Origin of the sequence: Paenibacillus sp. FSL R7-0297 (assembly GCF_038009025.1) — a bacterium.
Lineage (GTDB): Bacteria > Bacillota > Bacilli > Paenibacillales > Paenibacillaceae > Paenibacillus_AQ.
This window is the reverse complement of sequence record NZ_JBBPAQ010000001.1, coordinates 6,165,262-6,395,947: the sequence shown is the minus strand read 5'-3', so window position 1 is coordinate 6,395,947 and position 230,686 is coordinate 6,165,262. Positions and strand designations below refer to the sequence as shown.

Annotated in this window: 181 protein-coding genes, 3 tRNA genes, 4 pseudogenes and 1 riboswitch (1 of these 189 cut by a window edge); of the genes and pseudogenes, 139 read left to right on the top strand and 49 right to left on the bottom strand. The window is 51.6% G+C overall.

Annotated elements, in window-relative coordinates; translation table 11 throughout:
- Window positions 1–860: 860 nt before the first annotated feature.
- Together MKZ24_RS27940 and MKZ24_RS27935 are read left to right on the top strand one after the other, a co-directional pair.
- Window positions 861–2,630 carry an ABC transporter ATP-binding protein gene (locus MKZ24_RS27940; protein WP_340788856.1) on the top strand — a complete coding sequence of 590 codons (1,770 nt, stop codon included), beginning with the start codon at window positions 861–863 and terminating at the stop codon, window positions 2,628–2,630.
- Entirely contained in the window at window positions 2,627–4,495 is a 1,869-nt protein-coding gene (locus tag MKZ24_RS27935) for an ABC transporter ATP-binding protein (RefSeq protein ID WP_081956446.1), read from the top strand. Before MKZ24_RS27940 ends, MKZ24_RS27935 begins: the two co-directional genes overlap by 4 nt.
- Before the next feature lie 73 nt (window positions 4,496–4,568).
- On the opposite strand, the gene MKZ24_RS27930 is transcribed toward MKZ24_RS27935, so the two are convergent.
- Complete coding sequence (locus tag MKZ24_RS27930; RefSeq protein WP_042234449.1) at window positions 4,569–4,817, bottom strand: DUF7667 family protein; 249 nt, start codon at window positions 4,815–4,817, stop codon at window positions 4,569–4,571.
- 268 nt (window positions 4,818–5,085) lie between these two features.
- Here MKZ24_RS27930 and licT point away from each other — a divergent pair, with 268 nt between their 5' ends.
- From licT to MKZ24_RS27915, 3 genes are all read left to right on the top strand, one after another.
- Window positions 5,086–5,934, top strand: coding sequence for a BglG family transcription antiterminator LicT (gene licT / locus MKZ24_RS27925; RefSeq protein WP_340788849.1), 849 nt, complete (start codon window positions 5,086–5,088; stop codon window positions 5,932–5,934).
- 221 nt (window positions 5,935–6,155) lie between these two features.
- On the top strand, window positions 6,156–8,018 hold the full coding sequence (locus tag MKZ24_RS27920) for a beta-glucoside-specific PTS transporter subunit IIABC (RefSeq protein ID WP_340788847.1): 1,863 nt from the start codon (window positions 6,156–6,158) through the stop codon (window positions 8,016–8,018).
- Window positions 8,019–8,068: 50 nt separating this feature from the next.
- Window positions 8,069–9,526: a glycoside hydrolase family 1 protein gene (locus MKZ24_RS27915; protein WP_340788845.1), complete on the top strand. Its 1,458-nt coding sequence runs from the start codon at window positions 8,069–8,071 to the stop codon at window positions 9,524–9,526.
- An 84-nt stretch (window positions 9,527–9,610) separates the two neighbouring features.
- Here the strand turns inward: MKZ24_RS27915 and MKZ24_RS27910 are convergent, their stop codons facing one another.
- Complete coding sequence (locus MKZ24_RS27910) at window positions 9,611–10,651, bottom strand: HD-GYP domain-containing protein (protein ID WP_042234459.1); 1,041 nt, start codon at window positions 10,649–10,651, stop codon at window positions 9,611–9,613.
- Window positions 10,652–10,717: 66 nt separating this feature from the next.
- Window positions 10,718–11,437, bottom strand: coding sequence for a molybdenum cofactor biosynthesis protein (locus tag MKZ24_RS27905; RefSeq protein WP_042234462.1), 720 nt, complete (start codon window positions 11,435–11,437; stop codon window positions 10,718–10,720).
- A 152-nt stretch (window positions 11,438–11,589) separates the two neighbouring features.
- On the opposite strand from MKZ24_RS27905, the gene MKZ24_RS27900 reads away from it, so the two are divergent.
- From MKZ24_RS27900 to MKZ24_RS27860, 9 genes are all read left to right on the top strand, one after another.
- Entirely contained in the window at window positions 11,590–13,029 is a 1,440-nt protein-coding gene (locus MKZ24_RS27900) for a bifunctional metallophosphatase/5'-nucleotidase (RefSeq protein WP_340788837.1), read from the top strand.
- Between the two features lie 74 nt (window positions 13,030–13,103).
- Window positions 13,104–13,931, top strand: a complete 828-nt coding sequence (locus tag MKZ24_RS27895) for an undecaprenyl-diphosphate phosphatase (protein ID WP_042234467.1) — start codon at window positions 13,104–13,106, stop codon at window positions 13,929–13,931.
- A gap of 151 nt (window positions 13,932–14,082) precedes the next feature.
- A complete protein-coding gene (locus MKZ24_RS27890) occupies window positions 14,083–15,186 on the top strand; it encodes an HD-GYP domain-containing protein (protein ID WP_042234469.1) in 1,104 nt (367 codons plus the stop codon).
- Between the two features lie 209 nt (window positions 15,187–15,395).
- The gene (yfkAB, locus tag MKZ24_RS27885) at window positions 15,396–16,535 is read left to right on the top strand and encodes a radical SAM/CxCxxxxC motif protein YfkAB (protein ID WP_042234471.1); all 1,140 of its coding nucleotides are present in this window, start codon (window positions 15,396–15,398) and stop codon (window positions 16,533–16,535) included.
- An 18-nt stretch (window positions 16,536–16,553) separates the two neighbouring features.
- Window positions 16,554–17,912: a hemolysin family protein gene (locus tag MKZ24_RS27880; protein ID WP_042234473.1), complete on the top strand. Its 1,359-nt coding sequence runs from the start codon at window positions 16,554–16,556 to the stop codon at window positions 17,910–17,912.
- A gap of 196 nt (window positions 17,913–18,108) precedes the next feature.
- On the top strand, window positions 18,109–18,324 hold the full coding sequence (locus tag MKZ24_RS27875; RefSeq protein WP_042135306.1) for a spore coat associated protein CotJA: 216 nt from the start codon (window positions 18,109–18,111) through the stop codon (window positions 18,322–18,324).
- Between the two features lie 3 nt (window positions 18,325–18,327).
- The gene (locus MKZ24_RS27870) at window positions 18,328–18,594 is read left to right on the top strand and encodes a spore coat protein CotJB (protein ID WP_042234476.1); all 267 of its coding nucleotides are present in this window, start codon (window positions 18,328–18,330) and stop codon (window positions 18,592–18,594) included.
- Between the two features lie 47 nt (window positions 18,595–18,641).
- Window positions 18,642–19,211, top strand: coding sequence for a manganese catalase family protein (locus MKZ24_RS27865; protein WP_039306375.1), 570 nt, complete (start codon window positions 18,642–18,644; stop codon window positions 19,209–19,211).
- Between the two features lie 382 nt (window positions 19,212–19,593).
- A complete protein-coding gene (locus MKZ24_RS27860; protein ID WP_042242033.1) occupies window positions 19,594–20,412 on the top strand; it encodes a serine/threonine protein kinase in 819 nt (272 codons plus the stop codon).
- 78 nt (window positions 20,413–20,490) lie between these two features.
- Here the strand turns inward: MKZ24_RS27860 and MKZ24_RS27855 are convergent, their stop codons facing one another.
- From MKZ24_RS27855 to MKZ24_RS27845, 3 genes are all read right to left on the bottom strand, one after another.
- Window positions 20,491–20,703, bottom strand: a complete 213-nt coding sequence (locus tag MKZ24_RS27855; protein WP_042211670.1) for a hypothetical protein — start codon at window positions 20,701–20,703, stop codon at window positions 20,491–20,493.
- A 163-nt stretch (window positions 20,704–20,866) separates the two neighbouring features.
- Window positions 20,867–21,628 carry an SDR family oxidoreductase gene (locus MKZ24_RS27850; protein WP_042234479.1) on the bottom strand — a complete coding sequence of 254 codons (762 nt, stop codon included), beginning with the start codon at window positions 21,626–21,628 and terminating at the stop codon, window positions 20,867–20,869.
- Window positions 21,629–21,646: 18 nt separating this feature from the next.
- Window positions 21,647–22,012: a MerR family transcriptional regulator gene (locus MKZ24_RS27845; RefSeq protein ID WP_042234481.1), complete on the bottom strand. Its 366-nt coding sequence runs from the start codon at window positions 22,010–22,012 to the stop codon at window positions 21,647–21,649.
- 188 nt (window positions 22,013–22,200) lie between these two features.
- Between MKZ24_RS27845 and MKZ24_RS27840 the strand changes: the two genes are divergently transcribed.
- Window positions 22,201–22,806 (top strand): DUF1349 domain-containing protein, encoded by a 606-nt coding sequence (locus MKZ24_RS27840; protein WP_042234483.1) that lies wholly within the window; start codon window positions 22,201–22,203, stop codon window positions 22,804–22,806.
- A 158-nt stretch (window positions 22,807–22,964) separates the two neighbouring features.
- On the opposite strand, the gene MKZ24_RS27835 is transcribed toward MKZ24_RS27840, so the two are convergent.
- A complete protein-coding gene (locus MKZ24_RS27835) occupies window positions 22,965–23,513 on the bottom strand; it encodes a hypothetical protein (RefSeq protein ID WP_042234485.1) in 549 nt (182 codons plus the stop codon).
- A 117-nt stretch (window positions 23,514–23,630) separates the two neighbouring features.
- On the opposite strand from MKZ24_RS27835, the gene MKZ24_RS27830 reads away from it, so the two are divergent.
- A complete protein-coding gene (locus tag MKZ24_RS27830) occupies window positions 23,631–24,230 on the top strand; it encodes a TetR/AcrR family transcriptional regulator (RefSeq protein ID WP_042234487.1) in 600 nt (199 codons plus the stop codon).
- 189 nt (window positions 24,231–24,419) lie between these two features.
- Here the strand turns inward: MKZ24_RS27830 and MKZ24_RS27825 are convergent, their stop codons facing one another.
- The 3 genes from MKZ24_RS27825 to MKZ24_RS27815 all read right to left on the bottom strand — a co-directional run bounded on the left by MKZ24_RS27825 (window position 24,420) and on the right by MKZ24_RS27815 (window position 27,033).
- A complete protein-coding gene (locus MKZ24_RS27825; RefSeq protein WP_340788817.1) occupies window positions 24,420–25,895 on the bottom strand; it encodes an MDR family MFS transporter in 1,476 nt (491 codons plus the stop codon).
- A gap of 42 nt (window positions 25,896–25,937) precedes the next feature.
- Complete coding sequence (locus tag MKZ24_RS27820; protein WP_042234493.1) at window positions 25,938–26,273, bottom strand: ArsR/SmtB family transcription factor; 336 nt, start codon at window positions 26,271–26,273, stop codon at window positions 25,938–25,940.
- A gap of 415 nt (window positions 26,274–26,688) precedes the next feature.
- Window positions 26,689–27,033: a winged helix-turn-helix transcriptional regulator gene (locus tag MKZ24_RS27815; protein WP_042234497.1), complete on the bottom strand. Its 345-nt coding sequence runs from the start codon at window positions 27,031–27,033 to the stop codon at window positions 26,689–26,691.
- Between the two features lie 168 nt (window positions 27,034–27,201).
- On the opposite strand from MKZ24_RS27815, the gene MKZ24_RS27810 reads away from it, so the two are divergent.
- The 13 genes from MKZ24_RS27810 to MKZ24_RS27750 all read left to right on the top strand — a co-directional run bounded on the left by MKZ24_RS27810 (window position 27,202) and on the right by MKZ24_RS27750 (window position 45,821).
- The gene (locus MKZ24_RS27810; protein WP_340788813.1) at window positions 27,202–28,140 is read left to right on the top strand and encodes an aldo/keto reductase family protein; all 939 of its coding nucleotides are present in this window, start codon (window positions 27,202–27,204) and stop codon (window positions 28,138–28,140) included.
- A gap of 17 nt (window positions 28,141–28,157) precedes the next feature.
- On the top strand, window positions 28,158–29,180 hold the full coding sequence (locus MKZ24_RS27805; RefSeq protein ID WP_042234503.1) for an SDR family oxidoreductase: 1,023 nt from the start codon (window positions 28,158–28,160) through the stop codon (window positions 29,178–29,180).
- Between the two features lie 341 nt (window positions 29,181–29,521).
- Window positions 29,522–30,844: a collagen-like protein gene (locus tag MKZ24_RS27800; protein WP_340788807.1), complete on the top strand. Its 1,323-nt coding sequence runs from the start codon at window positions 29,522–29,524 to the stop codon at window positions 30,842–30,844.
- A 253-nt stretch (window positions 30,845–31,097) separates the two neighbouring features.
- Window positions 31,098–31,757 carry a class I SAM-dependent methyltransferase gene (locus MKZ24_RS27795; protein WP_039307858.1) on the top strand — a complete coding sequence of 220 codons (660 nt, stop codon included), beginning with the start codon at window positions 31,098–31,100 and terminating at the stop codon, window positions 31,755–31,757.
- A 100-nt stretch (window positions 31,758–31,857) separates the two neighbouring features.
- Window positions 31,858–32,325, top strand: a complete 468-nt coding sequence (locus tag MKZ24_RS27790; RefSeq protein ID WP_042234509.1) for a YfbM family protein — start codon at window positions 31,858–31,860, stop codon at window positions 32,323–32,325.
- A 59-nt stretch (window positions 32,326–32,384) separates the two neighbouring features.
- Window positions 32,385–33,389, top strand: a complete 1,005-nt coding sequence (locus tag MKZ24_RS27785; RefSeq protein WP_445324202.1) for a CapA family protein — start codon at window positions 32,385–32,387, stop codon at window positions 33,387–33,389.
- A gap of 191 nt (window positions 33,390–33,580) precedes the next feature.
- Window positions 33,581–35,953 (top strand): beta-galactosidase GalA, encoded by a 2,373-nt coding sequence (gene galA / locus MKZ24_RS27780; protein WP_340790226.1) that lies wholly within the window; start codon window positions 33,581–33,583, stop codon window positions 35,951–35,953.
- A gap of 307 nt (window positions 35,954–36,260) precedes the next feature.
- Window positions 36,261–37,982, top strand: a complete 1,722-nt coding sequence (locus tag MKZ24_RS27775; protein ID WP_340788799.1) for a sensor histidine kinase — start codon at window positions 36,261–36,263, stop codon at window positions 37,980–37,982.
- Between the two features lie 62 nt (window positions 37,983–38,044).
- On the top strand, window positions 38,045–39,604 hold the full coding sequence (locus MKZ24_RS27770) for a response regulator (protein ID WP_042234519.1): 1,560 nt from the start codon (window positions 38,045–38,047) through the stop codon (window positions 39,602–39,604).
- 187 nt (window positions 39,605–39,791) lie between these two features.
- The gene (locus MKZ24_RS27765) at window positions 39,792–40,718 is read left to right on the top strand and encodes an ABC transporter permease (protein ID WP_042135342.1); all 927 of its coding nucleotides are present in this window, start codon (window positions 39,792–39,794) and stop codon (window positions 40,716–40,718) included.
- Window positions 40,719–40,803: 85 nt separating this feature from the next.
- On the top strand, window positions 40,804–41,667 hold the full coding sequence (locus MKZ24_RS27760) for a carbohydrate ABC transporter permease (RefSeq protein ID WP_442950514.1): 864 nt from the start codon (window positions 40,804–40,806) through the stop codon (window positions 41,665–41,667).
- 67 nt (window positions 41,668–41,734) lie between these two features.
- Window positions 41,735–43,315: an ABC transporter substrate-binding protein gene (locus tag MKZ24_RS27755; RefSeq protein WP_042242044.1), complete on the top strand. Its 1,581-nt coding sequence runs from the start codon at window positions 41,735–41,737 to the stop codon at window positions 43,313–43,315.
- 121 nt (window positions 43,316–43,436) lie between these two features.
- Window positions 43,437–45,821, top strand: coding sequence for a beta-galactosidase (locus MKZ24_RS27750; RefSeq protein ID WP_042234521.1), 2,385 nt, complete (start codon window positions 43,437–43,439; stop codon window positions 45,819–45,821).
- Window positions 45,822–47,250: 1,429 nt separating this feature from the next.
- Here MKZ24_RS27750 and MKZ24_RS27745 read toward each other — a convergent pair.
- Both MKZ24_RS27745 and MKZ24_RS27740 read right to left on the bottom strand, forming a co-directional pair.
- Window positions 47,251–48,087 (bottom strand): carbohydrate ABC transporter permease, encoded by an 837-nt coding sequence (locus MKZ24_RS27745; RefSeq protein WP_042234524.1) that lies wholly within the window; start codon window positions 48,085–48,087, stop codon window positions 47,251–47,253.
- The gene (locus MKZ24_RS27740) at window positions 48,087–48,977 is read right to left on the bottom strand and encodes a carbohydrate ABC transporter permease (RefSeq protein WP_042234526.1); all 891 of its coding nucleotides are present in this window, start codon (window positions 48,975–48,977) and stop codon (window positions 48,087–48,089) included. The genes MKZ24_RS27745 and MKZ24_RS27740 overlap by 1 nt, the downstream gene beginning before the upstream one ends.
- Window positions 48,978–49,192: 215 nt before the next feature.
- On the opposite strand from MKZ24_RS27740, the gene MKZ24_RS27735 reads away from it, so the two are divergent.
- From MKZ24_RS27735 to MKZ24_RS27715, 5 genes are all read left to right on the top strand, one after another.
- On the top strand, window positions 49,193–51,058 hold the full coding sequence (locus MKZ24_RS27735) for a sensor histidine kinase (protein WP_340788790.1): 1,866 nt from the start codon (window positions 49,193–49,195) through the stop codon (window positions 51,056–51,058).
- Entirely contained in the window at window positions 51,051–52,697 is a 1,647-nt protein-coding gene (locus MKZ24_RS27730; RefSeq protein WP_340788787.1) for a response regulator transcription factor, read from the top strand. Before MKZ24_RS27735 ends, MKZ24_RS27730 begins: the two co-directional genes overlap by 8 nt.
- A 131-nt stretch (window positions 52,698–52,828) precedes the next feature.
- Window positions 52,829–54,154, top strand: coding sequence for an ABC transporter substrate-binding protein (locus MKZ24_RS27725; RefSeq protein WP_042234536.1), 1,326 nt, complete (start codon window positions 52,829–52,831; stop codon window positions 54,152–54,154).
- A 447-nt stretch (window positions 54,155–54,601) separates the two neighbouring features.
- Window positions 54,602–56,698: a glycoside hydrolase family 36 protein gene (locus tag MKZ24_RS27720; protein WP_340788783.1), complete on the top strand. Its 2,097-nt coding sequence runs from the start codon at window positions 54,602–54,604 to the stop codon at window positions 56,696–56,698.
- 793 nt (window positions 56,699–57,491) lie between these two features.
- The gene (locus tag MKZ24_RS27715; protein ID WP_025708535.1) at window positions 57,492–57,749 is read left to right on the top strand and encodes an AbrB/MazE/SpoVT family DNA-binding domain-containing protein; all 258 of its coding nucleotides are present in this window, start codon (window positions 57,492–57,494) and stop codon (window positions 57,747–57,749) included.
- Between the two features lie 183 nt (window positions 57,750–57,932).
- On the opposite strand, the gene MKZ24_RS27710 is transcribed toward MKZ24_RS27715, so the two are convergent.
- On the bottom strand, window positions 57,933–58,445 hold the full coding sequence (locus MKZ24_RS27710; RefSeq protein ID WP_042234542.1) for a PadR family transcriptional regulator: 513 nt from the start codon (window positions 58,443–58,445) through the stop codon (window positions 57,933–57,935).
- Between the two features lie 106 nt (window positions 58,446–58,551).
- Window positions 58,552–59,703: a YhgE/Pip domain-containing protein gene (locus MKZ24_RS27705; protein ID WP_340788766.1), complete on the bottom strand. Its 1,152-nt coding sequence runs from the start codon at window positions 59,701–59,703 to the stop codon at window positions 58,552–58,554.
- A gap of 194 nt (window positions 59,704–59,897) precedes the next feature.
- Between MKZ24_RS27705 and MKZ24_RS27700 the strand changes: the two genes are divergently transcribed.
- The 3 genes from MKZ24_RS27700 to MKZ24_RS27690 all read left to right on the top strand — a co-directional run bounded on the left by MKZ24_RS27700 (window position 59,898) and on the right by MKZ24_RS27690 (window position 63,028).
- Window positions 59,898–60,626 (top strand): HAD family hydrolase, encoded by a 729-nt coding sequence (locus MKZ24_RS27700; protein WP_340788763.1) that lies wholly within the window; start codon window positions 59,898–59,900, stop codon window positions 60,624–60,626.
- Window positions 60,627–60,898: 272 nt separating this feature from the next.
- Window positions 60,899–61,639, top strand: a complete 741-nt coding sequence (locus MKZ24_RS27695) for a response regulator transcription factor (RefSeq protein ID WP_340788760.1) — start codon at window positions 60,899–60,901, stop codon at window positions 61,637–61,639.
- A 36-nt stretch (window positions 61,640–61,675) separates the two neighbouring features.
- Window positions 61,676–63,028 carry an FAD-dependent oxidoreductase gene (locus MKZ24_RS27690; protein ID WP_340788757.1) on the top strand — a complete coding sequence of 451 codons (1,353 nt, stop codon included), beginning with the start codon at window positions 61,676–61,678 and terminating at the stop codon, window positions 63,026–63,028.
- Between the two features lie 157 nt (window positions 63,029–63,185).
- On the opposite strand, the gene MKZ24_RS27685 is transcribed toward MKZ24_RS27690, so the two are convergent.
- On the bottom strand, window positions 63,186–63,449 hold the full coding sequence (locus tag MKZ24_RS27685) for a hypothetical protein (protein WP_340788754.1): 264 nt from the start codon (window positions 63,447–63,449) through the stop codon (window positions 63,186–63,188).
- A 181-nt stretch (window positions 63,450–63,630) separates the two neighbouring features.
- Between MKZ24_RS27685 and MKZ24_RS27680 the strand changes: the two genes are divergently transcribed.
- The 13 genes from MKZ24_RS27680 (at window position 63,631) to MKZ24_RS27620 (ending at window position 80,173) form a co-directional block, all read left to right on the top strand.
- A complete protein-coding gene (locus tag MKZ24_RS27680) occupies window positions 63,631–64,914 on the top strand; it encodes a citrate transporter (protein WP_231637885.1) in 1,284 nt (427 codons plus the stop codon).
- A 70-nt stretch (window positions 64,915–64,984) separates the two neighbouring features.
- Window positions 64,985–67,129 (top strand): hydantoinase/oxoprolinase family protein, encoded by a 2,145-nt coding sequence (locus tag MKZ24_RS27675; RefSeq protein ID WP_042234555.1) that lies wholly within the window; start codon window positions 64,985–64,987, stop codon window positions 67,127–67,129.
- A 12-nt stretch (window positions 67,130–67,141) separates the two neighbouring features.
- Window positions 67,142–67,813: a hypothetical protein gene (locus MKZ24_RS27670; protein ID WP_156123056.1), complete on the top strand. Its 672-nt coding sequence runs from the start codon at window positions 67,142–67,144 to the stop codon at window positions 67,811–67,813.
- A 197-nt stretch (window positions 67,814–68,010) separates the two neighbouring features.
- Window positions 68,011–69,813, top strand: a complete 1,803-nt coding sequence (locus MKZ24_RS27665) for a sensor histidine kinase (RefSeq protein WP_042234559.1) — start codon at window positions 68,011–68,013, stop codon at window positions 69,811–69,813.
- Entirely contained in the window at window positions 69,813–71,135 is a 1,323-nt protein-coding gene (locus MKZ24_RS27660) for an ABC transporter substrate-binding protein (RefSeq protein WP_042234562.1), read from the top strand. The genes MKZ24_RS27665 and MKZ24_RS27660 overlap by 1 nt, the downstream gene beginning before the upstream one ends.
- Window positions 71,136–71,642: 507 nt before the next feature.
- Window positions 71,643–73,631 (top strand): Na+/H+ antiporter, encoded by a 1,989-nt coding sequence (locus tag MKZ24_RS27655; protein WP_042234564.1) that lies wholly within the window; start codon window positions 71,643–71,645, stop codon window positions 73,629–73,631.
- A 37-nt stretch (window positions 73,632–73,668) separates the two neighbouring features.
- Window positions 73,669–74,097, top strand: a complete 429-nt coding sequence (locus MKZ24_RS27650) for a hypothetical protein (RefSeq protein ID WP_042234566.1) — start codon at window positions 73,669–73,671, stop codon at window positions 74,095–74,097.
- Window positions 74,098–74,132: 35 nt separating this feature from the next.
- Window positions 74,133–74,705: a CueP family metal-binding protein gene (locus MKZ24_RS27645; RefSeq protein ID WP_042234568.1), complete on the top strand. Its 573-nt coding sequence runs from the start codon at window positions 74,133–74,135 to the stop codon at window positions 74,703–74,705.
- A gap of 513 nt (window positions 74,706–75,218) precedes the next feature.
- Entirely contained in the window at window positions 75,219–75,497 is a 279-nt protein-coding gene (locus tag MKZ24_RS27640; RefSeq protein WP_042234572.1) for a hypothetical protein, read from the top strand.
- Between the two features lie 372 nt (window positions 75,498–75,869).
- The gene (gene tnpB / locus MKZ24_RS27635; RefSeq protein ID WP_340788737.1) at window positions 75,870–76,991 is read left to right on the top strand and encodes an IS200/IS605 family element RNA-guided endonuclease TnpB; all 1,122 of its coding nucleotides are present in this window, start codon (window positions 75,870–75,872) and stop codon (window positions 76,989–76,991) included.
- Between the two features lie 301 nt (window positions 76,992–77,292).
- Entirely contained in the window at window positions 77,293–77,730 is a 438-nt protein-coding gene (locus MKZ24_RS27630; protein WP_042234578.1) for a hypothetical protein, read from the top strand.
- A 114-nt stretch (window positions 77,731–77,844) separates the two neighbouring features.
- Entirely contained in the window at window positions 77,845–78,375 is a 531-nt protein-coding gene (locus tag MKZ24_RS27625; RefSeq protein ID WP_042234579.1) for a hypothetical protein, read from the top strand.
- A gap of 232 nt (window positions 78,376–78,607) precedes the next feature.
- Window positions 78,608–80,173: a transposase gene (locus MKZ24_RS27620; protein WP_340788734.1), complete on the top strand. Its 1,566-nt coding sequence runs from the start codon at window positions 78,608–78,610 to the stop codon at window positions 80,171–80,173.
- A gap of 132 nt (window positions 80,174–80,305) precedes the next feature.
- On the opposite strand, the gene MKZ24_RS27615 is transcribed toward MKZ24_RS27620, so the two are convergent.
- Window positions 80,306–81,205: an IS3 family transposase gene (locus MKZ24_RS27615; protein ID WP_052416376.1), complete on the bottom strand. Its 900-nt coding sequence runs from the start codon at window positions 81,203–81,205 to the stop codon at window positions 80,306–80,308.
- Between the two features lie 35 nt (window positions 81,206–81,240).
- Window positions 81,241–81,564, bottom strand: a complete 324-nt coding sequence (locus MKZ24_RS27610) for a transposase (protein WP_042236251.1) — start codon at window positions 81,562–81,564, stop codon at window positions 81,241–81,243.
- Window positions 81,565–82,007: 443 nt separating this feature from the next.
- Between MKZ24_RS27610 and MKZ24_RS27605 the strand changes: the two genes are divergently transcribed.
- The 3 genes from MKZ24_RS27605 to MKZ24_RS27595 are packed head-to-tail and all read left to right on the top strand — an operon-like array spanning window position 82,008 to window position 86,027.
- The gene (locus MKZ24_RS27605) at window positions 82,008–83,972 is read left to right on the top strand and encodes a serine hydrolase domain-containing protein (protein ID WP_231637816.1); all 1,965 of its coding nucleotides are present in this window, start codon (window positions 82,008–82,010) and stop codon (window positions 83,970–83,972) included.
- A gap of 22 nt (window positions 83,973–83,994) precedes the next feature.
- Window positions 83,995–84,672 (top strand): response regulator transcription factor, encoded by a 678-nt coding sequence (locus MKZ24_RS27600; protein WP_042242054.1) that lies wholly within the window; start codon window positions 83,995–83,997, stop codon window positions 84,670–84,672.
- Entirely contained in the window at window positions 84,669–86,027 is a 1,359-nt protein-coding gene (locus MKZ24_RS27595; protein ID WP_042234584.1) for a HAMP domain-containing sensor histidine kinase, read from the top strand. Before MKZ24_RS27600 ends, MKZ24_RS27595 begins: the two co-directional genes overlap by 4 nt.
- On the opposite strand, the gene MKZ24_RS27590 is transcribed toward MKZ24_RS27595, so the two are convergent.
- Window positions 86,002–86,619, bottom strand: a complete 618-nt coding sequence (locus MKZ24_RS27590; protein ID WP_052416190.1) for a TetR/AcrR family transcriptional regulator — start codon at window positions 86,617–86,619, stop codon at window positions 86,002–86,004. The genes MKZ24_RS27595 and MKZ24_RS27590 overlap by 26 nt on opposite strands.
- 45 nt (window positions 86,620–86,664) lie before the next feature.
- The gene (locus MKZ24_RS27585; RefSeq protein ID WP_197073063.1) at window positions 86,665–86,844 is read right to left on the bottom strand and encodes a hypothetical protein; all 180 of its coding nucleotides are present in this window, start codon (window positions 86,842–86,844) and stop codon (window positions 86,665–86,667) included.
- Window positions 86,845–87,546: 702 nt separating this feature from the next.
- Between MKZ24_RS27585 and MKZ24_RS27580 the strand changes: the two genes are divergently transcribed.
- The 3 genes and pseudogenes from MKZ24_RS27580 (at window position 87,547) to MKZ24_RS27575 (ending at window position 94,878) form a co-directional block, all read left to right on the top strand.
- Window positions 87,547–89,841: a LuxR C-terminal-related transcriptional regulator gene (locus MKZ24_RS27580; RefSeq protein WP_340788727.1), complete on the top strand. Its 2,295-nt coding sequence runs from the start codon at window positions 87,547–87,549 to the stop codon at window positions 89,839–89,841.
- A gap of 150 nt (window positions 89,842–89,991) precedes the next feature.
- Window positions 89,992–90,744: pseudogene (locus MKZ24_RS33175) on the top strand (GLUG motif-containing protein); the annotation flags it as partial.
- Window positions 90,745–90,774: 30 nt separating this feature from the next.
- Window positions 90,775–94,878: an S-layer homology domain-containing protein gene (locus MKZ24_RS27575; RefSeq protein ID WP_340788725.1), complete on the top strand. Its 4,104-nt coding sequence runs from the start codon at window positions 90,775–90,777 to the stop codon at window positions 94,876–94,878.
- Between the two features lie 70 nt (window positions 94,879–94,948).
- Here the strand turns inward: MKZ24_RS27575 and MKZ24_RS27570 are convergent.
- Window positions 94,949–95,322 (bottom strand): annotated as a pseudogene (locus MKZ24_RS27570) (YheC/YheD family protein); the annotation flags it as partial.
- Between the two features lie 327 nt (window positions 95,323–95,649).
- Here MKZ24_RS27570 and MKZ24_RS27565 point away from each other — a divergent pair.
- On the top strand, window positions 95,650–96,225 hold the full coding sequence (locus tag MKZ24_RS27565; RefSeq protein ID WP_042234592.1) for a DUF421 domain-containing protein: 576 nt from the start codon (window positions 95,650–95,652) through the stop codon (window positions 96,223–96,225).
- A 73-nt stretch (window positions 96,226–96,298) separates the two neighbouring features.
- Here the strand turns inward: MKZ24_RS27565 and MKZ24_RS27560 are convergent.
- Together MKZ24_RS27560 and MKZ24_RS27555 are read right to left on the bottom strand one after the other, a co-directional pair.
- A pseudogene (locus MKZ24_RS27560) lies at window positions 96,299–97,063 on the bottom strand (KamA family radical SAM protein); the annotation flags it as partial.
- A 90-nt stretch (window positions 97,064–97,153) separates the two neighbouring features.
- Window positions 97,154–98,227 carry a YheC/YheD family endospore coat-associated protein gene (locus MKZ24_RS27555; protein WP_042234594.1) on the bottom strand — a complete coding sequence of 358 codons (1,074 nt, stop codon included), beginning with the start codon at window positions 98,225–98,227 and terminating at the stop codon, window positions 97,154–97,156.
- A gap of 262 nt (window positions 98,228–98,489) precedes the next feature.
- Here MKZ24_RS27555 and MKZ24_RS27550 point away from each other — a divergent pair, with 262 nt between their 5' ends.
- From MKZ24_RS27550 to MKZ24_RS27540, 3 genes are read left to right on the top strand one after another with little or no spacing between them, the layout of a single operon-like run.
- Entirely contained in the window at window positions 98,490–98,945 is a 456-nt protein-coding gene (locus tag MKZ24_RS27550) for a hypothetical protein (protein ID WP_042234596.1), read from the top strand.
- 1 nt (window position 98,946) lies between these two features.
- A complete protein-coding gene (locus MKZ24_RS27545) occupies window positions 98,947–99,849 on the top strand; it encodes an esterase/lipase family protein (protein ID WP_042234599.1) in 903 nt (300 codons plus the stop codon).
- A 32-nt stretch (window positions 99,850–99,881) separates the two neighbouring features.
- A complete protein-coding gene (locus tag MKZ24_RS27540; protein WP_052416195.1) occupies window positions 99,882–103,973 on the top strand; it encodes an RCC1 domain-containing protein in 4,092 nt (1,363 codons plus the stop codon).
- 90 nt (window positions 103,974–104,063) lie between these two features.
- Here MKZ24_RS27540 and MKZ24_RS27535 read toward each other — a convergent pair whose 3' ends face one another.
- Genes MKZ24_RS27535 through MKZ24_RS27510 form a run of 6 tightly spaced genes read right to left on the bottom strand, consistent with a single transcriptional unit; the run spans window position 104,064 to window position 110,761 of the window.
- Window positions 104,064–105,194: a YheC/YheD family endospore coat-associated protein gene (locus MKZ24_RS27535; protein ID WP_042234600.1), complete on the bottom strand. Its 1,131-nt coding sequence runs from the start codon at window positions 105,192–105,194 to the stop codon at window positions 104,064–104,066.
- Complete coding sequence (locus MKZ24_RS27530) at window positions 105,176–105,694, bottom strand: GNAT family N-acetyltransferase (RefSeq protein ID WP_042234602.1); 519 nt, start codon at window positions 105,692–105,694, stop codon at window positions 105,176–105,178. Before MKZ24_RS27530 ends, MKZ24_RS27535 begins: the two co-directional genes overlap by 19 nt.
- A gap of 21 nt (window positions 105,695–105,715) precedes the next feature.
- Entirely contained in the window at window positions 105,716–106,834 is a 1,119-nt protein-coding gene (locus MKZ24_RS27525; protein ID WP_042234604.1) for a YheC/YheD family endospore coat-associated protein, read from the bottom strand.
- Window positions 106,831–108,204, bottom strand: coding sequence for a YheC/YheD family endospore coat-associated protein (locus tag MKZ24_RS27520; protein WP_042234605.1), 1,374 nt, complete (start codon window positions 108,202–108,204; stop codon window positions 106,831–106,833). The genes MKZ24_RS27525 and MKZ24_RS27520 overlap by 4 nt, the downstream gene beginning before the upstream one ends.
- A complete protein-coding gene (locus MKZ24_RS27515) occupies window positions 108,205–109,383 on the bottom strand; it encodes a YheC/YheD family endospore coat-associated protein (RefSeq protein ID WP_052416197.1) in 1,179 nt (392 codons plus the stop codon).
- 10 nt (window positions 109,384–109,393) lie between these two features.
- Window positions 109,394–110,761 (bottom strand): YheC/YheD family endospore coat-associated protein, encoded by a 1,368-nt coding sequence (locus MKZ24_RS27510; RefSeq protein ID WP_042234608.1) that lies wholly within the window; start codon window positions 110,759–110,761, stop codon window positions 109,394–109,396.
- Between the two features lie 332 nt (window positions 110,762–111,093).
- On the opposite strand from MKZ24_RS27510, the gene MKZ24_RS27505 reads away from it, so the two are divergent.
- Window positions 111,094–111,438, top strand: coding sequence for a YlbF family regulator (locus MKZ24_RS27505; protein ID WP_042234622.1), 345 nt, complete (start codon window positions 111,094–111,096; stop codon window positions 111,436–111,438).
- A gap of 103 nt (window positions 111,439–111,541) precedes the next feature.
- On the opposite strand, the gene MKZ24_RS27500 is transcribed toward MKZ24_RS27505, so the two are convergent.
- Window positions 111,542–112,117 (bottom strand): hypothetical protein, encoded by a 576-nt coding sequence (locus MKZ24_RS27500; protein WP_042234624.1) that lies wholly within the window; start codon window positions 112,115–112,117, stop codon window positions 111,542–111,544.
- A gap of 194 nt (window positions 112,118–112,311) precedes the next feature.
- Between MKZ24_RS27500 and MKZ24_RS27495 the strand changes: the two genes are divergently transcribed.
- Together MKZ24_RS27495 and MKZ24_RS27490 are read left to right on the top strand one after the other, a co-directional pair.
- Entirely contained in the window at window positions 112,312–112,596 is a 285-nt protein-coding gene (locus MKZ24_RS27495) for a hypothetical protein (RefSeq protein WP_042234626.1), read from the top strand.
- 282 nt (window positions 112,597–112,878) lie between these two features.
- Complete coding sequence (locus MKZ24_RS27490; RefSeq protein ID WP_042234628.1) at window positions 112,879–114,213, top strand: DRTGG domain-containing protein; 1,335 nt, start codon at window positions 112,879–112,881, stop codon at window positions 114,211–114,213.
- A gap of 727 nt (window positions 114,214–114,940) precedes the next feature.
- Here the strand turns inward: MKZ24_RS27490 and MKZ24_RS27485 are convergent.
- From MKZ24_RS27485 to MKZ24_RS27475, 3 genes are all read right to left on the bottom strand, one after another.
- Window positions 114,941–115,249 carry a YtpI family protein gene (locus tag MKZ24_RS27485; RefSeq protein WP_042234630.1) on the bottom strand — a complete coding sequence of 103 codons (309 nt, stop codon included), beginning with the start codon at window positions 115,247–115,249 and terminating at the stop codon, window positions 114,941–114,943.
- Between the two features lie 93 nt (window positions 115,250–115,342).
- Complete coding sequence (locus tag MKZ24_RS27480) at window positions 115,343–115,846, bottom strand: hypothetical protein (protein ID WP_042234632.1); 504 nt, start codon at window positions 115,844–115,846, stop codon at window positions 115,343–115,345.
- A 64-nt stretch (window positions 115,847–115,910) separates the two neighbouring features.
- A complete protein-coding gene (locus tag MKZ24_RS27475) occupies window positions 115,911–116,231 on the bottom strand; it encodes a YtrH family sporulation protein (RefSeq protein WP_039309559.1) in 321 nt (106 codons plus the stop codon).
- Between the two features lie 146 nt (window positions 116,232–116,377).
- Between MKZ24_RS27475 and MKZ24_RS27470 the strand changes: the two genes are divergently transcribed.
- The 6 genes from MKZ24_RS27470 to pyk all read left to right on the top strand — a co-directional run bounded on the left by MKZ24_RS27470 (window position 116,378) and on the right by pyk (window position 124,803).
- Window positions 116,378–120,136: a DNA polymerase III subunit alpha gene (locus tag MKZ24_RS27470; protein WP_340788709.1), complete on the top strand. Its 3,759-nt coding sequence runs from the start codon at window positions 116,378–116,380 to the stop codon at window positions 120,134–120,136.
- A gap of 83 nt (window positions 120,137–120,219) precedes the next feature.
- Window positions 120,220–120,720: a phosphatidylglycerophosphatase A family protein gene (locus MKZ24_RS27465; protein WP_039307658.1), complete on the top strand. Its 501-nt coding sequence runs from the start codon at window positions 120,220–120,222 to the stop codon at window positions 120,718–120,720.
- Between the two features lie 148 nt (window positions 120,721–120,868).
- Window positions 120,869–121,057: a hypothetical protein gene (locus MKZ24_RS27460; protein WP_036700684.1), complete on the top strand. Its 189-nt coding sequence runs from the start codon at window positions 120,869–120,871 to the stop codon at window positions 121,055–121,057.
- A gap of 84 nt (window positions 121,058–121,141) precedes the next feature.
- Window positions 121,142–122,035: an acetyl-CoA carboxylase, carboxyltransferase subunit beta gene (gene accD / locus MKZ24_RS27455; protein WP_039307665.1), complete on the top strand. Its 894-nt coding sequence runs from the start codon at window positions 121,142–121,144 to the stop codon at window positions 122,033–122,035.
- Between the two features lies 1 nt (window position 122,036).
- Window positions 122,037–123,038 carry an acetyl-CoA carboxylase carboxyltransferase subunit alpha gene (locus MKZ24_RS27450; protein WP_042234636.1) on the top strand — a complete coding sequence of 334 codons (1,002 nt, stop codon included), beginning with the start codon at window positions 122,037–122,039 and terminating at the stop codon, window positions 123,036–123,038.
- 340 nt (window positions 123,039–123,378) lie between these two features.
- Window positions 123,379–124,803: a pyruvate kinase gene (pyk, locus tag MKZ24_RS27445; RefSeq protein WP_042234638.1), complete on the top strand. Its 1,425-nt coding sequence runs from the start codon at window positions 123,379–123,381 to the stop codon at window positions 124,801–124,803.
- Window positions 124,804–124,970: 167 nt separating this feature from the next.
- Here the strand turns inward: pyk and MKZ24_RS27440 are convergent, their stop codons facing one another.
- On the bottom strand, window positions 124,971–125,714 hold the full coding sequence (locus tag MKZ24_RS27440; protein ID WP_231637818.1) for a G1 family glutamic endopeptidase: 744 nt from the start codon (window positions 125,712–125,714) through the stop codon (window positions 124,971–124,973).
- Window positions 125,715–125,816: 102 nt separating this feature from the next.
- On the opposite strand from MKZ24_RS27440, the gene MKZ24_RS27435 reads away from it, so the two are divergent.
- The 3 genes from MKZ24_RS27435 to MKZ24_RS27425 are packed head-to-tail and all read left to right on the top strand — an operon-like array spanning window position 125,817 to window position 127,967.
- On the top strand, window positions 125,817–126,998 hold the full coding sequence (locus MKZ24_RS27435; protein ID WP_340788700.1) for an MFS transporter: 1,182 nt from the start codon (window positions 125,817–125,819) through the stop codon (window positions 126,996–126,998).
- Window positions 126,999–127,032: 34 nt separating this feature from the next.
- Window positions 127,033–127,572 (top strand): acyl-CoA thioesterase, encoded by a 540-nt coding sequence (locus MKZ24_RS27430; RefSeq protein WP_042234639.1) that lies wholly within the window; start codon window positions 127,033–127,035, stop codon window positions 127,570–127,572.
- Window positions 127,569–127,967 carry an FxsA family protein gene (locus MKZ24_RS27425; protein ID WP_042234641.1) on the top strand — a complete coding sequence of 133 codons (399 nt, stop codon included), beginning with the start codon at window positions 127,569–127,571 and terminating at the stop codon, window positions 127,965–127,967. The genes MKZ24_RS27430 and MKZ24_RS27425 overlap by 4 nt, the downstream gene beginning before the upstream one ends.
- A 247-nt stretch (window positions 127,968–128,214) precedes the next feature.
- Here the strand turns inward: MKZ24_RS27425 and MKZ24_RS27420 are convergent, their stop codons facing one another.
- Together MKZ24_RS27420 and ytvI are read right to left on the bottom strand one after the other, a co-directional pair.
- Window positions 128,215–128,658, bottom strand: coding sequence for a hypothetical protein (locus tag MKZ24_RS27420; RefSeq protein WP_340788692.1), 444 nt, complete (start codon window positions 128,656–128,658; stop codon window positions 128,215–128,217).
- A gap of 188 nt (window positions 128,659–128,846) precedes the next feature.
- Window positions 128,847–129,962 carry a sporulation integral membrane protein YtvI gene (ytvI, locus tag MKZ24_RS27415; RefSeq protein WP_042234643.1) on the bottom strand — a complete coding sequence of 372 codons (1,116 nt, stop codon included), beginning with the start codon at window positions 129,960–129,962 and terminating at the stop codon, window positions 128,847–128,849.
- A 389-nt stretch (window positions 129,963–130,351) separates the two neighbouring features.
- On the opposite strand from ytvI, the gene MKZ24_RS27410 reads away from it, so the two are divergent.
- From MKZ24_RS27410 to MKZ24_RS27390, 5 genes are all read left to right on the top strand, one after another.
- On the top strand, window positions 130,352–131,464 hold the full coding sequence (locus MKZ24_RS27410) for a citrate/2-methylcitrate synthase (RefSeq protein WP_042234646.1): 1,113 nt from the start codon (window positions 130,352–130,354) through the stop codon (window positions 131,462–131,464).
- Window positions 131,465–131,579: 115 nt separating this feature from the next.
- Entirely contained in the window at window positions 131,580–132,875 is a 1,296-nt protein-coding gene (icd, locus tag MKZ24_RS27405) for an NADP-dependent isocitrate dehydrogenase (protein ID WP_042234648.1), read from the top strand.
- Between the two features lie 165 nt (window positions 132,876–133,040).
- Complete coding sequence (gene mdh / locus MKZ24_RS27400) at window positions 133,041–133,982, top strand: malate dehydrogenase (RefSeq protein ID WP_042234650.1); 942 nt, start codon at window positions 133,041–133,043, stop codon at window positions 133,980–133,982.
- 95 nt (window positions 133,983–134,077) lie between these two features.
- A complete protein-coding gene (locus MKZ24_RS27395; RefSeq protein WP_042234652.1) occupies window positions 134,078–134,503 on the top strand; it encodes a hypothetical protein in 426 nt (141 codons plus the stop codon).
- Between the two features lie 176 nt (window positions 134,504–134,679).
- On the top strand, window positions 134,680–134,853 hold the full coding sequence (locus MKZ24_RS27390; protein ID WP_156123062.1) for a hypothetical protein: 174 nt from the start codon (window positions 134,680–134,682) through the stop codon (window positions 134,851–134,853).
- Window positions 134,854–134,903: 50 nt separating this feature from the next.
- Here the strand turns inward: MKZ24_RS27390 and MKZ24_RS27385 are convergent, their stop codons facing one another.
- Both MKZ24_RS27385 and MKZ24_RS27380 read right to left on the bottom strand, forming a co-directional pair.
- Complete coding sequence (locus MKZ24_RS27385) at window positions 134,904–136,058, bottom strand: amidohydrolase family protein (protein WP_042234657.1); 1,155 nt, start codon at window positions 136,056–136,058, stop codon at window positions 134,904–134,906.
- 103 nt (window positions 136,059–136,161) lie between these two features.
- Window positions 136,162–136,590, bottom strand: coding sequence for an NUDIX hydrolase (locus tag MKZ24_RS27380; RefSeq protein ID WP_042234659.1), 429 nt, complete (start codon window positions 136,588–136,590; stop codon window positions 136,162–136,164).
- Window positions 136,591–136,798: 208 nt separating this feature from the next.
- Between MKZ24_RS27380 and MKZ24_RS27375 the strand changes: the two genes are divergently transcribed.
- From MKZ24_RS27375 to thiH, 5 genes are all read left to right on the top strand, one after another.
- Window positions 136,799–137,671, top strand: coding sequence for an SDR family oxidoreductase (locus MKZ24_RS27375; RefSeq protein ID WP_042234663.1), 873 nt, complete (start codon window positions 136,799–136,801; stop codon window positions 137,669–137,671).
- Window positions 137,672–137,866: 195 nt separating this feature from the next.
- Window positions 137,867–137,969, top strand: a riboswitch (TPP riboswitch).
- Between the two features lie 113 nt (window positions 137,970–138,082).
- A complete protein-coding gene (locus tag MKZ24_RS27370) occupies window positions 138,083–138,745 on the top strand; it encodes a thiamine phosphate synthase (RefSeq protein WP_340788680.1) in 663 nt (220 codons plus the stop codon).
- Window positions 138,742–138,945 (top strand): sulfur carrier protein ThiS, encoded by a 204-nt coding sequence (gene thiS / locus MKZ24_RS27365; protein WP_042234665.1) that lies wholly within the window; start codon window positions 138,742–138,744, stop codon window positions 138,943–138,945. The genes MKZ24_RS27370 and thiS overlap by 4 nt, the downstream gene beginning before the upstream one ends.
- Before the next feature lie 83 nt (window positions 138,946–139,028).
- The gene (locus MKZ24_RS27360; RefSeq protein ID WP_042234667.1) at window positions 139,029–139,793 is read left to right on the top strand and encodes a thiazole synthase; all 765 of its coding nucleotides are present in this window, start codon (window positions 139,029–139,031) and stop codon (window positions 139,791–139,793) included.
- Between the two features lie 31 nt (window positions 139,794–139,824).
- Window positions 139,825–140,946, top strand: a complete 1,122-nt coding sequence (gene thiH, locus MKZ24_RS27355; protein WP_042234670.1) for a 2-iminoacetate synthase ThiH — start codon at window positions 139,825–139,827, stop codon at window positions 140,944–140,946.
- Between the two features lie 98 nt (window positions 140,947–141,044).
- On the opposite strand, the gene yfbR is transcribed toward thiH, so the two are convergent.
- Window positions 141,045–141,671 carry a 5'-deoxynucleotidase gene (gene yfbR / locus MKZ24_RS27350; protein ID WP_081956451.1) on the bottom strand — a complete coding sequence of 209 codons (627 nt, stop codon included), beginning with the start codon at window positions 141,669–141,671 and terminating at the stop codon, window positions 141,045–141,047.
- 104 nt (window positions 141,672–141,775) lie between these two features.
- On the opposite strand from yfbR, the gene MKZ24_RS27345 reads away from it, so the two are divergent.
- The 12 genes from MKZ24_RS27345 to MKZ24_RS27290 all read left to right on the top strand — a co-directional run bounded on the left by MKZ24_RS27345 (window position 141,776) and on the right by MKZ24_RS27290 (window position 162,298).
- The gene (locus MKZ24_RS27345; RefSeq protein ID WP_042242075.1) at window positions 141,776–143,479 is read left to right on the top strand and encodes a fumarate hydratase; all 1,704 of its coding nucleotides are present in this window, start codon (window positions 141,776–141,778) and stop codon (window positions 143,477–143,479) included.
- Between the two features lie 398 nt (window positions 143,480–143,877).
- Complete coding sequence (locus MKZ24_RS27340) at window positions 143,878–146,859, top strand: carbohydrate binding domain-containing protein (protein WP_340788676.1); 2,982 nt, start codon at window positions 143,878–143,880, stop codon at window positions 146,857–146,859.
- A gap of 88 nt (window positions 146,860–146,947) precedes the next feature.
- Window positions 146,948–150,763, top strand: a complete 3,816-nt coding sequence (locus MKZ24_RS27335; RefSeq protein ID WP_052416199.1) for a carbohydrate binding domain-containing protein — start codon at window positions 146,948–146,950, stop codon at window positions 150,761–150,763.
- 1,254 nt (window positions 150,764–152,017) lie between these two features.
- Window positions 152,018–153,811 (top strand): two-component system histidine kinase PnpS, encoded by a 1,794-nt coding sequence (pnpS, locus tag MKZ24_RS27330; RefSeq protein WP_042234678.1) that lies wholly within the window; start codon window positions 152,018–152,020, stop codon window positions 153,809–153,811.
- Between the two features lie 195 nt (window positions 153,812–154,006).
- A complete protein-coding gene (locus MKZ24_RS27325) occupies window positions 154,007–154,735 on the top strand; it encodes a response regulator transcription factor (protein WP_039304977.1) in 729 nt (242 codons plus the stop codon).
- 139 nt (window positions 154,736–154,874) lie between these two features.
- Window positions 154,875–155,630: a phosphate ABC transporter ATP-binding protein PstB gene (gene pstB / locus MKZ24_RS27320; RefSeq protein WP_039304980.1), complete on the top strand. Its 756-nt coding sequence runs from the start codon at window positions 154,875–154,877 to the stop codon at window positions 155,628–155,630.
- 123 nt (window positions 155,631–155,753) lie between these two features.
- A complete protein-coding gene (phoU, locus tag MKZ24_RS27315) occupies window positions 155,754–156,413 on the top strand; it encodes a phosphate signaling complex protein PhoU (protein ID WP_039304983.1) in 660 nt (219 codons plus the stop codon).
- Between the two features lie 228 nt (window positions 156,414–156,641).
- Window positions 156,642–159,314, top strand: coding sequence for a DNA polymerase I (polA, locus tag MKZ24_RS27310; RefSeq protein ID WP_042234680.1), 2,673 nt, complete (start codon window positions 156,642–156,644; stop codon window positions 159,312–159,314).
- A 51-nt stretch (window positions 159,315–159,365) separates the two neighbouring features.
- Window positions 159,366–160,208 (top strand): DNA-formamidopyrimidine glycosylase, encoded by an 843-nt coding sequence (gene mutM, locus MKZ24_RS27305; RefSeq protein ID WP_042234682.1) that lies wholly within the window; start codon window positions 159,366–159,368, stop codon window positions 160,206–160,208.
- 195 nt (window positions 160,209–160,403) lie between these two features.
- Window positions 160,404–161,129 carry a manganese efflux pump gene (locus MKZ24_RS27300; RefSeq protein WP_042234684.1) on the top strand — a complete coding sequence of 242 codons (726 nt, stop codon included), beginning with the start codon at window positions 160,404–160,406 and terminating at the stop codon, window positions 161,127–161,129.
- 9 nt (window positions 161,130–161,138) lie between these two features.
- A complete protein-coding gene (coaE, locus tag MKZ24_RS27295) occupies window positions 161,139–161,735 on the top strand; it encodes a dephospho-CoA kinase (protein ID WP_340788668.1) in 597 nt (198 codons plus the stop codon).
- A complete protein-coding gene (locus MKZ24_RS27290; protein WP_340790225.1) occupies window positions 161,735–162,298 on the top strand; it encodes a lytic transglycosylase domain-containing protein in 564 nt (187 codons plus the stop codon). Before coaE ends, MKZ24_RS27290 begins: the two co-directional genes overlap by 1 nt.
- 99 nt (window positions 162,299–162,397) lie before the next feature.
- Here MKZ24_RS27290 and MKZ24_RS27285 read toward each other — a convergent pair whose 3' ends face one another.
- A complete protein-coding gene (locus MKZ24_RS27285) occupies window positions 162,398–162,616 on the bottom strand; it encodes an alpha/beta-type small acid-soluble spore protein (RefSeq protein WP_039305013.1) in 219 nt (72 codons plus the stop codon).
- Window positions 162,617–162,780: 164 nt separating this feature from the next.
- Between MKZ24_RS27285 and nrdR the strand changes: the two genes are divergently transcribed.
- The 4 genes from nrdR to MKZ24_RS27265 all read left to right on the top strand — a co-directional run bounded on the left by nrdR (window position 162,781) and on the right by MKZ24_RS27265 (window position 164,409).
- Complete coding sequence (gene nrdR / locus MKZ24_RS27280) at window positions 162,781–163,257, top strand: transcriptional regulator NrdR (protein ID WP_039305242.1); 477 nt, start codon at window positions 162,781–162,783, stop codon at window positions 163,255–163,257.
- Window positions 163,258–163,503: 246 nt separating this feature from the next.
- Window positions 163,504–163,579: transfer RNA gene (locus MKZ24_RS27275), tRNA-Ala, on the top strand.
- Between the two features lie 6 nt (window positions 163,580–163,585).
- Window positions 163,586–163,658: transfer RNA gene (locus MKZ24_RS27270), tRNA-Lys, on the top strand.
- 202 nt (window positions 163,659–163,860) lie between these two features.
- The gene (locus tag MKZ24_RS27265) at window positions 163,861–164,409 is read left to right on the top strand and encodes a GNAT family N-acetyltransferase (RefSeq protein ID WP_340788662.1); all 549 of its coding nucleotides are present in this window, start codon (window positions 163,861–163,863) and stop codon (window positions 164,407–164,409) included.
- Window positions 164,410–164,522: 113 nt separating this feature from the next.
- Here the strand turns inward: MKZ24_RS27265 and MKZ24_RS27260 are convergent, their stop codons facing one another.
- Both MKZ24_RS27260 and MKZ24_RS27255 read right to left on the bottom strand, forming a co-directional pair.
- Window positions 164,523–165,860 (bottom strand): TerD family protein, encoded by a 1,338-nt coding sequence (locus MKZ24_RS27260; protein WP_340788660.1) that lies wholly within the window; start codon window positions 165,858–165,860, stop codon window positions 164,523–164,525.
- A gap of 52 nt (window positions 165,861–165,912) precedes the next feature.
- Window positions 165,913–166,476, bottom strand: coding sequence for a hypothetical protein (locus tag MKZ24_RS27255; protein ID WP_042234710.1), 564 nt, complete (start codon window positions 166,474–166,476; stop codon window positions 165,913–165,915).
- A 127-nt stretch (window positions 166,477–166,603) separates the two neighbouring features.
- Here MKZ24_RS27255 and MKZ24_RS27250 point away from each other — a divergent pair, with 127 nt between their 5' ends.
- The 7 genes from MKZ24_RS27250 (at window position 166,604) to MKZ24_RS27220 (ending at window position 180,007) form a co-directional block, all read left to right on the top strand.
- Window positions 166,604–167,080 (top strand): IS1096 element passenger TnpR family protein, encoded by a 477-nt coding sequence (locus MKZ24_RS27250; RefSeq protein WP_052416203.1) that lies wholly within the window; start codon window positions 166,604–166,606, stop codon window positions 167,078–167,080.
- A 465-nt stretch (window positions 167,081–167,545) separates the two neighbouring features.
- Window positions 167,546–168,583: an ABC transporter substrate-binding protein gene (locus tag MKZ24_RS27245; protein WP_340788654.1), complete on the top strand. Its 1,038-nt coding sequence runs from the start codon at window positions 167,546–167,548 to the stop codon at window positions 168,581–168,583.
- A 44-nt stretch (window positions 168,584–168,627) separates the two neighbouring features.
- Window positions 168,628–169,734, top strand: a complete 1,107-nt coding sequence (locus MKZ24_RS27240) for an ABC transporter ATP-binding protein (RefSeq protein ID WP_042234715.1) — start codon at window positions 168,628–168,630, stop codon at window positions 169,732–169,734.
- Window positions 169,731–171,386: an ABC transporter permease gene (locus MKZ24_RS27235; RefSeq protein WP_340788650.1), complete on the top strand. Its 1,656-nt coding sequence runs from the start codon at window positions 169,731–169,733 to the stop codon at window positions 171,384–171,386. The genes MKZ24_RS27240 and MKZ24_RS27235 overlap by 4 nt, the downstream gene beginning before the upstream one ends.
- A gap of 126 nt (window positions 171,387–171,512) precedes the next feature.
- Window positions 171,513–173,228: a sensor histidine kinase gene (locus tag MKZ24_RS27230; RefSeq protein ID WP_340788648.1), complete on the top strand. Its 1,716-nt coding sequence runs from the start codon at window positions 171,513–171,515 to the stop codon at window positions 173,226–173,228.
- Window positions 173,200–174,030 (top strand): response regulator transcription factor, encoded by an 831-nt coding sequence (locus MKZ24_RS27225; protein WP_340788645.1) that lies wholly within the window; start codon window positions 173,200–173,202, stop codon window positions 174,028–174,030. The genes MKZ24_RS27230 and MKZ24_RS27225 overlap by 29 nt, the downstream gene beginning before the upstream one ends.
- A gap of 376 nt (window positions 174,031–174,406) precedes the next feature.
- The gene (locus MKZ24_RS27220) at window positions 174,407–180,007 is read left to right on the top strand and encodes an Ig-like domain-containing protein (protein ID WP_340790224.1); all 5,601 of its coding nucleotides are present in this window, start codon (window positions 174,407–174,409) and stop codon (window positions 180,005–180,007) included.
- Window positions 180,008–180,138: 131 nt separating this feature from the next.
- Here the strand turns inward: MKZ24_RS27220 and MKZ24_RS27215 are convergent, their stop codons facing one another.
- From MKZ24_RS27215 to MKZ24_RS27200, 4 genes are read right to left on the bottom strand one after another with little or no spacing between them, the layout of a single operon-like run.
- On the bottom strand, window positions 180,139–181,140 hold the full coding sequence (locus MKZ24_RS27215) for an ABC transporter ATP-binding protein (RefSeq protein ID WP_042234725.1): 1,002 nt from the start codon (window positions 181,138–181,140) through the stop codon (window positions 180,139–180,141).
- Complete coding sequence (locus MKZ24_RS27210; protein WP_042234727.1) at window positions 181,140–181,922, bottom strand: ABC transporter permease; 783 nt, start codon at window positions 181,920–181,922, stop codon at window positions 181,140–181,142. Before MKZ24_RS27210 ends, MKZ24_RS27215 begins: the two co-directional genes overlap by 1 nt.
- Before the next feature lie 28 nt (window positions 181,923–181,950).
- Entirely contained in the window at window positions 181,951–182,769 is an 819-nt protein-coding gene (locus tag MKZ24_RS27205; RefSeq protein ID WP_042234729.1) for an ABC transporter permease, read from the bottom strand.
- Window positions 182,769–183,962: a serine hydrolase domain-containing protein gene (locus MKZ24_RS27200; RefSeq protein ID WP_340788638.1), complete on the bottom strand. Its 1,194-nt coding sequence runs from the start codon at window positions 183,960–183,962 to the stop codon at window positions 182,769–182,771. The genes MKZ24_RS27205 and MKZ24_RS27200 overlap by 1 nt, the downstream gene beginning before the upstream one ends.
- Before the next feature lie 255 nt (window positions 183,963–184,217).
- On the opposite strand from MKZ24_RS27200, the gene MKZ24_RS27195 reads away from it, so the two are divergent.
- From MKZ24_RS27195 to MKZ24_RS27170, 6 genes are all read left to right on the top strand, one after another.
- Window positions 184,218–184,637, top strand: coding sequence for a DUF1801 domain-containing protein (locus MKZ24_RS27195; protein WP_340788635.1), 420 nt, complete (start codon window positions 184,218–184,220; stop codon window positions 184,635–184,637).
- Between the two features lie 293 nt (window positions 184,638–184,930).
- Window positions 184,931–186,907, top strand: coding sequence for a serine hydrolase (locus MKZ24_RS27190; protein ID WP_340788633.1), 1,977 nt, complete (start codon window positions 184,931–184,933; stop codon window positions 186,905–186,907).
- A 132-nt stretch (window positions 186,908–187,039) separates the two neighbouring features.
- Window positions 187,040–187,513, top strand: coding sequence for a GNAT family N-acetyltransferase (locus tag MKZ24_RS27185; RefSeq protein WP_340788630.1), 474 nt, complete (start codon window positions 187,040–187,042; stop codon window positions 187,511–187,513).
- Window positions 187,514–187,563: 50 nt separating this feature from the next.
- Window positions 187,564–188,883, top strand: a complete 1,320-nt coding sequence (locus MKZ24_RS27180; protein ID WP_340788627.1) for an APC family permease — start codon at window positions 187,564–187,566, stop codon at window positions 188,881–188,883.
- 224 nt (window positions 188,884–189,107) lie between these two features.
- Window positions 189,108–189,180 (top strand) — tRNA-Lys (locus MKZ24_RS27175).
- 279 nt (window positions 189,181–189,459) lie between these two features.
- Entirely contained in the window at window positions 189,460–192,891 is a 3,432-nt protein-coding gene (locus MKZ24_RS27170) for a glycosyl hydrolase 53 family protein (protein WP_340788624.1), read from the top strand.
- 168 nt (window positions 192,892–193,059) lie between these two features.
- Here the strand turns inward: MKZ24_RS27170 and MKZ24_RS27165 are convergent, their stop codons facing one another.
- The gene (locus MKZ24_RS27165) at window positions 193,060–193,425 is read right to left on the bottom strand and encodes a VOC family protein (RefSeq protein ID WP_340788621.1); all 366 of its coding nucleotides are present in this window, start codon (window positions 193,423–193,425) and stop codon (window positions 193,060–193,062) included.
- Window positions 193,426–193,551: 126 nt separating this feature from the next.
- On the opposite strand from MKZ24_RS27165, the gene MKZ24_RS27160 reads away from it, so the two are divergent.
- From MKZ24_RS27160 to MKZ24_RS27070, 19 genes are all read left to right on the top strand, one after another.
- Window positions 193,552–193,917, top strand: coding sequence for a DUF4180 domain-containing protein (locus MKZ24_RS27160; RefSeq protein ID WP_042234736.1), 366 nt, complete (start codon window positions 193,552–193,554; stop codon window positions 193,915–193,917).
- Window positions 193,918–194,014: 97 nt separating this feature from the next.
- The gene (locus MKZ24_RS27155; RefSeq protein ID WP_042234738.1) at window positions 194,015–195,442 is read left to right on the top strand and encodes an extracellular solute-binding protein; all 1,428 of its coding nucleotides are present in this window, start codon (window positions 194,015–194,017) and stop codon (window positions 195,440–195,442) included.
- Between the two features lie 531 nt (window positions 195,443–195,973).
- A complete protein-coding gene (locus MKZ24_RS27150; RefSeq protein WP_340788618.1) occupies window positions 195,974–197,638 on the top strand; it encodes an extracellular solute-binding protein in 1,665 nt (554 codons plus the stop codon).
- 107 nt (window positions 197,639–197,745) lie between these two features.
- On the top strand, window positions 197,746–198,711 hold the full coding sequence (locus MKZ24_RS27145; protein WP_445324175.1) for an ABC transporter permease: 966 nt from the start codon (window positions 197,746–197,748) through the stop codon (window positions 198,709–198,711).
- 83 nt (window positions 198,712–198,794) lie between these two features.
- On the top strand, window positions 198,795–199,673 hold the full coding sequence (locus tag MKZ24_RS27140) for a carbohydrate ABC transporter permease (RefSeq protein WP_340788616.1): 879 nt from the start codon (window positions 198,795–198,797) through the stop codon (window positions 199,671–199,673).
- A gap of 89 nt (window positions 199,674–199,762) precedes the next feature.
- Window positions 199,763–200,818, top strand: a complete 1,056-nt coding sequence (locus MKZ24_RS27135; RefSeq protein ID WP_340788614.1) for a zinc-dependent alcohol dehydrogenase — start codon at window positions 199,763–199,765, stop codon at window positions 200,816–200,818.
- 2 nt (window positions 200,819–200,820) lie between these two features.
- On the top strand, window positions 200,821–202,713 hold the full coding sequence (locus tag MKZ24_RS27130; protein WP_340788611.1) for a WD40 repeat domain-containing protein: 1,893 nt from the start codon (window positions 200,821–200,823) through the stop codon (window positions 202,711–202,713).
- Window positions 202,710–203,774, top strand: coding sequence for a glycosyltransferase family 4 protein (locus tag MKZ24_RS27125; protein ID WP_042234747.1), 1,065 nt, complete (start codon window positions 202,710–202,712; stop codon window positions 203,772–203,774). The genes MKZ24_RS27130 and MKZ24_RS27125 overlap by 4 nt, the downstream gene beginning before the upstream one ends.
- A gap of 354 nt (window positions 203,775–204,128) precedes the next feature.
- Window positions 204,129–205,034: a Gfo/Idh/MocA family protein gene (locus tag MKZ24_RS27120; RefSeq protein ID WP_340788607.1), complete on the top strand. Its 906-nt coding sequence runs from the start codon at window positions 204,129–204,131 to the stop codon at window positions 205,032–205,034.
- Window positions 205,035–205,113: 79 nt separating this feature from the next.
- Window positions 205,114–206,115, top strand: a complete 1,002-nt coding sequence (locus tag MKZ24_RS27115) for a Gfo/Idh/MocA family protein (protein WP_340788605.1) — start codon at window positions 205,114–205,116, stop codon at window positions 206,113–206,115.
- The gene (locus tag MKZ24_RS27110; RefSeq protein ID WP_340788602.1) at window positions 206,112–207,116 is read left to right on the top strand and encodes a Gfo/Idh/MocA family protein; all 1,005 of its coding nucleotides are present in this window, start codon (window positions 206,112–206,114) and stop codon (window positions 207,114–207,116) included. Before MKZ24_RS27115 ends, MKZ24_RS27110 begins: the two co-directional genes overlap by 4 nt.
- Before the next feature lie 48 nt (window positions 207,117–207,164).
- Window positions 207,165–207,821, top strand: coding sequence for an RraA family protein (locus MKZ24_RS27105; protein WP_340788600.1), 657 nt, complete (start codon window positions 207,165–207,167; stop codon window positions 207,819–207,821).
- A 25-nt stretch (window positions 207,822–207,846) separates the two neighbouring features.
- Complete coding sequence (locus MKZ24_RS27100) at window positions 207,847–208,608, top strand: SDR family NAD(P)-dependent oxidoreductase (RefSeq protein WP_042234758.1); 762 nt, start codon at window positions 207,847–207,849, stop codon at window positions 208,606–208,608.
- A gap of 18 nt (window positions 208,609–208,626) precedes the next feature.
- On the top strand, window positions 208,627–209,466 hold the full coding sequence (locus MKZ24_RS27095; protein ID WP_052416209.1) for an amidohydrolase family protein: 840 nt from the start codon (window positions 208,627–208,629) through the stop codon (window positions 209,464–209,466).
- Window positions 209,417–211,279: an IlvD/Edd family dehydratase gene (locus MKZ24_RS27090; protein WP_340788594.1), complete on the top strand. Its 1,863-nt coding sequence runs from the start codon at window positions 209,417–209,419 to the stop codon at window positions 211,277–211,279. The genes MKZ24_RS27095 and MKZ24_RS27090 overlap by 50 nt, the downstream gene beginning before the upstream one ends.
- A gap of 57 nt (window positions 211,280–211,336) precedes the next feature.
- Window positions 211,337–212,353 (top strand): NAD-dependent epimerase/dehydratase family protein, encoded by a 1,017-nt coding sequence (locus MKZ24_RS27085; RefSeq protein ID WP_340790223.1) that lies wholly within the window; start codon window positions 211,337–211,339, stop codon window positions 212,351–212,353.
- On the top strand, window positions 212,353–213,423 hold the full coding sequence (locus tag MKZ24_RS27080) for a dihydrodipicolinate synthase family protein (protein ID WP_340788592.1): 1,071 nt from the start codon (window positions 212,353–212,355) through the stop codon (window positions 213,421–213,423). The genes MKZ24_RS27085 and MKZ24_RS27080 overlap by 1 nt, the downstream gene beginning before the upstream one ends.
- 93 nt (window positions 213,424–213,516) lie before the next feature.
- Window positions 213,517–216,447 (top strand): insulinase family protein, encoded by a 2,931-nt coding sequence (locus MKZ24_RS27075; RefSeq protein WP_340788589.1) that lies wholly within the window; start codon window positions 213,517–213,519, stop codon window positions 216,445–216,447.
- A 133-nt stretch (window positions 216,448–216,580) separates the two neighbouring features.
- Complete coding sequence (locus MKZ24_RS27070) at window positions 216,581–217,630, top strand: Atu2307/SP_0267 family LLM class monooxygenase (RefSeq protein WP_340788587.1); 1,050 nt, start codon at window positions 216,581–216,583, stop codon at window positions 217,628–217,630.
- 394 nt (window positions 217,631–218,024) lie between these two features.
- Here the strand turns inward: MKZ24_RS27070 and MKZ24_RS27065 are convergent, their stop codons facing one another.
- The gene (locus MKZ24_RS27065) at window positions 218,025–218,912 is read right to left on the bottom strand and encodes a fructose bisphosphate aldolase (protein WP_340788585.1); all 888 of its coding nucleotides are present in this window, start codon (window positions 218,910–218,912) and stop codon (window positions 218,025–218,027) included.
- A 173-nt stretch (window positions 218,913–219,085) separates the two neighbouring features.
- On the opposite strand from MKZ24_RS27065, the gene MKZ24_RS27060 reads away from it, so the two are divergent.
- The 5 genes and pseudogenes from MKZ24_RS27060 to MKZ24_RS27040 all read left to right on the top strand — a co-directional run bounded on the left by MKZ24_RS27060 (window position 219,086) and on the right by MKZ24_RS27040 (window position 224,005).
- A complete protein-coding gene (locus MKZ24_RS27060) occupies window positions 219,086–219,745 on the top strand; it encodes a hypothetical protein (RefSeq protein ID WP_042234767.1) in 660 nt (219 codons plus the stop codon).
- Window positions 219,746–220,043: 298 nt separating this feature from the next.
- Window positions 220,044–221,277: pseudogene (locus MKZ24_RS27055) on the top strand (RICIN domain-containing protein).
- A 367-nt stretch (window positions 221,278–221,644) separates the two neighbouring features.
- On the top strand, window positions 221,645–222,565 hold the full coding sequence (locus MKZ24_RS27050) for an alpha/beta hydrolase (protein WP_445324174.1): 921 nt from the start codon (window positions 221,645–221,647) through the stop codon (window positions 222,563–222,565).
- A gap of 56 nt (window positions 222,566–222,621) precedes the next feature.
- A complete protein-coding gene (locus MKZ24_RS27045; protein WP_340788581.1) occupies window positions 222,622–223,599 on the top strand; it encodes a phosphotransferase enzyme family protein in 978 nt (325 codons plus the stop codon).
- A 16-nt stretch (window positions 223,600–223,615) separates the two neighbouring features.
- Complete coding sequence (locus MKZ24_RS27040; protein WP_340788579.1) at window positions 223,616–224,005, top strand: iron chaperone; 390 nt, start codon at window positions 223,616–223,618, stop codon at window positions 224,003–224,005.
- Between the two features lie 269 nt (window positions 224,006–224,274).
- Here the strand turns inward: MKZ24_RS27040 and MKZ24_RS27035 are convergent, their stop codons facing one another.
- A complete protein-coding gene (locus MKZ24_RS27035; protein WP_340788577.1) occupies window positions 224,275–225,966 on the bottom strand; it encodes a M3 family oligoendopeptidase in 1,692 nt (563 codons plus the stop codon).
- A 406-nt stretch (window positions 225,967–226,372) separates the two neighbouring features.
- Between MKZ24_RS27035 and MKZ24_RS27030 the strand changes: the two genes are divergently transcribed.
- Window positions 226,373–226,648 carry a CD3324 family protein gene (locus MKZ24_RS27030; RefSeq protein WP_340788575.1) on the top strand — a complete coding sequence of 92 codons (276 nt, stop codon included), beginning with the start codon at window positions 226,373–226,375 and terminating at the stop codon, window positions 226,646–226,648.
- A 107-nt stretch (window positions 226,649–226,755) separates the two neighbouring features.
- Window positions 226,756–227,658: a GNAT family N-acetyltransferase gene (locus MKZ24_RS27025; protein ID WP_340788573.1), complete on the top strand. Its 903-nt coding sequence runs from the start codon at window positions 226,756–226,758 to the stop codon at window positions 227,656–227,658.
- Window positions 227,659–228,165: 507 nt separating this feature from the next.
- On the opposite strand, the gene MKZ24_RS27020 is transcribed toward MKZ24_RS27025, so the two are convergent.
- Window positions 228,166–228,813, bottom strand: a complete 648-nt coding sequence (locus tag MKZ24_RS27020; protein WP_042234781.1) for a hypothetical protein — start codon at window positions 228,811–228,813, stop codon at window positions 228,166–228,168.
- A 320-nt stretch (window positions 228,814–229,133) separates the two neighbouring features.
- On the opposite strand from MKZ24_RS27020, the gene MKZ24_RS27015 reads away from it, so the two are divergent.
- Both MKZ24_RS27015 and MKZ24_RS27010 read left to right on the top strand, forming a co-directional pair.
- Window positions 229,134–230,195 (top strand): alpha/beta fold hydrolase, encoded by a 1,062-nt coding sequence (locus tag MKZ24_RS27015; RefSeq protein ID WP_340788569.1) that lies wholly within the window; start codon window positions 229,134–229,136, stop codon window positions 230,193–230,195.
- A gap of 230 nt (window positions 230,196–230,425) precedes the next feature.
- A protein-coding gene (locus tag MKZ24_RS27010) for a LytTR family DNA-binding domain-containing protein (protein ID WP_042234785.1) crosses the window boundary here: on the top strand, window positions 230,426–230,686 show its 5' portion. 177 nt of this gene lie beyond the right edge of the window; only the first 261 of its 438 coding nucleotides appear in the window; it begins with the start codon at window positions 230,426–230,428; the stop codon falls past the right edge of the window.

Sequence of the window (230,686 nt, the reverse complement as noted above, 5' to 3'; positions counted from 1 at the left end):
TCGAGTATAATTAAGTAATATCCAGTACGTGCCCACAGATTCTTGACGTAATATTGTCTAAGATCTGTGGGCATTTTTTTGTTGAGTATGTCTTACAGGAATCAGCTGCTCCGGTATCGCTATCCAGTCTGATTCAGTAACGATGACCTTCTGGCCGGAACTCTTCACTTTGGAGCAAACTTTGAACTGGATAGCCCGGAGCAGGGGGATGCCGGAGGGGTTGTTGATTGGAGATGCCCGAATTATGTTCTCTGAGCTGAATGGTGTAATGATTAGGCTAATGAATAAGTGCAAGCACCGAGGCATTGCTGTTATGCTCTGCTGCTTGTGCTTTTTTGTGTGGAGTCACGCTGAAACGGACTGAGATTCCGATATCTTGTATTTTCGCGCCTGAACGGAGAGGCGCGCGATCAAATAAAGGAATGTGAGTCCAGGCGGCAGGCAAATTCTCTGATTTGCCCGATTAGCGGAATGTCAGTCCGCCTCAGGCAGGAAGGGGGCCGTTAAAGGCTTGCAGTGACACTTTTATAATATTAATACATAATATTCCTTTTAACGGACAGCCAAAAAGCTGTTTCGCAGGGTTGAATCTTGCTATATCTTAATTGAGCAGTATTTACGAGGAAATAGGAGGAATTAAAGCTATGGGAGGTCTTTTTCACCTGCTTAAGCCCTGTTTTTTCCGAAAAAACAAGGAAAATGCTCATTTCTCCCCTTTGCCGCATTAAATCATGGGTGATAAACTGCTTAAAGTCCCTAAATTGAAAGCGCATAAAAAGGTGGCTTGAGATGTGAGGTTTTGGGGCTAAGACCATGCTTACGAAGTAGCTTTACTTCGTAAAGCTTTAAGGAGGAGAGATATGGATGTTCTCAGGCAACTGCGGGGCTTTTATCGGGAGAAGCTGCACTATTTGATTCTGTCGATTATATGTTTGGCGGCCGCAACTGCAGTGGGGCTTATTACCCCCAATTTGTTAAGGAGATTGATTGATGATGTTATTGTTCCCCTAAAGTTTACTGAGGTGCCCGTACTCGCTCTTAGTGTGCTTGGTGTAATTATTGTTAAGGCCTGCCTCCAATTTGCCCATGGCTTCTTCGGTGGACGGCTGGGGAATTTTCTGGCCTACCGGCTGCGCAATGCCTGCTATGAGAAGCTGCAATTCCTGTCCTTCCGTTACTATGATACGGCGAAGACAGGTGACCTGATGTCCCGGCTGACCGGGGATTTGGAAGCGATCCGGATGTTCATCGGCTTCGGATTTGCCCAATTGCTGAATGTGTTTTTTATGGTTTTGTTCGGTTCCATCATGATGTTCACAATCAACTGGCAGCTTACGCTGGTTACTCTGATCACTATGCCGTTCCTGGCTGTAGTTGCACTCAGATTCGAATCCAAGATTCACCCGGCCTTTCAGGAGATGCGTCTGGCGTTAAGCTCCCTGACAACGGCTGTACAGGAGAATGTCACCGGGGTGAGAACAGTCAAATCGTTTGCCAGAGAGGCCTACGAAGTTGAGAAGTTCTCACACCGTAATGAACGTTATAAGGATAATCAGATTTTTGCCGCCGAGCTATGGAGTAAATTCTTCCCTGTGATGGAGCTGCTCGCTTCGGTCAGTGTAGCGATATTGCTGGGAGTTGGCGGTACACTGGTCATTAACAAGCATATGTCGCTCGGAGAACTTGTCGCTTTCTTCAGCCTGATCTGGTATATTATCGGTCCGGTATGGGGCCTTGGCTTCCAAATCAACAACTATACCCAGTCCAAGGCATCCGGAGAACGCGTGCTTCAAGTCCTTAATCAGCAGATAGATGTGAAGGATACAGAGAATGCAAGTGTGCTTGTACCGTCCGATGTGAAAGGCGAAGTGGACTTCGATCATGTTACTTTTGCTTACGGGAACAAGATGCCGGCAGTCAAGGATATTCATTTCCATGCTGAGCCCGGTGCGGTCATCGGATTCCTGGGGGGAACCGGCTCCGGGAAATCAACCATTACCCAATTGATGATGCGCGCTTATGATGTGAATCAAGGAAGTATCAAGCTCGACGGGGTGGATATCCGTGATCTCCAGGTCCGCAGTCTGCGTGCACAGATCTCGACGGTGTTCCAGGAGACGTTCCTGTTCTCCTCCTCCATCCGCAATAATATCTCCTATGGACTCAAAAATGTCAGCATGGATGAAATCATCCGTGCCGCCGAGCTGGCGAAGGCGCATGAGTTCATTATGGAGATGCCGGAGGGCTATGATACCGTGGTAGGTGAACGCGGGATGGGCCTCTCCGGCGGACAAAAGCAGCGGATTGCCATTGCCCGCGCGCTGCTGAAGAACCCGCGGATTCTCATTCTGGATGATGCGACCAGCGCGGTCGATATGGAGACGGAGCATGAGATTCAGGCAGGATTCCAGGAGGTTATGCGCGGACGTACAACCTTGATCATTGCCCACCGGATTTCCTCTCTGCGCCATGCCGACCAGATTATAGTTATGAATGAAGGGAAGATGGTGCAGCAAGGTACGCATAAGGAACTGATTGAGGTTCCGGGACCTTACCAGGATGTATACCGGATTCAATATGCCGATTATTTGGCCAGGGATAATGAACTAGGGGCAGGTGATCCGGCATGAATCTTGAGACATCCAAGCAGGCCGCAAGTGCGGCGTTAGAGAAGGATAACAGCAAGGCAGAGGAACAGACTTTGGAGGAGCGTTTCGTCTATAAGGATGATGACGTGATTGACAAGGCTTTTGACTGGAAGCAGTTCACCCGCCTGTTCGGCTATATGAAGCCATATGCCAGGCAGATGCTGCCGCTCGTTGCGGTAATGATGATTCTTGGTACAGTGACGAAGCTGACGGTTCCATTCCTGACAAGTATGGCGATCGATAAGGCAATTGCTCCCGAGGACGGCAACTCAAGTCTTACGCTGCTATACACGCTGACGGCCAGTGTTATTGTGCTATATCTGATCCAATGGATCGCCGGTGTGTACCGGATTAAATATACGAATGTGATCGGGCAACGGGTCATTTATGATCTGCGTTCGGATCTGTTCCGCCATATTCAGAAGCTCTCCTTCAACTTCTTCGACAAAAGACCGGCCGGATCAGTACTGGTGCGGGTGACGAATGATATCAACTCACTGCAGGATTTGTTCACGAATGGGGTCGTCAACCTGATGATCGACTGCGTCCAGCTGGTCGGCATTATGGTCATACTGCTGCTGATCAACTGGAAGCTGGGACTTGCGGTAATGATCACTGTACCGGTTATGTTCCTGATCTCCACCAAGCTGCGGCAGCGGATCCGGATCGCCTGGCAGGATGTGCGGATGAAGAATTCCCGGATCAACTCCCATCTGAATGAGTCGATTCAGGGGATTCGCGTGACCCAGGCTTACACCCAGGAAGAAGAAAATATGCATTATTTCGATGCCATGAATATGGACAGCCGGAAATCCTGGAACAAGGCTTCGGCAATGAACCAGGCGTTCGGTCCGATTATTGAAGTCACCGGCGGCTTCGGAACGATGATTCTCTTCTGGTTCGGGGCTTATCTGATCCAGTCCGGTGAGCTTACCGTTGGTTTCCTGGTGGCCTTCAGTACGTATGTCAGTAACTTCTGGGACCCGATTAACCGCCTCGGCCAGATGTACAATCAGCTGCTGGTGGCCATGGCTTCCTCGGAACGGATCTTCGAGTATCTCGATGAGCAGCCTGCGGTTCAGGATAAGCCGGGCGCAACGCCGCTGTCCAAGATTCAGGGAGACATTCACTTTAACAAGGTCGTATTTGAATATGAAAAAGGCCGCGCCGCGCTCAAAGGCATTGATCTCGATGTGAAAGCCGGCCAATCGATTGCCCTCGTCGGCCATACCGGCTCCGGTAAAAGCACGATCATCAACCTCATCGGCCGGTTCTATGATATCAAGAGCGGCGACATCACGATTGACGGCAGGGATATCCGAAATGTTACTCTGCAGAGCCTGCGGGAACAGATCGGGATCGTGCTCCAGGATACCTTCATCTTCTCGGGAACGATCCGCGACAACATCCGGTTCGGACGGCTGACTGCGACCGATCAGGAGATCGAGGAGGTCGCCAAGGCGGTGGATGCCCATGACTTCATCATGAAGCTGCCGGGCGGCTATGAAACTGAAGTCGAAGAGCGCGGCAGCGCACTGTCCATGGGCCAGCGCCAGCTGCTGTCCTTCGCCCGGGCGCTGCTCGCCGATCCGCGGATTCTGATCCTGGATGAAGCGACAGCCAGTATCGATACGGAGACGGAGATCAAGATCCAGGAAGCGCTGAAGCTGCTGCTTCAGGGCCGGACCTCCTTCATCGTAGCCCATCGGCTCTCCACCATCCGCCATGCGGATAAGATTGTGGTGCTGGATCATGGCGAGATCAAGGAAGAAGGCAATCACGCCGAGCTTACCGAGCGTGATGGCATTTATAACGGTTTAATTGAAGCGCAGTTCCGCTTCTTATAGGTGAATGACAAACAGCAGCCCTCCCCGGCACACTTTTATTAGCAGGGAGGGCTGCTGTTATTTTTATAGAAATTCACCCCTGCCGCTTGGCGGCTCTGCCGGTTACCCGGACCTCCAGCATCTGTGCACTAATCTCCTGCTGCCACTGAGAGTCTTCCGTATGTGCCGCCAGCATGGCTTCGTTGTTAAGCCGGGCCATTTCCCAGCAGTACACCGTGTTGACATGAAGGCAGTGCTGCTGCTCGTCGCGTTCCGCTGCGGCCAGCGGCCGTCTCAGACTAAGGGTATACAGCTCCGCAAGGCGCTGATGAACTGCAAGCATAGGTTATCTCCTCCAATTGATCGTTTGCTATCAGCCTAGCCCCGGAAACGCGGATTCAAACTGGAGCATTTGACAGAAAATAAATTTTCAGATCATAAGAAATAAAGTTCTTGAAATCGCTTTTTTTTATGCTACAATAACAGTAATACAGGATTGTGACCGGTAACGCGGGCAATGCCTAAGCTGATGCGAGTATCATTTTCTTAATGATATTGGGATCAACTTAGGCTTTTTTTGTACAAACTATATGGCGGGAGGTGAGATAGAGATGATTATCGAGAAGGTGCTGAACAACAATGTACTTCTGACCAAGAACCAGAAAGGCAAGGAAGTCATTGTCATGGGCAGAGGGATTTCCTTCAACAAGGTGGCAGGGGATTATGTAGATCCGGCTAAGGTGGACAAGATTTTCCTGCTTAATGAGAACGAATTCACGGCAAGGCTGACGGAGCTGCTGAATGATATTCCAGTGGTGCATCTGGAGCTGGCTAATGAGATTGTGATGTATGCGAACGGGGTGCTGGGCACTGAGCTGAGTGATAACCTGTACCTGACGCTGACAGACCATATTCATTTTGCGCTGCAGCGTTTCGAAAAGGGAATCCTGCTGAAGAACGCGATGCTGTTCGAAATCAAACGCTTTTACAAGAAGGAATATGAGATCGGGCTGGATGCCCTCAAGATTATCGAGCAGGCAACGGGCCTAGCGCTAGGTGAAAATGAAGCCGGTTTTATTGCATTGCATCTGGTGAATGCCAGGATGGATGGCGGCAATGAGATGAGATCAACCGTCAAGATGACGGAAATCGTGCAGAATATTCTGAATATTGTTACCTATCACTACAAGCTGGTGCTTGATGAGACTTCACTGAATTACTCGCGGTTCCTGACACATCTGCAGTATTTCTCCATGCGGATCCTGAAGAAGGAGACCAATAACAGCGGCGAGGAATTTCTGTATAACCAGGTGAGGCAGACTTATGTCAAGGCCTTCGAATGTGCAAGCAAGATCAATGAGTATCTGGAGAAATCCCATGGCCAGAGCTTAAGCAAGGATGAATATGTCTATCTGACCATTCACATCCAGCGGGTGACGGACCGTAATAGTCTGGAATAACAAGTAACCTGTGCCAACCTCACAACTTCATATTTTCCATCCTACAGGGTGTAACTGGTAATGCAGGCAAAACCTGAACTGATGGCAAAATTAGCGTTTTTGACGCCCTTTTGCCCTGAGTTCAGGTTTTTCTTGTTTGCAGGGGGGAGTAGAACTTGCTGGCACAACCCGCCTCTGCAGCGATGTTTGATCAATCAGAACATATAAAGGAGCATACCCAAGTGAGCAATAAAGACTTATCCAAACAGATTATTACACTCGTTGGCGGAGAAGGTAATGTGAATTCCGTATTCCATTGTGCAACACGCCTGAGATTCAAATTGAAGGATAACAGCAAGGCCAACAAAGCAGCGCTTGAAAAAACACCGGGTGTCATTACCGTGGTGGAGAACAGCGGCCAGTTCCAGGTCGTCATCGGCAACAATGTCAGCCAGGTGTTCGAGCAGATTATGAAGGAAACCTCTTTGCAGGATGCCGAGAAAAGCGGTAATGACGAAAGCTCCGAAAGTACGGGTGTACTCGGCAAAGCGGTCGATATTATTTCAAGCATTTTCTCTCCGATTCTTGGTGCACTCGCCGGTGCCGGGATTCTTAAAGGCTTGCTGGCTTTGATTCTCTCGCTGGAATGGATCAGCGGCACCAGCGGTACGTATCTGATTCTCAATGCGGCGTCAGACAGCGTGTTCTACTTCCTGCCTGTGTTCCTGGCAGTTACAGCGGCGCGTAAATTTAAAGCCAATCCATTTGTCTCCATAGCAGTAGCCGGGGCGCTGATATACCCTTCGGTAATTGCTGCTGTGGGTTCGCCGGACCCGCTGAACTTCCTGGGGATCAAGATTGTGCTGATTAACTATTCCTCCAGCGTCATTCCGATCATTCTGGCGGTATGGGTACAATCCTATGTGGAGAAATGGTTCCGTTCGTTTATTCATGAATCAGTCCGAAATATTCTGGTGCCCATGTTCGCGCTCTTAATCGTAATTCCGCTCACGTTCCTGGCCTTCGGGCCTGTAGGATCACTGATCAGTGACGGTTTGGCTTCCGGCTATACGTGGCTGTACAACCTTAGTCCTTTGGTTGCCGGGGCCATTGCCGGGGCATTCTGGCAGGTATTCGTGATCTTCGGTGTACATTGGGGCTTTGTACCGATCATGCTCAGTAATATTGCTACTCTGGGACATGATACTATGCTGCCAATCCTCTGTGCGGCGGTTCTGTCTCAGGCCGGTGCAGTATTCGGCGTATTCCTGAAATCCAGGAACCCGCAGCTCAAAGCTCTGGCCGGTTCTTCCACACTGGCAGCCATCTTCGGGATTACTGAACCGACAATCTACGGGGTTACCCTGAAGCTCAAGAAACCGTTTATCTACGCCTGTATCTCCGGGGCGATCGGTGGAGCGATTATCGCACAAGGCGGCGCAAGAGCACTGTCCTTCTCCTTGCCGGGACTGCTGGCCTTGCCTACTTATTTCGGAACTGGATTCATCTGGGTAATCATCGGTATTGCCGTTGCCTTCTTATTGGCTGCTGTCCTGGTATTTGTACTTGGATTTGATGACCCGGCAGCCGATACAGCAGCATCTGTTAACTCAAGCGGACCGGTTAACCCAACTACGCCAACTATGATTGACAAGGAAATGGTGGTAAGTCCTCTGGCAGGAGCACTGCAGCCGCTCGATAGTCTGCCCGATGAAGCTTTTGCTTCCGGCGCAATGGGTAAAGGCATTGTCATCGAGCCGTCCTCCGGGAAGCTGACTTCTCCGGTGAACGGAACGGTAACCACGGTATTCCCGACAGGGCATGCGATTGGCATTACTTCGGATGGCGGCGCAGAGCTGTTGATCCATGTAGGAGTCAACACGGTGAAGCTGAAAGGGAAACATTTTGACAAAAAGGTACAAGAGGGAGATAAGGTCGTGCAGGGACAGCTATTACTGGAATTTGACCTGGAAGCTATCCGTGCGGCAGGCTTTGTAACAGCGACCCCGGTCATTGTCACCAACTCGGCAGGATACCTCGATGTTCTGAAGAATACCGGAAGTGAAGTAATAAACGGCGAAGCTTTGCTAACCCTAATACACTAGAAGCCGCTCTCCATTGAGTAATTACCTGCGGCATACAAAAGGAGATACACATGACTAAGTTCAAACAGAAATTTCCGGATCACTTCCTGTGGGGCGGGGCTACTGCCGCGAACCAGCTGGAAGGCGCTTATGATCAGGGCGGTAAAGGCCTGTCCAGTGCGGATATGGTAGCCTACGTGCCCAAAGCAGAGCGAAGCAATGATCATGCTATCGAAATCAGCTCAGAGCGGATCGCTCAAATTCTTTCCGGCGAATTCAACGCACGTTTTCCCAAACGTGAAGGGGTTGACTTCTACCACCGCTACAAAGAGGACATCGCTTTATTTGCTGAAATGGGCTTCAAGGTGTTCCGTCTGTCGATCAACTGGGCACGGATTTATCCGAATGGCGATGATGCCCAGCCGAATGAGGCCGGTCTTAAATTCTACGACGATGTATTCGATGAGCTGCATAAATACGGGATAGAGCCGTTGGTTACCCTGGCGCATTACGAAACTCCGCTCGGTCTGACGCAGAAATACAACGGCTGGGCCTCCCGCAAACTCGTTGACTGCTTCACCCGCTATGCCGAAACGGTGTTCCGGCGCTATAAGGATAAAGTGAAATACTGGATCACCTTCAATGAGATCAACATGATGACCCTTAGCCCGTTTACCGGCGGCGGTGTTGTCATTGACCGTGCCGGGAATAAGCTGCAGACGATATACCAGGCACTGCATCACCAGTTCGTAGCAAGCTCGCTGGCCACCAGGCTGGTGCATGAGATTATCCCCGGTTCCCGGATGGGCTGCATGCTGGCGCGGATGGAGAGCTATGCGGCTACTTGTAATCCGGAGGATGTGCGGCTGAACCAGCATGAGAATCAGCTGAACCTGTACTTTACCGATGTCCATGCACGCGGAGAATATCCGAAATATATGGACCGTTATTTTGCAGAGCACAATATTGTTCTCCACAAGGAGCCGGGCGATGATGAACTTCTGAAGCAGTACACGGTGGATTATGTGGCATTCAGCTACTATATGACCCTCACGCTGTCTGTTAGTCCTGAAGGGGAACGGGCACAGGGTAATCTGTTCGGAGGGATAAGAAATCCTTATCTCAAGGCCTCGGAATGGGGCTGGCAGATCGACCCGACCGGGCTGCGGATTATGCTGAACACGATGTATGACCGTTACCAGAAACCGCTGTTCATCGTTGAAAATGGGCTTGGGGCATATGATAAGGTTGAGCCGGACGGCTCCATCCATGACAGCTACCGTATCGATTATCTAAGGCAGCATATTGCTCAGATGAAGGAAGCCATTATGGACGGTGTGGAACTGATGGGCTATACAAGCTGGGGACCGATTGACCTGGTGAGTATGTCTACTTCGGAAATGTCGAAGCGCTACGGCTTCATCTACGTGGATCTGGATGATGACGGTAACGGGACGTTGAACCGTTCGAAGAAAGACTCTTTCCATTGGTACAAGAAGGTCATCGCCAGCAATGGTGAAGAACTATAGCCTGCGTTAAAAGAAAAGGAGATTCGCTGAAGCCGTATCCGGGTTCAGGAATCTCCTTTTTGCATGAATTTATATGTAACCGGCCTATTCCATATAGATCTCCACGACCGCAATTTTGCGTTCGCGCGACAAATCAAGGAATTTGCCTTCGCTCTGTACGAGCGGACGGAAGACATCCAGCGGGTTGTTCATGATGATTACACCCATATCTCCGGTGCTGAGCAGTACGCGTTTGCCGATGAAATTAGGCATGAGATGCTGAATGAAAGCTTGTACCGGTTTGCCGTTCAGCTTGCCGAAGCTGAGTGAGTTGATCTCGCGCAGTACGGAAATCAGTTCCTGCTTGGACTGGTAGACACGGTGGGAGGTCATGGCGCTGTATATATCGGCGACCGCTGCAATCTGGGCATAAGGATGAATATCGTTCTTGGTAAGCTGATGCGGGTAGCCGGAGCCGTCTTCACGTTCATGATGCTGCAAGGCGACTAAAGCTGTGAAAGGATCGTTCATGGAATTCTGAATGATTTCGTACCCGTAAACCGTATGTAGTTTGATTTTGTCGAATTCGGCAGCGGTCAGCTTGCCGGGTTTGTTCAGAATATCAGGGGAGATCCGGCATTTGCCGATATCGATCAGGTATCCTGCACGGCCGATCTCATAACACTCCGCCTTGGAATATCCCAGCCAGGAGGCAATATAATAGGATAGCATCCCTACCTGCAGGGAATGGTTGTAGGTATAATTGTCTTCCCGGTCAAGCAGCAGAAGGAGTGAGACGACATCTTTGTGTTTGTCGAGCGTGGATAACGTCGGCTGGAGGATATCGTCTACAACGGACTGATTGAAGCTTCCCTTAGTGAGTGCTTCCATATATAGAGATTCAAAACCATCGATCATGATGTCGAAGCTGCTGGAGGCAGCCTGGATGATTGAGGACCTGCTTGAGGGTGCGGGTTCTTCCTGCACCGTTTCAATATCAACATAATCTACGCCATGCTGTATCAGCTTGGCGATCTCCTCTAACTGGAGTCGCGATCCTTTGGGGAGTACATGCAGCCCTCGTGAGCTGAAGGTATCCATCCGCAGATGATCACCCGGTTTTAGATCCATGACGTGTACTCTCAATGAATATGCCACCTTACTATAGCGATTTTTTCCAGCATAGCAACAAAGTCGGGAATATTCAATGGTTTAGGAGTACTGTTTATAGCTGGAGGATTCTTCAGCCTGGAGATCTTTCCCGAGCCACTGTGAGCCTGAATCCCGGATATCCTTTTTCCATACGGGGACTGAGACTTTTAGCGCCTCAATGGCGTAACGGCTAGCCTCATAACAGGTATCACGGTGCGGTGCGGATACGGCAATGACAACACTGGCTTCTTTGAGCCCTACGAGCCCGATCCGGTGTGCAATTGCGCAGTGAGCCTGCCAGCGTTCCTGAATCTGGAGGCCTATTTCCTGCAGCTTCTTCAGTGCCATGGGTACATAAGCTTCATAATGAAGGGCGGTTGTCTGTTGATCTCCAGTCATCTCCCTGGTGGTGCCTACAAAGAGGAGTGAGGCTCCGTGGTTAACATCCTGTACCTTCTCCAGGAGCAGCTCAGCCTTCAAGGGCTGATCCGTAATGCTGAACAGGCCGTCTGCTGTCTCGTCAGCTTCAGGTTCTCCGCCGGACACGGGCGGGATCAATGCCACCTCGGAGCTTTCGGCAATCTCTGTATCATCCGGCGCATATTCCCGGTCAACGGCAACCAGGGATACATTGATCTGCGGAGCGGCATCGGGATATGAAGCGGAGAGCAGTTCTTTCAGTTTGCCGGCTGTCAAAGGCGACTCATGGGCATGGAATGTCAGAGTAGAGGAGCCGATGACTTCGGCCAGACCCGCAAACAGTCGAATGGACACATGCATGATTTAATCACCTCTTAGTTACATAAGTTAGGACAGCTTATAATGATTACAATATACCATATTGAGCCTGAAAATGTTATGCTAACTCTAGAAGAGCACAAGCCTGCCGCTTACACTATAAACGGCTGTACAAGTGGGAGGGAAGCAAGCTTATGAAGCCTGAGCCGCAAAGATTAACCATTCTTCATACCAATGACATACATAGCCATTATGAAATGATGAGTCCTGTAGCGGCAGAGATTTCTGCAATGAAGGCTGCTGCAGGCGAAGGTCCGGTGCTGCTGCTGGATATCGGGGACCATATGGACAGGGCTGCTGTAGAGACGGAAGGCACGATGGGGCAGGCTAACATCGATATTATGAATCTGACCGGATATGATGCTGTAACTATCGGCAACAACGAAGGCCTTACCTTCTCACAGGAGATGCTCTCGGCTATATTCACCGGCATCCAGTGTCCTGTGGTGTGCTGCAACTTCCTGGAGTCTGCAACCGGGGAGCCTCCGCACTGGATGCAGCGTCATGCCATCCTGGAGAAAGACGGGATTAAGATCGGGCTGACCGGTGCCACGGCAGCCTTCACTTCCTTCTACTCCCTGCTGGGCTGGGATGTGCTGGACCCTGAAGAAGCGCTGCGCGAGCAGTGTCTGCTGCTAGCCCCTCAAGTAGATATTCTGATCATTCTATCCCATCTGGGGCTGCCTGCGGATCAGAAGCTGGCAGAGAATCTGGAAGGGGTACATGCCATTCTTGGCGGGCACACCCACCATATGCTGGAGAAGCCGCAGATGATAGACGGCACGGCCGTATGCGGAGCCGGTAAGTTCGGCCGGTATCTCGGACGGCTGGTATTTGAGCGTGAACAGCCGGGCGGAGCCTTCCGGCTGGCTGAAGGGGGATGTACCGCAGTCAATGGCGCGCTGACTGAAGAGATCATCGCTCCGGCGGCAGCAATTCACCTGCAGCGTGGCCGTGAGGTGCTGCAGGAGACCGTTGCCATCAGCGACCGCGGGCTGCCGCTCGACCTGCAGGGCGAATCACCGTTTGGCAACCTGCTGGCACAGGCTGTCCGCCGCTTTACGGGCAGCTCCTTCTCGCTTGTCAATTCCGGGCAGCTGCTCGGCCCCCTGCCGGAGGGTAATATTACGGCAGGCATGCTGCATGCCCTATGCCCTTCCCCGATTAATCCGTGCATTGTGCAGCTTACCGGCAAGGATATCCGCACTGCGCTGGAACAGAGTCTAATGGAGGAATACCGCAATAAGGTAATCTACGGCTATGGATTCCGGGGGAATATGCTGGGCAGTCTGGCTGTCGACGGATTAAAAATCTTGTACGATCCAAGGGTCATGCCGTATGATAACGGTATTGCAATTTTTGTCGGCGGAGAAAAGCTGGAAGACGGACGGGAGTATAGTGTCGGTACACTGGATATGTTCACATTCCGCACCGGGTATGAGAGTATAGCGAATGGCCGGGAGCCTGTCTATTTGCTGCCTCATTTCCTGCGCGATCTGCTGCGGATGGAGCTCCAGCGCCCGGGGAGTCTCGATGAGAGCGAAGTTGCCCGCTGGGTGAGTCTGACCACCTGATACATCCCGCAATTCATACAAACATTAGTAGTCATAGCTGCATCAGATTTCATTGACTAGATCAGGAGGATTATATGGATACAATTACAGCAATAATTCTGGCAATTGTAGAAGGAATAACTGAGTTTATCCCGGTATCATCAACGGGACACATGATTCTTACCACGAAGCTGCTGGGGTTTGACGAGCAGGATTCCATTATGAAGACGTATGAGATTGTCATTCAGCTTGGGGCCATTCTGGCCATTGCCATTGTCTACCGCCAGCGGATTCTGAATCTGCTGGGGATCGGCCGCAGCGGCAGAAGCAGAGGCGGAGTTATGCCGGCATCACGCCTGAACCTGATTCATGTGATGCTGGGTATTGTGCCTGCGCTCGCAGTAGCCTTTTTCGCCCGTGATTTCATCAAAGGCCTGTTCGGTGCATCTACGGTTCTCTGGGCACTGGTGGCCGGCGGGATTCTGATGATTATCGCGGAATGGGTGAACAAACGCAAGATTCGTGTGACCGCGCATGAGCTGGATGATCTGTCCTACGGGCAGGCGCTGGCGATCGGACTCTATCAGATTATTTCCGTGCTCTGGCCAGGGTTCTCCCGTTCCGGTTCGACGATCTCCGGGGGGATGCTCAGCGGGGTCAGCTACAAGGCTTCGGCGGATTTCTCCTTCCTCATCGCGATTCCGATTATGTGTGCAGCCTCGGGCTATGAACTGCTGGATTCCTACCGCAATTTCACGAATGATACCATCTGGTATTTCGCCATTGGCTTCGTGATTTCTTTCGTGGTGGCCTATGTGGTAGTTGTTCTGTTTATGAGATTGATCCAGAAGATCAGACCGACCCATTTCGCGATCTACCGGTTCATACTTGCGGCCGTCTTCTGGCTGTTTGTTATGCGTTAAGCTCACCCGGCTTAGCATTACCGGGCAAGAGAGGCAGTCTTACATACATGCGCTTGTCCGGTCGCTCAAGGTAACGGTATAGGCACAGCGTTTAACTCAAGGATTCCGAAACAGAATAGCAATTTACCGTTAAAGGCAGGAGTGAGCCAAGGTGCGTTTAGTATCCGTGAATCGGCTTCAGGCGGGAATGAAGCTGGGTAAAAAAATTTATAGTGATGAAGGACTGGTTCTGCTCGCTGATGGAGTAGAGCTTACTGATGCCCTGATCAAGCGGCTCGCTAGGATCGATATCGGCTATATCTATATAGAGGATTCCGTCACGGAAGATGTCGTGATTCCCGGAATGCTGCAGGATGAGACGCGAAATCAGGCGCTCAAGGTAATCAGAAATCAATTTCAGCAAATGTCCGGCGCTTCGGGAATTACCAAAGGCTTCTATCATCTGGATAAGAAGTTCTCCAAAGTGATGGATTCCATACTGGACGATATGTCGGCTCAGGAAGATCCGATGATTATGCTGCTGGATATGCACACCGCAGACAACTATCTGTATGTGCATTCCCTGAACGTATGCCTCTACACACTGGTGCTTGGCATTGCCCATGGCTACAGCAAGGAAGAACTGCGGGTCATCGGACTCGGTTCGCTGCTGCATGATATCGGCAAGACACAGATTCCGGTCAAAATTGTTCAGAAGCCCGGGATGCTCAGTGAAGATGAATTCAAGCACATGCAGGCGCATACCGAAATCGGTTACCGGATTCTTAAGGAAGAGCCGAATATCCCGCTGCTCGCGGCCCATTGTGCACTGCAGCATCATGAGCGGATCGACGGTTCCGGCTACCCGCGCGGTTTGACCGGTCCGCAGATTCATGAATATGCGAAGTGGCTGGGTGTGGCGGATTCCTATGATGCGATGACCTCCAACCGGATCTACAAAAAAGCCATGCTGCCGCATCAGGCGGTCGAGGCGCTGTATGTCGGCTCCGGCACGTTGTATGAGCAGAAGCAGCTGGAGATTTTCAGAGACCGTGTGGCGATCTACCCTCTGGGGCTTACCGTCAAGCTTAGCACCGGCGAGAGCGGTGTTGTGGTCAAGATTGATCCCAGCATACCGCACAGACCTGTTGTACGCGTGCTTAACGGCCCGGAAGGGGAACCGGTCACCCCATATGAGCATGATCTGGGCAAGGCCCTCTCTGTAGTCATTGTAGATGTGACTGATGGCGGAGAAATTATAGTGAAGAGCACTTGATAGGCGTTGTTAGCAGCGAGGAAAGAATACAGGCGTCCGCTTGGCTGCGGAGCTGTGTTCTCTGCCTTGCTGTTTTTTTGAAATTACAGCAAATCAGCGGCAGATGCGCAGTTTTTCACTTGTCGTGGTATGATATAGCGTAAGTTATCGTTCTTTTTCATTTGTTTTAGGTTAATAATAAGGAATAAGCATTAAAGGAGCATCAAGAAATGAGTATATTAGAGCCATCATCGTCAATACCTGTACAAGAGCTGTCGCCGGAGTACGATCCCTGGGATCCGATTACCTCTCTTCGCCAGCACGGGCGGCATGTGCTGACCAGCGTAGAGATGACGGTGACCAATCTGTGCAACATGCGCTGTGAGCACTGCGCTGTTGGAGACAGCCTGACTATGAAAGAAGGGGAGCTGCTGCCACTCCCCAATATGCTGCGCCGTCTGGAAGAGGTAGAGCATCTGCAGACCATCAGCATCACCGGCGGGGAGCCGATGTTCCGTGCCGGAACGGTGGAGAACACCATCGTCCCGCTGCTGAAGTATGCACGTGAGCGGGGCATCCGTTCTCAGATCAACTCCAATCTTACCATGCCGTATTCCCGTTATGAGCAGCTGCTTCCATACCTCGATGTCATGCACATCTCTTTCAACTATGTTAACGGGGATGACTTTCATGAGGTGGGCTTCGCGAACAGCGGACATCCGGTCTCGAAGGAAGCTGCCTACCGGCTGTATGACACCATGCTGGAGAATTCCCGCCGGCTTAGCGATGACGGTATGCTGATCTCCGCGGAGTCGATGATTAATTACCGTACGCATACCAAGCTTCCAGAGATCCACAAGCTGATCGGGGAGATGGGGGCAAGACGCCATGAGGTGCATCCGATGTATGCTTCCAGCTTTGCTTCGAAGCTGCCCGTATTGTCACTTCGAGAGATGAATGCAGCCATACATTCCTTGCTGGATGCCCGTGACCCTGAGATGTGGATGCTGTTCGGCACACTGCCGTTCTTCGCCTGCAGCTTCCTCGAGGAAGACCAGCAGCTGCTGCGCAGACTGCGCAGTGAGAAGAATGTTACCCTGCGCAACGACCCGGACGGAAGAAACCGGGTGAACGTGAATTTATTTACGGGCGATGTATTCGTAACAGATTTCGCCGATATTTCTGCATTTGGCAATATCAGCAGCACCAGGCTGGATGACATTTTTACCGAGTGGCAGACTAAGCATCCGCTGAATCAGAAAGTGAATTGCCACTGCGATGCCGCCGGCTGCTGCGGGCCCAACCTTCTGGTAGCCGATATGTATTATCCTGAGGTTGATTTCAAGACAAGAAAAGCGATCACTCTGTAGAAATGGGGCGTTATTATAGTGCATACGGAATTTGACATAGGAAGCTTATTGCTTAATCTTTTGCTCGTTCTGGTGCTCGTATTATTGAATGGAATCTTCGTTGCGGCGGAGTTTTCGCTGGTAAAGGTCAGACAATCACGTCTGACTCAGCTCGTCAGCGAAGGGAACAAAATGGCCGGGTATGCGCTGAAGGTCAATAAAAGACTGGATTCATATCTGTCTGCCACCCAGTTTGGGATTACGCTCGCCTCGCTGGGACTCGGCTGGGTCGGAGAACCGGCGATCTCTGAGCTGCTGGTTGAACCGCTGATGTATCAGCTAGGCGTTTCGGATCAGACCCTGATCTCTACGGTATCTGTGATTATCGGTTTCTCGATTATTACCTTCTTACATATTGTGCTGGGTGAGCTTGCACCGAAGTCCCTGGCGATTCAAAAAACTGAAGGCTCAGCGCTGCTGCTGTCCGCTCCGCTGATGTTCTTCTATAATGTGTTCCTCCCCTTCATCTGGGTGCTGAATGCGTCGGCTAATGCACTGCTGAGGCTGGTGGGGGTTGAACCGGCCAGTGAAGCCGAAGCTGCCCACTCGGAAGAGGAGATCCGTATCCTGATGAATCAGAGTGCGAAGAGCGGGGTTATCGACAAGGACGAGATGAAGCTGATGGACAATATCTTCGAATTCTCCGATCTGTTGGCCCGTGAAGTCATGCTCCCGCGTACGGATATGGATGTACTGTACAGCAATCTCCCCCTGGAGGACAATATGCGGATCATTACAGAAACGAAGCATTCCCGGTATCCGGTAGCCTTCGAGGATAAGGACCGGATTATCGGCTTCATCCATATTACAGATCTCCTCTTCGCACCGCTGGAGCAGCAGAATGACCTGGCTTCACTGGTCCGGCCGATTCTGAATGTGCCGGAATCGATGGAGATTAGCCATGCGCTCCGTCTGATGCAGAAGAACAAAGCCCAACTGACCCTGGTCGTAGATGAATATGGCGGGACTGCGGGACTGCTGACGGCTGAAGAGATCCTAGAGGAGATTGTCGGCGATCTGCATGATGAGTTTGAGGATGAACGCCCCAGTGTGGAGCGCAACGGCGAATACATTTCCGTTGAAGGCCGCATGCTGATCGAAGACGTGAATGATCTTACAGGTGTCATCATCGAAGATGAAGAAGTGGATTCGATTGGCGGCTGGCTGTTCAAGGAGCTGGAGGGCAATCCGTCCAAAGGCAAACAGGTAGTGGTCGGCGACGTCACCTTCGAGGTGGAGGAGTCCACCCGGCTGCGGATTACCCGGATTAATATCCACCGGGCGAATCCGCCGGAGTCCGCAGAGGATGCAGAAGATACGGAAGAAGAGAAAGAGTAAGCAGGGCAATTGCTGAAATAAAGAGTTAAATTGTAACAGGGTACACTGGCAGCCGCTAATGGCTGCTGGTGTGCCCTGTTTTTTTGCAATTGCGTTCTGATATCCCTTAGAGCTGTCATAAATTAGTTATGAAGGTAACTATCAGATATGACATCCATGAAACGAAGCTCATCAAACTTTGAGGAGGAATGAAACATTGAACTCCCAGGAACGTGTATGGACACCGTATAGGGGACCGTTTGATCCCTGTCCGCCGGTGCCGTTCAAGACGTATGTAGTACCGCCGAACCAATTCATTAATTTCCAGCCCCCGAATCTGCCGCAGTTCTCCCTGCCTGAAGCGCTGAAGTACGGAACGCTATGGCCCGCGCTGTTCAGCCCGTATGAGTCCAAGTCCAAAGGAGGGAAGTAGGCGATGGAAGCAAATCCTTGCGAACCCCGCTATTACGAAATGCTGGAGCAGCTGCAGGTGCTCGATTTCGCACTGGTGGAGCTGAATCTGTATCTGGATACCCATCCTGAGGATCTGAAGGCCATTGAGCAATTTAATCAGCTGACCTTCGAACGAACGAAGCTGGCGAGCCAGTTCCAGGAGCTATACGGCCCGTTGCAGAACTTCGGCCGCGCGTATTCCAAATGTCCGTGGCAATGGAGTCAGAGTCCCTGGCCTTGGCAAGTCTAGCGGCCCGGGTGAGGAATGAATAAGTCTAAGGAGGGGGAAGTGCACGAATGTGGATTTATGAGAAAAAGCTGCAATACCCGGTGCGTGTCGGCAAATGCGATGTGCGGATGGCGCGTTATCTGATGGAGCAATACGGCGGGGCAGATGGAGAACTGGCGGCGGCACTGCGGTATATGAATCAGCGGTATGCGATTCCCGATAAGGTCATCGGCGTATTAACGGATATATCGACTGAAGAATTTGCCCATTTGGAAATGATTGCCACCATGATCTATAAACTGACCAAGGACGCTTCGATCAGTGAGCTTGAGGCGGCGGGACTCGGTCCGAACTACGCGCAGCGGGATCATGCGCTGTTCTACCAGAACTCGGCAGGGGTGCCGTGGACAGCCGCCTACATCCAAGCCAAGGGTGATCCGCTCGCTGACCTGTATGAGGACATTGCCGCCGAAGAAAAGGCCCGGGCTACATACCAGTGGCTGATCGACATGACGGATGATGTGGATCTGCAGGACAGCCTCAAGTTCCTGCGGGAGCGGGAAATCGTGCATGCGCTAAGATTTAAGGAGTCTGTGCAGATATTGATTGAGGAACGGGATAAGAAGAAGGTGTTCTGAGGAGCTTAATCCTGCCCAAAATACAACATTTCGCTCATGGATTCGAGCCTAACCGGAAATTGTTGTACAAAAGGCAGGATTTCTGCTTGTTTATGCGGCTATGCGGGATAATTGTTGTATTTCATACAGGAATCCTCGCGAACCCCAGGGCAACTTGGAAGCAAAGCTGTAAAACGTACAACATTTATGATACATAACTAGGGGCTGTTCCAAAAGCTATGAAATGGCTGGTTGGATAGTCTCTTTTTTCTGTAGTTAACGCCCTGCCTTTGTGCTGACCTGCCGTGCCTCGGTGCCAGATACAGCCATCTGTGAGATAATACTGCTACTGATGATCAATCTGGTGCAGGATGCGGATAGTGGAAAGGGGAGCATAATGGTTATGGCATTTGAACGGTGGCGCGGATTCATCCGGGCCTGGCGGGATTATCCCTTCCCGGAAGGGGCTGTGATTGGCGGGCATTATACAATTGAGGCTTTGCTGGGAGAAGGCAGCTACGGGCTGACGTACCTCTGCTATGATTCAAGGAATGGCGCTCTCTTTGCGATTAAACAGTCCAGACCCAGCAAGAAAGCGGTTGGCCGGGCGTTGCTTGCCAGGGAGGGTGCTATTTTACAGGCAATGGATCATCCTAATATTCTTAAATACCGCGATTATTTCAAATATAAAGGCTCGAATTGGCTGGTTACCGATTATATTGCGGGGAAGACGCTGGAGGATCTGATCTTTGATGAACAGATCGTCTATGGTGAGCGGGAATGTCTGGCCACAACGCTGAAACTGATGGATCGGGTTGCCCATGTCCATTCGCGCGGATACGTTCACCTCGATCTGCGGATTCCCAATGTGATTCTCCAGAATGAAGATCTGTACTTAATTGATTTCGGATTGGCCGCACAAATAGGAGAGGCGGATACCGTACCCTGGCTGCTGAAGCCGAGGGAGAAAGAGCTGCCGGAACGTAGGCCGCCGGTGATCGCCTCGGATTTGTACGATGTAGGACAACTGATGCTGTTCATGCTGTATTCCGGTTATGTGCCAGTACGGGGAGGGGCGGAGCGGAGCTGGCGGGAAGAGCTGGAGCTATCGCCGGGAATGCTGCAGATACTGTCCCGGCTGCTTGGGGAGCAGGAGACCTATCCGGACACAGCTGGATTTATGCGTGAGGCCGGAGAATTGTATAAGAGTCTGCTGCGATGATATCTGTTCAAAAAAAGGTGCCCTCAGCCAAATGCTAAGAGGCGCCTTTTGACTGTGTATGAAGAAATCAAGCCAGCTTCAGCTTGAACTGCCGTAACGGTTCTTATAGTATTTATGTCCGGTTCCTCCGCGGCGGGCATCTGAAGAGGAATGCCGCTTGTATCCGTGGCTGCTGCTTGAATGCCTTCTGGATACTGGCCTCCCTTTGTTGCTGCTCGAATGCCTGCGGTGTCCGCCATGTTTGGACTGCTCCACGGAGTGCAGGACTTTACCAAGAATTTTCTTAAACATCTTGTTTCCTCCTCTAAGGTTGTAGTAGCCATTGCAGTGCGGCTTTAATCGTTAGTTACCCGTACTACGGCTTCCGTACGCGGCTGGTTTCAATAAAAATTAAACCCCGTCCATTTGCGGCGGGGTTGTTTGTATACCAAGCGTAATGCTCGCAATGATTATGTTATTCAATATAACTCTTCATTGCCTGATACATATTGTCAGCATATTCGTCGATCTTATCCCGTGACATGCGCAGCCGGTCCACCGAAGTGCCGTAGCCGATCTCCTGCAGTCCTTCGGCTAATCCCTGGAAGATTCCATCCGTGAACGCATCTAACGGTTCGCCGTGGACATGCAGCCCGCTTCCGCCGAGATCTGTATTCACCGCCGGAGGAGCAATCTCAATCACTTCTACAGAGGTATCAGAGAGCTGGAGTCTGAGACTCATGCTGAACGAATGAAGCGCCGCCTTCGTCGCTGAATAGATCGGGCCAATGGCAAACGGTGTGAAGGCTAGGCCGGAGGTGACGCTCAGGATAGCCGCCGCTTCCCGTGCTGCGAATAATGGAGCGAACAGCATCGCCAGATGAAGAGGGGCTTCAAGGTTAGTTGTGATTTCTTGATTGAAATAAGCCCAGTTGTTTCTCGCATCTGCCTTGAGTACATTGAAGCGCTGCTGGGTCCCGGCATTGTTCACTAATACATTTATTTCCGGATAGTTCGCAGTTACCCAGTCGAACAAGGCGGTACGCTCGGATTCTATATTCAAATCACTTACACGGGTAATCAGGCCGGGGAGCTTGTCTTTGGCATCCTGCAGGACCTGTTCACGCCGCCCGGTACTGATGACTGTATTCCCGCCATTGATGAAGCGTTCGGCAAAAGCGAGCCCGATTCCCGAGCCTCCGCCTGTAATAAGGATTGTATTTCCTGAAAGTTTCATTGTGGTACCTCTTCTCCATTATTTTGATAAATAATTGGTATACCGTACGATTTTCTTGTCGATGCCCTGCAAGGATTCTGTCATGAGCGCAATTTCCGCCAGCACAGCCTGCTTATGCTCCTGAAACATTCTAAGCCGGAGTTCAGTCGTGCTGTCCCCTTCTAACATCCAGTCCACATATTGCCGGATACTGCAGATGGGCATATGCGTATTTTTCAAATAAATAATGATCTTAAGGAAAGCAATACGATTCTCCGAGAATATCCGCCTCCCGGCTTCATCACGCTCCATCTGTGGCAATAAACCCTTTTTCTCATAATAACGAATCGTTGATTCCGGAATCCCTAACTGGGCTGCAGCTTCGCTAATGGAAACATATTTCATCTGGAGACCTCCATGGCAGTTGGTTAGTTGTCGACAGGAATAGGATACGACTTGAACCATGGTTTAAGTCAACACATATATTTTTACACTAATGAAATATACTTTTTGAGATAAATTTATATCTTTGCTATATTAAGAGAATGCGTTTCCGATAAATAAGATTTATCCAAAAATGGGAGGAATATTGAATGAATGCAGCGGATTTTCCGGCGTACAAGTGGATGAATGAGGGGAACATCAGGTTTGAGGATGATGCTATTATATTAGAAGCCACTGCTAACAGCGACTTTTTCTGCAACAACGGTGCCATAGCTGAAGAAGGGCTTACCCCTGAAAGTCTGACGAATGCACCCTTCTTCTATACAGAAGTGTCCGGTGATTTCGTGCTGCGGGTGAAGGTTAGCCATGACTTCCGGGATACCTACGATTCCTCTTCCATTATGGTGATGCAGGACCTGACGGTCTGGGCCAAGGCCTGCTTTGAGCTGACAGATTTCAATACCCACGCCGTGGTCAGTGTAGTAACAAATCAGACCTCGGATGATGCCAATGGCTGTAATATTGATGGCAATGAGGTATGGCTGCAGGCCGCAAGGTCCGGGAATGCCTTCGCCTTTCATTATTCGACAGATGGTGTAAGGTTTGATATGATGCGCTTCTTTAACCTTCCGGCGGAAGAAACGATCAAGGTTGGACTATTGGCACAAGCCCCAACAGGCGAAGGCGGAGAGAGAATCTACCGGAATTTCACACTGGAGAACCGGACGGTCAAAAATATAAGAGCGGGTGAATAAGCCGTGAATAAGCCGTGAATAAGCCGTGAATAAGCCGTGAATAAGCCGTGAATAAGCCGTGAATAAGCCGTGAATAAACCGTGAATAAGCCGTGAATAAACCGTGAATAAACCGTGAATTAACCGTGAATTAACCGTGATGACGGTATGGGAAATGTTTCAGCGTGCGTTGCCCTTTACCTGTCTGGGCCAGATGAAATAGGTAACGGTGATGATCAGATCAATCCCGACTACAACAGACCATACCGTCAGAATGCTTAGCAGCGCTTCCGTGCGGGCGGGGTCGTCAATCCACACAATGAGTCCGTAGAGAATACCTGCGGCGAGCACAAAAGAGAGCAGATGCTTCACCCAGCCCTTGAAATAATGCCGGGCATGCTCCATGCCGTACCGTTTGACCGGCCGCGCCCCTTGCTTGGTGACATAGTAGCGGAAGCGTTCATCCGCCCAGGCGATCATGCTTTTACCGAACACAATGGACACTGAAATGTACACAGCCGCAAGCGCATGCGCCGTCGTAGCGGAAGCTCCTCCGGCCAGATCCACACCGGAGATGATCAGCAGAATGATGTCCAGCACCGGAGTCAGCGCAAGGAAAATCAGTCCCAACGTGTTGCGCTTGAAGATATAACGTGCCGTAAAGCCGGCAAGGATGACAACCCAGAACAACACTTCGCAGGCGACAATCGCCCATGCTACCAGATTCATAATACACCTCTTGTTGGATTATTTTTGGTAATAACGGAAGTATAGCAGTGAACTTTAAACAATACAACTGTATTATTTAAATTGTGTTTCGTATTCTGCTTATGCTACAATGTGCACATGCCAAAAATTGTGGATCATTCAGAGCGGAAATCGAATATAGCGGAAGCGACCTGGCGTGTCATTATCCATCAGGGAATCAAAGGGGCAACTGTGCGAAATATTGCTGCTGAGGCGGGGGTATCTCTGGGGGCGCTGCGCCATTATTTCTCCACACAGCACGAATTGCTGGTGTTTGCAATGAATCTGGTGAAGGAAAGGGTAACTGCACGGATCGTGGATATTATGAATCTTGATCTTCCCCCCAAGGAGCAGGTTAAGAGGGTACTGCTGGAGCTTCTTCCCATAGATGACAGCAGCATGGCTGAGATGGAGGTATGGTTCGCATTTATCTTCCATCTCAAGTCTGCCGGGGAGCCTAATGATGAGCTTAGCGATGCTATCTATCCGCTTGTCATCCAGTTGATTGATTATCTGGACCAGCATGAGCTGCTTCGGCAGGAGCTGGATAAGGACAGTGAAGCTGAGCGGCTGTATGCCGTGGTCGACGGACTGGCCCTGCATGCGATGCTGGAGCCTGAACGCCTGGACAAACAGCGGATAATCCGGGTGCTGAACGTTCATCTGGATTCCATCTGCTGTAGTGAACAGCCTCAGTAATTTACTATATTGCTAGAAGTTATATTTTTCGAGACGTTATTGTTAAATCAGGCAAAACCACATCTTAAACTAAGGTGTGGTTTTGCTTTTTCTTTATCGGCGAAGTGGCTGGTGATGCCATGGCAGTACCGCTGCTGCCGGGTCTTGGCCTTGAAGTAGAATGCTGGCTTAATTAATTGGGACAGTCACTTACATGAAGCTTTTGCCGGTTTCGAGGTGTGCTGCACTGTCGCCTTCCTCAAGAGCCGCAGGTTTCTTCAGGAGGAATCCCAGAATAAGACCAATAGAGGCGATATATACGAGCACCATAAACGTACCGGAGAAGGCTTTGGTCCAAGTATCCAGTGTTGGAATGCCGTCACCCGGCATGAAACCTTTCATTGTGCGGGTAAGGACGGTCATTAAGCCGGCTATGGCAAAGGAGCTCATCACCTGTTGGGCAGCGTTGGTAAGCGAGGTGACCCGGCCCACCAGCTTAGGCGGAGAAGCTTGAATCAGATGGGTGTTCAGCGGCATCAGGGACAGTCCCATTCCTGCTCCAAGCAGGGCCAGGGGAAGAATCAGCACGGAGACGCCATCGGCAGCTGTGACCCTGGTTAAGATGAATGCGGAGACAGCGACAAACGTCATACCCGCAATGACCAGCGGACGGGCGCCGACTTTGTCAAATAAGGTTCCGCTGATGGAAATAATTACAGCAGCTGCTATCGCTTGCGGCAGCATGATGATTCCTGTGTCAAAAGCGCTGTAATTCTGGGCCTGCTGCAAAAAGACCGGAACCAGGAACATGGAGCCGAACAGTGCGATCTGGAAGATCCATTGGATTACGATGCCTTTGGTGAAGTCCATAGATTTGAACACACGCAGTTCCAGAATAGGCTGTTTGTGGCGAAGCTCGACCAAGATAAATAGCACCAAAGCGATAATGCCAATTGATAAACCAGTCACAGTGTTAAATGAAGTCCATCCGTTTGCTCCTTCGCTTACACCATAGGATAAGCCGGCAAAAGCAATCGGGGCCAGTACGATTCCCCATAGATCAAAGTCAGTGACCGGCTCGCGCGGAATGTCCGGAAGGAAACGCAGGCCTATGCCAATGGCCAGAAGGCCAACCGGGATGTTAATGATGAAGATCCATTGCCACGAGGCATAATCGACCAGCCATCCGGCGATGATTGGACCAAGAGCCGGAGCAAGCAGGACGGGGATTCCCAGGATGCCCATAATGGCCCCCACTTTGTCCGGAGGGGAGAGCTTATAGACGAAGGCGAAGGCAATCGGCATCACCATTCCGCCGCCGGCCCCTTGAATGATGCGGAAGAGAATTAGCATGGCAGAGTCCGCTGCCATGGCACAGAGGATGGACCCGAGGGTGAAGAAGGCGATGGAGTACAGAAAAATTCGCTTGGCGCCGAATTTGTCGGACAGCCATCCGGCCAGGGGGATTACCGCTGCAGTGGCAAGCACATAAGCGGTAATCACCCATTGCAGACTGGACAGGGATGCACCAAAGGCTCCCGACAGCTTGGGCAGGGCGACATTAACTGCCGAACCATCCAGCAGCACCATGAAGCAGCCGAGTATAAGAGTAATGAGCGGTATAATAATCCTTTTGAACGACTGCGGATCTTCGCCGGGCAGATCTGTTGCGGATTTTGTTGACATATTGAACCTCCTAATGGATGTGATCATGGGTTGTGGCATACTTTATTCACACTGCAGCAGCAAGCTTTCCAGTTGTTCAAACAATGGTTTAAGCTGTTTGAGCGTGCTTCCGGAGTCCAGATGGTAATAATTCATCGTCCCCTTTTTACGGACATTGATGATCTCTGCTTCCTTCAAAATCCGCAAATGGTGGGAAACGGCCGGCCGGGACAGATTGGTCCGTTCTGTAATTTCTCCTACCCGCATCCCGGGCATTTGTGTGCCCTGCATCAGCGTAACAATAATGGCTTGCCGGGTCTCATCGCCGATAGCAGTAAGAACCTTCTGATTCTTTTTGAATTCGCCCACCAGCTGTGTGCCGTAGTCCTGGTTAATCATAGCATCCCCTCATTCGTTTGATGGTTTAATCATTTGAACCTTTGAAGCAAAACTGGTATGAGTACCAGTGGAGTATCTCCTTGCCGGGTGGTTGAATGGATTAATGCTTTTGACGAATACAGAGTATCACGCTCTCCGTGCAAACACCACATTGGGAAAGAAAGTCGAGACCCACAATTTGTAAATTGAAAGGCCGGAGGCGGATTACCGCAACAATGAAGGCTGCGGACATGAGTACAATAAAGCCGCATTCAGTTAGCTGAGTGCGGCTTTATCAGGCTATTCCTGTTGTCTTACATACCCGGGCCACCCCGTATTCAGCAGCAGAGCTGGCAGAACAAGTGTGGGCGCTCATGGAGCGCAACCAGATGGTTCCCCGGGCACAAACTACGATTTGACCGCAAGCTGTGCGTTCTCAGGTCCATTTGGCAGACCACAGCTTCATTTCCTTGAGGATCTGATGCAGATCCGCACCTTTGGGAGTCAGTGTATATTCTACTGTCACCGGAACGGTCGGGTACACGCATCGTTCCAGTACTCCATGCTCTTCGAGGTGTCTCAAGGTGCTGGTCAGCGCGCGCGGGCTGATCCCACCGATATTGCGCTGCAGCTCACCAAAGCGTTTCGTGCCGCCCTGCAGCTCTCTCAGTACCAGGAAAGCCCATTTTCCGGCTAGTACCTCCAGCGTTTTTTCTATGTTGCATTCAATTAATATGGGGTTCTTCGGGATATAATTACTGGCAGAATTGGCTGCTTTCAAGGGATTTCCTCCTGTTCCATGGCACTATACCAGAGTATAGCAACTATACTGGATGACATATAATAAACTATTTTTCACTTCTTTCTATTATATACAATCTGTTCTAGAATGAACATGTGTATGGAGCAACCGGCTAACAGGCCGGATTCAGAGAGGAGCAAGGGATTCATGAAATACCGCAGATTAGGTGGAACCGGACTTAAAGTCAGTGAGATCAGCCTGGGAAGCTGGTTGACCTACGGAGGATATGTTGAACAGGACAATGCCGTCAAGGCCATTGAAACCGCTTACTCCCAGGGCATTAATTTTTTTGATACGGCTAATGTTTATGAAAAAGGAGCAGCGGAAAAAGTGCTGGGTGCTACCTTGAGCAGCTATCCGCGCGAATCCTATGTGCTGGCGACCAAAGTATACGGCGTAATGGGTGACGGTCCCAATGACCGCGGCCTGTCCCGCAAGCATATTACCGAGCAATGTCATGCCAGTCTGAAACGGCTGGGTGCTGAATATGTGGATCTGCTGTATTGCCACCGGTATGATCCGGAAACGCCCATTGAAGAAACGCTGCGGGCGCTGGATGATCTGGTCCGGCAGGGCAAGGTGCTCTATGTAGGCGTAAGTGAATGGACGGCGGCGCAGATGGCCGAGGCCCTTGCGGTTGCCGACCGGTATCTGCTGGATCATATTGTGGTCAACCAGCCGATCTACAATATGTTCGAACGTTATATCGAGAAAGAGATTATTCCGCTTGGCCTACGCAAAGGGATCGGACAAGTCGTATTCTCGCCGCTGGCCCAGGGGCTGCTGACCGGCAAATACAGCTCGGTCTCCGATATTCCAGAGGATAGCCGGGCCGCTAAGCTCGAATGGATGCGTAAAGGAATTACGGCGGAAAGAATCGCCAAGGTTCAGGAGATGGGCACGATTGCCGCTGAGCTGGATATTTCTGTAGGTAATCTGGCGCTGGCCTGGATTCTGCGTCAGCCTAATGTAGCCAGTGCCCTGGTCGGCGCCAGCCGTCCGGAACAGGTGGAAGAGAATGTGAAGGCTTCGGGCATTGAGCTCCCTGAGGATGTATTGACACGGATTGAAGAAATAATCGGCTAAGAGAGGAAGGATGCAGAATGAAGGTTCTATTTATCGGAGGTACGGGACTCATCAGCCAGGCCGTATCCCGGCTGGCAGTGGAACGGGGAATAGAACTTTATCTGTTCAACCGTGGTGAGCGGAGCAGCTTGGTACCGCAAGGCGCGCAGGTGATTCAGGGGGATATCCGCGATAAGGAGAAGTCGGCCGAGGCGCTCAAGGATTACGAATTCGATGTGGTGGTGGACTGGATTGCCTTCACACCGGAGCATGTACAGACGGATATTGCCTTATTTACCGGGAAAACAAAGCAGTACATCTATATCAGCTCCGCTTCCGCTTATCAGAAGCCGCAGCGGAATTATCTCATTACTGAGGAAACGCCGCTGGTGAATCCGTACTGGCAGTACTCCAGGGACAAGATTGCCTCTGAACAGCTGCTGCTGGAGGCGTATCAGAACAGCGGCTTCCCGGTTACGATTGTCCGTCCATCCCATACCTATGGAGACACGGCCATTCCGGCGGCACTGACCAGTTGGAGTAATCCATGGTCGCTGGTGGAACGCATCCGCAAAGGCCAGCCACTCGTCATTCACGGTGACGGCACTTCCCTATGGACGCTGACGCATAATTCCGATTTTGCCAAAGGGTTCGTCGGGCTGCTGGGTCATCCGGAGGCGATCGGGGAAGCGATTCATATTACCTCTGACGAAGTGCTGAACTGGAATCAGATCTATGCTGCTATCGGCGAGGCCGCAGGCAGAGAACCGAAGGTTGTGCATATCTCAACCGACTTCATCGCCGCGAACACACCGCCGGGGACGGCGGACGGGCTGATTGGTGATCAGGCTGTGAGCAGTGTGTTCGACAACAGCAAGATTAAACGCTTTGTTCCTGATTACGAAGCTACCACTCCCTTCGCCGAAGGGGTGAAGCGCTCGGTCGCCTGGTTCGAAGCTCATCCTGAATTATGCACGGTGGATCAGGATTGGTCCAAGATGCTGGACGGGTTAATTGCCAAGCACGGGGTGGACCCGAAGTTGCTCACCTACTATGCTTAAAATATGAATGGCTTGCAGAGACAGGTGCCGCCTTAATGGGAGGGCGCCTGTTTGTGTTGCAATTGCGGGAGCAGCGGGAGAAAGGTCAACGAATAATTGATATCTCAATCCGTTAGGAATAATGCGGAAGGTAGAAAACTGTAAAAAAAGTTATGGTTCCAGTATAGTAGCCCATACTGTATTTCTGAAAATACATATTATGGGAGGGCGGAGGTGGAAACATTGAAGTCAAAAGGAGCTTGTAATGAGGGAAATGGAAATGAAAATAAACAGGCAATTCAAAAAAACGTAAAGTTCGGGTAAATGACCAGCAACAGGAACACTGCAAGAGAAGAGTAGTGGTGCGTAAAAAAATTGTAAAGCTGACTTGTCCCCAGCCGAAGATTATTGTGAACTCTCTGCTGGGACCGCCAGGCCAACCTGGTCCAGCGGGTATAACAGGAGCACCGGGAGCTGCCGGGAGAACAGGAGTAACGGGGGCTACCGGTCCAGCGGGTAGGGTTGGTGCAACAGGAGCTACCGGTCCCTCCGGTGGTGAACGCGGAGCAACGGGAGTAACGGGGCCAACCGGTCCGGCGGGAGCGGCCGGAGCAGCGGGAGCGACAGGGGCAACGGGAGTGACAGGCACGGCGGGAGCGGCCGGGGCAGCGGGAGCGACAGGGGCAACGGGAGCGACAGGCACGGCGGGAGCGGCCGGAGCAGCGGGAGCGACAGGGGCAACGGGAGCGACAGGCACGGCGGGAGCGGCCGGAGCAGCGGGAGCGACAGGGGCAACGGGAGCGACAGGCACGGCGGGAGCGGCCGGAGCAGCAGGAGCGACAGGGGCAACGGGAGCGACAGGCACGGCGGGAGCGGCCGGAGCAGCAGGAGCGACAGGGGCAACGGGAGCGACAGGCACAGCAGGAGCGGCCGGGGCAGCGGGAGCAACAGGGGCAACGGGAGCGACAGGCACGGCGGGAGCGGCCGGAGCAGCAGGAGCGACAGGGGCAACGGGAGCGACAGGCACGGCGGGAGCGGCCGGAGCAGCGGGAGCGACAGGGGCAACGGGAGCGACAGGCACGGCGGGAGCGGCCGGAGCAGCGGGAGCGACAGGGGCAACGGGAGCGACAGGCACAGCAGGAGCGGCCGGAGCAGCGGGAGCGACAGGGGCAACGGGAGCGACAGGCCCTGTGTCAACGACATCAACAAAGTTGATTCTGTTTCAAGGGACAAATCCAGGGTTTCAATTATTTCTGGGATCGCCGGGGCCGGAATCTGAGACATTGCCATATGTTGTAACAGGTTCCACAGGCAATGTTGTGGCATTTGCATCAAGCATTGATGTAAACAACCTTCCAGCAGGAAATTATGTTTATCAAATAAGTAAAAATGTGATTAATACTGCTGTTGTACCGGCTCCAGGGGATGTATTGGCAACTATAACACTTACGCTAACCGCCACAATTACCGGAACTCTAATTTTTACAAGCCTCTCTTCAGACGTAGGATCACATCAGGTTTTTGTTTCAAATAATTCGGTGTACACACCAGCAGCTGCTACTGTTACTTGGGTCAGCAATATTCCTGGCAGTCCGGTGGTCAGAGATGATGCCATTTCTTTATTTTTAAATAGGAATGTAGCAAATAACGCTGCGTATCAGGTATATCTCTCCAGTGACATCTAGCTGATTTGAATACTAAAGGGAGAAGGAGGACTTAAGCAAGCATTGCAGGACTATCCATTACTGATGAAGCAGGTGCTGCCCGTATAAGGACAGCACCTGCTTTGTATGAAGAGATATCTACATCTGCTCCTTATCCCGTAGATTCAGAGTTCGATCCATGCCGGTGTCAGCTTATCATTCAGGTATAGCATGAAATACGGATTCGTGAATATACTCTCACTACCGAAATCCCCTCATAAAAGGAGTCCTGGTTATGCCGACACATCCATATGTCTCCCGTTTTTTTGTGAATACTGATGCCCGCCGTGAGAAGCTGATTTATGATTTGCCGGAATCCTGGTGGAGCCGTCCCTATGAATACGAATGGTGCACCAACTTTATTTCACCGCATGATGTGGTGCTGGATGCCGCCTGCGGAATATCCCACCCGCTTAAATTCTACCTTGCCGGCTATAGTGCAGAGGTCTTCGCCTGTGATATTGATGCCCGGATTCTGTCACGGGAAGCGATTATGCAGGATATTGCCGATGATATCGGAGAATTGGCAGCCCAGCAGGTGCAGGCCAGAAGAACAAACCGGCTGCATCTGACCCAGGCGGATCTTACCGCACTGCCGTATGAGGATGAGAGCTTTGATACGATTTTTTGCATCTCGGTACTGGAGCATCTGTCGGTGCAGGATTCGGTGCTTGCGGTGCGGGAATTTCACAGAACTCTTAATGGAGAAGGTCTGCTCGTGCTGACCTTTGATTATCCGACCGTGAACCTGCCGCGGATGAATGAGATTCTGCTCCAGGCCGGGTTTCAGTATTGGGGCGAGACAGATTTCAATCTTCCGGCAGATGCGGTGCATACCGATCAGTGGGGCGGCCTGAACTGTTTCCGGGCGGTGCTCAAGAAGGCGCAGGGTTAGTACTAGCATAGAACGGTAGAGGTATAATCCCCATCATTTGGTTGTTTCCTTCCGGTATAGTAGAATAGGCTCAAGACGGAAGAGAGAAGGAGACAACTTCATGGGGATGATTGGTAACTACATCACTGTAACTGCGGAACTGCTTCAGGCCATCCGGGATGAAGAGATCAGTCTGCACGGAATCGAACCGAAGCTGGATATCGATAAGGCCTGGCAGGCGCTGCATTATACACTAAGCGGCGGGGGCACGGAGGAAGGTTCAGCACTTGGGGCGGTTGTGCCAATGAATGGCCAATATTATGCCGGACACTATTCCGATGCCGAGGTATTTGTGCTGGAGCCGGAACAGGTGACAGAAACCGCTGCTGCCCTGGAGGGAATAGAAGAGGCGTTTATGCGGGAACAGTATCAATTCCGGCAGATGCTGGACGAAGGGGTATACCCGCTGGTGGATGATGATGAACCGGAAGAGTTTTTTGACTATATGTATACGTATTTCACGGCTATGAAAGAGTTCTACCGGACCGCAAGCGCTGATCAAGCGTATGTAGTATTTTATATCTCATAACCTCATTTGAATTTGTAGAAAAGGAGCCAGAGAACTTGCGCAGATATGCCATTATAATAATGATTCTGCTCCTATTAGTACCGGCTGCGGGTCTTAGTGCCAAAGGGGCTGCTCCGCAGGACAAGATTCAGCTTGCTTTTGCCGGAGACATTCTGCTGGACGGTTTTGTCGGCGAGCAGATTGCCAAATACGGGGTCAATTTCCCGTTCGTCAAAGTAGCGCCAGTGCTGCAGAAGGCCGATCTGGCTTTTGCCAATCTGGAGACACCGGTCTCCGTGCGGGGAGATGCCGCCGAGAAAATGTTCGCCTTCCGCTCTAAGCCGGCAGCATTGGCAGGACTGAGCTACGCAGGAATTGACGGAGTATCCCTGGCGAATAATCATATTCTGGATTATGGACAAACCGCCATGCTCGACACGCTGATTCATCTGGACAGAAATAAGATCGGACACACAGGGGCAGGCGCGAACATACAACAGGCTTTTAAACCTTACACCAAGACGGTCAAAGGCAAGCGGATCGCCATGCTGGGTGTAAGCCGGGTATTGTCTGATCCTTCCTGGTATGCAGGCAAGAACAGTCCGGGTGCGGCTTCCGCCTATACAGCGGAGCCTCTGCTGAGTGCGATTAAGCAATCAGCCAAGGACAACGATTATACCATTGTCTATATTCACTGGAATGAGGAGTTCAAGGACTACCCTGAACAGTACGCCCGGACTCTGGCGAAACAGATGATCGACAGCGGGGCCGATATTATCCTCGGGGCGCATAGCCATTGTCTGATGGGGATCGAATATTACAAGCATAAGCCGATCTACTATTCGCTGGGCAATTTTGTGTTCAACCGCTCTACACGGGGCGGGGACAAGACGCTGCATTCGATGCTGGTCAACTTCACGATCAGCAATTCCGGGGTGACGAGCAGTATTACTCCAGTCAAAATCATTGGCGGGCAGCCCAATTTCATGGGTGAAGCCTATAACAAAGAGACCTACAAGCTGCTGAATGAGCTCTCCTTCAATGCGAAGATCACAGCGGGCGGAGCGGTCAGCGAGAAGCTCTGAAGCAACAGGGAGTGCTGAGGATATACTGAATAGCCCGGAGAAGCAGACTTTTCTTCTCCGGGCTATTTGCATTGGAGCCAGGTCATATTCATTTTGTGCTATTCATTATTAGCATTGTACTAACGGCGTAAAGCTAATCTACTCTACAATATGAATATTAGTTCATCAAGGAGGTTTTTGCAGAAGTGAGTATGGGAACCGTAAGAACCAAAGTCAAGTTTGATGAGAACTGGGGCTTTTATAAAGGGGAGCTCCAGATTCCTTATGCAGTCAAGGGTGGAATGACAGGCGGTATTACAGATACGGGTGCTCTCCGGGAGGGGGAGTGGCTGGATATTGCTTTTAATGATAAAGGAATGGGTGAGCAGCAGCTGGAATGGACCGCACTCAGCCTGCCGCATGACTGGTGTGTGGAGCAGCAGTATGTTCCGGATGAAATGCTTGGCGCAAGGGACGGCAGCCATGGTTATCTTCCGGGCGGTACAGGCTTCTACCGCAAAACCTTCGAGCTTCCTGCAGACGCTGCAGGCAGTAAATGGACGGTACGCTTTGACGGAGTATCGGGCACCAGCACGGTATGGGTTAACGGGCATCTGATCGGCTCGCATCACGGAGGATATATAGGGTTCAGTTACGATCTGTCGGATGTTCTCCGCTATGGCGGGGAGGGCAGTAATGTCATTCTGGTCAAAGTAGATGCTAGCGAATGTGAAGGCTGGTGGTATGAGGGCTGCGGCATTTACCGTCATGTCTGGCTGGAGAATACGGACCGCCTGCATGTAGCTGAGTATGGAACCTATATAACGACACCGGAAGTGGCCAAAGAGCAGGCCGTAGTCAACATCCGCACACGTCTCCGCAATGATTATCCTGAGGGCCTGCCGGTATCGCTGCGCACGGTGATTTATGATGCGGATGGAATACAGATCTGTGCGGATTCAGCGGATGCTTATGCGGACTGGCATGCTGAGACGGAGATTGAGCAGAGCTTTGAGGTGAATCAGCCTATGCTCTGGGGTACGGAATCGCCGTATTTATATAAGGCGGAATCGGCTGTTATATATGAAGGGAAAGAGATTGACCGGTATGAGACGCTGTTCGGCATCCGCAGCATACGCTTCGATGCGGAGGAAGGCTTCTTCCTGAACGGAGAACCGCTGCTCATCAAAGGGACATGCAACCATCAGGACTTCGCCGGGGTCGGCGTAGCGCTGCCGGACAGCCTGATCGAATACAAGCTTAGACTGCTGCAGGAGATGGGCTCCAACGCCTACCGCAGTGCCCACCATCCTCCAGCCCCCGAGCTGCTGGATATCTGTGACCGGATCGGCATGCTGGTAATGGATGAGAACCGCAAGCTCGACAGCAGCCCGAATGGACTGAGCCAGTTGGAGCGGATGCTCCTCAGGGACCGGAATCATCCCTCAGTAATCATCTGGAACCTGGAGAATGAGGAGGTTCTTGAAGGTACCGTGACAGGTGCGCGGATACTGAAGACACTCGCGGACCGGACCCGCCGGATCGATCCGACCCGCCCGACCTCTGCGGCGATGAACCATGGCTGGAACGAGAATGGCTATAACGATGTGGTAGAGATTACTGGCTATAATTATGGACACCGGGAGACCCATAATATCGACATCCGTGACCACGGGTTATATCCTGAGCGGCTGATGATCGGCAGTGAATGTGCCAGTTATACGGCAACCCGGGGAATCTACGAAGATGATCCGGTCAAGGGCTACTGTTCCGAATACGGCACGAACATTCCTTCCTGGGGCTGCACTCCGCAGCAGGCGTGGAGTGATCTGGTGAATTACCGTTTTCTGACCGGCGTCTTCATGTGGACCGGATTCGATTACCGGGGGGAGCCGACCCCTTATCTGTGGCCGTGCATTAACTCGCATTTCGGGCTGATGGACACCTGCGGGTTCCCCAAAGACAGCTATTACTATATGCAGGCGGTGTGGAAGGACGAGCCGATGGTTCATGTGCTGCCGCACTGGAATTGGCCGGGCTCGGAGGGGAAGCCGGTTGAAGTGCGCGTATTCTCCAACACCGAGACGGTGGAGCTGAGTCTGAACGGCAGAAGTCTGGGCGAACAGCAGGCAGATAGAACCGGGTATTTATTGTGGGAGGTCATCTATGAGCCGGGTGAGTTAAAAGCTATCGGCAAACGCGGCGGCCTGGCCATTGCCGAGAAGGCTGTAGTCACAGCAGGCCAGCCGTACCAGATCGCGTTGTTCCCTGACCGGCTGGAGGGCCGGGCGGATGGCTGTGATACGATCCCGGTCCGCGTGGCTATTCTGGACAAGCAGGGTTATGTCGTTCCTGCGGCCGACAACGAGATCCGGTTTGAAGTGTCGGGAGCGGGAGGTCTGCTCGGCGTCGGCAACGGCAATCCAAGCAGCCATGAGCCGGACAAGTCTCCGCTGCGGCGTGCTTTTAACGGCTGGTGCCTGGCCTTGATTCAGGCGTCACCGGAAGCGGGCTCCATCCAGGTTCGGGCGGTGTCCACGGGACTAGCCTCTGCGGAAGTGGTGCTGCAGGTGACTGCGGAATAATCATAAGGCGAGAAGTGAACTTGTGGAGCGGCTATTTATTTCCGGCGGGTGGAACGATAATATATAAGATGAACCAATGAAGATAACAAAGCGAGAAGGAACGAAGGGGGATTCTGGAACTGTAGGAGCGGTAGCGACCGCCTTTGTCACCGGATTTCCACCGCGAACAGCGGTATAATTTGAGGAATCTGGAGACAACAGCGGCCGGAAGTCCAAATATTCACCGCAGTGACGGCTGAGCCTTACGTAATTTCTTAGGTGCATTTTATATATAAATAACGAATTCCATGCAGAGGATGTCCCGCGAATGATGCCTAAACTGAAGAAATACATGCCCTTCACTTATAAAATGATGATTCCCTACCTGCTGCTGGTCCTGCTGACCGATGTGTTCATCGGCTACATTTCGTATTCCATGCTGACTGATTCCAGAACAGAAATGGCCGAGTCCAACATCAAGACGGGAATGGAGCAGGCAAGGAACAACATCCGCTATCAGATGGATGAAATTCAGCGGATGTCGGACAACCTGTTCGGCAGCCAGCCGTTTCAGCGGGCGCTTGAGCAGAAAGGGACACCGTTTGAGATCTATCTGACTATGATCGATGAGATTGTTCCCCAGATCACCGCACCGCTGCAGCTGTTCGGGAACAAGATCCGCTTCATGCTCTATACCCCGAACAGTGATCTTAATATTGTATCGGGCGATAATCTGGGTGAGCCGATCTATGACAGCGATTATTATATTCTGCCCTTTGAGGACATCACGGGCAGTGAATGGTACCTGTCGCTTAAGGATTCGAAGCGCGATAATTTGTGGCTGCAGATTGATACCGACCAGAAGCTGGGTAATCTCTCCCATGTCCGCAGGCTGGTCAACTTCAGTGATTACAAAACGGTGATCGGCTATATACGCATTACGGTCTCCCTGGAGGATCTGTTCGGCGGCTTCGATACCTTCCCTGTGGAAGAAGGGATTACCCTGCGGCTGGTTGAAGAGACTACGAATTCGATTCTGTTCCAGCGCGGAACCGCCAATTATGACGATGGCCGGCAGAACTTCCTCAGTCTGCATGAGCAGATCCCGGGCAGTAATTTCGTTATTGAGGCGCTCGTCCCGCAAAAGTATCTGACCCAGGATGCCGGCCGTCTGCGCAAAGTCATTATTGCAGTCTGCTCGCTCAGCTTCCTGGTTATGACCCTGATTGGGTACGTGGTGGCGCGTATTTCCGGGCGTAAGATGAGCCGGATTGTAGGCTTGGTCCGTTCCTTCCAGGAGGGGAACTTCCAGAAGCGGATCCGCTTCTCCGGCAATGATGAGTTTGTGCAGATCGCGGACTCCTTCAATGATATGGCCACCAATATTCAGGGGCTGATCAACAGCGTATATGTGCAGGGGATTCAGAAGAAGCAGGCGGAGCTGGAGGCGTTGCAGGCGCAGATTAATCCGCATTTTCTCTACAATACACTCTCGACGATAAGCAGCCTGGCCAATCTGGGCGAAATCGGCAAGGTCACGGAGATGGTCCAGGGCCTGTCGCGTTTCTACCGGCTGACGCTGAACCAGGGCAATGTGTACATTGCCCTGGAGAAGGAGCTGGAACAGGTGGCGACTTATCTGGAAATCCAGCGGGTCAAATATGCGGATACCTTCACTCTGTATGTTGATGTGGACGAGGAGATTATGCAGATGCAGGTCATTAAGCTGCTGCTGCAGCCTTTTGTGGAGAATATATTCAAGCATGCCTGGTTTGGCGAGTCCATTGCCATCCGTCTGACAGGCCGGAGGGTCGGCAGCAGTATTGAGCTGAAGATTATCGACAATGGAATCGGCATGCGTCCGGATGTCGTTAAGAAAATGATGCAGGGCAAGGGACAGTCCGGCGGTTACGGGGTGAAGAACGTCAATGAGCGGATCAAGCTCAGATACGGTGACGCATACGGTGTGACGATTGCCAGCTTCTACGGAGGAGGGACAACCGTCCAGCTGCTTCTACCTGCCGGGGTTCAGGATCATGAGGACCTGTGAGGAATTTCGCTGACTGGTTAAGGGCAGAGCATCTTGTATAAACACAGGAGGAAATGATTGCGATGAGTATCAATGTATTGCTGGTTGACGATGAAGCTATCGATCTGGAGTGGCTGCGGCGAAGGGTGCTGGCAAGCCCGCTCGATATTGCAGTAATAGGAACGGCGAACAGCGGCTTTAACGCACTTAAGATCATGGAGCAGGAACGGGTCGATATTATCCTGTCAGACATACGGATGCCCATTATGACCGGAACGGAGTTTGCGCGCAGGGCTAAGGTCATCCATCCCAAGGTCAAAATCGTCTTCATCAGCGGCCATGAGGATTTCAGCTATGCGAAGGAAGCTATTGAGATCAATGCTTCCGGCTACTTGCTGAAGCCTGTTGAAGATAAGGATTTGTACGACATGCTGGACGCATTGTGCGGAGCTATGGAGAAGGAAAGGGAGCAGAACCGTTCCTTCAGCGAAGCGTTGTCCCTTGTGAACAAAGAGCTCATCCTGCGCTGGTTCGAAGAACCCTCGCCTGAACCCGCTGAGCCGCATCTGCGCAGTGCCCTTACCCCGCTTCTGGTGAAAGGGGCGGCGGCTGCACTTGTCGAGATCGATGATCTGGAATGGAAAATGCGTGATCTGTCCGAGGAGGATGCGCGCGTGAAGACGCGGCAAATGGCCGGGGTGATCAAATCCTTTGTGGAGGACGGGAAGCTTGGTACGCTGATTCCGGTTCATCATCACCGGTTTGTCATTCTTTGCAGCCTTCCGCAGGACAGCTTCATGAACATGCTGGACGAACTAATCCGCAAGATGGCAGAGTCCTCACCCTGTACGTTAACCGTTGGTGTCGGACGTTATGCCCAAGACGAAGCGGGACTCCACGAATCCTACCAGCAGGCACAAGCCGCGCTCAGCGCGAAGTGGCTGCTCGGGAAGAACCGGCTGATCCGGGATAATATGGAGTCTTCGCCGCGCGGGACACCGGGGGCCCGGATGGAACAGACTGTGGTGAAGCTGCTGGAGGCAATCATTCAATATGATCTGGTGGCCATCGACGACCAGCTGCTGGAGCTGTTCACGAGTGCAAGCAAGAAGGATGTCTATGAGCTGATTATCCGCATCACCTCCAAGCTGCATGCGGATCTGCAGCAGCAGAATGAGAATCTGTATGAGCTGCTGCAGTGGGAGTCGCATCAGCCGGATATTCTCTTCCAGTTCGAGACGATTCACGATATCCTGTCCTGGATGCGGCGCAGATTCTTCGAGCTGTCGGAGCTGCTGTATGTGAAGCGGCAGCGGCAGAAGCGTAAGCTGATCGATGATATTATGAATTATGTGGAGGAGAATCTGGAGAAGAAGATTACCCTGAAGGAGGTAGCCGCCCATTTTGACTTCACACCGAACTATTTAGGTTATCTGTTCAAGGAAGAGTACGGGCTTCCTTTCAGTGAATTCGTGAATGAGCGTAAGACGGGCCGGGTCTTCGAGCTGCTGGGCGATCCCACACTCAAAATCTATGAGATTGCCGAGCGCATGGGCTATAAGAACATTATCTATTTCAATCGGCAGTTTAAGCAGATCACAGGCATGACGCCGGGAGAGTACCGCAAGAAACAGAAAATATAGCCTGCCAAACGTTTCCAGTCCGGTTTTTATAACCGGGGGGAACGTTTTTTTGTTTTTGGGGAATGGTATATATTAACCGATCGTTGAAAAAGTATTACTTTTAGTTGCTGGGCTTAATCCACACGGGGAAAGCGCTTCTTTATAATAAAGCTATAGAGAAAAGGGATTGTTGGAAAGGGGATTCAAGATGAAACAGAAACAACATGGATTCTGGGATGATGTGAAGAAGTACAGATCCTTGCTCCTCATGCTTGTACCGGCGGTATTGTTCTTCCTGCTTTTTGCTTATATACCCATGTCAGGCATTATACTGGCCTTTAAGCAATACGACTACACGGGCGGGGTCTTCGGCAGCCCATGGAACGGATGGGACAACTTTAAATTCTTCTTCAATTCTGGTGACGCCTGGCGCGTAACACGAAACACGGCGCTGTACAATATTGCTTTTATCGTTGTGAATAATGTGGTTCAGATCTTTGCGGCGATCCTGCTGTTCGAGGTTGCCGGCAAATGGTTCCGGAAAATTACCCAAACGGTATTGTTCCTGCCTTACTTCATTTCCTGGGTTGTGGTTGGTGCCATTGCCTACAACCTGTTCAACTTCGACGTTGGTACCATCAACGTATTGCTTAAGGGACTCGGCATGCAGCCGGTGGACATCTATAATACCGCTGCCTACTGGCCGGTAATCCTGGTGGTCGTATCCGCGTGGAAGACGCTGGGCTATGGTACAATCATGTATCTGGCCGCGATCACCAGCATTGATACTGAGATGTACGAAGCGGCTGAGATTGACGGGGCGAATATTTTCCAGCGGATTATGAAGATTACGGTTCCGAACCTGATGCCTACTGTCATCATTCTGGTGCTGCTGGCTATCGGTAACGTCTTCCGCGGGGATTTCGGGATGTTCTACAATATGGTCGGCAACAACGGCCTGCTGTTCTCATCAACCGACGTCATCGACACCTTCGTGTTCCGCTCACTGACTACTTCCAATGAGATCGGAATGTCTGCTGCGGCCGGCTTCTATCAGTCCCTGCTTGGTTTCGTAACCATCATGCTGGCTAACTATGCCGTTCGTAAATACGATAAGGATCGTGCTCTATTCTAGGAAAAGGAGGTCAACTGAAATGAGTTCAACTACTGCAAACATGAAAACTCCGGAGGTTATCCGGAAGCGCGGCAATAAAGACAAGATGATACTGTCCATTATCGGCTACGTGACGCTTACTGTGCTCGCTATATTCTGTATCTTCCCTTTCATTCTGGTCGTGTCCTCCTCTTTGAGTGAGGAGAGCACGATTATCGAAAAAGGGTTCCAGATCTTCCCGTCCTCGTTCTCGACAGAGGCCTACAGCCTGCTGTTCAAGTATCCGGAGGAAATGCTTAGAGCTTACGGCATAACCATATCTGTAACCGCCATAGGTACATTATTCGGATTGTTCCTGACTTCGATGACGGCCTACGTGCTGTCCCGGAGAGATTTCAAATGGCGCGGCCGTTTCTCCTTCTTCTTCTTCTTCACGACACTGTTCAGCGGCGGTCTGGTCCCCTGGTACCTGATGATTGTCAACTATCTGCATCTTAAAGATACATTGCTGGTGCTGATCCTGCCTTTGCTGATGAACGTGTTCTATATTATCGTCATGAAATCGTTCATGAGCAGCATCCCGGATGCCATTACAGAATCCGCCAAGATTGACGGCGCAGGAGATTTCCGGATTTTCATGCAGCTGATTGTGCCTTTGTCCAAGCCTGCCCTGGCTACCATTGGCCTGTTCATTGCTCTGGCCTACTGGAATGACTGGTACAACGCACTCTTGTTCATCTCCAAATCAGAGCTGATGCCGCTGCAGTATTATCTCTACAAAATGCTCGGAAATATGGATGGCATGCGCAAGGCGATGATGGCCTCCGGCGCAGTTGTGAATACGGATCTGCCTACGGAGAGTCTGAAGATGGCCATGACCATTGTGGCGACAGGACCGATCCTGCTTGCTTATCCGTTCATCCAGAAATATTTTGTAACCGGACTTACAATTGGAGCAGTCAAAGGATGAACACAGGGCAACCTGGTTATCAATATAAACCCAATACTATTTTGATTTAGGGGGAACATCGGTCATGATGAAAAATAAGACAAAAAAGCTTACAGTTACGCTGGCAACAATGATGGCGCTGGGTACCATTCTCAGTGCATGCGGCGGCAATAACAACGCCAATACAGGTGCAGAGGCTACGAAAGCTCCGGCAACGGCTACAGAAGGGGCAGCTACGAATACCGGCGCTCCGGACACATCCAAAGAAGTGAAGCTGAAGATGCTGCTGATCGGCGGCCAGCCGGGGGACTACGACAAGGTGTTCGGAGAGCTGAACACGAAATTGAAAGAAAAAATCAATGCTACCGTGGAGACTGAATTCCTCGACTGGTCGGATTGGACACAGAAGTACCCGCTGAAATTTGCGGCTAATGAAGATTTTGACCTTGTGTATACTGCCAACTGGGCACTCTATAACGATCAGGCGCTCAAAGGCGGTTTCCTGGAGCTGACGGATGATCTGCTGTCGACTTACATGCCGCAGACTTGGGAAGCGATGCCTAAAGTCAACTGGGAGCAAGCCAAAGTGGACGGCAAGCTCTACATGGTTCCTAACAACAACGTTGAGGTTACCGACAAAGTAGTTCTGTACCGTGAGGATCTGCGCAAGAAATACAATCTTCCTGAAATCAACAGCCTTGAATCCTATGCCAATTACCTGAAAACAGTTGCAAAAGAAGAAACTGGAATTGCCGCATACGGTGCCAAACCTGCCGACGGCTGGAAATGGCATGAGCTTGACCAGGCTACGCTGGAGCAGAACAATGACTGGAACCTGGTAGACGCTAACCTGCTGCCGCTGGCTTATAAGCTGGATGATGCAACCGGCAAAGTTTTCAACATCTACGACACACCTGAATTCAGAGAACTGCTTACCTACTACAAGGATCTTGCAGACAATGGCGTATGGTCCAAAAACGTAGTCAGCAACAAAAATGACGTATGGCAGGATATCAAAGCTGAAAAAGTTTCCTCCTACGCTCAGAACCTGGGTACTGTAGCAGCGAATGTATCTGAAATGCGCCGTGACAAACCGGATGTGGAGCTGGCGATTGCTGACCTTACTCCTGGCAAGAAGAAAATTGCAGCCATTTCGACCCAGAATGGGATGGCGATCCATGCTACTTCCAAGAACGTAGAACGCTCTCTGATGCTGATCGATCTTCTGCAGAATGACAAGGAAATTCATGATTTGACGATGTACGGTATTGCCGGAACTAACTATATTCCTGATGGCGACAAGAAATACACTGCAGGACCAGCAGCTGCCAACTACACGGGCTTCTCGAACTGGGGCTGGAACTCCCCGCTGAACCGTCAAGATTCGGCGTATCCGGTAGAAGCGGACAACATGTTCAACAGCTGGCAGTCCAGCATCTATCACTTCCCGCTTGAAACCTTTGTCTTCGACTCCACACCAGTGAAGAACGAAGTAGCCAACATCGGCAACGTGATGCTGCGTTATGCCATTCCGCTGGAATATGGCTTGATTGATGATCTGGATAAAGGTCAGGCAGATCTGATCAAACAGCTGAAATCTGCTGGTATTGACAAGGTGCAGACAGAGCTGCAGAGCCAGATTGACGCTTTCCTGGCAGCACAGAAATAATAACAAAATAAAGGTGAAGCTAATGTAACGGCTTCCGGGCCACTCCAGAGCATAGCTTTGGGGTGGTTTTTTTTATAGACATTAACGAAGAAAACAAGCAAATTGCAGAGGAGCCGATCACATGAAGCATACGATACAAGCCCATATTGCCCCGAAGGAAATCTATCCGTCGACCCTGCGACTCGGGGGAAGCAACCCGGAGGGTGACCAGATCAGCTTCACCAATTACTACATGGAGCTGAACGGCAAGCCTTATTTCGCTATCTGTGGCGAGTTCCACTATTCGCGGTATCCGGAAGCGGACTGGGAGACAGAACTCCGGCAGATGAAGATGTCAGGAATCAATGTGATCGCCACCTATATCTTCTGGAATCATCATGAAGAAATAGAAGGGGAATTCGATTGGAGCGGCAACCGCAATCTCCGGAAGTTTGTGGAGCTGTGCCGCGATAACGGGCTCTATGTTATCCTGCGTGTCGGTCCGTTCTGTCATGGCGAGGTCCGTAACGGGGGACTCCCGGACTGGCTGTTCGGGCGGGAATTCGATGTCCGCTCCAATGATGAAGGGTACCTGAGTTATGTAAGACGATTGTTTGCAGAGATTGGCCGGGAGGCTGATGCGCTGATGTACAAGGATGGCGGGCCGGTGATCGGGATTCAGCTGGAGAATGAATTCAATGCTGCCGCTGCGCTCTGGGAACAGACGGCGAAGCAGGGGGACGAATATCTTAGCGGCGGAATAGGCGGCGAGGAAGGTGCAGCACATATGCGCCTGCTCAAGGAGTATGCGGTGGATTCCGGCCTGATTGCCCCGATTTATACCAGCACCGGCTGGGGCGAGGCGCCGTTCCTGGAAGATGAAGTCCTGCCGCTGTATGGCGGATATGCCTATACCCCGTGGAGCATCAGTGACCCGGGTCAAACCCAGACACCGACACCTGAATATGTATTCGTGAATTTCCATGATGATCAGGCCCAGGGAGGAGAGTTCAATCCGCCGTATCCCCGGACGAAGTATCCGTTTGCCTGCTGTGAGATGGGCGGCGGCATGCAGACCTGGTATCTGTCCCGGTTCCAGGTAGAACCGGAAAGTGTACTGGCCATGACCCTGATGAAGCTTGCCGGCGGCTGCAACTTTATCGGTTATTATATGTTCCATGGCGGCACGAATCCGGTGGGCAGAACAGGTTACCTGAACGAGAGCACAACGCCTAAGCTGACGTACGATTTTCAGGCACCGATTGGCGAGTTCGGACAGATCCGTGAGTCTAACGGCTTGCTGCGCCCGCTGCATTATTTCCTCCGCCAATTCGCAGACCGGCTTGCCCCTATGGCAACCGTGCTTCCGGAAGGTGCAGAGGCGGTTACTCCTGATGATGCGCATACGCTTCGTTATGCCGTCCGCACGGATGGCAGTTCCGGGTTCTTATTCGTAAATAATTATCAGGATCATGTAGAGATGGATGAGCATAAGGGTGTTGTATTTGAAGTTAAGCTTGGGGAGGAGGTCCTCTGCTTCCCGCAGCGGAGTTCGCTGACCGTCAAGCCCAAGGCTTCATTCCTGCTGCCGTTTAACTTTGCACTGGACGGACTGAACCTGAAATATGCAACGGCCCAGCCGGTCACCGCTGTGGAATCTGCTGAAGCCATCACCTATTTCTTCGCGATGCCGGAGGGTATGGATGGTGAGTTCCTGCTGGATGCGCAGGACGGTATTCTCAGTGTATCAACCGATGCCGGAACGATTGAGGGGAACGGCAGCAGCTACAACGTGCTCATTCCCCATCAAGTGTCCTCAATGATCGTAATTAAACGCGACGGAGCCCGGGAAGTCCGGATTTACGCGATGAGTGCCAAGGATGCTGCAAAGCTGTGGGAGCTGGAGGACGGCGGTCAGAGCCGGATTGTGTTCTCGGAGGTTCCGCTTGTTCAGACCCGGGAGGGTATTGAATTCCTTAGTAGCGGGCAGAATGCCTTCAAGTTCCGTGAATATGCCGGTGGAGCAGTGGCACCAGCCACGCAGTGGAGTACGGTGCAGGCTGAAGCAGCTGTCAGCAGACGGACGGAAGGCTGGTTCCAGATCTGTGATGTAGAGGTTCCGCAGAAAGAGATCGCACTCACCACGCGGCGTCTTCACGACCATAAGCTCGCGCTTCAGCTGCCTGAGGATGTTCTTCAAGGAGCTGAAGAAGTGCTGCTGAGCATTGATTACACAGGCAATGTGGGCTATGCCTTCGCCGGCGGGCAGCTATTCCATGATCATTTCTATAATGGCCTTCCCTGGGAGATCGGCCTGTCACGTTTCCGCGATGTCCTTCGCAGAGGTGAGATCATCCTCGAAACTACGCCGCTCCGCACGGGTGCTGTAACTGTGGCCGCCGATGCAGCCATGGCGGTGGAAAAGATATTCGAGGGTGAAGCGACCGCTATGTTCCACAGCGTAACGGCTACGCCGGTGTACCGGGTTGCGCTTAAGCTGCAGGAGTTGGCGGATGGGGAGAACTAAGGGGTAAGGCCAAGATTGATATACGATATAGAGAAAATGTGGATAAGAGCAGGACAGAGAAGTGAACGGTGAAGTATTGTGCAACAGAGAGTAATGCTGGACGGAGTAAGGAAGGTTGAGGAGCAGAAAGAGCGGTTGGTTGTAGACTGTATATGAGGTGGATTAGCAAAGGCATGTAAAGTAGCAGGAATATCCGGCTGATTGTCTGGAGTGGACGAAGCATGTGGACGGCGGTAAAAGATTTATGAGTAACTTACGAACTATGGCTTCTATTGGGAAGCAACGATAGGCCTCACCATTCTTTTATATGTCCTTACTTGGAAGGCAAACGATGGGAGTTGTTGAAAGGGGAGGGAGTGGCGGAGGTCATGCGGACTGTAGGGACGTTATTATACTCAAAAAGCTGCATTCTCCGTCCATGCGGACAGAGAAGCCGATAAGCTCCTGATTTCCCGCCGTTTCGGAGCCGAAACAGCAGGATAAGTGCATCTGAGCCACAACAAAAAAAGAGGCCATTATTGGCGAAATAAAGTAAAGTAATCTGAGAGACTATAATAAAGTCCGCTACGCCTTGCTGGCGGGCGGGCTTTTATTCTGTATAGGGAATTATGATAATCGTCTGTTGTGGATAAGATTCTCTGGAATTTGGAGCAGCACCGTTTGAAGGACGAGTGTGTGCCTGATCAGGCACACAAGTTGGCAGCATGGGCAAATCAAAGGGATAAATCCCTCTGATTTCTTTGAGTGCGGGCCAAAGGAGCAAATGAGGGGCACTAGTGCCCTTGAATTCCCAGAATGAGAGCCAAAGGAGCAAATGAGGGGCACTAGTGCCCTTGAATTCCCAGAATGAGAGCCAAAGGAGCAAATGAGGGGCATTAGTGCCCTTGAATTCCCAGAATGAGAGCCAAAGGAGCAAATGAGGGGCATTAGTGCCCTTGAATTCCCAGAATGAGAGCCAAAGGAGCAAATGAGGGGCATTAGTGCCCTTGAATTCCCCGGATGCGATCTAAAGGAGGAAATGAGGGGCATTAGTGCCCTTAAATTTACATAAGCTGCACAGGCCACATAAGCCGCATAAGCTCAGCTCGATTCACCCATTAGAGTGACTTTTGTGTTTGAGATTTGCAGAACCTTTTCCAGCTTAACCAGCGGAGAGGACGGAACGATTGTGTACAAGCGGGAGCGGCCGCCTGAAAGCTTTCCGCAGGAAAGCCCACTTCGGAAGCAGTAGCGGTCTCCGGATTTTCACCACTAAGAAGAATAAATAAAATTTGGACACAAGAGCAATGGGAACAACGGACCGTTCACGCAGCGTCCTCATAAAACGCATATGTAGATCCTGCACAACACCAAAAGGCACGGCCCAAGCGATAGTCCGCTTAGCCGTGCCTTATTTGTCTCCGGCGAGGGGGAGGAGCATGACTAGAGATCAGCCCTTAACAGCCCCGGCAACTACACCCTTAACGATGTACTTTTGCAGGAAGATGAAGACAACGATGGAAGGCAATACGGCCATTACCATGGCGGTCATGGCATACTGCCAGTCCGAGGTATATTGACCGACGAAGGTGTAAGCGGCCAGCGTCAATGTCTTCGTATCCGGCGAGCCGTTAACCATCAGCAGCGGGAGCAGGAAGTCATTCCAGATCCACATGACGTCGATGATGACGATGGTGGTGGTTACCGATTTCAGCAGCGGGAAGATCACACTGAAGAACAGGCGGAAGCCGGATGCGCCGTCGATGGTCGCACTCTCATCGATCTCAGTCGGGATTCCCTTCACGAAGCCGTGGTAGATGAATACCGCCAGCGGTGCGCCGAAGCCCCAGTACAGCAGGCCTAATCCCCAGGTACTCTCTGACAAGTTCAGGTTCTTGGCGGTCTGCAGTACAGTCAGCATGATCGACTGGAACGGGATCAGCATCGGCATAATGCATAGGAAGTACAGGACGCCGCTCCATCTGGACTTGGTCCGTGCCAGCTTATAGGCGGCGATGGAGGAGATGAACACGATGCCGAGCAGGCCGACGCCGGTAATCACGAAGTTGTTCAGGAACAGCCGCGGATAGTTGATGAATTTCCAGACATAAGAGTAGTTGCTGAAGGTCAGATGCTTCGGCAGCGCGATAACGTCGGTCATGACCTCGCTGAAGCTTTTTAACGAGTTAATAATCGTCAGGAACAGCGGATACAGGAACAGCAGAGACAATATGACCAAAACAACTTCCAGTATGATCTTGCCTGCCTTGTTGTTGTTTGTTTTCATTATGCCTCAACCTCTCTCCGTTTGAAGACTGTCAGCTGGATGATCGTCACGACAAGTACTGCCAGGAACAGGATAAGCGCTTTGGCCGTACCGTAGCCGTACAGGTTGTTCTGGAACGTATCCCGGTAAATATCATAAGCGATACTGTAGGTAGTTCCGCCAGGGCCGCCGCCGGTCAGCGACAGAATGACGTCGAATACCTTGATCGAGTTGGTCAGCGCCATGAAGACGGATATCGTAATCGATGGGGCAAGCAGCGGCAGCGTAATGCTAAAGAATCTTCTCATCGGACCTGCGCCGTCTACAGTAGCAGCCTCCTTAAGATCTTCCGGCACAGACTGCAGTCCGGCAATGTAGATGACGAGATAGAACCCGATCGACTGCCAGATGGATACGCCTAAGATAGAGATGAACGCCAGTCCCGGTGTCCCGAGCCAGCTTAAGTCGAAGATGGCCCAGCCGGTGCTCTCACCCAGTGAGTTGAAGCCCTGCATGAAGATGAATTTCCAGATGAAGCCGACAATCACAAGACTGAGGATATAAGGGATAAAGAATGCCGCTCTCAGCCAGGAGGTGCTCTTCAGCTTCATGTCCAGCAGCACGGCCAGCAGAATTGCCAGCACGTTGACGATCACAATGTAAAGGATTGCATATTTAATCGTGAACCAGGCCGCGTCGGAAAAGTTGGTATCGCCCGAGAAGATCTGTTTGAAGTTGTCCAGACCGACGAATTTGGGATGCTTGGAAATCCCGTTCCACTTGGTCATCGAATAGCGGATGGTCATGGCAAAGGGAATGTAGAATGCGACAGCGATACAGATCAGAACCGGGAGCGTAAAGATTCCGAATTCGAATTTCTCGCGCCATCTTCTGCCGAGTGTTTTTAACATGGATGCACCTCTTCTTGAGTTATAGGGTGGGAGTATTGTGCCTGGCTTGCCACACATAACCATTCCGGTTAGTCTATATTGTGTATTATAGATCAGACCCCTATACTCAAAAATGGATTTAAGAGTACAGTTAGGGGTAAAAAGGTGAACTGAGTCCGGATGACAAAAAGAGTCTGAGACCGGGCCCTGATACTGGCAGCGGGGAGACGGAGAACATGATTAGAAGAGCGCTGTACAAGCTGCTCGAGCCTTTGCTGGAGCGCATTTCCCGCAGGCTGGCCAACAAGCTGATTCTATTGTTCACTATAATCATCATTCTGGTGGTAAGCTCATTGACGTACATTTCCTATGGAATGCTGCGCAAGGAATCGGTCAACAACAGCATTGCGAGCACCAGCAACAATCTGCTGCTGGTCGGACGTAATCTGGAGAGTTACTTAAGCGGAATTGAACAATTGTCTCTGCCGCAGATCTCATATGATGAGTTCGCTTATGCCATCGTGCATGAATCAGAGGACTATGGCTCCAAGATGTATGTGGAGGATTATCTGAAGAATCTGTATTTCTCCCGCAATGATCTGGAGGCGGTGTACCTGTACGTGATCAAGGAGCACAAGTATTATTATGTCACCAAGGAGAACTATAATATTACCGTCCGGGTGACGGAACATCCGCCGATTGAGAATCTGTCCTGGTATAAGCGGGCACTGGCGAGTCCGTTCAACCGCTCCTACCAGTCTTTTGTGGAAGGAGCCCCGGCTGCGGAGAGCAGTGTGGATTATCCTGTTAGCAAGGACAAGGTCTTCATGGGCTATCATCGGCTGCTGCGTTCCATAGTATCTAGGGAGCCGCAGGCCGTACTGTCCCTGTATCTTAACTCGTCGGTGACCGATGAGATTATGAAGGATATTCCGTTCAGCACCGGAGAGCATCTAATGTATATCAGCCCGGATAATGAACCTTTTATGGTGGACGATAAGGAATTCTATCAGGGGAGCAGGAAGGCGGGGCTGCTGGACCAATTGACACCGGAGAAGAACGGGCGTGTGACGTGGTCGGATGAAGAACAGAAGTACCTCGTGATCTACGACATCAGTCAAAAAGAAGGCTGGAAGCTCGTTAAGCCGATTCCGTATACAGAAATCTATGCCGCTGCGACAACGACCCGCAAGCTGAGTGTATTCATCGGCCTGCTGTTCCTGGTATTGTCCGTGGTGCTGGTCAGCGTCACTTCGAACAGAATTACGCACCCGCTGAAGAATCTGTCGCTGCAGATGAAGCGGTTCAGTACGGGGAGCTTCGATGCTGAGGCAACGGTGGAGGGTAAGGATGAGATCGCCTATCTGTCACGCCATTTCAATAAGATGGTCGAGAAGACCAATGAACTGATTAATGAACGCTATAAAATGAAAATCGTTGAAAAAAACGCCGTCCTCAAAGCCCTGGAGGCCGAGATTAATCCGCATTTTCTGTACAATGCGCTGCAGGCCATCTCCACCAAGGCGCTGAAGAACAACAATGATGATATCGTCGAGATGGTCGACAATCTGGCCATGACGCTGAGATACTGCATCAGCGGACGGGATGTTGTGCAGGCCCGGGAAGAGCTGCGGCATATTGAGCGTTATCTGGCCCTGCAGAAAGCGCGGTTCGGCAGCCGGATGCAGGTCGTGTACGACTGGGATGAAAGCCTGATGGAGCTGAGGATTCCCAAGCTGTCGATTCAGACGCTGGTAGAGAACTGCATCAAGCATGCGCTGGAAAAGGTATCCACTACGGTTACCATCCGAATCGAGGCGCATGTTACCGCTGAGCGCAGTATCATTTCCGTGCTGGATGACGGGCCGGGCATTCGTGAGGAGCGGCTGGAGCAGGTGATGAGCTCTCTGCAGATCCAGTGGGAGGACCGCGATTCGGATGCGGAGGAAGAGGAAGGCAATGAGAGCATTGGCCTGAAGAACCTTAATACCCGGCTGAAGCTTCTATATGGAGAAGAGGCGGGACTAGTGATTCTAAGTAATGATCAGGGAACTCAAATGGATATGCGGCTGCCGCGGGGAGGAGTAGGACAACATGTATAAAGTGCTGATTATAGACGATGAGGAGCCTTTGCGCGAAGCGATCAATATTCTGGGAGACTGGAAGGGACTGGGTGTCGGACAGGTTCTGGAGGCGACAAATGGCCAGGCGGGGCTTGCGATGCTGCGCCGGGAGAAATTCGATCTGGTGCTGGTGGATATGAAAATGCCGGAGCTGAGCGGCTCCCAGCTGCTGCAGATCGCCGAGGAGGAGTTCCCGGACCTGCTGCTGATTGTGATCAGCGGCTACAATGATTTCGAATATACGCGCCAGGCGATCCGCTCCAAGGTGGTGGATTATCTCCTTAAGCCGGTTAACCGGATTGATCTTAACCATGCGCTGCGCAAGGCGGTGGACATACTCGAAGCGAAGCGGAAGCGGGAGAGTGAGTTCATCAACCGCAATATTACATTGAATATGTCTTTGCCGAAGCTGAAGGAGAAGATGTATTTGTCCATTATAGACCGCAGCTTCAAAACGCAGTCCAATGAAGCCTTCCTGCCGCTGATCGGTGCGGACGGGGCGGCCAGCCATTTCGCTGTAGGTATCCTGAGGATGCTTAATCTGGAGCAGGTGCGCAAAGAAAGATTCCATGAGGACCGGGATTTGCTGCATTTTGCCGTAACTAATGTAATGAATGAGAACAGTGACGGACAGTTTGAGTCGTTCAGCTTTGCCAGCCCCAAGGGGGAGCGGGAGTTTATCGCTATCTTTACGATGAAGGGCGGATACGGGGCGGACGCCGCCTTTCTGTCTCTGCATCATATGAAGAAGGCCGCAGCTACGCTGAAGGAGCTGTTCGGCATCGTCTGTGCCGGCGGAACGGGTGATCCCTACAGCGATCTCCTGAGTATTGCCGGTTCTTATGAGCAGGCCAAAGAGGCACTCGACCGGATTGACCTGCTGGGCATGAAAGGCAGCATGATCCTGCAGAGCGGCGGCAGCAGGATGGAGAAGCCGGCGTCCAGGGACAATCCTTCACTGACCGGACGGATGCCGCAGATCCGCAGCAGCCTGGAGAGCGGGAACGTGAACCATGCGCGTAATATTTTTAGCGAATTCGTCTCCAAATGGAAGGATGCGGAGCATTTCACACTCGGTGAAGCGGACAGAACCCTGCAGGAATTCATTATTCTGCTTAATGAGATTGCTGCACAGCTGGATGCAGTGCCGCCGCAAATCCGCAGCAGCAAGGATAAGGGGCTGCACGCTCTGGGCATCCGCAGCGATTTTGCCTCCTTTGAACAATTTGAAGGTGTGCTGAACCGGATATTCGAGATGTATGCCGGGGAGATCAGCCGGACGTTATCCGGAGACCGCAGCAGCGTGCTGGAAAATATTAAAGCATACATTGATAACCATTATTTTGAGGATATTAAGATATCGATGTTCACGGATAAATATTTCCTGAGCAGAGAATACTTGATGAAGCTGTTCAAGGGGCAGTACGGATACGGCATTCATGAGTATGTGCAAAAGGTAAGAATGGACAAAGCCAAAGCACTGCTGTCTGATCCCGGCCTCAAAATTCAGGATATTTCCGAAATGCTGGGGTACAAGGATAAGAACTATTTCAGCAAGGCGTTCCGCAATTACTATGATTGTTCACCTTCTGAATTCCGGCTGCAGCTGCTGGGGTAGAAAAGTGAAACGGTTACATGAACACACTTTTTTACCCTCATAAGTTCACTTATGTACATTCTTATCCTTTTTCTTTTTATTTAGAATGATGAGCAAGACCACAAGATGCATAAGGAAAAGGGGGCAACATCATGTTAAAAAGATTTATGGCACTATCTGCGAGTCTGCTGCTCGTCGGCGGACTGCTGGCCGGTTGCGGCGGGAACAACAATAATAATGCCGCTAACAACACGGGTGGAACAAATGGAGCAGAGAATACAGCTACAGATTCTTCCAAGCCCGTCACGATTAATATGTTTACCGCATCTCCCGAGTACACAGACGCTTTCAACGCCTACATCGCTGAATACAAGAAGGTTAAGCCAAATGTAACAATCAATCTGGAAATTATGCAGGCTGACTACAATACGGTGTTGAAATCCAAAATTGCCGCAGGCAGCACGCCTGACGTGTTCCAGACTACCGCTGGCGGCGATATCGATACTTTCGCTGAATACAGTGCTGACCTGACCAATGAACCGCTGGCAGCAGCGATGACAGATGCTGTCCGCTCCAACATGAGCTCCACGGACGGTAAAGTACTGGGACTTCCGGTCAAAGGCAACCTGTTCGTCCTGATGTACAACAAGAAGCTGCTGGCAGATGCAGGCATCACTGAAGTTCCTAAGACTACCGCTGAAATGGATGACGCAATCACTAAGCTCGAAGCGAAAGGCATCACGCCATTCGCCAACGCCTACAAAGAGTGGTGGGTATGGAAGCATATCTTCCAACACTTCGTTGACGCTGCAGCAACTGATGCAGGTACTGACGCTAAAACACTCGTAGCTGATTTCATCGCCGGCAAAACGACCTTCGCGGATCATCCGGTGCTGAAGGATAACTTCTTCACCTTCATTGATACTACGGTAAAACACGGAACGGACAAGCCGCTGGAACGCGACAGCAATGCTGAAGTCAGTGACTTTGCCCTTGGCAAAACAGCATTCATGACCGGTAAAGGCGCATGGGATGAAGAAGCGATCAAGAAAATCACCCCTGACTTTGATCTGGGCATCGCCGGCTACCCTGTCAGCGACAAAGCTGAGCAGTCCCAGATCATCACCGGTGCCGACCAGGCGCTGCGCATCAACAAGGATTCTGCTGTAGCTGCTGAAACGATTGAATTCTTCAACTGGCTGTACACTTCCGAATACGGTAAGAGCTGGTTCTCCACAGTAGCTAAGGTTATTCCTCCAATCAAGGATGCACCGATGCCTGACCTGCAAATGCCTAAGGAAATGGAAGAGATCCTCAAAACCGAGAAATCCGGCGACCTGTCGGTGAACTATTCGCTGGATACGTTCCATCAGAAATTCGGTGAATTAATGCAGGCTTATATCGGTGGCAGCAAGACTAAGGATCAAGCGATTGACGAAATTCAAAAGGCCTGGATTCAATTCGGGTCCGCTCAATAAAAGCTTTAGTACCGGGAGGGCCTCCGAAGTAGATTTATTACTGAGGGGGCCTTCTTTCTATGTAACACGGATTTGTGGCGGTGGCGGGCAGAAGTGGCTATATGTAACTGCGGGATGTTTGGATTTCCGGCCGCTGTTAGGTTTGGATTTCCCGATTTAAACTGCTGGCCGCAGTAGAAATCCAAACAGCGTATGCTTCCGAAGCGAGCTTTCCTGCGGAAAGCTTTCAGGCGGACGCTGGCGCTCCTCCAATTCCAAACCTCCCTCCGTTACTTCGCCACTTATGCGAGCAACGCAAGAAATCAGGAGTTACGAATATAAGAGAAGGCCTCATAATCAGGAGAGGCATAGAAACAAAGAGAACAAAGAAAACAAAGAAAACAAAGAGACCAAAACGACCAAAGAGACTAATATTTACACTAACATTTGTCAGGAGGCAAAATATACATGGCCAGCACACTCATAGAGATTGGCGAGAACGGACTTTATCTTACGATTGAAATTACGGAAGAGCAGGATGTGCGGCTGCTGCATTTCGGCGCGGCGCCACTTGAAGCTGGTGATATTGAAGAGAAGAACAAGCCCGGCTTCCGGCTGCTGGAGCTGCAACTGTCTGGCGAAGACCGGGCAGAATATCACGGTCGGACACACCGCGCGTCATATCCGGGGCTTCGTATGGTATATAGCGGACACAGCGATTATGTAAATGAGCTGGGACGCAAGCTGGAAATTACACTGCTGGATCTGGTTACGGAAGTGCGGGCGGTGCAGCATTATCAGTTCTATACAAGCGTGCAGATTGTGCGCTCCTGGACGGTCTTGCGCAATGAAGGGGATGCGGATGCTGCGGTCGAGTATATTTCCTCCTTTGCGCTTACGGGAGTGGATAAAGAGGGCAGTGGAGACCGTAACGGTAAAATTGAAGTTAGCCTTGCTCACAGCGGCTGGCAGAGTGAATTGCAGTGGAAGAGCTATAGCCTGCCGGAGCTGGGCATGTCCCATCTGGCCGACCGCGGCTCGAAACGGATTGCCGCCAGCAATACCGGCTCCTGGTCGGCGGCTGAGCTGCTGCCCATGGCGGTACTGCAGAACAAGGAGAGCGGGACAAGCCTGTTCTGGCAGATTGAGCACAACGGCTCCTGGCACTGGGAGCTGACGGATCAGTACGACCAGCTCACGCTGCTGGTCAGCGGGCCTACGGAGCATGACAATCACTGGTGGCTGAAGCTGGCCCCGGGTGAAGAATTCACCTCTGTGCCGGTGGCCGCAGGCGCTGTGCAGGGCGGCTTCCAGGACGCGGCAGAACAGTTGACCGCGTACCGGCGGATCATCCGCAGACCGAATGAGGACAATGAGCTGCTGCGGATTATTTTTAATGACTACATGAACTGTCTGTGGGGGAGTCCGACAACAGAGAAGCTGCTGCCGCTGATTGATGCCGCCGCCGATGTCGGCTGTGAATACTTCTGTATTGATGCGGGCTGGTATGCTCCGGGCGAGTGGTGGGATGGCGTGGGCCAGTGGGAGCCGTCGATGGAGCGGTTCCCGGAAGGCATCAAATATGTGCTGGACGATATCCGTAGCAAAGGGATGATTCCCGGACTGTGGCTGGAGCTGGAGGTTATGGGGGTCAACAGTCCGAAGCTGGCCGAGACCGACGACAGCTGGTTCTTCATGCGCCACGGCAAACGGGTGAAGGACCGCAGCCGGTATCAGCTGGATTACCGCAGTCCGAAGGTCATAGAGCATGCCAATGGCGTCATTGCCCGGCTGGTGGAAGAATACGGTGTCGGATATATCAAGATGGATTACAACATCAACGCAGGAATTGGTACCGAGACGGATGCGGACAGCTTCGGGGATGGCCTGCTGCAGCATAACCGGGCGTATCTGGCCTGGCTGGACAGTATCTTCGTCCGTTACCCGCAACTGGTAATCGAGAACTGCTCCAGCGGCGGCATGCGGATGGACTATGCCATGCTCAGCCGCCATAGCATCCAGTCCACCAGCGACCAGGAGGATTATGTGCAGTACGCGGCCATTGCCGCAGGTTCCCCGGCGGCGCTGACGCCGGAGCAATCTGCCGTGTGGTCGTATCCGCTGCGCGAAGGCGATGATGAAGAGGTCATCTTCAACATGGTCAATGCGCTGCTGCTCCGCGTTCACCAGAGCGGCCATCTGGCCGAGCTTGCGCCACAGCGCAGAGCCTTGGTGAAGGAGGCGCTGGATTATTACAAATCCATCCGCGCCCATATCCCGCAGGCGTTCGCCTTCTGGCCGCTCGGTCTGCCGGACAGCGGCGGGGAATGGGTCAGCTTCGGCCTGCGCCACGGAGATATCCGTTATATCGCCGTATGGCGGATTGCCGGAGATGCAGCCGGGATTACGCTGCCCGTCCCTGAGCTGAAGGGACAGGCCGCAGATGCCCGCTGCGCCTATCCGCAGGCGCACGGAGCGGAATGGAGCTGGAACCCGGCGGAAGGCAGACTGAGCGTCTCGCTCCCGCCGGGCAAGACCGCGAGGCTCTTCGAGCTTCGGTCTTAGGATTAACCCTAAATAAGTACCGCCCCCTCAAGGGCTGGAGGATCGAACTCCAGGTATTTGAGGGGGTATTTTTATTAATAGGGAAATCAACCGTCTGAATCATCCGTCTAATTCCGCCGAACCCGTTGTTCGATTCACTTCCTGCGATTTGGTGTATAGACGAAGCAGAGGTTGAAACAGTCCAGTAAATATAGGAAGTGGAAAAAGGTATCTTAATTTGCCCATTTACAGAGTTTTGGACCTATTAAGTGGAAAAAGATCATTTAATTTTTGCCCATATAACTAACCGAGCAGATTATGCTTGATTTAAGTGTCATTTTTCCAACTCTTGTTCCCGGCAGAGAAACTTGAGCCAGTATTAAGTGCCTTTTATCCAACTGTTCTCGGAGCAGATACTAGAAAACAATAAAAGGTGGGGCAGAAGTGCAGGATGGGGAACGGGAATGAACATCTTCATGAACATGAACAGAAACAGGAACGGAGTCGCAGCGATTAGGCTAAAGGGAACCTTAAAGACGCTGAAATCAAGGTTTTTTCTAAAATTTAAATAAAAAACTGTCAATCCGAGAGGAAATTGGATAAAATATGATTCAGGCTATTATTTTGTCGAATATACTCTAAACTTTGTCGAATAATTTGTCGATATATATCAAAAGATGTAGAAATAAAATTGACAGGAAAGAAATAGCACTTTACAATGCAGATATAGCATAATCATTTCTACTATTTAGAAGCTTTGATAGCTTTTAACACTGAATGATGAATCAAGCGTTATTTCAAGGGAGGATGCATAATGATGAAAGCAACAGGTATTGTAAGAAAAGTAGATGAACTGGGACGTATCGTGATTCCGATTGAACTACGCAGAACGATGGGAATTGACATAAAAGACCCGCTCGAAATTTTTGTGGACGGCGAAAAGATCATTCTCAGAAAATATGAACCTACTTGTATCTTCTCCGGAAGTGCCGAGAACCTGATCAACTTCAAAGGCAAAATGGTCAGCAAAGATGTTCTCGACGAACTGATTGCAAGCTTCGACCACGTATAAGTTTTGTTCTAAACCGCACCATAAATAATGACAGCAGGGACCGCAGCGCAGGCACTTTAACAGTGTTTGCACTCCGGTCCCTTTTAAATAGTATAAACAAAGACTGCAGTTCCCCGGGCTTAGGCTTAAGGAGGACTGCCGTTTTGTGTTGCGTGCAGATCTATGCCCGGCAATGCTGATAGTTCAGCTCTCCAGCGCACTCTGTACTCTTCGGATAAAAGCATCGTATTGCACCAGCCCCAGCTCCATACAGAGCTTCTGGGAGGGTGTCAGCTTGCCGGTTTTGTCCAGCTCCTGCAGCTTATGCTCCAGATCCTCGTACATCTCCTGTTTGGCCCGGAGGGCTTCGCGGAGCAGGGTATGCATGGTCTCTTCATCCGCCATGTCCCCGAAATACAGATGCATCAGGAAGTCGGAACGGAGCACCTCCTTCTCCGCAGGCTGACGTAAATACTCCTGGAAGTGCTGCTTACCGTCGGGGGTAATCGTAAACATGTTCTTATCCGGTTTGCCTTCTTGGCGTACCGCTTCCCTGGAGATCAGACCCAGCTTCTCCATCTTGCTTAAGGTCGGGTAAATCGTGCCGAAGCTGGCATCGAAGAAGAAGGAGAAATACTCTTCGAAATGCCGCTTGATATCATAGCCGGAATGGGGCTTCTCACTCAGAATCCCGAGTATTACATCTTGAATGTTCATGAACGTCTGCCGCTCCTCTCTCTCCTTCCTACCATATCACATCTGTGCTGCCGGACTCAATTTGAGCTCGCGGAAGGTGTCAGGGTCTCAGAAGCTTCGCAGGTACTCAGACATTGGCTGCCGCTTCGGCCCGGATTGGGCTTTTCTCCCGGCGGAGCAGGGTAAGCAGGACACAGGCAGCGGTAGCAACAGCGGCAATATAGAGCAGCGCCGTCACGTCGTGCAGGATACCCTCACCGCCTATGACAAGATCCAGCATGCCGTCCACAGCATAGTAAGCAGGGAAGAATTGGCCGGCCGACTGGTAAAAGGGGGACAGTACGTCCCGGGGAATCGTTGCCCCGGAGCTCAGCATCTGCAAGGACAGCAGCGCAATGTTCAGCCACGCTCCGGCATCGCCGAGCAGCACAAGACTGAGATTGGCGACTGTCATGCAGGAGAGGATGACGACAAATTCGAACATCCACATGCCGAGGAAGCCTTGCGAAGAGTGGATGCCGAGAGTGTGCAGCAGTGAAGTGCTGATGAGTGAGCCGGCAAGTGCGGTGCCTGCCATCAGCATATACCGGGTGCTAAGCCGCTGCCATTTGCCGGCAGCAGCGGTCAGGCTGGCGGAGGCCTTGCTCAGATTCATCGCCAGCAGCATGCCGCCGGTGAAGGAAGCCGTAACGACCATTAGCGGAACCATGGTTTCAGCGAAGTTGGTAGCCGGATTCACAATCTGGATATCGGAGCTGATCCGGCTTGCTGCGCTGCTTCGAATCATTGCGGCTTCTGCCTCCGGCAGCTTCATAGCAGTGAGCACGCCGCCAAGTCCCGCAGCACTGCTCTTTGCATCCAGGCCAGCAGTGACTTTTGCCGCTACGCCCTGCATGACATTAGAGACCATTTGCGGATTGGATTCGTTCAGATAATAACGGATCTTGGCCCCGGCCGACAGATCGCTTAGTGAAGCAGTAAAGCCTGGGGGAAGTTCAATAATCATCCGGAGGGTACGGTGTCCAAGCTGTTCTTGCGCCTCTGCCAGAGAGAGGCCCTTCACCTGCTCGAAGTTAAGGGACGCCGATATATTGTCAGCGATGGACTGGGCAGCGCTGCCGTCTCCGTTAACAATGGCAATCGGCAGCTGATCTACCCGGTCGGTGACATGATCGTAGCCGGTGATCCAGATGAGGCTGAAGAAGACCTGGAACAGCAGCGCAGTAATAATCCCGACGATGGTTACGGGTTGTTTGAGAAATTGAATGATTAATTTCATTGTGTAAACACTCCTTATATCAATATGTTATATGACAATGTGTAATATATCATTATGTAATAATAATATCAACACATATTCTTAGGCTCGTAGACAATACGTGCTGCTTTCCTATATCATTAAAGCGTGTTATGGAAGCTCCAGATGAACTAGAGAGTCAGAGGCAGAACAATTTGGAAGGGATGGGTCACCTTATGAGTTATGAAGAACAGACACAGGCAGGGCACAGACAGCTGCCGAAATTGAACAAACCGGAAGCCATCGTATTTGATATGGATGGTACGCTGTTCCAGACGGAAAGCCTGTTATTGCCGGCCTATCATAAAATGTTTGATATCCTGCGCGAAGAAGGGCTGTATTCCGGGCCGACTCCGCCGGAGGAGCGTATTCTGGGCAGCCTTGGCATGCTGCTGGCGCAAATCTGGAAGAATGTAATGCCGGAAGCGGATGAAGCCGTGCACCGCCGGGCGGATGAGCTGCTGCTGCAGCTGGAGATCGAAGGACTGGAAGCCGGAGGGACCCTTCTGTACCCTAAGGTAGTGGAAACGCTGCGTGCGCTTCATGCGCGCGGAGTGAAATTGTTCGTAGCCAGCAACGGGCTGGAGGATTATATTCACAGCATCGTAGTGGTACATGAGCTGAAGGAGCTGTTCGAGGGCTTATACAGTGCAGGCGGACAAGGAACGGCAACCAAGACGGAGCTGCTTGGACTCCTGCTGGACAACCAGAATATCAGCAGTGCCTGGATGGTGGGCGACCGTTCGTCTGACGTGGAGGCGGGCAAGGGCAACGGGCAGACGGTAATTGGCTGCGGCTACGCCGGATTCGGACGGCAGGATGAGCTGAAGGGCTCCGACGTTATTATTTCTTCCTTCGATGAATTAATCGGGCTGTACGACAACAGCACAGCGCAAGACCTGTAAGGAAGCAGATCCCGGAATAGTTTGTACAAAAGCAAGTTCACACGGATGTCTTTACTGCCGGATCACCGGCGTTAAGGACATCCGTTTTGGTATCAGCGGGTACGGGTACGGATAAATCTCGAAATTTCATACCTTTTCTCGAATGTGGACCGTTTCTTTGGGGGTGTGCAAATTTTATACTAATAGTGTAAGCGTTTCACCAGAAGTGAACCTCAGGAGCCCGGCGAAGGCGGGCGCAGAGGCCCGGACAATGTGGATGAGGAGGGATAGGCTTGCACAAGCTGTTTCTGGTTGAAGACGAAGCCCTGATCCGTTCGGGCCTCAAACATTTGATTGAGGAGGTTATCGGCGGCTTTCAGGTGGTGGGTGAAGCAGAGAACGGAAGACTTGCGCTGGAGGCGCTCAAGAGTGTGAAGCCTGATGTTCTGATTACGGATATACGGATGAATGAAATGAACGGTCTGGAGATGATCCGGCGGGTCCGTGACCAGTACCCTGACCTGTACATTCTTATTCTAAGTGGGTATGCCGACTTTGAATATGCGAAGCAGGCGATCAAATACGGCATTAGCGATTATCTGCTGAAGCCGGTTGACCGCACGGAGCTGGCCCAGGCACTGGGGGATTACAGGCGCAAGCACGGAACCCGGAGCGGCCTGGCCGACCAGCCGGAAGAGGGCGGAACAGACCTGAAGGGCAGGCAATTGATCCGTAAAGTGAAAGAACTGGTTGCGCAGCGGCTGGATCAGGAAATTTCACTGCAATATATGGCGGAGCAGGTGCATCTGAATCACCAGTATCTGTCAGTGCTGTTCAAATCGGAAACAGGGCAGAACTTTACGGATTATGTCTCGGAGTGCCGGATGAACCTTGCCAAGCAGCTGCTGAAGGAAACGAATCTCAAAATCTATGAGGTAGCCAAATTATCAGGCTATCTAAGCTCCAAGCATTTCATGGCGGTATTCAAGGACTATACCGGCAGCACTCCCACGCAGTACAGGGAACAGCTGTAATGTAACCGTTAACTTAAAAGGGGAAAAGGAGGAGCAATGATGCGGAAATATGAAGTTGTTGTAGCAGGCGGCGGGGTATCCGGCTCGATCGCGGCCATCGCGGCAGCAAGAGCAGGCGCCGCAACACTGATCATAGAGGCAGGGGGTTTCCTCGGCGGAACTCTAACCGCTGCGGGTGTCGGGCCGATGATGACTTTTCATGCCGGGCATAAGCAGGCTATCCAGGGGATCACTGATGAGCTGATTCAGCGGCTTCAGGCACTCGGCAAATCACCGGGGCATATCCCGGACGCGACCAACTACACTTATTCGGTGACACCGTTCGATGCCGAAGCGATGAAATACGAGCTGGATCTGATGCTGCAGGAGAGCGGAGGCGAGGTGCTGTATCATACGATGCTGGCCGGGGCTGAAGTATCGGGCAGACGCATTGAGTCGCTTACCTTATGCAACAAGGCAGGGCTCAGCCGGATTACGGCAGATGTGTTCATTGATGCTACCGGAGACGGGGACTTGGCTGCCTGGTCCGGAGTGCCGTTCACCAAAGGCCGTGAATCCGATGAGCAGTCGCAGCCGATGACCCTGAAGATGAAGATGAGGGGGGTGGACACGGAGAAGATCAAGGCGTACATCCGGGAGCACCGCGAGGACTTCCCGCGCATGAACCTTGATATCACCGTGATGGACTCTGCGGCCAGATTATCTGTCGCCGGCTTCGACAAGCAGTTCCGGGAAGCCAAGTCGCGCGGTGAGATCAGTATTCCGAGAGAGGATGTGCTGTTCTTCGAGACGAGCAATCCCGGCGAGATTATTATGAACACGACACGTATTCTGGGCAAGGACAGCACAGATCCGTGGAGCCTCAGCGAGGCGGAGATTGAAGGGCGCAGGCAGTGCAGGGAGCTGGAGCTCTTTTTGAAAAAGTATATTCCCGGCTTTGAAGAGTCCGTGGTAGTCTCCACAGGTCCGTCCATCGGTGTCCGCGGCTCCCGCCAGATCAAGGGTGTGTACACACTGACCGCGCAGGATATTCTGTCGGTGAAGCCCTTTGCGGATGTGATCGCCCACTCCGGCTATCCGATTGATATTCACAGCCCGGACGGCGAGGGAACCGCAACGGATCACCTGGAATGGGGGGCGATGTACGCAATCCCTTACCGCTGCCTGATCACAAGCGAAATCGACAACCTGATTGTGGTCGGCAGATGTCTCTCAGCTACTTTTGAAGCCCAGGCGGCTGTACGTACTACGCCAACCGTGGGGGCAATTGGTCAGGCGGGCGGTACTGCGGCGGCATTGGCCGTGAAAGAAGGAGTCCCCGTGCAGCAGGTGGACTATAAGGAACTGCAGCAGACACTCGTGGCGCATGGTGCTTATCTGGAGGTGTAATGGACGGAGCATTGTGCGCAAAAATAATATCGTGTACAGCTTGAACTGTTAATCTTTCGGATTAGCACACCGTGCTCCATGTTAGAGCCGCAGTCTGGTGGCTGTGACGGGACCGCGCCTAAGCTCTAACTGTATTTTGTGCAACTAAAGCGAGCGTTTATGGCGCTGCGAAAGTTTTAATTGCATTTGATACAGTTATAATTCCCCCATATTCCTCAAAAGGGGACTTACCGTTATTTTTAGTTGTACAGAATACAATTATTCCGATAAAACCGGCCCGACTTTTAGTTGTATGAAATACAATTAAATGCTGTGCTGTTGCTGTTGCTGTTGCTGTTGCTGTTGCTGTTGCTGTTGTTGCTGTTGCTGCTGCTATAACTATTGCTGTTGCAGCTATAGCTCTGTTACTAGCTTCTTGCACCCCGCGTTGGTTGCCCTCATGACCGGGAAGCGCGGAGTTGATACGGAGGTGATCATTTCAAGATTAATGTACACCGTTCTTTTGATTCCAAGATGGCTTGGTTTCCGTTGGTAATGAAGCACAATAATTCATATAACAACGTATATTCAACAAATTATTAGGAGGAATTGGTTTGGAAACTGTGCAAATTATCGGCATTTTACTTGTATTCATTGTGTTTGTGGGCCTGATGATGACCCGCAAGCTGACCACGCTGCTCGCCCTGCCGATGATGGCGATTCTGCTGGCGGCCATCGCGGGTATCCCGCTTCTGTCCGATAACCCGGATACCTTCACCATCACCAAGGGTGTGCTCGCAGGCGGGGCCATGAAGCTGTCTACCGCCATCGCCGGATTAATCTTCGGCGCCTGGTTCGGCCAGATTCTCAGCAAGGTCGGCATCACGAAGACCATTATCCGTAAGGCTGCGGAGCTGGCCGGTGACAAGCCGCTGGCGATTGCCATTATCTTTTTCCTCGCCGCGTCTGTAATCTTCTCGGCTGCCAACGGGCTGGGCATGGTCATTCTCGTCGGAACGATTGCTATTCCCATTATGCTCACCGCCGGTCTTAAGCCGTTCGTCAGCGGCCTTGTTGTCCTGCTGGCCAATGCGGTCGGCGTCGTCTTCAACGTCTCTACCTGGGCGATTTATACCGATGTGCTTAAGGTGCCGACCAACACGATTGCTTCGTATTCACTGATCTGCGCTATTCCGCTGATTGTCATTGCCTTGATTATGATCGTCTACTATACCCGCAAAGACGGCAAGGTCCGCCGCGCCTGGGCCATGCCGCTCAAGCCGGAATTCCAGGCTCAGGATACCAAGAACGTAAGAGCCATTGCGCTGATCAGCCCGCTTGTTCCGGTGCTGCTGGTATTTTTCCTGAAGGTTGATATTGTCTCTGCAGTCTTCATGGGGGCGGTTGTCACATTGCTGCTCGCAACACCCAAGCGTCCGATCCATGTGCTGTCGAGTGCGCTGGTGGAAGGGATTCAGGATGTGGCTGGTGCCCTCGGGCTGATGATCGGGATCGGGATGCTGCTCAGCGCGGTAACCGCACCTCCGGTGGCGCTATTGATTCAGCCGCTGATCGAAGGCATTATTCCAACCAGTCCGCTGATGTACATTCTCGTCTTCACTTTGCTGTCTCCGCTTGCGATTTACCGTGGACCGCTCAACGTATGGGGACTCGGCAGCGGAATAGCGGCACTGATTGTCGCCGGAGGGATGGCCCCCGTTGCAGCCATGCTGGCACTGCGTATCGTGAGCAATCTGCAGGCTGTCAGCGATCCGACCAACTCGCACAATGTCTGGATTGCCGACTACACCAAGACGGATATTATTGAAACCCTGCGCAAGACACTGCCATGGATGTTCGCGGCTGTGATGATTTCGATGATTATCGCGGGTCTGACCGTTTTCTAGATTAAGTTCTGGTTAGGCGAATACGGATTGCAGATTAGAGACATAAGCTTCATGGAGAGGAGAACCTGCTATGAACAATAAACAAATCAGGATCGGCATCGATGTCGGAGGAACCTTCACGGATGCCGTTGCGATAGACAATGAGACCTTTGAGGTGCTGTCCAAGGTCAAAATGCCCACAACGCATCACGATGAACGCGGAGTCGCCAGCGGGATTGTGCAGATCATTCAGCGGATCATGAGCGAGAACGGCATTCTTCCCGGTGATATCAAGTTCATCGCCCACGGGACGACGCAGGCCACCAACGCCTTGCTCGAAGGAGACGTAGCCCGTGTAGGTATCGTGGGGATGGGCACGGGCCTCGATGCCCGCAGTGCCCGCTCCGAGACTAATGTGGCGAATATCGAGCTGGCTGCCGGTAAATATCTTACCACCTATCACAAGTTCATTGATTCGAAGGAACTGACACCGGAAACCATCGATGCGGCGATTGATCAGCTGCTTGCCCAGGGGGCAGAGGTTATTGTGGCCTCGGAAGCCTACAGTGTCGATGATCCGGCCAACGAGCTGAGAGTGATGGAAGCGGCGCGCAGCCGGGGAGTGTACGCTACCGGCGGACATGAAATCTCCCAGCTCTATGGACTGAAGACGCGGACCCGCACAGCGGTCGTCAATGCGAGCCTGATTCCGAAGATGATGGAGACCGCCAATATGACTGAGCAGGCCGTCAAAGAAGCGGGGATTACCTCCCAGCTGATGATCATGCGCTGCGACGGCGGTGTCATGAGCATCGATGAGGTGCGCAAGCGTCCGATCCTCACTATGCTGTCAGGGCTGGCGGCCGGTGTCGCCGGCGCCCTGATGTATGAGAAGATATCGGACGGCATTTTCTTCGAAGTCGGCGGAACCAGCGTAGATATCTCCGTGATCAAAAACGGTAAGGTGATGATTGAGAATGCCCAGGTAGGCGGACATAAGACGTATCTGCGTTCACTGGATGTACGGACACTCGCCGTTGCCGGGGGCAGTATGATTCAGATCGGCGGAGGCAAGATCACGGATGTCGGACCGCGCAGCGCGCATATCGCCGGTCTGGAATACGAATGCTTCACCGGTAAGGAGAATCTGGAGCAGGCTACCATCGGACTCGTCAGTCCGCGCCCGGGTGATCCAGATTACGTCACCGTCCGGGGTGCGGGAGGACATGAATATGCACTGACCCTGGCGGGAGCGGCGAATCTGCTGAACCATGTGCCGGAGGAGGATTATGCCCGCGGGAATATGGAAAGCACACGGATTGCCTGGCAGGCGCTGGGTTCCCGGCTCGGCATGTCTGCGGAAGACGCAGCAAGGGCGGCAATGGATATTGCCATCCGCAAGGTGATGGCGGTAGTGAATCAGATGATCAGCGATTATGAGCTGGACACCGGGTTTGTTACGCTGGTGGGCGGCGGCGGGAGCGGAGCTGTGCTCGTTCCGGCGATGGCGGCGAGTGAAGGCTTCAAGCACCAGATCGCCAATAATGCGCCGTATATCTCCACGATCGGCGTTGGGATGGCAATGGTCCGCGAGCAGATCGAGAAGACTGTGGTCGGTGCGACAGAGCGGGATATCAAGCTGATCCGGGCGGAGATTATGGAGAAAATCGTCCAGTCCGGAGCGAATGAAGCTACGGTTGACGTGACGATCGAAATCGATTCGCAGCGCAATATTCTGCGGGCCATCGCCACCGGCTCGACCGAGCTGCGCTCGAAGGATCTGGCCAGCCGCGAGGTGCCCGTGAATGAGCTGATGCGGACGGCGGCGGAAGCGCTGGGCCAGCCGGCTGACCAGACGGAGCTGAAGGCGGCCTCCGGCAGATGGTTCCTGTTCGAGTCCAGTGAGATCAAGAAGTCCATGTTCGGGCTGGTGAAGAAGAAGCTCAGCCATGTCGGTGTATTGGACCGCGAGGGCGTGGTGCGCTTCAAGAAGACGAATGCGTATCATCTGGCTTTTTTGAAGAAGAATATGACCGACCGGTTTGCCTCGTTCCTGGAGGAGAATACAATCTATTCAGACGCTAATGCGACGATCCCGAAGACCTTTGTCTTCTATAAGGAGAAAATGCTCGATCTGACCGGGATGCAGACCAAGGAGCAGCTGTTCTCCATTCTCGAAGTGGAAACCCAGCTGCTTGAGGACAACAGCGAAATGCTCGCTGTCGTCTATCAGTAGGAGGTGCATAGGGTGATGAAGACAGCTGCGCGTACACTGCCAAGCGATGATGTGCTGGGATATGCCGAGCTCAAAAGTGATCTGCTGTTCCACAGAATACCGCACAGCAAACGGCGTTATTATGTAGAGCGCCCGCTGGCGATCGGCAGGGAGCAGGCCACTTCTTTCAAAGCCCGTTATGGCACGGATGTCGGGGCCATCTGCCGGGACCGCGGAATCAGCGTCAATCTCAATGAACGGCAGGGCACCATCGGGCAGATCCGCTTCCGTGCCCAGATTGAGCTGTCGGCCAAGGAGCGTGCCATTACACTGTATAAATCGTCCATGGAAGAACTGCGGCAGTGTGCCGGTGTGCTGCTTCCCGGCCGTTCCTTCACGCTGAAGGAAATCACAGACATCCATCTCGCGCATGAGCTGTTCCACGATCTGGAGTTCACGGAGCTGGGATACACCAACAAGCGGCTTGACGACATCAGCAGCCTCTCCCTGGGTCCGCTGCGCATCCGGGCCAGCGTGACCAAGACCTCGGAGATCGCCGCGCATGCATTCAGCCGTTATCTGCTGGATCTGCCCTGCCTGCCGAATCTACTGGACTACGCTTATATGATTCACAGCGGCACGCTGACTGCTGCTGAATTCTGGAGGCAGACGGACGTTTGGTCCGGGGAGCTTGAGAACAGCTGACCCGGATTTACTGTGCGGCACTCTCCCGCATGCCGTTTCACCTTCCTTCACAGGAGCAGACAGCAACCCTAAGAGGTGTGCTGTCTGCTGTATTTTTGTAGAGGAAGTATTGCGCCAGCCAGGGAGAACGTCTCTGACTTCGGACTCGAATTATGCTATGTTGGAGTGGGTATCCAGAGTTTGGGGAGGCTGTCCGCATGCCATTCAGAAAAGGTTCAAACCAATCTATATATGTGCCGCTGCGCACCAAGTTTATCGTATTGTTCTGCCTGCTGATTACGATTCCGTTTCTCGTGATCGGCACCATAAGCTATAAGAAATATACTGCGGGTGTGGAGCGCAGCACTGTGGAGCTCTCCAATCAGGTTGTGAGCCAGATTAATATCAATCTGGAGCATTACATTAAGGAACTGGACCGGCTTACACTTACGCCGCTGTACGATGAGGATATGATGCAGATTCTCCGCAAGCACAGCAGCAGCAGCGGCTCGGCGAACACCTATTTAACTACGGATGAGACGCTGAAGATGAATCTGTTTATTTCTTCGCTGGCTTTTGACCGGGGGGAGATTGAGAGCATTCTGGTGTTCACCAATGACGGGGGAATCTTCAGTAATCTGGACCAGAGCGTCAGGAAGCGGTGGGACCGCAGCATGGCAGACTGGATGGAGGCGGTTGAACAGGAAGACGGTGGTCTTGCCATCCTTCCGCCGCATGCTGCGGCCTATTATACAGAGGCGAAGCAGGGGATTATCTCCGTGGCCCGGGTTATCCGTGAGCCCTATACGAATGACAAGCTGGGGATCGTCAAGGTGGATCTGACGGCGCGGGGGTTCGGTTCAATTGTATCCACGGTGCGTTCGAGCGGGAGCGGTCTGCTGCAGATTACCGGCAAGGAACAGGTCATGCTGTACTCAGGGCCAGACGGGCTTCCCGATTCAAGTGAATCCTATATTACAGCCTCTGCCCGCTCTTCTTATACGGGACTTAAGGTGACCTCGCTGATTCCGCGGACGCAGCTCCGAGAAGACGCACGCGAGCTAACGAATTCTACCTTGATTGTCTCCATCATAGCCCTGATGGCTGCTTATGCGGCGGCGATTCTACTGTCGAACCGCCTGATTAAGCCGATCGCCCATCTGCAGTCGAAGATGCGGCAGGTGAAGCGGGGGCTGTTCCTGGAGCGGGCTACGGTCACTACAAGCGATGAAATCGGGCAGCTGACCGAAGGCTTCAATACGATGATCGGCGAGATCGACCGTCTGGTCAAAGAGGTCTATGAGACCCGGCTGAAGGAACGGGAGGCCGAGCTGCTGGCGCTGCAGAGCCAGATTCATCCGCATTTTTTGTACAATACCCTGGAAATGGTGAACATGCTGGCCCTTCAAGGCAATACCCGGGAACTCTCGGGTGTGGTGACCAGTCTCGGGAAGCTGCTGCGCTATACGGTCGGCCGCCAGGAGCAGATGGTGTACGTTCTGGATGAGGTTAGATTCGTAGAAGCGTATCTGCGAATCCAGGGTATGCGTCTTGGAGACAAGCTGCAGGCTGTAATCCATATTGATTCTTCCTTCGATTACTGCGTGGTGCCGAAGCTGATTCTGCAGCCGCTGATTGAGAATGTTATCGAGCATGCCATGGGCCAGGACAAGCTGCAGCTTGCCCTGACGGCTTCGGTGGAAGAGGAAGACTTGGTGCTGTCCGTCAAGGATGATGGTCTTGGCATAACCGGTGAACGGATGCAGGAGCTTAAAGAACAGCTGTATCAGAATAAATCCCGGCCCGGTATGGAGACGGAGCAGGGCGGCTTCGGCCGGATTCAAAAGGGTTTTGCGCTGCGCAATGTCCATCAGCGGCTCCGGCTGCTCTATGGAGAGCCTTACGGATTAACTCTTGAGAATACGGCAGAGCGCGGGGTAACGGTCTCACTGCGGCTGCCGATGAACTGGGAAGCCATGAACAATGCCGGACCCGCGGGGGACAGGCAGGAGGAGGATTAATGATGCGGACAAGGCTGCTAAGCCTTATGATAGCGGTGTTAATGACTGCGGGCTGCTCTTCAGGGGCAGGAAGAGGGGCGTCTGACGGGAAATCCGTGGACGGTGAAGAAGCAGGAGCAAGTAAGGCGGCTGCTGTGCAGGAGCCTGTGAAGCTGAAGTTCAGCATCTGGGGCAACGATGCGCAGAAGGCAATGGTTGAGGGCCTGGTGGATGAATATGAACTGCTCCATCCCGGGATGGAGGTAGAGATCATGACGATCCCTTTTGCTGATTATCAGCAGAAGCTGTCGATCATGCTGGCCTCCCGTACCGCACCCGATGCCGGCTGGCTGGCGGAGCGGATGATTCCCCAGCTGCTGGAATCGGGCCAGCTGGTGGACATTGCAGCAGAGGTCAAAGAAGACAACGGATATAACTTCGCGGATATTTATCCGTCTACACTTGACATCTTCAAGCGGGAGGATCGAGTGTACGGAATCCCATTCTCTACACCTCCGGTGCTGATCTATTACAATAAGGACCTGTTTCTTGAGAAGGGTCTGAAGACGCCAACCGAGCTCTATAAGGAAGGGAAATGGAACTACGAGGAGTTTCTCAAGGCCGCACGCAGCCTCACTGATCCGCAGCGCGGCATCTACGGTGTGAAGCTGGTCCGCGACTGGAACAACTGGTCGGATGCGCTGCTCCCGCTGTTCTGGTCGCATGGCGCCGAGCTTTTTGACGGCAGTGCGACGGCTTTTGCGCTGAATTCTCCCGCAGGGAGCGAGGCGCTGCAGCTCTACAGTGATATGATGTTCAAGGATAAGGTACATCCGCTTCCGGGCGATGAGCTGACCTTCGACAGTGGCCGGGTCGGGATGTACACGGACCGTTACAGCTATACCTCGAAGGCCCGTGCGGTTACTGACTTTGATTGGGATATCGCTCCAATGCCGGCAGGTGTTAAGGGGACTGGAACTTCGCTGGGTTATGCTGGAGTCTCTGTATTCGAGACGAGACATCCGGCCGAAGCCGCGGAATTCCTGAAGTTCATCACCAGCGCAGAAGCCATGAGTGTTACCGCGCAATATTTCGTACCCTCCCGGCGATCCGTGCTTGAATCAGATGTCTTCCTGAGAGCGGCTTCCAAGCCTTCGCCGGAGAGCATCCAGCTGGCCGTGCTCGACCAGATCGCGGATGCCCGGATCGCGCCAGGCCATAAGAATTGGCAGCAGATTGATACGAAGATCCAGAGGCTGCTGGACGGGCTCTACACGCAAAGCTCTACCGTGGACGGGCTGCTCGGACAAATGGAGCTTGAGGTGGGCCCGCTAATGAAATAGGATAAGGAATTCGTACACGATAAGGACCGCCTTCTGCCCCGCAAAGTACCTGAGTAATCATCGAAGCTACAGCCCCACTTTGTGGGGTTATTTTGCATGGCGTGGATAGGGACCGGTTTGAGTAACGCGACTGCTGCAGGCAACGGGTTGAATGCGAATTCGCTTAGACTTGATGCAAAATCCTGCATGAAATGCAACAATTCTCCTGTTAAATCGGCTATAACTCAAATTTGTTGTATAAAAGACAGGAATTTCTTCTCCACTAAGCCGATATATGAAATAATCCTGTATTTCATACAACAATCCTCCCGGGCACCCGATTATCACTGAACAATGCTGCATGCATACAACAATTCGTAACTGTCCGCACGCGTGAGCTGAGCTGCTGACTTGCATGCCCGGAACGTACGGGGCGGATATTTGCCTAAAGATCGTTTATACTGAGTTTACATACGAATTTTATTTTTATAGCAGCGCTAGAGAGTGCAGACATGGAGGTTTGATCGCTTGGAATTATTTGAATATATTTTGCTGATGCTCGCAGCGGTCTCGTTGTCCAATCTGGTGAACCGGTTTATCCCCTCGGTTTCCGTGCCCATCATTCAAATTGTGCTGGGGATGGCTTTGACCTGGCTGCCTTTGCATTTTGAACTGACATTGAATCCAGAGCTGTTTCTGCTGCTCTTCATTGCCCCCTTATTGTTTAATGACGGCAGGCTTGCGGATAAAGTGGCGTTATGGAAGCTGAAGAAGCCCATTTTGCTGCTCGCGCTGGGACTGGTCCTCCTGACGGTAGCTGTCCTGGGTTACTTCCTCCATTGGCTGCTGCCTATACTGCCGTTAGCTGCGGCGTTTGCCCTGGCAGCGGCACTTGCCCCTACGGATGCCATCGCTGTAGGCGCGTTGGAGCAGAAGGTCAAAATCCCGCATCAGACGATGCAAATTCTCGAAGGGGAATCTTTGATCAACGATGCTTCAGGTCTGGTATCCTTTCAGTTTGCCGTGGCCGCTATGGTCACCGGGGCATTCTCCCTCAGAACAGCCAGCCTGAGCTTCATTACCATTTCACTCGGCGGTGTCGTGCTGGGGCTGCTGCTCACGCTGATTAAATACGGGATAGTCAGATGGCTGCGCAGACTCGGGATGGAGAACGTTACGTTACATATGCTGATTGAGATTCTGACCCCATTTGCGATTTTTATGGCGGCAGAGGAGCTGGGGGTTAATGGAATCCTGGCCGTTGTCAGCGCAGGTATTGCCCATTCCTTCGGATATAAGCAGATGAATCCCGAGGTGGCTAAGCTGAGCATCGTGTCCAAAAGCACCTGGTCCGTCATTATCTTCGTCTTGAACGGCCTGGTCTTCCTGCTGCTGGGTACACAGCTGCCGGAGATCATACAGACTGTCTGGAACAATCCGGATATCGGGAACTTCCAGGTAATCCTGTACACGTTATTATTAACAGCGGCTGTTCTTGGCCTGCGCCTGATCTGGATGCTGATTATGGATATTCCCGAAGGGGAGGAGCCGCGGGGACACTGGAAGCTGGAGTTCAAGAAAGCCCTCATTCTCACGCTGTCAGGAGTCCGGGGAACGATCACACTCGCGAGTACGATGTCACTGCCGTTTTTCCTGGATGACGGTACCCGGTTTCCGGCCAGGGATCTGATTATTTTCCTTGCGGCGGGTGTGATACTCTGGACCCTGCTGGCCTCCAACTATCTGCTGCCGCTGCTGCTCGGCAAAGAAAATGAAGCAGAGCATAATGCCGAAGAGGTGGAGGCCAAGATCGAAATTCTGCGCAATGTAGTTTCCGGTCTAAACGATCAGGCTACGGATCATTCAAGAATGGCTCTGAGCCACTTGATCAGCACCTACACTTCAAGAATCCGCATGCTGAAGAAAAATGAAGCTGCAGAGGAAATGGAGCGGATGCTGGGTGTTACATCGCTCAAGTGGCAAAGAGAGTACACCCTGACTGCGATGAAGCAGCGGGAGGTGAACCCGTACACGGCCTACCGTTATCTGAACCGGCTGAACAAGCAGCTATTCATGCACACCCGTGATCCGGAATACAGGAATGACCTGGTTCCAATCAAAAGCTGGGAAGAGATTGTAGGGGTGATTCAGCAGGTTCGTCTAAGCGGACAGGAACGGCGTGAGGAATGGAACCGGCTGCAGTCGGCCAATTTTGCATACGTCTTGAAGAAGCTGATAGAGCTGCAAAGTAGGGGGGAGACCGAACCCGAAGCGGTCAGCGCCCTGATCATGCGTTATGAACGGGCGCAGATGAGATTGACACGTACGGAGTCACTTTCCTCCACCAAACGGGAGTTTGAAGAGGCTCTGCAGGAGCTGTCCAGAGCAGGGATTCAGCTGGAGCGTGACAACATTCAGCTCATGTACGAGAGCGGACGCATTACCAGAGCTAGCATGAAGGAAATGAAACGTGATATTCTGTTTATGGAATATGAATTGAGGGAAGAAATGGGCTAGGCAGCGGGAATGAAAAAATTTCCGGAAGGATGCGGGGATGAAGAATCTGGCGGTTCTAATTACAAAGGCATTGATAAGTACAGCAATCCTTATTTCACTGCATTTGTTACTGATTTATGTACTGGGTATTCGGATCGAGGGCTGGAATCATGCCGTTTTATCAGACTTGGAACAAGTTTACGCCATTCCAGTCATTCTTGTATGTATCAATTATATTATTTTTTTTCGGGTTAATATTCTGAAATACAAACTCATTTGGTGGCTTGCCAACCTGGTGCCGGGATTTATTTTTTTAAGTGTATCTAGAGTAACTTATGATGCAAGTAAAGCTGAGGAAGATTTTTTGGGTCTGTTTGGTTATGATTTTCAATTGATTGCACTTCTTCCCTTCATTTACTTTGTTCTTCAGCTCTTCCTGCTGTATGTTTGGAAAGTGGAGCGGAGAAATGATCAAGACAAGTATTAAGGCTGATATTCCACAAGGAGATGAACATATAGAGTATGCGAAAACAAATCGTGGCGGGTACATGTGCAGTTGTTGCGGCCATCGGAATCTTTATTTATGCCGGAAGCGGTGAACGAAACACGGCTGACGTTGAAGGGGGACAGGGCAGCAGCCAGCCGGTTAGTCAGGCCGCTGTTCAGGACATTAAGCAGATGGTGTCTGATTACAGCTCGCGCACGTTGACGTCCCAGTCCGCCTCCATTACCTCCACCCAGCTCATCGTGGACAGCGGCGGTCCAAATGAAGTCACCTATGATTTGCCGGAGAACGAATTCTTTCTGTCGGTTGCCCCGTATGTGCAGAAGACGCATCCGTGTGCAACACACAGCCTGACCGGCTGCCAGGGGGAAATGGCGGGTCAGGAATTTTATGTATACATTGAAGACGCCGAAGGCAAGGAAGTGATGAAGCAGACCTTGAAGTCCCAGCCTAACGGGTTCATCGACCTATGGCTCCCGCGCGACCAGAAGCTTCAGATCACCGTCACGCATGACGGGAAACAAGCCATGACCGAAGTATCCACCTTCGAGAGCGATGACACCTGCCTAACCACTATGCAATTAAGTTAATCTATTTCTATTAGTTTACGGTCTAAGCCGTCTTCCGGGTTCTGCTATTCAGCGGCAGGGAGGCGGCTTTTTGCTGTGATCATTTACTGAACAAAATACAACATTTTTCTCGTGAGATCGATCGAAATACAACAATTCGCCCAAACACAGGGGTAACTGGTAATCAGAATTGTATTCCGTACAACAATTATGCCTATTCTTTGAAGGCTAGTCTTATGACATGGTTGACGGCCTGCCGAAATTCAAGCAGGAAATTATGGGCTTGAAGCTTAAGGACAACAACGCCCTACAACGATTTCATCAGCCAGATGGACAAAGTCGGTGCGGAGAATGCCGAGAAATTGATGTATCAGCACCACCTGAGGATATGTCAGAAGAAGGGTGTTTAATCTTGTTGATCTACACAAATCACAGGGAGAATCCGATAACTTGGGGTAAAGGGAAAATATTCAATAGATTCCTGATATTATATCTTGCTGATGAGGAACAGTGACCAAGTCTAAGGAGCGGAATATGATTATCAGTTTGATATTTGTTGCTTTAAGCGGATTAATGGGAGTGGGAATGTACTTTCTAGTCATCGGCATAGTCTTTTCTGCTGGCGGAGGCGGTTTATTTTGGGCAGCAACCGACTATAATCAACTGTCGTTTTATATTGTCCTTTTGTTAGTGTGCCTGGTAATCTGTTTTTTCTTTGCAAAACACTTATTAGAGAAGAACCTTCATCTTTTGCTTCTGATCTGTTTTAGCACGATAATGCTCTTATTCTTACTTGCGCCTTGGCTTACATAACTAGAGATTTATTCAAATAATAATCATTTTGCCTAATACATGTTAAAGCAAGGGAGAAAAACAATGAAGAAATCTATAAAGGCGGTACTCCAAGCCATTCTATATATACTGGCAGCAATTGCAATACATTTGATATTAATTTACTTTCTTGGGATCAGGATAGAGGGAGGAGGGGGAACAGAGTTAATATTTTTACTGTGTAAAACGTACATCCTTCCCCTCGCCATGTGCTTTCTCAACGGTGTATTGTTTATCTAAAAAAGCTGAGAATACTCCACCCTCGATAGGGTGGGGATGAATCAGTAGTTTTCGATTTCAAGACGAACGTATGTGCTATAATATGGATGAGATCACTAAAAGGAGGTGTTGCACATGCTCGTGTCTGCGCAGGAGGTTTCTTCGAAACACCTGGTTCATCAAGCCTATAAATATCGGATCTACCCCAATACAGAGCAACAGCAACTCATTCGTCGAATGTTTGGCTGCTGCCGTTTTGTGTTCAATTACTTCTTGGGAGCTTGGAATCAAAGCTATGCGGAAACGGGAAAAGGCTTGTCTTATCACGCTTGTGCGACACAACTCCCCGGTTTAAAAGCACAATACGACTGGCTGAAAGAAGTCGATAGCATCGCTTTGCAGTCGGCTGCTCGTCATGTGGCGGATAGCTTTGATCGTTTTTTCAAGAAGCAAAATCAAGCGCCACGCTTCAAGAGCCGAAAGCATCCGATTCAAAGTTACACGACCAAATTCACCAACGGGAATATCGCCATGGAGGGCAGTCGCTTGAAGCTCCCCAAACTCGGCTGGATACGTTTTGCAAACTCCCGGAAGCTGGAAGGCCGGATATTGTCCGCTACCGTTCGTAAAAACGCCAGCGGGAAATTTTTCGTCTCGCTCGTTTGCGAAGTTCAAAAGAACCCTCTGCCCCAAGTGGATACACCTATTGGCATCGACTTAGGCTTGAAAGAATATGCAGTATGCTCAAACGGCGAACATATCGCCAATCCTCGCTTTTACCGTCAATACGAGAACAAGCTGGCGCTTTGGCAGCGGCGGATGGCTCGGCGTACTCCGGGCGGCTCCAACTGGAAGAAAGCAAGGCAGCATATCGCTCGTATTCACGAACGCATTGCCAATAAACGAAATGACTTCCTCCACAAGCTGACCACGAGACTGATTCGTGAAAACCAAACGATTAGTATCGAACATCTGCGTGTGGCGAATATGATTCAGAACCCCAAGTTTTCAAAATCCATTGCTGATGCGTCTTGGGGCGAGTGGGTGCGACAGCTGACGTATAAAGCGAAATGGTATGGACGAAATCTTCGGATCGCCGACACGTTTGAGCCGACCAGTCAGCGTTGCCATGTGTGTGGCACGATCCACCCCGAGGTGAAGAACCTGTCCATTCGGGAATGGACGTGTACGCCCTGCGGGACGATCCATGACCGTGACGAAAACGCCGCTCACAATATTGAACAAGTAGCGGTTTAACCCCCACCTAACCAAACGATAGAATTCAAGATTTCCCTAGCGTCAAAAATGTAAAACTGCGGGAACGCAGGGATCGCTTGCTCCATAAGAAGAGGGTACTCTTCTGTTCGCAAGAATCCGCCACTTCAAGCGTTAGCTAAGTGGGGGAGAATTCAATACAATGCCGAAGTATTCGGCTGAAATAATCTATCTGCTTCCAATAGGTATTATAATCATCCAATTAATCATGACTATATATTATCTTATTAATGTAAGAGTAATGGAAAAGAATATAAGGGGCCTATCGTGAGGTGATATGTATTTGAAGAATAAATTTGTTACTGGAATAAGGGCAGTTTCACAAGTGTTTTTTATCGCAGTGGTGCATTTATTTGTGATTCATTTTCTGAATATCAAAGCAGAGGCGTGGGACGAGGCAGCGGTACGACAAGCAATCATAATATATTCTGTTCTATTCATTATTCTGTATGTAACCTGCATGATGTCATTAGTAACAAGAAGAGTTAGATATAACTTACTTTGGTTTTGTGTAAGTACTATTCCTAGTGTTGGTTTTCTGTTTCTTCTTCATAAAGATAAAGTAAGTGAGCCTGCTGAATATGGTTTTATAGATTTGAAATTTGATAGCGGATTATTTGAATTGGTCATGATTTTCCCTTTTTACTATTTGGTAATACAAATAATTTTAGTTGTAGCACTATGGGTGTTGAAATTCCCTAAAAGGTACGAAGAAACATGATTGCCGCACCTGTTGTGCTAGGGGTATAATTAACTCAGACGAAGAACGTCCCAAGCTGCTGCTGGCAGAGGGGCGTTCTTTTTTTGCGTAAATGAGAGAGGGAGGTAACTGAATATGGAATTTGAAAACGCACATCAGCTGCTAATGGACCAGCATTTATCGGTCAGAACAGGGGAGCGCAGAGGCCGGCTGGCACGGGGGCATCAATATGCCGAGAAGCTATTCCTGCAAAATGTCTGGTGGCCGCTGTTCGGCAATCTGGATCATCTGCATCCTGAATATGAGGACCGGGATACCTTTTTGAATGGACTGGGCTGGAGAATTATACATTTCTCCTTCGATGATGTGCAGAACCGTCCTGAGATCTGCCGCATGCTGCTGCAAATGATCATTGCCCCTTCATTGATCCGGGTTCCGTCCGGGCAATCCCTCTCCCCGCAGGACAAGGAAATTGTTAAACTGGCTTGGAGCCTGGACAAGGGACTACGTCCCAAGGACGTGATGCTGCAACACCATCTGAACTTTCGGACGGCGCGTAAGCAGCTGCAGGAGCTGGTACGTAAAGGTCTGCTCCGTCCGGTGATGCAAAATTCATATATTTGTTATTACGAGCCGGTGCAGGGAGTACCCGATATGTTCCTGTAGTTGTTCCTGTAGTGGTTCGTGTAGTTGTTTCTGTAGCTGTTTATGTAAGTGCTGATGCATTGGCCCGGAAAAGAGCTTTGAGTATTCAAGTTGGTTTTGTGAGTTAGGGAGTCTGTTTGGAATGAGGTGTTGTCTCAGAGCTCCAGCCTATAGCGGCTAATGGGATTCTTAAGCTCGCGGATGTACAGGATAAAATGTTGTATGAAAGAGTCAATTTCATAATTCCAAACCCTTGCTGGGACTGTTTTTTTTAGGCATAGAAAAAGGAGTACCTCCCCAAGTTCTCGAAGATATAGGCGACCAAACCAACACCCGAGAACGAAAAGAGGTAATCCCTATCTATTCCATTCGACAAGAAGAACTGTTTTCCTTCAAGGAATTGTTCCTGATGCGCCCGGAAGATAAATACAGCCAAATCTTTGAACACTTAGATCTCGCCAAGGTTCTGCACGTTCTTCGGAAAAAGAACAACCGGGGCCGGCCCGAACAACTGAATGTACCTGCCATGATCTATTCCTTGCTCATCGCTAAAATGGAGAACATCGAGTTTGTTTCTTCCCTGGTCTGGCGTCTTACCCATAGCGAAGAGTTTCGGGCGCAGTGCCGATTTACCGGCTCCGATAATATCCCGAGCGAATCTTCGTATTCCCGTTTGATTCATGCGCTGGAGCACACGGGGATGCTTGAAAAACTGCAGGATACCTTGGTGACCTCTGCCCTAGAAGAAGGCTTTGTAACCGGCACACATATTGCCGTGGATTCCTCCATGGTCGAGGCTTGGGATTGCCAATTTAGCGAATCGGCCGCCAAGCGCCGTGCGGCTCGCCGAGGGCAAAAGCCAAATGAGGCTCCAGGAGCCCAGCAACTTCAGTTCAAACTTCCCGAGCCTGAGCCTGAGGCGGCTGTGAACGAACCACCGAAGAAACCCGTCTACGACAAGCGTGGACGTCCAACGAATGCGGCAAGGGAACGCCGGCGTCAGGAACAGGAAGCATATGACCAAAGTCTCGGACCGTTTCAGAAAACCATTGAAGCGATGTTACCTTACACGTATGACGAACTGCTGGCCGCGCTGCCCCGGCATGCCGCGCGTTGTGACAAGAAAAATACGAAGGGTCGAATGACGAGCTACTACGGTTTCAAGGCGAATCTGCTCGTCGATACGGACTGCCAGTATATCTTGAGCGGCCTCTTTAGTTCGGCGAATCCGAATGACCAGCGCATGGCCGTTATTCTTCTCAAAGGCCTGCCCCTGAAGTTTCCCACACTGAAGGTAAAGCATATCTTGGGCGACAAAGGGTACGACTGCGCGTCTATCTACCAGTTGATTCATTCGTTAGGTGCCTATCCGGCGATTCCCATGATTCACCGCAAAGATCCGCCCGAGGGAATGAACGTGGACTACACGCCGGTATGCTCCCAAGGACATGCCTACCGCTACGACAGTTTTGATGCCAAGTACGAAACGCTGAAGTATACCCAGCCGAGCGAGTGCAAAGGCTGCCCACTACTGGGTTCCGGATGCCAAAAGGTGTTTAAAATCCGCATCCAAACGGATTTGCGTAAGCATACCTATCCCGCAAGAGGGAGCGAAAGCTTTACAGAGCTGTACAAAAAGCGTACGGCAGTGGAACGTGTTTTTGCCTATCTCAAAGAGTATTTTGGCATGAAACGCACACGTCACCGCGGCGTACGGGCAAGTGTCGATTTCCAGCTCAGTACACTAGCTTACAATCTTAGTAAGTTTGCATTGGACAAGTTGAACAAACAGTTGAGCAAATCCCAGCAAGTAGCCTAATTTTCTAAAAAATGACCTCCGAAATACAACAATTATTACAATAATCGGCTTGGTGGAGGAGAATTGCTGCATTTCGGTTCGGCCCCTTAATTATGGAGTCATTCTCTTGAAATCTCTGGTTCTTGCAGTTTCTTAAAGTGAGATGTTTACCTCTGCCACTTGGCCTGCTCTCCATGCCGCATGGTATTGGTTAGGACTCAATCGGTTTAAACTGCCGTGAAAGCGGCGTTCGTTGTAAAATTCAATGTACTCCGTGACAGTCTCGTAGGCTTCTTCAAAGGTTTCAAAGTACATTTTGCTGTAGAGATCTCGTTCTAAAATGCTGTGGAAGGACTCAATATATGCATTCATATTCGGCGTTTTAGGCGGAATCCGTTCATGAATCAAAGGTTCATCCGGGTCCATACACATCTCTGCAAAAGCATGACTGAGAAATTGAGGACCATTGTCTGAGCGAAGAATAGGCCTAGCCCCTCCAGGCTGTATACGGGCCTTCAACGCCTGCTTAATGGTCGTGCAGATCTCCTTTGCACTGCAACTTGCACCCAAGTGGTAGCCGACAATACAGCGGTCAAACACATCAATCATGTCAAAGATAAAAAAGAAGCGGTCGTAGCCATGAATGTATCCGTACTTAATATCTATTTGCCAAAGTTGGTTGGCTCCGGTAACCACGCGGTTTTGGGCAAGCCGTCTTGGATATCTCACTTTCTTGTCAGGTTTCTTTTGGAGCAGCCCTAGCTTTTTACAAAGCCGGTAGGCCTTCTTGTGGTTCAGAATTAAGTCATGCTGGATGTAGAGGGCATGCGCTAAGTTACGGTAACCGTAGCCGTGTTCCTCGCCTGCAACGAGTTCGCTAAGCCATTCTTCGATCTGCTCGTCGCTGACCTTCTGGCCGTCTTTCGTCAACGAATACGCTGGGATCGGTCTTCCGGCTGTCCCTAAGCTTACCGTAGATTTGGTGTTCTCCTTTTGACGCTGTTTGCGGGCATAGTAGGTCGATTCCAGCACACCCACCAGCCGAAGTACCACCGATACCGCATAGCCCCGCTTAATGCTTTCATCGGCTATTTCAAGTCTGTCTTGTAAGCGGGGTTGGTCTTTTTTAGCAGTTCACGCAGGAGTTCGATCTCCAAATCCTTTTCGCCCAGCAGTTTAATCGCAGTGTCCATTTTGGTCTCTAACTCTTGGACACGTTTGGCATCTTCAATACGTTCGTTAACTGAAGGTGTCGCTTGCTCACCAAATCGTTCTTTGTAGAACTTCACCCAGTTCGTAATCGTGCTGGGAGAAACTGAATATTTACGGGCGAGGAAAGAGAGCTTCGTCCCATTAATCGCTTCCTGGGCAACTTTAATCCGTTGTTCATCGTACAACTTGTTACTTTTCATGTCCTCATCCCCTTCTCTATTAGTGTACCTTATGCATCTTTAGGACTCCAATTCGATTAGGGGGCTTAAGAGATTTTGTGCAACAATTTCCAATTTCGGCCCTTTTAAGGAGGGAAATGTTGTATTGAGTGCAGGATTTAGAGTAATAGTGGCCTTACTTCGCTCCATTCGCTCCATCTGCTCCAAACGCACTATGAGGATGCGCGCGGACCAGGCAGGATTACTATATAGACATTAAGAAGTTTATCGACCTGAAGAATTTCACCGACCTGTTCGCCCACGGATTTGCGCAGATGAACCAGCTCATAGATTCGTGTAATGAACCTGCTCGTGGACAGCTTATAGTCTTGTTAACGTTCTATTCACAATACTCTGTTAGTCTCTATAAGTGTCAGGCGGATGATCATCCGGACTACAATATATAAGATGATGCGGAGGATAATATGGAAAAAACTATGAATAAAAGGCTGGCCGCTGGTCTGACAATATTAGCTGTAATCGGGTTAAGCATGAGCCTCATATTTCCCGGGAAACATGTCAAGGCCGGGACGGCTCAAACCAAGCCAGTGGTACCTCAGACTGAAGCACCTGCCGCCAATCTGGAGGATATCGCGGGTCTGACTGCTTTCGTTGACGGAATCATGGAAGAGGATATGAACCGGCTGCAAATTCCGGGAGCGGTGATCTCCATCGTTAAGGACGGCAAGATCATTTTGGACAAAGGGTATGGCAGTTCCAATCTGAAACAAGCGGCTCCGGTTGACCCTGTAACCAGCATGTTCCGTATCGCTTCTACGACCAAGCTGTTCACCTGGACTGCTGTAATGCAGCTGGTGGAACAAGGTAAGATTGAGCTGGACACGGACATTAACACCTACCTGAAATCCGTGAAGATTCCCGCCACTTATCCTGAACCCGTCACCATGCGTCATTTGATGACCCATACAGCAGGGTTTGAAGAGGGGGGAGTCGGTTATCAGATCGTCACTGATCCAGCCGGATTGCCTGGGTCCATCTCGGAAACACTCCATAAACATATGCTTGCCCGGATCAGACCGCCCGGTGAGATGAGTGCCTATTCTAACTATGGTGCCACGCTTGCGGGTATGATTGTGGAGGATGTAAGCGGCATTCCATACAATGAATATATTCAAAAGTATATTTTCGATCCGCTGGACATGAAATATTCGACGGTCGTGGAGCCATTGCCGGACTCATTCATCCCGTACCAGGTGGTAGGGTATAATAGCGAGAATGGAAGCTTTATTCCAGGCACGCCTACATTCGAGGGCGGATTTCGTCCTGCCGGCTCGGGTACCGTATCTGCGGTAGACATGGCACACTTCATGATCGCCCATCTGCAGGACGGGAGATATGGAGACCGGCAGATTCTGAAGCCTGAGACTGCTGCATTCATGCATTCAACGGCATTCCAGCTCGATAAGCGCCTGCCGGGAGTAGCACTCGGATTCGCTGAGAAGCGGGTGAACGGGTTAACATTAATCTCTCATGGCGGCTCCGATCCGATGTTTAATACGGAATTGTTTCTCGCACCTGCCAAGCAACTGGGGATTTTCTTATCCTACAATGGCGGTCAAGGCAGTGAATCGGCAGCAAAACTGGTCCAGGCCTTGTTCAACCGGTATTATCCCGCTCCCGAAGTGAAGCAGCCGGAGTTCTCGGCTTCTGGGGAATCCGTGCAGAAATATGCCGGCTCCTATCAATTTACACGCCGCAACATAAGTGATATTGACAAGTTCTTTAACTTTTTTGCCCAGCTGAATGTTACGATTGCGGATAATAAGCTATCCTTGGGAAGCGGCAGTGAACAACAGCTGTACAGAGCCATCGGTCCTAACCTGTTCCAGCTTGAAGGAGGGACCGATCAAATCGGCTTCCTTACGGATGAGTCCGGCAAAGTTACACATATGCTCCTGGACATGGCTCCGGAGATGCCGCTGGAGCGTACGCCCCTTTTGGACCAGAGTAAGTTTTGGCTTATCCTCCTTGGTGTCGTGGGATTCATTTTCATCACGGCATTGCCCGGCCCCCTCTTCTTCAGACGCAGGTTCAAGGCGATGACGCCCCCAGAAAAGCGGGCCATCCGATTATCTGCGGGAACTGCCGGCTGGGCGCTGTTATCTTTTATTACTCTGTTTATGGTTATTATGTCCATGGACATTATGCAGAAGCTCAGCGGTATCAGTCCTTTGCTGTCTGTCAGCCTGGTTATGCCAATCATTATGGCGGGCTTGACCTTAGCAATGTTAATCTCGGCTATATTGGTTTGGATAAATAAGTATTGGACCGCCTTTAAACGGGTGCATTACACGTTAGTGACGCTTTCGGCTGTCGTACTGATGATCTTCTTCTACTATTGGAATCTGCTCGGCTGGCAGTTTGGATAACGCTTAAGAGAGAAGGATGATCGTGGCTACTATACTTATCGCGGATGATGATGATAATATCCGGAAGCTGATGTCTCTATATCTGCGCAAAGAAGGGTTCGACCTCGAAGAAGCCGGGGACGGCACCAAGGCCTTGTCCATCATAGAGGATTCACAGATCGATCTTGTCATTCTGGATATTATGATGCCGGGACTGAATGGCTGGGAGCTGTGCAGGGAAATCAGGCGTTCGGATGCCAACCTCCCCCTCCTCATGGTGACGGCCAAAGCGGAATCTGCCCACAAAATCAAAGGGTTTCAGCTCGGAACGGATGATTACCTGACCAAGCCGTTTGATCCGGTGGAACTGGTGATGCGGGTAAAAGCGCTGCTCAAACGCTCACTGGTAGTTACTTCACAGTCCGTGCAGCTCGGCAATGTGGTGCTTAACCGCCGGACCTTTCAGGTTACACGCAGTGGGGCACCGGTCACGCTTCCCTTGAAGGAATTTGATCTTCTGTTTCTGCTGATCAGTCACCCCGGGCAGATCTTCACCAGAGAACAACTGATTCAGCAAATCTGGGGACTCCATTATGAAGGGGACGGGCGGACTGTAGATGTGCATATCAGCCGGCTGAGGGAGAAGTTCAGCGGCAATGGCGAGGGTTTTCAAATCGAAACCGCCCGCGGCCTGGGATACCGGCTGATCCCTGAGCCATGATCAAGACACTGTATGTTCGGGTCATTCTTACGTTTCTCAGTATCATCATCTTCAGCCTGATCTGTTCCTTTTTCATTGGCTTGTATGTTTTTCAGCAGCAAATAAGCTATAAGGGACAGAGCGAAATGCTCGCAGTGGGCCAGGAGATCATTCACCGCTATGATGACGCCAAGCCTAAAGATACCAATGAGTTCCTGAATAGTATGGTTAAGATATCGGCACATCCCATTAACCTGTACGATCCATCCGGAGAACATACTTTTTACGGGCTCTCGGATAGTCCGGCTGTGACCATCACCCCCGGGGTTGTCCGGCAAGTGCTGCAGGGAAAGATTTATCGTTCCTCGACGGAAGATAAGGATACGTTCATCGGGATGCCCTTTATGCTCAAGGGGGAGTGGTATGCAATGTTCTTGCAGTACTCTGCCGAGAATGAGGATATCGTCAACCGGATGGTACTCTTTGTGCTGCTGCTAGTGCTTGTGCTGGGAAGTGTATGTATTGTTGTGGCTGCCAGATATCTGGTGGAGCCGATCAAGGCATTGACGGATGCAACCAAAAGACTGGCCAAAGGTGACTTCGAGGTGGATCTTAAAAGGAACCGTGTGGACGAGATCGGGGAGTTGACGCAAAGCTATGTAGAGATGGCCGGAGAATTGAAGCAGCTGGAGTTGATGAGGCAGGATTTCGTATCGAATGTCTCTCATGAAATCCAGACACCGCTCACATCTATTTCCGGCTTTGCCAAGGCGCTGCAGAATAATGATTTGATTGCGGAGGAGGAGCGCAAGGACTATCTGGATATCATCATTGCGGAGAGTGGACGTCTGTCGAGACTAAGTGATAATTTGCTGAAGCTCGCTTCCCTGGATTCCGGACATCATCCCTTCCAAGCAGGCTTCTTCCGGCTTGACGAGCAGATTAGAACTATTGTTGTGACCTGTGAGCCGCAATGGTCTGCCCGAAGCATCGTTATCGATCTGGAACTGCCCGAAGCCGTCAATATCATTGGTGATGAAGACCAACTGAAGCAAGTATGGATGAATCTGCTCAGCAACAGCATCAAGTTCACGCCTGAAGGCGGGAAGATCCGTATCCGTGTAGACAGCAGTGCAGCAGAAGTATCCGTCACCATCAGCGATAACGGCATCGGGATTTCTCCGGAAGAGGTTGGCGCCATATTCCAAAGATTCTATAAAGCAGACAAGTCGCGCAGGGGAAATAACAACGGGAACGGTCTGGGGCTTGCGATTGTCCAAAAAATCGTTTCCCTGCATCAGGGGAGCATTGAGGTGGACGTTACGGCTGAAGAGGGAACCACGATGATCGTCAGGTTGCCCGTACACCATTCATGATGAAATCCTTGAATTGCCGGTCCGCTGCCCGGTCTTCCTCGGTAACCAAACCGCCCCGCTGATGGGTAATAATTACGGCTTTTTGTAAATACATGAAATACAGGCGGGTGGACTTCTGCAGAATGTCCAGCCACTTCTTTTTGTCCTCCAGAGTCACAGATTCGGTCTCAAGGCGTATTAACCCCGAATAACAGACTTCCATAGCCTTCTTGAAATCAGGCAGGTCCGCAGGATTCTTGGACAGGGTGCTGTAGTATACTCCGAAAATGGCATCATAGTAGATCAGTGACTCCTGATGATCTCTCAGCGCCAGGTATTGATTCAGAATCTTCTCCAGTGACTGTACAGGCTGTGCAAAATCAAAGTCAAACAGCAGCTGTCCAAACATCTGCTCCAGGTTCAGGACATAGATTTGAGCGGCTAATTCTTCCTTGTCCTTATAATGATGATACAAAGTGCGCCGGGAGACGCCGGCTTGCTCCGCTATTTGAGCCATACCCGTGCGCTCAATACCTTGAGCACAGAACAAGCCCAGCGCTGTATCCTTAATAATCTCCCTCGTCCATTGCATCTGCTTTTCACGCAAATTCAATGATTTTCTCCCCTGTCTTATGCTAATGTTCCGAAGCTTCCAGAATTATCTCTGCGCCGGCTCCGGCATCGTGAGGAACTTGCTGCCCACTGAATAGGGTTTCCGATCGTTGACCGCATCACCTAGCCACTTCAGAAGCTTCACGCCATCCTGCTCAGCGAGATAGACGTTGATGTTGTTCTGAAAGTGGATCAGAATCTCTTCATATACCGAGTAGGATTGCAATAGTACCGTACCTGCATGCATTAGATGACCGTTCGCTTTAAAAGCTGCCCCGATGATATCCGCTTCGGGGGCATACCCGAAGTTCTTAACGAAATCTGCGTGCCATTCGTGATCGTGATTTTCCTCATTCTTCTCATGTCATCTCTCCCTTACTTGGAGTATGCGACAAGAATACTCATTGCACAAGGTGTATACTTATATGCGAAAGAAAGATCAATTGTATTCGTTAAAGATACCTATACCCCTTGGTTTCGCAGAAATGAAGTGAACTACGTTCCAAGGGTGAAAATATCAACCGCTACTTTTTAGGGTGGAGTCGATATTATTAAGTATCTTATCTGATATAATATGAGACTGAAGAGACGGTGCTAACTTATAGCGAATATCAGCATAACATGCTGCAAATATACGGAGGGATATTTATTGTTGGTCCATACTAAACTTCATATCCCCCATGTCCGTAAATCTCTGGTAGCCCGGCCGAGGCTGCTTCATAAGCTGAATGAAGGAAGGGAGGCTAAGTTAACACTGATTTCCGCTCAGGCTGGATATGGCAAAACTACGGCATTAAGTGAATGGGTGAAACAATGCCTCAGCGTTGTGGCCTGGGTTTCGCTGGACGCACAGGATAATGATTGGATCCAGTTCTGGAGTTACTTCACCGCTTCTATTCAGGAGAGAGAGCCCGGATTCGGCTTAGCGGTGCAATCCCTGCTGGATAGCGGTCCTTCACAATCTTCAGAGCCTGCGATTATGGAATTGTTGAATGCATTGAATGCTTTTCCGAACGAATTGGTAGTTATACTCGATGATTATCATGTCATAGAACTTCCCGCTATTCATCAATCCATCACCTATCTGCTAGAGCATTTACCTCCACATATTCACCTCTATATTGCAAGTCGTACGGATCTGTCCATACCTACTGCCAGGCTGCTGGCCAAAGGTGAATTCCATCAGATTAAAATGCAGGATTTGCGTTTTCATTTGGACGAAGGACTTGTTTTTTTTCGCGAAACAACGGATTTAGGCTTAACTCCAGACCAAGTGGAGATGCTGTTCCGGCAGACGGAAGGCTGGATCAGCGGCTTGCAGCTGGCAGCCCTTTCTTTGAAGCAAAGTGACAATATTTCGGCTACCCTTCAGCAGTTCAGCGGCCATCAGCATGATATTTCCGATTATTTGCTGCAAGAGGTATTTCACCATCAGCCGGAGCAGATACGTGCTTTTTTATTGGAAACCTCCATCCTGAACCGCATGAACGCTTCCTTATGCCAGGCAGTAACCGGTCAGGCGAATGCTCAAGCACAATTGGAGAGACTGGAGCAAATGAATTTATTCATTGTCCCCTTGGATGATCATCGGACATGGTACAGGTATCATCACCTGCTCTCGGATTTCTTACAGCAGCTATTGTTCAGAACAGACACAGATCAATGGATGCAGGTGCATGTTCGCGCGGCAGAGTGGCTGGAGTCACAAGGCTTTGACGAAGAAGCGGTGGAACATTATTTAGAAGGGAAATATTATCCGGATGCTGTCCGGTTAATTGAGAAAAATCTACATACGTTAGTCCAGACGAAAAGTGTTGTATTGATCCGATGGGTCTCTGTTTTACCGGAAAACTCCTTTGCTGAGAAGCCAATGGTTGAATTATTTTATATTTCTGTCTTATTGGGCGTTGGGGAATGGACCGAAGCTTTTCACAGAGTGAAACAGGCAACCATCCGGTTTCAAGCACTGGAGGGCAAAGTATCGGATGCGGAATGGAAGCAGGCCATGGGCAATATCTACTTTTTCCATGCGATCACCTCCTATCTGCACAAAGATTTGGAACGAACGTCAGACTACTTCGGGCTGGTTGAGCAGTATATGCCGGAAGGCAGTTTCTTTCAGACGGTGGGACGCAACAGATACCAGGGCTTTGATTCATTTGACGATCTATTGACCCATATCAATGATCTTCATGCAGCGGATGCATTCCTGCCCAAATGGATCAGCGTGTGGCAGAACAAGCAGGAATACCCTTTTCTCGGATTCTTATGCGCTTCCTACAGCAAGCTGTTATACGAGTGGAACCGGCTCGAAGAGGCGGAGAGGTATGCTGCGATGGTGCTCGGACGCCAGGATATGCAGCCCTTTGCGCGGATAATGATCCAAATATCCATGAATGCTTCACGGATCCAGCAAGCAAAAGGCAATCCGATCCGGGCCAGAGCGCTGCTGAACGAGTTGAAAATGCAAATTGCCTCTCCGGATTACGAATTGTTTATGTACAGAATTGAAGCAGAACAGGCTTGTCTGTCCCTGGAGCAAGGCTTACTTCAAGAGGCTTTAGACTGGCTGCAAAGCTGCGGTCTTGCGCATACGGATGAGGTTTCGTTGAATCGGGTGACAGAATATCTTGCTTTTGCCAGAGTACTTATTGCTTGTGAGCGGATGGATGAAGCACTGTACTTGCTGGAACAGTTAAATCGCATGTTGGGGAGGGAAGACCGTCTGCGTGATCGTATTCAGGTCATCATTCTGCAAAGTCTGACGCTTCAGCGCTCTGGTCAAATGGAGGCGGCGCTGATTCAGGTAGAGGCAGCCCTGCAAAAGGCAGAGCCGGGGGGGTATATTCGCAGCTTTATAGATGAAGGCCCTGTGATGGCAGAGCTTCTGGCGGCTTATGGGAAGAGACTTCAAGATAATCACTTGGGGGATAAGCTGCTTGTTACTTCTGGTTATGTGCAGCAACTGCTTCAGGCTATGCAGGTCAAGAGCCAAGACAGCTTACCAGCCGAACAGCCCCGTAAAGAACTACTGACCGATCAGGAAACGAAGGTCCTAGTATTGATTGCGGCTGGTTTGGCGAACAAGGAAATTGCATCAGATCTAAACATCACTGGCGAAACTGTAAAGTTTCATATCCGGAATGTGTATAGAAAGCTTGAAGCGAACAATCGGATACATGCCTTGCAGCGTGCCAAAGAGTTAAAGATATTCGTTGAATAATTATTAGGCCTACCTCCCCAAATGGGGAGTTATTTTTTTGCACGGAAAGGCTTATAGTGGGATGAATACAATGAGAAATGACACAAAGAAGCTAGGAGATCGGAAATATTTGTGAGAGATATATGAAGTGGAGAAGTTTTGGAGGAGGGAATGCGTATGAATAAGGCGTATAAAAAAGGATTGTCGGTTTTTCTGGTGCTACTAATGGTAATAGGAGGAATATCGGGGGTTATTGCACCTGGAGGTGGGACGGCTCATGCTGCGGGAGGCTTCGCTGGAGGAACGGGTACAGCAAGTGATCCTTATCAGATTGCAACGGCCGATCAACTGAGTGAGGTTAGGAACTATTTGGATCCAGGTCTTTATTTTAATTTAATAGCTGATATTGATTTGAGTAGTTATGATAATTGGATGCCGATAGGAGTGAGGATCTATAGTGCCAATAGCTCCAGCAGTTCTCCGTTTAGTGGGAACATGGACGGCAATGGATTTAAAATCACAAATCTGAAAATTGATCAACCTTTTATTGTTTTTGAGGTCGGATTGTTTGGAAGGTCTACAGGGAATATTACCAATATGATTCTGGAAGATATTGAGGTGCAAGGAAGGTACTCATCGGGTGGTTTGTTATCCACTAACTACGGAACTATTAGCAACACTTACGTGACCGGAAGAATCGTGAATGGTTCAGCAGGTTTAGTTAATGAAAACTACGGAACTATTAGCAACAGCTACGCATTGGTAAGTATTACTGGAAATGGAATAAGTGGTGGCTTGGTTGGTAGTAATTACAGCAACGGAATCATCAAAAACAGTTACGCCACAGGAAGTATTGCTGGAAGATCTTTAGTGGGCGGATTGGTTGCTAGAAACGATGGAACCATTATCAATAGTTATGCCACAGGAAATGTGAGTGGGAGTAATTATTATGATATGGGGGGCTTGGTTGCTTACCTCTCCAGTGGAACCATTAGCAACAGCTTCTACGATAGTAGCACAACAGGACAGACGGATACCAGGAAAGGTACGGGTAAAACAACCGCAGAAATGCAAGATCCAACCACATTTAGTGACTGGGATTTCAGCGAAGATTGGTATATGCTTCCAGGACATTATCCTGAGTTATGGGCGTTTATAGCTTTGACACCAGGAACGAATGCAGGAACGACGAAGTTAACCGGCGTGGCAAGTGGGATGGAGTATAAAGTCAACACAGGCTCGTACACGCCGATAGTCGATACAAGCGTGGACAACATTGTAGTCAGACTAGGCGATAAGATTTATTTACGGGTAAAAGGGGCTGCACAACCAGCGATTGCTGAACATATCCGGAGTGTAGATGCCCAGGATATCAAGATTGTACCTATCCAATCAGCAGCAATTGATGGAGTGACTGTGCCGGTAGCTGGAGAAACTCCGGTTGCGGCTCTGGCGGACACGGCAGAGTATACGGCGGCGATAGCCTGGACTCCGGCAGACGCGAAGTTTACGGGAGCAGCGATTTATACGGCGAAGATCAGCCTCACGCCCAAGCCGGGGTACACTTTAGCCGGAGTAGCTAAAGATTTCTTCACTGTAGTCGGAGCAACCACTACGAATGCAGCGGATTCAGGAGTAGTGACCGCTGTATTCCCGGCGACGGCAGCGATACCTATCACGACGGCAGCGATTGCTGGAGTGACCGTGCCGGTCGCAGGTGAAGCGCCGACAGCATCGATAGCGGACACGGCAGAGTATACAGCGGCGATAGATTGGACTCCGGCAGACACGAAGTTTGCGGGAGCAGCAGTTTACACGGCGAAGATAAGCCTCATGCCCAAGCCGGGGTACACTTTAGCCGGAGTAGCTAAAGATTTCTTCACTGTAGTCGGAGCAACCACTACGAATGCAGCGGATTCAGGAGTTGTGACCGCCGTATTTCCGGCGACGGCACCGATAGCTATCACGACGGCGGCGATAGCTGGAGTGACCGCGCCGGTCGCAGGTGAAGCGCCAACAGCATCGATAGCGGACACGGCAGAGTATACGGCGGCGATAGACTGGACTCCGGCAGACGCGAAGTTTACGGGAGCAGCGATTTATACGGCGAAGATCAGCCTCACGCCCAAGCCGGGGTACACTTTAGCCGGAGTAGCTAAAGATTTCTTCACTGTAGTCGGAGCAACCACTACGAATGCAGCGGATTCAGGAGTTGTGACCGCCGTATTCCCGGCGACGGCAGCGATACCTATCACGACGGCAGCGATAGCTGGAGTGACCGCGCCGGTCGCAGGTGAAGCGCTGACAGCATCGATAGCGGACACGGCAGAGTATACAGCGGCGATAGATTGGACTCCGGCAGACACGAAGTTTGCGGGAGCAGCAGTTTACACGGCGAAGATAAGCCTCATGCCCAAGCCGGGGTACACTTTAGCCGGAGTAGCTAAAGATTTCTTCACTGTAGTCGGAGCAACCACTACGAATGCAGCGGATTCAGGAGTAGTGACCGCTGTATTCCCGGCGACGGCAGCGATACCTATCACGACGGCAGCGATTGCTGGAGTAACCGTGCCGGTCGCAGGTGCAGCGCCGACAGCATCTATAGCGGACACGGCAGAGTATACAGCGGCGATAGATTGGACTCCGGCAGACACGAAGTTTGCGGGAGCAGCAGTTTACACGGCGAAGATCAGCCTCACGCCCAAGCCAGGTTACACTTTAGCAGGAGTGGCTAAAGACTTCTTCAAGGTAGCGGGAGCTACAACGACGAATGCAGCGGATAATGGAGTAGTGACCGCTGTATTCCCGGCGACGGTAGCGATACCTATCACGACGGCAGCGATAGCTGGAGTGACTGCGCCGGTCGCAGGTGAAGCGCCGACAACATCGATAGCGGATACGGCAGAGTATACAGCGGCGATAGATTGGACTCCGGCAGACGCGAAGTTTGCGGGAGCAGCAGTTTACACGGCGAAGATCAGCCTCACGCCCAAGCCAGGTTACACTTTAGCAGGAGTGGCTAAAGACTTCTTCACTGTAGCGGGAGCTACAACGACGAATGCAGCGGATTCAGGTGTAGTGACCGCCGCATTCCCGGCGACGGCAGCGGTGCCTATCCAGACGGCAGCGATAGCTGGAGTGACTGCGCCGGTCGCAGGTGAAGCGCCGACAGCATCGATAGCGGACACGGCAGAGTATACAGCGGCGATAGATTGGACTCCGGCAGACGCAAGCTTTGGTGAAGGAACGGCGTATACCGCAACGATCACAATCACGCCCAAGCCGGGGTATACCTTAACTGGAGTACCCGCCTACTTCTTTACCGTACCGGGAGCTAGCACCACCAATACAGCAGATTCAGGAGTGGTAACCGCCGCATTCCCGGCGACGGCGATCGTGCCTGTGTCAGCTATTCCCATCAAGGCAGCAGAGATAGCGGGTGTAACTGCACCGCTAACCGGTGCCACACCGGTAACGATGGTAACGTACTCGTCAGAATATTCTGCCGCGGTTAGCTGGTCACCAGCGACGACCTTATTTGCTCCAGAAACGGCTTATACGGCGACGATCACAATCACGCCCAAGCCGGGGTATACCTTAACTGGAGTACCTGCCTACTTCTTTACCGTACCGGGAGCTAGCACCACCAATACAGCAGATTCAGGAGTGGTAACCGCCGAGTTCCCGGCGACGGCAGCGTTGCCTGTCACGGAAGTGCCTGTATCAAACGTTCCAATTACTACACCCGGGATAATGGGTGTGACCGCACCGATCATCGGGACTACGCCGGTAACGACGGCGACTTATTCGCCAGAATATATAGCCACGGTTAGCTGGTCACCAGCGATGACCGTATTTGCCCCAGGCACGGCGTATACGGCGATGATTACAATCACGGCCAAGCCAGGGTATACCTTAACGGGAGTGCCTGCGAACTTCTTCACTGTTGCTGGAGCATCAACGACGAATGCAGCGGACTCAGGCATTATAACTGCCGAATTCCCGGCTACACAGCTTGTTAGTATTGACCCTGGAAGTACTTTCATCCTCCCAACGAATATCATTGTTAGCAGTACCAACGGTACATTAACGCTTCCCGTAAACCAGGCGGGTGAAGTTAGCTTCGAGGATGCCATCAAGATTTCAATTCCCGCCGGAGCTATAAACAAAGAGTTGATATTATCCATTGAAAAGGTGCTGGATCCACAAAAGCTTTTCCCAAATAACGAGCTCCTGCTCAGTCCCGTGTACGAGGTTACCAAAAACTTCCTGGAGAACTTCATTAAACCGGTTAGGTTGAACATTGCCTTTGATCCAGCCCTTGTGACAAGCAACCAACTAGCAGCGGTATTCTATTATGATGAGGTGAAGAAAGCCTGGATTGAAGTCGCAGGCGGCAAGAGCGAAGGGAATCACATCATTGTGGAAGTGGATCACTTCGGGAAATATGCAGTGCTCAGTGTAGACGAAGTGACGGGATTGCCAGTAAGAGCGCCGGTCACGGAGAGTCCTACGGAAGTTATCCTGAGTGATGTCGCTGGACATTGGGCAGAAGCCAACATCCAGCAAGCGTTGAGCATGGGCATGGTTAAGGGTTACCTGGACGGAACGTTCCAGCCGAATCATTCAGTGACGCGTGCGGAATTCGCTGTGATGCTGATGAATGCGCTGAAGCATCAAGGAGCAGGGGCGGATCTGAAATTCGCAGATTCAGCTACAATTGGAGTGTGGGCGCAGACAGCCATCGCACAGGCGGTTCAAGCAGGCATAATTACAGGTTATGAGGACGGCGGTTTCCGTCCGAATGCAGAAATCACACGCGCCGAGATGGCGGTCATCCTCGCCAAAGCGCTGGGTGAGTCTACCGGAGTCAAGCTGACCACCAGCTTCGCTGACGATAAGAATATTCCAGGCTGGGCAAAGGCCAGCATTGATTTCGTGAAGCAAGCGGGTATCGTGCAAGGGAAGGGCAACAACGAATTTGCTCCGCAAGACTCTGCTACAAGAGCTGAGGCTGTGACGGTTCTGCTGAAGCTGCTGGCACAACGGGGAAAATGAATTAAGGATCACGTAATCTAGTAAACAACCGCCCTTTCGCAAACCTGCGAAAGGGCGGTTGTTTGTCGATCTATTCCATTTCCTCCTCAACCGTCTTCGCCGAGCTCGGTGTATTCTTGTTCTTATACACCCACATCGCGTACTCCAGCGGGCGGACCAGCGTTTTGCGGTAGGTACCGCTGACGCCGGAGCGGGCGAAGACCTCGCGGGCTGGCTTCGGGTTGACCTCCAGCTCGTAGATCTTACCCTCGCGGTCGATGCGAGGTCCAGTGCCAGCTCGCAGCGTGCGCCGAAGCTGTCTTCTTGGTATGCGCAGCGGCTACCTGGCCGGTCAATGCCGATGAATTCCCAGAAGCCCTGGCCGTTCTTCTGCACGAGCATCCGGTAGTCATGGAACCTGCTGCTGGGCAGCTGCTGCGGAATATCCGGCTGGACGAGGAACTTGCCGCTTGCGCGACCATGTTCCGCTTTTAACATCATAAACAATCTCAATCAAAGAGTTTGAGTGGCCCGTAATACAATTCGCCTTATGTTAACGAATCATTAAGTCAAACCGCAAGGCATAAGTACGCTGGCGTGAATTTTGTGAATAGGAGAGAGAAGAGCTTCTCCCACAATAGATCGAGGAAGAAGCTCTTAATTGTTTTTTTTATAGTTCTGGAGTGTCTTTGTAATGGAAAGGTTCAATATATGCATCATGGATAAATTTTGAATAGGATACAATTTAGAATTACATACTAATTGAAATCGGTATTTCTGGAGGATGATCTGATGGATCTAGCTTGGATATGGAAATCTGCTTTTCTAGTCTTAGTCGGAATGATTCTTCTGAGAATTGCCGGCAGAAAATCAATTTCGCAGATGAGTGTAGCGACGACGGTAATAATGATCTCAATCGGTACTACCATAGTTCAACCTATTGCGAATCATGAATTGTGGCAAGCGATAGGCTCTGCTTCGGTATTTATTGTGTCATTATTAATTATTGAATATTTACAATTGAAATTTAATTGGCTTGAAAAGGTGCTTAGTGGCCAATCCAAGATCGTTATTGAAAACGGACAAATCAACATTACTACTCTTCGCTCCATTCGTATGTCAGTAGACCAACTTGAAATAAGGCTCAGAGAGCAAGGGATTACGAACTTCACAGATGTCCAAACCGCTACACTTGAACCAAACGGCCAATTAGGATATGAACTAATGCGGCATGCCAAACCAGTGACCATTGGGGAATTAGAACGTTTGCTCGGCCTGAAGTCAGAAGATGCTTTGGAGCAAGGTTCGCTTTTCAAAGAGGTTAGCCAAAACAACCATGAAAAGGATATCGACCCCACACTGCAGTAAGCTGAAAATAGGATCTTTAGCTTCTTATTCGTACTTCTGCATGATTTGAACCAATTCCCTGATTTCCCCCAGCAAACTCCCGGTTATCGGCGATAGGACGGTTAACGAAGAAATAGTAAGGCGTGACTCCAGCCCACGAAAGTCGGTCCAGAAGTTCTCCGAGAATAACGGGATCATCGTTTTTACCTTTGAGAACCGGTGTCTGATTAACGACAATAGCTCCAGCGTTATGAAGAGCTTTAAAAGCTTTTTTGGCTTCAGGTGTTATTTCACGAGGATGATTAATGTGTGCCATCACATATATCCGTTTGTCTTCAGTAGAATGAGTCTGAATCAAATTCAGCAGCTCTTGATCTTCATATATGCGCTCTAAGACTTTCAATGATTGAACGAAGCTTCGAAGTCGAGAGAATCAGACTGTCTCCCCCCCCGTTAGAAGTACATTGTTAATCTCGGGGTGACTTGAAATATATACCAATCCTAGTGTGACATCAGACTGAGCCTCTTTCACATCATTACGGAACAACCGTTTACGGAAGCAATAGCGGCAGTAAGCCCCGCAAACCTCGGATACGATTAGAAGTGCTGTCGTTCTGTATTTATGCTGACAGCCTGGTACAACATAATTTGTATCCTCATCTGAAGCATCCCAGCGGCCATATTCCATTAGCTCTCCTTCACCTGGTATGACTAGTTTTCGAATAGGATCCTACGGATCGTCCCAGTTAATCAAAGAAAGATAATAGCTATTGACACGGAAAACAAATCTGTCTGTGATTTCTTTAAGTTTTTCTTTCTCCGACTCAGACAATAACTCAATTTTGTTAATATCTGTTATATACCTTACCTATTTTTATTGATTCAGTAATAAGAACCGCCCCTTCTGTATTTGTGAAGGAGCGGTTCATTGCTGTTCATTACCAATCTTTCATTCCTCAACCGTCTTCGCCGAGCTCGGCGTATTCTTGTTCTTATACACCCACATCGCATATTCCAGCGGGCGTACCAGCGCTTTGCGGTAAGTGCTATTGTCGCCGGAGCGGGCGAAGACCTCGCGGGCCGGCTTGGGGTTGACCTCCAGCACGTAGATCTTGCCCTCGCGGTCGATCGCGAGGTCCAGGGCCAGCTCGCAGAGCGCGCCGAAGCTATCTTCGAGGTACGCGGCAGCTTCGATTCCCAGCTTCTCTGCGGTGCGCATGGCCTTGTCGGCCCGCTCTTCGCTGCCGAGCCACTGCTTCAGCAGGGCCTCGGCCCGCATCGCATGCCCGCCGCCATGGAGGTTCGAGGTGACGCTGCGGGCCGCGCCTACCCGGCCGGCCATGCCGGTGAATTCCCAGACGCCTTGGCCGTTCTTCTGCACGAGCATCCGGTAGTCATGGAACCGGCCGCTTGGCAAGCGGAGCGGAATGCCCTGCTGGATGAGGAACCGTCCGCCGAGACACCACTGGCGGACAATCGAATCCAGGCGGCTCAGCGACACCTTGCGGGGCGCGATGATCTGCCGGCTCTGGCGGCGTCCCTGGATATCGTAGAGGGACTTGCCTTCCCGCTGCCGCTCAATCCGCAGGATGCCGCGTCCGCCCGTGCCGTTAATCGGCTTGACGTAGACGACCGGACTGAACTTCAGCATGCGGTGGAGATCGGCGGAAGACTGATATAGAAGAGTCTCCGGCATATGCTGCCGGAAACGGCTTTTCTGTGAAAAGGTCTGGTGGACCGTCCATTTATTACGCAGCGGACGGTTCAGGAAGGTCAGATGATCATACCGCGCGCGGAAGCGCAGCAACTGCTGGAACCGCTGGCTGCGCTGAATCCGGCAGCGGTCATAGATCATATTCGGGAAGGAGCGCCATTTGCGCGACCATGTTCCGCTTTTGACATCATAGACAAGGGCATGGATCTGTTCTTTGCTTACATGCACATCTGCGGGGGTAAACACAAAGACACGTGCATTATAGACGTATATATGACAAGCGAGAAATTGCTTTGAGTTTATCTGCATATTCAGAACTCAAAGTCTTCTTGTGTCATATACCTTCAGTCAGTTTAAATAAAGTTTTATCTAACTCAGTGGTTAGGTTTTACTATTCATTTTATCCTTCAATTTTCCGATGATTACATTAAAAGGGTATTTAGTATTTAAGTTCAAATAAGTCATGGGAATTCAATTATGGTATCAGAGCTAGTGAAGTAGGGGGAATACTCAACGAAGGGCGATGATATCATACGAGCTTTAGTAAATGAGTAGAAAAGGGGGACGAAAGATGAAATCAATAAAGACAGTACTTCAAGCTATTTTGTATGTATTACTGGTTGTTGGGCTCCATCTAATCTTAATCTATTTTTTAAAGATAAAAATTGAGGGATGGGGAACAGAATTATTAAAAATCTCATTTAAGGTGTATTTTATACCGCTTTTGTTATGTTTTACTAATTCTTTTTTGCTTATAAGAACTCAGCGGATAAAGTACAATGTCAACTGGTTTTTAGTAACTATGCTCTCAAGCCTTTTACTTCTTTTATTTTTCAAAGCAATACAAGATAACGGCGATAGTGAGTATGGAGTTTTTGTTTCTACTAAATTTTTTCCGGAATATCAAGTGGAGATGCTCTTTCTGCTTCCTTGGAGTATTTCTATTATTCAATTTATTTTGGCTCTATATTATCTATTCAAAATAAGAAAAAATCTACTCTTTCTAAATAATAAAGGGGGAATGTAATATGAAAAGAATATTTTCATTAAGTATAATTATTACAATTTTTGTTTCTTTATTTAATCTAACTGGAAATCTTCAAAACTATACATATGCTAATTCAGTTCATGAATCTGTATACAGCAATAATCCAACCGAACAGTCTTCGATCGGAATATTGAGTACATCAGTATACCCAGATAATGCAGTCGTGAAATATGGAGAAAAGATATACATTAATTATAGTTTTAATGCTGAGGCTCACCCAGTACTCATTAATATTTATAAAGATGGTGTCTTACAAGCGGATTATTATTATAAACCATCAAGCTGGGGCGACCATTTTTCTTATGAACCCAAAGATGAAGGAAGTTATAGATTTGTTGTAAAGCCGACCGATCAACCTTACTATACTAATGAGTGTACGGTTACTGTTTATAAAGATAGAATAATATTTTTACCTGGAATCATGGGAAGTGAGTTGTTTCTGGGAGATGAGCAGGTATGGGAGCCTGAGGATAGCAAGAATGTCCCTCGCATTCGCGAACAAATTAATAGCCTGCAGATGAGCGCTTTAGGAGAAAGTAAAAATAGCATAAGTGTTCGCAATAGTATCAGTGATTATGATGGTATCCTTGCTTTCTTTAAAAATGAAGGATATCACGTCGTTGATTTTCCTTACGATTGGAGATTAGGCTCCAGTATAAATGCACAGAAGTTGAAAGAAAGAATAAATATTGAGCGGGCTGCGTCTCCATATAGTAACTACTATATTGTTGCTCATAGTATGGGAGGACTTGTCGCCACTGAATTTATCAGACAAGGGAATAGTAATCTAATAAAAAAATTGATCACAATTGGCACACCATTTCTTGGCGCTCCACAAGCGTTCAATATGCTTGAAACAGGAAATCTTACAATGAATACTTAGCTTATTTAACAGTTGGCTCTGCAGTAAGAAATTTGGAGAAAAATACGCCATCTATTTATGAGTTACTACCCAATAAATCCTATTTTTCATACCAAACCAACGGATATATTGAAACTAAATCATATCCAAAGCCTGACTCTCCTAAAGTGAAAGTTACTAAATATAATACCTTCAGTGAAACGGAGAATTTTATTAAGGATACTAATGATTGGTCAAATGATGTCTTGCTTGAAAATGCCAAGAATTTTCATTCTTCTTTGGATGTACTTAATACACTAAAAAAGGTAGATTCATACTTTATAGTTGGCGATCAGAGAGAAACTCCTGGTAAATTGGTTTACTACGTGCCTTCGTTAAACGATAAATATCTGAGTGACGTGAAAGTTATACAGGGAGATGGCGTTGTTCCTACATCAAGTGCTACAGTAGGTTTTAAGCTTGATGAAACACGAACTTTTTATATTGGCAGGTCTCATGTAGGTCTTGTGAAGAGTCCTGAAGTGCAGCAAAAAATCTTGAAAATTTTAAAGGATAAACCTAATGAATTTGTCTCCGATAAAATTCGTGATGAGACTAAAGAAATAAAAACTTTAAAATTCAAGGCGGAATGTCCGGTAGAACTACATATATATGATTCCTCAGGCAATCATACAGGCCCAACAGGCGCTGAAACTTTTGAGTCTAAAATCCCAGACATCAACTACTTTACAGACGGTGAAACAAAGATTGCTCTAGTTAATGATACTGAAGACTATAAAGTTCGTATCATTGGTACAGGATATGGTGAATTAACTTTCTCGATAGTATGGGCAAATGAAAAAGATATTGAAGATAGAACATTGCGTTTTGATAATGTTGCCGTTACTCCCACTTCAGTATTTATAGCCGATGTTAATCAGAATGGGCAAGTCGTACTTCAGATAGATCAGAATGGCGATGATAACTTCGAAGGTAGCATTAGCCCTACTGTTGATCTAGATCTTGGAGGAACCCAAGACGAAACAATTCCAACACTAAGCTCACACATTGATGGGGTAAAAGGCGTCAATGAATGGTATGGGAAAAACGTTTATTATAACTTATCTGGAGAAGATAATGCATCTGGTGTTTATAAGTACTTTTATGATCTTAATGATTCTGAATACAAAGAGTACACAGAACCATTAGCATTGCCTAACACAGGAATATATAATTTCAAGTCGTATGTTCGAGACAAGAATAGAAATGATTCGGAAGTCTTAACGGAAACGGTGAAGGTAGACACTACCAATCCGACTGTACCCGTAATGACGATCGATCCAACAGCTTGGACGAATAAGTATGTAACGATTACATTAGGCGGCGGGACAGACGCTGATAGCGGTTTTCAAAAATATCAGTACAAAATCAACCAAGACGGGGAGTGGAAGGACTATACTGTTCCTTTTGTGATCGATTCAGAAGGTTTATACAATGTGTATGCCAGATCAGTAGACAATGTATTTAACCTTAGTGCAGAAGTAACTGGGGTGGCTAAAGTTGATAAGACCAATCCTCCTAAACCGATAATGACAATTGAACCATCCAAATGGACTAATCAGTCGGTCTCCATAACATTGTCGGGTGGAACTGATACAGATAAAGGCTTTCCTAATAGTGGGTTTCAAAAGTATCAATATAAGATTGATGGGGGTGAATGGAAGGATTACACCACACCTATTATTATTGATACGGAGGGTTTATTTAAGGTTATAGGTCGCTCAGTAGACACTGCTACTAACCTCAGTGAAGAAGTCTCTGGGGAAGCAAAAATTGATAGGACAAAGCCTATCGTACCAATAATGACAATTGAGCCTTTAAAATGGACAAATCAGTTCGTCACAGTGACCTTATCTGGAGGTTTCGATACGGATAAAGGTTTCCCAAATAGTGGATTTCAAAAATATCATTATAAGATTGACAGGGGAGAATGGAAGGATTATACAACACCTATAATTATTGATACTGAAGGATTATATACCATTTATGCGAGAGCGGCAGATATTGCAACTAATCTTAGTGAGGAAGTTACGGGGGAAGCTAAAGTTGATAGAATAAATCCTTCATCACCAAGGAATTTCATTACGAAACTGTTGAGAGGAAACAAAGTGACGCTCTCATGGTCGCCATCTACTGATAACGTAGCGGTTACTAGTTACGATTTATATCAAGATTCTAAGTTAGTTGGAAATGTAGTGAATCCTGAATTCACATTTGAAAATCTTGTAGCAAATAGAGATTATATATTCAAAGCTGTTGCACGGGATGAAGCAGGTAACTCCTCTATTGCAGCCAGTTTCACAGTACGAACTCCAGTAAATCTCGCAGTGGGATCAGATCATACTTTGCAGATAAAGGAAGACGGAACGGTAAGAGGCTGGGGAATGAATAGTTCTGGAGAACTGGGAGATGGGACGAACTCGACTAAAACTACAGCAGTCTCCGTTCAGGGACTAACCAGTGTAAAATCCGTGGCAGTAGGAAAACAGCATAGTATTGCGTTAAAAGAGGACGGAACTGTATGGACCTGGGGAGGAAATGCATATGGTCAGTTGGGAAATGGACCAGGAAATAACAGTAATACACCGACCCAAGTCCGGGGCTTGGAAGGTATTGTAGCCGTTGCAGCAAGTCAGTATAGCAGTTATGCCTTGAAAAACGACGGGACCGTGTGGTCCTGGGGCGAAAATTATAATGGACAATTGGGGAATAATTCCACAATAGACCAGAGTACCCCTGTGCGGGTATTAGGCATCAGTGGGATAAGTCAAATCACGGCAGGCAAGGGTTACGCTTACGCCATGACGAGTGCAGGGACGGCATGGGGATGGGGAGATGGAAGAAGTTATCAAATCCCGGGATCGTTAGGATCAAACATGTTAATGGCTGTTCCAATGACGGGATTAGAAGATTTAGCAAGTATTGTGGCAGGAGAAATAGGTAATCGTGGACTTGCACTGAAAAAAGATGGAAGTGTAGTACTGTGGGGAGGCAACTATCAGAGGGTCTTCACATTGAACCCGTTAAGTGGAATTCAAACTATCGTAGGCGGTGGTGGTAACTTTGCGATCCGGGAAGATGGGAGTTTGTGGAGATGGGATGGATATACACCTGTAAAAGTTGAAGGAATAAGCGAAGTGAGCGCTGTAGGAGTGGCGTACAACGACGACCAACGGAAGATTTATACGGCGGCCGTTAAAACCGATGGAAGCGCGTGGGCTTGGGGAGACGTTAACCAACATGGGCAGCTCGGAGACGGGACGACGGATGTGCACACAACACCTGCATTAGTGAAAGAGAATACGGCTCCAGAGGCAGTACTGACCTATCCTTTGGGAAGTAAAGAAGCACCGGAGAAAAGTAATGTAAATCAGCCGACCATCCGGTGGATTCAAAAAGATGCAGCATTAACACGTTTTGCGGCGTACCAGGTGCAGATATTGGATGCAAGTGGAAATGAAATAGTGGATTCGGGCATCGTGAGTCAGCCGATGACTGCTACTGAGAACACTTGGATGGTGAGTGAAGCGTTACCGTCAGGTCAAGCCTTCCAAGTGAAAGTGAAAGTGTTTGACGAACACTTGTGGTCGGAATGGTCTGAGTTAGGTTGGATAGAGATAAATAACATGATCTTAAAAACAAAAAAACAACTTGATAGCTCTGTTGAAATGGCTCAATCAACAATCTATGTTGGTGAACCAACAATTGTTAAGTTAAGTGTTGTTGATAGTGTCTATAGTGATGACGGTATTAATACAGGTATATTAAATGGAATTGCTAAAGTAAAGGTGTCAGGTTATACAATTTCAAACACTGAATTCTTTGGGAAATTCGGAGATGTAGAGCTATCAGCTACTGGTACTACGACAATTGATGTTCAATTTCATGATGGTATCGCAGAAATTCCATTAATTCTAACGATGTCTGGTAAACAGTCCATAGCATTCGAAATTGTTGATCTTGAGAACAGTTTAAGATTAGTTGAAATTGAAGTGCTTCCTAACGATTTGAGTAATGTCTTATTATTTCCATCGCCTACATTCAATGAGGCGCCAATAAAAGATATTGCATATTCTCATAAAAGTTTATTAAGAAGATTAATTTGAACGGTGATAGTTCTAAATGTTTAATATCTTAAATAAGCAAATAACCGCCCCTTTACGGAGAGGCGGTTATTTGCTGTTATCTAACATTCTTCATTCCTCAACCGTCTTCGCCGAGCTCGGCGTATTCTTGTTCTTATACACCCACATCGCATATTCCAGCGGGCGTACCAGCGCTTTGCGGTAAGTGCTATTGTCGCCGGAGCGGGCGAAGACCTCGCGGGCCGGCTTGGGGTTGACCTCCAGCACGTAGATCTTGCCCTCGCGGTCGATCGCGAGGTCCAGGGCCAGCTCGCAGAGCGCGCCGAAGCTATCTTCGAGGTACGCGGCAGCTTCGATTCCCAGCTTCTCTGCGGTGCGCATGGCTTTGTCGGCCCGCTCTTCGCTGCCGAGCCACTGCTTCAGCAGGGCCTCGGCCCGCATCGCATGCCCGCCGCCATGGAGGTTCGAGGTGACGCTGCGGGCCGCGCCTACCCGGCCGGCCATGCCGGTGAATTCCCAGACGCCTTGGCCGTTCTTCTGCACGAGCATCCGGTAGTCATGGAACCGGCCGCTTGGCAAGCGGAGTGGAATGCCCTGCTGGATGAGGAACCGTCCGCCGAGACACCACTGGCGGACAATCGAATCCAGGCGGCTCAGCGACACCTTGCGGGGCGCGATGATCTGCCGGCTCTGGCGGCGTCCCTGGATATCGTAGAGGGACTTGCCTTCCCGCTGCCGCTCAATCCGCAGGATGCCGCGTCCGCCCGTGCCGTTAATCGGCTTGACGTAGACGACCGGACTGAACTTCAGCATGCGGTGGAGATCGGCGGAAGACTGATATAGAAGAGTCTCCGGCATATGCTGCCGGAAACGGCTTTTCTGTGAAAAGGTCTGGTGAACCGTCCATTTATTCCGCAGCGGACGGTTCAGGAAGGTCAGATGATCATACCGCGCGCGAAAGCGCAGCAACTGCTGGAACCGCTGGCTGCGCTGAATCCGGCAGCGGTCATAGATCATATTCGGGAAGGAGCGCCATTTGCGCGACCATGTTCCGCTTTTGACATCATAGACAAGGGCATGGATCTGTTCTTTGCTTACATGCACATCTGCGGGGGTAAACACAAAGACATCCAGGCCAATCCGGCTGCCTTCAATAATCATCCTCCGGTACACGCTCTTCTCCTCAAGCTGTTTGGCGTCATTCAGATATAGCGTGAGGATGCCTAAGACGGGCTCTGGCACAGGAGTTCACCTTCTTGTGGGAGAATAGTAGGTCCGGCTGCAGTCCGGGAGGACCGCAGCAGCAGCGTGGGTTTACCCGTAGGGCCGTTAACCAGGTCTACGGCGGCTAGCCCGCTGTTGAAGCACATTTTCAGGCTGGCCGGGTTATCGCAGGCTACATGGCATTCCAGCTGCCCAAGACGTTCCAGCTGCGCGGTAAGCAGGGCTGTGCCGGTATGCCTCTTGCGGTACAGGGGATGAACGGCTACTACACAGGCCTCCTTGCCGTAGCCGGAGACGAAGCTGACACCTGCGAGCTGACGGCCGTTCTGACCCCGTACAGTGGCAACGAGTAGCGAAACTCCCGGCAAGGCGAGCTGCTCCGGTGTCAGCCGGGCCAGCTGCCTGCATCCGCGAAGCGTAATCCGCTGCTCCCCATACTCCCTCAGGAATTCAAGCAATCCGGCTAGTCTGGAATTCCACTGCACCGGATTGCTGTCGTAGAGTGAGGATATCTGCATGGTGTCACTTCCTTTACGGGTTTAATTAGGCTTAGTCTGGCGGGATAGATGCTGGCCATAATGAAAAATGCGTTCCAGCGACAGCTTGCGGATCGCCGGCTCATCGAATTTCATCGGCCTGGAATTGGCCTCGAAGAACCACAGCCCGCCTTCTTCATCGACGCCGAGGTCCATTGACATCTCGCCCAGCATGGTGGCCGAAGCGCGTTCAATCTGCCGGGCAATCAGCAGCGCCGTGGTGGGGACATTCTTCAGGATGGCCGCAGCCTGCTCTGCTCCGAAGGTTCCCTCCAGCATGCTGGAGGGCTCTTCAATGCTGCCGCCGCGCGGCACATGGGTAGTGATGCTGCGGGCTCCGGCCAGCCGTGCGCCAATGCCGGTGACCGCCCAGGCGCCACGGCCGTTCTTCTGCAGCAGCACGCGAAGATCGAAGGGGCGCCCGTGGTGCGCAGCAAGCACAATGGCCTGCTGCACGATGTAGCGGGATACCCCTTTTTCCCTGACGATTCTGGCCCACAGACGTTCGATGGACGCGGCTTTGTAGGTCGTGTTCTTCTTGCCGCTCTGGATCTGCAGCCGGTAAGGCAGCATAGCATCCATCCGGTATCTCAGCCGCATAATCCCTTTGCCGGCTTTGCCGTTCTCCGGTTTGAGGTAGAGACTGTCGTGATTCTTCAGCATGGCCGTCAGGGTTGCTGCACTGCGCAGACGGCGGGTCTTGGGCACATGCTTTGAGGTTGCTTTGGATTCCTTGAGCCACTCGAAGAGATTCCATTTATTGAAAAATCTCGGGTTGTACAGCTGGATCTCAGGATGCTCCAGACATTCCGCTATTTTGCGGGCGACCGGTGCCTTCTCCTCTTCATCGCGGTTCGGAATCCGGTTATAAATCACCTGCGGCAGCGGGACAGGAATGGAGTACCAGAGCTTGCCGCTGGCAGAGGGGACGAAGCCGTTCACCATCCGCTCCTCCAGCTTCAGGTCGCGGACGGTGACGACATATACCAGATAACCCATTTCTTTGCCGGTGCGGATAATATCGCGGAAGTTATTGCGGTTGCCGCGAAACTGCTTCAGCCGGTCACTGGTCGTCAGGATGGCGATAACGGGCTTGCCGGGGTCAGGGATACGGCTGTTCACAAGTCATCCCTCCTGCGGAATTTGCTGAGATACAGACAATGCTCCAGGATGTGCTCAATGGAAGCTTTGCCCTCAGCGCGCAGGGAGGGGTGGCGGAAGATAGAGCGTCCCGGTTTGGCATTGGCCTCGAACATCCAGATATCCTCATCCTGGTCAATCCCGAGATCAAATCCAATCTCACCGAGCAGATGCCGGTGCTGGATTTCCAGGGATTCTGCCAGCTTGACGGCTGTTGTTTTGGCGCGCTGCAGCACTTCATCCGATCTTGCGCCGAAGACACGGCCCAGTGCCTGCTGCGGTGTAAGCAGGGCGCCGCCGTTCTTCAGGTGGGTGGTGACACTGCCCCGGCCGGCTTTCTTGGCCCCGATGCCGACAACTACCCATTGGTTGCTGCCGTTCTTGTGCATATGGAAGCGGAAATCAATCGGGCAGCCGTCAATCTCAATCAGCCGGATCCCCTGCTGAACCACATAATTCTGCAGGCTCTGTCCGTGACGGCCGCGCAGCATGCGCATCAGGCTGTCGAAGCTGGTGAAGCGCAGCAGCACATTCTTCCCGCTCTTACGGTAACGGGCGAAGTACCCCTTCTTCGGCAGGTAGGTCAGGCGGTAGATGCCGTGTCCAAGACTGCCTGCGGAAGGTTTGTAATAGACAAAGTGGTGGCGGTCCAGCATATCGCGCATCTGTTCTGTGCTGGGATTGCTGTGTGTTTCAGGCACGAAGCGGTTGGCGGCACCGTCATTCTCCAGCAGGCGGTAAACATCCGATTTATTGAAGAAGCTCCAGTTGAAGTAGGGAATCTTCTTGCGTCCGAACCGCTCCCGCAGCTGGTTGATGTATGGGGAAGTCTCCGCTCTGCGGCTGGGCAGACGGTTGTAGACGACATCCGGCAGCGGCACCATCTTACGCTCGAATTTGCCGCCGGCCGTGAGGAAATAGCCGTTGACCTGCTCCTGCTGCCAGTCGATGTCACGCGGCATGAAGGCGAAGATATAGCATTTGTTGCTGCCTTCGCGCAGCAGCTGCTTGATGAAGCCGGTACGGGAGCCAAAAGGCTGTGCCGCGGAGGCGGGCCCGTCGGAAAGTACGCCGACCAGCGGTCCGAGCTGGACCTCATCATTCTGCAGGTTGCGCAAATAAATGCCGCCTGATTTCGGAACCTTGATTGCGCTCTTCACTCCCGAGGCCAGGAAGAGATGCTTGCCGGCGCGTTTGATCGGCTTGATCATCGCCGGGATGGCATCCTTCCCAAGCCGCAGGCGGATGTTTTTCTTGCCGGATAATTTCAGGCTTTTCATCAGTTCACCCGAGACATAGACAACTCTTTGGGGCTGCTTGGTGAAATGCACATTGCAAAAAGTGAGACCCATTTATGAATCCTCCTTAGGAACGATTGATATCATTCTCCCGTTGAACGGAGCTGCCGGTGAGACAGCTTGTGGTTTGCCGCTTGATGTAAGCAGCAGATGACGCGCATAGCGCAGCGGATTCTCGGCGGCGAGCCTAGCAGCCCGGCGGTCGCCCGTCAGCCGGAACACTGTGCGCCCTGGCTTGGAATTAGCTTCAAGCAGATAGATTCTTCCTCCGGCATCAATGCCGAAATCGAGACCGAGCTCTCCGAGTCTCCCGCAGGAATCTTCCAGCAGTGGAGGCAGGAGAGCGGCTGCTGAGATCAGCTCCTCATACAGGCTTCGGCCTGTGTTGCCGTATTCGGCAAGCAGGAAGGGCAGAGCGGGAACCGCGGTTCCCCCGCCGTGGAGATTCGAGGTAAGCGATCCCCGGCCTCCCAGACGTACGGCCATACCGGTCATAGACCAGGCGCCGGTACCGTTCTTCTGCATCAGCACCCGCACATCGAACGGCTGTCCTCCGCTGCCGGTGAGATGCAGATATGGCTGTATGATATAGCGGTGCTGGCCGATGAAGCCGTGGATCCAGTCCAGGCCTTCGTCCAGCGTACCGAAAACATATTGAAAAGGTTCGTTCAACCGGTCTCTTCCCCGCAGACTCACTCCGCCGCCTTCGCCTTTGCCCAGAAGTACAGCGTGCATGGTGCGTTTGCCGTGGGAGCCTGTTTTGGGTTTCAGAAAAACACCGTACTCCCTTTCGGCAAGCATGTTGCCGAGTGCTTCACGGCCGCTATAAACCAGAGTTTCGGGCAGTAGGGCAGCGGCTGTACGGCTGCGCCGCAGGATCTCGTACACGCCCCATTTATCCGGGAGTCCGCGTGACCAGGGGAGACAGCGGGAGAGTACAGCCAGGGCAGCGGCTGCAGTTCTTTTCTCCTCCGGAGTCCGGTAGAAACAGCGGTTGTAGAGAATATCGGGCGGAGGTGACTGCGCAGGCACCCACTGACCTTCCTGCCAGAGATACCCGCTGACAGAGGCGCCGTCCTTGGCGACACCTTCCGGATGGAAAACAAGGACCTTCAGATCATACAACGGGGCCGCCCGGCATAGATGACTGCAGAATTCCGGTTCTGCGATGGGAGGATTCCCGTGGCGACGGCCTGTCATAATGCCAAGGAACCCCATTGCTGTTTCGGTCATGATGTCCTCCTTATAACCCGGCCAGATAGCGGCAGTATAGAATCATTTGTTTGACGGAGGGGCGGATCTTCTGGTCGTTCAGCGGTGTATTGTCGTTCTTGGACGGTTTGGAGTTGACTTCTAGCAGCCAGATTCTGCCCGACTGGTCCAGCGCAAGGTCGATGCCCAGCTCCCCGAAATGCGCCGGGATATAAGTCTCTACGCCTCTGGCGATCGCCAGTGCTGCCCGGGGAAGCTGAACCTGGGAGCTTTCCTTCGCTCCGGGCGGTAGATTGCTTTTGCCGATGGCTTCCCGGACCGTACTGAGCGTCCCGCCCCGGGCGAGATTAGAGACAAAATGATTACTTCCGGCGGTCCGGGCCACAATGGAGGTGACGCCCCATTTGCCGGTGCCGTTCTTCTGTACGAGTGCCCGGAAGTCCACCGGCCGCCGTCCAAGCTCCAGCAGGGGCAAGCCCTGCTGAATCTGGTAGCGGGTCGTTTTCATCTTCGGGGCAATGGACCCAAAAAGCTTCGCCAGACTGGGATAGCTTTGCTTGCGTGTCCCCAGCGGTGTTGTCGACTGCAGCCGATAGCCGCCGCCGTCTTCTTTGGAGATGCGCAGAATGCCTTTGCCCAGGCTGCCGCGTACAGGTTTCAGGAACACACTGGGATAATTGCTGCACATTCTTTTCAATACGGCGAAGCCATTCAGGGCATGCGACTCCGGCAAATACCGCTGCAGGGCGGGATCTTGTGCCAGCGCTTCGAATACCTCTGTCTTGTCAAGGAACTTTTCATTGAAAAAATGAGTTCCGTAGCGGGATTTTACATCCGCCAAAAAATGCTGTACGCTAGGTTTGTTCTCTACCTTTCGCGTCGTCAGCCGATTGTTGATCACATCGGCCACAGGAAGACTCAGCTTCCGCCAGCCCTCATCGTATACCCAGCCCTGGATGGTAGTGCTGCGCGTTTCCAGCGCTTCCGGGGTAAAGAAATATACATAGGCGCCCTGTGCATGGCAGGCATTGGTCAGTTCCCGGCAGAACATCGTGATCTGGCCGAACACTCTGTCGGGATGCTCGGGATGGTCCCGGCTCACCAGAACTCCAATCATCGGCCCCAGCCGCAGATTGCGGCTGCCTGAACTATAGGAAGCGTTAAGCGTGAGGCGCTGCCTTAAGCCCAGCCTGCGCGCCAGCCCTTCGCTTACGCGCAGGCTGTCGGATTTGGGAACCGGAATAACGGTAACCTCCTGCCGGAAAGAGCCGAAGGTTAGCTGGATTGTTCCGTGCGCCGGTATTTTGAGCCTCTTCATGGATTTGTCGCCTAGCATTACAGCGTTTTCCTGCAGGATGCCCGAGTGGACCGTTTGGACCGGGATCTTGAGTTGGGACATCGTGGATCTCCTTCCGGTAGGCAGCATGATGCCGGCAATATGAATCTTTAGGGTTACATATCATTCATCATATGGAGACATCTGACCCTTGGTGATTGACCTATTCTTTAAAAAGCCGTGCCGGGCGGATTAAATGTCCGGCGGCGGTGACCCGTTCAGCAGATGGAGTACAGGTGCAGGCCGCACAGACAGAAGTCTGGCCGCTGGAGGGGGAATAACGTGACCGCGAAATTTGGGCGGATACACAAAACTTAAGCGTATGCTTACGAAGCGAGTTTTGCGAAGAAGACTCAGGGAAGCAGATGCTAACAAAACTTTTAGGAGGATTTATAATGAACGTAATTGACAAGGCACATGAACTGGCGAGAGCCATTAAAGACAGCACCGAGGTATCAGATATCACCAGCGCGATGAAAGTGATCGAAGCAGATCCGGAGAGCAAGCTGATGCTCGACAATTTCCGTCAGAGCCAAATCGAGCTGCAGCAGCAGATGATGAGCGGAGAGATGCCTCCGCAGGAGGAAATGGAGAAGATGGAGAAGCTGTTCGAGGTGCTTAACCTGAATCTCGGCATCCGCCGCCTGTTCGACGCAGAGCGCCGCCTTAGTGTAGTCATCGAAGATGTGAACAAAATCATCACCGACAGCCTATCCCAAATGTACGGCGGACAACAATAAGCGCTATAGAAGGGGATTCTCCTGATAATAGCAAGAGGGTGATTTCAGTGCCATTTGGCTCCGGAATCACCCTCTTTTTGATGCTAAGGCCGACATTTCTAATCTAATCCTGTTTGCCTTCAATGGCACAGAGCAGAATCGCGGCAGCTACGCCAATACGTCTATCGAGTACACCTTTGCGGTCCTCGGAGAAGTCGGCGATAATTTTGGTGACAAAAGGGTTGAAGTTCTGCCGGAAGGCCGGGATGACCATGCCGCCGATCTCCACATTATATTTTTGCGGAATCAGAGTAATGACACGCCGCAGAAGCGCCATGAACATACTGTCCTCTTTAATGAATCCGATCTCGGTATCGCCGGTGTCCAGAATCACCCATTCATCTTTGATGATAGACTTCAGGCCTTTGCGGCGGAGTGCGCCCAGAGATTTCCCGGTCTCCGAATCATAGACATCATAGGTGGCGCTGAGATCTATCACTTTGCGGGCTTTAATGCGCAGTAGCTCTCTCTCCATGCTCTCGTCCGTGTACAGGGCGATATCCTCTTTCAGTTTGAACGCCTTCATTTGCGAAAAGAGCAAAAGTTCCTCCGAACTGTTGTAAATATGCAGCTTTGCCCCCATGACGGAGAATACTTTTTTGCGGATTATGTACTCGGACTGGCCCCAAATGTTATTCAATGTAAATTCCTCCTCTTCATGGCTCCATCATCTCACACTCCCGGCATTCAGGCTAGACTTAACCAGGAGGCAGCGGAATCAGCAAGATGAAAAATTAGCAACTTGTCTCATAATCCGAACCTGAAGTTCATAGAGTAGAGATATAGATTCAAGTTCAGCCTGACAACCCTTTAGAACGAAGGAGCGGTTCGACAATGAAAAAAAGAAACAAATTCAAGCATTCCGTGTATCTGCTGGCGGCTCTGGCGATGCTGCTGTACGCGCTGCCGAAGCTGTCTTTTCAGAATGGTCCCGGCTGGGTGCTGGGCTTTGGTATTGTCTGGTGTGCATTTGCCTTCATGGTGATTGCCTCGCACCTGCACTTTATCATCGGAGTGGATGAAGAGAAGCAGAAACGCCTGGAGGCGGTCCGCAAGGCTAAGCTGGAGCAGTGGCAGGGCCAGTGGAACGAAGAAACCCGGGTGTCCCAGAGATTATAGGATTTGGCCGGCGCCTATAGGCAAGCTGAAGTGGCTCACCCCCTGTCTCGCGAAAGCTGCGGACCGGGGGTGAACTGTGTTATAGCTATATTCAAGGCTGTACTTATGCATGCATTATGTGTGTGTTGTTCTAAGTGCGGCTGCCCTTAATCGCCTCTGGTATCGCTTGTCATACAGTTGACATATCTCTTGAAAGAAGCATACCCGTTCTGTTGTACTCCGCTGTAACCAGCGTTATAATGGGTACAGAATAGTACAGATCGGGGTATGGGGGTGTAACAGTTGGAAGGTCAAGGCGATAATATTACAAAGCATGAACAACTGCTGCAGCATATTGAAAGTCTGAAGGTGGGAACGAAGATCTCCGTCCGCAAGCTGGCCAAGGAAATGGGCGTCAGTGAAGGTACAGCATACCGTGCCGTGAAGGAAGCGGAGAACCTGGGAATCGTTATTACCAAGGAGCGGATCGGTACGGTCCGGGTAGAAAAAAAGCCGCGCAATATTTCTGATCAGCTTACGTTTGGAGATGTAGTGGACATTGTCGAGGGACATGTCCTCGGCGGAGCGGAAGGTCTGAACAAACATCTTCATAAATATGTGATTGGCGCGATGAAAGTGGATGCCATGATCCGTTATATCGATGCCGACAGCCTGCTGATCGTGGGTAACCGTGATGATGTGCATTCGCTTGCACTGGAGCAGGGGGCAGGGGTGCTAGTAACTGGTGGCTTCGGTACCAGCCGAGAGGTGAAGGCGCTGGCGGATGAACTGGACCTGCCGGTGATTTCTTCCCGGCATGATACGTTTACAGTAGCTTCAATGATTAACCGGGCGATTTTTGACCGGCTGATCAAGAAGAAGATTATGCTCGTGGAAGATATTGTGGAGGGCAAGCCGCGCCTGAATACGCTCAAAATCTCCAGTACAGTCGGCGAATTACGCGAATTGTCCCTCTCGAGCGGTGAGCAGCGCTTCCCGGTGACCGACGAGTGGAATCGGGTCATCGGTATCGTGGGCCGCCGCGATGTGGAGGAGCTCGCAGAAGGGCAGAGCATCGAGAAGGCCATGGTCCGCAGCCCGGTGACCGCTGCACTGCAGACCTCCCTGGCTTCGGCAGCGCAGATTATGATGTGGGAAGGGATCGACTTCCTGCCGATCGTGGACCGTAACCGCAAGCTGGTCGGCTCGCTGACCCGCAGGGAAGTGCTGCAGAGTCTGCGTGATGCCAGCAACCAGCCGCAGCTCGGGGAGACCTTCGATCATCTGATCTGGAACGGTTTTGCCGATGAGCGCGATGAGGAAGGCAAGCTGTTCTTCCACGGCTTCATCACACCGCAGATGGCAACAGATCTTGGGACGATTTCGGAAGGGATATTGTCCACACTGATGACCCTTTCCGCATTTAAGGCGGCCAAGGACATCACCGGCAATGACTATGTGCTGGATAACATGTCCACCTATTTCATCCGCCCGGTGCAAATCGAGCATTCCATTATCGTCATGCCGAAGCTGCTGGAGATCAGCCGCCGTACCTGCAAGCTGGAGATTGAAATCAGTCACATGGAGACCATTGTGGCCAAGGCCGTCCTGATGCTGCAGTCGATTGACCACGGTTAAAACGCTCAAATATATACATTTAGCAATAGTGTAGGCATACATGCAGTCTTCGCACAGAAAATGAATACAGAACGAATAATATCGACAAGTGCAGATGAATCAGAATCGAATACAGACGAATACAGACTAAATAGACCAGGCTATCCTGTAGTAACCGGGAGAGTAACCTGGTCTATTTGCATTAGGGACTAACTAGGGGAATTGCGGCAAGCCATAGAATAGCTGGTTGGATTAATGGCTGCGAAGCTAAGAAGCTGAACGGCTGAAAAAGCTGAATACTATATGGGCGACGGGCTGGGAATCTGGTTACATGGACACTGAGTGGATAGGTCTCTATTATGAGCAGCGGGCAACAAGTGGAAAAAGGGTATCTAATTGTCCCGAACTCCCCAATTTTGGAACAATAAGTGGAAAAAGGACATCGAATCCGCCGGAATCTACACCAGGGGAGGAAAGCGGACGAAATAAGTGCCTTTTTTCCAACTGCTCCCCTGAAAGGTAGGGCTTGGCCAGTAATAAGTGTACAATTTCCACTTCGCATAGTTCTACCGGAGAGCCGAGTGAGGGAGATGCTGCGATTTAGCTAGCGATTCAAAGATAACTAGCGATTCAAATACCGATGCAAAGATTCACATAGAGATGCAAAGACTCAAATAGCGATTGAAATACCGATTAATAGCCGGATTCAAATACCCATTCTGATACCGGTTTCGGATACCGTAAACACTCAGCTCCCGCTCCCGCTGCGGAGCCGGCTGTAGTACCCGTGGCTGCGCAGCCCCGAGAAGATGTTGAAGATACCCAGCAGCAGAAAAGCTGCTTCAATGACAACATTAAGCGTCGAGCCGCGGAAGATGAACATCGACATCAGTGAGAGCGTTACCAGCATTGCGCCGAGCAGCATGTTCATAATTGATCGCTTAAGCCCTTTGATTAGCGGGTCTACGGCCCTCCGGGAGGAGAAACTGTACATGGCGGCGCTGATCATAAAGACGACCAGCAGAACAAACAGCAGATACTTGATGAGCATAATCATGGACAGACAGCTCCTTAGTGGAAGGTGGGAAACGGTACTTCGGCTATACTCTACCATTCTATGATTTGCCCACTATTGTACCATGATTATGACTCAGGTGCGCTTATAAGGAGCGATCTCCACCCAGATTTGCAGCACACCCTCCATAACGAGCATAGTGCGGATTCTGACAGTATATTCTTTCTCGCGTACAATATAGATTTTGCCGTCCAGCAGCAGGCGGGCCAGCTTCCCGTCAGAATCGATTTCAAACATGCTGCGCCCGCGCATCGGCTCCAGATCGCTGACCAGCTTCCTGAGGATTTCCTTGACAGTCACCGTGTCTAGCACAGCGGTGCCTTCCTTAACTTTGCTGTCCTCGGTGCGGACCTTAATTTCCCGGATTACGGTGGAGGTATTGTTGTATTTTTTGAGCGTGTCAATGTCATTGCGGTACTCCTCGATCTGTATCCGGAGCTCCTGATTGCTTAGCCAGAGCACGTTGTATCCCATATGATAAATGGCGTTATATACCACGGCGCCCACAATCATTCCCAGCACAAAAACGGCAGCAATCTGCGAGAAACGCCGGTAGCGGTGAAACGGCGGCAGGCGCATGGATTCATCACCCCTTTAAATATAAGAATGTATCTGCTCAGCGCTATCCATTATCCTTCTGTTTCTACTTGCCGCACACCCATTTGACTAACTCACTGCCCATATGAGCGCCCAGAAAAGCGAAGACCAGATAGAGAATCTGCTTGATGGCGGGGGAGAGGTTACCTCCCAGCATATTGCTCTCAATGACCCGCATCGGGTCGATCGTTCCGCCGACGGCGGCAGCCAGTGCCCAGATTTTGATCCGGTCGGCGATATCCAGCATGGTGTGCGTAGGCGGCTGCAGAGAGACCACGGCTCCGATCCCGCCCAGCAGGGAACCGCCCAATACAATGCCGAAGGCGATGAAGAAGTCGAGGACGGCTTTGCTCAGGAAAATATTCATCATAAGGCTCCTTCCCGGTCCAGGCAATTGCTTATCCGCTGCCTGTCCTTATGCGCTTAATCCATTCTATGGGCGGTTCCCCCTCTAATATGATAAAATAGTTTCATCTTATGTTTTGATTTTGGAACTGAAGGGAAGTGGGGATAATGAGCCCTTTCGTGCATTTGCATGTGCACAGCGAATACAGTTTACTGGACGGGGCGGCGCGTATTACGGACCTGGTGCGCCGGGCCGGCGAATACGGCATGAAATCGCTGGCGCTGACGGATCATGGAGTGATGTACGGGGCAATCCCTTTCTATAAAGCTTGCCAGGAGAACGGCATCAAGCCGATTATCGGCTGTGAGGCTTATTTAACCGCAGGTTCGCGCCGTGAGCGGGGCAGCCGCAAGGATCAGCCGATCTATCACCTGATTCTGCTGGTGAAGAACGAGATCGGCTACCGGAACCTGATGAAGCTGATCTCCATCGGCCATCTGGAGGGCCAGCATTACAAGCCGCGGATTGATATGGAAGCACTGGCGGCGCATGCCGAGGGAATCATCTGCCTCAGCGCCTGTCTTGGCGGAGAGGTACCGCAGCATCTGCTGCACGGGCGTGAGGAGGATGCGCGCAAGGCGGCGCTGCGTTACAAGGAGATTTTTGGCGCGGACTTCTACCTGGAGCTGCAGGATCATGGGATGCCTGAACAGAAGCGGGTGAATCCGAAGCTGATTCAGCTTGCTGCCGAGCTGGATATTCCCCTGGTGGCTACGAATGACGTGCATTATATGGACAAGGAAGATGCCGAGGTTCAGGATGTGCTGATCTGTATTGGCACAGGCAAATCTGTGGATGATGAGGACCGTCTGAAGATCGGCACGGATCAGCTGTTCTTCAAGAGCGGCGAGCAGATGGCCTCGCTGTTCCCGCATGTGCCGCAGGCGCTGGAGAACACGCTGCGGATTGCAGAAGCCTGCAATCTGGAGCTGACGTTCGGCAATCATATTCTGCCGGAGTATTCCCCTCTGCCGGAAGGGCTGGATGCCGCCGCTTATTTGCGTGAGCTGTGCCGCAGCGGGCTGGAGGAGCGCTACGCGGATACGCCGCTGTGGGCATCTCCGGAGCAGAAGGAAACGGCCGAGAAAAGGCTGGCCTATGAGCTGGGCGTCATTGAGAGCATGGGGTTCAGCGATTATTTCCTGATTGTCTGGGATTTCATCGCTTTTTGCCACCGGAGCGGGATTGTTACCGGCCCGGGCCGTGGTTCCTCGGCAGGCAGTCTTACAGCATATACGCTGAAGATTACGGATGTAGATCCGCTGAAATATAATCTGCTCTTCGAGCGTTTCCTGAATCCGGAGCGGATTACGATGCCCGATATTGATATTGACTTCAGTGACGAACGCCGCGATGAGGTTATTGCCTATGTCGTGGACAAATATGGCAAGGAGCATGTGGCGCAGATCATTACCTTCGGAACGATGGCAGCAAGAGCAGCTGTACGGGATGTAGGCCGTGCACTGAATCTGCCGTATAACGAGGTGGACAAGGCGGCGAAGCTGATTCCGGGCCAGCTCGGCATCAGCATCACCCGGGCGCTGGAGAGCACGCCAGAGCTGAAGGCGCTGTATGATACCAGTCCGAAGACCAGAGCGCTGCTTGATATGGCGATGAAGGTTGAAGGCATGCCGCGTCATGCCTCAACGCATGCTGCCGGAGTGATCATCTCCAAGGGGCCGCTGACCGATGCCGTTCCGCTCCAGGCCGGCAGTGAGAGTACAGCGCTGACCCAGTATTCCATGGAGCATCTGGAGAGTGTAGGCCTGCTGAAGATGGACTTCCTGGGGCTGCGGACCCTGTCGATTATTGAACGCTGCATGAACTGGGTGAAGGAAATGACCGGCAGCGTCCCTGATTTCCGCTTCATCCCGGATCATGATCCGCTGACTTATGAGATGCTGGGGGCAGGCGAGACCACAGGCGTATTCCAGCTGGAGTCTGCAGGCGTACGGCGGGTACTGAAGGATCTGAAGCCCAGCGGTTTTGAGGATATTGTCTCCGTGGTGGCTCTGTACCGTCCGGGTCCGATGGAATTTATTCCGAAATTCATCGGGGGCAAGCACGGGGAGTTCGAGGTCGTGTATCCTCATGCTGATCTGAAGCCGATTCTGGCCGATACCTATGGGATCATCGTCTATCAGGAGCAGATCATGCAGATCGCCTCCTTGATGGCGGGGTTCTCGCTTGGCGAAGCGGATCTGCTGCGCCGTGCGGTGTCCAAGAAGAAGCGGGAGACGCTGGACAAGGAACGCAGCCACTTTGTGGAGGGCAGTCTGAAGCAGGGCTATCAGGAGGCGGATGCCAATGAGGTGTATGACATGATCGTGCGGTTTGCCAACTACGGCTTCCCGCGTGCCCATGCTGCCGCCTATGGCGTGCTGGCGTTCCAGACTGCTTATCTCAAGGCGCATTATCCTGTGCAGTTCATGGCAGCAATGCTGACCGCGGTCATGGGAACCCACCGCAAGGTGGCAGAGTATGTGCTGGAATGCCGCCGCAGCGGGGTCGGCGTGCTGCCGCCCGATGTTAACGAGAGCGGCGTGCTGTTCACCCCTGTACCCGGCGAAGGCAGCGGGCATATCCGCTTCGGACTGGCTGCGGTTAAGAATGTCGGGACGCTGGCGGTGGAGAATATTATGGCGGTCCGCAAGGAGCGTCCGTTCGACAGCCTGCTTGATTTCTGCCGCCGTGTCGATCTGCGTGTCTGCAACAAGCGCGTGATTGAATCACTGCTGCAGACAGGCGCCTTCGACCGGCTTCCCGGCCACCGGGCCCAGCTGCTGGCAATGCTGGATGAGACAGTCGATGCAGCGGCGAAGTGGCGCAAAGAGCGCGATGAGCTGCAGATCCAGCTGTTCGATGATCTGATTGAGACGCCGAACTGGGAAATCCGTTATCCGGATATCCCGAAATTCTCCGTGACCCAGCAGTTGGAGCTGGAGCGTGAGCTGCTGGGTCTGTACCTGTCCGGCCATCCGCTGGATGACAGCTCGGCCCTGCTGGAGGAGCCGGGGATGCAGAAGCTGATGGATCTTGGCGAAATGGCAGACGAGAGCATGACGGTGACAGCCGGCATGGTCGTGTCGCTTAAGGAAATTACGACAAAGGCCGGCAAGGCGATGGCCTTTGTCGAATGGGAAGACCAGATCGAGCGCTGTGAGGTCGTACTCTTCCCTGAGGTGTGGAAACGCAGCCGCGGCCTGATCGAGAAGGGCGCGCTGCTGGCCCTGCGCGCCAAGGTGCAGCAGGAGGACGAGGGCTTCAAGCTGCTGGCCGAGGAGGTGGCCCCGCTCACCTCGGACAGCGTGCGCGGCCTGCTGCAGCGCCGCAGCGCCGCAGGCGCCCGGCCCGCCTACGCGGGCCGGAACGCCCCCGCAGGAGCGCCTGCGGCAGCTCCTGCAGCCCGTACGGGCGCCGCTGGCCCCGGCGCCCGCAGCGGCAGTGCAGCTGGCGCAGCCGCTGCACCGGGCACGCGCACACCGGCGGCACAGCCGCCCGGTGCGCGCGCTAACGCGGCCGCTGCGCAGGCCGCGCCTAAGGCCCCGGCCGCGTCAGATACGCGGCCGGGAAGCCCTGCCCCGCTGCGCACGGGGCAGCCCGCTTCTGCTGAGCGCTCCGCAAGCTCAGCGCAGAGCACCCAGCGTGTCTTCATCAAGATCACGCCGGGCGCTGAGCTCAAAGGTCTGCTGCCGCGCCTCCAGGCGCTGCTGCAGACCCATCCGGGACCAGCCGCGACGCTGCTGTTCTATGAGCGCAACCAGAAGGTGCTGGCACTCAGCGACAGCTACCGGATCGAGCCCTCGGAGGAGCTGTTTGCGGCAATAGAGAGCATGCTGGGAGCCGGAACCGTCAGAATCAGGTAGAAAAATAAGCACATTTCCGCCCTTTTCCGCATACATTAGGGAACGAGCGGGGCATTGTCCCGTGCGGAAAGGGGAATCACATCATGTCCTATCAATTGGCAGCAGACCTGCTGGAGCGCCGGGGAGTTTCGCTTGATTCTATCGCTGAGATCGTATATATTCTGCAATCCGCCTATTATCCCGATTTGACTGAGGAAGAGTGCCTCGTAAGCGTCAAGGCGGTGCTGGGCAAAAGAGAAGTACAGTACACGCTGATGACAGGAGTCGCGCTGGATGAGCTGGCGGAGAAGAAGCTGCTGCCGCAGCCGCTTCAGGCGGTACTGGAGGCGGATGAATCGCTCTACGGGGCGGACGAGACTCTGGCGCTCGGCATCACGGGGGTATACGGGATGATCGGGCTGACAGGTTTCGGTTATCTGGACAAAATAAAGCTTGGAATTATCGGCAAATTGAATGATGATAAGGGAAGCATTCATGTATTTCTTGATGATCTGGTAGCCGGGATTGCAGCCGCGGCATCGGCCAGAATTGCCCACCGCCATGAAGGGGCGAAGGTCTATTCTCCTGCCTCCGGAGAGGCATAATTGCAGCTCTTGCATTTGTTAGAAGCGGCCTCCCGGTCCAGCAGCCATCCTGCCGAGCCTGTTGCGGGAAAAAAGAAAACTGTGTTATCATGATTCCATTATATACAGGATACGGCTGGGATTTGAGATTAGGGAGGCCTTGCAGGGCATGTGGACGGTAATCTATATAGCGCCGACCGCCAAAGTGGCGGAGATGATTCAGAGGAAGCTTACGGAAGAAGGATTTCTGATAAAATGCCGTCCGATTAATATGTCCAAGCAGCAGTTTGAGATTCTGGTTCCTTCGGGAGAGCTTGAAGAAGTGCAGGAGGTCCTGAATCTGATTCTGCATCCTTGAGATTTACAACTTAGAGATACATGAGCGGTCATGACAGCGGCAAGCTGCTATCTACGCAAATAAACGGCTGAAGAGGTGCGACCCTTGTTCAAAGATTTATTTCAGAAAAAACGGAAGTACGCGATCATTCCTTCAGAGCGTCTGGAGCGAAGCGGCGGACCGGCGGAAGGCGAGCGCCCCAAACGTGAGATTCCAGAAGGACTCATGAACAAATGCAACAAATGTGGAACCATCCAGTACAGCAAGGAACTGGAGAAGAATTTGAAAATATGCCCATCCTGCGGCTATCATATGCGCCTGAACGCTTCGGAGCGGATTGCGATGACGCTGGACCCCGAAGGGTTCATTGAGTTTGACAGCGAAATGGCATCCGTTGATCCGCTGCAGTTCCCCGGCTATGCCTCTAAGCTGGAACAACAGCAGTCCAAAACTGGACAGGTTGAAGCTGTAATCACCGGCCAGGGCACTATTGGCGGCCATCCGGTTATTGTTGCGGTGATGAACTTTGAGTTCTTCTCCGGGAGCATGGGGTCCGTAGTCGGCGAGAAGATTACCAGAGCGGTTGAAGAAGCAACAGAGCGGAGACTTCCGATGCTGATCTTCTCCACTTCGGGCGGAGCGAGAATGCAGGAGAGCATCCTCAGTCTCATGCAGATGGCGAAGACAAGTAGCGCGCTGGCCCGGTTCAGTGAAGCCGGAGGCCTGTATATTTCCGTAATTACTGATCCGACCACAGGCGGGGTGTCGGCGAGTTTCGCCAGCCTGGGTGATATTATTATTGCCGAGCCCGGTGCGGTATTCGGTTTTGCCGGACGGATTGTGATTGAACAGACGATCCGCCAGAAACTGCCGGAAGATTTCCAGACAGCGGAATTCAATTTGCAGCACGGCCAGCTGGATATGGTTGTGCACCGCAAGGAAATGCGCTCCACGTTAACCAAGCTGCTGGAGCTGCATGATGTGAAAGGGGGATTTTAGGTTGGCAGGAGAGTTGCCTTTTGAAATGCCTCTGGTAGAAATGCGCAAGAAAATTGCTGAACTGAAGCAGTTTGGCGAAGAGAAGGGTATTGATTTCAAAGATGAGGTAGCCCGTCTTGAGGAGCGTTACCACATCCTTGAGAATGAAGTATATTCGGATATCTCCCCGGCCCAGAAGATGCATTTGGCCCGGCATCACGGCCGTCCGACCTCACTGGATCTGATCGGACTGATCTTCACCGATTTCATGGAGCTGCATGGCGACCGCCTGTATGGTGATGATCTTGCCGTAGTCGGCGGAATCGCCAAGCTGAACGGCCGTCCGGTCACCGTAATCGGACAGCAGCGCGGCAAGGATACGAAGGAGAACATTCTGCGTTTCTTCGGCAGCGCGCATCCGGAAGGCTTCCGCAAGTCGCTGCGTCTGATGAAGCAGGCAGAGAAATTCGGCCGTCCTATCGTAACGTTTGTGGATACCAAAGGGGCTTATCCCGGCAATACGGCAGAGGAACGCGGACAGTCCGAAGCGATCGCCCGCAATTTGTACGAGATGTCCCAGCTGGCCGTACCGGTCATCTGCGTCGTTATCGGCGAAGGCGGCAGCGGCGGTGCCTTGGCTTTGGCCGTGGGCAACCGGGTCCTGATGCTGGAGCATGCCATCTATTCAGCGATCTCCCCCAACGGGGCGGCGTCCATTCTGTGGAAGGATGCCACCAAAGCGGAGCAGGCAGCTGAAGCGATGAAGATTACGGCGTCTGACCTGCTGGAGATGGAAGTGATCGAGGAGATCATTCCAGAACCCAAAGGCGGGGCACACCGTGACTACGAGGCAACGGCAGCAGCAATCAAGGATGCGGTATGGCGTCATTTACAGGAGATATCCGTGATGGATTCGGCAGAACTCAAGGAAGACCGTTACCTTAAATTCCGCAAAATCGGCGAGTTCTCGGAGTCCCTCCAGGAACAGGATACGCTTGAAGAAGAAGTGCAGATTGTAGAGTAATTCACACTTATCATTTGCACTTTCTGACATATTCCAGTCTGTTCCTGTTCGTAAGCCGCTCGGAATACTTTAACCATTTATTCCCACCCTATTCATCCCGCAGACTTTGCGGGGTGATTTTTATTTTGACGGCATTCTTATAAAATTCGACTTTAATTTACAGCAAAAACAGGCACTAACATTGATTTTGTCTTCAACTTGCAGTAATATTCATAAGGGCGCAATAAAAGGTACATGTGACTACATGTGATAAAGTTCCTATACAGAGAGCAAGCCTTATAGTAGATTTTGTAGTTGGAAAAAGTGAGACAGAGAGAACGAAAAAACGGAGGAAAACCTAATGCGGAAAAGTAAAATTGTATGTACGATCGGACCTGCAAGTGAATCGTTGGAGAATATCAAAAAATTGATTTTGGCTGGTATGAATGTGGCCCGTCTGAACTTCTCCCACGGCGATTTTGAAGAGCACGGTGCCCGGATCAACACGATCCGTCAAGCTTCCAAAGAACTTGGCAAGACTGTTGCCATTCTGCTCGACACCAAAGGACCTGAGATTCGTACTGGCAAGCTGGAAGTAGAACCGATTGAACTGGTTCAGGACGAATACCTGACATTGACTACGGAAGAAATCCTGGGCGACCAGAACCGTATCTCCATCACGTATAACAACCTTCCTAACGATGTTCAAGTAGGATCGACTATCCTGATCGACGACGGCCTTATCGGTCTTACTGTTGTCGACATTCAAGGCACCGAAATCAAGACCCGTATTGTTAACGGCGGTACAATCAAGAGCAAGAAGGGCGTTAACGTACCAGGAGTATCTATCTCCCTGCCGGGTATTACGGAAAAAGACACCAATGATATCGTTTTTGGGATCGGACAGGACATCGATTTTATCGCCGCTTCCTTCGTTCGCAAAGCCAGCGACGTTCAGGAAATCCGTGCATTGCTTGAGAAGCACGACGCTTCCCACATCCAAATCATCTCCAAAATCGAGAACCAAGAAGGTGTCGATAACCTTGATGAAATTTTGGCAGCTTCCGACGGCCTCATGGTTGCCCGCGGCGACCTTGGCGTAGAAATTCCTGCTGAAGATGTGCCTCTGGCTCAGAAGCTGATGATTCAGAAATGTAACATCGCTGGCAAACCAGTTATCACTGCTACCCAGATGCTGGATTCCATGCAGCGCAACCCGCGTCCTACCCGCGCTGAAGCGAGTGACGTAGCGAACGCTATCTTCGACGGAACCGATGCAATCATGCTGTCTGGTGAAACTGCTGCCGGAAAATATCCGGTAGAATCCGTACTCACAATGTCCCGCATTGCTGAGAAGGCGGAATCTGCCCTGAACCACCGTGAAATCTTCATGAAGCAGCAAATTGCTCAGGAAACTACGGTAACTGAAGCGATCAGCCAATCTGTAGCGATTTCCGCTCTGGATCTGAATGCTAAAGCTATCATTTCTTCGACTGTAACTGGCCACACTGCACGCGTGGTTTCCAAATACCGTCCTAAATCACCAATCATTGCTGTAACTACCCAGGAAAGAACTATGCGTCAGCTGGCGCTGGTTTGGGGTATAACTCCTGTATTCGGTCCTGAAGCTACTTCAACTGATGAATTGCTGGAAACTGCAATTAACGGTGGTAAAGCTTCCGGTCTGGTTAAAGCCGGCGATCTGGTTGTAATCACTGCAGGTATCCCGCTGGGACGTTCCGGTTCCACTAACCTGGTGAAGGTAGATACGATTCCAGCCGACTAGGATTTGGAAGAGGTTCTGCAGCATTAACAGAATACACCTATTAGAGCAGTGGCCTTCTTAGCCGCTGCTCTTTTTATTTTCAGGAAGGCAAAGCCGTTTTCACTTGCGGGTTGATATAAACGATACAAATGTATATATTGAATTGAGAGTTTTGAGAAACCGGGCAATCAGGTTCTTGTAAATATAGGGTTTCTGGAGTAGACAGCAGGATGGCTTTTGCGGTAGATCCGCCGGACCGAGAAGGAATCGCCGCGGGGACCCGGCAGAGACGGCACGGCCAGTAGCGTTTTGTTCTGGACCATAATGCCGCCGTCTTGAGCCTTGAGCCTGGGACTGGATCCGTTAACCCGGCAGCAGGTGAATCTTACCAGCGATACCTTGGACAACGGTGCGATATTCTGTCCCAGCTGGGGAGCTTCCATGATCCATTCGGCAGAGGTTTGTGGCCCTTGATAGCGCTGGATCGTACGGAAAACCCAGTTTTTGCTGAGGTTGCGCAGAGTGATGCACCATTTTCCCGGACTGAGCTTGACGATGGAAGCGCGCATATGGTCTCCGGGAGATACAGGCAAGGGGATAACGGTCTCGGCAGCAGGAAGAATTTCCCACCAGGCATAGTACCGGACGGTTCCGTTTACCGATTCATGGCCGGTTCCGGTCTGGATCAGGCTGCTGTTTCGGAAGCCGTCGATGCCGATCCAGGCCGAAGAATACGTGGCTTTGACGGTAGGTTTTACATAAGGGACGATCCAGTCGGCCGATATCCGCCGGTAAGTGCCTTTTTTGCCCGAGATGGCATAACCGCTCCAGTTGCTGGATGTCCAGCCGAAGCCTGAGCTGACGGCTCTGCCTGTGTTGAGTTTATCTTTCAGACAGGGTTTACTGCTTATCAATCTATTGACTTGGCCCACTTGTCCACCGCCTCACAATATGTTCTGCTCTATTTAATGCAGTAAGAGGCTCTTAAGGTTGGGTATTCTGTTAAAAAGGAAGAGAGAGGACTTATAACTCCAATGGAAAAAATATCGAAGCTGCGCGGGTTTTATCTGTTTCTGGGACTCGCCGGGGGCTCCTTCGGCTCTTATCTGTCACTGCTGCTCAAATCGAACGGACTTAACGTCAGCCAGATCGGCATGCTGATGGCTACGGGCACACTGATCGCGATCTGTGTCCAGCCCCTATGGGGAGTGATCTCTGACAGATATAACCAGGCGCGGTTGGTGCTCCTTCTGAGTGTGGCGGTTCCGGCGCTGCTTGCGGTGCTGTACCGGTCGGAGTATTTCATTGTGCTGATGCTGGTGTACACGGTATCCACGATCTTCTCCTCCACACAGGCTCCTATTGCCGACTCTTACGCTATTGCAGCGGCGAACAGAGCCGGATCGACTTACGGCAGCATCCGGATGATGATGAGCATAGGAGCCGCTGTAGGAGCCATAGCCGGGGGGCAATATGTTTCTAAATTCTCGGTATCCACGATCTGGCTGCCGTTTCTGCTGCTGAATGCCGTTGCAGTGGCGATTGCCTTCACCCTGCCGAAGCAGGCGGAAGAGAATCACATGATGAGCCAGTCCTTTTCCCAGGGTGTCAAAAAGCTGCTGGGCAACCGAATATTCCTGGCCTTTCTCGGGGGAAGCTTCCTGGTGAACCAGACGATGACGGCGTTCGGTACTTATTTCGTCCTTGCCTTCCAATCGGTTGGTGGATCGACCAGCTATGCCGGGTTTGCCCTGTTTCTGGCTTCGATCACTAACGTACCTTCCATGTTCTTTGCCTCCAAGGTTATACGCAGGCTGGGTATGGAGCGGACGCTGCTGCTGGGTGCGCTGATCTATGTGCTGCGCTGGGGGATTCAGGTGGCCTTCCCGTATCCATCGGTCATGATTGGGGTACAGGTGCTGCACGGCCTATCCTTCGGCTTCTTTTATATTGCTGCAGTTGAATATGTATCGAAGATTACCTCTGCGGAGATGCAGGCGACGGGACAAAGCGTATTTAACATCGTATTCTCCGGATTTGCCGGTATTCTGGGCAATCTGCTGAACGGAATGCTGCTGAATCAGGGCGGGGTCGGCCTTATGAATCTGTCCTGTATGCTGAGTGCGGCGGCCGGCGCGGCTCTGCTGTTCTATGTCGCCCGGAGCTCACGCAGCAAGCTGCCGCTGAAGGCCTCTTCCGGCGGAGTCAGCGCTTAGCTGCCCGCGTGCCATTACAGAAAGGAGCATGAATATGAATTCACACAAACCGGGGTGGTCCAGTCGCTGGCATGAGACTTCATTTCGTGTGCGTTATCAGGAAACCGATCAGATGGGTGTGGTTTATCATGCCAATTATTTGACCTGGTTTGAGAGCGGGCGTACGGAGATGTTCCGCGGACTGGGCTTTGCCTACCGGACACTTGAGAGCCTGGGGTTGTTATTGCCTGTGACCTCTGCAGATTTGCAATTTAAAAGCCCGGCGCGATATGATGATCTTATTGCCGTATATGCACGGTTAACAACCTTCTCGGCCTTAAGGGTTGTCTATGAATATGAAATTCGCCGTGTGGCGGAAGCGCACGGAGAAGGCGGAGTGATCGGAGCGTCCGGAATCAATAAGGCGCGTCCGGGGGCCAGTGAACCTCTTCCCGGCGAACTGCTGGTCAGCGGCACGACGAGCCATGTCTGGCTGAACAAGGAATGGAAGCCTGTACGTATCGACAGGGCGCAGCCTGAGCTGTTCCGCGCTATCACTACGGCGCTTAAGGAAGAAGAAGGAGGAGCAGTATGATCAGGAACAAATGGCTGTGGGCTGCATTATTCGCCGTCCCGGCCGTGGAATTATTCGGTTTCATCTATGTCTCAAGTTTTCTTGGAGCGCCCAAGACCCTGCTGATCATGCTGGCCACTTCGGTCATCGGTCTGCTCATGATGCGGTTTGAAGGCAAAAAAGTGCTGCAGGACAGCAGAACCCATATGCAGGAAGGACGGGTGCCCGGACGGACCATGCTGGACGGCTTGTGTATCTTTTTTGGCGGTCTGCTGCTCATCCTGCCGGGATTCGTTATGGATCTGATCGGCTTTACACTGGTATTCCCGCTAACCCGGCCGCTATATCGGGTTTTTCTGCTGAAATGGATCGAGAAGAAGATGAAAAACGGTAACTTCACCTTCTACCGCAGGTAGAGCCGGCGGTGCCGCAAGGACATTGAGGTTTGTAAAAAGCGTTCGGCTGCGGGTTGATGCGGCTGAGCGCTTTTCTACTTGTAGCCGAAACAGATTTAGCGAAATGTTGCAGATTATGCAGTAGTATGCGGTGGGAAATGCGATGGACGAGGAACGGGCCCAATGTAAGCGAAAACAAACATGTCTTTCAAGGCACAACTCCAGCATGAAAATGAGCAGCGTGGCTAAAAAACAGAACATCGTCTTTTCATTTATTAACATATTTTAACGGAAAACCGAACACAATTGGACTGGGTGCACTGCGTAGGCCAAATGTAATCGAAAAACCGAACACAATTGGACTGGGTGCACCGCGTAGGCCAAATGTAATCGAAAAACCGAACACAATTGGACTGGGTGCACCGCGTAGGCCAAATGTAATCGAAAAACCGAACACAATTGGACTGGGTGCACTGCGTAGGCCAAATGTAATCGAAAAACCGAACACAATTGGACTGGGTGCACCGCGTAGGCCAAATGTAATCGAAAAACCGAACACAATTGGACTGGGTGCACCGCGTAGGCCAAATGTAATCGAAAAACCGAACACAATTGGACTGGGTGCACCGCGTAGGCCAAATGTAATCGAAAAACCGAACACAATTGGACTGGGTGCGCCGCGTAGGCCAAATGTAATCGAAAAACCGAACACAATTGGACTGGGTGCGCCGCGTAGGCCGTGCGTTTATCGCAGTGCCAGACGTATTTTCACAGAAAACCGAATAAAATGTGCGGCGGATAGCGCAAACGGGCTCGGTGTATGGTGACGGAGGTCCAGACCGTAGCCGGATATTTGCTCTACTGGCATTTAAGGAGCTTGTGAGGTGTTGGCGTATAAAGTTAATGCAGCCGGCCGCTGAGGATGTAGCTGCGCAGCGCGCGGAACACGCCGGCCCGGCTGAACGCGTCCAGAATGACGAGCAGCACCGGGCCGAGGATCAGGCCCAGCATACCGAACAGCTGAAGTCCGGCGAACATGCCGATCAGCATGGCGAGCGGGTCCAGTCCTATGCTGCTGGCCAGCACCTTCGGCTCAAGCACCTGCCGGGTGATCAGAATGATGCCATACAGCACCAGAAGGCCGACCGCCAGAGCCAGGTTCCCGGTCATGTAAGAATACAGCGCCCAGGGGAGGATCACGATGCCAACCCCGAGATAAGGCACCAGATCAACGATGCCGATGGTCAGGCCAATGGCGAAGGCAGAGTCTACGCCCAGCAGCAGCAGGCCGATGATTACGATCACCGCAGTTACGGAGATCAGCACGAGCTGGGCACGGAGGTAGCCGAACAACGCCTTGCGCAGGTCCTTCCAGATCTCCGAGACCGGCCGCAGCAGCGGAGCAGGGAGGAGAGAGAGCAGCTTGGCGTTATGCCGTTCCCAGCCGGTGCTGAGGAAGAAGGCGGCCAGTACGATCACGATCAGAATCGTGCCGAGGCTCGGGAGGGAGGAAATCAGCCCAAGAATCATGTTGAAGAATCCGGTGATCAGCTGTGTCATGGCGTGGCCTACAGTTTCCGTAGTTCTGCTGATGTTGCTGTCAATCGTGGCATGGTAACCCGGATTGTCGTGGTAAAACTGGTTGATCTGGTTAATAATATTCTGAATGCTGGCATTGCGGCTAACCTTCAGCAGCAGCTCGCGCCATTGGTCTGTATGGAGGTCAAACGTCTGGAGCAGCACAATGAGTTCCTTCACCAGCCGGGTGATCAGCGCGGTCAGTACAAGAGCCGTACCTCCAATATAAAAAAGCAGTGAGAGGGCCACTGCCAGCCAGCCCGGGAGCTTCAGGCCCCGCAGGATCAGCACCAGCGGATGTATAAGGTAAGCCAGCAGCCAAGCCAGCAGCAGGGGATAGAGGAGCGGAAGCAGTACATAAACAGCCAGCAGGATCACGGCGGCAGCAAGCACGACCCACAGGCCGCGCAGCACTCTTTTGAGCACAAGTGTATCGATATCCGGTCCCTCCTACTCTAACGGGTGTACAAGGAATAACTGCTCGTCTTATGTATATTCATAGAGCATGCGAAAAGACTAGCAGGGCCGGAAAAGAGTTGAATGGAGTAGCCTATTAACCTGAAAGCGCAATCATGAAACAGTTTTTTCGTTAGTTTTTTTCTATCTCTCCGATAAAATCATTTGATCCACTACAAAGCTCCCACGTTGTTCACATAACCGTCAAAATCCGGTATGATTATTACAGGTTAAACAGCAGAAATATAGTTGCAATCTTCAGCTCTTGTCCTGACGCCTTTTGCGGAGTATTAAAATACTTAGAAATGTAAATGTTTTCATGAGGTTTGAACCAGCATTATATACCCTTGTTGGAAAAGGAGAGAGATACTATGACAGCTACTAAAGGACTTGAAGGCATCGTTGCAACGACCTCATCGATTAGCTCCATTGTGGATGGAGTGCTCACTTACCGCGGTTATGATATTGATGATCTGGCGGATAATGCGACCTTTGAGGAGACTGCTTATTTGCTGTGGTTCGGCAATCTGCCGACAGTACCGGAGCTTGAATCGCTGCGCCGCGACCTGAGTGCTTCAGCCCAGATTCCGGATCAGGTGCTTGCCCAGATGAAGCTGTATCCGAAGGAAGCGAACACAATGGCGGCATTGCGCTCTGCCGTATCCGCCCTGGCACTGTACGACGAGGCTGCGGATGATATGAGCCGTGAAGCGAATCAGATCAAAGCTGTGAAGCTTCAGGCACAGATTCCGACTGTGGTTGCCGCATTGGCGCGCATCCGTAAGGGACTTGAGCCGGTAGCGCCCAAAGAAGGCCTGACCATCGCCGAGAACTTCCTCTACATGCTGTGGGGAGAACAGCCGGATATCATATCCGTCAAAGCGCTGGATACTGCCCTCGTGCTGCATGCAGACCATGAGCTGAATGCTTCTACTTTTGCCGGGCGGGTAACTGTCGCTACACTTTCAGATATCTATTCCGGAGTTACTTCGGCTATAGGTGCGCTTAAGGGACCGCTGCATGGCGGTGCGAATGAAGCCGTGATGAAGATGCTGGAGGAAATCGGCACGCTTGATGCCGTTGAGCCGTATATCCAAGGCAAGCTGGAACGCCGAGAGAAGATTATGGGCTTCGGACACCGGGTATACAAGAACGGCGATCCGCGGGCCAAACATCTGATGAAGATGTCCTATGAGCTGGGCACGATGAAGAATGACACTACACTCTATGACATGTCGGTCAAGGTTGAAGAGCTGATTACCGGACAAAAAGGGCTCAAACCGAATGTCGACTTCTATTCGGCATCCGTCTATACACAGCTGGGGATTGAGCGGGAGCTATTCACTCCGATCTTCGCGATCAGCCGGACCTCGGGCTGGACTGCGCATATTCTGGAGCAGTATGAAGACAACCGGATTATCCGGCCGCGCGCCGAATATACCGGCATGTCCGACATGAAATACGTCCCTGTAGACGAACGATAACAAAGCGGCCCCTTGCGGGCCGCTCCACCCCTTTAGTACAATGAACTATAATATATGCAGCAAATGCTTATTGATTATTGCTTGTACATCATACTTTTAGGAGGAATTCCCACTAATGTTGAAACTGGAAAAGTACGATCTGCCCACAGAAGGCGAACAAATTACAATCGAAGACGGCAAGCTGCTGGTTCCGGATCAGCCGATCATCCCTTTTATCGAGGGTGACGGTACAGGCCGTGACATTTGGAAAGCCTCCAAGCGTGTGCTGGATGCGGCCGTAGAGAAAGCTTACGGCGGCGCGAAGCAGATTGCCTGGTACGAAGTTTTTGCCGGCGAGAAAGCCTTCAATACATATGGTGAATGGCTGCCGAATGACACTCTGGAAGCAATCCGCGAGTATATTGTAGCCATCAAAGGCCCGCTGACAACTCCGATCGGAGGCGGTATCCGCTCTCTGAATGTGGCGCTGCGCCAGGAGCTGGACCTGTATGTATGTCTGCGTCCAGTACGTTATTTTGACGGTGTTCCTTCACCGGTGAAGCATCCGGAGCTGGTGGATATGGTTATTTTCCGTGAGAATACTGAAGATATCTATGCCGGAATTGAATACCAGGAAGGTTCCGCTGAAGTGAAGAAGGTTATCGAGTTCCTGCAGAAGGAAATGGGCGTGAACAAGATCCGCTTCCCGGAAACCTCCGGTATCGGCATTAAACCTGTCTCCGAGGAAGGCTCGAAACGCCTGGTACGTTCTGCGGTTGAGTATGCCATCAAGCACGGACGCAAGAGTGTGACGCTGGTTCACAAAGGCAATATCATGAAATTCACCGAAGGCGCATTTAAGAACTGGGGCTACGAAGTGGCTGAACAGGAGTTCGGCGACAAGGTCTTCACCTGGAACCAATATGATGTCATCAAGGAACGTGAGGGTGAAGCTGCGGCGAATGCTGCCCAGAAGGAAGCTGAAGCAGCCGGCAAAGTTATTGTCAAGGACGCTATCGCCGACATTGCTCTGCAGCAGGTATTGACCCGCCCGACCGATTTCGATGTCATTGCGACGCTGAACCTGAACGGGGATTACCTCTCCGACGCACTGGCTGCGCAAATCGGCGGCATCGGTATCGCTCCGGGAGCGAACATTAACTATCTTACGGGACATGCTATTTTTGAAGCTACTCATGGTACCGCACCTAAGTATGCGGATAAGGATGTTGTGAATCCGGGTTCGGTTATTCTCTCCGGCGTTATGCTGCTTGAGCATCTGGGCTGGCAGGAAGCAGCTGACCTGATCTACAAGGGAATGAGCACCGCCATTAACAACAAGACGGTTACTTATGACTTTGCCCGCCAAATGGAAGGCGCTACAGAGCTGAAATGTTCCGCCTTTGCTGACGAGATTATCAGCAATCTGTAAGCAGACTAACCGGTATTTAACAAGTATAAGCTGCACACACGTGCAGCTTATACTTATGCTTGTGCATCCGCCTGCCCATTCAACATCATTGGTTCATGCTCCGGGGCAGTCTTGCGAAGTGAAATGAACGAAGTGTATGCTATCCAACCTTTAGGAGGTCTTCCTGTGGCCATCAAACGTTATAAAATCACTGTCGTAGGTGCCGGCTTCACCGGCGCGACTACGGCGCTTATGCTTGCCCAGAAGGAGCTTGGCAATGTAGTGCTGCTCGATATTCCTCAGCTCGAGAATCCGACCAGGGGTAAAGCGCTCGATATGCTGGAAGCCGGGCCTGTGCAGAAATTCGATGCCCAGATCACCGGAACTTCAAGCTATGAAGATGCAGCCGATTCCGATATCGTCATTATTACGGCAGGGATTGCACGTAAGCCCGGCATGAGCCGTGATGACCTGGTCAACACCAATGCGGGTATCGTGAAGTCGGTCTGCGAGAACGTGAAACGGGTGGCCCCCGAGTCTATCGTGATCATTCTGAGCAATCCGGTCGATGCGATGACTTATGTAGCTTACAATGCGCTCGGCTTTCCGAAGAATCGCGTAATCGGACAATCCGGCGTACTCGATACCGCGCGTTACTGTACATTCATCGCCCAGGAGCTTAATGTTTCGGTTGAAGATGTACGCGGTTTCGTGCTGGGCGGCCATGGGGATGATATGGTTCCGCTTGTGCGTTATTCCAGTGTTGGCGGTATTCCGATCGACACGCTGATCCCAGCGGAACGCATCGCTGAGATTGTGCAGCGTACCCGTGTCGGCGGCGGTGAAATTGTCAGCCTGCTGGGTAACGGCAGCGCTTATTATGCGCCTGCAGCGTCACTGGTTCAGATGACGGAAGCAATCCTCAAGGACAAGAAACGGATTATTCCGGTAATCGCCCTGCTGGAAGGTGAATACGGATACGATAATTTGTTCATGGGTATCCCGGCACTCCTGGGTGCAGATGGCATCGAGAAGATCTTCGAGCTGGAGCTTACGGCAGAAGAGAAGGCGGCTCTGGATAAATCAGCCGATTCTGTACGTGCGGTCACATCAGCAGTAACTGTGTAACTAACGTTAGCCGGCAGCTGCTGAAGCCCCCTTTTGCAAGCTGAATCGGGACTTTGCTTCTGCTTAATCCTATAATGTAAACGGAGGAGATTGGTATGGACCGTATTTTCTATTTCCTGCATATGATCGGCACACTGGCGCTTGGCTTCTATCTGGTATTGCCGTTTATTCTGAGCGGGACGGCGAAGCTGTCTTCCCCTGCAAAGGAAGGCACCTTGAGTGCCATCGGCGGATTCAACCGCTTTGCCCAGTATGGACTAGTTATCCAGCTGTTGACCGGAGGCTATATGATGTCCAAGGGTGACTATTCTGTCGCCTGGATGATCGTTGTAGTTGTGCTGCTCCTAGCGATGTTTGCGCTTGGCGGCATCATGAGTAGACCTCTGCGCCTGGCTGCGGCCGGAATGCGGGAGAACCGTGATGTCTCTGCCGAAACCGCCAAGATCCGGACCATGAGCCTGCTGCTGATGGTCGTTCTGGTTATCATGATCTTTTTCATGGTGTACCGGCGCCTTATTTAAACCTGGCTCTGATTTATTAGGAAGGACCGGGAGTATCAGAGGCTCTGGCAGCTTAGGCTGTCAGGGCTTTTTGTTGTGTATGACACTGAATCAGATCCGTCTGAAGGACGATATGTTCTTGTCTCAGGACCCCCGCTGAATTCCCCGGAAGATGGGCCAAAGGAGGGACAATGTATGTGAAAAATCGAACACAAGGTGCCTCCGTGGAGGTAACCGGGCCAAGTGTAGCTGACGGATGCGTAGAAGGCCCTGCTGGAGGTAACGGCGGCGAACAAGATTATTGCATTGAAGGCAGCGGCGGATCAGCTATAGACAGGACTGCAGAGAACCATACTGGGCATATAAAATAAAAAAGGCCATTTTCCTCGTGGAAAGCGGCCTGTAATCAAACGAGATACCTCTATTTCGATACGATCCTGCCGTCCATCATCACAAATCTGACTTTCCGGAGACTGGCTATATCCTTAAGCGGGTCGCCCTCAATCACAAACAGATCCGCCTTCTTGCCAGGTTCAATTGTTCCAATCTCATGTGCCAGATTGCAGATCTTCGCACCGGTTGAAGTGGCGGCTGTGATAATCTGCATCGGGGTGAGACCGGCTTCGCCTAACAAACGGATTTCCTCCCAGGGCATTCCAAGCCTGTACCACGGGCTTATTTCTTCAATAAAATCATCCCCGAGGCCAATCTCTCCGCCAGCCTGGATGAATCTACGGACATTATCTTGTCCTTGTTCTAACAGCGGAGCGCCGAATTTGTCCTGAAACATCTTCGCTACAGTGAGCGTGGGAACGATCCGGATATTGGAGGCTACCATTTGCCGGATCAGGTCATCGTCCAGCCGGTCGTAAATCATATGCGCAGCATCGTTAATTCCCGCATTTACCAGTATCTGAAGGTTATGCGAGCTGGTTACATGAGCAGACACATAAGCACCCATGCTCCGGGCTTCCCGGCAGATACTCTCCAGAAGCTCCTGATTCAGCTGCGGCAGTCCGATTGTCCCGGGATCATAACCGTCTTCCAGCGCTGTTTTGATACAATGTATCCCTTGTTCTAATACCTCGCGGACCTTCAATCTGGCTTCATCCGCACTTCCAACTCCGATAGGGGCCTGCCCGCCATACCCGCCGGGAGCCGTGAAGACTTTGCCGGTTGTGATTATTCGGGGAAAAGATCTGCGGTCCAGCGCTTTTGTATGTACCATCACGTCATCAAGCGTTGCTGCAGTTGTCATCCCCTCGTCACGGATCGTGGTTATTCCTTCTGAGAGGCAGGCAGCTAAATATTCCTTGTGGTACCCGTGAAGCGGCTCGTTATTAATGAATTTGAAGCCGGTGTGTGCATGGGTATGAATAAATCCCGGCAGGACGACAAGCCCCTCAAGATCTATCACCGTGACTGGGTTATGCTCCAGCCTGCTGCTCCCTTGCCCGGCAACCGTACCGAACCGGCCATTAACAATTTCAATGCTCGCGTTGTACAGCGGCGGACGCCCGGTTCCGTCGATTAACGTCGCGTTAGTCAATCGTATAATTTCATTTTCATTTCCCATGGCAGAACTGACCCTCCCGTGAAGACTGAAGACTTCCAAGAGAAAGTATAGGATATAAAAATGTCCGGATATATATAATATTCTCATAGAAACCGTTCATTACTTACCGTATCAACCCTTCCAGCTCAAAAATGCCGTGTTCCTGAAAGTCAGTGATAATCTGGGGCGTCAGCAGGGTGAGTAATTCACTTAAAGTGCACCAGCGGTAATCGGTATGCTCTTCCGAGAGCTGGATTTCGTCACGGGCTGCACGGCATAAATAGGTGATAATCACTACCTGTCTTGCAGGGTCCGTGAGCAGGGTTACCGCGTAAAGGATACGTTCTGTCGTAAACGAAAGTCCGGTTTCCTCAAGAATTTCTCTTTCCAGTGCAGCCTCCAGGCTTTCACCGAATTCGATTTTGCCTCCGGCACATTCCCAGCTTCCGGCACCTGCAGAATCGGCGGCAGCCCGCTTGACGAGGAGGATTCTGCCCTGGTACAGGATGACACCTTTGTCGGCAACGATGATGGTTTTTGATTTTTTGGACATGAGGATAACTCTCCTTCTGCAGGCTCTATAATGCACCGGGGAACGCGTTGGACTGAAGATTTTCTGTTTGGCCGGCTGCCCTATGTGGTAAGTAAAATAACGTAAAGCGTTTTTTGCTAGGTAAGTATGATGCATAAACACCAGACTTTTAGCCATCCTAACATGATTAGTAAAACAGTATAACGGTACAGCGAAAGGAGAATGGATTATGCCAGACACCAGCAAACAACCCGTCAAAACCCTGCCTCCACAGGTACAGGACCAGCAGCCCGGAATTGAAAGCGAGATGAACCCGCTTCCGGAGTTTGAAACCTCGGCTTACAAGGCAGCAGGCAAGCTGCTGGGCAAGGCCGCGCTCATTACCGGAGGGGACAGCGGAATCGGTCGTGCCGTCGCCGTTCATTTTGCCAAAGAAGGGGCGGATGTAGTGATATCCTATCTGAATGAGCATGAAGATGCGGAAGAAACCAAACGCCAGGTGGAGCAGGAGGGGCGGAAGTGTATTCTGATCTCCGGTGATATCGGAGTTGAGGCCTTCTGTCAGGATCTGATTAATAAAACCATTGAGGGACTCGGCAAGCTGGACATCCTGATTAACAATGCGGCAGAGCAGCATCCGCAGGATAAGATTGAGGACATTACCGCCGAGCAGCTGGAGCGGACGTTCCGGACGAATATATTCTCCATGTTCTATCTGACCAAGGCAGCGATGCCCCATCTGAAAAAAGGCTCCACGATCATCAACACCACATCGATTACGGCGTACCGTGGCAGCCCGCAGCTGCTGGACTATTCGTCCACCAAAGGAGCGATTCTCAGCTTCACCCGCTCCCTGTCGATGAATCTGGCGGACAAAGGTATCCGCGTGAACGCGGTAGCACCGGGACCGATCTGGACGCCGCTGATTCCGTCTACGTTTGACGCGAAGAAGGTTAGTGAATTCGGCGGCACCCAGCCGATGAAGCGTCCGGGACAGCCGGAAGAGCTGGCGCCGGCCTATGTATATCTGGCTTCTGACGATTCCTCTTATGTGAGCGGTCAGGTCATGCATGTGAACGGTGGCGAGATCGTTAACGGCTGACCATGGGCACTGCTTTGTAAGCCGGATAAGTTTATACAGGTTTAAGGCATCAAAGGTTCAAACAGATGAAAAGTCAGCCGGAAGGCTGGCTTTTTTGCCGCTTAAACCTGCTGGATTTAATAACTGAATCTATTAAAGAATAGCTCTTACAGGAATAATATGCTAATATACAAACTGCAAGAACAATAGAATATGAACGATCACTAGGGGTGCCGCAAGGCTGAGACGAACATATCTGTTCGGACCCTTTGAACCTGATCTGGTTTATACCAGCGTAGGGAAGTGGAGAATGAATAATGCAGCGGGGGTAACGGCTTACCCGGTATTCCTGCTTATATTCCGGACTGCTTCCTGATACAGGGGGCGGTCTTTTTGTATTTTCCGGAATGCCGTATAGAGGGGGAGGTGAAGGTGTTGAAAGAAATCCATTTGATCTCGGACGGGAGGCTGAATCCGGAGCAGTATGCCAAACTGGCTGCTGCTGTACATCCCATGGTGGATTATATCCATCTCCGGGAAAAAGCTCTGTCCGCACAGGAGCTTCTGGCTGCCGCAGAGCGGTTGCTGCAAGCGGGGGTTCCGCCCTCTAAGCTGGTCATTAATGACCGGATAGATGTGGCTTTGGCAGCAGGGGCAGCCGGCGTCCAATTGGCCTGGCACAGTCTGCCGCCTGCCGGGGCGCGCGGCATTGCCCCGGGCCTGCGGCTGGGCAGGTCGGTGCATTCCCAGGAGGAAGCGGCACGCGCTGGACGGCAGGGAGCGGACTTCTGTCTGTATGGACATGTATTCCCCACGGCCTGCAAGCCCGGACAGCGGGAACGGGGCCTGGCGCAGTTGGAAGTGGCCGTCCGCTGCAGCAGTATACCGTTGATTGCCATCGGAGGCATCACACCGGGCAATACCAGGTCAGTTCTGTCAAAGGGTGCTGCCGGAATAGCCGTAATGTCCGGGATATGCGGAGCGACGGACCCTGCTGGCGCCGCTGAGGCCTACAGATCATCCGTTCAGGCCGCAGCGTGTGCTGAAGTCCTGAATGAAGCCCCCGCACCGGGCAAAGGAGGTGAACAGGAATGAATTTGACTGTTAACGGACGCAGCGGAAGGTATGAAGAGAGCTGCCGGACTCTGGCTGATCTTCTGGCCCGCCCGGAGTGGACCGGGAAGCTGGTTATTGTGGAGCTGAATGGTGAGATTGTCGGCAGGGATGCTTATGGAGATACCTTTCTGGATGAGGGGGACCATGTTGAACTGGTTCATTTTGTCGGCGGAGGCTAGGCGGGCCTTGCACGCGCAGCAGACGGAACAATGCAGATACGTAATTTAGCTTAAGGCAGTGACTTATCACAGGAGGCGATATGATGCAAGATCCATTGGTAATTGGAGGAGTTACTATAACGAGCAGACTGTTCATCGGGACCGGAAAATACAGCCGCAACACCCTTATTCCCGAAGTGATTGCCCGCTCGGGATCACAGGTTATTACGGTTGCCCTGCGCCGGGTAGATCCGGAGAGCAAGGAGAATATCATCAGCCATATTCCTTCCCACATGACCCTGCTGCCCAATACCTCTGGTGCACGCACCGCAGAGGAAGCGGTACGCATTGCCAGGCTGGCAAGGTCAGCGGGGCTGGGAGACTGGGTGAAGATTGAGGTTATCAATGATCAGAAATATCTGCTGCCTGATAATACCGAGACGATCAGAGCCACGGAAATCTTAGCTGCTGAGGGTTTCGTTGTTCTGCCCTACATGAGTCCTGATCTGTCAGCCGCACTCCGGCTGAAGGCGGCCGGAGCTGCAGCCGTCATGCCGCTGGGAGCGCCAATCGGCTCTAACCGCGGGCTGCAGACCAAGGAGCTGATCCGGATTCTGATATCAGAAACGGGTCTGCCCATCATCGTGGATGCTGGTATTGGCAGACCCTCCGAAGCTGCTGAGGCGATGGAAATGGGCGCAGCCGCTGTGCTGCTGAACACGGCAATTGCCACCGCCCGGGACCCGCAGCTGATGGCGGAGGCATTCCGCGAAGCGGTGTCGGCGGGGCGGAAGGCCTATCTGGCCGGGCTGGGTCCGGTGGAAGAGACAGCCGCAGCTTCTTCGCCGCTGACCGGATTTCTGGCCTGACTGATGCTGTTTAAGAAGAGGGAGGAAGGACATGAGCTTTTATGATAGGCTGAACCGGATGGACAAGCATTCCTATGAGGGGGTATGGAAGCAGTATACTGCGCTCGATGTGAAGCGGGCACTTCGTCTGGAGCAGTTGGACGAGGACGGGCTGATGGCATTGCTGTCACCGGCAGCAGAGCCTTACCTGGAAGAGATGGCGCAGAAGGCGCATAGACTGACACGTGCTCAATTCGGTCATGTGATGCAGCTGTTTACACCGATGTATGTGGCTGATTTCTGCGTCAACCATTGTACCTACTGCAGCTTTAGCTCTATCTATGATTTTCCGCGCAAAAAACTGACACTGGAGGAGGTCCGGCGGGAAGCGGAAACGATCGCAGCCACAGGGCTGCGCCACATTCTGATTCTGACCGGAGAATCCCGGAATCAAAGTCCGGCCAATTACGTGAAAGACTGCGTGGAGGTGCTCCGCGGCTATTTCTCTTCAGTCAGCATTGAAGTGAATCCGCTCACTACCAAAGAATACGCTGACCTCAGACAGGCAGGAGTAGACGGTCTGACGCTGTATCAGGAGGTCTATCATCAGGAAACCTACCGCAAGCTGCATGTGAAGGGCCCCAAGCGGGTGTACCGCAACCGTCTGGATGCGCCCGAGCGCGGCTGCCTGGCCGGATTCCGCTCGGTAAATATCGGAGCCCTGCTGGGAATGTACGAATGGCGTCAGGAGGCTCTCGCGACTGCACTGCACGCCAGGTATTTGCAGGACAAGTATCCGGAGTGCGAAATCGGTTTGTCCATTCCCCGTTTTCGGCCGTACCTGGGGGAATTTAATCCAGAGAGTGATGTAACCGACCGTGCACTGGTGCAGATTATACTGGCCTACCGCCTGTTTCTGCCGCGTTCCGGTATTTCACTGTCCACGCGGGAGCCGGCAGCCCTGCGCGATCATCTGGTCCATCTCGGCATCACCAAGATGTCTGCAGGGGTATCCACCGAAGTAGGCGGACATTCCCTGGAAGGCGGGACTCCGCAGTTTGAAATCTCGGACAACCGCAGCGTGCATGAGATTAAGGAGATGCTAGAGACAAAAGGGCTGCAGCCGGTGTTCAAGGACTGGGACATCCTGGATGAGCCTTTAGCCATGCCTTAACTGGATGCAAATAACCCGCCTCACGGCGGGTTATTTGCATTGTTGGGCGAAGCGGTCCGTACGATGCTGCATTCTTCAAGCGGCCGCACGGTCTCCGGCTAGTCGGCTGGCTTCTCCGGGCGCATTCTTGAAGACAGCTCGTCCAGCGACAGCTCAAACCCCGGAGCCATATGAGTTAGGAAATACTCCAACTCCGGCAGGGCAAGCCCGTGCAGCTTCGCGCCTGTCTGCTCCCGGGCGGCCGCGAATTCGCGGTTGCCTGCGGCGGTTTCCCAGACGCATTTCAGATATGCGTCGAGCACATCCGCCGCCTTGACGTAGCGCAGCAGTCCGGCATCCTCAGAGCCGGGCGGGCTGTCCTGCGGCTGCAGGAGCGGCGCATAGACTGCGCTCAGCTCCGGCGGGATCATCGCCGCGAGGCGTTCAGCGGCGACCCGCTCCATCTCGCGGAAGCTGGACAGCAGCCGCGGGTTGTTATGCTTCACCGGCGTGGCGATGTCGCCGGTGAATACCTCGGTGGCGTCGTGGAACAACGCCATTGTGGATGCGCGGTCGGCGTTCAGCGACCGGCCGAAGTGGACATTGCCGATGGTGCACAGCATGTGCGCCAGCAGGGCCACCTGGAACGAATGCTGCGCCACGTTCTCCGGGGCGGTGCTGCGCATGAGGCTCCAGCGCTGGATATATTGCAGCCGGTAGAGATAGGCAGAGAAATGGTAGTTCAATTTTTAAGTAACCCCTTTCATGAGCGGCTTAATATGATATGATAATAACTAATTGTAACAGAGTTAGGGCAGCTTGAAACAGATGGAGAGGAGACTGAATGAAGATGCAGCATTTTGAAGACAGCATTTATAATCTGATCGTAGAGACCTCCACGAATTTGCCGGGTGATGTACGCCGGGCGGTTGCTAAAGGGCGTGCGCTGGAAGACCGGGCGACCCGTTCCGGACTGGCACTGACCACGATTGCCCAGAATATCGGCATGGCCGAGCTCCAGGTATCGCCGATTTGCCAGGATACAGGGATGCCGACTTTTATAATTCATACGCCGGTTGGCGTGAATCAGATAGAGATGAAGAAGGATATTCATAGCGCGATAATCCGGGCGACGAAGAACGGCAAGCTGCGGCCCAATTCCGTAGATTCCCTTACAGGCGAGAACAGCGGGGACAATCTGGGTCCAGGCACGCCGGTGATTCATTTCGAGCAGTGGGAAGAGGAAGGCATTGATGTAAGGCTCATTCTGAAGGGCGGCGGCTGCGAGAATAAGAATATTCAGTACAGTCTCCCGGCAGAGCTGGAGGGTCTGGGCAAAGCCGGACGAGATCTAGACGGCATTCGCAAATGTATTCTTCATTCGGTCTATCAGGCGCAGGGCCAGGGCTGCAGTGCAGGTTTCATTGGCGTAGGCATCGGCGGTGACCGTACAACGGGTTATGAGCTGGCGAAGAAGCAGCTGTTCCGCAAGGTCGAGGATGTGAATCCCACCCAAGATCTGGGCAAGCTGGAAGATTACATCATGGAGAATGCCAACAAGCTCGGGATCGGCACGATGGGCTTCGGCGGTGAAGTTACGCTGTTAGGCTGCAAAATCGGAGTTATGAACCGTCTGCCGGCGAGCTTCTTTGTCTCGGTAGCTTATAATTGCTGGGCCTTCCGCCGTCAGGGGATACTGGTGAATCCGGCAACCGGGGACATTAAGGAATGGCTCTATGAGAGCGGCACAGGTATTTCTGTTGATGGGGAAGAGGCTTTAGTGCAAGTAGCTGAACCGGTAGCGGTCTCTGCTGCTGATGGTGTTTCGCAGGGCATGATTCCAGAGGATGCAACGATTCCTGCGGCTCCGGCTATCTTGTCAGGAACTGGGGAAGCTGCTTCTGATGCTGTTGTCCCCGGTAACGGCAAGGAAATCGAACCTGCTGCCGCAGGCTCTGCCGCATCGGGTGGTTCGCGCGAAATCCGCCTGACCACACCGATCAGCGAGGAGGATATCCGCAGCCTGCGCGTTGGTGATGTAGTTATTCTCTCCGGCGAGATGCACACCGGCCGCGATGCCCTGCACAAATATCTGATGGATCACGACGCCCCCGTGGACTTGAACGGTGCGGTCATCTATCACTGTGGCCCGGTCATGCTGAAGGATGAGGAGGGCTGGCATGTGAAGGCTGCAGGTCCGACCACCAGCATCCGCGAGGAGCCTTATCAAGGCGATATCATTAAGAAATTCGGCATCCGTGCCGTAATCGGCAAAGGCGGGATGGGCCCGAAAACGTTGAAGGCATTAGGCGAACACGGCGGCGTCTATCTCAACGCCATTGGCGGTGCGGCCCAGTACTATGCAGAATGCATTAAGAAGGTTAACGCGGTTGATTTCATGGAGTTCGGAATTCCGGAGGCCATGTGGCATCTGCAGGTGGACGGATTCGCTGCAATCGTCACCATGGATGCGCATGGCAACAGCCTGCATGCCGATGTGGAGAAGGATTCCGCGGCCAAGCTGGCCCAGTTCCGGGAGCCGGTATTTAAATAAACAGCTTAGCAATCTCCCTGTGACAGTGATTTGTTGGATGATATGAATCAAATAGTATATTTATTCAGTGATAGTGAGACCTCTTTCGTTTGGTTGAAAGAGGTCTTTTTGCGGTGCTGTCTATGAAAAAAATCGAAACCGGTACCTGTTCCGGAGGATCATGCTGCTCGCTGATGCTAAACGGGGAATTTTTTGCGTATTGCAGAGTCGTTATCCTATATGGGATACGGGTTCTGAGAAAGAACAATTTATAAGTCTTGACAGCGTATACAAGTCCATGTTAATTTTTAGTGGGGAAACCGGTTTCCCTGAAGTGAGTAAGATGAGGCTCTAGACGGTAGCTTGTTCTTTTTGTTAGAAAGTGTTGTGCATATGCATTTATGAGAGGGAGATGAAGAATGAAACGTAAACATTGGCTTATCCCCGTCCTTATCACATCTATGGTTCTTTCGATCACGATGAATTTATTTGTTCTGCCTCCAGTTAAGGTTGAAGCGGCCAGTATCGGCACGGTTACAGAGAATGACACGATTTATCAGATTATGGTTGACCGTTTCAATGACGGAGACTCCTCCAATAATGCCACAGGAGCCGCCATCCGCTATGGGGAGACCTCTGAAGAGGATTTCCGCTATATGAAGGGTGGAGACTGGCAGGGAGTTATCAATAAGCTCCCCTATATTCATAATATGGGCTATACGGCGATCTGGATCTCTCCGGTTGCCGAACCGCAGATGACTAACCGGGAGAATAACGGAACAGGGAAGAACACAGCTTACCACGGATACAATGTCAAAGACCCTAATGCGGCCAACCCTTATTTCGGTACAAAAGAGAAGCTTAAAGAGCTGGTTGATTCAGCGCATGCGCTCGGAATCAAGGTCATCATCGACGTGGTTCCGAACCATATCGGCGATTATATGCTGGGAACCCAGGCTTATTATGATATCCCGGCATTGCAGCCGGTAGCCCCTTTCAATAATCCGGCCTGGTATCACCATAACGGGGATATCAACTGGTCGCTGGCAGACGGACGATATGATCAGTGGGCCCAGGATTATTTGGAGAATCACGATCTGGGCGGACTGGATGATATCGACTTCGATGTTCCTGCCGCCAAGCAGGCCATCTTCAGCTCGATTAAAGGCTGGTTTGATTATACAGGTGCGGATGGTGCCCGCGTTGATGCCGCCAAGCTGATGAAGCCGACGGATATCGGGGAGCTGCAGACGCTGCTGGGCGTGAACACCTTCGGAGAGAATTTTGACGGCAATGCCGAATTTGTCTCCCGCTGGGTTGGCAGCAGCAAGGAGTGGGGCATGCTCGATTTCCCGCTATTCTTCTCTGTCTTGAACAGCTTTGCTTACGGACAATCCTTCGATTCTAATGTTAAGAGTACACTGGCTCTCGATTCCTATTACAACGGCAATGCGAATCATATGGTTACCTTCATTGATAATCATGACCGCAACCGTTTCCTGACAGAAGCCGGAGGCAGTGTAGAGAAGCTGCAGAATGCCTTGTCCTTCATCTTCACTGTGCGCGGAACCCCGGTGGTGTTCCAGGGGACAGAACAGAACAAAGGCAACGGGAACGGCCAGATCATGACTGGCGGCATTGCCGATACATGGAACCGCTGGTCCATGGTGAAGCGTGATGCAAGCGGCAACGTGGTGGAGAATTATTTCAATGAGAACGCCAGCACCTACAAGCATGTAGCCAAGCTTAACGAAATCCGCAAAAATAATCCTGCGCTGCGCACCGGCACCCAGCGTGAAATGTGGTCTGCCCAGAATCTGTACGCGTTCTCCCGCCGGATTGACAGCGGGACCCATGTGGGACAGGAAGTCATCTCCGCATTCAGTAATGCTTCGGGCGGGTCGCAGACGGTTACGATTCCGCTGCGCGCTGAGAGCACTCTTACTGTAGGGACGGTACTGATTAACCAGTTGAACACCTCTGACACGGTAACCGTGCAATCAGGCGGCGCGACCGGCAAACAGATTACGGTTACTCTTGGTGCGAATTCCGCCAAAATCTATTCGAAGACACAGCCTATTGTGGATACTCAGGCTCCGACTGTACCAACGAATGTAACAGCCACTGTGCAGAATGCATCCAGTGCGATTGTAAGCTGGTCAGCTTCCACGGATAATGCCGGAGTTACAGGGTACGAGATTTACCGTAATGGAGTCAAGATTGGAACCTCGGCAACTACCTCTTACACAGACAACGGCTTGTCTGGCAGTACAAACTACTCGTATACAATAAAAGCGTATGACGCCGCCGCCAATCTGTCGGCTTTCAGTGCAGCTGCCCTGATCGTCACGCCTGCCGGAAATAGTGTGACGATCTATTACAAGCAGGGCTACACCACACCTTATATCCATTACCGCCCGGCTGCGGGCACCTGGACGACTGCGCCGGGTGTAGCGATTCCTGCGGCTGAAGTGGCAGGTTACAACAAAATCACCATCAATATCGGTGCAGCCACCCAGCTGGAAGCCTGCTTCAACAACGGCAGCGGCACCTGGGACAGCAACGGCGGCAGCAATTATCTGTTCGGAACGGGCACGTGGACGTATATTCCGACAGGAACGATCCAGGCAGGGGGGCCGGCCGGGCCGACTGCGACACCAACGGTGACGCCAACGCCGACCGCAACACCAACAGCTACATCGACCGCGACACCAACGCCAACCGCAACACCAACAGCCACACCGACCGCGACACCAACGGTTACACCGACAGCAACCCCTGTGCCAACCGCCACTCCGGTAGGGAATACAGCGACGATCTACTACAAGAATACGGCCTATACCAACTCTTATATCCATTACAAGCTGGATGGGGCAAGCACCTGGACGACCTCGCCGGGCGTGCAGATGCAGGCATCCACATTCAGCGGCTACAAAGCGATTACCATCGAGCTCGGAACCGCGACCGGACTTACTGCAGCGTTCAATAACGGCAGCGGAACCTGGGACAGCAATGGCGGCAGCAATTATCACTTTGGCGCGGGCAGCTCAAGCCTTGTGGGGGGAAGTCTTACCACCGGAGAACCTCAGGCGGACAGCGTGACCTTCCGGGTCACTGTTCCGGCCACCACTCCAGCGAGCGGGCCTGTCTATCTGACCGGGTCGTTCAACAGCTGGAATGCGGCTGACCCCGCATATCTGCTGACCAAGGGCAGTGACGGAGTCTATTCCATCACCCTGAGCCTTCCGGCAGGGACAGCAGTGACGTATAAGCTGACGCGCGGCAGCTGGGCTACGGTAGAGACCTCATCCGGTGGAGCAGATATTGCGAACCGAGCGCTCACGCCGGCGGGCGGCGCACAGACCGTCAACCTGACCGTGCAGCGCTGGAAGGATCAATAGGGAATGACAGGGGGGCGAAGGATGAATTCCGGCGCCCCCGTTCTTTTGAATAAGCTGATGTGGTTGAAGAGAGAGGAGTTGTAAGCTGATGAGAGCATCCCGGTATTGGCGCAAAATCACAGCCCTGCTGCTTGGTGTGCTTCTGATGATCCCGGCAGCAGCCACTAATGTCTCGGCAGATATTGCCGCTACGCATGTGTACCATAACCATATGCCGAATTTCTGGGCGTACTATGATTTGAACTCCTATAACGCTGCCCCGGCAGGAAGTCCGATCCGCTATACGTATGATGGTGAAGTCATCCAGTTGAAGCAGAACCCGCCTGCGGGATATACCTATTATTTGCCGAACGGCTCCCCGATGCCGCATGATGATCTGGTCTCCTATTATTCACATCACGCGAAGACAGGAGCGTACTTAACCTGGCCCTGGAGCGTGGCGAATACGCTGCACAGCAATTATCCCCAGGCACAGATGCATGTTACAATGTCCGGCTCGGTTGTAAATAACGTGAATAGTATTATTCAGCAGGGTAATGTAAGCGGATACAGTAATCCAGCTTGGGGTGCCCCCTGGAAGAGCGCCGTTGATCAGCTCAAAACAACAAATGGCAGCAACATGCTTGATCTGATCCATTTCTCCGGACATCACTCCATGGGTCCGCTGGTCGGCAACGACTATTTGCTCAAGGATATGATCTATCATGGAGCCACATTGGCTCAGCCTTATTTTCTCGGAAGCAGCTATAAGTCCTCTAAAGGGTTTTTCCCGACAGAGCTGGGTTTCTCTGAACGGATAATCCCCGTCCTTCAAAAGCTGGGCATCCAGTGGTCCGTTATCGGCAACAACCATTTTTCCCGCACGCTTAAGGACTATCCGCTGCTGAACAGTCCCGGCACGGATACGATGGTCTCACCGCCCAACCGCAGTGATCTGCAGAATGTCAGCACTGTAGGCTCCTGGGTAAATGAACCGATGTTCAACGAGCAGCAGGTTGTCTATAACAAGTATCCTTTTGCCTCCACAGCCCATTGGGTCCGCTATGTGGACCCGGCAACCGGGGCAGAATCCAAAGTGGTCGGCGTTCCGGTTGCACAGGCGCAGTCATGGGAAGAAGGATATTTGGGCCAGGTAAAAGCGGATGTGCTTAAGCCGTATGAGAATCTGGTCGCGCAGAAGCAGATTTTTGTGGTGGCTCATGACGGGGATAATTCTTCGGGTAGGGCCGGCTCCGAGGAGACCTGGCGCAATGCCGGGAATGTCACCTATGCCAGCAGCGGTGTAACCGGAATGGGGATTGACGAGTATCTGCGCAATAATACACCAGCAGCCTCCGATGTTGTCCATGTTCAGGACGGCTCATGGATTGATACCCGGGATTCCTCCTCTGATCCGACCTGGTACCACTGGCATCTGCCGTTCGGCATCTGGAAAAGCCAGTTTGCCAGCTTCAATCAGGTGAACGGCACCTCTTATGCGCCGAAGAAGAATCTGTCCGGTGTCGAAGAAGGCATGACCGTATCCTTCGAGAAGGGTTACCATTATCTGGAGCGTAACTTCGCCTTGCTGCAGGCTTCCCTGAATTATGCCAAGACAGCCGAGCAGATCTGGCTGGATGAGCATCCGAATTACTGGAAGCCGGTTAATCCGATTGACCGTGAGGTGACTTACGAGGGCAATCAGCTCAACCCTTGGATGATCTCCTATCCGGTAAAAGGGAACACCGCAAGCGATTATGCCGGCGGCGCCAATCCGGCTGAATTGGCCTGGTATTTCCTGCTCCCGGCGATGGACTCCGGCTTCGGGTATTACGATGAGAATGTGGATGACAGCGTGAAGCCGGCACTGTCCTTCAATCAATCGCTGTATTTCTCCAAGCCTTATGTTACACAAAAGCTGGCCAAAGACAAAACCGGCCCCTCCGTATGGTGGCCGCAGCGTTACCCGTACAATCCGGGCAGCGCCAATGTCAGCAAGGCTGAAGGCTGGACGCTGCAGCATTTCAATAATGTGTTCTCCATCTATACCTACGCTTTCGACACCAGCGGAATCAGCGATATCAAGGTGAAGGTCCGGGCACACCGCGACAAGACGGCAGATGCTGCGGACAATACTTTCAAGGTCTATGACCCGGCGGGCCTGGCTGCAGCAGGAATATCCAATATTGACCCTGCCAAGGTCGGTGCCTGGACGGAATACCCGATGACAGTCCGCGATCTCAGCACGGATATCAACGGGGTCGACTGGCAGCCAAGCAGCAAGGCGATCATGCAGAAGGTTCCGGCTAAGGACATCGGCAATCTGTATTTCAGTTATATCTCGGATTATCGTGACCAGCTGGTGGACTACTATATTGAAGCCAAAGACGCTAAGGGTAATGTAACGAAAAGCGATATCCAGCAGGTCTACGTCGGAGCAGGAAAATATACATTGGCAAACGGAAAATATACTGAGAGCATGCAGGGAACCGTTGAGGGCACGCATCCGTTTATTACCGATGTGCCTGCAGTTCCGGACACGGAAGCCCCGTCTGTGCCGGCTAATCTTCAGGCAGCTGTGGTCAATGCCTCCTCGGCCTTGCTGACATGGAATGCAGCTACCGATAATATCCGTGTGACAGGTTATGAGATCTATCGCGATGGCATCAAGATCGGTACATCACCGTCTGCTTCGTATACAGACAGCGGCTTGTCCTCCTCTACGACGTATGAATACAAGGTCAAAGCTTATGATGCTTCGGGCAATCTGTCCGGACTGAGTGCGCTTGCATCCGCCACAACACCGGCGGGGAATAATGTGACGATCTATTACAAGAAGGGCTACACCACACCGTACATTCACTACCGTCCGGTTGCGGGTACCTGGACGACTGCGCCGGGCGTAGCGATTCCTGCGGCTGAAATGGCGGGCTATAACAAAATCACGATCAATATCGGCTCCGCCACCCAGCTGGAAGCCTGCTTCAATAACGGCAGCGGTACTTGGGACAGTAACGGCGGCAGCAATTATCTGTTCGGCACCGGCACCTGGACCTATACCCCTACCGGGCAAATCCAGGCGGGCGCCCCGGATGTTCCGACGGCCACGCCGACCGCCACGCCAACGGTTACGCCGACAGCGGTGCCAACGGCTACGCCGACAGCGGTACCAACGCCAACCGCAACACCAACAGCCACACCGACCGCGGTGCCAACGGCTACGCCGACAGCGGCACCAACGCCAACCGCAACACCAACAGCCACACCGACCGCGACACCAACGGTTACACCGACCGCAACCCCGGTGCCAACCGCCACTCCGGTAGGGAATACAGCGACAATCTACTACAAGAATACGGCCTATACCAACTCTTATATCCATTACAAGCTGGATGGGGCAAGCACCTGGACGACCTCGCCGGGCGTGCAGATGCAGGCATCCACATTCAGCGGCTACAAAGCGATTACCATCGAGCTCGGAACCGCGACCGGACTTACTGCAGCGTTCAATAACGGCAGCGGAACCTGGGACAGCAATGGCGGCAGCAATTATCACTTTGGCGCGGGCAGCTCAAGCCTTGTGGGGGGAAGTCTTACCACCGGAGAACCTCGAGCGGACAGCGTGACCTTCCGGGTCACTGTTCCGGCCACCACTCCAGCGAGCGGGCCTATCTATCTGACCGGGTCGTTCAACAGCTGGAATGCGGCTGACCCCGCATACCTGCTGACCAAGGGCAGTGACGGAGTCTATTCCATCACCCTGAGCCTTCCGGCAGGGACAGCAGTGACGTATAAGCTGACGCGCGGCAGCTGGGCTACGGTAGAGACCTCATCCGGTGGAGCAGATATTGCGAACCGTGCGCTCACGCCGGCGGGCGGCGCACAGACCGCCAACCTGACCGTGCAGCGCTGGAAGGATCAGTAACTGGCTGCATTCCGTGCTTACACCAAAAGTTGGTTTAACTATTAGAAGCGAAAATGCTCTCTCCTAACTACACTTTAGTTAACAACCCCACAAGTTGCCAGTAATCGCTGGTGGGATTAGCGCGCAATATTTCATTTCTTTCTTCACACCTGATTCGTTACCGGCAGAATTAGACTCTGAAGAAGCTCTGCAGGCATAATTGTTGTACGTTTTACAACTTTGATCCCTAGATATCTGGATGTGTGGAAGGATTGTTGTATGAAATACAACAATCCTTCCACAAAACTTCTTTGAGAAGGAGAAATGCTGTATTTGGTACAACAATTTGGTATTTGGACCAATATAATAGAGAAAATGTTGTATTTTATGCAGGATTTTATAAAAACCTATCTAGTCTGAGCTACAATAAGCGGTTGCATTGGTATTTGTGCTGGTTAATACCATTTAAAGGAAGAATATTGATCTATAGACTATAATGTGTGTTAAAAGAATAGCTCCTTTTAAATGGTGTGTGGTCCAGCCATTTAAAAGGGGCGATTTCTTTTTTCTATTATTTTATGGAGGGGAGGATTAAGGGTTGGAGTGTTGAGGTGTTGGAGTGTTGAGGTGTTGGAGTGTTGAGAGTGTTGGGATTGCTGGAGGGTTGAGGATTGAAGGGTTGAGGATTGAAGGATTGAGGATTGAGGATTGAGGATTGAGGATTGAGGATTGAAGAATGGAGGGCTGAAGCTTTCAATGATTTAAAGGGTCTACAGGTTTGCCGTAACTTCCCCCTCTTAAACAGCGGAGCGGACGGACTGATTGTGGAGAAGCGATAGCGTTCGCCTTTGTTCCCGGATTTTCACCGCTAAGGAGAATAAATAAAATCCGGGAACAACAGCGATCGGAACAACGGTCCGTTTGCGGAGCGTCCACAGCAAGTTTAAACGTCCCTCGTACAGCGATCGGAACAACGGTCCGTTTGCGGAGCGTTCACAGCAAGTTCAAACGTCCCTCGTACAGCGATCGGAACAACGGTCCGTTTGCGGAGCGTTCACAGCAAGTTCAAACGTCCCTCGTACAGCGATCGGAACAACGGTCCGTTTGCGGAGCGTCCATCCAAGTGCTAAAGCAGCTTTTACTCCAAGCGCCAAATAACATTCATCCACTCCCATTTTACACTCCGTTGATAATCGCCGCCGGAACTGGTATTTTGACGAAAATGGAGGTAGGATGTTCACAAGGACACAATGATAAGGAAGAGGACTACTACTGATGAAACCGTTCCGCGTTAGGCTTACATTCATACTCATGGCCCTGATCGGGATCTCCATGACCGGGGCTGGCCTTACAATGGCCCAACTGTTTAAGGACTCACATATTTCCGTACTGGAAGAAAACATGTCCCGGGAAATAAATCTGCTCTCCGGCACATTTACGTTCAAGGATATGCACGGTCCGGACGCCATGGATTATTATACAGACCAGGCCCGGACGATATCCACACTGACAGGTTCGCGCATCACCTTCATTACGAAGGAAGGCCGGGTAATTGGTGATTCGGAACGCAATCCGCTGGAAATGGACAACCACTCCACCCGGGAAGAGGAACTGCTCGCCGCGAAAGAGGGGATTGGCCGGGCAATCCGCTACAGTGATACGCTGGACCAGGAAATGCTCTATGTAGCAGGTGCGGTAGTTTCTGACCAGGGCTTTGACGGATATATCCGGCTCTCCATGGGGCTGGATGCGGTGACGGAAGGACTGAACCGGGCGTGGATGATTATGGCCGGAGGACTCGTGCTGCTGTTTATGGCAGCCACTTTTGTGAGCTATAAAGTAGCCTCCAGCATGACCTCACCCCTAGAGCAGATTACCAGAGTAGCGCGGCGTATCACCGATCTGGATTACGATGCCCGTGTGCCGATGAAGCGCAAGGACGAGGTCGGTCAGCTGGCGACAGCGATCAACGCGATGGCGGACAGTCTCCAGGCCCAGCTGAAGACCATCCGCGACAACGAGGATCTGCTGCAAAGCGTACTCGATAACATGACCGGCGGGATCGTGATGATTAACGCTGAGGGGGAGATAGCCCTGCTCAACCGTGCGGCAGAACGGCTCCTTGATGTGAAGAACAGCGAGATGACCGGGCATTCCTACAAAGAGATCAAACATCATTATGAGCTGACCCGGCTGATTGAAGAAGGCGTATCCCGTAATGAACCGGTCCATGAAGAGCGTATTATCTATAATCCGGTGGAGCGGATTGTACGCCTGGACGGAGTGCCGATGATTCAGGACGGTTCCACCCGGGGAATGCTGTTCCTGCTGCAGGAGGTTACGGAAATCCGCCGTCTGGAGAAAATGCGCAGCGAATTCGTCGCGAATGTCTCCCATGAGCTGAAGACCCCGGTAGCTGCGGTAAAAGGCTTCGCCGAAACCCTGCTCGGCGGGGGTGTTACGGATGAGAAGACGGCACGTTCGTTCCTGCAGATTATTTATGATGAGAATGAACGGCTGAACCGCCTGATTGGAGATATTCTGGAATTGTCCAAAATTGAATCCAAACGCGTCCAGCTAGACTGCTCGCCGGTTCATTTGATCGAGTTCTTCGATTCTGTGCTGGAAACACTCAGCAAGGTGGCGGAGAAAAAGAAGATCACCCTGAGCTCGGATGTACCTGCTGAGCTGTTTATCGAGGGAGATGAAGACAAGCTGCGTCAGATCTTCATGAATCTGCTCTCGAATGCGATCAACTACACGCAGGACGGGGGAAATGTAAGGGTCACCGTAGCCAATGTTCAAAAGGCAGACGGAACGGAGAGTGTGCGCTTTACCGTGAGCGATACGGGCATGGGGATTCCGCGCAAGGATCTGCCGCGGATCTTCGAGCGTTTCTACCGGGTGGACAAAGCCCGCTCCAGAAGCTCCGGCGGAACCGGCCTGGGCTTGTCCATCGTGAAGCATCTGGTAGAGCTGCACAGGGGATCAATTACGGTAGAGAGCGATCTGGGCATCGGCAGCTCTTTTATCCTGGAATTACCGCTGCTGCAGGAAGAGAACGAGTAACCTGCCAGCAAGGATTCAATTCTGTAAGGACATCCGTCTTAAGCCTGTGGAGAGGCGTATGTCCTGATTTGATTGTATGCCGGCAAAGGGGTAATATTAAATTCGTAATTTTACACCAAGTTAACATTGTGGTGCTATGATGTGCATGTGTGCAGTTTTGTAAATTTAATAACCTATGAAAAGACGGGGGAACCTATGGCACAACGATTGCTTGTCATTGAAGACGAACCGACACTAGCCCGGCTGCTGTCTTATAATTTGACACAGGAAGGCTATGAAGTGACGGTGGAGGATCATGGAACGGCAGGATATGACCGTGCGACTAGAGAACCTTTTGATTTAATCGTACTGGATCTTATGCTGCCCGGCATGAACGGCATTGACATTCTGGATAAATTGCGTGGACAGGGCATACGTACACCGGTCATTGTGCTGACGGCCAAGAATGCCGAAGAGGATGTAGTCCGGGGCCTGAAATCCGGGGCCGATGATTACATAACCAAGCCGTTTGGAGTCTCCGAATTACTGGCCCGTGTCAGCGCGGTTCTGCGCCGGATATCGGGGCTTGCCGAGGAAGCCCCCCCGGAAACGGCGGTATCCGCTTCGACCATTATCCTGGGACAGCTGGAAATCTACCCGGAACGTTATGAAGTTTCGCTGGGTGGACAGAGTATTAATCTGCGTCCCAAGGAGTTTGAAGTCCTGCTGTATCTGGCCCGGAAGCCGGGTGTGGTTCTGACGCGTGATGATCTGATGAATGCGGTCTGGGGTTTCGATTATATCGGCGGCCAGCGTACTGTAGATGTTCATGTCAGCTCGCTGCGCAAGAAGCTTGAGCTTGATCCAGAATCCGTGCATATTGATTCCATCCGCGGCGTAGGCTATAAGCTGGTCGTGAACAAGAAGAGAACACCAGTCATTTGATATGGCGGTGTTCTTTTTCTGATACACCTGTTCTGCTGAATTTTGATTTTACACAGCGTTAACAATTCTCTAGAGCTCTATTTACACTGAAAGCTTATCATGGGGAACGAAGATGATGAGAAGGAGACTATAGAAACTAATGAAATCCATCATTGACATAGAGAAACTTGATCTCTACTATGAGTCATTTCACGCGCTGAAGAATGTGGATCTGCAAATTCCGGAGAAACAGGTTACCGCTTTTATCGGTCCTTCCGGCTGCGGAAAGTCCACGCTGCTGCGTACCCTAAACCGAATGAACGACATGATTCCCGGAACGCGTATTGAAGGAACAGTAAACATCGGCGGTAAAAATATTTACAGCGACGAGATTGAAGTGGAAAGCCTGCGCAAGCAGGTAGGGATGGTGTTCCAGCAGCCCAATCCTTTTCCCAAGTCGATTTATGACAATGTAGCTTATGGTCCGCGCCTCCATGGGGTGAAGGGCAAAGCCGAGCTTGATGTCATTGTGGAGCAAAGCCTGCGCCAATCCGCACTCTGGGAGGAAGTGAAGGATTTCCTCAAGAAGTCTGCCCTCAGCTTGTCCGGTGGCCAGCAGCAGCGTCTCTGCATCGCCAGAGCCCTTGCCGTACAGCCGGATATTCTGCTGATGGACGAGGCCACCTCTGCACTTGATCCGGTGTCCACGCTGAAGATTGAGGAGCTGGTACAGGAGCTGCGGGATAAGTATACGATTGTAATGGTCACGCATAATATGCATCAGGCCGCCCGGGTGTCGGGGCGCACTGTATTTTTCCTGAACGGAGTTATCGTGGAGGCTCAGGATACGGAATTACTGTTCTCGAATCCCAAAGACTCCCGCACAGAAGATTATATATCCGGACGCTTCGGTTAAGCGGCAGAGGAATTCGTTTTCCGGAAGGAAATCAGCTGTATAAGCTGAACTTAAGAAGAGGGACGGCGGTTTCTTAAGTTCACTCTATATGACCATATGTTTTTGAGGAGGATCGTTTTCAATATGATTCGCAGAAAAGAATTCGATAAAGATCTGGAAGAGCTGCGCAATCTGCTGGAGCAGATGGGCGAGCATGTTACGGATGCGCTGGAAGGTGCAGTACTCGCTTTGCAGAATCTGGACACCGTGCGGGCACAGGAAATTGTTAAGAACGATTTACGGCTGAATGCGATGGAAGACCGGATTATGGAGATCGGCTCACGGCTGATCATCACCCAGCAGCCGGTAGCCAAGGACCTGCGCCGCATTATTGTAGCCTTCAAAATCTCCAGTGACCTCGAACGTATGGGGGATCTGGCACTGGATGTGGCTAAGGTAACGATGCGGATCCAGGGGCAGCAGCTGATTAAACCGCTTGTGGATATTCCGCGGATGGCCGAGATTGTTACGGTAATGATCTCAGAGGCAATTCAGTCCTATTTGGATGAGAATACGGATCTGGCCTACAAAATGGCCCAGGACGACGATCAGGTCGACGGGCTGTATAGTGCAATGATTAATGAACTGTACACTTACATGGTTCAGAAGCCTGAGTCGGTTAATCAGGCTATGCTGCTTACGCTGGTTGGCCGCTATATTGAGCGTATCGCGGATCATGCGACCAACATTGGCGAGAGCGTAGTTTATCTTGTAACGGGCAAACGTCCGGACCTGAATCAATAAAAGCATAAGGCACGACAGCAAGCCTTCATCCCCGGAGGCTTGCCTTTTTTGTTTTAAAGCGCCTTCTGATTGGAAATCCTGCTTAGAATGCCTGAAGCTGCAGACCTGGTGTGAATCCGTCCGGCTTCATTATAGGCTTCACTAGAATCAATCATCCTTATGTTTCAACTTGGTGCGGGGCATATGGTACTATATAAGAAGTAAGCAAGATAAAGGCGAGGTGCTATAGTGGACAAGCTGATACTGATTGATGGAAATAATATCATTTACCGGGCGTTTTTCGCGATGCCGCCGCTGACGAATACAGCAGGACAGCAAACGAATGCGGTGTACGGTTTCACGACAATGCTTCTGCGTTTGATTGAAGAGCATAAGCCGAGTCATATGATTGTGGCCTTTGACGCCGGTAAGATTACCTTCCGGCATGAAGGGTATGAAGACTATAAAGGCGGACGCCAAAAGACTCCGCCGGAATTGTCTGAACAGTTCCCGCTTCTGAAGGAACTGCTGCAGGGATTAGGGGTGCCGCAGTTTGAGATCGGCGGCTATGAAGCCGACGATATTATCGGCACCATCTCCCGCGAGGCGGATGCCGCAGGGCGGCAGGTGATGATTGTGTCCGGGGATAAGGACATGCTACAGCTGGCGTCCGAGCATACAACCGTCGCGCTGGTCCGTAAGGGCGTTACGGAAGTAGAGTTGTACGGGCCGCAGCAGATCCGGGACAAATATGATCTTACCCCGGAGCAGATCATCGATCTGAAAGGGCTGATGGGCGATGCCAGTGACAATATTCCCGGTGTGCCGGGAGTAGGGGAGAAGACAGCGCTTAAGCTGCTTCAGCAGTTCGGATCGGTGGAAGGTGTACTGGCCGGAACCGGTGAGCTGAAGGGCAAGATGAAGGAAAAGCTGGAGGAGCATGCTGACAGCGCCATCATGAGCAAGAAACTGGCGACGATCTACCGCGAAGTTCCGCTGGCGCATGCCTGGGAGGATATGGTCTTCAGCGGTATTAATACGGATACGGCTGGCCCTGCACTCGCTAAGCTCGAATTCAAATCCCTGCTCGAACGCCTGTCGCTGAGCGCCTATTCCCATACGGCCGATGGCAGCAGTTCCGATCCAGCAGCGGTGGAAGCGGCAACGCTTAATATCACTATTGTGGATGAAGCCGGACTGGCGGACCTGATTACTGCGCTGCCGGGCATTTCGGCGCTGCATGTGGAGTCGAATGGTGAGAATCCGCACCGTGCGGAGGTCATTGGTCTCGGGCTGTCTTCGCCGGAGCAGCACTACTTCGTGCCGTTTGCACTGCTGAAGAGTGCCGCAGCGGCGCCGCTGCGGCACTGGCTCGGCGATGACAAAGCGCCGAAGAGCGGGTATGACCTGCACCGTGCCGATCTGGCGCTGCATTGGCAGGGGATTGCTTTTGCCGGAGCTGCTAATGATGTCCAGCTTGCCGCATATCTGCTCGATCCGACGGAAGCGAACCAGAATCTGAATGATCTCACGAGCAAATACGGTCTGCCCCGCTTATCACCGGATGAAGATGTATTCGGCAAAGGGGCCAAATATAGAATACCTGAGCTTGAGATTCTCGGAAACCACGTAGCCCGCAAGAGCGCAACTGTGCTTGGCATCGTGCAGAAGCAGCAGGAGGAGCTGGAAGAGACCGCGATGACCGGACTGTTTCAGGATCTGGAAATGCCGCTCTCGCGGATTCTTGCCGATATGGAGAAGCAGGGCATTGCGGTTAACAAAGATGACCTCATAGAGCTCGGCAAAGAATTCGAAGCACAGATCTCCAGGCTGGTTGGAGAAATCTATTCGATCTGCGGAACCGAATTCAATCTCAATTCACCGAAGCAGCTGGGGGAAATCCTGTTTGTGAAGCTCGGCCTGCCTGTCGTGAAGAAGACGAAGACCGGGTATTCCACCGATGCCGAAGTGCTGGAGAAGCTGGCTCCTTACCATGACGCTGTGCGCCTGATCCTGCAATACCGTTCCATTGCCAAGCTGCAATCCACCTATGTGGAAGGCCTGCTGAAGGAAATCTCGCCGGAGACCAGGAAGGTACACACCTTCTACCGGCAGACGATTGCCGCTACGGGACGGCTCAGCAGCCAGTTCCCGAACCTGCAGAATATTCCGATCCGGCTGGAAGAAGGCCGCAAGATCCGTAAGGTGTTCGTGCCTTCCGAACCCGGCTGGTCGATTCTGGCGGCGGATTACTCGCAGATTGAGCTGCGGGTGTTGGCACATATCTCCGGCGATGAGCGGATGAAGGAAGCTTTTGTAGAAGACATGGATATTCACACGAAGACCGCGATGGACGTATTTGGCGTTACTGCCGATATGGTGGACAGCAATATGCGCCGTTCAGCCAAAGCGGTTAACTTCGGAATTGTGTATGGCATCAGCGATTATGGCCTGTCACAGAACCTGAACATTCCGCGCAAGGAAGCGGCCCAGTTCATTGAGCAATATTTCGAAGTGTTCAAGGGTGTCCGCCGCTATATGGATGATATCGTCGTAGAGGCCCGTAAGCAGGGGTATGTGACCACCTTGCTGGAGCGCCGCCGCTACCTGCCGGAGATTAACGCGAAGAACTTCAACTTGCGTTCCTTCGCCGAACGTACCGCCATGAATACACCGATCCAGGGGACGGCTGCCGATATTATCAAGCTGGCGATGGTTCACATGGACAAGGCGCTATACGAGCGCGGGCTGAAGAGCCGTATGCTGCTGCAGGTACACGATGAGCTTGTATTCGAGGTGCCGGAAGATGAACTGGAGCAGATGAAGCTGTTGCTGCCGGAGGTTATGGCCGGAGCGCTGAAGCTGTCCGTTCCATTGAAGGCAGAGGTAAGTTTTGGAAGTAACTGGTATGAAGCGAAATAGGCTCCCCGCATCTGCTGGATATCCGGTATAATGGAGTGGAGGTGAGCCATTATGCCGGAACTGCCGGAAGTCGAAACAGTCAGAAGAACACTTAATGATTTAATTACAGGCAAGCAGATAGAGCATGTCACCGTCCGGCTGCCGCGGATTATTCAGCGCCCGGATGATATTCAGGCTTTTGCCCATATGCTGGCAGGCCATAGCGTAGTAACGGTTGAGCGCAGAGGCAAGTTCCTGCGGTTCGTCTTCGATGGACTTGTGATGGTCTCCCATCTGCGGATGGAAGGCCGTTACGGGGTGTACCGGGAGGGCGAGCCGCTGGACAAGCATACTCATGTGATTTTCCATTTCTCCGACGGTACGGAGCTGCGTTATACCGATGTGCGCCAGTTCGGAACGATGCATCTGTTCCAGCCGGGTGAGGATCTGCTGCTGAAGCCGCTGAATAAGCTGGGACAGGAACCGCTGGATGCGGATTTCACCCTGGAGCGTTTCAAGCAGATTGTCTCGAAGAGAAGTACCAAAATTAAGCCGCTCTTGCTGAATCAGGAATATATCGTCGGTATCGGTAATATTTATGTGGATGAATCCCTGCACCGTGCCGGCATTCATCCGGAAGAAACCGCAAACTCCCTCTCGGAGGACCATCTGGCCAGGCTGCATCATGCGATCGTTGCAACCTTGACAGAGGCGGTGAATGCGGGAGGCTCCTCAGTGAAGTCGTATGTCAACGGCCAGGGGGAGAGCGGGAATTACCAGGATCAGCACCGCATATACGGACGCAAGGATCAGCCTTGCGCTACCTGCGGAACGTTGATTGAGAAAAGTGTTGTCGGCGGCCGGGGCACGCATTATTGTCCGAGCTGCCAGCCAGTACCGGTGCAGACAAGGTAAGCATTCAGCCGGGCGTATGAAGTGGATTTATAGGAAATTCTAAGGGAATTCTAAACGGTGTTGTCCATGCTTCATCAAAAGGCAGGCACTCACTGCCCGTCCCGCCCATATAATGTGTGAAGATTGCTGATTAAGGCGAACGGAGCCCGGCTGACAAGGCCGCCAGGTTCCGGTTCTTCACGGGAGGGATTGCGGGTGCTTAGCCCATTGTTGTCACTGCTGCTGCTTGCGTTTGCTCTTAGTTTGGACGGATTTGGTGTAGGCATTACATATGGACTGCGTAAAATGAAAATTCCTTTGCTCTCAATTATGATTATCTCGCTCTGTTCGGGGGTAGTCATTTGTGTGTCTATGCAGGTCGGCGTCCTGCTGGCCAAGGTGGTCTCACCGCATGCCGCTTCCAGTATCGGAGCGGTTATTCTCGTCTTGATGGGTTGCTGGTCACTATTTCAGATGCTGACACAGAAAGAGAAGGAGCAGGGGGAAGCAGAGCTGGGAGCCGGAGACGGGCTGCCAGACCGGCAGGCCTTGCTGGAGACGGCTGCCGCTGCGATTAGGGAAGATGCGGGACCGCTGAAGCCGGCTGTATTCTCGCTGGAGCTCCGGCATCTGGGGGTAGTCATTCAGATCCTCCGCACCCCGTCTTCCGCCGATATGGATGCTTCCGGGAGTATCTCCTCCATGGAAGCCATGGTCCTGGGCATTGCATTGTCGCTGGATGCCTTCGGTGCCGGTCTCGGTGCTGCGCTGCTCGGGTTCAGCCCGGTGTCGACCTCGCTGATGATCGCTGTGTTCAGCGGAACATTTCTGCTGCTGGGGATGAAGACAGGACTAAGATTGTCAGGCAGCTACTGGATGAAGCATGCGGCTGTTCTGCCGGCGTTATTATTGATTGCAATGGGTATAATGAAGCTATTATGAGGTGAGTACATGATTATGGGCTTAACCGGAGGGATTGCTTCCGGAAAAAGCACCGTGTCCGCACTGTTTGTCGCCAAGGGAGCTGCTCTGGTGGATGCCGATGTCATCGCCAGAGAGGTTATGCTCCCCGGACATCCGGTGCTGGCCGCTGCTGTACAGGCTTTTGGAGAGACGATTCTGCAGCCGGACGGAACATTGGACCGGCCGAGGCTGGGGGAGATCGTTTTCCGGGATCCGGAAGCACTTCAGACCTTGAACCATCTGACGCATCCGGCGATCCGTACAGAAATTAAGGACCGTATGTATGCGTTAGATCAGGAAGATCCGCAGCGGCTGGTTATTGTGGATATTCCGCTGCTCTATGAATCACAGCTGGACAATTTATTCGATCATATTATTGTGGTATATGTGCCCCGCAGAGTCCAGTTGGCCAGGCTCATGGCGCGGAATGGAATGACGCTGGAACAAGCCGAGAACCGGCTGAAATCGCAGATGGACATCGAACTAAAGCGCAGGAAAGCCGACTACGTGATCGACAACAGCGGTGATCCCGGAGCTACGGAGCGGCAGGTTGCCAGCCTGTGGGACAGGCTGGGCCTCTTATGATGAAGTGGTTGCGCAAAAAAAGAGTACTGCTGTTGCTGTTTATTGGCTTTACAGCGATCCTGTTCCTGGGCACCAATTGGATGTCTTGGTTTTATCCGATACATTATAAAGATGAGATCCGCAAACACAGCCTTACTTATGAGCTGGACCCGTTCCTGGTGGCATCAATTATCCGGGTTGAGACCAATTTCAAGACCGGACGCGAATCCAAAAAAGGTGCAATCGGACTGATGCAGCTGATGCCGGATACCGCCAAGTGGGCGCTGGAAAAGGCCAAGCTTCCTGAAGTGTCGCTTGAGCGGCTAAAAGAAGAGCCATCCTCCAATATCGAACTGGGTACCTGGTATTTGTCTACGCTTTCCCGGCAGTTTGACGGCAACCGGACAGCGGTTATAGCCGCCTATAATGCCGGACCCGGCAAAGTACAGAGCTGGCTGGATGAAGGCCGGTGGGACGGAACAGAAGCGTCTGTGAAGGATATCCCGTTCGGAGAGACCCGTCACTATGTACAGCGTGTCATCTATTATTATGACCAATACACAGAGCTCTACAGTGAATTCTGAGGCTCTGCTTTAAATATTGCGTTTGTGCCGACATAAAAAGAAGCATCAAACGGCCCGGAGGCCGTTCAATACTTCTTTAGGCAAGCTTATGGAGACAGGTTATTTGTATTGACCTGCCAATTGCTGTTCAGCCAGGGTTACAAGACGTTTAGTGATGTAACCACCGATCGAACCGTTTTCGTAAGAAGTTTTATTGCCTTGGTATCCATCTGGGGAGAGGGTGATACCTAGTTCTTGGGCAACTTCGAATTTCAGTTGTTCCAAGGCACCGCGTGAATTTGGAGCTACCAGGTTATTGGAGCTGTTGTTTTGGCTCATTGCTGTTCACCTCCTATCGGTTGGTAACTGTATTATGTGCTGGACTTGCCATATTCATAACAACAAATAAACGGTGATTTCTGGAAATTAACATAAGCCCCGTTTAACCTGGTTATTCAGGAGCGGGGCATACCCATTCTTACTATGAGGAAGTGATGAAGCTTATGAAATGCCCTTACTGTGATCACACCAATACCAAGGTGCTTGACTCCCGTCCAGCCAATGAGAATAAGTCAATCCGCCGCAGGCGCGAATGCGAACTGTGCAGCCGCCGTTTCACCACCTTCGAAATGATTGAAGAAACCCCGCTGATCGTCATCAAAAAAGACGGCAGCCGCGAAGAGTTCAGCCGTGACAAAATCCTCCGTGGCCTCATCCGCGCCTGTGAGAAGCGTCCCGTTTCTGTAGAGCGCCTGGAAGTCATCGTATCCGAGGTTGAGAAAAGCCTGCGCGGCATCGCCCTGGCCGAGATCGAGAGCCGCCAGATCGGCGAGCTGGTCATGGAGCAGCTCTACCCTGTAGACGAGGTAGCTTACGTCCGCTTCGCGTCCGTGTACCGCCAGTTCAAGGACATCAACATGTTTATGAAGGAACTGAAGGGACTGCTCTCTAAGGGGACTGAGGAGCTGGACGGGCTGTAGGAGGCTTACTGAAGAGGGAATGTGTCATTCCTGGCATAAAGGGGCTAGCCTTGATATTGTGAGGCTGGCCTCTGTGAGAAGCGCTTCTGTATAGAAATTAATTAATTTTATAAAAGTGTTGACACTGATCCCGAATTTCTGTATTATATAGAAGTCGCCTAAGAAACATAACAACTTGAAAGCGACTTGAGTGAACCGCTCAAAATGGATTTCAGAATACATAATGTGATTCGAAATCAAGCGTATGGGGAATTAGCTCAGCTGGGAGAGCGCATCGCTGGCAGCGATGAGGTCAGGGGTTCGAGCCCCCTATTCTCCACCATACTACGGACTCTTAGCTCAGTTGGTAGAGCAGTAGACTCTTAATCTATTTGTCCAGGGTTCGAGCCCCTGAGAGTCCATCACAGAAGAAACGGCAGAGATGCCGTTTTTTTGCTGTTTTCATTAGTAGACGGAAATCAAATAGTATGTATTCGTCTATATATTAAACTCATGTTTGATGAAGAAGGGCTGGGTTGCACTAGCCCTTTACTCTAGGAGAGTTTCCACGCAGTATATTCTTCACGGCTAGTCATTGATTCTTTTAAGAAAGGAAAATAAGCCATGATCATTACCAAGCAGGAATACAAGGTGAAAGGTCTGAATTACACGATCCGCTCTGCAGTTAAGGCAGATGCGAAGTCTTTGTCCGAGGTAAGGCTTCAGATTGACGGGGAGACCGAGCATATGGACCGGGTGCCGGGAGAGGCTTTTATTGATGAAGCCGGATTTGAAGAAATCATCGGGAGGGACATGAACCATCCGCGGAATATATGCCTGGTTGCGGAAGCGAACGGCAGAATCATTGGTTATTCCCGGTGTGAAGGACATGATCTGCAGCGGTTTAAGCACAAAGTGGAATTTGGAGTAGGAGTTTTGAAACAATATTGGGGCTTCGGAGTGGGCGCAAACCTTTTGCAAGCGTCCATTTCCTGGGCCGACGCAAACGGCATCACCAAGATGATTCTAAGCGGCGTTCTGGAAACCAATGAGAAGGCGATCCGCTTGTACAAGAGCCTTGGTTTTGAAGTCGAAGGCATATTGAAGAAGGACCGTATCCTGTCAGACGGGAAATATTACAGTACATATACGATGGCGAGATATACAGATTAGGCCTGGGATTAAAAAGGCTTGATGGTCCCCAAGAACGGCAGAGCTGCCGTTCTTTTGATGTTCTTAGACAGTTGGAGTGTTGGAGTGGAAAAACGGGGCATCCGATTAACGCTCTATTTGCTCCCGGCTTCCCATCTCAGATTCCAGTTATAGTGCTGATCCAATTCCTCATGTCCGGCGAAATATTCTACGAGCCGCTCCACGCTGAAGGTCTCATCCTGCTGATTACGAATCATGGCGATGGCACACATTCCCTTATTATTGTTATACTCATCCAGCCGGACTTCGATATCAGGTCCGTTTTGCTGCCTGATAGTCACACGGGCGTCAGCCTGCGACCAGTTTGTGATTCCCTCATAGATAAAGGCAAAGACAACAATCCGGCTGATCTCGGAAAGATAATGGCCGTTGATCCGCAGATTCTCACCTGTGGCGATCGATCCGGTGCGGTCATCCCCATCCAGGGAGATGTAGGGTGGCCTGTTCAAGCTGCCGAAGGACTCACCGAGTGCCTGGACAGAGCCCTTCAGCCCATTTTTTAGTTCAAACAGACAACCGAGATCAAGATCGATGCCTTTGCTGCCGAACCAGCCGGATGATTGGGTCTGCACCCAGTTCAGGTTAATCAGGATCTCGCCTAGTGATCCTGCCCCTTTCTGCAGATTGATCCGCTCCCCGCGTTGCTTAAGCAGATGGGAACCCGGATTTAAAGGTGGGGCTGGAGGTGACGCAGGCGATGCTGGCGATGCTGGTGGTGAAGCTGGTAAAGAAGGAGGTAAATGACCCGCCGGTTTCGGCCGTGACCTCAGCTCCGGGAGAATAAGGGGAGACTGCTGCGGCTGAACGACCCGGCTGGCGGGCTGAACAGACGGCAGAATGTCATTGATCCGAATCCCATAACTTTGGCATAGGGCAGCTAAGCCGCCTGCATATCCGGAACCTACTGCGCTGAATTTCCATTCATTCTGGTATCTGTAGATTTCTCCGGCTACAATTGCGGTCTCTACAGTGAACGCTTTACCCAGCCTGTAGCGGAGAAGCTCAGTTCCATCAGCAGCGTTGATGATCCGTAAATAGGCATCATCCAGCAGCGAGAAGCTATGCTGCCGCTTCTCAGCCTCATAAATCGTTAGTGCAAATGCAATCCGCTCGTATTCTGCGGGAATCTTACTGAGACTGACAGCGATTTGTGTGTTGTCGGTTAACCCTGCGTAAGTTTTTTTATCAGACTGCAATACACTTACAGACTGGTCCGGAGTAGAAGCGTTACCATAAAAAATAAGGTCCTCATCTTTTGAGACGCTCTGGGATGGCGTAAGCAAAAAGGCGGAAAAATCAACCTCAACCGCAGAGCCCGTATTGTGCCAGCCCATTCCGACGATGATACGGGTAAGGAGAGGCGTATCTTTTGTTAAGTTGCATTTTTGTCCCTTTATCAGTTCAACGGTCATTGGAACCTGCCTTTCAGAAGATTAGTAGAATTGAATGAATACGTGAAGGAGCTTAGAATCTGTCGCGTCTTCCGGCATCAAGATTCGGACCGTTCAGACTGGATAACCTGTCTAAAGAATGTTCGTAGATACGTACAATATCCTGCACCTTTTGGAACTCCGGATCCGAGGGGCCCAGATTGTCCATGAACATCCGCTGCAGGATTTCTCTATAAAAGGAGATGCGGTTCTCGACAAGACTACATTCGTAATCAATGACCTCTTCCACCGAGTGCTGTTGAACAAATTCCATCAGGTCATCAGCCGGGTTATCGTAGGACTCCCGCTCATTGCGCGCGGCAACCGGAGTGTTCACGTTATCGAGGTTAACAGTGGAACGTATATCGGTGAAAAGAATTCCCTCTTTTGCCAGCATGACCTGAAAAGGCTTGTGCTTGAACAGCTCTTGGGCGACAAGAGAGCACATTGCCGGATTCCTCAGCAGAATGCCGTCAAAGGGGTGAAGCACCCAGCCTCTGTCATCCCGGTACAAGCTGAACGTGAAGTACTCGCCTCCATACTCATATTTCAGATTAATCGTAGTCTCTGAAGTAAGCTCATATTGAAATGCATCCATTCAAGTTCGCGCCTCCTGCATCTTCTTCTTTGGGTTTATATTAGCATAGCAGAATATGGGGAATGTTGGGAGAGCACGGTTGATTATTTACAATGAATTTAGTAGTTTAGTATAGGAGTGAACAACGATGAAGAATAATCAAGCACAATCTTTTAAAGTGACTTTAAGCGATAGGAACGTTGCGGTTCGTGGACGGCCTTTCCGTAATATAGTTATTGCTGCCGAAGACTCATTGTATGCTCTGGCGGAAATTTCGATTGAAGCCTTTGATTTTGATCTGGATCACGCCTTTGGCTTCTATGATAATATCAAAAACTGGACACGCTCTGAAAAAGGCTACGAGCTGTTTGCCGATATCGGTGAGAAGACGAAGTTCCCCGGCGTGAACAGGGCAAAAATCAATAAAGTATTCCATACTCCTAAACAAAAGATGTTACTCTTATTCGACTACGGTGATGAATGGCATTTTATTGTTCAGTATCTGGGAACTATAGAGGTGAGTCCGGGTCAGAAATTACCGATGATTATGGAGAGTAACGGAGAGGTGCCTAATCAATATGGAGGTTTCGGAGACGAAGAAGAATATGAGGACGAAGATGAATAACTTGGCGGCATGTAGTGCGCGAAATCCTCAATGCAGGTTTTGTACTGAATACGATACATGAGCGCTTGACTTTATATTTAGTATGCAAAGAGAGCCGTGCGTCAACACGACTCTCTGAGCAATAGCCGCTTTTAAGGGCAGAGGCTTTTAGGTGCTACGGGCAGAAATAGACCGCATCCTTTGGACAAGAGTCGGACTACACAAATGAATTTGCAATCAGCCCTGGGATTACTTCCAGGGTTTTTTGATTGGAATGAAATGAAGTACGAGTCCGCCTCCCGTGTCTAAGGATATTAACTGCGGGAAAAATGTTAAAGACAACCAAAGATCCAATTTATGTTACGTTATATGACATGACCATTTGTTTTAGTTGTGGATTTTAGATGATTTTGTCGAATAATAGGATTTTAATGAAATTTCAAGCTGATAAAATAGACCTATAACCAGACAAGGGGTGAAGAGGAAATGAAAAAGTGGTTAACGGTGTCACTTATTATGACAATGATGGTGGTTGTGCTCTCGGCATGCGGAGGAAACAAAGCGGATGAAGATGCTTCAGGCGGCAGCTCGAACAAACTGGTAGTCTATACCCCGAACAGTGAAGCAATGATTAATGCACTTATCCCGGCATTCGAGAAGCAGACTGGCGTTACAGTGGAGCTGGTATCGGCAGGCAGCGGCGAGCTGATCAAACGGATTCAGTCAGAGAAAACCAACCCGTATGCTGACGTCATGTTCGGCGGAGCTTATGCACTGTTTAACGATAATGCGGATTTGTTCGGGGAATATGTCTCACCTAATGATAAGGACCTATTAGAAGGTCACACCAATACGACTGGCATCATGACCTCTTACGTATCGGACGGAAGTGTGCTGCTAGTAAACACGAATCTCGCAGGTGATATTGAAATTAACGGTTATGAGGATCTGCTCAATCCGGAGCTGAAGGGCAAGATCGCGATGGCGGACCCGGCCAACTCCAGCTCGGCGTTCGCTCAGTTGACCAATATGCTTAGAGTTATGGGCGGAGATTATACCTCTGATGCAGGCTGGGATTATGTAGCCAAGCTACTGGAGAATTTGGATGGGAAAATTGCAGGAGGGTCCAGCAAAGCGCACAAAAGTGTTGCTGATGGTGAATACGTAGTGGCGTTAACCTACGAAGATCCGGCAGTCAGCTACGTAAAAGACGGTGCGCCGGTAAAGGTGGTATATCCGGAAGAGGGAACGGTGTTCCTCGATGCGGTAGCCGGCGTTGTTAAGGGTTCTCAGAATCAGGAGAACGCCCGCAAGTTCATCGACTTCCTGATCTCCAAAGAAGGTCAGGATGCGCTAGGACAAGAAACGACCAACCGTCCGCTGCGCGCCGATGCTGCGATCGGAGACTTCATGACACCGATAGACCAAATCAAGGTGATTGATGAGGACGTAGCCTACGTTGCAGAGAATAAGGCAGCTATTGTGGAGCGTTATACTGAGCTGTTTACCAATATTGCTGAATAATTCATGACCAGAACCGTAAATCAGAGAGAAGGCGGGTGAATAACATGAGCGTTGCGATATCCTTCAAGGACATTGTCAAAAAATATGGCGATACTACCGTTATCCCCGAGCTGTCTTTGGATATTCAAAAGGGTGAGTTCTTCACCCTTTTGGGTCCTTCAGGCTGCGGGAAGACGACACTGCTGCGGATGGTGGCCGGCTTTAACAGTATTGAAGGCGGGGATCTCGGCTTCAATGATAAAGTGATGAATAACGTTCCACCGGGCAAACGGAATATCGGAATGGTATTTCAGAATTATGCGATCTTTCCGCATTTAAGCGTATCCGAGAATGTTGCGTTCGGGCTGCAGAACCGTAAAGTGGGCAAAGGAGAGTTGCAGCGAAGAGTGGAGGAGATTCTGGATACGGTGCAGATTGAGGTATACAAAAACAGAATGCCTAAGAATTTGTCAGGCGGTCAGCAGCAGCGTGTAGCGCTGGCGCGGGCCATCGTTATTAATCCTGATGTGCTGCTGATGGATGAGCCGCTCTCTAATCTGGATGCCCAGCTGCGAGTGGATATGCGCAATGCCATTAAGCGGATTCAGCGCGAGGTAGGAATTACTACGGTATACGTAACGCATGATCAGGAAGAGGCGATGGCAGTATCCGACCGGATCGCGGTTATGAAGTCCGGCATCATCCAGCAGGTGGGAACACCACGGGATATTTATCAGCGCCCCGCCAATCTGTTCGTCGCTACATTCATCGGACGGACCAATGTAATTGAGGCGAAGCTGGAGAATGGAGCTGAAGGCGATGCGGTTCTTCGTATTGGCAGCAGCTACTTACTGGCGGTGCCGGGGCTGCCGGCAGAATTAAAGTCTGCTGGAGCATCGGAGGTTAAAATTTCAGTCCGGCCGGAGGAATTTGTGCTGTCAGAGGACGGCACAGGCCTTGCCGGGACAGTTGTGAACAATGTTTTTCTGGGACTCAATACGCATCTGGTCGTAGCGCTTGAGAATGGACAGGAAGTGGAAATCATCCAGCAGTCGGCTTCCACTGAAGTGGTGGATATTGGCCGGAAGGTTGCTCTCGCTATACTTCCGGGAACGGTCAATGTCTATGATGCGTCCGGGGAACGTAATCTGAACCGGGGGCTAGGCTCATGAGCGGCCGCATGAAGCGCTGGGACATCTGGTCGCTGATTACCTTCATTATTTTTGCCGGATATCTGGTGTTTCTGGCCTTGCCTCTATTCATGCTGCTGATTAAAAGCTTCTTTGACGAGACAACCGGCGAGTTCTCACTTGCCTACTTCCATAAATTTTTCAGCAAGGCCTACTATATGAACGCTGTATGGAACAGCATTAAGGTGACTGTAAGTGTTACGCTGCTGTCTATCCTGGTCGCCGGACCGCTGGCCTACATCATGACGATTGCCAAGATTAAAGGGAGCGCTACAGTGCGCATTCTGATCTTAATCTCGTCCATGTCCGCTCCGTTTATCGGCGCGTATGCCTGGATTCTGCTGCTGGGACGCAGCGGGGTGATCACTAAATTCATGTCCACTGTATTCGGCTTCAGTATGCCTGACATTTACGGCTTCTCCGGCATTCTGCTGGTGCTGACGCTCCAGTTGTCTCCGCTCATCTTCATGTACGTATCAGGGGCGCTGAAGAATGTGGACAACTCCCTGATGGAAGCAGCGGAGAGCATGAATTGTACGGGTCTGCGTAAAATGTGGAAAATACTCGTGCCGCTGATTACGCCGACGCTGCTGGCCGGAGGATTGCTGGTCTTCATGCGGGCGTTCGCGGATTTCGGCACACCGATGCTGATTGGCGAAGGGTACCGAACTGTACCTGTGCTAATCTTCAATGAATTTATCAGTGAGGTTGGGGGAGATGACGGCTTTGCTGCAGCGATCAGTGTAATTGTAGTATTGTTCGCAATCACCGTGTTTCTGCTGCAGAAGTACGTTGCGAACCGGAAATCCTACAGTATGAGTGCCTTGAACCCGATTGAACCGAAAAAGCTGAAGGGAATCGCCAATCTGGCGGCACATGCCTACGTATATCTGTTCACGTTATTGGCTCTGATGCCTCAAGTCTATGTTGCTTATACATCCTTCCTGAAGACCTCGGGCAAAATATTCGTCGACGGTTACTCCCTGGACAGCTACCGCGCGGCCTTTTCCAAAGTAGGAGATTCCATTTATAACACCTTCATGATGGCCAGTATCACGATTGTCATTATTACGCTGGCTGCGGTACTGATCGCTTATGTCACGGTGAAGCGCAAAGGAGCGGTTGCCCATGTCCTGGATACCTTCACGATGCTGCCTTACATTGTACCTGGCTCCATTCTGGGGATCGCGCTGCTGGTTACCTTCAATAAGGAACCACTGGTACTGAGTGGTACTTCTGTCATTCTGATTGCTGCTTTTGTGATCCGGCGGCTGCCATACACGATCCGCTCCAGTGCCGCCGTGCTCCATCAGGTGAACGACAGTATTGAAGAGGCGGCGATCAGTCTGGGGGCATCCACCATGCGGACCTTCTTCAAGATTACCGTGCCGATGATGATTTCCGGTGTATTCGCCGGGGCGATCATCAGCTGGATCAGCATTATTACGGAGCTTAGCACCTCTATTATTCTGTATACAGGGAATACCCGGACGATGACAGTTGCTGTGTACACCGAGGTTATCCGCGGCAATTATGGGGTTGCTGCTGCCTTATCGACGCTGCTGACGGCGATCACTGTGGTTTCACTGCTGCTGTTCTTCAAGCTCTCCGGTAAAAAAGAAGTAACCATGTGATTGAAGACCGGTTCCGCGTAAGCGGGTACCGGCTTTTTTCTATCAGGCTTTTGCCGATATTTTGCAAGGTATCCCGATTCCGGCTGCCCGTGTATGATAGTAGGACTAATGAGAGGGGGAGGCACAATGGCTAAAAGGAGCTTCAAGGATTCGCTGCGCAGGCTGTTTCTGCTGCACACCCTTGTGCCGATTTCCATTCTATTTGTGCTGTTCCTGATATTTATGATGATCAATTCGCGGTTTCTGCTAATCAACCAGACAACGGATGCGGGTAAAAAAATCAAATCGGCGATGGAGGAAGTCTACAGCTCTTACGTTAAGGAAATGAATGAAGCAGCAACGCTGGATTCTGTTGTTGCATTTACAGGATCACGGACTCAAGGCCCGGAGGTATTTGAGCGGTTCTATGACTTCAATAACCGCCAGCAGGTGAAGAGCATCATGTATATCATAAGTGCGGACGGAAATATCATGGCATCGTCTGCCAACTATAACTCCGAACCCTCTGATCTTGCACTGCAGGCGATTGCCCGGCGGATGCATAATCAAGGTCTGGCGGAGTTAGCCGAGACTAACCATATCCGCTTCTCGCATGACCGCTACACAGCATATTCGTTTGCCAGAGAAATACGTGACGGCGGAGTTGTGCTAGGTTATCTGATCTACCAGCTGTACGAGCTGGATCTGCAGAAGCTGATCTTCGTGCAGAACAACGAAATCGCCGTGGTAACCGACCCTTACCGGACCATCATTGCTACTACAAATAATCTGACCCAGGGGCTGATGAACAAATACAGCCTGGCCAGTGATTCTAAGGGATACGTATGGATTGATAAAGGAAAGTACTACAGTAAAGAAACATACATACCGCTGTCGCAATGGCGTGTTTATACTTTAAGTGCCGCTGAAGGGAATCGCAGCGCCTATTGGTCTCTGGCGGTATTTTTTGCAATGGCCAGTGTGCTGCTCTGGATTGTCATTCAATATTCTGCCCGCATTATCTCTACACGCCAGTCGAGGGCTATAGACAAGCTGATCTATGCCGTCAGAGAGCTCCAGTCCGGCAATATGGATTCCTATGTTTACATAGGGACGGGTGATGAGTTCGAGACACTGGCGAGCCAATACAATCAAATGCTACAGCGTCTGAATGAGCTGATCACCCAGAACATCGAACTGTCCGATCTGCGCAGAGTGATTGAAGTGAAGCATTTGCAGTCGCAGTTTCATCCGCATTTTATATTCAATGTACTGGAGACGCTCCGTTACGCCATTGTCGTGGACAATAAGCTTGCCCAGGATATGGTGCTTACACTATCCCGGCATCTGCGCTACAGTATAGGCAATGAGCGCGACCATGTCGTGCTTGGGGATGATCTGGAGTATATTGCAGGCTACATGAAGCTGCAGCAGATACGCTTCAAAGATAGGCTCCACTATAGGGAAGAGGTGGATCAAACGGCCCGGACGGCACTTGTCCCCAGACTGATGCTGCAGCCGGTAATTGAGAATACAATTAAATACGGCTACCGCCAGCGCCAATCTGTAGCGGTTACAGTAGTTGGCTGGGTAGACAGAACGGATTTGATCATCGAGGTAAGGGACGATGCCGGAGGAATGAGCAGGGACCGGCTGGAGGAAGTGCGTGCTATTATGAGGTCGCAGGATAACCGGGCCCCGCATATCGGCCTGCATAATCTGCATCGGCGGCTTGTGCTGATGTATGGGGAACGTTACGGTATTCAGATTGACAGCACTCAGGGGGAAGGCACAGCCGTTACATTTAGATTGCCATTCCGGAAGGAGGAGACGGATGTTCAAGGTGCTGCTGGTCGAGGATGAAGAGATGATCCGCAAAGGGCTACGCTTTACATTTGATTGGATGGGAGCCGGCTGCGTGGTTGTGGGTGAAGCGGAGAACGGTGAGGAAGGGCTCCGCCAGATTGCGGATCTGCGCCCCGATATCGTGATCGTTGATGTCAATATGCCGCTTATAGATGGGATTTCCATGATTGAACAGAGTGTGGAGGAAGCAGATTGCAGCTATATCATCCTGTCTGGGTATGATGAATTCAGGCTGGCTAAGGACGCCATCCGGCTGGGGGTTACCGAGTATCTGCTGAAGCCGCTGGAGCAGGAACAGTTATTAGCTGCACTGGAGCGGGCCAAAAGCCAGCTGGAAATGAAGCGGCAATACACAGCAATGCTGACCTCGGGTGGCGGAAACGGGGAAGCTCTCCAGGCATCCATCGTTAAGCTTCCCGGCAAGTCCTCCCGTTACGTGTCCAGGATGATCCGGTATGTCCAGGAGCATTATGCAGAGAAAATCGGGATCAAGGATCTGGTGGAGAGCCTAGGCGTTAGTGCTACCTATTTGAATCAGAAGTTCAAAAGCGAAACGACCTATACCTTCAATGATTTCCTGAACCGTTACCGCATCCAGAAAGCGATGGATCTGCTGCGCAGCGGTGAGGATAAGGTGTATGCCATTGCAGCAGATGTAGGCTATAAGGATTACAAATATTTTATTGCAATCTTCAAGAAATACGCAGGATGTACACCCAGCTATTATCAGGAACGGTACGGACTCGGAGAAGAGAATATGGATGCAGCCAGTGGTTCAGACATGAAAAACAGGAGCTAATTCAGCCTTACGTTTAACAGGGATATTTGATGTACGATAAAAATTGCGCATGTGAGCGAAAGCTCCTTGCGTTTTTTTGTTTTAGACATTTTTTTGAGGGGGGACAGGGTTTTTTCGTTTTTTTGAGAAATTACCCGTATGTAGGACCTGATGAAGCGGTTTTTGTCGAGAATTGTTAAGAGTTTGTTTAGAGCTGTCTGATAGAATGGACCGCAGATATGAAAATTTCTATTTAGCTTTTAATTGTTTTTTGTCCGCGGATACGCAAGATGAAGGGAGAATGCGGGAGCTAAGGGAGCGTATACAAACTGCAGCAAAGCTTGCTATACAGCGGACGGAAAATGATGAATGAATAAGGGGGAGCGATACATTGTTAATGAGCAGGGGATTGAAGAAGTATTTCGCGTTGTTACTCGTAATCTGTTTATTTGTGACAGGAGCATTGCCCGCATCTGCAGGTACGGAGAATACAGCTCCGGTAAGCTGGGAGAACCTCAGCCCGCTGCCAAGCGGCAACAAAGTAAATGGAGTAACTATAGGCGCAAATACAGTCGTTGTGGTAGGTGAAGGAGGAAGCGTGGGTACGTTCAGCAACTACACGACCTGGGCGATCCGTAATTCAGGTGTAGTTAATGACTTGAACGATATTATTAATATAGGCTCAGGGGCTAACGCCAAATTTGTTGCTGTAGGCGACAAGGGAACCGTCATAACGTCTACAGATGGTACATCCTGGACCACTCAGACTACAGGCATAGCTGAAAGCATATCTGAAAACTTGAACGCAGTTGTTTACAGCGGCAGCAGTTTAGTCGCAGTCGGCGATTCAGGCAAAATAATTACGTCCAGCGATGGCGGCATCACTTGGGCTGCATCAACCTCAGGGGTTAGTGTGGATCTTAACGCTATTGCTTATGGTGACAGCAAGTTTGTAGCTGTTGGCGATGGCGGGGAAATTATTAACTCTTCGGATGGGCTGGTCTGGACGCCGCAGACCTCCGGTTCTACTAATGATTTGAACGGCATCGGCTATGGCGGCAATGTGTTTGTTGCGGCCGGAGCAGATGGGGAAATATTAAGCGCCTCGAACACTTTGGGTACATGGACAAAGGGGACAAGCGTTCTTACAGAAGATTTCAATACTGTATCTTATAGAAACAACAGATTTTTCATTGCCGGCGATGCAGGCAAACTGATATATTCAGCCACCGGAACGAGCGGTTGGAGCAGTTCAGTTTCAGTAGCCGGAACTACGGATAATCTGATGAAGATTAAGGCTACCGATTTTGGTTATTTTATCGTTGGCTCAGAGGGTTCTGTATTTTTCGCGACAGCGAGTACTGGCGGAACGAGCAGCTGGGAAAAATTCAGCTCCCCCACCTCCAGTGCACTGAAGACGGTAACTTACGCCAATAATACCTATATTACCGTTGGTACGGATGGATTGATCGGCACTTCCACCGACGGTAAGGTCTGGTCGAAGGTTGCTAGCGGCACTACTAATGCTATTAACGGCATTGCTTACGGCAACAGCAAGTTCGTAACGGTCGGCTCGAACGGCCAAATCCTGACCTCCAGCAACAACGGTACTAGTTGGGCAGCCGGAACCTCGGTGGACACGATTACGCTTAATGGTATTGTTTACGGCAGCGGCCTTTTTGTTGCAGTAGGCAATAGCGGGAAAATTGTAGTGTCTTCAGACGGAGTCAACTGGGCGAGGATCTCCGATAGTAAGACCTTGAATCACTTAAATGCTGTTACCTATGGCAACGGCAAATACGTGGCTGTAGGTGCTGGCGGTACCATCGTAACTTCTTCGAATGGAGCGGAGTGGAAATCGGAAGATTCCAAAACGAGTGGTAAATTGTTGAACGGCATCAGCTACGGCAGCGGTCTATTCGTGGCGGTCGGCGCGTCCGGAACGGTCGTAATCTCTGCGGATAGCTCGAGATGGTCGGTCAGAACCATTGACGGACAAGTGAATCTGAATGGAGTTGCATCCGGCAGCGGCGTATTTATGGCAACGGGAGACAGCGGGAATGTCTACTATACCGCTGATCCAAGCCAGACTTGGCACCCTGAGACTACAGGCACGACTAAAAAACTTAATGGCATCGGGTTTATTGCCGGGCAAGATCGTTTTATCGCAGTCGGTGACCTCGGCGTGATGATTGTTTCCTATCCGGTTCTCAACATTCCGCGGGTTATAAGTCAGTCTCCGGAGATATCTGAGAAAGATATAGCCATCGATGCTGAGCTGGTTCTGACATTCAATCAGAAGGTGATGGCAGCCAGTGGTAACATTAACATTTACAAAGCTTCGGACATGTCAGCTCCGGTTGAAACCATCCCGGTGGACGACAGCATCAGGGTAACCGTACAGAATAATACTGTAACGGTTAATCCGGAAAAGGATTTGGATAAAGGGACTAAATATGCAGTCACAATTGACAGCGATACGTTCTACAACGAGAGTGAAAGTGGGAATGTAGCGATTGAAGGTGATGACTGGAGCTTTACGACAGTAGCCGAGCTGGATGAAACTGCTCCAACTGTAACTACTTATTCTCCTGATAAGGGAGAAACGGGAGTAGCCATTGACACGGATCTGACGCTTACATTCAGCGAGGATGTAACGAAGGAGAGCGGTAATATTGAGATTTACAAAAGCGCGGATGACATTGTTCCGGTAGCGGTGATTCCAGTTAATTCTGACTATGTAACGATTCTTGATAAGGTGGTAACAATTAATCCTGCTGATGATTTAGTATACAGTACAAGCTACTTTGTGAATATTGGAGATGGTTCATTCATTGATCCGGCAGGCAACTATTATGCCGGAATCATGGACAGCGAGACCTGGCAGTTTACAACAGCCGAGGCGCCGGATACTACACCACCGGTGATGAGCTCTTATTCGCCTGAGGATAGAGCAACGGAGGTTGCCGCTGGTGCGAACCTGACCCTTACCTTCAGTGAGAATGTAACCAAAGCAGAAGGCAGTATTGAAATCTATAACAGTGCGAATAGCAATACCCCGGCTGTGACCATTCCTGTGACTTCCGAAATTGTAACGGTCCAAGGCAATGTGGTAACGATCAATCCGGAGGATGAGCTGGGCTACAGCACAAGCTACTTTGTGAAGATCGGGCCCGGGGCATTCAAAGATACGGCCGGCAACAATTATGCTGGCATCGAGAACAGCACAACCTGGCGTTTCACAACAACAGGTGAACCGGATACGGCTGCACCAACCGTAAGCGCGTATTTACCTGCTAGCGGTGCAACAGGTGTAGGCGTTGAGGCCGATCTTGTGCTTACCTTCAGCGAGAATGTAGCGGCGGGTGAAGGCAGCATTGTGATCTACAACAGTGCGTCAGACAAGTCGGTAGCTACGATTTCTACCAGTGACCTGACCATCCTGAATGAAGTAGTGACGGTTAATCCGGCAGACAATCTGGAGTATGGAACAAGTTACTTTGTTCAGATCACGGACGATGCATTCACAGATACATCGGGCAACTACTTTGCAGGTATCTCTGACAGCACAACCTGGCAGTTCACAACAGTTGCTGCGCCAGATACGACAGCACCAACAGTAACCGCGTTTTCGCCTGAGCCTGGGGCAACGGAAGTGGGGATTGACGCCAATCTTACCCTTACCTTCAGCGAGAATGTAACGGCAGGGGAAGGTAACATTGTGATCTACAATAGTGCGAATAATGCCCAGGTAGCTACAATTCCCGCTGCTTCCGGAAATGTAACCACCCATAATCATGTAGTGACGATTAATCCGGCTGACGATCTGAAGTATAGTACAAGTTACTATGTACGGATTGGAACCGGGGCGTTCCAAGATACTGCAGGCAACAGCTATGCTGGCATCACCGGCAGCGGAGTATGGAACTTTACAACAACCGGTGTACCAGATAGAACCTCACCAACGGTGAGCACGTATTCTCCGGAGCCTTGGGCAACGGAAGTAGCTCTTGGCGCTAATCTGGTTCTTACCTTCAGCGAGAATGTAAAGAAAGCGGAAGGCAGCATTGAGATTTTCAAAAGCACAGATGAGATTCATCCGATAGTGACGATTCCCGTCACATCAGACATCGTAACGATTCAGAATAATGTTGTAACTATTAATCCGGCTGACAATCTGGAGCATGGTACAAGCTACTTTGTCCGGATTACAGAAGGCGCATTTAAAGATAACGCAGGCAACAGCTTTGCCGGTATTGCAGGCATCACAGCCTGGCGGTTTGTGACAGCAAGCGGGCCTGATACAGCAGCGCCGCTGGTGACAGCCTATAGTCCGGTAGACAATGCGACCCAAGTATCCACATCCGCTGCGCTCTCATTGACCTTTAACGAGAATGTATTAGCCGGGGATGCCAATATTGAACTTGTGAATGCGGCGGATGATATGATCGTAACGACGATTAAAGCGGGTAATCGGGCGCTTGTCACCATTATGAATGCTACCATCAGCATTAATACAGGCGGTCTATTGAAGCAGGGCGGCAGCTATTATGTATTGATTCACCCGGGTGCATTTACTGATGAGTCAGGGAACAGCTTTGCGGGGATTGCGGATAAAACCGTCTGGAACTTCTCAACCGTTCCTGTACCCGTCACGCCAACTGATCCTCCCGCATCGGGTTCTGGAGGTTCCGGAGGAGCGGCTCCTGCAGCAACACCGACGCCGGGCACACAGACCGAAACCATTAATCTAAATGTTGAGAACGGCTCAACCCAAGGCTCCAACGTATCCTCCGTTGTCGTTAGCCGCACGAAGGATGCAAATGGTGTGAAAAGTGATGTTATTACGTTCGCATTAGATCAAGCGCTCAGAGCGATTAATGAGCTTAAGGCGGCTGGTTCCAATATTGCCAGAATCATCGTTCCTGATGCCAATGATGAGGTTGCGGAAACTAGACTGACGATTCCAGCCGCTTCCAGCAAGGAATTTGCCGATAATCAAATCAGTCTGGACATCTTCACGGTTAATGCTGAAGTGAAGGTGCCGGGAAGCTCTCTGGTTGGGTTTGGTACAGATATTTACTTCAACCTGGTACCCTTAAAAACGCAGCAGCAGAGTGCAGATGCTGGAGCGCGTGCAAAAGCACAGGTTCAAAGTCTATCCGGCGGTGGGGCGGTGACGCTGGTAGGCCGTCCGGTAACGATTGATACCAATCTGCAGAGCCGTCCGGTGACGCTGGTGTTGCCGATTAACAACACTTCGTTAACTGCAGAACAGCTGAAGGCACTGGCGGTCTTCATTGAGCACAGCGATGGTACCAAAGAACTGGTTAGGGGTGAAATTGTACCCTTCGGCCAAACCGGCAAGTCCGGGATTCAATTTAATGTCAATAAATTCAGTACATTTACAGTGGTTCTTGCACAAGATCCTGCGGTACAAGTGAAGGCTTATATGACGGGTTACACTGACGGCACCTTCCAGCCGGGCAAGAGCATTACCCGTGCAGAAATGGCCAGCATCATTGCCCGTACCTTCAACCCGTCAGCCAGTACTTCCGGCGCTGTATACACAGATCTTGCTGCCGGCCACTGGGCAACAAATGCAATTAATCTGGTGAGCAGAAGCGGTATTATGAAAGGTTACGCTGACGGCAGCTTCAAACCAAACCAAACGATCACCAGAGCCGAAATGGCGACCATTCTGTCCCGTCTGGTTACTAACGGTCAGGGGAATGCAGTCAGCTTCAGCGATATTGCCGGCCACTGGGCACAGGCAGCCGTTGAAATGACGGCCAAAGCGGGCGTGATCACCGGTTACGAGGATGGAACCTTCCGTCCGAACCAAACGTTAACCCGTGCGGAGGCTGTAACCATCGTCAACCGTGCCCTGGGCATCACGCCGCTGACAAGCGCGGCACCGCGATGGTCCGACGTCCCTGCGCAGTACTGGGCATTCGGCAATATCCAAGCGGCATCGGTGGATCACACAGCAGAATAATCAATACAAAAACAGCCCTTCCTGTCCGTCTGCTGACGGGGAAGGGCTGTTTTATATTCGCAATACATAAGCCATGTGTTCACCAACAAAATTCGAAATTCTAAGAAGCTGCGCTTTTGTAAATGTAACACTCAGGCGTTAATCCCACCTTCATTCTCATAGATATTCATGACAACCTGCTGAATGGGCAGCTCCTTGACCGAGATGTCGGAGAAGCGGTGCTTCCGGGAGATATTTTCGATGAAGTCACTGATAGAAATCCGAGCTGTATCCACCTGAAGCGTAATCTGAAAGTCAGATGGCCGTTCGATGACTTGGGTATATGCGTTGTCGAACAAGGTGTTCTGCACAGACTCTACAAAAGTAAAGCTCACCCGCTTCTTCTCCCCCAGGAAAAGCTTCAGCTGTTGAAGCGAATCATCAAATACCTTCTCCCCATGGTTAATGACAATCACCCGGTGGGCAAGCTCCTCCACATCCTCAAGATCATGGGTGGTCAGAATACAGGTCATATTCTGCTTCTTATTCATCTGCTGGATGAATTCACGGATTTTGACCTTGGCGATCACATCGAGTCCGATGGTCGGCTCATCGAGGAACAGAATATCCGGACCGTGCAGCATCGCCATGACGAATTCACATTTCATGCGCTCGCCGAGAGAGAGCACGCGGGTAGGCTTTTCGATCACATGGGCAATATCCAGCAGCTCCGTCAGCTCGTCCAGACGATTCTTGAAATCCGGAGTGCTGATTCCGTAGATCGCCTTGTTCATGTTGAAGCTGTCAATCGGCGGGATATCCCAGATCAGCTGGGATTTCTGGCCGAAGACGGCCCCGATTTTGCCGACATAATGTTTCCTGTCCCGGGCAGGGGAATATCCAAGCACCTGAATTTCTCCGCGGGTCGGATACAGCGCGCCGCAGAGCATTTTGATCGCTGTGGATTTACCTGCCCCGTTTGGACCCAGAATACCGCAGATTTCCCCCTGCCCAATGGCAAAGCTGATATCGTTAACAGCGTTGACCACGACTTCCTCGCGCTGGAAGAAGCTCCGGAAGGTCTGTCCCATGCCTGCGCCCCGCTTATAGGTTGTATATGTCTTGGTCAAATGCTTCACATCAATAACCGGCATTACCCGCCAACCCCCTCGTACAATCTGATCATATGCCGGTACACCCATATGCCTGCCGCCAGAAATAAGAAGCAGGGCACAATAGCCGCGAAATCACTGGCCTGCACCCGGCCCAGCAGAGCGGAAGCAGGCAGGAAGCCCACCATCCCCACAGGAATGATCAGCGTGGCCACAGCCTGCACGGCCTTCGGGAATACGGGCAGCGGATATTTGCCGACATGCAGCACACTGTCCGCAAGCTCGGAAATCCGCGAATTGCCCACCCATTTGAAGGACATTGCAGCCATCATCAGGGATAATCCGGCCAGGACTGCCGTCCCGGCGATGAACATCCCGGCAAACTGCAGCCAGGATAAGAACGGAATGGTGCCTACATGTGCAGCTGAGAAGATGAATAGTGCAACACCGCCCAGAAACAGGCCGACACTTTCGGTAGAAAATGTAGTGGCCACAATAAAAAACAGCGGATTCAGCGGTTTGAGCAGAATCACCTCGAAGCTGCCTTCACGGACATGCGACATGGTAGTCCAGAGAACACCGCCGAATATAAGGCTGGAGAGGCCGCTGGACATGGTGAATACAGACTGAATCAACAATACTTCATACAAGCTCCAACCGGGAAAGCTGGTGCCAGCCCTGTAAATAAGCAGGGTTACCAGCGGAAAGAGAATGTTGCCAACCAGTGTAATCAGACTGCTGACGATGAAATTCATCCGGTAGGCCGCGGCCGACTGAACGGCGGAGTACATGCACTGCTTATAAACATCCAGATACCGTTTCATGTTGAGAACTGTCCTTTCATCGGGGCATTCACGCACCGACAGCAGTGAATTGCTTCATAGCCTGGCGGCGGATGACCTCGTTAAGTCCGAAGGTAATTAGCACAGCCACAGCCTGCATGCCTACAGCCTGCGGAATGGACAGCTCAAGGCCGCCAAGCGAATAATGGCCGGTGAATACCATTGCCGGCATGTAGGCGATGTATTGGAACGGCAGGAAGAACTGGATCACCTGAAGCCAGTGCGGGAAGAAGTCGAGCGGAATGAGCGCCCCTGAAAAAATAGCCGACACCAGCATAAACGCGCTTCGTATTCCGCCCGACTGCACAAGCCAAAACGAAGTCAGGCCAATTGCATAATTCACATAGAAATTCATCAGAAAGGCAAGCAGCACAGACAGTAATGTCCATGGGAAGCTTGCCGGTCGCATATCAATTCCAAAAATAAAAATGAAGATCAGCAGGCAGGGCACAAATTCAAACAGGAAGCCGAGAAAGCGGTGCCCGATCTTCTGGAACAAGGCGAAGGAACGGTGATGAATCGGACGCAGATGAAAGGTGAGAAACTTACCGGTGCGCACAAGCATGGACAGGTTCCAGTCGGCAAAATCCATAATCAGGTAGCCGATAAGTGCAGTAGCGCCGAAGTAGCGGATCATCTGGGGGAGACCGATACCACCGAGGGTAGCGTGATCTCCATATACCGCCGTCCAGATGAAATATTGCACCATGAAATACACGGGGCCGACGATAACGGACACCATGGAATGGGTGCGGTAGGCACTCCATTCTTTGTAGGTTACTTCTGCTACTGAGCGGCAAATCAGCCAATTATGCGTAAGGCGGTTCATTAAATAAGTCCAGACCAGATAATATTGGTCACATTGAACAACGCCTCTGCGTACCAGTTATCATCGGTGAAAGGCACGAACCATACCGCGGCAAGCTGCTCAGTGGGGTCAATAGCCATACAGCAGGCTCCGGCACCTTCATGAAAATAACTGGAATCTGAGTAGAGGAAGGCGGGACCTCTTCTCATATCGAGACCAATGCCATAGCTCCGGTCTTTGACATCGTTTCCCCAGCAGTAATCGGGCACTCCGTATAAAGTACGGGTTGTGATTTTCTCGACTGCCTTACGGCCGACGATCCGGGTATCACCTAGCGTTCCCATGCCGAGGAGCATATTGGCGAACCGGATGAGGTCAGCCGGTGTAGAGACCAGGCCCCCACCAGTACTGGAAACCATTTCCCACAGACTTTCTGCTGGAGAGACTTCAGGCTGAATACCATGAATCAGGTCATGTAGCCGCTTTTCATACTGTCCGTTTCTGATAATGAAGCGTTTAGCCAGCTCCGGAGTCGGTTCCCACATCGTATCCTTCATCCCCAGCGGCTGCAGAATCTGCTCTTCTATGTATTGTTCAGCGGGTATGCCTGTGACTTTCTTAATGATCTCACCGAGGATACAGAAGCCGAATGAGCAGTATTGCCACTCCTCTCCAACCTTTTTATTAACTCCGCAGCTCAGTGCGGCTGTGATCCAGTCCGGCTCACCATCCGCAGGTTTGTATTGATCGAAATACTCTCCGATGAGTTGCCAATAAGATTTGTGATACGGAATCAGGTTGTCCGCACAGTCGGGAAATAATCCTGAGGTATGAGTCAGAAGACTATAGATATCGATTTTGCTGAAGGGTCCCACATTAAATGGCTCCAAGATCGTGCCGACAAGGGTGTCGAACCGGAGAAATCCGTCCTCGACCAGTTTGGATATGCCTACTGAGGTAACGGCTTTGGTGATAGATGCGATGTTGTGGGCGGTTGTCGGTAAAAGCGGTTCCGTCTGGTCTTCCCGGTAAGAGAGCGGACCAATGGCACCATGCATAAACGTCTTGCCATATCTCGAAACGCAGTAAGACGCAGCCTGGATCTTGTTGTCATCGATCAGATTCTGGAAATGGGTGTGCAAAACGCCGATTCGTGAAGCGTCATAACCTACCTCTGCCGGTGAGCAGTCGGCAATGCCTGGAGTGTACAGCATAAATTAAGCCTCCTTAAATTTAGTAGCATCCTACAAGGTTGAGTGTTGTATAAGCGCTTACATATGGACTCACCTGTTCGTGTCGTTCTACATGGTAACGCTTCCGGCACGATACCTTCTAAGTATATTTCCAGAGAATGGATGCTGCAATGTGGAGTTTGTTTATAACCAAAGTTGACCTAATGATATGTTCTGGGTACCAAGTATATGCTATAGTGGTGGGGAAATAAGGACTAATGAGGGAGCGACCCACTTATGTACGAGCAGAAAACAAAAGTAACCGATAACAGCGTTATTGAGTTCATCGAACAAATTGCTAGCCTCAAGAAACGTGAGGACGCATACAAGCTGCTGGATATTTTCAGCGAAACGACCGGATTTCCGGCGAAAATGTGGGGCCCGAGCATTATTGGTTTCGGAACATACCACTACAAGTATGCAACAGGGCATGAAGGGGATGCACCGCTGGTAGGCTTCTCGCCGAGAAAAGCGAAGATCAGCCTATACTTTGCAGCGGGTGATGCCCAGCGGGAAGAGCTGCTGCAGAGGCTGGGGAAGCACACGCCGGGCAAAGCCTGTGTATACGTAAACAAGCTGGACGATATTGATGCCGTTGTCCTGAAGGAATTCATTGAGCAATCTGTGAAGTTCTTGAGAGAGACTCACGGAGCTTGAAGCCTGCAAGTGACAACAATGTCACATGAGGCCTCTTAATCAGCAGCTGAATCGCACGACAGTGCTTACCCGAACCCCTACAATGAAGGAGTTGGCTGGAACGGACACTTCACTCCGCCCTTTGGAACTCCAAATTTAAGGACATTAGGGAGAGGCTGCAGTTGAAACAAGGTAATATCAAAAGGAATAACAAAAGGGATAACACCCGTATCAAGTCCGGCATTCTAAGCGCTCTGCTTATACTGGGTTGTGTTAATGCAGGAAGTGCCTATGCTCAGCAGCAGGAATCTTCAGTGAGTCCAGCCTCCATCAAACTGCATGCTGAACTCAGCAGCGCTGCCGCTGCAGATGCAGATGTACAGAATGGCCCTCATGATGCGAAGGAAGTCGAGGCGTTTCTGGATGGTTTTTTTGCCAGAGCTGATATTAAGGCGAAAGCCGGAGCTGCTGCGGTCTCAGTCGTTCAGGACGGGAGAACTCTTCTCTCTAAGGGGTATGGGGTAACCGGCAAATCAGTGAAGTCAGGGGTAGATGCAAGCAGGGACACGTTCCGGATCGGCTCCGTGTCCAAGGTGTTCACTGCAGCTGCCATAATGCAGCTGGTCGATCAAGGGAAGATCTCACTTCAGGACAATATTGAAACATACCTGGACGACTACACGCTAACGAATCCTTATGATACTCCGGTAACGGTGGAACATCTGTTGACGCATACGACAGGTTTTGCAGTACGAGAACCTGCCGACGCCAGTTATCTGTATGACACTTCCCGTAAGCCGGTTTCTTTAAAGGAAAGCATCTATGATGTCTTTCCTCCTGTGGTCCGCGAGCCGGGAGCCTCTTACATGTACGATAATTTCGCTTCCAGACTACAGGGATATATCGTGCAGCAGGTAAGCGGAGAATCCTTCGGGAGCTATGTGGAGAACCATCTGTTTAAGCCGCTTGGCATGAATTCAAGCAGCTTCAGTGTAAATCCTGAATTGGCAGACCGGCTCGTGCCTTCCTATGACGGGGAGGGTAGCGCTATACCGCTATACGGCTTCTCTCCAGCGGAGTGGCCTGAAGGCAGCATGTTATCAACCGCATCTGATATGGCGCTATTCATGGAAGCTTTTCTGAATGGCGGCAAGGCTGCTGACGGTACGGTAATCCTGTCCGGGGAATCGGTTAAGGCGATGTCTTCCTACCGGATGGTTATTCATCCCGATCTGCCGGATACGACCTATGGCTTTGAATCGCCTGTAATCCCGGCCCAGACGAAAGGGGAGAAGGTGATCTCCAAAGGCGGAGACATTCTAGGTTATAGCTCTCTACTGTGGATTCTGCCTGACCGGCGTACTGGAGTCTTCGTTTCATACAATACCAATCAGGATTTGCGTAATGATCTGTTCACCGCATTTATGAATCACTATTATGCAGGGGGACAATCGCCGTATGAACCGAAGGGGTATCAAGTGCAGGCTGCGGAGGAACTGGCCAGGTTCGAGGGCTTGTACTCCGATCTAAGAATTAAGCTGCTGACGAAAGTTCAAGCAAACGCAGACGGCACCCTAACGGTGAGTGATGTGCTCAGCCGTCATCAGTTGAAGCAGATTGGCGAGCTGCTGTTCGTGGATGAGGAGGGGAATCCGCTGGCCTTCAAAGCGGATAATGAGGGTCATATCCTCTATATGAAATACTCCAATCTATATAGCTATGCGTCCAAACTCCCGGAGAATCCAGCCGGATTTCCGGATGTGCCGGCCAATCATCCGTATGCCGGCTATATTCTGAGCCTGCGGTCACTGGGCTTCTTGACAGAGGAGCTTTCGGAGCCGTTTGAGCCTGAGCAAAAAGTTACCCGCGGAGCGTTCATCCATACGTTTAATACGATATGGAGCATCCCGGAGTCATCGAATCCGTCCTTATTCAAGGACACCGGTAATTCACTGTACGGGCAGGATATTCAAGCTGCTGTCGAGGCTGGCATGCTGAATGGAACCGGCAACGGGTTGTTCGAGCCGGACCGTCCGATTCTGCGCGAAGAAGCAGCGGCAATCGTCTACCGCCTGCTTACAGCAACAGGGATCAGGGTACCGGGTTCTACCGCCGTGCTTGCACCGGGTACGTCGAAGTGGGCTGCCGATGCTGTCCGTTCAATCGTTAGCTGGAAGCTGCATGGACCGGAGGTTACGGAGCCTTACGGCATGTCCGACTACGGTTCACAACGTGCGCTGAGCAAACAGGAGATGGCGGCTCTGCTGTTCCGCATGCTGCTTCCGCAATAAGAACATACAGGGAGAAGGGGCGATTCATTCGCTCCTTTTTTTGTGCTGCAGACAATTTTCACATGGCCTGTTAACTTTGTAATGGTATTTCTTATTATTCCATGCGACAATGCCATTCTGGAGGGATGTAGAATGAAGGGACAATACACTGTGGAGTTAGCTGAATTAACTGATCTCGATTCCTGGATGCACATGATTGATATCGTTCGCGATAACTTTCCGGGTATAGATACGGATGAATTACTGGCAGGCTACAGGCAGACGGTAATTAAGAATATGAACAGGCGTACTGCGGTGTGTGCCAAGCTTGCCAATGAGGTAGTTGGACTTCTGTTATTTTCATATAATGCCAAGTGCCTCTCCTGTATGGCTGTCCATCCTGAACACCGGAGACAAGGTATTGCTGAAGCTATGATTCAGCGGATGCTGTCGTTATTTCCGGAGGATGCGGATATTTCTGTAATAACCTTTAGGGAGAATGACAGCAAGGGGATTGCCCCGCGTTCATTGTATAGAAAAATCGGCTTTACCGAAGCGGAGCTGGTGGAAGAATTCAATTACCCTCATCAGAAATTTGTCCTGCGGAATAGGGGAGTGCAGCGTTGAACTTAGCCTGGAGGACGTTTGATAAATAAAAACCTGAGAATGAAAGGACAATGAATCACATTATGAATTCGAAGCCGTTAACCAAAAGTATCACCTTCATGCAAGCCCTGGCCCTTGTGGTCGGGATGATTATCGGATCGGGGATCTTTCTGAAGCCCGGGATTGTGCTGAATAACGCGGGAACTCCATGGATGAGTATCCTGGCCTGGGGCGCCGGGGGGATTATTACACTGGCTTCGGCGCTCAGCGTGGCGGAAATTGCTGCCGCGATTCCGAAATCAGGAGGTTTGTATACATATTTAAGTGAATTGTATGGCGGGGTATTCGGCTATCTGCTCGGCTGGGTGCAGGCGGTGATTTCTTATCCGGCTTCTGTTGCGGCGCTGGCGATTGCTTTTGCCACATACTCCGGCTATTTCCTGCCCCTGAATCACTGGCAGCAGAAGCTGCTGGCCGTGGGCATTCTGGCCTTCATTCTGCTGATGAACGTCATCGCCACAAGGTTCGGCGGAATCATCCAGACTGTGGCTACAGTGGGTAAGCTGATTCCGGTAGCGGGCATCGTGGGCGTAGGTTTGTTCTCGGATCTGGCTCCCGGCTTTGGAGGAATCAGTGCATCAGCGGCAGGCGCGGGCTTCGGGGCGGCGGTTCTGGGCACACTCTGGGCGTATGACGGCTGGATCAGCGTGACCAATATGGCGGGTGAAATCAACAATCCGGCCAAAACGCTGCCAAAGGTCATTACGATCGGCGTTATTTTTGTAATTGCCGTGTATGTACTGTTCAACATTGCAGTGTTCAAAGCGCTGCCCTATGATCAGATTATTTCCTCCCAGACTCCGGGTGCAGATGCGGCAGAAGCGCTGTTCGGCAGCGGCGGCGGAGCTTTTATTACGGCAGGGATCATTGTCTCCGTATTAGGAGCACTGAATGGGTACCTGATGACCGCTGCGCGGGTGCCGCAGGCGATGGGGGAGAAGCGGCAGATTCCATTTTCCCGGGTACTCAGCAGTATTCATCCGAAGTTCCAGACCCCGGCGAATGCGCTTATTTTTCAGAGTGTGCTGGCGGTGATCTACATCTTCTCCGGTACCTTCAATACGCTGACAGACCTGCTGGTGTTTGTCCTGTGGATTTTCTTTACGATGGGTGTGTTCGGCGTGTTCATCCTGCGCAAGAAAATGCCGCATGAACCAGGCCGCTACCGCGTGCCGCTCTATCCGTTCACCCCGATCCTTGGCGTGGCAGGCGGAATCTATATTCTGGCCAGCACGATCATCAGTGATCCGCTGCGTTCGCTGGTAGGGATCGGCATTACGCTGGCCGGACTCCCGATCTATTATGTCATGGCCCGGAAGAACCGTGTGTAGAGTAAGTTCACAGATTGTCCGAGGGTAAGCTGAATATGAAATAAACTGCGCAGTACAAGGTGCTTCAGGGCTTTGTACTGCAGCAGTTAACAGCTGAGCAAGAGGAAATATAATTATTTGTTGACAAGGGCAGTTATATTAAGTATACTATGAAAGTATCTTTTGAGCGGGCGTTCACAGCTTAGAGATTATCGTCTTGTAGATCAGAATACATAGACACATACGGACTCTTAGCTCAGTTGGTAGAGCAGTAGACTCTTAATCTATTTGTCCAGGGTTCGAGCCCCTGAGAGTCCATAACACAAGAAACGGCAGAGATGCCGTTTTTTTGCTGTCTGGAGAAGTACAAGGAACAAGCTGGAGATTAGAAATCCGTTAAAAATACAGGAAAAAATTGAATATGTATATGTTTTCGTTGTTTTGCCTAATTATCTGCGGGGATTGCGTTGGTCTATACTATCCAGAGAAAGGTGAGAGGAAGGGAGAAGCTGAAGGAAGATCAGAGGGTTATTTTTATGAAAGCGCTTATTTATGTGGTGCAGTGATGTAAGAAATATTAATTAAGGAGGAAATTTGATGAAAAAAGGACAACGCATACTTGCTAAACTTCTTATAATCGCAATCCTTATGTCTATGACGGCCTTGGGTCAACCTTTGAAGGTGAACGCTTCATCCATTCCTGGTTCATTCGCTAAAGGTGCTGACGTCAGCTGGCTGCCCCAAATGGAAGCCCAGGGGTATAAATTCTACAATGATCAAGGCGCGGAGCAGGATCTTCTTCAGATCTTAAAGGATCATGGAATTGATTCGATACGCTTGCGGGCTTTTGTGAATCCGTCGGATGATCCTTCCAATGGACATAACAGTACAGAAGAAGTCGTTGCTCTGGCTTCTCGTGTAAGCGCTCTCGGATTCAGGATTATGATTGATTTACACTATAGTGATTCCTGGGCCGATCCCGGGAAACAGGTTACACCTGCAGCATGGGCCATTGACAATCTGGAGCAGTTAAAGGCGCATGTATCGGAATATACTTCTGAAGTCATGAATGCATTGAAGACAGCAGGCGTAACTCCGGAGTGGGTACAAATTGGCAATGAGATTAACAACGGAATGATGCATCCGCTTGGAAGCTACAGCAATACCGCTAATCTTGTTCAGTTAATTCAAGCCGGATCGGGTGCGGCCAAAGCGGTTTTCCCTGCTGCTAAGATCATCATTCATAGAGCCAACGGTGCAGATAGTGGTGAGGATTCGTTCTATGCCGGTCTGGCAGGGGCGGGTCTTAAGGACAGTGATTACGACATCATTGGGCTATCCTATTATCCGGATTCGGTCTTCACTTCCTCCATTAATGAACTATCCTCCAACATGAACACGATTGCTGAAAAATACGGTAAAGAAGTTATGATTGTAGAGGTTGGCGGGGACGTCAGCAGAAACGCGGATAATGTATACAACATGCTCGTAGCTGTTCAGAATCAGTTGAAGGCGGTGCCGGACGGGCAGGGAACAGGTGTCTTTTATTGGGCGCCTGAAGGGGTATATTTCGGATATCCGCTGTCAGCGTGGAACCCGGATGGTACGCCTTCCTTTGCCATGGATGCATTCATTGACGGGGCTGCTGAAATCAACCGTTATCCAGTGCAATCACTTACTCTGGACAAGCACACGGATTCGCTTGAAGTAGGGGGCACCGGCAGCATAAAAGCAATGATCAGTCCTGATAATGCAACCTATAAAGGCGTAACCTTTACAAGCTCTAATCCCAATATTGTAAAAGTAGATCCCTATAAAGGGACAGTTTCCGGACTTGCTGCCGGGACGGCCACAGTAACGGCGGTTACTTACGACGGCGGATTTACAGATGCGGCTGAAATTACTGTAGTGCCAAGTGCGAGCTTCATCCAGAACCCCGGGTTCGAAGATGGTTTGAATGCCTGGACCCTTACGGGTGATGCGGACGCGGTAAGTGCAGATTCTGACGTACATTCGGGGTCCTCTGCATTACATTACTGGAGTGCGCCGGCTGCTGAAATTCAAATATCCCAGACGATCAAGGGACTTGAGAATGGAACGTATCAGTTATCAGCCTGGGTCTCAGGTGGTGGAGGCGAAGAGATCGCCGAGATTTATGCTGGAGATCAGAAGCAGAGTTTTGTGAATACAGGCTGGCAGCAATGGTCTAATCCAACGATCGATACGATTGAAGTAACAGACGGAACTCTCAGCATAGGTGCCAATCTGAAATACTCCGGCGGGCAGTGGGGAAATATTGACGATTTCAAGCTTATTAAGAAAGCTGGTGCAGTTCAGACGTCGAACCTCACAGTGAACGGATCAATTGCCGACTGGTATCTGAATGGAACCTGGCCTTCGACATTCGGAGACAGCAGCGCTTCAGGCGGATTCGATTATGGCGACGATAAGCCGATCGATTTCACGCTTACTCATGGCTTCTCAGGACTTGAACCCGGAACCTATACGCTGCAGGCTAAAGTGTTCGGGGATAAAGGCGAACCGGCATCCGGCTCCATTATGTATATCGCTTCGGAGGGGCAGACCTATTCAGTCCCAATCACATATTCAGGCAGCGCCTGGCAGAATCCCCGAACGTTGACGCTGAACCATATACATGTCGGAGATGACGGAATTGCATTACTGGGCTTCAATGTTAAAACCAATACGGACAATCATTACGGCTACCTGGATGATGTGACATTTGTGCGCAATAGCGATTCATCTCCTGAGGTTCCAGGTGAGGCTACACCAGCTCCGGCAGGAACCCCTATGCCAAGTTCAACGACAAGTCCAACAACAAGTCCAACAGCGAGTCCGGTATCTAATGCAACACCTGACTCCAATACTGTGTGGACAGCTCCGCAGGCGACACCGCAGCCAACGCCGCAGCCGGACATTCAAGTCCTGGCTAACCCGGAAGCGAATGCAGAGAGCCGAATTGTAATTTCGATTGCGGACGGCGTTAAAGAAATACGGCTCCCTGCGAATGCAGCAGCAATCAATGGGACAAACGTACTGAGAGTGGAAGCTAAGGATGCAGTTGTAGAGATTCCAGGGAAGGTTCTGAAGGCGCTCCAAGCTTTGGCTGGAGAGAATCTTTCGGGTAGAATGCTTTCCTTTGGATGGAACGCACTGTCTTCTGAAGACAATGCTGTGCTATTACAGCAGGCGGATAACAAGAATGACGCTGATCTGAAGCTGGCTGGAGATGTGTATAACTTCAATCTGTCTATCGTTAATCCGGACGGGACGAGGACTCCAATGACGCAATTCGCGGAACCCGTTACACTTCGCTTGAAGGTCCGGGACAACGGGAATCCGCAGCTGCTTGGAATCTACAATATCGCGGACGATGGCAAGCTTGAATATGCTGGAGGAACCCTAGAACAAGAGTGGATGACCGCACAAGTAAACCACTTCAGCAAGTATGCTGTACTGGAATACGACAAGACCTTTGCAGACGTTGACAGCAAGTATTGGGCGTACAATGTCATTAAGGAAGTTGCCGCCAAACATATTATCGAAGGCATTAGTGAGAGCTCCTTCGCACCTAAGAGAGAAGTGACCCGTGCCGAATTTGTTTCAATGCTCGTCCGCGCCTTCGGAGTGAAGGATGCTGACGTTAATCCATTTAGTGACGTAGACAATACAAAGTGGTATGCAAGCGAGGTTGCTGCAGCTTATGCGTCCGGTCTGGTGAAGGGGTACACCGGAGGGGATTTCGCACCCGAAGCAAAGATTACGCGTCAAGAAATGGCGGTGATTCTGATGAGGGCCTACGAGATTCACAGTGGAATTACAACGCCGTTAGTCTCACTGACCGCATTTGCCGATGCAGACAAGATCGATAGATGGGCAGCGGATGCAGTTGGTGCTGCTGAATCCCTCGGCTTCCTCGAAGGTAATTCTTACGGATTCTACATGCCTCAGGCATTCGCGAATCGGGCGGAATGTGCGAAGGTAGTGTCCTTGCTGCTTAAGAAATAATAGAAATATTATTTATCGTTAACAAAGGGTTGTCCCAAAAGCCGGGAAATGGCTGCTTGGGACAGCTCTTTGTATTACCATCATTTATTAAAAAACAAGCTGTAAATGACCAAAAACGCGAGAGCAGTGATTCCTCAATAACAGGAGAGCCGATGCTCTGTTGACATTTTAGCTGTGCTCCGCAATCTGTATCTCGAAGCCGTCCGGGTCCAGAATATAAAAGAAACGCAGATGAGGGTTCGGCGAAATGGGTCCGCGTGCTACCGGGATACCTTTGTTACTGAGCTCTGCCATAGCTTCATCCAGCGAGCCCGCCTCGAAACCTACAGAAATACCGCATTCGGGCTTCAACGCCGTGTCACTTCCCTGGATAAGTTCGATCTTCGGTTGTCCTTCTGCGCCCAGCATCACAATTTGTTTTCCTCTGCTCTCAAATCTGCGCTCAACCGGAAGTCCCAGAATCCTGTGATAGAAATCAAGGGAAGCCTCCAGATCGCGCACTCTGAGTGTAATCCAGTTCATACTCAGGTTCATGCGTTTCAGATCCTTTGCTGTGAATTTTGGTAGTGTCTATTATACGCTACGAATGAAGGCTTTTACAGAATTGAATCATGTGTTGTAGTACAATAATAGATATTAATTATTCACCGGAGGCTGATGATGAATATAGCAAAAGTAATTCATGGCGGAAAAACGATAGCCGTAGTGAGCGGCAGCGAGACCTTAGTCAGTGATGTCCAGGATGCGCTGGATCTAATGGCAACGGTACGGTATGAAGTGGATTGTGACCGGATTGTCCTTCATAAAGCTCTGCTCAGCGAAAGCTTTTTTGATTTGAAGACCCGGCTGGCCGGCGAGATTCTGCAGAAGTTTATTAATTATCATGTAAAGGCAGCAGTGGTAGGAGATTTCAGCGGCTATACCAGCCGGAGTCTGCGCGATTTCATCTATGAATGCAATAACGGGAAAGATATTTTTTTCCTGGCGGATGAGCAGCAGGCGGTTGAGCAGTTAAGTAAGGTGTAGGATCAGAGCAGCCCGATTTGCGTTTGACAACCCTTCAATGTTGAAGCACAATAAAAAGGTGATGATGTAAATTTAAGCGGTGCAGGGAGAATAATACATGAATAATAAATCAGGACGACAGTCCTTCCGGGAAAGACTGGATTATATGGTAAGCAAGCTCCGCACAGATATTCTTAGCGGTATTCTTCAGCCGGGAGTGTATCTTCCTGCCGAGAGCCTGCTGGCCAAACAGTTTGAGCTCAGTAACAAATCCGTCCGCAGAGGACTGGATGTCCTTGTACAAGAAGGTCTGATTCTGAAGATTGACCGTGTAGGCAGCGTGGTAATGGAGTCGGTCAGGGAGCGGATCCGCATCCATTTCGGCTGTAGCTCTTCCTTGACCAAGGACTTCAAGCTGGACGATCTCATAGCAGAATTCCACCGGCTGCATCCCGGGATTCATGTTCTGCCGCTCGCCTTGAATGACTTCGATCATGTGAATTCTGCCTTGGAGCTGATGAATAACGGAATGCTGGATGTGTTGTCCCTCAACAGCACCCAGTTTCAGGAGATGGCCGAGAACGGGTCCGCCGAGCTGCTTGAGGCGCTGGAGCCTGATCCGGGGCTGTATCCGATTACCAGCGAAGCTTTTTTGCATGAGGGACAGCTCTTTGCTTACCCGATTTCCTTCTCGCCGGTGGTGCTCTGCTATAACAAAGCCCATTTCCGTGAGGCTGACCTGCCTGAACCGGACAGTTACTGGACCTGGGATGATCTGATGGAGTCGGCCCGGCAGCTGTCGGAGAAACGGGGGCGCCATGCCGTGTATTTTGTACCCGCCTCCGAGAACCGCTATTCAGTGTTTCTGCTGCAGAGTGGAATCCGGATCACGGAGGACGGAGGACACCATCCCACATTGAGTCCCGAGACCGCCAATAGTCTGGATATATACAGCAGGCTGGTGAACAATCATCAGATCTTCCCCAAATACCTGGCCGGCAATCATGAGGATGAAACGATATCGCTGTTTGTCCAGGAGCAGGTATCGATGATCCTGGCGACCTACTACAATCTGAACGAATTCAAGGACCTATCCCTGGACTATGACTTGGCCCCGCTGCCTACACTCAAAGCCAGGGACCCGCAAAAAACACTGCTCGTCACCATTGGTGCGGCGGTAGTGGGGAATTCCCGGCAGAAAGAGGCTGCGCGGCAATTCGTCAGCTTTCTGGCCTCGGCCGAGGCGCAGCGGATGATCCGTGAACGTTCGGTCAGTATTCCGGCACGCAAACGGATTGCTGAAATGGCCGTAGATGATCATCTGAACCGTCCTTCGAGATATCTGATGTACAGAGAGCTATTCCCTACATTTTCATACCTCAGAGATCTGGGGCTTCCTATTGCTGTACTGCAAAGCTTCCGCAAGCTTTTGAATGCGTATTGGTCCAGAATGATTGATGAGACCTCTATGTATGAGGAAATGGGCCGGCTGATTGCAGAAGAAAACAGGGCGAAGGCGGATAAGGCAACGGACACGCCCGCCTGAGTGCGGCTGTAGCAGTTCTGGATCGGAGATTAAGCGTGGTGATAGCAGGATTCTGCTATTATCACGCTTTTTTTGCTGTGTTTACTACTAGAAAAGGTTTAAAAAGAAAACGTGAAATGAAAACCATGAGTCATTTCATATCAAATCATGTTAGCTTTTTCACAATATCAAGAGGATGAATTCGATTGATGAAATATTAATGTGATGTATAATTACATAAACGCTGATAAATATTCAAAATTTAATTGACTTCAACGAAAGGTGAAAATATAATAAATACATCAGATGTATATCAGTAATGCAAAAGTATAGATCTGAACAGCTTAGATATGAATCAAAAAGAAGTCAGGAATGAGGAAAATGTCACAATTATTAAAAAACGGACAGGCTGAAGGAGAAAATCAAGAGGAAAGGCGCTGATAGCTATTCTGTAAAAACGAAATGTTGATGTACTGTTGATTCCCTTATCGTGTGTTAGTAAATATCTCATAGGAATTATCTTACTTTTACTTATTAATAGGGGGCTGAATTATGAATGTTGCTAAAAGGAAGCTAGCTCTGCTGTTGCCGGTCCTGACACTGCTCGTTACACTGGTGTCCGCCTGTGGAGGGTCAAACAATAATGGAGGCAACGCCGCTGAACCATCGGCCTCTTCGGGTGCTCAGAGTGAGACGGCTGCTCCTGTAGAAGGAAGCCGGTCCGTTGGCGGCCTCCAGGTGCCGATTGTGGCGGACAAGCTGGAGCTGTCCCTTTGGTCCCCAAGCGGGGGGAATTTCCGGGGAACCGATTTTAATGAGAAGTACTCCTTTCAGCAAATGGAAGAGAACACCAACATTCATATCAACTTTCAGCACAGTACAGAAGCCAGCGCAGAAGCATTCAGTCTGCTGATGTCCTCCGGCAAGCTTCCCGATATTATCTATAACGATCTGTGGGGGACGGACTCCGGCAAATACGGCGCTCAGGGAGCGCTCCTTCCACTGGAAGATTTGATTGATCAATATGCACCGAACTTCAAAAAGCTTCTTGATGACCACCCGGATATCCGGGGACAAATCACCTCGCCTGAAGGGCATATCTATTATCTGCCGAACCTCGTACTCGATTCCCAGGATTTGACCCAAATGTTCCCTCAGGTCCGCAGTGACTGGGTGGAGAAGCTGGGACTCCAGATGCCGCAAACTACAGAAGACTGGTATAAGATGCTTAAAGCCTTTAGGGAGCAGGATCCCAATGGTAATGGCAAAAAAGATGAAATTCCGCTCGTCACCGTCAATCTGGAGAACATTATGATGCTGTTCGCACCGGCCTTTGGTGTCGAATACGGGTTCTTCGTGGATAACGGTGAAGTCAAATTCGGGCCTAACGATCCGCGGTTCAAGGACGTGGTTGCCTATCTGAACCGTCTATATGAAGAACAGCTGCTGGACCCGAACTATCTGGTGGACACAACGTTCCAGACGCTGACCGAGAAGGTGACTACGGATGTGGCCGGTGCCTGGTTCGGCTGGTCGGGGTCCTACATGGGGAACTTCACAACGCTGATGGAAGGCAAGCATGACACCTTCAAAATTGCAGCAGCCATTCCTCCAAAGGGGCCGGGCGGTGATCAGCGCCATGTCTCCTTCCGCTGGCAGGCTGCGGCCCATGGACTTGCTGTATCTTCGAAGACTGCACATCCCCAAGAAGTGATGAAGTGGCTGGACTACCAGTATTCTGAAGAAGGCATTCTGCTGAACAATTTCGGGGTGGAAGGCAAGTCTTATGATCTGGTGAACGGCGAGCCGGTATATAATGAAGAGGTTACTCATCCTACCAACGGGTTGACCAATACGCAGGAGCTGCTGAATCATACCATCGGCGGCGGAAGCTGGGCTACAGTGGCCGATACCCGTTATGCCGAACAGATCCGTGAAGCGAACGGACAAACGGAGAATCCGCTGGAGATTTACAAGGATTATATTGACTTTGACGCGAAGCTGCCGCCCGTACAATTCACGGCTGAAGAAAATGAAATTGTGGTTCCGCTTATGGCTGACATTCAGACTTATGTGGCTGAAACGATCAATGCCCAGATTATGGGACGCCAGAGCTTCGATGATTATGACAAAGTCATGAAGCAGCTGGAACAAATGGGGATTGGTGAGGTGCTGAAGCAGTACCAGGCTGCATATGAGCGTTTTAAAGGAAAATAAGCGGAGCAGGGCTGTCTGTCTTAGCCGGGCGGGCTGCGGAAATTTCGGCAGCCTCCTGGCACTAAGATAACCGGTACCCTCGCCTCTGTCCGGGAAAGGAGCCCCCTATGGCAGTACCTGTAAATGCAATCAAGGCTAAAAGCAGGAAACAGCAGACGAAACGGAGTTCCCTTTCGCTGAAGCGTATGATGGCTAACCGTTATCTCTATCTCATGCTGCTGCCTACTGTGCTGTATTTCCTCATCTTTGAATACAAACCAATGTACGGGGCGATAATCGCCTTCAAAGATTTCAATCCTTTCGCAGGTGTGGCCGGCAGCCCCTGGGTGGGCTTCAAAAATTTCGAGAAGTTTTTTGAGAGCTATTATTTCTTCCGTTTGCTGAAGAACACCTTCCTAATGAGCTTTTATTCGCTGTTGTTCATTTTTCCGGCTTCGCTGGTCTTCGCCCTATTGCTTAATGAGCTGCGGATCAAAAAGCTGAAGTCCTTCCTGCAGACGGTGTCTTATCTGCCGCATTTCATTTCATTAATTGTCATCTGCGGCATGATTATTGACTTCACGAAGCCCGGAGGCATTATCAACAGCCTGCTGCTCGGCATGGGAATCATCTCTGAGCCGATTCAGTTTCTGATCCTGCCGGAGTGGTTCCGCACCATTTATGTCGGTTCAGGCATGTGGCAGAGCCTGGGCTGGAACTCTATCATCTATCTTGCAGCCTTGTCCGGCATTAACCCAAGCCTCTATGAGGCTGCAGTTGTGGACGGGGCCGGGCGCTGGAAGCAGCTTACCCACATTACACTGCCGGGAATTCTGCCCACAGTGCTGATCCTGTTGATTCTGAATGTCGGGACCCTGCTGAATGTGGGCTGGGACAAAATTATATTGCTGTATAATCCGGGAACCTACGTCACGGCAGACGTCATCTCCACCTTTGTCTACAGACGCGGTGTCATGGAAGCTGATTACAGCTTCTCGGCGGCGGTGGGACTGTTCAACTCCGTGATCAACTTTACGCTGCTGGTGCTGGCGAACCGGATCAGCCGGAAGACCACCGAGAGCAGCTTATGGTGAGGGAAGCTATGCTTCCGAAGCAAGTTTAATTGCGCTGTTCACACAGGAAATATAGCTCCATTAAACTCTTAGGAGGGAAGACAGTGGTCATCAAACGCAGCATTCCGGAAGTGATATTTGACAGCTGCAATGTTCTGTTCCTAATCTTCTGTTCCTTCCTGTTCTTGTATCCCATGTGGTATGTACTGGTATCCTCATTCAGTGATGCGCATGCCATCGCCGCCGGCGAGATCAGCTTCTGGCCGAAGGGCTTCAATGTGGATGCTTATAAGCTGGTTTTTGAGGACCAGCGGATCTGGACTGCTTACGGGAATACGTTCATTTATGTCATCGCGGGCACTTTTATCAATTTGGTTCTAACTACACTTGGAGCTTATCCGCTGTCCAGAAGGAATCTGGAGGGGCGCAGCCTGATTATGGCGTTCATCGTATTTACGATGTTCTTCAGCGGGGGGCTGATTCCTGCCTATCTGAATGTGCGTGAGCTCGGAATGTACGATACAAGATGGGCGCTGCTGCTGCCGGGTGCGGTCAGTGCCTTTAACCTGATCGTGATGCGGACCTTCTTCCAGTCCATACCGGAGAGTCTGGTGGAATCGGCCAAAATCGACGGTGCCCATGACTTCCGCATTCTGCTGCGGATTGTACTGCCGTTATCAATGCCTGTACTGGCGGTAATGACACTGTTCTATGCGGTGGGACACTGGAACAGCTGGTTCTCGGCGATGATTTATTTGCAGGACCGTGATCTGTTTCCGCTGCAGCTGATTTTGCGGGAAATTCTGATTCAGTCCTCCGCGCAGAATATGCTGGCCGGTGTTACACAGGATGAGGTGTTCCGCATCAGTGAATCTATCAAGTTCGCGACGATTATTATCGCAACGGTGCCTATTCTGATGATCTATCCGTTTTTGCAGAAGTATTTCGTCAAAGGCGTCATGATCGGTGCACTGAAAGAGTGAACGGGTAAGGGAGCAGAAACAGAGCATAAATAGAGAAAACAACATTCGCACCGTAATCTGCGCGAAGCAGTCGGGAGGAGAGAGGCTATATGAAGGCGGTACTATCCCAGAATGGTGAAATTAACGTGGCTGATATTCCCGCTCCGGTGCTGGAGGACGGATTCGTGCTCGTTGAGACTGAATATTCGGCCATCAGTCCCGGAACAGAAATGATGATGAATGGTGCTCACCGCCCGAAACCCATAGTTCTCGGATATAGTGCAGTAGGGATCATCCGGTCCCTGGGACGGGGAATGGAGCATTGGCCAGTTGGACAGCGGGTGGCCTGTTATGGGGGGCCTTATGCGAAACACGCGGAATGGCTGCTGATGCCACAGCATCTAATGGTGCCGGTTCCGGAGCATGTCAGTCCGGTGGAAGCGTCAACGGTGGGTCTTGGAGCCATCGCAGTGCATGCTGTAAGGCAGGCTGACCTGCAGTTCGGCGAGACGCTGGTGCTGATTGGAGCAGGGATTCTCGGCCAGCTGATTGCGCAAATTGCCAGGGCTGCCGGCTGCCGGGTCATCGTCTATGATCTGCTTGAAGCGCGCTGCAGCATCGCTGAGAGCCTGGGCATCCGCCACATTGCAGTGAGTCCGGAGCAGGTCAGCTCGCATCTGGAACATTTGACGGCGGGAATGGGAGCGGATGCCGTAATGATCTGTGCCGGGGGCAAGTCCGGCGGGCTTGTCGATCAGGCGCTGGAATGGGTGAGGAACCAGGGGAAGGTGCTGCTGGTCGGAGATGTGAGGGCGGACTTCTCGCGGGAGCTGATGTTCGGGAAGGAAGCGCAGGTACTGATCTCCAGAGCAGGCGGTCCGGGCCGTTACGATCCTGTCTATGAAAAGCAAGGGATTGATTATCCTTATGGCTACGTCCGCTGGACCGAAGGACGCAACATGGCGGAATACATCCGGCTGATCGCTGAAGGCGATATTCAGGTTGGACCGCTGATCAGCAAGGTGTTCCCCCTGGAGCGTTCAGCCGATGCGTTCTTACAGTATGCTCAATCTCCGGCAGAGCTGCTGGGGGCGGTGCTTGCTTATCCTGTAACCGGTGTTCAGGAGGCGGAGCCCGCTGCAGCCCAAGCCCGGGAGGGGCAATAATAATGGAGGCGCTGCGGATCGGCGAGCCGCTGAACGGGCTTGCGGTATGGGCATCGGCCTATGGCAAGCGGCAGGGGCAGGACCGGATCTATGCCGTATCCTCCGGCAGTCCCTGCATGCTGTTTGTACTTGATCCTACTGGTACCCAGCCGGTGCAGCAATTCGCGCTGGAAGGCTCGGATCATTGCTGGGGAGTGGTTGCGGCGGCCAGCGGAATCTACATCGGCGGCAGCGGGATTCTATACAGATTTACGCATGAACAGGGCATCGAGAACCTGGGGGAGATGATTCCAGGCGAGTTCTACACCTGGCGGCTTGCCGCCGACAACGCAGGCAACATCTATGGAGGCTGCTATCCGGGCGGCAAAGTCTTTCAATATAACCCGTCCACGGGACAGTTCAGAGATTACGGCGCCATGGTGGACGGAGAGCAATATGCCCGGTGCATGCAAGCCTTGGAGGGCAAGCTGTACGTGGGGGCCGGAACCCGGTGTCCGCATATTGTGGAACTGGACACAGAGACAGGTGGACGGATTGAGATCAGCCTGCCGGAAGAGAGCCGCACAGAGCAGCTGGTGTATGATCTGAATATTGTACACAGTAAGCTGATAATTCGGATAACACCGAGTTCGAGATTATATATCTATGATCTGAAGCTGCGCCGGTGGGAGAATTCTATCGATCATGTAAGTGGACTCAGTGTGTCACCGCCTGACCGTCACGGGAACATCTATTTCATCAAGGATGATGTTCTGCAGCGTTATGCATTGGCAACAGGCATACTTACTCCTACTTCATTTGCCATGCCGGAACCGGCAGGAGACTACGGCTGGCTGGAGGGTCATCCGCTGAATCCGCAGGGAAGCTGCCTGGCAGGTGTGCACAGGGACGGGACCTGCTGGATCTATGATCCGGAGCATGACCGGCACACGGTCATGGATTTCATGCTGCAGGGGCAGCCGGTTCACCTGCAGTCCCTGGCTTGGGGGCCGGAAGGGAAATTGTATACCGGCGGTTATTTCGCCGGCGGACTGGCCAGTTACGATCCGGCCACCTCGGAAATCATATCCCGCCGGGGGATCGGGCAGATTGAGGGCATGATGGAAGCCGGCGGCATTATGTATCTGGGAGTGTACCCCAAAGCGAATATTTTCGCTTATGACCCGTCACGGGAATGGAATCCCGGCCTTAATCCCAGGCTGGCTTTCTCCCTGCAAGGCGAAGAACAGGACCGTGCTTTTGCCTGGACCCGGGCGGGAGAAGAGCTGGCTATCGGAACCGTACCATCCTACGGCCGGCATGGAGGTGCATTAACCCTGCTGCATCCCGGAACCGGGGCGCGTGAAGTGTTCAGAGGGCTGCTGCCGCAGCAGAGCATCGTGTCATTGGCCGCTGGAAAAGACCTGTTGTTCGCCGGAGGCTCTGTCTGGGGAGGGCTCGGCATAGCGCCGGAGCGGACGGAAGCGTCCCTGATGATCTGGGATGTGAACACCCGCCGCAAGGTGTGGGAGGGCGTTCCGGTACCGGGAGAAAAGGCCATCCCGGCGCTGGCGCTGGATGATGAAGGCAAGGTATGGGGACTCACTGCAGGGCTGCTCTTCCTGTTTAATCCGTTCACGCTGGAGACTGAAAGGATGATTCGGGTATGCCCGGCGGATTGGGAAGGAATGACCCACTTCTGGCGGGGAGGCAACGAGCTGCTGTACAGGGAAGGCATATTGTATGGGACCGCAATGAAAATACTGTTCCAATATGATGTGCGCCATGACAGGCTTGAGCTGCTGGACGACGATGCCCGGCTGCTTGCGGTGGACGGCGAAGGGGAACTGTTTTTTGCCAGGTCAACCGCGCTGTACCGGATGCAGGCCTTGACGGCAAGTCAGGAGGAATCATGAAAATCCTATATTTCTACAAATTTTGCCTGCTGGGCGGAGTCACCACGCAGCTGGCGAACAGGCTTAAGTTTCTGCGCGGCCGTGCGGAGGTGCATTTTGCTTTTCTTGAGGACTACGGCGGGGCCGGCGCTTTTGAAGGCTATGCGCATGTCCGTATCCTCGGAACAACTGATGAAATCAGGAGCTACATTAAGGTGCATGACTTTGACGTAATCATCACCATTGATACCTATGAGCTGTATGAAGCGCTGGGACCGGCGGAAGAACGGAAGCTGATCATTCACGAGGTGCACACCACCTATGAAGAGCCCTTGCGGATGCTGGCTGAATCCAGGGACAGTCTGCCCTTTCACTATGTCATCACACCCTCTACCTATATGAAGGAAATGCTGGAGGGAATCGGGATTACAGATGCTTTTCATATTAACAACTGCCTGGATACCGGTCTATTCAGATATGAGCCTCTCTCCGGTAAGCGTCCGCCTACGCTATTGTGGGTAGGCAAGCTGGACCGGCATAAAAACTGGGAGTCCTTCATGAACATAGCAGGCAGGCTGAATACGCAATTCCCGGACCTGCAGTTCCTGCTTGTCGGCGGTTACACCGCTCCCGAAGAAATTACCGGCAAACTCCGGGCGAGAGTGCAGGAGCTGGGAATCCGGCATTTTGAGTGGCTGCCCAAAGTGGATTATGAAGAGATGCACCATTATTATTCTGCGGTTGCCGGGAGTGGCGGGGTGTATGTCAGTACTACCAGCAATGAATCCTTCGGGATGACTGTGCTTGAGGCGATGGCCTGCCGGTGTCCGGTTGTCGTGCCGGAGGTCGGAGCGTTGCCTGAGCTGCTGGACGATGAGCTGAGTGTATCGCTGTATGCTTCCGGAAATGAAGAGGAATGTGTCCGGCGTGTGGCCCTGCTGCTCGAACAGAACGCCCTGCGGGAACGCTTGGTGACCTTGGGCGAGCAGAAGGCAAGAACGGTGTATAGCATTGAAGAGGTTGGAAAAGCATACATGGCGCTGCTGGAACGTTGCGTAAGGGAACGTGCATACCACAGTTAATCTACATTGTCCGCAGGCACAAGGGGGCGTTCATTAACTGCTATATAGATTGAACTTAAAAATATACGGAGAGGCGTCATGGGAGTTTGTACAACTAAATCGTCTGATTTTCACCCCATGATCCGTTTAGTTGTATTTGGTACAACTAATCTGCCTCGCTACCTTGGTTCTGGCCCATTCGGGCAAATTTAGTTGTACAGACTGCAGTTATATGATGCAAGCATCCCTTTTGAGCTTTTTTGATTGTACATTATACAACTATATATAACTATCCCTGAACATCCATTTGGAACAGAACACATCAGTTGCTGCAAGTACTAGTTAACCCAAGTCTACGCGGGCGGAGGTGCAGAGTTGAAAGAGCTGAACATTGGTATGGTGGGCATGGATACCTCACACAGCAGAATCTATGCTTCGCTGCTGAACCATGTGTCCCATCCGCTGCATGTACCCGGCGGGAGGCTGACTTGCGGGTATGCCGGAGGCTCAGCGGATTTCCCGTTAAGCGCCTCACGGGTGGAAGCGATCAGCAGGGAGCTGCAGGAGCACTACGGTGTCGAGCTGGTGTCTTCCATTGCTGAAGTAGCCGAGAGAGCAGATGCGGTCATGCTGACTTCTGTAGACGGAAGAGTACACCGTGAACAGTTCGCGGTGCTCGCACCCTACGGCAAGCCGGTGTTCATCGACAAGCCGCTTGCGGTCACCAGCGCGGATGCCCGGGTCATCATGGAGCTTGCAGCAAGCTGCGGGACGCCTGTTTTCTCCAGCTCGATGGTCCGGTTCGGCGGTCCGCTGAATGCGGCGCTTAAAGATGAGAGTGCAGGTTCCATAGTAGGAGCGGACTGCTGCGGTCCATTCGAGCTGCAGCCGACCCAGCCGGGATTCTTCTGGTACGGCATTCATACCGCAGAGATGCTGTACGCGGCGCTTGGCAGAGGCTGCATTTCAGTGAAAGCGCTGAGTAATGAAGTCCAGGAATGGGCAGTCGGGCAGTGGACTGACAGCCGGATCGGAACCCTGCGCGGCAACGTGACCGGCGGCTCCGATTTCACTGCGGTGCTGCACAGGGAACGGGGCAGCACCGCAGTGAATGCGCTGGGCGGGCACTATGAGGCAGGCCATCAGAATCTGCTGAGGCAGTTTCTGTTGATGGCGGGTGGAGCGCCTCCGCCCGTAAGCCCGGCGGTGACCCTGGAGCTGATCCGTTTTATTGAAGCGGCTAATGAGAGCAGGGAGACCGGACAGACCGTGCTTCTGTAAGGAGCTTAATCGTACCCGAAGATACGGACAGGCCGTTCTTTTGTAATAAAGAGTTACATTCGGAAAGGGGAGAAACGGAATGCTCAAGACAGCAGTGATCGGCTGCGGCGGGATGGGAAACATTCATGCGGACAGATATATGTCCATGCCTGAGGCTCAGCTTATCGCGGTATGCGATATCAACGGGGAAGCAGCCGAGAGGCTTGGATTGCAGGCAGGTGTGAAGTATTACCTGACGGCACAGGAAATGCTCGAACGGGAGAAACCGGAGGTGGTCAGTATAGCTGTACCTACCTATCTGCATGTGCCGATGGTACGGCTGGCAGCGGACTACGGTGCACATGTGATCTGCGAGAAGCCGCTGGCGCTGACTTCCAGGGAAGCGGAGGAGGCGGTCCGTTACTGCAGCAGTAAGGGTGTCCGGTTATTTGTAGGACATGTGGTCCGCTTCTTCCCCGCCTACAGCCAGCTTGCGGAAGGGATCAGGCAGCATGGCGGAGGCGGGGGCGGCATCTATCATGCCAAGAGAGCAGGCTCGCATCCCGGCCAGGTTCAGGAATGGTTCCGCGACCCGGCACTGAGCGGCGGCGTGATTGTGGATCTGATGATTCACGATATCGATTATATCCGCGGGACCTTTGGCGAAGCGGAGGAGGTGTATGCCTTTGAGCATCGGACGGAGACGATGAACTATGCTTCCGCGACCTTCCGCTTCCGGAACGGAACCCTTGCTCAGCTGGAGGCTTTCTGGGGGTATCCGGGCGCGTTTCATACAGCTTTTGAATATGCCGGTGCGGAAATCATTATCTCGGGCGGAACACCGGACGGGGAGAGCGTGCATGTCCGGCGGGCAGCTGCCTCGGGGTCTGCTCCGGGGTTCGTGGAGACCCCGGCAAGTGTGCTGCTGAAAGATCCCTATTATGAAGAGCTGGAGCATTTCCTGCGGTGCATTGCCAGCGGTGCGGAGCCTAAGGTCACGGCAGAAGATGCCGTTCAGGCTGTACGCTGGGCGGAAGCTGCCGTGAGCTCAGGGGCAACCGGACTTCCCGTTAAGCTCAATGCCAAAGGAGGGATTCTATGAGACGTCTCAATGTGGGAATGATCAGCTTCGCCCATGCCCATGCCTATGATTATCTGGCCTGTCTTCAGCAGATGCCGGAGGTGACGGTAGGCGGAATCGCTGATCCCGTGCCGGAGCGGACAGAGGAATTGGCCAGGCGCCATGCCATCCCTTACTACAGCGATTACCGCGAACTGCTGGCCGATGCGTCGATAGATGCGGTGATCATATGCTCGGAGAATGTTCAGCATGCGGAGCATACCCTTGCCGCTGCTGAAGCAGGCAAGCATGTTCTCTGCGAGAAGCCGCTTGGCCTCTCTGCCGGGGAGATGGAGCGGATGATTGCAGACTGTGAAGCCAAGGGGGTCCAGCTGATGACCGCTTTTCCCTGCCGCTTTCTAACCCCGGTGGTCCGGGCCAAGGAGGCATTTGACAGGGGGGAGATCGGAGAGATTATAGCTTTTAAAGGAACCAACAGAGGTTCGTTCCCGGGTCCGGCGTGGTTCGCCGAGCCCTCGATTTCGGGCGGTGGCGCTGTGCTGGATCATACAGTTCATGTGATGGATCTGATGAACTGGTTCACCGGCTCTACGGTCGAGCAGGTCTATGCCTATGCGGGAACCTTATTCGATCCTGAGCACAAGCGGACAATTGATGATTCCGGCATGGTGCATGTCACTTTTGCAAATGGCGTGTTCGGCGTTCTGGACCCGAGCTGGTCGCGTAATCCCGGATTTCCCACCTGGGGGGATGTGACCCTGCAGATCATCGGGACAGAGGGAGTCATCTCCATCGATGCCTTCAATCAGAAGAACAATGTGTATGGCAGAGCATCCGGCAAAGGCAGCTGGTCCTTCTGGGGAGACGATATGAACGGACTAATGCTGCAGGCATTCGTGCAGGCGCTACTGGAAGGCTCGCCGGTACCGGTGACCGGACTGGATGGTCTCAGATCGGCGGAGGTCGCATTGAATGCCTATCGTTCCGTACAGGAAGGACAACCGGTTAAGCTGCACAGGTAACGCCAGGATTTGAAGGTATGTAACCACATTAAAGAGGCGGGATGAACAATGGACGATCAGAAGCTATTCGATACGATGTGTGAAACGCTCTATTCGGCAGTTATCTCCGATACGCTGGATCTGCTCGGCTACCGCAATCAGGTGATGCGCGAGAATATCAATCCGGTCGATCCCTCCTGGGTGGTGGCTGGACGTGCCAAAACCGTTCTGTCCGTGGATATTCATCATCTGCCGGAAGACCCTTACGCCAAGGAGATAGAAGCGGTAGACAGCGTCAAGCCGGGAGAGATTGTGATCGGCTGCACGAATGAATCCAGGCAGAATGGCCTGTGGGGGGAGCTACTGTCAACGGCCTCCAAGATGCGCGGCGGGCGGGGTGCCATTGTGGACGGCTTAATCCGGGATACGGCCAAAATTCTGGAGCTGGGCTTTCCCGTCTTCGCCACCGGCACCAAGCCGGTAGATTCGCAGGGACGCGGGATCGTTATCGACTACGATATTCCGGTGCTGTGCGGAGGTGTGCTGGTGAATCCCGGCGACATTATCTTCGGCGATCGTGACGGTGTCGTGGTGATACCGGGCGCCATCATTGATGAAGTGTTCGCACTGGCGACGGATAAGGCGACACGCGAGAATCATACACGCGATGAGCTGCTGGCGGGCTCCACACTGCGGCAGGTCTACGATAAATACGGAGTACTCTAAACCATGAAGGCGGGGTGTCTACATCATGAGGCTGGCTGGAAAAAGAGTGCTGGTAACCGGCGCCGGGCGGGGCATCGGGCTGGCGATTGCCCGCCGTTTCCTGGAGGAGGGGGCCCGCGTGGTCCTGCTGGACCGCAGCGAAGCAGAGCTGCTTACTGCCGCTGATGAACTGGCAGACTACAGCGGAAGCTGGACCACGGAGGTCTGCGATCTGCGCGACCCGGCACAGCTTGAGGCGTCTGCCGCTAGGGCATTCGCGCACTTTGGCGGAGTTGACATCATTGTGAATAATGCAGGAATTGCTTATAGGGAATCCTTTCTTGATATTTCCTTGGAGCACTGGAACGCAGTCTTCGAGATCAATGTCCGTGCGGTATACTTGCTTGGACAGCTGGCCGCCAGGCAGATGATTGGCCAGGGCGGGGGCGGTGCAATTATCAATATGAGCTCCAAAAACGGAATATCGGCCAGCGCGGAGCTTGCGCATTACAATGCTTCCAAGGCTGCCGTTATCCTGCTCACAGAGTCTATGGCGGTAGAGCTGGCTCCGTATGGTATCCGGGTCAATGCAGTGGCACCGGGCTTCGTGGATACCCCGCTGGACCGCAGGCTGCGTGAGGAAGGCGGACTGCCGTCCCATTCGGAGCATACCCCGATGAAACGGGCAGCGGCTCCAGAGGAGGTTGCGAATGTGTTTCTCTTCCTGGCCTCAGACGAAGCAGCGTATGTGACGGGGGAAACGGTCCGTGTAGATGGCGGACATCTGGCTAACGGAAGTGAATTGTAGCTTGAAGGAGGTGCAGAGATGATTTTTGATTCACACACTCATTTGTTTGGACCGGGAATGGTGGCCGGACCTACGGATGCCGCGATCAAGCGTGCCTGGGGCCCGGATATGAATATTGAGGCTACACCGGAGCAGCACCGGGGCAACCTGGAAGGATTCTCGGGAGCCATAGTACTGGCGATGGCGGCGTCTGCGACCGGGCTGGTGGTGCCGAATGAATATGTGGCGGAATACTGCCGGACGGACCCGGGAAGGCTGTTTGGTTTTGCCAGCGTAGATCCGAATGATCTGGACTGTGTAGGCAAGTTCGAAACGGCTGTCCGCGAGCTGGGGCTGAAGGGACTGAAGCTGGCCCCGATCTATCAGAACTTTTATCCGGAGGATCCGAAGCATATGTCGCTCTATGCTAAGGCGGAGCAACTGAACGTTCCGGTTCTATGGCATCAGGGAACATCCTTTGTCCCAGAGGGGTACCTGGATGCTTCCCGCCCGGCGATGCTTGATCCAATTGCCAGGGCTTTTCCGAAGCTGAAAATGATCGTAGCCCATATGGGCCACCCCTGGGTGGATGAATGCATCTCGCTGGTGCGCAAGCATCCTAACCTGTACATGGACGTGTCTGCACTCGGCAGCCGGCCGTGGCAATTCTATAATGCACTGGTCTCCGCTGCGGAATACGGGGTGCAGGACAAGCTGCTGTTCGGCTCGGACTATCCGTTCTTCGGGACGCAGCAGATGCTGGATGCCTTGTACCGGATCAATGATCTGGTGGAGGGAACGAAGCTGCCGCGTGTAGCGGAGGATTTCATTGAAGACATTATTCACCGGCCGACACCGGAAATCCTCGGGCTGGTCTAAGTGGTACAACAGCAGGCTGGAAGCCAAAGGGAGATGGAGCATGGAGGAGCATACGGAAACCAGCCGGGCGGACAGTGACGGGAGCGGTGCCGCCGGACGCAGACTGAAGAGTGAAGCCTATTTCCAGGAAAAAGATCTGTGGGGCTTCATTCACCGTTCGTTTACAAAGTCGATGGGATATACAGAAGAGGATCTGCGCAAGCCGGTCATCGGCATCTGCAATACCTTCAGTGAGCTGAACAAGTGCCATTCGCACTTTAATGAGCTGGTGGATTATGTGAAGCGCGGGGTCTGGCAGGCTGGCGGGGTGCCGATGGAATTCCCGACGATATCGATCGGCGAGCCTTATGTCAAGCCGACGACGATGCTGCTGCGCAACCTGATGGCGATGGACACGGAGGAAATGATGAAGGGCCACCCCATAGACGGGGTGGTGCTGCTCGGCGGCTGTGACAAAACAGTGCCTGCCCAGCTGATGGCCGCGGCAAGTGTGAACATTCCGGCCATTGTGCTCACGGGCGGGCCGATGCTGAACGGCCGCCTGGGCGGACGCAGCCTGGGCGCCTGCACCGACTGCTACGGCTTCACGCTGGAGCATAAAGCGGGAAATCTCACCGATGCGGAGCTGGCGGTGGCGGAGGACGCCATCTGCCGCAGCGACGGGCACTGCATGGTGATGGGCACAGCCAGCACCATGGCCTCGATTGCCGAAGCCATTGGCATGGCGCTGCCGGGGTGCGCGGCCATCCCCGCGCCGGACAGCCGCCGCAGGCATCTCTCTGAGCGGACCGGCAAGCAGATTGTAGAGCTGGTGCGGCGGGATATCCGCCCGCGCGACATCATGACGGCAGAGGCAATGGAGAATGCCATCACGGTCACGATGGCCAGCGGCGGCTCCACGAATGCCATCATCCATCTGGTGGCGATTTCCCAGCGGCTGGGCCGGAAGCTGCCGCTGGAGACATTCGATGACATCAGCCGCCGGACGCCGTTCATTCTGAATCTGCGGCCTTCGGGCAAATATCAGATGGAGGAGTATTTCGAAGCAGGCGGCGTGCCTGCGCTGATGAAGGAGCTGGAGCCGCTGCTGCATGGCGGCTGCCTGACCGTAACCGGCCGGACGGTTACGGAGAATCTGGTCCAGGCGGTCACGCTGGACCGGGAGGTGATCCGCAGCGTGGCGGAGCCGCTGGACAGAGAGGGCGGAATTGCCGTGCTGCGCGGCAATCTGGCCCCGGATGGCGCGCTGATTAAGCAGACGGCGGTATCAGCGCATCTGAAGCGGCACACCGGGCGCGCCGTGGTGTTCGAGAGCCCGGCGGATCTCCAGCTGCGGATCGACGACCCGGAGCTTGCGGTAGATGAGCACAGTGTACTGGTGCTCAAGAACGCCGGCCCCAAAGGTGCGCCCGCGATGCCGGAGATCGGGCAGATCCCGATCCCGCAGAAGCTGCTGGTGCGCGGCATAAGAGACATGGTCCGCATCTCTGATGCACGGATCAGCGGTACCTCCTACGGCGCCCTGATCGTGCATGCGGCGCCGGAAGCGGCTGTAGGAGGAACCCTGGCGCTGGTACAGGACGGCGATGAAATCGAGCTGGATATTGCCGCGAGAAGGCTGGTCCTGAAGGTGCCGGATGAGGAGCTGGCCCGGCGGCGGGCTGCCTGGAAGGCGCCGGAGCCCCATTATGACAGAGGCTACGGCCTGCTGTTCCATGAGCGCGTGCTGCAGGCGAATCTGGGCTGTGATTTCGATTTCCTGCTGCCGGCAGAGCTTCGCCGGGAGCTGCTGGACGGAGCCAAGCAGGACTAACCATAAATTTTATCCACCTAAAGGAGAATTCTTATGCAAATGCCAACGCAAGCTGTGATCCGGTCTGTTCAGGAGCTGGAAGACCGGCTGGCCCGTCCGTCTGCCGCACTGCTGGAGGAGCTCGCCCAGCTCGACGGGGATATCATGCTGCTCGGAGTAGGCGGAAAAATGGGCCCGAGCCTGGCCAGGCTGGCCGTGAATGCCATCCGGGAGGCCGGGCTGGACAAGAAGGTAATTGGCGTCTCCCGCTTCTCGAATGAGGCATTGAAGCAAGAATTAATTGAAGCCGGAGTGGAGGTGATCGCGGCGGATTTGTCTGACGACAGCGCGCTGCGGGCACTGCCTGACACGAAGAATATCCTGTACATGGCCGGCAATAAATTCGGCACAACAGGCAATGAGCATTTCACCTGGATGATGAACGCTTATCTGCCTGGGCGTGTGGCGGAGCGCTTCCGCGATTCGCGGATTGTCGTCTTCTCGACAGGCAATGTCTACCCGTTCACGCCGGTGGGCCAAGGCGGAGCAACGGAACGCACCTCACCGAATGCGAACGGCGAGTATGGACAGTCCTGTCTGGGGCGAGAGCGGATCTTCGAGCATTTCTCGCATAAGAACAATACGCCGATGTTCATCTACCGGCTCAATTATGCCATAGACTTGCGCTATGGCGTTCTGCTGGAGCTTGCCCGATCCGTCAAGGAGCAGCGGCCCATCGATCTGACGATGGGGCACGCCAATGTCATCTGGCAGGGAGATGCCAATGAGCTTGCCCTGCGCGCCTTGCTCCGCTGCAGCTCGCCGCCGAATGTCATGAACATCACCGGACCGGAGACGGTGTCGCTGCGCTGGGCGGCCGCGGAAATCGGCCGCAGGCTGGGGACTGAGCCTGTCTTCACGGGTGCAGAAGCCCCGGAAGCCCTGCTGAGCAATGCTGCGAAGGCAGCGGCTTCCTTCGGATATCCCCGGGTATCGCTGGCACAGATGATCGATTGGGTCGCGGACTGGGTGGCTGCGGGCAGCGAGACCTGGAACAAGCCGACACATTTTCAGGAACGGGAGGGCAACTATTAATGGGAGCGAGCAGACAACCGTTAACTCCGGAGCTCTATGAAGCGCTGCATGAAGGTCTGGCGATTCCGGCGCATCCTCTGGCCCTTACGGCAGAACGCAAGCTGGATGAGCGCCGCCAGCGGGCATTGACCCGTTATTATATCGCCTCCGGGGCAGGCGGAGTTGCTGTGGCCGTGCATTCCACGCAGTTCGAAATCAGGGACCCCGGGATCGGGCTGTTGGAGCCGGTGCTTAGGCTGGCTGCGGAAGAAGTGGAGCGTGCCGGCCTTACCCGTCCTTTCCTGAAGGTGGCAGGCATATGCGGAGACACGGAGCAGGCTGTCCGGGAAGCGCAGCTCGCGGCAGGTCTGGGCTATGAGGCGGGACTTCTCAGCATGGGCGGACTGCAGGACTGGAGCGAGGCGCAGCTGCTGGAACGCACAAGGAGAGTGGCGGATGTGATTCCTGTCTTCGGCTTCTATCTGCAGCCTTCTGTAGGCGGCCGGATCTTAAGCGTTGACTTTTGGCGGAGCTTTGCAGAGATTGAAGGCGTTATCGCGATCAAAATGGCACCGTTCAACCGTTATCAGAGCCTCGATGTGGTCCGGGCGGTGATGGAGTCCAGCCGCAGCAGCGAAATCGCTCTCTATACCGGCAATGACGATAATATCGTCACGGATCTGCTCACCACCTACCGCTTCAAGGTTAACGGGGAACCCATGGAGAAGAAAATTGTCGGCGGGCTTCTTGGTCACTGGGCGGTCTGGACAAGCAAAGCGGTTCACCTTCTGGATACGATCCGAAAAATCCGCAATGAGGCTACCCTGTCATCCAGCTGGCTGACCCTTGGCATTGAGGTGACCGACAGCAACGCGGCTTTGTTTGATCCGGCCCATCAATTTCACGGCTGTATTCCGGGCATTCATGAGGCGCTGCGCCGCCAGGGGCTGCTTGAAGGCTTATGGTGCCTGAATCCGGAGGAGCAGCTCTCACCCGGGCAGCTGGAGGAGATCAGCAGAGTCGCGAGGGATTATCCCCATCTCACGGATGATGAATTCGTGGCAGCGCATTTGGAGGAATGGCTCCGGTAAAAGAGGCGTCCGCACATTCCCCAGTGGAACCCGAAAGCCCGGATATGATAAGCTCATGGCATCAGGCCAGTCCTGAACCAAGGAGGGAAATCTATGAGCAGCTTAATCACAGGCCAAGTCTATTCCGGGTTTCAAGTCATGCGTCAGGAGTATATCCGGGAAATCGAATCCTCGGTATATACGATGGAGCATCAGCAGAGCGGCGCGCGGCTGCTATACGTACAGAATCAGGATGATAACAAGGTGTTCAGTGTCACTTTTCGGACTCCGCCTGCGGACAGCACGGGAGTGTTTCATATTCTGGAGCATTCGGTCCTGTGCGGCTCGGATAAGTATCCGGTAAAGGAACCGTTTGTAGAGCTGCTGAAGGGCTCGATGAAAACATTTCTGAACGCCTTTACCTTTGGCGACAAGACGATGTATCCGGTGGCCAGCCGGAATGAACAGGACTTTGCCAACTTAATGGAGGTTTATCTGGACAGCGTGTTCCAGCCGAACATTTACAGCCAGCGGGAGATTTTTGAGCAGGAGGGCTGGCATTACGAGCTGCCGCGTTCCGGGGATGAGCTGATCTATAAGGGTGTCGTCTACAACGAGATGAAAGGCTCTTATTCCTCACCTGTCACGGTATTAATCGACCGGATCAAAAAGTCGCTCTACCCGGATACGGTATACCGTCATTCCTCCGGCGGAGATCCGGAACATATCCCTGCGTTGACCTATGAGCAGTTCCTGGAGGCGCACAGCCGTTATTACCACCCGTCCAACAGTTATTTCTATCTCTATGGAGACTTGAATATCGAAGCGAGGCTGCAATTCATCCACGAGGAATATCTCAGCCGCTATAACCGCAAGGATATCGATACGGGGATTGCCCTGCAGCAGCCGACAGGAATAACCGAGCTTACGGCGGAGTATCCCATTCTGGAGTCCGAAACCGCCGCTGATAAGACATACGTGAGTTTGAACTATGTAATCGGAACCTCCCTGGACCGGGAGCTAAATCTGGCCTTTGCCATTCTGAAAAGCATGCTGATGGACAGCAACGCCGCTCCGCTGAAACAGGCTCTGCTGGAGAGCGGACTCGGCAAGGATGTGGTCTCTTTCTATTCCGACAGTATGGTCCAGCCTATGCTTGGCATTGCCTTGACTCATTCTAATCCCTCCGCCAAAGAGGCCTTCGTGAATCTGGTCAGAACGACGTTAAGCCGCCTTGCCGCGGACGGCCTGGATGAGAAGCTGGTGCTGGCCGCGGTGAACAGCAAGGAATTTGAACTGCGGGAAGCAGACTTCAACCAGTACCCGAAGGGCCTGACCTATAATATGGAAGTGATGAAGGCCTGGCTGTACGATGGCTTGCCGTCCACGTATCTGGAGTATGAAGCTGCAATTTCGGCTATCCGCGAACAAAGTACAAACCGGTATTTCGAGCGGCTGATCGAGACCTATCTGCTGAATAGCGACCACTGCAGCGTCGTTGTCCTGAAGCCTTCCCAGACCCTTGCGGCAGACAAAGAGGCGGCTGCCCGCAGCCGTTTGGCTGAATATAAAGCCTCATTGACGCCGGTACAGCTCGAAGAGCTGGTGCTGAATACGCAGAAGCTGCTGGCCCGGCAGAACCGTCCGGATGCCGCGGAGGATCTGCAGAAGCTTCCGAAGCTGTCCCTTCAGGACATTGACCGCAGCGCTCCGCCTGGGGCACCCACCCAGGAGCATAGGCTGGATGGAATCACAGTGCTGCATCATGAAGCGGCTGCCGGAACCATCGCCTATATTAAACTGTATTGGGACACCCGGGTTCTGGCGGCAGAACAGCTTCCTTATCTGGAACTGCTGGCGAGGGTACTGGGGCAACTGGAGACTGCGGCCTACAGCATTGAAGAGCTGACCAGTGAAATCGGGATCACAACCGGCGGCATCCGCTTTCAGAATGAGATATTTGGGTCCGGCAAAGCTGGCGAAGGAAGCTACCAGCCCAAATTCAGCGCCCGCATCAAGGTCATGCAAGGCAACATCGGCGGTTCCCTGAAGCTGCTGCACGAGCTGCTCTACAATAGCAGCTTGAATAATTTATCCAAGCTGCAGGAGATTGTCCGCCGGGAAGCCTCCGGCATGGAAGCAATGCTGAACCAGAAAGGCAATGAAATCGCAGCCGGCCGGGTGCTCTCTTATTTCACGGATAGAGGGATGTATGAGGAGCAGCTCGGCGGTATGGCCTATTACCGCTTCATCAAAGAGCTGGCCGGCCGGATTGACCAGGAGGCTGATCAGCTGGCGGATATTCTGAAGGGAATCTGCGGGGTTCTGTTTAATACACAGAATGTAACACTGTCCGTAACCGGAACGCTGGATACGTATGCGGAATTCACTGCACACCTGGCGCAGCTGGATCTGCGGGACCAGCAGGTTAAGTTCTTGCCGCTGCTGCCTGCGCTGGACCAGGCGGGCAACGAAGGGTTCATGTCTGCCAGCCAGGTGCAGTATGTGGTCAAAGGATATGACTTCACGAAGCTGGGGTTTGCTTATTCCGGCAAGCTGCAGGTGCTCAAAAGAATCCTCAGCCTGACCTATCTGTGGAATGCTGTCCGGGTCAAGGGCGGAGCTTATGGCGGCAATCTCGTTCTGCGCAGAGACGGTGTGCTCCTGTTTACTTCTTACCGTGATCCGAATTTGCAGGAGACGCTGGAGATTTATGACCGGGCATATTTGTTTGCCGGAGAATTTGCAGCAGATGAAGAGGAGATGACGAAGGCGATCATCGGCACGCTGGCGATGGTTGACCAGCCGCTGAGTCCCGGCGCACAGGGCCGGCAGGCGGACAGGTATTATTTCGAGCAGATTACCGGTGCAGACCTGCAGCAGGAACGGAATGAAATTCTATCAACAACCTCCGAAGATATCAGGCAATATGCCGGCCTACTACAGGCAGTGACGCAGCAGAATTACTTCTGTGTGGTCGGTAACGAGTCGAAGCTGAAATCAGTCCGGGATCTTTTCGGCAGCCTGGAGGAACTGGTGAAGTAATTTAGTTTTTGAATATTTAACTATTTAGATTTAAAATATAAGGATTACGACTAGGCGTATGCTTTCGAAGCAAGTTTTGCGAAGGGGACTCCCATGGAGCAGATGCTAACATAACTTTTAGGAGGAACAACAAGTGGAACTTGGAATAAGCACCTTTGTCGAGACAACGCCTGATGTGAATACCGGTGAGACCCTGAGCCACGCGCAGCGGCTGCGTGAAGTGGTGGAGGAAATCGTGCTCGCGGATCAGGTGGGACTGGATGTATACGGCGTAGGTGAGCATCACCGGCCTGATTTTGCAGCTTCATCGCCTGCGGTTCTAATGGCTGCTGCTGCACCGCTGACGAACAGAATCCGCCTGACCAGTGCAGTCATGATTCTCTCGTCAGCTGATCCGGTGCGTGTATTTCAGGATTTCGCCACACTGGACGGGATTTCGAACGGCCGTGCCGAGATTATGGTGGGCCGTGGCTCGTTTGTGGAGTCGTTTCCGTTATTCGGCTATGATCTGAAGGATTATGAAGCACTGTTCGACGAGAAGCTGGATTTATTGCTGAAGCTCCGCGAGTCGGAGAAGGTGAGCTGGAGCGGGAAGCACCGTCCAGCGATACATAATCTGGGGATTTATCCGCGTCCGGAGCAGAATCCCCTGCCTGTCTGGATTGCGAGTGCGGGAAGTCCGGAGTCTGCGGTCCGTGCCGGCACACTGGGCTTGCCGTTTGCCCTGGCGATTATCGGCAATGTGAATCCTTCGGATTATGCTACGCATGTACGGCTGTACAAGGAAGCAGCGGCCAAGGCCGGGCATGATGTGTCACAGCTGCCGATTGCCTCGCACTCGCATGGCTTCATTGCGAAGAGCAATGAGCTGGCGCTAGAGAAGTTCTTCCCGTCCACTCACGCGCGGACGAATGTCCGGGCGGTGGAGAAGGGGCTGCCGCCTTATCACCGTGCGGATTATGATGCGGCGAGCAGCTTTGACGGAGCGTTATATGTCGGCGGTCCGGAGACGGTTGCCCGCAAAATCATCCACCTGTACCAGCACGTGGGGATTACGCGGTTCCTGCTGCATGTGCCGCACGGCTCCATGCCGCATGCGGAGGTCATGGAGGCGATCCGCCTCTTCGGAACTGAAGTGGCGCCAATTGTGCGGGCGGAAGCCGCGCGTTTGAAGAACGTATAGCTGCTGTTGCCGCGAGAAACTTCTCGTTGGTCGCAAAATCCTGCAAAAAGCACAACATTTTCTTCACTAACCGGTGCTAATATGGAATATGTTGTATGAAATACTGTATTACTCCTTCTCCAAGCGGTTTAGCGGGAGAATTCCTGTATTTCATACAACAATTCACCCGTAGCCCCAGGCATCTCAGACTCAAGTTGCAATCCTTACAACATTTTAGATTATTCCGTTCCGATGGACCTTTAGCAACGGGGCGGTTACTGCTTTGGGATTAGTCTTATGTTTGGCTTATTTAACCAAGAAACCCCGGGACATTAGTCCCGGGGTCTTCGTCTGCTAATCAAGCAACTCTATAGATTGGGTGGAAACTTAAGAGAAAAGGCAGAGCGGCGAGGCTTCAAGTTATGGAAGCCTCGTAGATCGCAAGGGTGGACGCAGCAAGTATGCTATTAAATTCATCATCACTCTGCTGATCGCTGAGTCCCTGGGACAGGGCGCGCGAGAAGCTGGCAATGAGTCCGTGCTGGCGGGCCAGCTTCTCATTCGCTTCTGCCTGGGTATAGCCCCCGGATAATGCCACGATGCGGACTACATGCGGGTCTGCAGCGAGTTCGCTGTACAGATTATCTTCGGTCGGAAGTGACAGCTTCAGCATGACCTTGACGCCCTCTTCCAGAGTGGATAATTGGGCGGCCAGTTCCCGCTTCAGCAGCTGCTCGGACGCTGCTTTGTCCGGGCTGAGAATGTCTACTTCCGGTTCGATGATCGGAACCAACCCGTAACCGGCGATTTGCTCCGCGACAGCAAACTGCTGTTCTACGATTTGCCGGATACCCTCCGCGTTAGCTTCATGGATCACTGAGCGCATCTTGGTGCCGAAGATGTTCCTCTTGACCGCCCGTTCCAGCAGGTCATCCAGACCGGGAATGGGCTTCATGAGCTGAACCCCATTTTCCTGCGTGGCCAGTCCCTGATCGATTTTCAAAAAAGGCACGATGCCTTTCTGTTCCCATAAATAATCGGCGGTTAATTGTCCGTCTATGAAACGGTCCATCGTGTTCTCAAAAAGAATAGCGCCGAGGATATGCTCCGAATTAAATGCGGGACTCTGAATAATGCGTGTTCTCATCCCGTGGACCATCGCGTACATCTCTTCGTCACCGGAGTAGCGGTCCTCCTTAATGCCGTATTGCAGCAGCGCTTTGGGTGTGCTTCCCCCGCTCTGATCCAGAGCAGCTATAAAGCCTTGGCCTGTGTGAATTCTGTCCAATTGTTTCGTATTCATGGATATTTGTCCTTCCCTTCTACGAAATGAAATGGTGACTCCATCTGTTTAGTATAGCACTTTTGATTAGGGGCATACATTTGAGCCGGCAGAGCTTTCCATTTGAGTTGAGAGATATGGTATGTTACCTTGTTCAATAGGATGGTATGATAGGAAGAGGGGGGAAAATAATTATGACAAATGAAACAACCAATGAGACAGCCAATGAGACCGCCAATGAGGCAACAAACGGGGAAGCAGAAGCTGCCGAGAAGGTCATGACCGAAGAGAAATGGAACGAGCTGCTGAAGGCTGTTTTTCATAACGGCATTGTAGCTCTAAAAATGAGTTTCAGTGAAGTGGAAGGCCAGGTTCTGAATTTGGATACTTACGGCCCGGTGTTTGTGTATCGTGTCAAGGACAGTGCCAACGATGATTATTACTGCGGGTTCTTCCTTCGTGAGTTGGCCGGCAGATTCCAGTCCGGAAGCAGTCCGGAAATCTGGATGGCCTCCTTCTTCCACGAATTGATGAAGACCAAGGGAGGCAACTCCTTGCCTAAGCCTCTTCCGAGTGAAGAGGAAGCCAAGGCCGTTGTTGATAATGTACTGGTTCCCATGTGCATTGCCGCTGTCCGTGAAGAATTCGCACCGGAGCAGGTTCATGCAGGCCTGGCCTTTAACCCGGAGCACGGACCGGTCTTTGAAGCAGGATTCCCTGCAATCACTGACGGGAACAACGTATGCGCGATTCCGCTTCATCTGTTGCTGACGCATTTACAGCTGAACCGCGATCCTTCGGAGCTGCTGCTGCAGGGCTTGTACAAAATCCGTGAAGAACACGGAATGGAGTAGAAATGCAGGTAAGAGCATAAGATAAGCACAGGCCGCTCCTCTATGGAGCGGTCTTTTGCTGCAAAGATAAGAGTACATAGGTTCCATACGATCACTTCTCCTTTCGTTTCTGCCGGGTTCGCTGAATTGTCAAAATTACAGTTCTTACCGGGAGTAAAAACGATATATATGGGTGTAGCGGATGAAGACGCTCTCAAATGCTATTTTCGAAACCGGTTGGGTTAGGTTTCAACTGCACGAACGTACGCGTGCATTGAAATAGGATGGGCAACCTTGAATAGCAAAGAGGAGGACAACGATGTTGAGAAGAGGAAAAGTCTTAAGTTTGTTTCTGCTGTTCACGCTTTTGATCGCACTGGTGCCTGCGGGGAATTCCAGCGCAGCATCAACCTGGAATCTGGCCTGGAGCGATGAGTTCGACGGCTCTTCCCTGAATACCGCCAACTGGACTGCCGAGACCGGCACCGGCAGCGGCGGCTGGGGAAACAATGAATTGCAATATTATACGAACCGGACACAGAATCTGCAGGTTACCGGCGGCAATCTTGTAATCACAGCGCAGAAGGAATCCTATGGCGGCATGAATTATACCTCAGCACGGATCAAGACGCAGGGCCTCAAGAATTTCACCTATGGCAAAATAGAAGCCAGAATCAAGCTGCCTTCCGGTCAGGGGTTATGGCCTGCATTCTGGATGCTGGGCTCCAATATCACCACGGCCGGCCTCCGGGGAAACGGATATAATGGAACGGGTGAATAATAACGCCTTCGTCAACGGTACAGTGCATTGGGATGCAGGCGGGCATGCCGAATACGGGCAGGTGTCCGGAAGTCTGGATTTCTCCCAGTATCATGTGTACAGCGTGGAGTGGGATTCGAAATATATCAAGTGGTTCGTTGACGGCAACCAGTTCAATCAATTCTATATTGAGAACGGAACAGGCAATACAGAGGAATTCCAGAAACCGTTCTTCCTGCTGCTGAACCTTGCGGTAGGCGGCAATTGGCCGGGCGCACCGAACAGTGCTACCAGCTTCCCGGCACAAATGCTGGTTGACTATGTGCGTGTGTATCAGGCAGGCGCTCCATCGACCGGTATTGTCAGCGGCGGAGTATACACATTAATGTCCAAAGTAAGCGGCAAAGTGCTGGATGTGAAGGATGTCTCCACGGCAGACGGGGCCAAAATGCACCAGTGGACTAATTATACTGCCAGCAACCAGCAGTTCAGAGTGGAGAGCACAGGGGATGGCTTCTACAAGCTTACTGCGATGCATAGCGGTAAGGTGCTGGATGTTCCGAATGCCTCCACTGCAAGCGGCGTCCAGCTGCAGCAGGCCAATGACAATGGCAGCAATGCCCAGCGCTGGAGCATCATCGATGTAGGTGGCGGTTACTATAAGCTTATATCCAAAGCGAGCGGGCTGGCTATGGATGTCTCCTCGTCCTCTACAGCGGATGGTGCGGTAGTGCAGCAATGGACCGACAACGGAACAGATGCCCAGAAGTGGCTGCTCACCAAGATTAACTAGGGAAGCCTCACTCTAACTCTAACTCTTATAGCATCTTCCCGCTCATCAGACCGGGATGCGAATGGGACTGTTTATAGATAGGGACGAAAGACCGCGGAAGCTGCGGTCTTTCGTGCTTGTACGTGCTTATATTAGAATAATATTATTCAAAGCGGATGTTCTTGCTGAAGCGGACTGGGTTCCAGCTTGATCCAGCTCCAGCCGGCAGAATAGTCATACCCTAAATATTCATTGATGTGATAATGCTTATTGTAAGCGTTATTATATGGTGGGATAAATGGAATATTGGAGGCGATTTATGCAAAGCCGCGGAAATGCCAGGTCTAACCTAATGATGCTGATAATACTAATCATGCTAATATGCTGTATGTCCCTTGTGAGTTGTTCTTCCGGTACAGATTCAGCGGCTGTCCAGACAGCTTCCCCGGAAGCGTCCTCAGCCGCAACTGAAGGGAATGCGTCAGCAGCACCGCTGCAGAGCCCCGGAATTCAAAATTTAACGTTCCACAGTGAGGCGCTGGATCGGGAGATGCGGCTCAGTATTTACCTGCCCGAAGGCTACAGTGCGAAGCAGCATTACCCGGTCCTCTATTTCATCCACGGCTACGGCGGCAAAGAAACGGATATGATCGCCGGGCTGGGGCTGCATCTCAATGCAGACAGGCTGATTGAAGCAGGTCAGATCAATCCGCTCATTATCGTCTCCCCGCAGATGGATAACAGCTATGGGCTGAACTCTTCTCCTGCATATGCACCGAATGATCCTGGTGCCCCCCTGACGACCTCTAACGGGATGTATGAAGATTATCTAGTGAAGGATGTTGTGAATTATGTGGATTCGCATTTCAGCACGTTAGCCGAGCGGGATTCGCGCTATATTGGCGGCATCTCAATGGGCGGCTTTGTAAGCCTGCATGCCGCGCTGCTGCACAGCGATGTCTTCAGCAGGGCAGGCGGGCATAGTCCGGCGCTGTTTCTGGATGACTGGTCTTCGGTCGGCGGTGAATACGGCCTGATCAGATTCCTGTATCCGACAGAAGCAGAGCGGCAGGAGCGTGATCCGCTTATTTTGGCGAAGGATAGGGAGTTAAGGGATCTGGCAGTATACCTGGATTGCGGGGAAGAGGACAACTACCGGTTCTATGAAGGTGCAGAGCAATTATATACACTGCTTAAGGATAAGGGGGTGCCGGTTGAATATCACCTGAGAGCAGGGGAACATGATGGGGAGTACTGGAGAGCCCACTTGGATGAGTATTTGATTTTTTATGCCGGAAGGACTAACTGACGATGATGCTTACGAATTATAAATTGAATTTTGAAAAGCTATGTGCTACATATAACTTGGGGTCACTGCGCACTGAGCCGGAGCGGATCTTCGGCGGGTTCCTGCACCGGATGTACCGGATGACCACGGATCAGGCAGAGTACGCAGTGAAAGCGCTGAATCCGCAGATTATGCTCCGGGAATCAGTGATGAACAACCTGACAGCCGCCGAGAAGGCCGCGGAGCTCGCAAGCAGACATGGAATAAATGCTCTCCCGGCTCTGCTGCATGAGGGGAGCTGTATGCATGAAGTGGACGGGCAGTATTATCTGCTGTTTCCATGGATTGAAGGCCGCTCTATATCTGCAGGCAACGCGGGGCTGGAGCACTGCGTTACTATGGGGGAAGCTCTCGCGGCTATACATGCCACGGACTTCTCTCCGCTCCATAATGAGCTCCATAGGGATAGCACAGCGGAACAATTGCAGACCGATTGGAAAGGGTATGCCGTACAAGGTCAGGCGATGGATCTTCCATGGTCCGCTTCCCTTATGGCTGCTCTGGACAAGCTCTACCGCTATGAGGAGCTGGTGAATGCTGCTATGCCGATCCTTAATGGCAACAGGATTATCAGCCACCGGGATCTGGACCTGAAGAATGTGCTGTGGGATCATGACGGCCGGCCCGTTATTATTGACTGGGAGGCTGCGGGCTGGATCAACCCGGCGCAGGAGCTGGTTGAAGTGGCACTCTATTGGTCAGACTTTGAGAGTGGTCACATCCGCAAGGAGGCCTTCTGTGCGCTGATTCAGGCTTACCGTAATCATGGGGGAGGGACACGTGACCCCTGGCCGGAGGTGCTAAACAGCGGTTACCACGGGAAGCTGGGCTGGATGGATTACAGCATCCGGCGGTCGCTGGGGCTGGAAGGCCCGGATGAAGCGGAGCGGGAGCTTGGGACAAGCCAGGTGCTGCCTACGCTGCAAGCGCTGAAGGATTACGACGCGTTCATTCCGCTTTGCCTGCAATGGCTTACGAACTTAAGTATGAAATAGAAGGAGTTGGGCCCCGATGGAAGAGAATAAAGTCACCTATGAATCTGTCGATCAATATATTTCGGCCTATGCACCAGAGGTCCAGGAGATTCTGCAGACCTTGCGCAAGGTCATCCGGGAGGCAGCGCCAGAGGCAGAAGAGAAGATCAGCTATCAGATGCCGACCTTCTTCCTGCATAAGAATCTGGTGCATTTCGCCGCATTCAAGAATCACATTGGATTCTATCCGGCACCGCAGGGAATTGAAGCGTTCAAAGAGGAACTTGCGAAATATAAAGGGGCCAAAGGCTCTGTGCAATTTCCGATTCATGAGCCGCTTCCCTATGAACTCATTACGAGGATCGTTAAATTCAGAGTGGAAGAGAATCAGCAGCAGGCAGCGGGTAAGGCGAAGAAGAAGAAATAAGTGCTTATGGCAGACCGGGAGGCAGAGAGGTTAGCAAGCTATGTTTATTACCACAATCAGCTGCAGGAGGAACAGGCTCTTCATGGACCGAACAGAATAATTATCCTATACGAACTGGTAAAGTAAAGTCCGGGCCCGCTGAAACATCGGGGATTTGTATTTTCCGGGAATGCACAACGAGCCTTGGAAGTGATTCCAGAGGCTCGTTTTTAGCATCTTTTATTTAAGTTAATTGTTCAGTAGCCTTGCTGTCATAGGGGATTCCCTGCTTACAGCGACTTATCATCAATGCTGTTCAGCCAGCTCTCAATATCCCCGATGACGGAGCTGACGCAGCCGTCCTCGAACGGTGAGATCAGTCCGGCAAGCTCTACCAGCTTCGTGAAAGACTGGCTTCCTCCAGCCTGGCAGAGGCGCAGATAATCCGACCATGCGGATGTGAAATCCTCATTCGAGCGTTTCCAGAACTGGAAGGCGCAGAGCTGGGCCAGCGTATAGTCAATATAGTAGAACGGGGAACGGTAGATATGCGCCTGCTTTTGCCAGAAGCCGCCCTGCTCCAGATAGACGTTGCCGTCATAATCGCGGTGGGGCAGATATTTCTGCTCAATTTCCCGCCAGGCCTGCTTACGTTCAGCCGGAGTCGCCTCCGGGTGCTCATAGACAAAATGCTGGAATTCATCGACAGAGACACCATAAGGAATAAACAACAGACTCTCTGCCAGGTGGTTGAAGCGGTATTTGTCCGCATCCTGTTCGAAGAACTGGTCCATCCACGGCCAAGCGAAGAATTCCATACTCATCGAGTGGATTTCTGCAGCTTCAAAGGTTGGGAAGGCATATTCCGGAACGCCGGAGTTGCGGCTGGAATATACCTGGAAGGCGTGTCCCACTTCATGGGTCAGCACATCAATATCCGCTGAGGTTCCATTGAAATTGGAGAAAATAAACGGTGCCTGATAGTCGCTGAAGTAGGTACAGTAACCGCCGAATTGCTTGCCCTTCTTGCTTACCAGATCCATCAGCCCATTGTCCAGCATGAAGGTGAAGAACTCATCGGTTTCCGGTGACAGCTCCTTGTACATCTTCGCTCCGTTAGCCACAATCCAGTCAGCATCGCCCTTGGGTGTAGCATTCCCGGAATTGAAGCTAATGCCCTCATCGTAAAATTTCAATTCATCCAGACCCAGACGCTCCTTCTGGCGCTGCTTCAGCTTCGTTGCAAGAGGAACGATATTCTCAAGCACCTGCTTGCGGAAATTAGCAACCATCCCGGCATTGTAATCCGTACGCATCATCCGTTCATACCCTAGCTCCACAAAGCTGCTGTATCCAAGCTTGGCAGCTATGCTGGCCCGTACCTTGACGAGCTCATCATAAATCCGGTCGAGCTCCGGTTCATGCTCTGACATGAAGGCATATCTGGCTTCAAAAGCTCCCTGGCGCACAGAACGGTCAGTCGATGAATCATAGGGGATCAGCTGGGCCAGGGTACGCTCTTCACCGTCAAATCTAATTTTGGCTGAGGCGATCAATTGGGCGTATTCGGAGGACAGCTTGTTCTCAAGCTGTAAGTCTCCAATAACTTCAGGGCTGAAGGTACGCAAGGAAATTTCGGCCAAGCTTAGCAGCTGCGTTCCCCATTCCTGTTCAAACTCGGCTCTGTACTTGGAATTTACAAGGGCTCTGTAATAATCCGTTATGTACTCCTGGACCACGGGACCGATCTCGTCCATGTAATCCTGTTCAGCCTTGTAGAACTCATCCTCGGTATTAATCGAGTGGCGGACGCTGACCAGTGTCTCCATCGTACCGAATTTGCTGCGGAGCTCATTCATGGCGGCAACCGCGGCCTTCTGCTCCTCCAGACTGCCATTCTCCAGGCCTTTCAGCAAGGTTGTGAAATCGGTCTTAAATTGCTCCACATCCGGACGTTCATAACGGTATTCTGAGAATTTCATTGGATTATCAGCACCCTTTCTTTACCATATAAACCCCATTATATAATCGACTCCCGCAAAAAACCAACTTTTAGACAGTAAAGTTTAATTATACTTAATTTCTCAAGGCGAAAGGACAGTGAAACTTCCACGTTGTGTTGCGGCTAGTATTATTTTAGAATAGTAATGATCTGCATCCATAAAATGTAACTGTATACGGCGGCATTCAGCGCTGCCCTGGGAGGTGAAGGCCCATGTTTAGAATGAACCAGTATGTGAACGGCACGCTCCATGCAAAGCCTGTGGAATAACTAAGGCGAAAGCTTGGCATGGAGCGGATAGTATTCGCCTGTAGTAACAGATAGGTACAGTTATTCATACAGGCTTTGCCCTTAAAGATCAATTTATTTTAAGGAGCGGGCCAAAGATGAAATGTGTAAATGCAGCGGCGTTATTGCCAGACCACCTGCTAAAGGAGATTCAGCAATATATTCACGGGGAAGCCTTGTATATCCCCACCCGTCCGAGCAGCCGCAGAAAATGGGGCGAAAGCTCCGGGGCAAGAGGGTTCTACAGACTCCGGAACAATGAGATACGCAAATGTTTCCATGATGGTGCGGACATGAACCAGTTGTGTGAGCAATATGGATTATCCATAGACAGCATCCGTAAAATTGTATATTCCAAGAACCCGCAGAGCTGATCTGCGGGTTCTTGCTGTGAGATAAAACAATTCTAGAAAAGCTTGGTATATAATGTCCTCTGCCTGTTCCGTAGAATGAAGGTATGACAGAGCCTCTGGAGGATGAAATGACTAAGAGAGCAGGTAGAGCAGAATATAGACCCTATACTCCGCAAGATATGATGAAGGTGCGGGAGTATATTTCGCGGGTCTACTCCAGGCTGAAACGGCCGAACAGCTGGTCCATTGCCCGCTGGGAATTTGAAATATTCTTTATTCAGAAGAGAGCGGGCATGTTGCCCGGCTGGGAGCAGCATATAGGACTGTGGGAAGATGAGGGGGGTGAGCTGGCCGCCGTTGTCTGCCGTGACGGGGACTACTATTTTCAGCTGGATACGCTGGAGCCGCAGGAGGAGTTGCTGGGCGAAATGTTCGGATTCATAGAAAAGAGTTCCAGTCCGCACAGCCCTAAGCTGGCCATTCCGAAATTCATGCCCGCGCTGGAAGCGATGGCGCGCCGCCGGGGATATAAGCTGCTGCGCAATGAAAGTGATACTATCATTTCGGTCGTGCTGGATCAGGAATTCCGGGCAGACCTTCCCCATGGATTCACCCTTTGCTGCGGGGATGAAGTCAGTGACCATGCGAAGGCGCAGGGGCATATTATGGCTTTTGACTATGCAGGCACGAAGAAAGCAGAGCAGACGCTGCAGCATTATGGCGGACTTCGTGAAGCACCGGGGTACCGCCCCGGGCTGGATCTGTCGCTGGTGAACGCTGCGGGAGAGGTCGTGGCCTTCTGCAATATTTTTGTGGATGAAGCGAATAGGATCGGCATGCTCGAACCGGTTGGAACACATGTGAATTACAGAAGACAGGGGCTGGGCAGGGCCGTGATATATGAAGGCCTGAACCGCCTGCGGACGCTGGGCATGGTCAAAGCTTATACGGGTCCTATGCAGCCCTTTTACCGGAGGATTGGCTTTGCGCAGGAGGCAGAGATGACCATCTGGGAGAAAGAACGCGGGTGAAAATGCGGGAATGAAATAGCGGGAATGAAAATACAGGATTGAAATTAGGGAGAATAGTGTGGACTCTCCTCATATATAGAGAGTACGGTAGTTGAATTTGTACAATGGCGGAAAGCCGCGGAGAGTCGCGGACTGAGATTCGGTTATTTTGGATTTATGGACGGTTTTGGATAGTTCGCGGACTGAAAATCCGTTATTTCTGCTCGGAGGGGTGTTTTGGAGTGATTTAGGAGCAAATAGAGGAATCTCAGTCCGCGAGCCATTGGAAAAGCCCCACTTTCAGCAAAATAAGCGCATCTCAGTCCGCTTCATTGGAGTGGTGTACCTAAAGTGCAGGCGCTGCTCAACAGTTATTCGATTGCGGCTCGGGAATTTCTTGCCTATTACTCGAGTGTTACCTCATTACTAGATACCCTAGTTACTACTAGTTACTACTAGTTGTACCCATTGCATAGTCGTATCCATTGCGGCTCGGTGCTCTCCTGCGCTTGCAGGTGATTCACTCCGTTACAGCCGAAGCTTGTAAGTCCGCGCCCGATGGGAACCACTCGCGACATCCAGGATCTGCAGATCAACGAGATCATGAAGAATGCGTCTGGACTGACGGTCGCATATCTTGAGGTGCCGGGCAAGCTCCAGCGGAGTCAGCGGCCGCAGCATACGCCGGGCCAGGCGGACGGTCTCTGCCTCCAGCCAGGATAAGGATGCAGATACGTCCGTGGCTATGAATCTGCCAATAAAAGCGAGCACCAGCTGCTGGCATAGCTGAGGTTCTTCCGTGATGGACGGGTAAGCGATCGGCAGAAAGGTCCAGCCATCCAGTGCGAGTAAACAATGCCGTCTGCACAAGTCTTTGAATCTTCTGACATCCAGATCTCTGGCATGAGGGCCGAAGCCCTGGATCTCGATTCCGCCTTTTGCTCCACCGGGCATATACGCCAGATCCAAATAGCGGTAGCCGTTATTGAAATCCCGGACCTCCCATTCCGGAAAGAGATGATTGAAATTTCCGATAGCGGGAAACCAGACAGAGCGAAGAAATTCTCTGGTTCCGTGCCCTAGACCTTTTTGGAGCAGCTCCAAGCGAATTGCACCTGTCTCCGCATGAATCTGTTCCTGCAGCCATTCATCATAGTACTGTTCAAATCTCGACATTGCCGCATCTCCCTTGCGAGTAGTTTGACCCTTGAGCTGACCTGATACGATCCGATCCAATCCAATCCCGATACAAGAAAAGCCGCCGCAATACAACGTATCTGGAAGGTTAGCTCCAGACAAACGTTCTATTGCGGCGGCGTGTGCTTCACGACCTATACCGGTTATTATACCGTATTACCGCACAGCAAGGGTATCTTATTTCACATCGAAACACTCCCCATATTCAGGCCAGAAAGCGACTTGGATCATACTTGATCTGCCATTGATGTGATAAGGTGGGAAATCAGGGCTTGGTAAATACTGAGGAGGATTCAAGATTGAAGAAACACAGAGGTAAGCGAAGAATAGCTTTGCGGATATTATGGTTTGGCCTGCTGCTAATCGTCCTGCTCGTAGGAGGCGGATTAGTCTTCCCGACATGGACTCCAGGCATCAAAGGCGGCAACAGCGTAAGCATCCTTAAGCAGATAACTATTAACGGCACGAAGCAGGAAGTGATGATCCGGGGGAAGGACCGGAGCAATCCGCTGGTGATTTTTGTGCATGGCGGGCCAGGGGTCCCTGAGACTCCGTATGTACGGAAATATCAGGATCTGCTGGAGCAGAATTTCACCGTAGTTCAGTATGACCAGAGGGGCAGCGGGAAGTCCTATCATTTCTCAGAAGACTATTCGAATCTGTCGTCAGAAATGCTGGCAGATGATTTATTGGCGCTGACGGATTATCTTGAGCAGGAGTTCAACCAGAAGAAAGTGCTGCTGATCGGCCACTCCTATGGTACATACATAGCCACACAGGCGGCAAGCAAGGCACCGGACAAGTTCAGTGCCTATATCGGAATCGGCCAGACGGCCAATTGGGTTAACAGCAAGCTGGAGAGTCTGCAATTCATGATTGCTCAGGCGGGGCTTGCCGGTAATGACGCAGAGGCGGAAGAACTGGAGCTGCTAAGGGAACCGATTACTGAAGGAGGACAGATTACCCCCCGGGATAAAATCCGCGAATACGGCGGTTCAGCAAGGCTGATTAACGATAATGCGGATATCTTCCAGGGATTGCTGTTCGGTACAGAGTATAATTTGCTTGATGCCATTCGATTCTTCAAGGGGAATTCGATGTCGGAGCTTAACCTGCAGGCAGAGTTAACAGAGCATGATATCACGGAGCTGGTGGATCAGATTGATATTCCCGTATATTTCGTGATGGGGCAATTCGATCTGATGACCTCGGTGAATGAAGCTCGTAAATACCTGGACGAGCTGGAGGCGCCGCATAAGGAGTTCGTGGTGTTCGACCAGTCGGCGCATTATCCGCAGTTCGAAGAGAAAGAGAAGTTTGCACAGTGGCTGAACGAGACATGGGCTAAATTACCGCAATAGCGCACGTTCTCTGGGCGGCACACTAGCGATTGCAGCGGAAGCTGAGAAGAAAACGGCGTACTATCCTAATCCAAAGGACGGTGCTGCCGTTTCTTTTTGTATACAGTATCCTGACCTGCTGAAATTGCAGCTTGAAGCCGCTGTAGCGCAGCTTGCGCAAAGGCCATTGTATAAGTCTTTTGGCAAAAATATACTGTAACTGTAAGGAGAAGCGCAGGAGGCGATGGGCGATGAAAATTACAATTGAGAACGTTCCGGAGGGCGGTGAGCCTGAAATTATTCTAAGGTGCAACGACCCGGATGAATCTTTGCTCAGGTTAATCTACTCCGTGAACTCCAGCTCCAGAAAGCTGATCGGGATGACCGAGTTGCAGCTGCATATCATTAGTCCAAGGGATGTGTATTACTTCGAGGCGGTGGATCATAAGGTGTTCATTTATTGCCACGAGAAGGTGTATGAATCCCGTCTTAAGCTGTATGAGCTGGAAATG

Excerpts from the sequence above, each read along its gene's own strand:
- MKZ24_RS27335 (WP_052416199.1), top strand. The coding sequence starts at position 146,948 with ATGAGAGCATCCCGGTATTGGCGCAAAATCACAGCCCTGCTGCTTGGT.
- MKZ24_RS27845 (WP_042234481.1), bottom strand. The coding sequence starts at position 22,012 with ATGAAATATGTTTCCATTAGCGAAGCTGCAGCCCAGTTAGGGATTCCG.
- MKZ24_RS27215 (WP_042234725.1), bottom strand. The coding sequence starts at position 181,140 with ATGCCGGTTATTGATGTGAAGCATTTGACCAAGACATATACAACCTAT.
- MKZ24_RS27240 (WP_042234715.1), top strand. The coding sequence starts at position 168,628 with ATGAGCGTTGCGATATCCTTCAAGGACATTGTCAAAAAATATGGCGAT.
- MKZ24_RS27705 (WP_340788766.1), bottom strand. The coding sequence starts at position 59,703 with ATGAAATTAATCATTCAATTTCTCAAACAACCCGTAACCATCGTCGGG.
- MKZ24_RS27020 (WP_042234781.1), bottom strand. The coding sequence starts at position 228,813 with ATGTCGAGATTTGAACAGTACTATGATGAATGGCTGCAGGAACAGATT.
- MKZ24_RS27135 (WP_340788614.1), top strand. The coding sequence starts at position 199,763 with ATGAAGGCGGTACTATCCCAGAATGGTGAAATTAACGTGGCTGATATT.
- MKZ24_RS27470 (WP_340788709.1), top strand. The coding sequence starts at position 116,378 with ATGAGCCCTTTCGTGCATTTGCATGTGCACAGCGAATACAGTTTACTG.
- MKZ24_RS27650 (WP_042234566.1), top strand. The coding sequence starts at position 73,669 with ATGAAGAATCTGGCGGTTCTAATTACAAAGGCATTGATAAGTACAGCA.
- MKZ24_RS27855 (WP_042211670.1), bottom strand. The coding sequence starts at position 20,703 with ATGTTTAAGAAAATTCTTGGTAAAGTCCTGCACTCCGTGGAGCAGTCC.
- MKZ24_RS27080 (WP_340788592.1), top strand. The coding sequence starts at position 212,353 with ATGGGAGCGAGCAGACAACCGTTAACTCCGGAGCTCTATGAAGCGCTG.
- MKZ24_RS27155 (WP_042234738.1), top strand. The coding sequence starts at position 194,015 with ATGAATAATAAATCAGGACGACAGTCCTTCCGGGAAAGACTGGATTAT.
- MKZ24_RS27510 (WP_042234608.1), bottom strand. The coding sequence starts at position 110,761 with ATGTCCCAACTCAAGATCCCGGTCCAAACGGTCCACTCGGGCATCCTG.
- MKZ24_RS27645 (WP_042234568.1), top strand. The coding sequence starts at position 74,133 with ATGCGAAAACAAATCGTGGCGGGTACATGTGCAGTTGTTGCGGCCATC.
- MKZ24_RS27810 (WP_340788813.1), top strand. The coding sequence starts at position 27,202 with ATGAAATACCGCAGATTAGGTGGAACCGGACTTAAAGTCAGTGAGATC.
- MKZ24_RS27740 (WP_042234526.1), bottom strand. The coding sequence starts at position 48,977 with ATGTTAAAAACACTCGGCAGAAGATGGCGCGAGAAATTCGAATTCGGA.
- MKZ24_RS27730 (WP_340788787.1), top strand. The coding sequence starts at position 51,051 with ATGTATAAAGTGCTGATTATAGACGATGAGGAGCCTTTGCGCGAAGCG.
- MKZ24_RS27485 (WP_042234630.1), bottom strand. The coding sequence starts at position 115,249 with ATGATTATGCTCATCAAGTATCTGCTGTTTGTTCTGCTGGTCGTCTTT.
- MKZ24_RS27170 (WP_340788624.1), top strand. The coding sequence starts at position 189,460 with ATGAAAAAAGGACAACGCATACTTGCTAAACTTCTTATAATCGCAATC.
- MKZ24_RS27265 (WP_340788662.1), top strand. The coding sequence starts at position 163,861 with ATGATCATTACCAAGCAGGAATACAAGGTGAAAGGTCTGAATTACACG.
- MKZ24_RS27835 (WP_042234485.1), bottom strand. The coding sequence starts at position 23,513 with ATGAATCTGGTAGCATGGGCGATTGTCGCCTGCGAAGTGTTGTTCTGG.
- MKZ24_RS27150 (WP_340788618.1), top strand. The coding sequence starts at position 195,974 with ATGAATGTTGCTAAAAGGAAGCTAGCTCTGCTGTTGCCGGTCCTGACA.
- MKZ24_RS27760 (WP_442950514.1), top strand. The coding sequence starts at position 40,804 with ATGATACTGTCCATTATCGGCTACGTGACGCTTACTGTGCTCGCTATA.
- tnpB (WP_340788737.1), top strand. The coding sequence starts at position 75,870 with ATGCTCGTGTCTGCGCAGGAGGTTTCTTCGAAACACCTGGTTCATCAA.
- MKZ24_RS27165 (WP_340788621.1), bottom strand. The coding sequence starts at position 193,425 with ATGAACCTGAGTATGAACTGGATTACACTCAGAGTGCGCGATCTGGAG.
- MKZ24_RS27605 (WP_231637816.1), top strand. The coding sequence starts at position 82,008 with ATGGAAAAAACTATGAATAAAAGGCTGGCCGCTGGTCTGACAATATTA.
- MKZ24_RS27900 (WP_340788837.1), top strand. The coding sequence starts at position 11,590 with ATGAAGCCTGAGCCGCAAAGATTAACCATTCTTCATACCAATGACATA.
- MKZ24_RS27805 (WP_042234503.1), top strand. The coding sequence starts at position 28,158 with ATGAAGGTTCTATTTATCGGAGGTACGGGACTCATCAGCCAGGCCGTA.
- MKZ24_RS27095 (WP_052416209.1), top strand. The coding sequence starts at position 208,627 with ATGATTTTTGATTCACACACTCATTTGTTTGGACCGGGAATGGTGGCC.
- MKZ24_RS27160 (WP_042234736.1), top strand. The coding sequence starts at position 193,552 with ATGAATATAGCAAAAGTAATTCATGGCGGAAAAACGATAGCCGTAGTG.
- MKZ24_RS27550 (WP_042234596.1), top strand. The coding sequence starts at position 98,490 with ATGAAATCAATAAAGACAGTACTTCAAGCTATTTTGTATGTATTACTG.
- MKZ24_RS27345 (WP_042242075.1), top strand. The coding sequence starts at position 141,776 with ATGCAGCATTTTGAAGACAGCATTTATAATCTGATCGTAGAGACCTCC.
- MKZ24_RS27825 (WP_340788817.1), bottom strand. The coding sequence starts at position 25,895 with ATGTCAACAAAATCCGCAACAGATCTGCCCGGCGAAGATCCGCAGTCG.
- pyk (WP_042234638.1), top strand. The coding sequence starts at position 123,379 with ATGCGGAAAAGTAAAATTGTATGTACGATCGGACCTGCAAGTGAATCG.
- MKZ24_RS27290 (WP_340790225.1), top strand. The coding sequence starts at position 161,735 with ATGAAGTGGTTGCGCAAAAAAAGAGTACTGCTGTTGCTGTTTATTGGC.
- MKZ24_RS27660 (WP_042234562.1), top strand. The coding sequence starts at position 69,813 with ATGATGCGGACAAGGCTGCTAAGCCTTATGATAGCGGTGTTAATGACT.
- MKZ24_RS27225 (WP_340788645.1), top strand. The coding sequence starts at position 173,200 with ATGTTCAAGGTGCTGCTGGTCGAGGATGAAGAGATGATCCGCAAAGGG.
- MKZ24_RS27285 (WP_039305013.1), bottom strand. The coding sequence starts at position 162,616 with ATGAGCCAAAACAACAGCTCCAATAACCTGGTAGCTCCAAATTCACGC.
- MKZ24_RS27475 (WP_039309559.1), bottom strand. The coding sequence starts at position 116,231 with ATGAATATTTTCCTGAGCAAAGCCGTCCTCGACTTCTTCATCGCCTTC.
- MKZ24_RS27115 (WP_340788605.1), top strand. The coding sequence starts at position 205,114 with ATGCTCAAGACAGCAGTGATCGGCTGCGGCGGGATGGGAAACATTCAT.
- MKZ24_RS27230 (WP_340788648.1), top strand. The coding sequence starts at position 171,513 with ATGGCTAAAAGGAGCTTCAAGGATTCGCTGCGCAGGCTGTTTCTGCTG.
- MKZ24_RS27395 (WP_042234652.1), top strand. The coding sequence starts at position 134,078 with ATGGACCGTATTTTCTATTTCCTGCATATGATCGGCACACTGGCGCTT.
- mutM (WP_042234682.1), top strand. The coding sequence starts at position 159,366 with ATGCCGGAACTGCCGGAAGTCGAAACAGTCAGAAGAACACTTAATGAT.
- MKZ24_RS27725 (WP_042234536.1), top strand. The coding sequence starts at position 52,829 with ATGTTAAAAAGATTTATGGCACTATCTGCGAGTCTGCTGCTCGTCGGC.
- MKZ24_RS27790 (WP_042234509.1), top strand. The coding sequence starts at position 31,858 with ATGGGGATGATTGGTAACTACATCACTGTAACTGCGGAACTGCTTCAG.
- MKZ24_RS27110 (WP_340788602.1), top strand. The coding sequence starts at position 206,112 with ATGAGACGTCTCAATGTGGGAATGATCAGCTTCGCCCATGCCCATGCC.
- MKZ24_RS27785 (WP_445324202.1), top strand. The coding sequence starts at position 32,385 with ATGATTCTGCTCCTATTAGTACCGGCTGCGGGTCTTAGTGCCAAAGGG.
- MKZ24_RS27770 (WP_042234519.1), top strand. The coding sequence starts at position 38,045 with ATGAGTATCAATGTATTGCTGGTTGACGATGAAGCTATCGATCTGGAG.
- MKZ24_RS27340 (WP_340788676.1), top strand. The coding sequence starts at position 143,878 with ATGAAACGTAAACATTGGCTTATCCCCGTCCTTATCACATCTATGGTT.
- MKZ24_RS27595 (WP_042234584.1), top strand. The coding sequence starts at position 84,669 with ATGATCAAGACACTGTATGTTCGGGTCATTCTTACGTTTCTCAGTATC.
- MKZ24_RS27050 (WP_445324174.1), top strand. The coding sequence starts at position 221,645 with ATGTCCCTTGTGAGTTGTTCTTCCGGTACAGATTCAGCGGCTGTCCAG.
- MKZ24_RS27025 (WP_340788573.1), top strand. The coding sequence starts at position 226,756 with ATGACTAAGAGAGCAGGTAGAGCAGAATATAGACCCTATACTCCGCAA.
- MKZ24_RS27180 (WP_340788627.1), top strand. The coding sequence starts at position 187,564 with ATGAATCACATTATGAATTCGAAGCCGTTAACCAAAAGTATCACCTTC.
- MKZ24_RS27410 (WP_042234646.1), top strand. The coding sequence starts at position 130,352 with ATGACAGCTACTAAAGGACTTGAAGGCATCGTTGCAACGACCTCATCG.
- MKZ24_RS27710 (WP_042234542.1), bottom strand. The coding sequence starts at position 58,445 with ATGAACATTCAAGATGTAATACTCGGGATTCTGAGTGAGAAGCCCCAT.
- pstB (WP_039304980.1), top strand. The coding sequence starts at position 154,875 with ATGAAATCCATCATTGACATAGAGAAACTTGATCTCTACTATGAGTCA.
- MKZ24_RS27130 (WP_340788611.1), top strand. The coding sequence starts at position 200,821 with ATGGAGGCGCTGCGGATCGGCGAGCCGCTGAACGGGCTTGCGGTATGG.
- MKZ24_RS27795 (WP_039307858.1), top strand. The coding sequence starts at position 31,098 with ATGCCGACACATCCATATGTCTCCCGTTTTTTTGTGAATACTGATGCC.
- MKZ24_RS27520 (WP_042234605.1), bottom strand. The coding sequence starts at position 108,204 with ATGGGTCTCACTTTTTGCAATGTGCATTTCACCAAGCAGCCCCAAAGA.
- MKZ24_RS27640 (WP_042234572.1), top strand. The coding sequence starts at position 75,219 with ATGATTATCAGTTTGATATTTGTTGCTTTAAGCGGATTAATGGGAGTG.
- yfkAB (WP_042234471.1), top strand. The coding sequence starts at position 15,396 with ATGAGTATATTAGAGCCATCATCGTCAATACCTGTACAAGAGCTGTCG.
- coaE (WP_340788668.1), top strand. The coding sequence starts at position 161,139 with ATGATTATGGGCTTAACCGGAGGGATTGCTTCCGGAAAAAGCACCGTG.
- MKZ24_RS27830 (WP_042234487.1), top strand. The coding sequence starts at position 23,631 with ATGCCAAAAATTGTGGATCATTCAGAGCGGAAATCGAATATAGCGGAA.
- MKZ24_RS27765 (WP_042135342.1), top strand. The coding sequence starts at position 39,792 with ATGAAACAGAAACAACATGGATTCTGGGATGATGTGAAGAAGTACAGA.
- MKZ24_RS27375 (WP_042234663.1), top strand. The coding sequence starts at position 136,799 with ATGCCAGACACCAGCAAACAACCCGTCAAAACCCTGCCTCCACAGGTA.
- MKZ24_RS27325 (WP_039304977.1), top strand. The coding sequence starts at position 154,007 with ATGGCACAACGATTGCTTGTCATTGAAGACGAACCGACACTAGCCCGG.
- MKZ24_RS27100 (WP_042234758.1), top strand. The coding sequence starts at position 207,847 with ATGAGGCTGGCTGGAAAAAGAGTGCTGGTAACCGGCGCCGGGCGGGGC.
- MKZ24_RS27195 (WP_340788635.1), top strand. The coding sequence starts at position 184,218 with ATGTACGAGCAGAAAACAAAAGTAACCGATAACAGCGTTATTGAGTTC.
- MKZ24_RS27870 (WP_042234476.1), top strand. The coding sequence starts at position 18,328 with ATGGAAGCAAATCCTTGCGAACCCCGCTATTACGAAATGCTGGAGCAG.
- MKZ24_RS27675 (WP_042234555.1), top strand. The coding sequence starts at position 64,985 with ATGAACAATAAACAAATCAGGATCGGCATCGATGTCGGAGGAACCTTC.
- MKZ24_RS27940 (WP_340788856.1), top strand. The coding sequence starts at position 861 with ATGGATGTTCTCAGGCAACTGCGGGGCTTTTATCGGGAGAAGCTGCAC.
- MKZ24_RS27735 (WP_340788790.1), top strand. The coding sequence starts at position 49,193 with ATGATTAGAAGAGCGCTGTACAAGCTGCTCGAGCCTTTGCTGGAGCGC.
- MKZ24_RS27065 (WP_340788585.1), bottom strand. The coding sequence starts at position 218,912 with ATGAATACGAAACAATTGGACAGAATTCACACAGGCCAAGGCTTTATA.
- MKZ24_RS27435 (WP_340788700.1), top strand. The coding sequence starts at position 125,817 with ATGGAAAAAATATCGAAGCTGCGCGGGTTTTATCTGTTTCTGGGACTC.
- MKZ24_RS27545 (WP_042234599.1), top strand. The coding sequence starts at position 98,947 with ATGAAAAGAATATTTTCATTAAGTATAATTATTACAATTTTTGTTTCT.
- MKZ24_RS27040 (WP_340788579.1), top strand. The coding sequence starts at position 223,616 with ATGGAAGAGAATAAAGTCACCTATGAATCTGTCGATCAATATATTTCG.
- MKZ24_RS27715 (WP_025708535.1), top strand. The coding sequence starts at position 57,492 with ATGATGAAAGCAACAGGTATTGTAAGAAAAGTAGATGAACTGGGACGT.
- MKZ24_RS27865 (WP_039306375.1), top strand. The coding sequence starts at position 18,642 with ATGTGGATTTATGAGAAAAAGCTGCAATACCCGGTGCGTGTCGGCAAA.
- MKZ24_RS27515 (WP_052416197.1), bottom strand. The coding sequence starts at position 109,383 with ATGACCGAAACAGCAATGGGGTTCCTTGGCATTATGACAGGCCGTCGC.
- thiH (WP_042234670.1), top strand. The coding sequence starts at position 139,825 with ATGAGCTTTTATGATAGGCTGAACCGGATGGACAAGCATTCCTATGAG.
- MKZ24_RS27775 (WP_340788799.1), top strand. The coding sequence starts at position 36,261 with ATGATGCCTAAACTGAAGAAATACATGCCCTTCACTTATAAAATGATG.
- MKZ24_RS27430 (WP_042234639.1), top strand. The coding sequence starts at position 127,033 with ATGAATTCACACAAACCGGGGTGGTCCAGTCGCTGGCATGAGACTTCA.
- MKZ24_RS27465 (WP_039307658.1), top strand. The coding sequence starts at position 120,220 with ATGTCCTATCAATTGGCAGCAGACCTGCTGGAGCGCCGGGGAGTTTCG.
- thiS (WP_042234665.1), top strand. The coding sequence starts at position 138,742 with ATGAATTTGACTGTTAACGGACGCAGCGGAAGGTATGAAGAGAGCTGC.
- MKZ24_RS27840 (WP_042234483.1), top strand. The coding sequence starts at position 22,201 with ATGAATGCAGCGGATTTTCCGGCGTACAAGTGGATGAATGAGGGGAAC.
- MKZ24_RS27105 (WP_340788600.1), top strand. The coding sequence starts at position 207,165 with ATGGACGATCAGAAGCTATTCGATACGATGTGTGAAACGCTCTATTCG.
- MKZ24_RS27145 (WP_445324175.1), top strand. The coding sequence starts at position 197,746 with ATGGCAGTACCTGTAAATGCAATCAAGGCTAAAAGCAGGAAACAGCAG.
- MKZ24_RS27075 (WP_340788589.1), top strand. The coding sequence starts at position 213,517 with ATGAGCAGCTTAATCACAGGCCAAGTCTATTCCGGGTTTCAAGTCATG.
- MKZ24_RS27495 (WP_042234626.1), top strand. The coding sequence starts at position 112,312 with ATGAAAAAAAGAAACAAATTCAAGCATTCCGTGTATCTGCTGGCGGCT.
- MKZ24_RS27125 (WP_042234747.1), top strand. The coding sequence starts at position 202,710 with ATGAAAATCCTATATTTCTACAAATTTTGCCTGCTGGGCGGAGTCACC.
- MKZ24_RS27745 (WP_042234524.1), bottom strand. The coding sequence starts at position 48,087 with ATGAAAACAAACAACAACAAGGCAGGCAAGATCATACTGGAAGTTGTT.
- MKZ24_RS27935 (WP_081956446.1), top strand. The coding sequence starts at position 2,627 with ATGAATCTTGAGACATCCAAGCAGGCCGCAAGTGCGGCGTTAGAGAAG.
- phoU (WP_039304983.1), top strand. The coding sequence starts at position 155,754 with ATGATTCGCAGAAAAGAATTCGATAAAGATCTGGAAGAGCTGCGCAAT.
- MKZ24_RS27425 (WP_042234641.1), top strand. The coding sequence starts at position 127,569 with ATGATCAGGAACAAATGGCTGTGGGCTGCATTATTCGCCGTCCCGGCC.
- MKZ24_RS27385 (WP_042234657.1), bottom strand. The coding sequence starts at position 136,058 with ATGGGAAATGAAAATGAAATTATACGATTGACTAACGCGACGTTAATC.
- MKZ24_RS27250 (WP_052416203.1), top strand. The coding sequence starts at position 166,604 with ATGAAGAATAATCAAGCACAATCTTTTAAAGTGACTTTAAGCGATAGG.
- MKZ24_RS27625 (WP_042234579.1), top strand. The coding sequence starts at position 77,845 with ATGGAATTTGAAAACGCACATCAGCTGCTAATGGACCAGCATTTATCG.
- MKZ24_RS27530 (WP_042234602.1), bottom strand. The coding sequence starts at position 105,694 with ATGCAGATATCCTCACTCTACGACAGCAATCCGGTGCAGTGGAATTCC.
- MKZ24_RS27930 (WP_042234449.1), bottom strand. The coding sequence starts at position 4,817 with ATGCTTGCAGTTCATCAGCGCCTTGCGGAGCTGTATACCCTTAGTCTG.
- MKZ24_RS27460 (WP_036700684.1), top strand. The coding sequence starts at position 120,869 with ATGTGGACGGTAATCTATATAGCGCCGACCGCCAAAGTGGCGGAGATG.
- MKZ24_RS27205 (WP_042234729.1), bottom strand. The coding sequence starts at position 182,769 with ATGAACCGCCTTACGCATAATTGGCTGATTTGCCGCTCAGTAGCAGAA.
- MKZ24_RS27690 (WP_340788757.1), top strand. The coding sequence starts at position 61,676 with ATGATGCGGAAATATGAAGTTGTTGTAGCAGGCGGCGGGGTATCCGGC.
- MKZ24_RS27915 (WP_340788845.1), top strand. The coding sequence starts at position 8,069 with ATGACTAAGTTCAAACAGAAATTTCCGGATCACTTCCTGTGGGGCGGG.
- MKZ24_RS27700 (WP_340788763.1), top strand. The coding sequence starts at position 59,898 with ATGAGTTATGAAGAACAGACACAGGCAGGGCACAGACAGCTGCCGAAA.
- MKZ24_RS27665 (WP_042234559.1), top strand. The coding sequence starts at position 68,011 with ATGCCATTCAGAAAAGGTTCAAACCAATCTATATATGTGCCGCTGCGC.
- MKZ24_RS27235 (WP_340788650.1), top strand. The coding sequence starts at position 169,731 with ATGAGCGGCCGCATGAAGCGCTGGGACATCTGGTCGCTGATTACCTTC.
- MKZ24_RS27200 (WP_340788638.1), bottom strand. The coding sequence starts at position 183,962 with ATGCTGTACACTCCAGGCATTGCCGACTGCTCACCGGCAGAGGTAGGT.
- MKZ24_RS27860 (WP_042242033.1), top strand. The coding sequence starts at position 19,594 with ATGGCATTTGAACGGTGGCGCGGATTCATCCGGGCCTGGCGGGATTAT.
- MKZ24_RS27565 (WP_042234592.1), top strand. The coding sequence starts at position 95,650 with ATGGATCTAGCTTGGATATGGAAATCTGCTTTTCTAGTCTTAGTCGGA.
- MKZ24_RS27245 (WP_340788654.1), top strand. The coding sequence starts at position 167,546 with ATGAAAAAGTGGTTAACGGTGTCACTTATTATGACAATGATGGTGGTT.
- MKZ24_RS27750 (WP_042234521.1), top strand. The coding sequence starts at position 43,437 with ATGAAGCATACGATACAAGCCCATATTGCCCCGAAGGAAATCTATCCG.
- MKZ24_RS27610 (WP_042236251.1), bottom strand. The coding sequence starts at position 81,564 with ATGAAAAGTAACAAGTTGTACGATGAACAACGGATTAAAGTTGCCCAG.
- MKZ24_RS27380 (WP_042234659.1), bottom strand. The coding sequence starts at position 136,590 with ATGTCCAAAAAATCAAAAACCATCATCGTTGCCGACAAAGGTGTCATC.
- MKZ24_RS27185 (WP_340788630.1), top strand. The coding sequence starts at position 187,040 with ATGAAGGGACAATACACTGTGGAGTTAGCTGAATTAACTGATCTCGAT.
- licT (WP_340788849.1), top strand. The coding sequence starts at position 5,086 with ATGATTATCGAGAAGGTGCTGAACAACAATGTACTTCTGACCAAGAAC.
- icd (WP_042234648.1), top strand. The coding sequence starts at position 131,580 with ATGTTGAAACTGGAAAAGTACGATCTGCCCACAGAAGGCGAACAAATT.
- MKZ24_RS27030 (WP_340788575.1), top strand. The coding sequence starts at position 226,373 with ATGAAATGTGTAAATGCAGCGGCGTTATTGCCAGACCACCTGCTAAAG.
- MKZ24_RS27480 (WP_042234632.1), bottom strand. The coding sequence starts at position 115,846 with ATGCGCCTGCCGCCGTTTCACCGCTACCGGCGTTTCTCGCAGATTGCT.
- MKZ24_RS27255 (WP_042234710.1), bottom strand. The coding sequence starts at position 166,476 with ATGGATGCATTTCAATATGAGCTTACTTCAGAGACTACGATTAATCTG.
- MKZ24_RS27505 (WP_042234622.1), top strand. The coding sequence starts at position 111,094 with ATGAACGTAATTGACAAGGCACATGAACTGGCGAGAGCCATTAAAGAC.
- MKZ24_RS27820 (WP_042234493.1), bottom strand. The coding sequence starts at position 26,273 with ATGATTAACCAGGACTACGGCACACAGCTGGTGGGCGAATTCAAAAAG.
- MKZ24_RS27755 (WP_042242044.1), top strand. The coding sequence starts at position 41,735 with ATGAAAAATAAGACAAAAAAGCTTACAGTTACGCTGGCAACAATGATG.
- MKZ24_RS27060 (WP_042234767.1), top strand. The coding sequence starts at position 219,086 with ATGACAAATGAAACAACCAATGAGACAGCCAATGAGACCGCCAATGAG.
- MKZ24_RS27895 (WP_042234467.1), top strand. The coding sequence starts at position 13,104 with ATGGATACAATTACAGCAATAATTCTGGCAATTGTAGAAGGAATAACT.
- MKZ24_RS27220 (WP_340790224.1), top strand. The coding sequence starts at position 174,407 with ATGAGCAGGGGATTGAAGAAGTATTTCGCGTTGTTACTCGTAATCTGT.
- MKZ24_RS27210 (WP_042234727.1), bottom strand. The coding sequence starts at position 181,922 with ATGAAACGGTATCTGGATGTTTATAAGCAGTGCATGTACTCCGCCGTT.
- pnpS (WP_042234678.1), top strand. The coding sequence starts at position 152,018 with ATGAAACCGTTCCGCGTTAGGCTTACATTCATACTCATGGCCCTGATC.
- galA (WP_340790226.1), top strand. The coding sequence starts at position 33,581 with ATGGGAACCGTAAGAACCAAAGTCAAGTTTGATGAGAACTGGGGCTTT.
- MKZ24_RS27905 (WP_042234462.1), bottom strand. The coding sequence starts at position 11,437 with ATGCATGTGTCCATTCGACTGTTTGCGGGTCTGGCCGAAGTCATCGGC.
- MKZ24_RS27360 (WP_042234667.1), top strand. The coding sequence starts at position 139,029 with ATGCAAGATCCATTGGTAATTGGAGGAGTTACTATAACGAGCAGACTG.
- MKZ24_RS27035 (WP_340788577.1), bottom strand. The coding sequence starts at position 225,966 with ATGAAATTCTCAGAATACCGTTATGAACGTCCGGATGTGGAGCAATTT.
- nrdR (WP_039305242.1), top strand. The coding sequence starts at position 162,781 with ATGAAATGCCCTTACTGTGATCACACCAATACCAAGGTGCTTGACTCC.
- MKZ24_RS27720 (WP_340788783.1), top strand. The coding sequence starts at position 54,602 with ATGGCCAGCACACTCATAGAGATTGGCGAGAACGGACTTTATCTTACG.
- MKZ24_RS27575 (WP_340788725.1), top strand. The coding sequence starts at position 90,775 with ATGGGGGGCTTGGTTGCTTACCTCTCCAGTGGAACCATTAGCAACAGC.
- MKZ24_RS27850 (WP_042234479.1), bottom strand. The coding sequence starts at position 21,628 with ATGAAACTTTCAGGAAATACAATCCTTATTACAGGCGGAGGCTCGGGA.
- MKZ24_RS27555 (WP_042234594.1), bottom strand. The coding sequence starts at position 98,227 with ATGCAGATAAACTCAAAGCAATTTCTCGCTTGTCATATATACGTCTAT.
- MKZ24_RS27260 (WP_340788660.1), bottom strand. The coding sequence starts at position 165,860 with ATGACCGTTGAACTGATAAAGGGACAAAAATGCAACTTAACAAAAGAT.